The organism is Limnobacter sp. MED105, assembly GCF_000170915.1.
GTDB lineage: Bacteria > Pseudomonadota > Gammaproteobacteria > Burkholderiales > Burkholderiaceae_B > Limnobacter.
This window is the reverse complement of the sequence record NZ_ABCT01000003.1, coordinates 1-230686: the sequence shown is the minus strand read 5'-3', so window position 1 is coordinate 230686 and position 230686 is coordinate 1. Positions and strand designations below refer to the sequence as shown.

Genomic DNA, 230686 nt, shown 5'->3' with positions numbered 1-230686 from the left:
CCCACGAAAGCAAGGCTTCGCGCAATCGGGCAGGGGTTTTCTGAAATATTTTTACTGTCCATACTATTTTGATAGTGACTTTATTTAAAATTGCGGGTAAAGTTAGTTTCGTTTTGATAGTAACAACTTGCGGACCAGAAATCCACCAACATTTCGCCCACTTGGGAGATTTAAACCATGAACAAAAACAAAGGGCCTGTTGCCTTGGTAACAGGTGCATCGTCCGGCATCGGATTAATCACTGCGCAAAAACTGGCGGCAAGCGGTTATCGAGTGTTTGGTACCAGCCGTCGCCCCAACCCTACCGGGTCGCAAGCATTTGAAATGTTGGCGATGGATGTGGACAAAGACGAATCCGTGGTGAACCTCATCAATCAGATCATTGGTTCAACTGGCCGAATCGATCTGCTGGTCAACAACGCAGGGCGCGGTTTGGCACCAGCTGGCGCCGAAGAGTTTTCTCTTGAACAGGCGCAGGCAATTTTCAATACCAATTTCTTCGGTGTGGTGCGCACTACCAATGCTGTGTTGCCGCACATGCGCAGTCAGGGCAGCGGGCGCATCGTCAACATTGGTTCTGTGTTGGGCTTCATGCCCATGCCTTACATGGCGTTTTATTCAGCCACCAAGTATGCGCTTCGCGGCTATTCCGAATCGCTTGATCACGAGCTTCGAAACATGGGCATCCGGGTGTCGGTGATTGAACCGGCTTTCATGAAAACTTCCATTGAAGCGAATTCCGCCCAGGCCGAGTTTCAGATGGATGAGTATCAGGAGGTTCGGTCAGCCGTTGAAGTACGCCTTACAGAAATGCTGAGTTCCGCTGAAGACCCAAGCCTGGTGGCTGACGCGATTTTGAAGGCTGCGCAAGAACCCAACCCTCGTTTGGCCTACACGGCCGGCACAGCAGCTGCACGATTGAAACTCATGGCCACGGTGTTGCCAGCTCGTTTTCTTGACACCGGAATTCGCAAACATTTAAGACTGAGAACACAATGAATCCAACCACAAACCCCAACTTGTTGAATCGCCCGTTCGTTTTGCCCAATGGCGTTGAGTTACCCAACCGTTTGGCCAAAGCGTCCATGAGCGAAGCACTCGGAACCTACGATAACCACGCCACACCGAAAATTGTGGAGTTGTATCGCCGCTGGGCCAAATCCGGTATCGGCCTGATGTTCACAGGCAATGTCATGATTGATCGCAAAGCCCTGGGTGAACCAGGAAACATTGTGATTGAAGATGAGTCTGACCTGGCAATATTGAAACAGTGGGCCGATGCAGCCAGACAAGAGGGTGCGGCGTTGTGGGTGCAGTTGAACCACCCCGGCAAGCAGTCGCCCAAGGGATTGAACAAATTCAATCTGGCACCTTCTGCCATTCCTTTCCGGCAAGACATGGCCGCATTTTTTCTAACGCCGCGAGAAGCCACCGAGGCTGAAATTCAGGACATCATTCAACGCTTCGGCCGCAGTGCAGCCATTTGCAAAAAAGCCGGGTTTGGCGGCGTACAAATTCACGGCGCACATGGTTACTTGATCAGTCAGTTTCTATCACCTCATCACAATCAACGAACCGATCAATGGGGTGGAAATGCCGAGAATCGCAGGCGCTTTGTGATGGCTGTGTATGCGGAAATTCGCCGCCAGGTTGGCCCTGATTTTCCGATAGGTATCAAATTGAATTCAGCCGACTTTCAGAAGGGTGGGTTTACTGAAGAAGAATCAATGGCAACCATTGAAGCACTTTCGGCGGCTGGAATCGATCTGATCGAAATTTCTGGTGGCACCTATGAAGCGCCCGCCATGAGCGGTGTGGTTGAGCAAACCAAAAAAGCATCCACTTCGAATCGGGAAGCGTACTTTTTAAGTTTTGCCGAAAAAGTGCGAAGTCATATCAAGACACCCTTGATGGTCACAGGCGGATTTCGCAGTTATGCGGGCATGAATTCAGCGCTGGAATCAGGCGCGCTCGACATCGTGGGTTTGGCCCGCTTGCTGGCCATTGATCCGGATGCCCCCAAAGCACTCCTGAATGGTCGCGACTGTAACTATCAGGTAAGGCCTATTTCAACGGGAATCAAGGCAATCGACAAAATGGGCATCATGGAAATACTGTGGTACTCACGCCAACTGAAACGAATTTCCGAAGGGAGTGATCCGAAGCCCAATGAAAGCGGAATTTGGGCTTTCCTTGCTTCGGTGGTTAAAAGTATTTGGGGAACCAACAGAACGCAAAGATTAAGGGCTTAGGGTGAGCAAATACTCGCAACCCTCGAGCTGAAAGCCCGATAGGCGTTTCGGGCAACCGTATTGCCTCTCAGAACTTCCGGTGTTAAATGGCTGCATTTGCGTTTCTTTCGCTTTTTCTATTATTATCATTGTTGATAATGAATTCACGTAAAAAGTAAATCAATGGCTAATTTGGAAGTTGCCCTGCATCCCGTGAGGATGAAAATCCTCTCCTATCTTTTTCTGGAGCCAGCGACCCCGCAGCAACTGCACAAAGACCTGCATGGAATTCCGCCAGCGACTCTTTATCGGCATATCAAAGCGCTGTTCGATGCCGGCTTGATTGAGGTGGAGCAGGAAACTCAGAAGCGAGGTGCCACCGAGGTGACATACCGTTTATCTCGTACAACAGCCCGAGTAAACCCATCTTCGGACGAACTCAAAAAGCTTTTCAATAGTTACCTTGCAGGGATTCTAAACAGCTTTGACAGGTTTCTGGATTCGGAACAGGAAAAGGAGAGTCGCCAACATGGGTTTAGCAAAGCGATTTTTTATGCCACCCCAGATCAACTGGATGAATTTCAGAAAAAGCTACTAGCCGCAATTACGCCACTGCTGAAGCCTTCAGGACAGCCACAACAAATGGCTTATGAGCTATCCACAATTTTGCTGCCAGTGGTTGAAGAATAATGGTGATTGTTCCGAATGCTTTGGCCATGTTGGCGCTGTGCGTTGTGGGTGTTTATCTGCTTGTTCAGCTCAATCGTCGATTGCCTTCGGGACCTACGCCTTATTGGGTTGGTGCCATGGCATTCATCCTTTTTGCCATAGTCTTGGAGCCCATTTTTCTTGGGGGTGCAGGGTTTGCTTTGCCCGGGCAGCATGCAAGCACCGCGCAGGCTGTAATAGGGCTGACAATGGCTTGTCTCACGGCTGGTCTTTTTGAAGAGACGGGAAAATTTATTTGCTTGAAAGTCAAAAGTGCCAGGGGCGGTTTTGATCTCGCATGGCTGGCCAGGTTCGCCCTGGGCTATGCCTTGTGCGAGGCAATGCTTCTCGGTTTGATTGGCCATGCGCAGTTGCTTTATTTTTACGCCAATCCGGAAGTGCTTTCGACGTTGAAACTTGACTCAACAGCGCTTGGCATTATGCAGAATCGACTGACAAGTGTGACCGAGTGGACAGCCTTGTTCTTGTTGGTAGAACGTCTTTTTGCCATCGCAGTGCAAGTTGGTTTAACTTGTCTTGGTGCTTTGGCTGTGGCTAGAAGTCGGCTTGCGTGGCTAGTGGCCGCCATATTGATTCACGCATTGATCAACATTCCAGCGGCAAGCTATCAGTATGGATTCCTTGCGCTACATTATGGCGCGATGATTTATTCGTTACTGCTTGTGGTTGTAATCTATTTCATTCGAGTAAAAGGAGCCTCTCTGCTTAAACGCGTCAAGACTTAGTGGCGCTTACGGTGCACTGGTTGCGTGTTGTGCTATCAACTGTGTAATCCATTCGATAAAAACCCGAAGCTGTTTGCTGGCATATCGGTTGGGCGCATAAGCCACATAAAGGGGCATTGAATCTAACTGCCAGTCCAAGAAAAGCTGCACCAGTGCGCCACTTTCGATATGTGATTTCGCCATGTATTCCGGTAGCCATAGCACTCCCAAACCAACCAGGCCCGCTGTCAAATAGGCATTCCCATCATCTATTTCGAGCATGGAACGCCCTTGTAACCTGACGCGCTCTCCATCCTTGTACATCGCATAGGGTATTTCATTGGCCCAGCGATAGCGGACAATTCTATGTTCAGATTCACGTAGTTCATGTGGATGTAAAGGGGTTCCTGATCGCTTCAAATAGGATGGTGCAGCGTATACCCCCAACTGCAAATCACCCACGTGACGTGCTATCAAAGCCCCCTCTGTAATTTCACCACCTCTAACTACGCAATCGACGTTGTCGCTAATCAAATCTACCTTTCTATCGCTGGCTCCCAACTCAAGTTGAATGCCGGGAAACTGGGCAAAAAAATCGGGTAACGCGGGTACTAAAACAATATTTGCGAAAGGGCTTGGGACATCAACACGCAATAGGCCGCGCGGTGCGCTTGATGCGCTCGGAAGACTGTTCTCAATCTCACTCAATTCCGTCAGCAACCGAACGACGCGTTCATAGTATGCGGCACCGTCGTTGGTAACGTTCACTTTACGGGTAGTGCGGTTAAGTAGCTTGATGCGCAAATGCGCTTCCAACTGCTGAATCAGTTGGGTCACTGTGGTTCTGCTGAGACCCAAAGTATCCGCAGCTTTGGTAAAGCTGCCTGTTTCAACCACCCGCACGAAGGCTTTCATACAATCAAGCCGATCCATCACGTTCTCCGAACAATTGTTTGAAATGGCCAAACAGTGTTGTTGTGATTTGGCGATTTATCCAAACAAAAATATCACTTAAATTTCTGGTGTCAATCAACTTTCCAGGGGGCACCGATGACAACACGTGAGGCAATTTTTCCAGCTGATCGCCATGAACTTTACAAGCTACATCGCTATTCAGCTGCGATTAAATCGGGAGACCTGCTTTTCGTATCGGGGCAAGTGGGGAGCCTTGGCGATGGCTCCCCCGAACCGGATTTCGAAGCTCAAGTTCGCTTGGCATTCGCCAATCTTGAGGCAACTTTGAAAGCTGGCGGATGTTCGCTGAACGACATCGTAGACGTAACCACCTTTCACACCGATCCAGAGAATCAATTTCCCACAATCCTGAAGGTCAAGGATGAAGTATTTCCCAAGTCTCCTTATCCCAACTGGACAGCGTTGGGGGTCAATTGGCTTGCTGGTTTCGATTTCGAAATAAAGGTGATTGCTCGAATTAGTAAAGAAACCATGTGATCCACCGTAACCCTCAACTCAATTCGTTCCCACCTTCTTTCTGAACTGGGCCGCTTTGTATCGATTGCCGCAAGATGCCATGCTGCACCAACGGCGCTTGTGCGATTTCGTTCGGTCGTAGAACCAAAGAATGCATTCAGGGTGAGCGCATGTTTTGACAAGGTCGAGTTCGCCCTCCGTCAACAACTGCGCAATCGCTTCAGCCACTGGTCCAAGTGCGGACACGACCGTATCGGCCTTGGCAACCCGGGTCAGCACAAGTTTTCCGGTGTCGTCTGCTGTCACCTGTGGGGCGCTGGTGTAGCCATCAAGAAACTTGTTCAAAGGCCGCACATCACCCATCTGTCCGTTCTTCCATTGTTCAATCAGCTGCCGGGCGAGTGTGCGAAGTTCTCTCGCCTGCACCAGCAATGTCTGTTTCTCCGCTGCCGCGATCGATACGCTTGCCACCAAACCACATCGCTCAAGCCATGCGTGAACATCCTCACCACTTCGCCACAAATCCACCGCCTCATTGCCGACTCGCATTTCTGTGTTCAGTAAGTCGAGCGCCAGGTGATCACCCACCATTGGGATCTCTCCGGGATGGTTGGTAATCGACGTTTCAGCCTTTTCCATAAGTAACCTTTAAAAAATAGTTTGACAGGTTACTTTTTTTGGAAGAAACTTCCGCTCAAGTAACCGTATAAATTAAATTATACAGGTTATTTGCAGCAATCAAATGCTCATTCAATTTTTACGACAAGGAATAGCCATGACTAGCATTCACGCACTATTGGCCGCAACTACGCTGGCCACTGCAACTTTCGCCGCCAGTGCGGCACCTTCCACAGAACAGGTTCATCACCGGTCTGTGAATATTCAGGATGTCAATGTGTTTTATCGAGAAGCCGGGCCTGAAACTGCACCCAAAGTATTGTTGTTGCACGGATTCGGGGCATCTTCGTACATGTTCCGCGAGCTCATCCCGCAACTGGCAGAGAAATATCATGTCATTGCCCCCGACCTGCCTGGTTTTGGTCAAACCAATGTTCAGCCGGGCAAGCCATTTGCCTATAACTTCGACAACCTGGCTTCGGTAATTGACGCATTCACAGTCGCCAAGGGGATGGATCAATACGCAATGTATGTGTTCGACTACGGTGCCCCGGTTGGCTGGCGTCTTGCTGTAAAAAATCCGCAGAAAATCACTGCGATCGTAAGCCAGAACGGCAATGCCTATGAGGAAGGTTTGAGTGAGGGTTGGGCCGATATGCGCAAAGCTTGGGCCAATCCAACCCCGGCCAATCGGGAGGCCCTGCGTCGCTTCAACACCTACGAGATGATCAAGTGGCAGTACACCGAGGGTGTGAAAGATACCTCGCTAATTGCTCCTGAGGCTTACCAGCTGGCACATGCCGCAGTCGAACGTATTGGCGTTGAGCCACAAATGGATCTGTTGCTTGACTACGGCCAGAACATCAAACAGTACAGTGCTCTGCACGACTTTTTCCGCCGCTATCAGCCACCCACATTGGCGATTTGGGGCTCCAATGATCCATTTTTTATCCCCGCAGGTGCAAACGCATACAAGCGCGACAATCCGAATGCAGAAGTTCAGTTTCTAGAGACCGGTCACTTCGCAATCGAAACGCATGGCAAGGAAATCGCTGATGCGATGGTGGAGTTTCTTGATCGAAGCGTACCGCGGCCCATGACCGCATTAGACGGGAAGAATTTCGCTCAATGCACCGCCGGAGATAAATAATGAACACACTCAAAACCCTTTCAGCAATGTTTGCTGTCGCTTTAGCCACTGCAACTGTTAATGCCGCTCAACCTGCCACTGTTGCAAACAACACCCAAGGTAAGAGCAGCTTTGTCCAATCCGCCAGCACGATCGTCACCAAAGACAATGTGCACCTTTATTACAAAGACTGGGGCCCCCGCGATGGCAAGGTCGTGATGTTCAGTCACGGCTGGCCGTTGAACTCGGATAGCTGGGAGTCACAAATGATGTTTCTGGCCAGCAACGGGTACCGAGTGATTGCGCATGACCGTCGCGGTCACGGTCGTTCAAGCCAGCCTTGGCATGGGAACGACATGGATCATTACGCAGATGATCTTTCGGCAGTGATCGAAGCGCTGAAATTAAAGCGCGTTACGCTGGTGGGGTTCTCCACAGGCGGTGGTGAAGTGGCCCGCTACATCGGACGGCACGGCACCAAACGCGTTGAAAAGGCCGTGTTGGTGGCAGCGGTTCCACCGCTGATGTTGCAAACTGAAAGCAATCCTGGTGGGCTTCCGATCAGTGTGTTCGATGGGTTACGACAAGCATCGCTGGAGAACCGTTCGCAGTTGTATTTGGATATCGCGTCGGGGCCATTCTTTGGCTTCAATCGCGAAGGCGCAAAACGCTCACAAGGACTGATTCAGTCATTCTGGGTTCAGGGCATGCAAGCAGGCCACAAGAACACCTATGACTCAATCGCTGCATTCTCTGCGACAGACTTCCGCGAAGACCTGAAGAAATTCAATGTTCCTACATTGATCATTCATGGCGATGACGACCAGATCGTTCCTTTGGACGCATCGGCCAAGGCCTCTGCAGCACAAATCAAAGGATCTACCTTGATTGTGTATCCAGGCGCTCCCCACGGGTTGGCTGACACTCACAAAGATCGATTGAACCAGGATCTACTTAATTTTTTGAAGCGTTGAAGGTACATCAACTATGATTTAAATCCATCAATCAATTAATTGGATTCGACGAAATTGATGTGACATAGACCTTGGCATTCGCTTTGAATTGATAAAGTCTGATACCGGAAAAATAAAAAGGCCAATCACCGAGATTATTGGCCTTTTTTCTATGTTTGGTTACGGGGGCAGGATGGTTATGAGTATTTTCTCTTTTAGCGATCAGACGCGGTGAAACTCGATAAGTGGCGGGCTAAATTGGGCTGTTTATTACGCCAGCTGTGGCTTTCCAGTCATCTTTAGGGGTGTCACTTTAGATCACTTTATCCCTATCCACTTGGACTGCACCCTCGGGCACACGCACTCAATTACTTTCGCTTAGTAATTCCCATGAGCTCGAACTGACCTTCAGGCTCTGAAAATCGAGAGCAACTTCACAGTCGAATGTCTGCGATTCTGGGCTGCTCGTCTACCTATATTGGATCAGTGTGTTCAGGCCGCGTTCTCACCACCGGGGGCGAGCCTGCTGTACACCGGCATCAAGAGTTATGTGCTGGGCATGTCGCAATCGATGGACATGGAACTCAAGCCGCGGGGCATTCACGTCACTGCGCTGTGCCCGAGATTCACGCGCAGCGAATTCCACGACACCATGGGCACGCGTGATGCGCTGGGAGATGGCATCTGGGCGGGCGATGGCATCGCTCACAAAGTCCAGGCTCCAAGTTTGGTTCACTGCTAGAGCGGCCACCAGTGGCACGCGTACACCGATGCGTTTGGTCTTCTTGCGCTTCCTGATGGATAGTCCCTCAGCGCTGTAGATGCGGTACACCCGCTTGTGGTTGATGCCCGGGTATCAGGCCTTGTACCTGTTGGCGCCGATCGAATCTTGACAGTGCTTGCCCGTCTTCAATATCCTAGGAAAAGGCAAATTGTCCGAGATCGGAAAGAAGCGACGGACGTGAGGGGTTCCAACCTAGTTCCGCGCGAGTCAACGCACTTGAAGCTGGTATGTCCATCGCAACGAATGGAGCTAGCCATCCGAAATGCTCAGCAGCCTTTTCTGGGGTGACTGAGACGACAGGAAGTTTTAGACCTTGCCCTATGCAAGCTGCGATGTCGCGCAACGCTACGCCCTGATCATGAACGGCGTGGTACCTATGACCTGCCACGCCCTTTTCAAGCGCTAGTCGATAGAGCACCGCTGCATCCGATACATGTACAGCCGGCCAGCGTTGTAGACCATCACCAACGTAGGCTGCGATGCCTTTCTCGCGGGCCAGTGCAATCAGGAAAGAGATGAAACCTTGCTTGAGTGGGTCATGCACTTGAGGAAGCCGAACCACCATTGCGCGAATCTGTTGTGAAACAAGCGCGGTGGTCGCCTCTTCCGTCGCACTTCGGGGTGGCCCCAAGACACTTGGAGGTGGGGCATCATGTTCAGTACCCAGCCGACCTTCAGCCAGAAATGTCATGCCTGTGGTGACGACCAAGGGCCTATGAGTTCCGATCAACACGGATCCCAACGCTGCAATGACATGTCGATCAGCTTCGCAGTTTTCCACGTATTTCGAAAAATCATGGTTAAAAGCCGTGTGGATCACTCCGTCGACATCGGAAGCTCCGTCACGCAAGCTTTGCAGATCTTCGATGGACCCAAGGTGCACCTGTGCACCGGCTGCTTTCAGCGCAGCTGCGGCTGCATCTGAGCGCGCCAGCCCGAGCACTTGATGACCAGCAGCCCTCAATTCCTTTACCACCGCTGAGCCCACAAACCCTGTCGCACCTGTTACGAAAACCCGCATATTGAATTCCTTAAAAAGTGACAAAGAAGCGAGTGTGGATGTAGGATTTATAGGTGTAAATAAGTGACTTTATACGGGTATAAAAACTAACTGGATATTCAATGAGAGAGACCAAAGAGAACCTGTTGGGAAGCTACTTGATGGACCGGCGTTCCAAGCTAGATCCCGCAGCTTTGGGTTTTTCGCTTGGACGCCGTAGGACGCCAGGGTTGCGTCGCGAAGAGGTAGCGCAGCGGGCTAATGTCAGTGCCACTTGGTACACATGGTTGGAACAGGGGCGAGGCGGGGCGCCTTCGTCTAACTTACTGTTGCGTATCGCACGCGCACTTATGTTGACGGATGCAGAGCGTGAATACTTGTTCCTTTTGGCTTTCGGTCGGCCCCCCGAAGTGACCCATAACACCGTCGAAAGCGTAACCCCCCGCCTGCAGCGTGTCCTCGATTCCCTTGACTCGAGCCCTGCGTATTTGAAGACGCCGACTTGGGACGTTGTCGCGTGGAACCGGGCAGCAGCGTTGGTGTTGACAGATTACGGTGAAGTGGAACCCGATCAGCGCAATATTTTGCGCCTGATTTTTGACAACCCGTACATGCCAAACAAGATGCCCAACTGGGAGAGCGATGCTCGCTTTGTAGTAGCAGCATTCAGAGCTGATGTCGCTCGCGCAGGTGCTTCTACTGCAAGCAAAGCGCTGGTGGAAGAGCTATGCGCAAAGAGCCAAGAGTTCCGTGTCATGTGGGCCGAGAACACTGTGAGCGGTACCTATGGCGAGTATCCAAAAATTGTTGCGCACCCAATTGCAGGTCCTATTGCACTGGAATATTCTGCTTTCGCTGTAGACGGTCGACCTGATCTGGGTATGGTTATCTATTGCCCCGCAACGCCAGCGGATCGAGAGCGAGTTCTGTCCCTACTTGAGGGCGAGTACTTCGAAAAGGGCACCGGGGCTTTAAGAATAACACCGAGCAGCTCATGAGGCTGTTTGCTCTGTCCAATCTGTGGATAGTGCGGGGCAAGTTGGTATGGAGTTGGAGTTTTCCAGCGACCGCTTTGCGCGTATGGATTGGATGACCGCAAAGGGTCGAGAAGAGCCGGTCGCCTTGGCAGCACAAAGTCGACTATCAAATTACTTTACTTAACCCGCCGTTTCCACACGTTTCAATTTTGAGATTTATCTCTCTGGAAAACCTCCGCGTCATGCCTCAACAAGCGATGATTACATCATCAAATTTAGAAGACATCGAGGGTTATATTAAGAGTATCGAAGAGAAGACCGAGACTATCTTCCTAAAAGCCTTCGATATTCCTTTTACAGAGGCCCCCGAGGCGATGAAAGACCTCGCTTTTATGGGAATTACTGCGGTGTCTATTTTTCCCGGAATTGATGGTGTCTGTGAAGAATTCAAAGAGAGAAATTTTGACGTCTAGTGAAATCTCCCGGTAAATCAGCTTAAACTTAACATTCGTTTTGATTGCCCGAAAATTTTTTGGCACTTCTTTGCGCAGACATTTCACATTTGGTGACAGGTCACCAACCCAAAACTGGCATTCAATGTCACAAAACAAAAAGGTCAACCACCGCTAAGTAGTTGACCTTTTTGAGTATTTGGTTGCGGGGGCAGGATTTGAACCTACGACCTTGGTTATGAGTATTTTCTCTTTTAGCGATCACCAGCGATGAAATTTGATAAGTAGCGGGATTAATTGGGGCGTTCGCCACGCCAGTTGTGGCTTTCCAGTCATCCGTGGGGGTGCCACTTTAGATCGCTTTATCTCTATCGTCTTGAACTGCACCCTAAGGCACATGCACTCAGTTTCTCTGCTTTGGTAATTTCTGCGAGCCTGAATTGACCTTCGGGCTTCGAAAATCGCCAGCACCATCACAAATGCATTTCTGTGGTTCTTTGCTGGCCATCTTCCTAAATTTGCTTGGTCTTTTTAGGCCACGTTTTGGGGGTGGAGTAACATGCCTGTAACTTGATTTTGAGATAATCAAAGGCTGAAATTGAGCTCTCCTCCCCAATTCAGACACGCCGTTGATCTATCACTCTCAACGGCTTCGACCCCTGGGCACTTCGACTGCCTTGGGGTTAATTTTTGACCAAACTGTACCAAGAATAAGTGGTTTGGGTTCTGCTGTGCACCCGGCACTCACATACTGGCCTAGCTTGGTTTTTGGTGACGGCAGGGTATTTTTCAGCTTTAAGCTTCTTTCGTATCAAATTTTATGATTCACACACACAATTGTTCATCCTGTATTCATTTTTTCTTCCGAGCTTTTTCATTTTTAACCATGTTCATTCTTCACTTTGAAATGAGAAACTAACAAAGCTTCGTGGTCAGGGATGTTAGGTGCTTTGCCTGCTCCACAATATTTGAGTTGACACTTCGCAGTCTGGAGTCGTTTTCTGAGTGATAGATATATGTGTGACCACACTTCCTAGTTGTGTGAAAAAAATACTCTCAAGTGTTTGACGAAAATATCTTTCGTTGGGCAATAAATAATCAATCGATCAAATTTGGAAGGCTTTCCGATGTACGAAATTCTGCTCACCCCTTTCATGGGAACTCCAACCTGGATATGGTTGGTTTTTGTCTCAATAGTGATTGCTTTGTTGGCCTTTGATCTTGGCGTTTTGCACAAAGATAGTCGTGAAATCGAAGTTAAAGAAAGTCTGTTTTTATCTGCTGGCTACATTGGCATGGCTTGTCTTTTCGGGGCCTGGGTTTGGTGGTATCTGGGCAGTGAAAGTGGGATGGCTTACTTTACCGGTTTCGCCATTGAGAAGTCGTTGTCTATGGACAATGTTTTCGTAATTGCGATGATCTTCACCTATTTCAGTATACCGAGGGTCTATCAGCATCGAGTCCTTTTTTGGGGAATTTTAGGTGTGATTGTTTTGAGAGCAATTATGATCGCTTTGGGGGCGGCCTTAGTTACTGAGTTTAGTTGGGTGCTGTATTTGTTTGGTGTATTCTTGGTGCTCACGGGTATCAAAATGCTGTTTGTAGGGGAGTCCACGCCAGATCTAGAAAACAATCCCCTGCTGAAGTTTTTACGTAAACGTCTTCCTTTGACCAAAGAACTTAAAGGCAACGCATTTTGGGTGCATGAAAGAAGCGAGAGTACCGGAAAGTTGCAGCGCGTCTACACCCCTTTATTCCTGGCTTTACTGTTAATTGAATTCGTTGATCTGATTTTTGCAGTAGATTCAGTGCCTGCGATCTTTGCTATCACCACAGACCCCTTTATTGTCTACACAAGTAATATCTTTGCCATTCTTGGGTTACGTGCACTCTATTTTGCACTGGCTGCTCTGATTCATCGATTTAGGTATCTGAAGTACGCCTTGGCGCTAGTGTTGGTCTTTATTGGCGGAAAGATATTTTTGGTAAATATCGTTGGTAAAGTCCCACCTGAGTTTTCCTTGAGTGTCACTCTTGGACTAATCGCTGGGGGGGTCTTGTTCTCCCTGTGGAAGACTCGAGGAAGTTCCACCGCTGCCGATTAATAGAACTTCTTGCGGGCCCCTTCGAAAAGTTGATTTAGGTGTTGAAGGGGCAATCTGTCTGTTATTGGTTAAGACAGATTGCCGCCATAACCTACGGCGTGCCCACAAACTTCAGATGTAGCAAATTGAGCTGTTCATCCTTTGTTCATAAAAACGCTCCTGGTTATTCATGAAACAACACAGTTTAGGTTAAGGCGTGGCGGTCAAACTGATTTCCATGCAGACACGTTGCTGCACTTGACCGAGAAACCCCACAGGAGAAATACCATGAAAAAGATTGTTGCACTTTCACTTGCCCTTGGCTTCAGCAGCGCCGCAATGGCCAGCGATTTGTTTTATGGCGACGGCACTTATCACGTTGTGAAGGAATCCAAGCAGTCCAGCCTGACCCGCGCTGAAGTGGTTTCCAAAACTGACAGTGCCAATGTGGCCAACGCGCTTGATGCATCTGTTTCGCCCAACTTCGCCCCCAACCCGATGTTGAGCCGCTCGGATGTAATTCGCAAGATGGAAGGTTTTGAGTACGCAGATTTTGGTGACGCGACCAATCCGACTCCTTGGGTGAAGACGCGAGACGACAACAGCAACCTGGCGCAGGATGACAGCAATATGCCAACATCCAAAACCAACTGATCTGTCGGTTTTCGCTTTCTTCATCTCACCCCCTGGGCTGTAAAAAGTCCGATTTCAGGCCCGAGCAATCGGGCCTTTTTTTATTCATCAAATGTTCATAATTCGGCATTGATTTGTTCATAAAACTTCTGACTCTAGGTTAAGGCATGAACTGCAAACTACATGTATTGCAAAGAGATGCAGTATTTCTTAAAAATCTTGTAGGAGAAAACCATGAAAAAGATTATCGCCCTTTCACTTGTACTTGGATTTAGCGGCAATGCCCTGGCCGCCAGCGACCTGTTTATGGGAGACGGTACCAACCATGTTCGTATGGACTCTTCGCCATCGACCTTGACTCGCGCTGAAGTGCTTTCCAAAACCGACAGCAGCAATATTGCGAACTCCTTGGATGGCACAGTGGCACCCAGCTACAAGCCAAGTTCCACGCTAACCCGTGCTGCTGTAATACGTAAAATGGAGGGTTACAGGTATGTGGAGTTCGGTGATGGAACCAGCCTGAATCCCTGGGAAAAGATCAAGTAATCACAAACTGATTTGTTCAAAGTGGGTTGTCGATAGCCCAGAACAAAGGCCTGAAAATCAGGCCTTTTTTTTCGTAAAAATGATTTATATTACACACACATTTCTCGTCAAAATTCGTTCATTTTGTGTTCATTTCTGTTGATGAAGGACTTCATTCAACGTTCAGTGACTGTTCATCTTGACCGACAACAATGGGGCTCCACATAAAATCCAAGGAGTACCCCATGAAAACCAGTTCTTGTTCCGTATTGGCTTTGTTAATGCTTGGCGCAATTTCGACGAACGCACAAGCTGGCCAGGTGCGCACAGATGGCCAGGACATTATTCTTTCCACCAAAGGTGGATTGAAACTTGAGACTGAAGACAAAAGCGCAGGTTTCCAGATTGGTGGGCGACTGCACTACGATTACACGCAAGATGAGACCGACACGGCCGCCAATGGCAACGAAACACTGGAAGATTTTGATGCCCGCCGTGCGCGAATCGCACTGCGCGCTCATGTGAATGATTTTGAAATGAAAGCGGAATTCAATATCGCCGAATCTGGAACAAGTGGCGGTAGTGTTGAGGATTTGTACCTTAGGTACAAAGGATTTGGCGACATGGCCAATTTGACCATTGGCAAGCAGCGTGTGCCTTTTGGTATGGATGTTTTGACCAGTTCAAATGACATTTCTTTGCTTGAGCGCTCTGCCATGATCGAACGCTATGCGCTTGAGCGATCCTCCGGTGTGAAGCTCAGCGGACGTGGCATGGACAAGCGATTCACTTATGGTGTGGGTTTGTTCGAGGCGGATGGTAACGGCACCAATGATTTTCAGGAACAGGCCCTGGCAGGGCGTGTTACGTTCGCACCGATCATGACCAAAAGCAGCGTGCTGCACTTTGGCGCTGGCTATCAAACTGTGGGTGCCACCGACCCAGTGGATGAAACCGACACGATGAACGTGGAAATGGCTGGAGCCTTTGGTCCATTCCATGCACAGGCCGAGTATTTCGATTCCGATGTAGGCCCACAGAACTTCAACGGTTATTACGCGCAGCTTGGGTACATCCTGAACGGCGGTGGAACTCGCCCCTACAGCGATGGCGTTTTCAAGCGGGTCAAAGCCGTACCGGGCGGCACTTGGGAAGTGACTGCCCGCTTTGAAGAGGGCGATGGTCGTTTCAATGACGTTGGCTTGGGCTTTATTGATGCGCAGCAAACCTCTCTGGGCTTGAACTACTACATGAATGACTCGGTCAAGGTCGGCGTAAGCTATATGGATGCTGAAAGCAACACTAATAGCGACAGCGGCAATGAGCTGCGCATGCGCCTTCAGTTCACTTACTAAGTGATTTCGAAAAGATGAACGCCAGATTAACAATCCAAAAAATCTGGTGTTTATCACCGATAATCCCTAGCATCTGGATGTTGATTTGATGCCCAAGGGAATGGTGATGTTCAAAACCCGTATTCTGCTGGCCTTTGTGGCTTTGGCACTGGTGGCGGTTGCCCAAGGGGTAATCGGCTACTTTGTCATGGTTACAGCCAGCCAGAATGTTCAAAAAGGCCGAGTCGCCAACGAATTGTTGGTGGGCTATATGGACCTGCTTTCAAACAAGCAGTTGCTACGAACCCAGCTGACCAGTGAAATGACGGGGCTGGAGTCTGACCCCCAGCAAAGCCAAGTGTATTACTACAACATGATCCGTGCGCTCGATACCCTGGATCGACTTGCAGAAACCTCGAAGGGTTTGACTCGGGGCGATCAGGAGTTAATGCCCGAGCACGAGGAGCGCCGGCAAAGTCTGGTGATATTACGAAAAGGTGTGGACCAATTGGGATCGGTGATGACCGCTTCTGAATGGAAATTCGAGGCGGTAACTCCACAACAGAAACGCCAGAAACTCGACCAGATTTTTGATGTGTCGGATGGTCAGGATTTGCGGGTTGCCTTAACCCAAAGCATTGCCCGTGAACGCCTGATCACCGCACGAGACAGGGCGGCGGCGGATGTATCGCTGAACTTCATGACCAATGTGGTTGTGATTGCCACCATCGGGCTTGCCTTGTTCATGGTGTTACTTGCTTTTTATTTCGTGAGGTCTTTGAGCAAACCTGTGGAGCGCTTGATCAAGGGCGCGGAAACCTTGCAAGCAGGCAATTTGAGTTATCGCATCCCAGCATTTGGGCGCGACGAGTTCTCGCAGGTAGGGCGCAGCATGAATGACATGGCCCGTGAAATTGCGCGCCTGCGCGCCAACGACCAACAGGCGCGCGAGCAGCTTGAGGTGCAGGTGAGCGAGCGAACCAACGAATTACAGGAGGCCTTGCACCGACTGGAAAAAATTGAGCTTCGCCGTCGGCAGATGTTTGCGGACATTAGCCACGAATTAAAAACACCCACCACTGCAATTCGCGGTGAGGCCGAAATCAGTTTGCGCCATGGCGGAAATAGCAATGCCGAGTGTAAGGAAACTCTCGAGCGGATTGTTCAATACACGCAACAACTCAACTACATTGTGGACGACATGCTGACCTTGGCGCGAAGCGATATAGATGCGCTTGTATTGGACCGACGGGCAGTGGATATTTCAACTTTATGCCACGAATCAATTGCCTATTTCCGGCCACAAATCAGCCAAAAGGGCTGTGCTGTGGAAGCGCAAATTCAGAGTGATAGCTTGGTTCTGGGTGATGCGCAGCGTTTGAAGCAGGTGTTAAATATTGTTTTGGACAATGCGATTCAATACAGCGGCGCCAAGGCGGTAATCCGCATCAGTACTGCTTCGGTAGAAGATGCGGAGAACATGCGCCGATGTGAGGTAACGATTGAAGACAATGGCCCAGGTATTCCTGAGAATGAGTTGAGTCGAGTATTTGAGCGCCACTACCGTGGCACCATGGCGAAGCTGATCAGGCCCGACGGCAGCGGCTTGGGTTTGCCACTGGCAGCGGCGATTGTACGGGCCCACCACGGCATCATTGAAATAAGCAGCGAAGAAAACAGAGGATGCAGGGTAACGATTAATTTGCCAGCATTTGATTCAATCATTGAGGACGCAGTATGAAAGTGTTGATTGTTGAAGACGATGCACGTGTGTCTAGTTTTTTGGAGCGTGGACTGAAAGCGGAGGGTTATCGACCCCAGGTGGCTCACAATGCCAACACGGGTCTGTCAATGGCCAAGGCCTTGCAAAAGGAAGTGCGTGAAAATTTTGAAAGTGCAGTGGTAATTCTGGATGTGATGCTGCCTGATGGTTCAGGGCTTGATGTCTGCCAAACCCTGCGGGCAGAGGGTTTCGCTTTGCCTGTGTTGATGTTGACTGCATTGAATTCAGTCGAAGACAGGGTGGCGGGCCTGCGCATGGGTGCCGACGATTACCTGGGTAAGCCATTTGCATTCGATGAAATTCTTGCACGCCTGGAGGCGCTGGGTCGTCGGGTGGGCAACGCAGCACCGAAGCAGGCCAGAAAAAATCTGGAGGTCGCTGACCTGAATCTTGATCTTGAAAAAATGCGTTTGTCGCGTGCGGGTCGTGAAATTCAGTTGACTGCGAAAGAGCTTGCTTTGGTCGAGTTGCTGATGAGTGCGCCAGGCCGGCTGTTCAGCCGTGAGCGAATTCTTTCAAACGTGTGGGGGGTGAACGAGGACCCGCTGACCAATGTGGTGGATGTTTATATTCGCCGCCTGCGCACCAAGATTGATCTGGAGGGATTGCAACCCTTGATTCATACCCAGCGTGGGCTCGGTTACCGGCTGGAGGCACTGCAGACCAACGATTCGCAGTAGTGTTCATCTGGCGTTCATCTTGGATGCCAGTTTGATTCATCGGGCAAGGAAGTTCTGGTTCATTTTGATCTTTCAGAATGGTGTTCATGAAAAGCAATGTTTGTTTTTCGAACCTCAAATTCAAGGAGATCGTGATGAAAAAATCCAGTTTTGTTTCTGCAGCTTTGGTGTCCGCCGGTTTGGCTTTCGGTGGTGCGGCCTTCGCCAACACTGCGGTGGTTAGCAGCAATATCACCGAAGCTGAAGTGCTGAAAGCCCAGAAAATATGGGGCGATGCGGTTGTTCAAATTTCTAAAGACTTTGAAGCGGGTGGTTTGGAAAAAGCCAAGAAAACCACAAAAGCAGCATTGGACAAAACATATGCTTACGACATGGGACCTGTGCTGTTCAAGCCCACATTGGCCGCTATCCCCCAAAACATCCGCAGCACTGAAGAAGGCGCTTTGTCTTATTACGTGGGCGGCAACAAAAAATTCCCCAATGATTCCGGTTTTGCATTGAAGGGCTGGAGAAGTGTTGAATCCAAAAATTCTGTCATTCACTTGAATGGCAACACGGCCTTGACCATGGGCAATGTCAGCTTCACTGACAAGAATGGCAAGGTGACCACAGTCGACAAAACCTGGGGCTATGTGAAAGACAGCGCCGGTAACGTGAAGATTGTGCTGCATCACTCTTCCCTGCCATACACCAACTAACTATCCAGGTGGCCGACTCCAACGTCGGCCATTTATCTTGTTCTCATGGAAGCATTTGTGATGAACCAACAACAATCAAAATGGATTAAGGCAGCGGTGCTGAGCACTGCAGTTTTTTGCGCCCCAGTTTGGGCAAGTACGGGAAAGCTGGTTTTGACCGGCGGAGTGAGTACCGTAGAGGGTGCTGGCGGTGGTGGTATCACGCCGTGGGCATTTATTGGTACTCAGGCCACAGAAAATGAATTGGGCTTCGCAACGAACCTGACCCAGGTTGAAACACAGGATTATTCGCTCACCACTTACGGCGCCACAGTGGGCTGGAACGAGCGGGTGGAGTTTTCTCTGGGTGAGCAGGTGCTTGACACGGGTATCACGGGAACAGCCCTTACCGGCGCTGGTCTGGATTTGAAACAGCAGATCGTTGGCGTGAAGGTACGCGTATTTGGTGATGGTGTATTAGACGCCGATACATGGTACCCACAAGTGGCAGTGGGCCTGCAGCATAAAATGCTGGACGCAGCAGCCTTGGAGCCAACCTTGACTTCATTGGGTGCCGACGACAGCGGTACCGATTTTTATGTGACCGCGACCAAGTTGTTTTTGAAACAAGGCGTATTGGTCAACGGCACTTTGCGTGCTACGAAGGCCAATCAAAACGGCTTATTGGGTTTTGGATCGACCACGGATGACAGCTATGAATTGATGCCTGAAATCTCTGTGGCCAAGCTATTGAGTCACAACTTGGCCATTGGTGCGGAATATCGAATGATGCCCAACAACCTTGAAGCGGCTGGCCGCAATGCAGGCCTGAACAGTGGTCTTCGCGCAGACGATTGGATGGACCTGTTTGTGGCATGGGCCCCAACCAAGAACCTTTCCTTGACCGCGGCGTATGTGGACCTGGGTCGAATTGTGCCCGCGACCACTGGAGGCCGTAGTCAAACCGGCTTTTATTTGTCAGCTCAACTGGCATTCTGAAGGAGACCATGATGATGAAATCAATTCGATCTTTTGCCGCAGCGCTTGCCTTAGCAATGTGTTTGCCCATGGCTGCCCAAGCCAGTTCCGAGAAATCACTTTACGAACAACTGGGCGGCAAGGAAAGCATCCGCATGGTGATGGACGACTTTGTGGTTCGCCTGAAAGCAGACCCGCGCATTGGCGATCAATTCGCGGCCACCAATGCTGATCGACTTGCCTCGCAGCTGACCGACCAGGTGTGTGAAGCCACGGGTGGCCCATGTAAGTATGTGGGTGCCGACATGAAAACCGCACATGAAGGCATGGTGATTACCAAAGCACATTTCAATGCGCTGGTGGAGGTGCTACAAACCAGCATGAACGCGTACAGCGTGCCATTTGACGTGCAGCTTGAGGTGTTGAGTATGCTGGCGCCAATGCACAGGGATGTGATTACCGTCAGGTAAACTTCGCCAGCAGACCGTGGTGGACAGAAACTTTGCGTACGCCGTATCGGCTCGATTGCTCAAGGAAGTTGATACATCTAAGTCGAGTAACGAAAACAAATCTTGTGGAAGTTCATAGCGGTGATTCGAGGGTGGTTGCTGGGTGAGTAAACACGAAGTCGACAACGGCACTCGCGATGGCGTGACCACGGCAGAGAAGGAGCGTGTCAAGGCGCTGGAGCGTGAAGTCAAAGAGCTGCGGCAGGCCAACGAAATACTTCGATTGGCAAGCGCTTTTTTCGCCCAGGCGGAACTCGACCGCCTCAAAAAGAAATGAGGCGCTTCATCGATGAACACCGCCAAACCTTTGGGGTCGAGTCAATCTGTAAGTCCTTTCAGATTGCCCCTTCAGGATACTGGAAGCACGCCGCCTGCCAACGCAATCCAGCATTGCGAAGTGCCCGCGCCGTTGCCGATGAACAGCGCATTGAGCAAATACAGATTGTTTGGGACAAGAACCAACGTGTCTACGGTGCTGACAAGGTTTGGAAAGCCATGAAACGAGAGCGGATTACAATAGCCCGCTGCACTGTTGAACGGTTGATGCGCCAGATGGGTTTGCGTGGCGTCATTCGAGGCAAAGCACAGCGCACCACCTTTGCAGACCCCAAGGCAGCTTGTCCATTGGACCTTGTTAAACGCCAGTTCAAAGCCGACCGCCCCAACCAGTTGTGGGTTTCTGATTTCACCTATGTCTCAACCTGGCAGGGGTTTGTCTATGTGGCTTTCATCATCGACGTCTTCTCACGGCGAATTGTAGGCTGGCGTGCCAGCCGTTCCATGCGCACAGACTTTGTGTTGGACGCGCTGGAACAAGCGCTTTGGGACCGTCAACCTGACAGAAGCCAGTCACTGATTCACCACAGCGACAGGGGCTCGCAATACGTGTCCATCCGGTTCAGCGAACGCCTTGCTGAAGCGGGCATTGAACCATCGGTGGGCAGCAAAGGCGACAGCTACGACAACGCGTTGGCAGAGACCATTAACGGTTTGTACAAGGCCGAAGTGATTCACCGCAGAGGCGCCTGGAAAACGATTGAATCAGTGGAGTTGGCCACGCTGGAATGGGTGGCTTGGTTCAATCATTACAGACTAATGGAGCCACTGGGCTACATTCCACCCGCCGAAGCTGAGATGATTTACTATCAACAAATCGGTCAGCAGGCCGAACAAACCTGCACTTAAACCAATTGGCCTCTACGAAAACCGGGGCGGTTCAGTTCCTTGAGGCGAATAAGCCGCATGTATTGGGAAAATAAGCGCTGATCAGAGAGTTTAAATGTGTCTCGTGTTAAACGTAGAAATTTTTATATTTAACAAAATAGGGTATTTTTGTCACCGTGACTTGTTGGTAAGTTCAATTTATAATCGGTACTAATGATTAGTGTGTGAGCAAACGCTTGAATCGCGACTAGAGTGATTTGGAATAGATGCACTAAACCGATCTAACAATTGAATCTATTGAATGTTGTTTTGGGTTATGGCTAATTGGTTTGATGTGTTTAGGTGCTTTACAAATGAATTCAGGATTTAATACTCTGATTGCTCAGCTACATCCCAAGGGTTGGACTTCTTTATTTGATTGCTTGCTGGATGTCTCATCGGATCTTCTCGACGAAAATACAGTGCAAACCCTTCTGTTTGGAACTGGAGTAGGGCTTGCAAAACGCAATCCTCTTTCTGACGACTTGTCGCTGGAAGAACTACAGATCGAAATTAATTCTGTATTCGATCGCCTTGGTTGGGGACAGGCAGAGATCATCCAAAAAGGAAATGAGATCTATGTAAGGCACTTGGGGTGCCCATTTTTGGTTTGCCTTGGGCCCGAAAAGATCGAACTTGCAGGTGTGCTGTTGGGTGGTGTGTATTACGAGTGGTTTACAAATTTGGGTATGGACCCGGGCACTGAGGTGCGGGTGGTCAGTGAAGATGATTCAGGTTTGTTGGCAGAAGTGACCTTTGTATAAGTGCAAAAAGATGTTTGGGGATTGAAATGAAAGATGTTGAAAATCTGTTCAAGCGGCTGGGAACCAACTCTGACTACAAAGATTTCGGCACCAAGGTGATCGATGACGTGCGGCAAAAATGGCCTTTGTTGGACAACGTCAGCGAGTCCGAGAAAACAAGATTGGGTCCTCCGCTGAAAGCCACTGCTGAAGATGCACTTTCGGCGGTTCAGCCTGAGAAGTTGGTAAGTCCTCCAAACCCGACCAAGCCCACGCTACCCGAACCAGAAAGTAAATTGCCCGTTCGATCCTTTCTTTCAAAGAAACGGCCCGCTCAGGAATCGGCACGAGAAATATTCAAATCAATTGGAAAGTCTCCAAGGCTTACTCCTTCTGTCACCGACGGGCAGGCACCAAAAGCGAAGGCCTTGTTTGGAGGCGGCAAACTCAAGGGTGGCAACAAAGTTTGAGAACGTTTGTTGTTGCCTCTATCAAAGGCGGTGTCGGTAAAACAACTGTAACCGCCAACATGGCTGTTGCCCTCGCATCGGTGGGCAAGAACGTGCTCGTCCTCGATCTTGATCCCCAAAATGCAGTGCGATTCCACTTGGGTCTTTCAGCTTCAGATGGTGGCGGGCTTGCTGCATACTTGACCCAAAAGAACAGAGCTGTGCCCAGATACGAGTCGGCGTGTGGTGCTTACGTAGTACCTTATGGTGATGTGAACGAAGACACGCGACTTGAGTTCGAGTTTTTGCTTTCTCAGCATGACAACCTTCTTGAAGAATTCATTAATCGCCTCGGGATGCCACCCGACACAATCGTCTTAATCGACACGCCTCCAGGACCTTCGCTTTACTTTCGCCAAGCCACTCATTTTGCTGATCGTGTCTTGGCTGTTGTGTTGGCCGATGCCGCGTCGTTTGCAACCTTTCCTCGAATGATTGGTTTGTTTGGTCGCTATTCACAAGGTGCGCGGTTTTCTCCAGATTTGCGCCTGGTGGTGAATCAAATCAACCCTTTGAAAGAGCTCTCCGAAGATGTACTACTGCTTTTGCGGTCTGACTATCCTCGAGAGTTCATGACTGTGATTCACCAAGACCTTGCAGTCAGTGAAGCGTTGGCATTTCGTAAGACAGTGTTTGAATATGATCCCAAATCGCAAGCGTCGCAGGATTTGCGCGCACTTGCAGACAAGCTTCTCGAAAAATAGGGGCTGCCATGTTCAATACTCTGTTCGCCGCGCTGCGAACTCGAACAGCAGATGTGTTTGAATCGCTCACTTCTTTGAGTGATCAGTCTGAGCTGATTGATGACAAAAAATTCCTGATTCCTGCTTTTGTGGTGTTGGCGAGCGCTTTCTTTTTCTTCGCCAGCCTGAGCATGGATTTGAACAGCCAAATCATTCTCTCGGTGGTGGTGGTGCTGTTCGCCTTGATGATTCGGCGAATAGCATCGCCTATCACTCGCATGGTGCTGATTTTTTTATCAATTGTTTTGTCCTCGCGCTACCTGTATTGGCGAATTACCGAAACCTTCAACGAAGGAATGGCAATTGACTACGCATTCGGTTTCGGTTTGCTGGTGGCCGAGTTGTATGCCTTCATCGTTCTCATCTTCGGCTATATTCAAACCATTTGGCCGTTGAAACGCTTGCCAACGCCTTTGCCAATTGATTCGTCAAGTTGGCCAACAGTGGATATTTTCATACCCTCCTACAACGAACCTCTTGAGGTGGTGAAGCCCACCATTTTGGCCGCGATGGCGATTGACTGGCCCGCGGACAAAATCAAGGTTTATGTTCTGGATGATGGCAGGCGAGCCGATTTTCGAGAGTACTGCGAGACTGTGGGTGTGGTTCATGTGACACGCCCAAATAATTTCCATGCCAAAGCGGGGAATATCAATGCTGCACTTGAGAACACCAGTGGTGAATATGTGGCTATTTTCGATTGTGACCACATACCCACGCGCAGTTTTCTACAGGTAGTCATGGGTTGGTTTTCGGGGTATCCAAAACTGGCGATGATTCAAACACCTCACCATTTTTTTTCACCTGATCCTTTTGAGAAGAATCTTAAAACTTTCAAAAAGGTGCCCAATGAGGGCGAGTTGTTTTATGGGTTGATTCAAGACGGCAACGACTTCTGGAATGCCTCTTTCTTTTGTGGGTCTTGCGCTGTCATTCGCCGAACCCATTTGCTCGAGGTAGGTGGCATTGCGGTTGAAACTGTGACCGAGGATGCACACACCGCCTTGAAGTTGCACCGCAAGGGTTATGACACGGCTTACTTGGCGGTACCGCAGGCCGCTGGCTTGGCCACTGAAAGTTTGTCTGGCCACGTGGGGCAACGTATTCGTTGGGCCCGTGGCATGGCCCAGATTTTTAGAACTGACAACCCACTGTTGGGCAAGGGTTTGAGTTTTGGGCAACGCATTTGTTATGTGAATGCGATGATGCATTTTTTCTACGGACTGCCCCGCATCATTTTTTTGACGGCACCGATTGCCTACCTGGTTTTTGGGGCACATGTGATTTATGCTTCAGCCATAGAAATTGCCACTTATGCAATTCCTTTTTTGATTTTGGCCAATACCGCCAACTCGCATATTCAGGGCAATTATCGCCATTCATTCTGGAACGAGGTTTATGAAACGGTGCTGGCTTGGTACATTTTGCGGCCTACGTTGTACGCCTTGGTCAATCCGAAAGCAGGTGGATTCAATGTAACCGCCAAAGGTGGTTTGATTGAAAAAACATACTTTGACCTAAAAATTTCAGGTCCTTACATTTTTATTCTTTTAATGAATTTAGCGGGTCTTACATTTGGTATTTGGCGCTTATTTACTGAGTCAGGCGATGAGTTTTTAACCACCGTTATCAACATGTTCTGGACAGGCTATAACGTGTTGTTGTTGGGCGCTAGCGTGCTTGTGGCGCGCGAATCCATTCAACGCCGAGAACACCCGCGTGGTCAGCTTGATATTGATGTCAGTATTCAAACGCCGGATGAACGTGCCTACAAAGCCAAGGTGCTTGATTTTTCAATGGGTGGTTTGGGCTTGGAGGTTGAACATCAGGGGCGTTTACAGAAGGACCAGTCCTTGTTCATTGTCATGCCTTTGAACGAGCGTAAATTCGTGCTGCCCGTGCGTGTAGCGAGTGCCAATGGCAATCGTTTGGGATTGCAATTCGATAATTTATCTATTGAACAAGAAAAGAACCTCGTGAACGCCACCTTCGCTAGGGCGGATGTGTGGGTTGATTCTTGGGCTGTGGCCAGTCGAAAGCTTTCCCTTTCATCGCTTTGGAGCATTGTCCAAATTGGTGCGTTTGGAAATATTTATCTGTTAAGAAAGTTGCCTCGTTGGATTTGGATTGGTCTTAAACAACGTGTTTTCTCAATTCTAAGAATTAGAGTCAAAGATGCTTAATCAATTTAGTGCCTTCTTCGGTGCTTGTTTTATCCGAGGCATATTGAGTTTGCCGGTGATATTGCTTTTATCCGTTTTACCAGTCAAGCCTGCGTTGGCGTTGGAGCACGAAGCCACATTTCGTCAGTTGGGTTTTCAGCAGGCCTTGAATATTCGGGGTGTGAATGGACAAATTTCGGTGCCTTTCAGCGTGCGTGCTGATGAGGTGGTCACCGATGCCAGCGTCGATTTGATTTATAACTTTTCACCTGCTCTATTGGAAGACTTGTCGCATTTCAACGTGATTGTGAATGGTGAAGTGGTTCAATCGATACCCTTGGTCAAAGACAACGCGGGGAAAACAAACCAAAGACGAATTGATATACCGATTCGACTAATTGCCCAGTTCAACCGCTTGAATCTGGAATTGATTGGGCACTACACCTTAGGTTGTGAAGATCCTGCGCACAGTTCTTTGTGGCTGAATGTCAGCAACAGCAGCAAGCTTCGTTTGGTGACTTCATCACTGCCATTGAACGATGATCTCAGTTTGTTGCCAGCCCCGTTTTTCGATCCCCGTGATCGTTTGCCTACCGTCGTTCCGCTGGTGTTTGGTGGTGCTCCCAACAATGCGACCATTGAAGCAGCAGGCACTGTGGCTTCCTGGTTGGGTGGCTTGGCCAGCTACCGTGGTTACTCTTTCCCCGTGTCTGTTGGTAGTTTGCCGGTTGAGAACAACGCGATCGTATTTTTGTTGCCCGGGCAAAGTTTGCCTGGAGTAAATCTGCCAGTGGCCAATGCACCCCGACTCACCATGATGGTTCACCCCGGGGATGCAAGTAAAAAGTTGCTGGTGGTGTCTGGTCGTGACGAACGCGATTTGAAAGCTGCGGTACAGGCTTTGGTGTTGGGCACCCAATCCCTGAACGGAACCACTGTAACAATCGATGCCAATGTGGGTTTAAGTCCGAGGACGCCTTACGATGCGCCACGTTGGGTCAGTAGCACTCGCCCCACAAAATTTGGTGATTTGGTCGATCCAGGCGCGCTCCAGGTGTCTGGACAGTATCCCGATTTGATCCGTGTACCAATGACCATGCCACCCGATCTCTTCTTTTGGCAAGCGGAAGGTATTCCTGTGAATTTAAAGCACAGATACACCCTGAGAGCGGCCAATGACAAATCAACATTGAATGTCAGTTTCAGCGAAAAGTTTATTCGTGCAATTCCGCTGCGGTCCGAACAAGAGGTAAGCAGGGTAGAACACTGGGTTCGTAATTTGGTAGGCAAACCAATTTCTTCGGACTACGCCAAGGTGAAAGTGCCCAGAGAAGCATTCTCTTCGAATGGTCAATTGGAGTTGTATTTCCATTTCGATGTTCCCAAGGCAGGGGAATGTGCAGATGCCCCAATTCCGAATATCCAGGCGGCAATCGACAAAGAGTCCTACATAGATATTTCAGATTTTCCGAAGTTCATGCACATGCCTGAACTGGCCTCATTTGCTAACGCTGGGTATCCATTCACGCGGCTTGCCGATTTGTCTGAAACAGCGATTGTGATTCCTGCGCAATCAGATACAGCCACTCTGAGCAATTTGTTCAGACTGTTGGGCCGTATTGGTGATTTAACAGGTTTGCCTGCATACGGGTTCTCCTTGATTCGCCCCAATGATCTTCAAACAGTTCAAGACAAGGATTTGCTGCTGCTTGGCAACCTTGAGGCGGATGCTGCCTTCAAGGCATGGAGCGAGTTTATGCCCATTACCCTGAGTGATCAGGTTTGGCAGGTGAAAACAGGTGGTGGTTTTAAATCAATCATTGATCAGTGGATTCCTGCCTTGAAAGATGAGCGGGTGGCCCCAGTTGCTTCTTTCTCCCTACGGGGCAGTGAACCCGCAGGTTTGATGATGGGGTTCGAGTCCCCGATTGAAAGCCAACGCTCAGTGGTTGCGATTGTTGGTTCGGATCAAGGTGTAAAACAAATTCTTGACGCCATGCTTTCACCGGAAGATGTTCAGGCAATTCGGGGCAGTGTGGTTTATTCAAAACCAGGCACTGTTACCTCGCTGCTGGACGAAAAAACATACTCGGTCGGTTCTTTGCCCATCTTGACCTGGATTCGTTATTACCTGTCTGGAACTGTTTGGTTAAACCTTGTGTTGTTGTTGGGTGCAGCTCTGATGTTTGCGGTGGTGTTTAACCGGGTGTTGAAACAGAAAGCGCAGAGAAGACTGGAAAAGCGTTCATGATTCTTGGTTTTTTGAACGTGCTTTTTGTGGCAGGGTTTGTGCTGATCGCCAACCCCCAGCAAGCACTCGCGTCTAGCCAGTGCACCAAGCCTTGGCCCGAATTAAAGCTATTTGAGTCCAAGCATGTGCAGGCAGATGGGCGTGTGGTGGACTTCAGCACGCCCGAGCAAATTACAACATCGGAAGGACAGTCGTATGCCATGTTTTTCGCGCTTGTGGACAATGACCAAGTGCGATTCAAGCAATTGTTGGACTGGACCGAGCGTAACCTGGCTCCCGGCGGCGTTGCTCAAAGCCTGCCTGCGTGGAAATGGGGCAGGGTACGCGCTAACCAGTTTGGCATGCTGGATGCAAATTCTGCTTCCGATTCAGATTTGTGGATCGCCTACAATTTGCTCGAGGCAGCCCGGCTTTGGAATATGCCGGAGTACAAAGAAAAAGGGCTTGCCTTGATGCAACTGATTCGAGACAACGAGGCTGGTGATGTACCCGGCTATGGCCGAATGGTGTTACCCGGTGCTGTTGGCTTTAATCCGGCGCCCGGCGTGTATCGAATGAACCCAAGTTATTTGCCCTTGTTCTTGATGCGCAAACTTTCAGAGGCTCATTCTGATTCATTCTGGAAATCCCAGCCGGAACTATCGGCTCAATTGATTGTGAATTCAGCCCCCAAGGGCTACGTGCCGGACTGGGTAACCGTGAAAGCAGACGGAATTTCAGCAGATATCGAGAAAGGAAATGTGGGCAGCTACGATGCCATTCGAACCTACTTGTGGGCGGGCTTGACTGCGCGCGATGAGCCAGAAAGAAAAGCACTGATGCAAGCGGTATACGCCTACATGCAGTTGTCCAATCGCTTGGGTGAACCGCTTGAACGCGTGGATACCAGCAGTGGAATATGGTACGGAACAGCTGCGCCAGGCTTTTATTACGCCCTTGAACCCTTGGCGCAAGAGCTTCGACTTTCGCGTTTGTTGTTGGCAATCAAGGCAAAGCATCAGGAGGTCAAAAATCAGAATTATGCTCAACTGAGTTATTACGATTGGGTTTTGTTTCTTTACGCGAAAGGCTGGGTCGAGGGCCGATACCGATTCGATAAGCGTGGTGCGCTGCAAGTCTCCTGGAATAAAAAATGTTGAAAGCAAAAAGAACAGTGTTGTCCGTATTGACAATTGCAGCGTTGCTGCCCAGCCCTGCATTGTCTCAAGATGCGGTGACCAATGCATTGACAGAGCAGGGTAAGTTTTGGCAATCACGCGGCGATTACGACAAGTCGGCAGATGCATGGACCAAGTTGCTAAGGCTTGAGCCCAAAAATCCTGAGGCCCTGTTAGGCATGGGCCTGGCTGAGGTCAACAAAGGGCGAGTGGATTCGGCGCGTAACTACCTTGCACAACTGAAGGCGAGTTCGGCTTCACGCAATCAAATTGCGCAACTTGAACGTGCCTTGGATTCCGGGCGAGCTGACACAGGTTCTACGCTAGAATCAGCCCGGGCGCTTGCACGGAGCAAACAGTACGATGAAGCCGTGAAGTCCTATAAAGAGTATTTTGCGGGGCAGCGCCCCACTGGTTTGTTGGCGTTGGAGTATTACCAAACCTTGGGCGCAACGCGCACTGGTTGGGATGAGGCTCGCAGGGAGTTGGAAGGGCTGAGCAAGTCGGCCCCGAACGATGATCGATATGCTTTGGCTTATGCTCAGCACTTGTCGTATCGGGAAAGCAGTCGCCGCCAGTCTATTCAAATTCTCTCGTCTCTAACCGCTTCTCAATCGGTTGGGCAGCAAGCGCAACAAGCCTGGCGTCAGGCCCTGATTTGGTTGGAGGCACGCCCCTCCGATGCATCGCTTTATCGCACATTTTTGAATCGGAATCCAAACGATTCGGTCATTGCGAAGCGGCTTGACGACATTCAAACGTTCGCTGCACCACCCACTGTGCGGGATGCTGGTGCTGAGCGTGAAGCGCTCAGTGGTCGCTTAATCACCTCTGGGTTTCAGGCGCTTGAAAACAATAACCTGCCTGTCGCCGAGCGAGACTTTCAGCAACTGCTGTCGCTTGAGCCTGGCAATCGAGATGGTCTGGGTGGCTTGGGTATTGTGCGTTTGAGGCAAGAACGATTTAAAGATGCTGAAGGTTTACTGGGGCGGGCAGCGCGTGGTGACAAAAGCGGGCGTTGGAATGAGGCATTGAACGCCTCAAGAATCGGGTCGTTGAGCATTCAAGCCACAACGCAGCTAAATCAGGGGCGGCTTGCGCAGGCCAAGCAAACCTACACAGAAATTCGCAAAGTACCTGGCGGTGCCGAGATGGCTGATGCGGGTTTGGCCAAGCTTGCTTATGAGGAAAAAGACTTTCAAACTGCCGAAAAATTGTATCGTGCTTTGTTGCAGAAAAATCCGAATAACGCCGATGCCCGTGTGGGACTTGTTCTGACTTTGTCCGCCTCAGGGCGCGCAGATGAGGCACAGCGCCTGATCGACTCTATGCCAGAGTCGATGGTGACCGGTGTGGGCGGGTTGGACAAATTACGTTCAGCGATTGCATATGAAAACGGTAAGCGAGAATTGCGCCTCGGAAATGAAGCTGCGGCCAGACAGTATTTTGAAGACACAGTGGCATTCAACCCAGCCTACCCTTGGGCCCGCGTAGAGCTTGCGAGGCTTTATCACGCGCAGGGTAGAAAAGACGAGGCCCGTGCGCTGATCGATCCACTGACCAGTATTGACAACGTACCTGAAGAGTCCCTCTATGCCGCGGCTGTTTTTTATTCTGAAATAGGCGACAACGCTGGTGCCGCAGCTGTTTTGGCTCGAATTCCCAAAGATGAACTGACCACCGATCAACTTGCATTGACCCAGCGCACCGAGTTTCGCGCCGTGCTGGATCAAGCAGCTACGCTCAATAAGTTGGGGCGCAAAAGTGACGCTCAGCGTTTGTTGTCTTCATTGGAACGTGATGCAGCGGACAAACCCGATTTGATGCTTCAACTGGCTTCAGAGTATGCCGAAGGTGGTGACATCGACAACGCCACGCGATTGATGCAACAGTATCGCAGCCAAAAAAGCTTGAGTGAATTGAATGCGGCTGAGAGCATTCAATATGGCTATGTTCTGTTGAAAACGAATCAAACCGCTGAGCTTCAATCGTTGATTCGACGTTTGCAGAACAGTGCGTTGAGCGCGGATCAAAACCGCTCGTTGGCTGAATTGAACCGAGCCATTGCACTGAAACAATCGGATTCACTGAGAAACGCAGGTGACCTGGCAGGGGCTTATGATGCAATAGCACCCGCGCTGGCGCAAACTCCCAATGATCCTGATTTGTTGGCCGCATTGGCCAGGCTTTATTCATCAGACAACAAACATGCTGAAGCCTTGCGTTTGTATCAGTCTGCTTTAAGCAGCAAACCTTCTGATGCCAATTTGTTGGGCAGTGCTTTGGGTGCTGCGGCCGCCGCTCAGGAGTTCCGCAGCGGACGAGAGCTGGCCGTATCACTCGAACGCTTGCGTCCGAATGATCCGATTGCTTTGGCTGATATTGGCCGATATTACCGGGCTGCGGGTGACACTGGCCGTGCGCAAAGTTACTTTGAGGCAGCCTTGGCTGCCGAGGTCAAATTGACCGGTACCAGCAATTCCTTGTACCCGGATCAAAGCCAAATTCGCCCCGCCTTCACGGGTTCCGGGTTTGCATCCGAGCAGCTTCAGCAAGGGCGAATTCCGAGCAATCCATTTCGTCAAGGTGGGCCACAAGCACCCGCACCAGTAAATGCGCAGCCGGTGTTTAATCTCCCGCCCACATTGACTTCGCCCGCGGTGCGCCCATCTCAAGCACCATCCAGCGGATATGTGCCGCCGCCGCCTTTAAATGCGCCAGGTGATCGAATTTCGGTGTTGCAAAATGAACTGCGCTCACTGGTCAAGCCGCAAACATCTTTGGGTACTGGCGGTATTTTTGTGCGTTCCAAGCAGGGCGAATCGGGCTTGAGTGAGCTGACTGAGGTGGCCATTCCAGTGCAATACAAGCGCAGCATTCTGGGTGGAACCGGTACTGTGTCGGTGACTCCAATCGTCTTGAATTCTGGAGATGTACCCAATGACTTTTCGACCACAAGTCGATTTGGTGCAGGTCCCGCAGCCAGTCTTAATAACCTAGGGCAGGGAAATTCAGGTATTGGTCCTCAAGATTATTCGGGTGCCCAAGTGGGTGTGGCTTACGCTTCAGATGTGTTCCGATTTGATGCAGCAACACGCCCCACCAATATTGACAAAGCCGATGCATCGCTTGGTTTGAGCTTTTCAGTACCGATAGGTCCTGACTACACCGTGACATTTCAAGCTGCAAGGCGACCTGTCACAGACAGCCTGGTTTCGTATGTGGGTGCTCGAGATGAGCGAGCTGGCTTGGCATGGGGTGCTGTAAGTTCTACTGGTGGGCGCGTTGGTTTAACCCGTGAGGTGGACGGATTTGGCCTATACAGTTACATAGGCCTGTATCAATACGATGGCGAGAATGTAGCTGACAACGAGAAAAACGAACTGGGTTTTGGTGCTTACTACAAAGCGATCAACGAAGAAGATGAACGTTTCACGATTGGCCTGGGTTTAAATACGTTTGGTTTTTCCGAGAACCTGAGTTACTTCACTTTTGGTCATGGTGGCTACTTCAGTCCACAGCGCTACGTCAGCATTACAGTGCCCATGGAATACTGGGTCAAAAAATCGAAGCTGAGTTACGGGGTTAGCGGCTCATTTGGATTCCAATCCTTTAAAGAAGACGCCAACGTGTACTTTCCAACCAGCGCTTTGTTGCAATCACAGGCCCAAGCCGCGTTTGACCAAATTGGATTGTTGGGTCTGTCTGCCGGTGTGCTTGGGCCCAACTATGCAAGTCGATCAGAAAATGGTTTTGCTTACAACCTGGCTGGTACCGTCGAATATGCTTTGTCGCCCAAAGTTATTCTTGGTGGCTTGATTGGTTTGGACAATGCTTCCGATTTTCAGCAGTTCAAGGTTGGCATGTATCTTCGCGTTTATCTTGATCAGGAAGAAGAAGGTGTTGCGGCCCCGCCCCTGGTACCCAATCCTTTCTTGTACTAAGCAAGCTTGACGATGTTATTTGTTCTCCTATTCAGTCTGTTGATACTTGCTTATTCTGTGTGGCGAATCAGAGTATTGAAACATGAACTTCAAAGGCTGGAGCTTCTCTTGGGTCAGGATGAATTGACTGGAGTTCGCTCGCGGCGCAGCTTGTTGCTGCAATCACGCAGGGCTGTTAAAGCCGCCAAAGTGGCAGATCCAGCGCAGCTTGTATTTGTGGATATGAATGATCTGAAGGCATTGAATACCCTCGGAGGGCATGCGGCTGGTGACATCGCGTTGCGAGAACTGGGCCAGCAGCTTAACCGGTTTTGTGAAAAACAGGAGTGGGTGGCCAGGTACGGTGGTGATGAGTTTGTGTTGTTGCTGAGGTCTACCCCCGAAGAGGTTGAGCAGCGCATGGTGCAATTGTTGAGCAGGCTTGAACTGCGACATCGCTTCACTTGGGCCCAATGCAAGTTGGCACCACATACAGATTGGTTTGAACAAATCAATGATTTGTCCAGGCAGGTTCTTTTGAAGAAGTCAAAGCCGCATGAACACACCCAACATTAAATGGATATTAATCAAATGAAACGAATGGCAGCAAGTTTGTGGATAGCTTCCTTTTGCGCGCTAAGTGTGGTGTCGTGTGGTGGCGGTGGCGGCGGTGATTCGGGTGTGGGTGGTTCTGTCGCCGTGAACAATTTAACCGGCTTTGTGGCCACCGGTGCGCCAGTGCGAGATGCAGTTGTCACTGCGGGCAATGGCATGGTCATGGTCACTGCTCGTACCGATTCAGCCGGTAGGTATACCTTGAATGGAATTTCGCAGTTCACTTTTCCACTGGAAGTAACCGCGACCAACCCAGCCAACCCTGACCAGGAATTAAGTACAGTTGTATTGCAAGGGCAACGCATTGCCAACATTACGCCTGCAACCACTGCGCTTTCACAGGTACTTGCCACCGGGCAAATTACTGCCAGTGAAATTGTGCGCTTGTCGCGGGTGTTGCAAAATGCGTTGGCCAATTACCTACCTTCCCCGGCGGCGGTCAACTTTTTCTCGGATGCGGCATTTCGCCCAGATTCTACCGGTATTGATGCTGTGTTTGATCTGGTTCAAATTACATATGATGGCGCTTCGCTGGTACTTAGCAGCAAGCCGAACCCGGCCTTACAGGTTTCAGTAGACCCGGCGCAACTCAACGGGGCAGTGCTGCCACGCCCTTTGGATTCTGAAACGGTGTCCCCATCGGCAGTATCTGTATTGGTGCAACGTTTTGAGAATGCGTTCCGTTCAGGCAACTTGTCGGTGAGTAATCTGGGCAACGTGATGCATGAGGACTTTCAGGACGATCAGGGTTTTCGCATCGACAGTTTTGCCCAGGTGTACAACAACCCAGGTTTGGTCTCGGTGTCTGATTTTGAAATTCTTCGCTGCTTTCCAGACAGTGCCACATTGTTTGATCGTTGTCAGATTCGCTTAAGTTTCTCAAGACCACTGACACGGTTTGCTGAAGATTTTGGCAATTCGAACTTTACGCAGGTGGTTCGGAGAGAATTTTATGATCTTGAAGTGGAGCGTCGAAGTGCACAAACCAACCCACTTAAATTTTCAGGTGGTTATTTCAAGCCGTTTGCAGCCAAAGTGAAGCGAATTGACAGAATCACTCAAACGGTTGGGGCCAATGGTTTTCCTTCACCAGCCTCTGCTGTTGAATCAGGAGCATTTATCGCCGCACCCGTTAGCCCACCTGGCCTACAGCCTGCGTCGTTTGGCGAGTTGGTCAATTCGAACTTGACCAAAGCCGAGTTGGTACAAAGCCCGCAAGGTTCAGGTACAACAAGTTTGTTTGCAGTTTCGCGTGCAGGGCAAGGTCAGTGTTCTGCCACCACCAATATCTTGGTGATTCAACCCGATCCCATGGCCACCGGCGGAGCCAACTGCCAAAATGTGGGGTTTGGTAATTTTGTGAACGGCCTACCTGCGAACTCAAAGGCTGGTGAGGTGTTCATGGACTTGACCCAGCGAATTGGGCAAGTCAATTTTGTGAATCGTTCCAAACCAGTTCGAATTGATGCACCCGCAGTGGTCAGCGGTGCAGGCTACCCGCAGTTGAACAACGAGTCACTGGCCAACCTTTTCGAGTACGCCTCTACACCGAATTTAAGAAATGTGGTGATTACCTTGGTAACGCCCGAGGGCAGGCAATCAGTGTGTATTTCAACTGGCTTGGAGCCAGAGCCCATTTGCGTGTACGGACAGCGTAGGCTGTCGCTCACGCCGGATCAAATTGGTAAAGCAAGTTCTTATTTGGTGAGTGCGGAAGATGGATTTGGGAATGTGATTCAGCGCAATTATGAGTTGAATTTGCCCTGAAAGGGCGACTTGAACAGCGCAAGGCCCAGCGATTGTACTGGGCCATGCTTGGGCTGTTATCGACTGTAAAGCATCAAATTCAAAGTGTTTCTTGAGTCACTCACTACGCCTGAAGTGGCTTGTTGAGTTGCATCCAAAATTGACCCACTGGGGATGCGGACAAAATCTTGGACTACTTTAGGAGGTAGTCCATGTATTCATACGAAGAACGTCTTAGTGGACTACCCGCCTTCAGCCCGGAAGTCTTTGAAGCCGATTCAAAATGAGGCTCTAGTTTGTAAATTAAAGACAGACTAATCCAATGCAAGCCGAAGTATTAGACTAGGTATTAGTCAAGGTATCAGGTAAGGTATCAGGCGAGGTGTCAGGCAAGGTATCAGGCAAGGTATCGGGCAAGGTATCAGGCAAGGTATCGGGCAAGGTATCAGGCAAGGTATCAGGCAAGGTATCAGGCAAGGTATCAGGCAAGGTATCAGGCAAGGTATCAGGCAAGGTATCAGGCAAGGTATCAGGCAAGGTATCAGGCAAGGTATCAGGCAAGGTATCAGGCAGGGTATCAACCGATGTATCTGGCGAGGTATCCGCCAAGGTAATAGCTAAGGCAACAGGCAAGGTCACAGCTAAAGTAGCAGCCGAAATAACAGTCGGGATAACTGCAAAGTTACTAGCTCAGCTAACAGATGATGTAGCAGTTATTTGTTGAATCGACTTGCTGATCTCGGATATCTTCCATGTTAGAAATTTCCATGTGACGCATCACCAAAACTAATTGATCGCTGAAAGTGCCAAAAAAAGGCACTTTCAACCAAAACACGATTTTCAAATCTGTGAAAACATTCCCTATAACGACCTTCGGGCGGTGGGGAATGCAAATGGAAAATTCAAAAGTTTTTACAGACGAATCGATCGAACAAATCATCGCTGATCATGACCTCTCGAGGTTCATCAAAGTGTTTGGTTTGGCACATTGCGCGGCAGATCTTGACCGTGCAGTCAACAACCTGATTGATGCTTTCGAGCTAGTGGCGAGCAAACGCTTGGATTTTCCAAAGCTGGTTGAGGCAAGCTTTGTTCTCACTAAGATCAAGCAACGTCTGGAATGCCTTCCGTCGAAGGACTTGGATGTCAAACTTGTTCCAGGGCAAGGGCCGTTGTCATGCTTAATGGCGTATGGCCGGGTAAATGATTCTCAGAAGTTAGATCTCGCGCTGGTGTTAACAGCGATGTACCTTGGGGACTATCACCCTAAAACGCTGATTCAAATTCTAAGCAAATATATAAAACGAGACCCCCTCGAAGATCTTTCGTTTAGTGGTGATTTCCAGGTTGAAAATGCCTTAAAAAGAGCCACGTCCCAATCTGCAAAGGTATTGGAACTTTTGGTTGAAGGCTCGGTGCGATCACCGCTTGATCGCTTGCAGGCTTATCAAATGCGTATGCATGACGAGCACGACTTGCAAAGAAGACGAGTCTTACTGAACCACGCTCGTTTCTCGCAAGAGACATTAATTGAAGTCAGCGCGCAAGTTCAGGAACGTGCCAGGCAGGGCGATGGTCCATCCATTTGTGAGCTCGTGTCGCTACATATTAATTGCCCACCCAGTCTCACGGTGGCTTTACCGTGTTGGCCCGAGCCCGGTGCTTTTCACTGGCTATCGGTTCGAGAGTCACTCATCTACACGAATCGATCACTGTTCATGCCTAATGCGCGCGTGGATGCTGACTCAAACCAGAAAGCTGACGAATGGTACTTGGCAAAGCCGATTGCTCAAGTACTGAAAAATCCACTTGAGCTTGCGTTGGCACGAAATCCTGGTGCAAAGAATCTTGGCGAACTGATTGGGGTTTTGGAAAGTGACATTAATCGCGAACACCCAGAAATTACTGATCTGCGCAATCGATTGTCCATTGAGGCTGCACATAGGTGTGGTGATGATGTACTGGCTGCTTTTGCATTTAGCGATCCACGCTTGTTGTCGCGTGGACCTGTTTATTACAGAAAAGTAAAACAGAGGGATGCGGCAACATTGTTCTCTTCGGTATTTGCGTTGTTTGGGATACCAACGGTATCCATTGATGTCGGCTCCACCCGAGGATTTGGTTCGCTTGCCCAAGTTAAGAAAGAGAACGTAGCCGACGCCTGGGGCGCCTTAACAACACAAGTCGAAGCGCTAAGACCCACCATGAATGCGAAGTGGCCTGAGCTTGCGACGTTTCACAACGCATTCGCGATTGCGACTGCATTCATGTGTTCAATCGCATTGGCGCTGCGTCCCGCGCAAAGTTATCCGCTCAAGCGTTGCGCAATCGCAGCCGATTTCGTGGTGTTTAACGACAAAGATAGTCATCAGGTGACCGAATTCGTCGAGGTCCCGTTTGGTCAGATCATAAAAGCCCAGCTGGATTTTTATGTCGAACATCTTGTGCAACTTCGCAGTAGCGCTCGAGCCTTGGAATGCTCTGAGAAAATCCCTAACAACATTACGAAAGTTCTAGATGTGGCTTCTGGTGAGCCTCTGTTGTTTCGTGTCACCCGAAATGGTCTCAGCCCGTTGGGATCAATACATCTTTCGGATGCGCTTAAGCAATGTGGCTTTGATTTGCCACCGAATTTCGGTCGCCACTTGGTTCAGTCTCATCTTTGCAACCTAAAAAGGGTGGAGATCAATCGACTTTCGCGACACGGATCGATCTTTCAATCCAGCAATAACATGGGAGTTGACCTTTCCCCCGAACAATCCGCAGCAGGTGTAGTTCGTGGCACCGAGGACTTATTAAGGCAGCTAAACATACTCCCATTGTCGGGTCTTCGAGGTTGAGGCTTGCGATGAGTCGATTGATTAAATTCAGTAAGGGGGATCGTAGGACGACCTTAGTTGATGACTATTTCTACGCATCTACAAATGTCCTACGCGACCTGATTGTTAGCATCAGACCCCATAAGGCATTCGTTGGGAAAATGTTTATTGATAGATGGAAACGCCTTCAGACAAAGGAACTTCAGGTCCGAAATGTTCCTGAGCGATTACTGGTAAGCCTAGTCGTCAATGACCTGGTTCTGCGGCTTGATCTACTCGAAGCAGTGGTCCGTACGATCGCGGCAAATTCCGTGGATAAATTCGCTGTTGAAGGCCGCGTGTCTGTGGTGCTCGAAGACGGATCAGTGATGAACGTTTTAATAAGTGCTGCCACAAGTCGTCTGATCACCAAGTACTACGATGATCTTGGCGTTAATGAACTAGATGTCGAGAAAACACTGGCCCAGATAGATAAATGGTTCTGGGGTGAGAAAAGCACTGAAAGTTTTGTAGGTGGATTTGCGCTTGTAACAAAGCAGTATTTACCCCCCATGATTTTTACATCCGTAGCTGGGTTTCTGGAATACACATCTTTAGAAGAGCGAGTGTTTAATAGGGCCAATGGTCTTAAAGATAGATCTAAAGCTTATTTCGATGAAGTCAATGAATCCCTGGTTTCAGGAGTTCAAAACCGTCAGATGGAGGATTCTGATTGGTGGTTTGCCAAGCAGATTCAAGATCGGCTTAAGGACATTAAGGAGGGGGCCGCGTCCAAGAACTCAATTCTGATTCAAATCGATACCGATGTTATACGACTTGTGGATCCGGATACCGTTGGTTATATGTACCTCGACTGGGTTCGTTATTTGGTCGTCTATGGTTCAAGGCACAAGTCAGTACTCAAACCGAGCACTATCGAACAGTATGCACGGCTTGTTTTTCGCCATTTGTTCGAAAGCATAAGTCCCCATTTATCTGTCTTCGACTTTATCACCCAACACTTGAAGGCGCCCGAGCTCCAAGTCTCTTCGAGTGTTGCTGGTTCATCAGCTCCACAGCTTAATGCAGGATTAGATGTCCTCAAAGCGTATTTGGCGGATGTTTATTCTATTGAAACAGACATAGCCAAGATGCGAGGCTACAAGGGGATTATTGAGGCGGAACTCATTTGGCCAAGTGAAATTCTGGATGCGATTCGACAGGCCCGAGCGATCCCTGATCGAACGCTTTCCGTGAATTGCTCAGTAGCCTTCATTTTAGCGACATTGGTGAGATTGCGTATCGGTGAATTGTTACGACTGGCGATCGGAGATTTTCAGATATCCGGGCTTGAGCAATCATTGTTGGTGAATATCCGACACAGTAAATCCGAAGCTGGCGAGCGCACCGTACGTATTCCCTTAGATCAAGCACGGGTACTTGAGCAATTCTTGACGTATCGGATCAACATTGATCGAGCAGACTCCAAAGCATCTTTATGGGGAAATTATGAAACTGAAGATGTGTATCGCAGATCAACGTTCCTCTCAACTCTAAACGGAATTCTCAAGCAAGTAACTCATGAACCAGCGGCGCGTTTTCATTGGCTCTCGCACGCAAAAGCGACCTCCGAGTTTTGGCAACTTTTTAGCGGCCGTTCACAATATCTACAACATCCAAATCCAGTTTTTGCGATTGCTGCAAATCTTGGTCATTTGAGTTACTGCACATCCTGGTCAACGTACACACATTGCGTGGATCATTTAATCGCCCTTGCTGCGAGAAATCTATGGGGGTCTATCCCGCGTGAATACCTGCCATCGTGGGACTTCCGGGTGTGGTTGAGTACCGCAGGTATTAACACCTACAAATCGGCAGTTCGGCGCGGGAATTCCCGAGGCCTATCCACTGGTCAATCTCATGCGAGGTTGATTTACGGGAACAACGCGAAAGAGACTTCACCGCCTTTTGATCATTCCTTGATTCAATTTCCCAGTTTTGACGAAATCTGGCCAGTGAGCAAAACGGCAGCGGATTTGAAAGCTGTGGATATTTTTAAGATTGCGTGCGCCCTTACACACGTCGATGGGATTGATCCGGCACGACTCATGCAGCAGTTCGGGATTGATAACAAAACTTGGAATCAGATTTATTGGGTGCTTGGGCAGTACGGTCGAGTGCAATCGGTGTCTGCACTGTACCCGGATGAGCTGCGCTACCTCACGCACCTGGTAAAAGCATTCAGTCATGGTTTTCGTAGAGAGACTGGAGTCATGTTGCTTGCGCTGACTGCTGCTGCTTTCAACCAGCAAGAAGACTATTTTTATTTGCGTGAAATTTCTGCTTCAAGAAGCCTTGTTATTCCGCTCAATGATCCACGTTTCAAAAAGCTCATCACTTTTCTGAAAACTTCGGGGGTAGAACCCGAGCAATGCAGTTTTGAGGTCGGAGTACTTGTGAATCAAAGTGACAGTGACCAGCTAATCAATCTATTCAAATATACCTATCTCCGAGCACCACGAGTGAGTTATTGCAAAGGCAATGGACGAAAGTTGGTGCGGCTGCACGTTTTCAAACCAGATTGGCGATCAACTTCAAAAGCGTTCAACGGCAAAAGCAATGCGCTGGTTAGCGGTGTACCCGCAAGAGAATCAAGGCCCGGCAACAGGGCGGCGATTGGAATTTGCGTGCAGGCGGCTCTTTTTTGTCAGGTAGTTGTTTGGGATATTCACCAGAGGGGGAAGTTATGAAGCGCTCGATTGAAAAAATTGCGATTCCGCTGGATTGGCTTTGGCCATTGAAGGCAAGCAAGTTTATTCAGGAATTACATGGTCGTGATTTTGAGGAAATTGATCGAAAAGTCCGCGCTGTGCTGTCACCCGTTTTTGCGCTGATACCTGAGCTTACAATTTCTGGTGCCTTGGAATATCGATTAAATCCTAGTACGCATCGGGAGGAGGTTTTTTACCAACCTGTCCTCATTTCCTCGCGGCAACTTCAGTTGCCATTCGACGCCGATCGAGCCTCAAAATTCGAGGCAATTTTAAAAAGCTGTCTTGAGGAGTTCGCGAGGCTTCCGATGATGCTTGAAACGCTGCTACAGGCCCAGCAACTCAAGCCGCTTAAATCCTTATCGCCGCAAGAGTATCAAGCGCTTTCCATCCTACGCGCCTTGCTTGATTCACGCTATACGAAGAATTCCTTGGCAAACAACCACGGCGTGAATCTTAATGGGCAAAAAGGTCCTGATACAGAACATCTGCTTAGTTTTCGGGCGACAGTAAGATTCAAAGGTCGTCAATGTGTTGTCCTTGAGTCGGTGCGCTGGAACAAAACGAATCCAGTAAGAGTGAATCAACGTGGATTTAAGTTGACGTTTCGGCCAACATATCTCTTCGACGATGATAATAATTACCTCGATCGATTCGAAAAGCTGCTGCGCAGTGGGCAGCCTGCTCAATTTGTTTGTAGGGTTACCCTCAAAGAACGAAATGGAAAGCTAAAGGTGGACAGTGCAGCCCTTGAGCAGTTAATTGATGAATAAGACAGCTACGGTTGTTTCAAAATAATGCAGTTATGAACTGACGTTTTTTCGAAATAGAGGTCAATGTCCTGGTGTGATTTAACCAAGAAAATCAAATGGCACAAACTTATTGCTTTGTATTGTTCTTCTGGTCAACTTGGGTATATTGCTCAAAGGGGGAGATAAATGGCAAAGAAAAAAGGTTCAGATTCAGCGATTGTCTGGTTAGCGGTGGGTGTCATCGCGATATTAGCGGCCATACCGAAGGAGTTATGGATCGGTTTCGGTGTACTGGGAGTTATTGGTGCGGTTGTGTACTTTTGGTCAAAGAAGTCGCCCTCTTCAAGGGATGCAACAATCACGCGAAAGGTGCAATCGCAACCGCAGCGCAAACGTCCCGGCGCTAACAAGTTTGCCGAGGAGGATCGGCTTGTCTCCATCCGGGTCAGGGATAATGCTTATGAGGAAAATGATTACAAAATACCTAGCAAGCCTAGGGACCTCGGTTCCTCGCGGTGGTTGCGGCTAGGTGAGTCGGTTGTTGTAGCCGGTGTGAACTTAACCGGTGGACTAATCTACGTGGGAACCTCCTTGCCAACACCCCATGGTGAAAACGACCCCTGTTTGATTGACCCAAACAAATCAGTCGCCTTAAGGGGTGATTTTACCCAGCCCGCAGGCGGGTATTGGCCAAGCTATTCTTCTATATCTAAAGAAGCCCGAAAGGCTTATCTCAACTGGCTATCCGAAGGAAGAAACAATCCCAGCGCTGATATTGGATATGTATTTCTGTATTTCTATGGCCTGGAGCGTCGGGTTGTTCTTGATGCTGCCAAAGATTCGTCCCTGGAGAAAGAATTACCTGATATCGCCAACGAAATTAGACGGCTCTTGCGAATTTACGGGGATAAATCCGGCTCTTTCAAACGTTACGCCACAGAGCTTTTAAACTGGATTGAGGTTTCAAGCTTCAATCCAAAGTTGTATCTTGAGCCGGTCCCAATATTTACAAAAACTTGGGAACTTCCGTTGTATTTGCGCTTGGCCCTTGGTCGCGCTGCTATGGACGGGGTGCCTATCCCTCCAGCTCTAGCATTAGCTTGGGTAAAACTTGATCCCGCCATATCACTTCGCACGCCCGCTACTCGCTGCGTAGAAGAGTTTGACAAGTTATTCCTACTTCGATATCAGCGAGAATTTGGTGGCGGGATAAGCCTTCCTCGCAATAAGACTAAATTGAAGTTTGTGTACAGACCGGCTTCTTCAGGATTTCATGGTTACAACGAAATCAAGCTAGGTTTCGGAGATACTCCCGACGTGACCGTGCTGACCGCACCACTTGGAAAACTTCGAAAAATAGTCGATGAGGTTACCAATGAGCTTGACTCCTACAGCCGGTTTTTAGCCCGTGGTTCCAATCAAGCAAATAGCCTTGATGCCATGCTTTTGCTGCCTGCGGAAGCTTGGCCTGATAAATTGAAACAAGCACTAGACAGCCTCAAAAAACGCATGGGGGGTGGTCTACTTGCTATGTCTTTCTCTGAGTTGCTCAATTCTTTCGAGAAGCAGGCGCAACCCACCAAGGACAAAGTACTGGGCCTCGCCAAGGCTTTGGAAGCCCTCGATATTGGGATGGAACCCAATGTATTGCACGGTGCAACTCCACCCAGTCTTAGTGAAACAGTGGTGCTTTTTCCAGAGCCTCGTATTGAGCCTCATCTCAAGTATTCACCGGCATATCAGGCTGCTTTGTTGACGCTACAACTCTCGGCGGTTGTAGCCAACGCTGATGGCGACTTCTCTGCCCAAGAACTCACCCGTTTAACAAATCAAATTCAAACAGCGCGAGATTTAACTTCCACGCACAAACAACGTCTCAAAGCACATCTCAGACTTCTACACACAACGCCTGTTTCCTTACCGGCATTGAAGAAAAGACTGGATTTGCTTGAGCAACCTGCTAAGGACACTCTGGCTTCGTTCATGGCGGCGGTTGCCCAGGCAGATGGGGATGTTTCCCCAGACGAAATAAAAATGCTGGAGAAAATTTATAAGGCCCTCGGGGTAGAACCCAAAAAGGTATTTGGCGACATCCACACAGCAGCGACGTCTGAGTCCAAGACGGAAATTATTGAGCACTCAGCCCCTAAAGTTGAAAATGCTGGATTCAAATTGGATACTGCACGAATTGCCGAGCTTCAAAAAGACACTGAAAAGGTGTCTGCTTTGCTATCCAGTATCTTTAGAGAGGAGGAAGTATTGGCGCCTGTTCTGATTGAGGAAAAAATAATCACAGAAAATGAGGAGTCTTCCTCCGTGCCGAGCTTACTTGGTCTGGATGAATCCCACAGCTCGTTGGCTAGACTGCTTCTCTCGCGTCCCGAATGGACACGCGAAGAGCTTCTTGATGTTGCCGCAGACCTTGACTTGATGTTAGACGGTGCTCTTGAACATATCAACGAGGCTGCGTTTGACGCGTACGATTCGCCACTTACTGAGGGCGAGGACCCAATTACCGTAAATATTGAAGTACTTGAAAAGTTAGAGACATGACAACACCAATACGCCCAAAAGACCGAGACGCAGTTACACAATCATTACGTGCAGGCGTAGTGCCTCGAACAGGCCAACACCTTATCCAAGTCGGACGAACTCGCGAAATCGAAACGCTGGTAACAGACATCGAACGTATCGCGGATGGCGGTTCAGGGTTTCGGGTCGTTATTGGTGAATATGGCGCCGGTAAGACCTTCTTTCTGAACTTGGTTCGTGCAGTAGCGCTCGAGAAGAAACTCGTGGTGGCCAATGCCGACCTTAATCCGGACCGCAGACTCCATGCCAGTGGCGGTCAAGCCCGTTCCCTTTACGCCGAATTGATGCGTAATCTCTCCACTCGTACCAAACCCGAAGGTGGAGCGCTTGCCGGTATTGTTGAGAAATTCATTGCCACCAGTAAGACAGAAGCAAAAGCATCAAACACTTCGACTGAAGCAGTGCTTCGCCAAAAGCTGGAGCAGCTAACCGAATTAGTCAATGGATATGATTTTGCGGACGTGATTGCTGCTTACTGCAGAGGATTTGAGGACGGCAATGAACAGCTTAAGTCAGATGCAATACGTTGGTTGCGCGGAGAATTCACAACCAAGACCGAGGCGCGTCAGGCACTGGGAGTTCGGACAATCGTAGATGACGCGGCCATGTACGACCAGCTCAAATTGATGGCCCGATTCATTCGCTTGTCTGGATTCGCAGGGCTGTTGGTCAGCCTCGATGAACTGGTCAATCTGTATAAACTCGCGAACACCCAAGCGCGCAATGCCAACTACGAGCAGATTCTCAGAATTCTGAACGATTCATTGCAGGGGACCGCCGTTGGACTCGGTTTTGTTTTGGGTGGTACACCGGAATTTTTGTTGGATACGCGTCGAGGTTTGTACAGCTATCCTGCGCTACAAAGCCGCCTGGCCCAGAACACATTTGCCTCGGGCGGACTAGTAGATTTCAGCGGCCCGGTGGTTCGGCTATCTAGCCTCACACCTGAAGACTTTTATGTTTTGCTCCAAAAGGTGAGACACGTGTATGCATTTGGCGATGAGGCCAAATACCTTTTGCCAGACCAGGGCATTTTTAGCTTCATGGAGCACTGCTCCAACCGGATTGGGGATGCTTACTTCCGAACTCCGCGCACTACCATTACTCATTTCGTAAACCTACTAGCCGTTTTGGAGCAAAACCCCGGTACTGATTGGACCGCTTTGCTCGGTGGATTAGAAATATCAGCCGACACTGCGGGTGCAGCTGACCTGGCAATCGATGAGGATGAAGATTTGGCCTCATTTAAGCTTTAATCGTTGGCCAAATAATGAGCGGTAACAGTACCTCTTTCTATTTGCTGGATGAGCGAATTCAGCGTTTCATCTGGGCCGATGGTTGGGAGGAACTTCGAGATGCCCAAGAGGCTGCGATTCCTCTCATTTTGAATGCTGACAAAGACGTCATTATTGCTGCCGCGACTGCGGCCGGTAAAACCGAGGCTGCTTTTTTTCCGGCATTGACACATCTTCTCCAGGACTCCCCGGGCGAAGGACTAATTGTTTACATCAGCCCGCTCAAAGCGCTCATCAACGACCAGTTTGGCCGTTTAGACCGGCTTTGCGAAAACCTGGAAATACCTGTCTGGCCGTGGCATGGGGATATTTCCTCAACAAGCAAAACAAAGTTCGTGGCCAAGCGTCACGGTGTTTTGCTAATTACGCCCGAGTCCCTGGAGGCATTACTTTGCAACCGAGGCTCTTCGATAGCTTCGATTTTTAAAAATATTCGATATTTCATCGTTGATGAATTGCATGCTTTTATCGGCTCCGAACGAGGCAAGCAGCTTCAATCTTTGATGCATCGCATTGAGCACGCCCTAGGTCGCACTGTATCCCGAGTGGGCTTGTCTGCAACCTTGGGGGACATGCGCCTTGCAGCTGATTTCCTTCGCCCGGGCAAAGGGCAAGGGGTGGCGATGGTAGAGTCCAAATCTTCAGGCAACGAGCTCAAATTGCTCATCAAGGGCTACGAAGAGCCCTTGGTTATCAGAGTACCTGGCCAAGAGGATGAAGAACCTGAACCAATTACACCTGTACAGATTGGAAATCACTTATTCAAGGTACTGCGGGGCTCCAACAATTTAGTATTCCCCAATTCTCGCCGGGAGGTAGAACGGTACACGCACCTGCTAAACAAGCTCTGCGAACACAACCAGGTTCCCAATGAGTTTTGGCCGCATCACGGTAGCTTGTCCAAAGAAATCAGAGCAGAGACCGAAGCCGCCTTGAAGCAAAAAGAGATGCCTGCTTCGGCGATTTGCACCAATACACTAGAACTTGGAATCGACATTGGCTCCGTTAAAAGTGTTGTCCAGATTGGACCACCACCTGCGGTCGCCTGTTTGCGGCAACGACTGGGCCGCTCCGGCCGTAGAAAAGGAGAGCCCGCGATTCTTCGGGGCTACTGTGTAGAAGAGGAGATTGGCCAAAACTCCTCGCTTAGCGACTTACTGAGACTGGGCACTGTTCAAACAACCGCCATGGTTCAACTGCTGCTGGAAAACTGGTTTGAACCACCTCGAACAGGCGGACTGCACCTGTCCACGCTGGTGCAGCAAATTTTGTCGAGTATTGCGCAAACTGGAGGTGCTACAGCTGGGGAACTCTATGGGCTACTATGTTCTTCAAATACGCCTTTTTTAGGGATAACCAAGGCAGAATTCGTCGACTTGCTTCGAGGCCTGGGAACCAAAGACCTTGTTGTCCAGGATTCTTCCGGTTCGCTCCTACATGGTCAACTAGGGGAAAAGTTCGTTAATCATTACTCGTTTTATGCAGCCTTCGCTGCGGACGAGGAATTCAGGATTGTTGCCGGAGGAAGACAGTTAGGGACCATCCCGGTGGCTGTGATGCTCACGCCTGGACAGCGAATCCTGTTTGCCGGGAAAACTTGGCGAGTGGACCAAATAGACGAAGAGCTAAAGACAATCTATGTAACTCGAACGTCTGGCGGGGCACCTCCCTTATTCTCAGGGGGGGCGGGGCGCACGCACACCCGAGTTCGGCAGAAGATGCGTGATCTGCTGGAGTCTAGCGACATGCCTGTTTTTCTCGATGAAACTGCGAAACGATTCCTAAAACAAGCCAGAGATGCATACTCACGTATAGGCCTTGATAGCAAGCTGTTGATAGATCAAGGACAGGAAACGCAGCTCATGACCTGGTTGGGAGATGGAGCAAATGAGGCAATCGCTTGTCTTCTAACTCATCGAGGATTCATAGCCACCGCAGCTGGGCCAGGCGTCGAGGTTCATAAGGGGAGCAGGTCTGCACAGGAAATATTGAAAGTTTTGGCGGAGCTTGGGATTAATCAGCTACCTCCACTGGAAATCCTCTTAACGAATGCAAAAAATCTTCAACGTGAAAAATGGGACTGGGCTCTACCAGATAATTTGATCCGAAAAGCATACGCCAGTCTTTACCTAGAGCTCGACGAGGCGCTCCGCTGGGTTAGAGCCCTTTCTGTCGGTTAGATCTAAGGAGTTCTTATACATCCATGAGGCGGGGTATGTGATTCATCTCCGCCCCCTCACTTTTAACCACGTGCCACGTCGAGGACACGTGCGAAGGTGTTAATCGCCATTCCTGCACATAAGCTCGGCCCTCGACCGTTTCGAAACCTAGGAATACGATTTCATCGGCATTGAATTTCATCAATTTTGCTTCATAAAGGCCTGGTGCTCGACTCACCCCGCCATAGTAGGAATTCACGCTCAAAGACATGAATTTGCCGTCGTGGTTGCTTTTGATCACCCCATCATCATGAATTACCGGGGGTGATTCCAAGCGTTTGCCGCGTTCGCGAAGCAGAGTGAGGTTAAAGAGCATAATTAAGTGCTGTATATAAAAACAGTATTTATATTATGCGATCTCTTTCACAGCGTCCATCAGAAAATTACCGAGTCTGCCAAACAGAGCTTTGTAACCTATCCCCGATTCCGTTTTTGCAAAGGAAAAATCCACACAGAAGTGTGTCTCCTGTGTGGAGCCTCTAGCACTGCTGGCGCCTTTGTGATCAGTATTCACTGCGTCGGTCAAGGGCGGCCATGAGAAAGTACTTTTCATTGGTCCGAATGAAGTCTGGAACCTTTTGGAAACCATGCACCTCGAGGATCTGTCCAACCAACAACATCAGCTCCCGCGCGTCCTCTAATAATCTCTCATCATCAGGCCGCAGTTTGCTGAACTCCCAATACCCGGAAAAAGAGGCCCGAACACCTTCAGGCCAGCCAGTACAAAAGTTTCGGTTGGCTTTGCAAAACGTCTGTAAAAAAGCGGCGATATGGGAATTGACCAACCAACGTGCTTGTACAGCCAACGCCTTGTCTTTTATCGAAAATCGAGAGGAGGTCGGAATTAGGGGTGTCTGAAAGGTTTCAGAAATCAGCCTCATCAACCCGGGACTCTCAAGAATGGACACAAAAATATCTGGTCTTAAATGAACCAGTCCGCAAACGGCTTCCTTGAACTCCATTTGGACAACATCAAAAGACACCACCAAAGCAGTCTTTGCCTTTTGTTGCTCCTCAGTGCTGGCTGATAGGAACTCAAATGGGTTTTGATGCGGATTCAGCTTGGTTTCACTGATCATGGCTTCGGTGAGCGGTCTGCTTGCTTTCGTGCCTCGGGTCAGGTGGGGGTTGATCTGAACAAATTGCCCAATCCCAATTCCTTTTACAGGTACCAAGGTGTACACATGGAAGTAGTGAATATTCAACGAGTCATACACTTGGGTTTGCAAGCAATAGCTCACTTGACCCTCATGCTCAAATTCACTGGTCCATGACCCAGTGACGATGCCAAGCACTGGGGCGGTGGTTCTACCAAAAAAGCTGGACTTACCCATTTTTCACCTCCAGTTGCAAAGCGTTGCCCAGTTCACCAATGTTGGTGTTAGTGGCCAGCAGTCGATCAAAAGCCGAGCCATCAAGGCGTGTCAGGTTGGGAACGAACCGACCGTAGACCTTGTAGAGCATTTCAGTTGAGCTGTGCCCCAGCTGTCTGGCAATCCAAAGGGGGTTTTCTCCTGCAGCCAGCCACAGGGTGGCCGCAGTGTGGCGGGTCACGTACGGGCGTCTGCGTGCAAGCCCAAGGTGGCGAAGTAGGGGATACCAAACCCGCTTGGTCACGTTGTTGTGGTCCAAAGGTTGACCCACGCTGTTGCAAAAGACGTACTCACTCTTACGAAACGTCACAAGCCTCTGTCGTTTCAAGGCTTGGCACACGACTTCCGAGATCTCAATGTCCCGGATGGAGTCGTAGGTCTTGCCGTCTTCTTCCTCAATGCCCGCCACAATGGTGGAACGGATCAGAATTTGGCGACGTTCCAAATCAACATACTTCCATTTCAGCCCATCGATTTCGCCCGTCCTCATGCCTGTGAAAAACCGCACAATGTAGTAATTGCGCATGTCTTCACGAACCGTGTTCAGAATCAGGTTCACCTCTTGCAAGGTAAATGGCTCCACATCGGGTTTGCGCAAGCGAAGTGACTTGATATTTTGGTACGGATTGCTAAAGTGATACCGGTCGGAGGCTTCACTCATGATCTGACTCATCAGAGCCATGATCGCGTTCACGCGCTTGGGAGACATCGTTAAACCTTTACGCCCCGGTGCTTTGGCGAGGACTGAGCGAAAGGTTAAAAGGTCTTCCCGTCGAATGTCTCCGACCCTCGTATTCCCAAACTTGGGTACCAAGTGGGCCTTGAAGATGTCATCCACGGTTCTTTGGTAGCTCTTTCGAAACTGCACGAAGTTTTCATTTCGCCAAATTTCCAAGAACTCCGCGAAAGTGGGCGTCTGCGCCGCAGCCGCGTTTGCCTGAAGCGTTGTTTGTACGCCAGAACCAGGTTGATTACTACCAGCTCGCGGATACGCATTAGAGGCCTTTACACGGGGTTCCTTGGCGGGTTTGCCGAAGAACTCGGCGTAGTTAAATTTGCCTCTGGCAATTTCCCGCTCAAGTTTGTCTGCAAGCTTACTGAGCTTGGTGCGGTTCTCCGGTGTGTCGGGCAGGGCAGTTTGCTCCCTGTAACGCGCACCATCAAAGTAAAAGTCCAGGTACAGTTTTCCGGTCTGCTTCCGGGTGCGAATACTAGCCATGGAGAACACCTCCGTTGGCCATGGGCACGGAGAATTTTGTGCCCTTGCTCAAATCCTCTTCAATGGCTTGCCAGATAAAAAGAATCTTGCGACGCCCAAATGGACGCAGGTAATGCACGCCCTCAAGCAACACAGAATCCATGAGTTTTTCACGGATGGTTCGCTCATCGTATTTGAGCCGCCCGGCGAGTTCGGCGGTGGTTAGATACTCTGTACTCATACTTTTCCTCTCTTGAAAAATCCCGCAAAAGATCAGCGGGGTAAATTCAAGTTAGCAAAAGTCTTCATTTGCGCAAGTGCCAAAATCGAAGAAATTTTTGACTTTTTGAAGGTTTCTAACTTGTTGATAGAAAAAGAAACTCCTGAGTTCTAAACGGACACACAACTTTTGACAAAGGGGGGTAGGGGGCTTAATTGAGGGGTTGATGTGATTGTTAAATACCCGTTACATTCGGGTAATTACTCCTTATTGGGAATACCAATGCCCCACATCACTCGTTGTATAACCGAGCCAATTCGAGACAGTCGCAATTTATCGTTCGATCAAAGATTGAAAGCGGAAGACTCCGGATTGATTCTGGCTTGGGAGAACGGTAGGCGTGATCAATCAATAGAATTGGATTTAAAGCAGTCATTTGAAAAAGGTGCATTGCCGCTAGCCGTATGGAAGGGTGGTGTTGATCCTGAAGTGAAATCCAAACTCAAGAAAGTAGGCTCTTTTCTTTATCTTGCTTACATGCAAGGTCTATTGGGCAAAGATTTGGACGTCAACACAGACCGGGATCTAGAGTTGATCTGTGCGCTTACAGGCGTCAAGGTCACCTTCACAAGCGATGTGTCAAAGCTCTCCAAGGCAGCTTGATATGAGCGTGAACGGCATGATGCTTACCTGTCAGCGGGCTCAGAGTATTCGATCAGCACGTGCAAGGCTAAGAGGATTTTTGCTTGGTGTGGCTGCCGATCAAAAGCTCAATGACATGGAGATGAATGCATTGAAGACCATGCGTCTTGATGCAGAGGGTTTGTTTGGTTCTGATGAGTTTTCTACCATTGGATTCTTGCTTGATCGCGCTTTGGTTGTCGGCGTACTCCATCAGGATGAACGACTCGACTTATTGGAAAGCCTGTTCAGCTTGGAGGCGGAGGTTTGTGAAAGCACTCTGCTCGGTCTGTTAAGTGGAATGGCTTCTGATGATCATATCAACAGCTCGGAATTAAAGGTGCTATTTGAATTTGTGAGACAGAACGAAGATCTGTTTTCACGATTTCCCTTCGACAAAATCACGCTAGCACTTTCAGATTTCCTCGGAAGGCGCATTACCAAGGAACAACTACTCGCTACGATCAAGTCAGTCGCCCAGGTTGACTACTCCTCAACTGGTTCAATCAGCGAAGATCAAGTTCCGCTGTGTGATTTTGATGAAGTCGACGATGTGGTGATTGAGGGATCAGTACTTGTATTCACCGGCAAGTTCGGTGGCAAAACAGGATTTCGAAAAGTGATTGAGGAACGTGTTGTCGGACTGGGCGGCGTGCTTCGCGCTAGCGTCACCACTAAGACCAATTACCTCGTCGTAGGGGACGAAACCGCAGTGGGTTGGATCACTTCAACATACGGACGAAAAATTCAGGCTGCCATGGATTTAAGGAAAGCGGATGCACCGAATTTGCGAGTATTGACTGAGCAGAATTTGAGGCTAGTTAGACCACATTTGTTTGCATGATCCGACCGAGTCCTAATTGATATTAGGGCTCGGTTTTCAATTTTAAGTATGTGGCCCACGTTGCTGCTCGGATTAATGAGTGGTGGGTTGATAGTTGTTATTCGGTTAAGGTTAACTTTGATCTTGTTGTTGGTATTATTTCGATTTTCTTTATTTATGAATTGAGATGCTTATATTAATCTTGCCGAATTTTCATTTAATAATTACCAAAATTTCGATTTTGATTAAAGAGATTTATAAATAATATTACTTATCTTAGGCTATAAGAGTCTTAAGTTTTTGGTGTTTTTTTATGACTTTCCTATAAACGGGTACCTACTTTATTTCACGATGGACCAAATTATGTCTTATGGAGAAATTGATGGCAACTTGCTTTGTGATTCAACCGTTCGACTCAGGCAAGTTCGACAAACGGTTTAATGATATATACCGACCTGCAATAGAAGCTGCTGGACTTGAAGCTTACAGGGTTGATCAGGACCCAGGCGTTCAAGTTCCAATCGACTCAATTGAAAAGGGTATACGACAAGCCGTTGTGTGTCTTGCTGATATCACAGCAGATAACCCCAATGTGTGGTATGAACTCGGCTTCGCTTTTGCGGCAGGAAAGCCGGTGGTTATGGTTTGCTCAGAGGAAAGAACCGGTAAGAAGTACCCGTTCGATATTCAGCACAGGAGCATAATTCCTTATTTGGCCGACGCTCCGAGCGACTTCGACAAGCTCCGCGCAAGTCTCACAGCTAAAATTGCGGCAATAGTTAATCAGGATGCTGTACTTGAGAAGATAGCGGAAGAGAGTCCAGTCATGCCAGTTCATGGTCTCTCACCTCCAGAAGTTCTAGTGCTCGCTGTAGTGGCCGGCGACGCATACTTGCCAGATCAAGCAACAACGGTAAATAGCGCCAAACGGGCAGCAGAAAGGGCGGGAGTAACGAATATGGGTTTTAACTTAGCCGTTCGGAGGTTATTGCAGAAAAAGTTTGTTCGAGAGCAAGATATTCATGATGAACAGACTGGCGAGGCTTACGCTGGGCTGGCGGTTGTAGATCTTGGGTGGGAGTGGATTGATGCTAACGAGGCTCAATTTGTGCTGACCCGTCCGGATAAGAAAGACGATGAGATTTTGTTTTAGGATTCGCAAATGATTGTGAGGAGCTGAGATGCCAATAACGGATGATGAAGTTCGACAGGTATTGGATACGACTCTTTCTCGGTTCTTGACGAATGAAGTTCAGGAGATTTTGGAAGGGGTTAACGAACGCTCTAATTGCGGACGCTTGGCCATTTACATGCACGAGACAGCCCAGCAATACGGGATACATGAGATTTATTTGGTGGATGTTGAATATAATCGAAAGCAGCAGGGGCAGATTAAGACCATCATGAACGGCAAAGGAAGAGTGGTTCGTGTTAACTGCGATGTCATTCTTCACAGTCGCGGCGTAATTCTTAATCAAGATAATCTGATTGCAGTTGAAGTAAAGAAGGTGGATAGACCCTACGATGAAAAGCAAAAAGACCGTGAGCGACTTAGGGCCCTGACGAAAACTCATTTAGATGATTTTTGCAGCGGTGATGGCAGAACTCCGCCAGAGCATGTTTGTGGATATATGCTTGGTGTCTTTATTGAACTTGACCGGTTCAACTTTCAGTGCAAGGTCGAGTATTACCGGAAAGGAAGGAAATTTGAGGAAGCCTCAATCCCGTTTGGTCGCGACATTATTGCTCAACAAGTAGCTTTACGCTGAAGGATCGTGTGGAGGCGTTGTACGTTACGCTTTCATATTCTAGTTATATCTATGTTGATCAGAAGGTATGACAAAATCGAGTTCTGATTAACAATTTAGCTGAAGGCTGCCGATAGGGTCTTCGTAAAGCTGAAACCCTTACGGCGACTCTTCGCGATACCCAGTAATACTTGGATTTAGATACTGTCAGTCAATAGGAATTTGAATTAAAAGTATTTCATTCGGCGTTGCCCGGTTCTTTATACGTGCTTACCGGGTTGGATTTGAACCACACGAAATAACTGACTGCTTCGTTGCTCTTGGGCGCCCTGTTGAGCAATTAACTACTCACCTTTCTTAACTCTTTCCCATTCCCGTTTTAAGATGATTTGCGCTTGCGTCACAATTCGCTCCGCTACTTGCTCCAGCTGTAAAGCGTTCGCTTGGCGAGCATTTATTGACTCCTTAACTAGAGTGCTGGCCGAGCTAATCAGCCTGACCAGCTCTAGGTGGTCGGCTTCCTTTGGGTTGAGCAGAAGCTTCACAAGCTCAATCTTTTCGGTGAGTTCACCATGCTTTGCGATTGCATCTTGATTCGTTATCGAATTCGCATGAAAGGCGGGGGACACATGTCGAACAATAGTGATTAGCTCCGCCAAGACGCCTCTGAGATTATTAATCCATTCTTGCCGATTTGTGGATAGTGCGGCAGCATTAATCTGTTTCCTAGCAACGTAAATCGATAGAAGGGGGCCAACGATTACTGCCACTAATGCTGTAATTGCGGTAACCATTTCAGGAGTCATCCTTATACCTCAGTTTGCTTAACTTGACTTGTTGAACATTAACAGAGATATCCAGTTATCCGAGCATCCCAGATTAGTTCTTTAACTTAACCATTTCAGATGCTCCTTAGCATGGCATGAAAGGAATGAAAAATTGCCCCTTGTTATTCACCATCAAATGGTGAGCCTGAAACTAGATTCCGAAGATCAGCATCTTTTTCGACTACCCCTAAGGGTTGAAGTCTGCTTTCATCAAAAACTTAGACGTTTAATCCGTCAGTCCTAATCGCTGTTCTGACCGATTTTCGGCTGAAGCGGATATTGATTATTCACACGAAACAGGTCTGTAATCTGAAAATTTGCAGTCATTTTAATTTTTTATCCTGAAAACTGGAGCAAAGAACGTCTTATAAATTCATTTAACTTAAGCTATTGGAAGATGGGACCCCGATCTGATTGTTAGCATTGGTTTGTCGACTGTAAACCTTGTTTTGCGAATGTCTAGCGACATAGATGTTGGAAACTTAGTAGAAGATGATGCCATCGCCAAATTCGATCGGAAAACAATATGAGTGGGAAAATGACACTAGCGGCCGATAGTAATACAGGGACGAGTACGTTAGGTACCGGGCCAGCGGGCACCCATTTCGAGGCCCAGGTTGCTGCGTCATACTTGTTAGCCATGCTCGCAGGGGCTCCCGCCCGGGGCCTTCCCGGTGTCACGATAGAGCGAGTCGCGCTACAGCAGGCCAATGCGGGGCGTCCGCTCGACGACGTGATAATCCACGCCAATGAAAACGTGACCGGGAAGTCAGCGGTGCTGGAGGTTCAGGTCAAACGATCCATTACCTTCGCCCCCACGGATCCTGTTTTTCGTAAAGTCGTAGGCCAAATCGTCGAAGCGTCGAAACGGAATGACTTCTCGACGCAACGGTATGAGTTGGCAATTGCGACAACAAAGGGATCGCGCAAGATTGATGGGGCATATCAGGATGTGCTCACACTAGCGCGGCAGATTGGCGACGCGGCTACGTTTGCTGCCCAAATTGAACTAACAGGTGTGGCAAACGACGACATGCGCGCCTTCATGAAGACTTTCAAAAGCCACCTGCGAGACGAAGGCTCGCCAGACGACAACGAAACCGTCTGGCTCTTATTGCGCCGGCTGCAGATTCTGACTTTCGACTTTACGGCCCCCGGCTCTGCATCGCACGACCTTGCGCTAGAACGCGCAGTGCGTGTGCTGCACAACGACGATACATCGCGGGCTGGGGTCTTCTGGATCAGCCTCATTGAATTAGCAATCGATGTGGCGAAAAGCGGCGGCGACAGAACCCGCGAGACAGCACTGCAAGCTCTCGCGCAGCTGGGATATCGGTTCTTGGGCGAACGTCGGCACGCTACGGCCCGAGCCGCGCTAGCCGAGTCGTCCCGCTTGGCACTTGCTGACATTCGTAACCGCGTCGGCAATGTTGTACTTGCACGACAGGAGCGTGTTGCCGCAACGCGCGAAGCACTGGACCGCGGACGCTATGTTGAGATCCGAGGTGATGCGGGCGTCGGCAAATCGGGTGTTTTGCGGCAGATGGCCGAGGCCATGCAAGCCGAAAGTCAGATCATCGTTCTCAGCCCTGGACGATGTGTTCCCCGCGGGTGGACCGCGTTGCGCGCACAGCTCGGCTTCGACGGAACGCTTCGCGAATTGCTTGTTGAATTGGCCAATGATGGCGGCGCCACTATCTTTGTGGACAATCTCGACTCTTTCAGCACAGAGGAGAGGCTCACGGTCGTCGATGTTGTAGGGGAAGCTTCTGTCGTTCCGGGAGTGGCGGTGATCGCGACGGCTCGGCGCGAATTTGGGATTGATGAGCCCAGCTGGCTGCCGAGCGATGCGCTGGCACGCCTGGTTCAAACCGACCCGATCACGATTGGTGAACTGAGCACGTTGGAGATTGAGCAGTTGAAGGTGACTGATCCTTCGCTTGTGCCCCTTCTAACGGACAGCCATCCCGCACGCCAGATCGCCAGAAACCTGTTTCGCCTCGCACGGCTGGCGAATCAGCCAGCATCTGATCCCATACCGCGCACTGAAGTCGACATGGCCGAGCAGTGGTGGTCCACAGCGGACGGCACACGTGACGCCGGGTGGCGTGATCGGACTCGACTACTGCAAAGCGCAGCAACGCAGACCTTGTCTGGCGCTGACTTCCTCGACGTTACAGGCCAATCCGCGGCGCCGATTGACGCGCTGGTGTCCAGCGGCACTCTGCGGGATTTGGGTATTGACCGGGTCGCGTTTCGTCATGACGTACTGAGCGAGTGGGCGATTGCGAGCGCCGTGCACGCCGATCCCGAACTCGTCGACAGGCTGCAACTAGATCGGCCAGCAACGGCTATGTTTGCACGTGGCGTCGAACTGGCAGCGCGCATGGCAATCGAGCGTGCGACTGATGGCGTGAGGTGGCACGCGCTAGTTGATCGGCTAAGCCGAGCGGGTATTCATCGTTCTTGGCGTCGCGCCGCATTGCTCGCCCTCGCTCGATCTGAGGCTGCCAAAATACTTTTCCAACGCGCATCGCCAGAGCTTCTCGCAAATGGCGCCGAAGTGCTGCGAGAACTGATCCGAACGGTCATGGCTGTCGACGTGCTTCCGGCCTCAAAGGTCTTTGCGGCAGCGGGAGTCGCCCCCGCGCTCATACCCGCATCGATCAACGTCCCGCGCGGCCCTACATGGACGAGATTGATTATCTGGCTCTTGGGTACCGGAGATAGAGTTCCTGATGAAGCCATTCCAGAGGTCGTTCAATTATTCGCGGAATTCTCGCTCGGAACATTCTGCGCCACCGATATAACGCCGTTTACTACACGACAGATCTATCGTTGGCTGAGGTTGATGGAGCCAAGAGATGCAATTTCGACGCCGAGAGAGGGCCGTGTGTTCTGTGCGCACCTTGATCGCGACGGGGTCCAGTCCCTGAAATCGCACCTTCGCGATGCGTTCGTCATGTTCGCACGGACAACACCGGAGTTGGCCGCCGAATACCTGACGGCAGTGCGAAACAGCGAGCGCAACGAAGATATCGTGCGCAGCATACTGAAGAGGCACGGCACGATGGCGCAAGCAGCCCCTGCAGAGCTGGCCGACCTAACCGCACAGGCGTTGATCGCAAAGCCCCAGCGACAAGACCGCCACTTCGGAGTGGAGCGCGAGGAGGCGTTTACCTATGTCGATCATGAGTTCCTTCCGTCATCGCCGGCACAAGGTCCATTCCTCGATTTGTTGACCAACTCGCCCAAGGACGGGTTGGCCTTGGTTCATCGCTTGGTCGCACACGCAGTCGAACACGGAAGCCAAGGTGCTGACCCAGGGACGAATGAGTTTGACTTGGCTTTGCCGGGGGGTGTGCGCACGTTCCCGTGGATGCAAACCTACTTCTGGTCACGCAACAGCAGTTTCTACGCTGTCACGTCCGCGCTGATGGCACTCGAAGCCTGGGCGCACCGCCGCATCGAGGCGGGCGAAGCACTCGAAGTTGTGCTGACAGACGTACTCGGGCCGCAGGGCTCATGCGCTGCGTACTTGCTGGTGGCGGTTGATCTAATGATCTCACATTGGCCCAAATCGCTTGAGGTAGCGGCGGCCTTTCTCAGCTGCCCCGAACTGCTGTGCATCGATCACACGCGTCAGGTGAATGATTGCGTCGAAATGCCTGACTTCTTCGAGCTTGGCGCTTTGCGTAGCGAACCGCGCGTCAGCTTGGCCGCCGCTGACCTGAAGCGCCGTCCATCCAGACGGACAACGCTCGACGAACTGATTGGCAAGTTCACGTTCCTGGCATCCCCGGAGCAACTCGCAAAACTACGGACGTTGTTGGCGACCGGGGCAGCACGCCTGGGCGAACCTACTGCGAGCGCGCATCTGGGCAACCCAGAATTCATGGTTCAGCACGCGCTGAATCTCTCTGATGCCGCAAATTGGCCAGAAGTCGAAGTGATGCTCAAGGACGGGTCATCCGCGACTGTACGCAAGTATGAATCACCAGCGGCAGAGAAGACTCATCTACAAGCTTTGCGAGACACCTCGACTGAGCTAGAGTCCGACTTAGCAACGCTGTCTACGTTGACACTTGCGGTCGACGATCCGGCTCGGTTGCCCCCTGAGGGTCGGTCGGCAGCGATTGCTTGGGCGCGGCGTTCTGCGACGGTTACTACGCAAGTCGAATCCGACGATGACGGCGGAGAGCGGCGCATGCAAGAAGAAGCGGTTGTGACGGCTGCAATGATCGTCATGCGGGACGGCGATGATGCGTTGCGTGCCGAGCACGGAGAATGGGCGCGATCTCAACTGGGCAAGACGCTTGCAACTCTCGACGATGATTCTACACGTCAGATTCGAGGAGGTTTGCGTTTCAATCCTGCAGCAATCGCCTATGCCGGGTTGATCCACTCCTTGCGACATCGGTCAACGCCAGAAGACGTGCGATCGGTTCTTGAGGTAGCGGCGACAGGAAACCACGCTGCAGCGCATGGCTTCGGGACGTCAGCCGCAGTCTTAGCGGACGTCGATAGTCGCCTACCGAGAGCTGTACTCCGATGTGCATTTAGCGCGAGTGTCGTGGAGAACCGAGCTTGGGATGCGTCGCAAGAAGAGGTCGACGCTCGCAAAATGCGCAGTCATGAACGGGCGCGGGCTACCGTTGCTGCTGAGATGGCATGGCTTGACGGCGGAGGCCCGGAGCCAACGTGGCCGACATTTCCGGTAGAGCAAATTCGGTCGAGAAGGCGACTACGCCTACCTGGATCCCGGATTGCTACACCAGAACCACCAGAAGCGCCGGCGCCTTCGCCAACAGAGCGTGTAAATCATCAGGCTGCGGCTCTCTGGTCGGGCCAAGTGCGCGCTCTTTCCCACGATGACACGCGCCCTTGGCTCAGCGAGATCGTGAAAGCCTACATGCCTTGGACGGCCCTCGCAAATGGAGCGAACCTAGACGACGGAGACGAAACAGATCGTCCGCCATCTGAGTGGAACGAAACGTTCTTTGCGGCGGCTGCACGCTGCGTTGTCGGTCTGTCAACGCCTGAGGCCACTGAACTGGCCGTGCGGCATATTGTTGCGCTTCCAGACCGGAATTTCTACGACGTGGTTGTCGATTTCTTGCGCAGCATCGACGCGGTGTACTTTGAGGGCGACAACATTCCGACGAAGGTGGCCGTAGACATTCGGAGCGCACTCGCCGACCACATGCTGACCACGCGTGGATGGGAACGTCTCAGCCGAAGCAGGGATTTGTCCATCGAAATGCACATTGGCCCGGCAATCGCCGTCTTGTTCTTTAACGACTACATGTATGGCCAGGGATCGAAGTGCTACCTGTTTGAGAAGGGCGTAGAGCGAGTCGGTCCGTTTCTCCCTGTTCTGGGCAAACTGCTCAGCAAAGGACCGTCACCCTTCGTCGCCCTGGTACTGCTCAACCTGCTTGAGGTTGCGCCACGAGCTGAGCAACTGGATGTAATCGTCGGGGCCGGACGTGCATGGATCGAGGCCTATCCTGATTTCCGCCAGCTATGGATCGACCACGGCGTGGGCCGCCGCTGGTGCTTATTGATGGAGGCCATCCGGGCACTCAGTCCGACCAGCTTCAGCAACAGAGCGTCGTTGCGGCCTGCCATTGACACTCTTGTCGCATCGCTCATTGCGCTTGGCATACCTGAAGCCACTCGGTTGGAGGAGGAGCTTAGTAAGCTATGAAAGGTATGTGGTGAATCAACGTACTTGTAACTACTATTTAACCCACGACGGCGCCTGCCTCAAGCTACCCGGTGACCGGACACAGTACACAACGATGCAAACTTTACGCTGCATTTTTACTGACTGCTCTTCACCAATAGCGGATACATAAAAACGTGGTCTTGTAGTACAGCTTTTGCCGATAAATTACCATCGTATTCGCATCAATATCTTAAATGTTCAACCCCATCACCCGAAGGTCAAACCTGTATTTTTAGGCAAAGTTCTACCCGATTGTTAAGATTCATATCTTTGTGCCCAATCCATATGTGATTTCTACTTAACCAAAGAGAATCAACAACAACTAATTTGTCGCAATATCAATCTGGTCAAGGATCTCAGCCAACCCATGGGCACAAACCGGGCACAACTTAGGCACATCCTAGTAGTAGTCAAATTCCATCCTGAAGGTCACGAATTCCCGAAAATTTCGCACAAAATTTCACTTCACAAACTCGAAAATCCACGACCTTCAGGTTGATTTCCCAAACGGTCATTGGGCACAAAAATGTGAACCGGAAAATTCAGGAAATTTTTACAGATGTGCCCTGTTGACCGTTATTGGGTTTGACTGAAGGTCACGAAAGGGAAGGCGGGCTAAATCGGGGTTGGGCACCAGTTGGGCACATTTTGGGCACACGCTGTTGGTGGCCCAGAAAACAAAAAAACCAACCACCGCTAAGTGATTGGTTTTAATGATATAAATTTGGTTGCGGGGGCAGGATTTGAACCTACGACCTTCGGGTTATGAGCCCGACGAGCTGCCAGACTGCTCCACCCCGCGTCTGGTAAGAACGAAACTATAGCGGGTTTTGCCCCTGTGTGCAAGTGCACAAACGCATTCAAGCGAGTAAACCTCACCTCAAAAACCTTTATCCTACTGAAACCACAAGAAAAAATCGCAGTAAAAAATGTTTAAAAAATTTCTGAAAAACCTCTCTGACAAGCCCGAATTCATGCGCAGAGCCATGAATTTTTACGCACCTTTGCGCGGCGCGGGCATTCATGTGCATCACATCAGTGCCAATTTCGAAGAAGTCGAAGTGCACATGCCACTCACGCGTCGCAATAAAAACATCATGGGTACGCAGTTTGGCGGTTCGCTGTATGCCATGGCCGATCCCTTCTACATGCTCATTCTCATGAAGCGCTTGGGCAGTCGCTATCATGTGTGGGATCAAGAGGCCAATATACGTTTTATTGCACCTGGTAACGCACTGGTCAAAGGTGTGTATCAAGTGAATGATCAAACACTTGAAGAAATCAAAGCCAAAGCGGCCACCGGTGAAAAAGTTTTGCACACCTTCGAGACCGACATTACCCATGTCGATGGCTCGGTTGTCGCACACGTCACCAAAGTGCTCTATATTCGCCTGAAGAAGCAGTACCGTCCCAACCCCAACTAAAGCAGCATCATGTCAAAACCTGAATACGCCAACCTGCCTGTGTGGCCAGAAGCCGATACCCCTTGCGTGGGTTTTTGTTCAACCAACCTCGGAGACGATATTTGCATGGGTTGCGGTCGTACTCTCGATGAGGTCGATGGTTGGCTTTTCAAAAGCGACGAAGAAAAAGAAGCCGTTTGGAACCGCATCCGCCAAGCGGGTGTTGGCTATCGCTGGGAAAGCTGAAATAGCAAGCGTTGATAGACTCTAGAGCCCATGCTCAGTTTTTAATCAACCAACCAAAAACTGCACAAAATCAACAGGCTGAAAATTTTATCCACAGAGAATAGGGAAGGTTTTCCCCGTCCACTGTGGATAAGTTCCAAAAGCCTCGGGGTAAGCCACAGTGGGGATGTTCAGCGCACTTTAATCGGGCACTCTGTGAATGTCTCCGACCCTCCATGGGTTACTTTCAGATACGGCTCGCCTCGGTGGGCCGTTTTTTTGAAATCAATTGTGTGATCAAGTGGTTGCTGAGCGGTGGATAACGTGGTTACAATGCGCCATCGGTTTATAAAATGCCTGTCGCGCAACTCGTTTCACGCTGCGCCCCTGCACCCCGCTGGCAACAGCCACATCGGCCTGCAGGACCAATCGGCACTATTTCCCTATCAACACCTGAATTTCTTTAAGTGAGTCCGCCTGGATGGATCCCCAGCGCGCTAAAAACATATTAGAAGCAGCTTTGCTGTGTTCGGTCGAACCGATTGCCGTCAAGGAATTGATGCGCCTGTTCGATGATGCCTTTGATGCATCCGTGGTCACCACCTTGCTGGAAGACCTGCGTCGTGACTGGACCCACAAAGGTCTGGAACTTGTGCAAGTTAAAACGGGTTGGCGTTTTCAAACCCGCGAGGACGTCAAACGGTACCTCGAACAAATGAATCCCGAGAAGCCCCCGAAGTACTCGAGGGCAACCATGGAAACCCTGGCAATTATTGCCTACAAGCAGCCGGTCACCCGGGGCGACATCGAATCCATTCGTGGGGTCACCGTGTCTACCCAGGTCATCAAGGCGTTGGAAGATCGCGGCTGGATCGAGTCGATCGGCCACCGAGATGCACCGGGGCGCCCAGCACTGTGGGCAACAACGCCTCAGTTTTTGGCTGACCTGAATTTGGCCAGCCTTAGCGAATTGCCAGCACTGGACGATGAAAAAGACCAACAGCTGGCGGATGAATTACAGAAAGTCATTCCATTTGATCTGGATGACAGCGAAACAGCGGAAAACGATGAGAACCAACAAGCGCAAAGCAACTGAAACACCCGATACCAACCCGATTCCTGAGCAGGTGTCTGTCAGCGTAGACAGCGAGAGTCATGACCTGGAGTGGGGTGAGGTGCTGGATCAGGTCGAAGGCCTGAAGTCGGAAGAGGGTGGCGGCGCAAGCAAAAATCGCAGCAAGCTGAATGTACGGCTCGATCCCGAACTGGCACCTAAGTTACACAAGGTGCTGGCCGATTCTGGCATGGGGTCTCGCCGTGAGATGGAAGAACTGATTGTCGCAGGCCGTGTCTCGGTCAATGCTGAACCTGCCCACTTGGGCCAGCGTGTGTTGCCCACCGATCAGGTGCGTGTCAATGGCAAGCTAATTCAGCGCAAAAACAAGTCCAAGCCACCACGGGTGCTGATCTATCACAAGCCCGCCGGTGAAATTGTGTCCATGGACGACCCTCAAGGCCGCACCACTGTATTTCAAAAGCTTCCCAAAATTTCCAACGGCAAGTGGATCGCTGTGGGTCGCCTCGACTTCAATACCGAAGGGTTGTTGTTGTTCACTTCCTCTGGCGAACTGGCCAACCGCTTGATGCACCCGCGTTATGAAGTGCAACGCGAATACGCCGTGCGTATTCTGGGTGAGCTTTCCGAGGAACAGCGCCAGCAGTTGCTGACCGGTATTCAGCTTGAAGACGGTCCGGCCAAGTTTCTCTACGTGGATGCTGCGGGCGGAGAAGGTGCCAACCGCTGGTACAAAGTGGGTCTGAAAGAAGGGCGCAACCGTGAGGTTCGGCGCATGTTCGAGGCCTGTAACCTGACCGTTAGCCGCCTGATTCGTACACGTTTTGGTGACATCATGATGCCGTCCACCTTAAAACGCGGACGCCACATGGAAATGGAAGCATTGGAGGCCATGTCCTACATGCAGTCTTTGGGCTTGAAAGTTGATGAGTCTGCTCAAGAGGGCGCCATTCGCCGTGACAAAAAGAACATTGGTTCGAAAAACAACAAACGTCGCAATGGTCAACCCCTGATCGATCCGGGCTTGGCCTTTACCACGCCAACCCAAACCTACCTCACCGTGTCTGGTGCCACCGCGGCTGCCGCATTGAGCAACCAGAACAATTTGTCCTCTGCAGGCGGCTCAGCCCGGCGCAATGGTGGCGGCGGTGACCGAAACGGCAACAGGGCCGGCGCGAATGGCAACGGTGCTGCTGCCCCGGCTGGAAAGTTTGCAGGTGCCGGCAAGCGCCCCTCGGGGCCACGGAATGCGGGTCCGCGGTCTGGCGGTCCTTCTGCCGGTCGAGGCCCGGGTCGTGGCAATGAAGGTGGAAATGGTGCAGCCCAGAAACCCCAGCAACGCAGACGTCGAAAGGCGCCAGCCGTGTAGTTCCCCGCACCGGAAATTACTTGAAAATAAAGGCAGTTTCGGTTATTCTCTGAGGCTGCCTGAGCGCCCACTCCAAAAAGGGTGTCTCAAATGAAGTGGGCTTACAGGCCCATTTTTTTTTGGCAAGGCGGTTTTGGTGTGCCAATAAGCAGGCAAATGAAGTGAACAAGCGAAGCGAATAGGCAAGCAAAGGCTATAGAAGGTTAAAAGGCGAAGTGAAAGGCGAAGTGATTAATCCTGAAGAATTTGTTGGTAATTCATGGTCTGGCGTGTGGTCAGAATCCTGGGTTACGGAAGCCGACGCCGTGATCTCCTCTCTTGGCCTTGAAGTGGCCGACATTGAGCGCGAAGGCAATGGCCTGTTGCGCATTATGATCGACTCGCCCACCGGCGTCACAGTCGAAGATTGCGAAAAAGTAAGCCACCAGCTTACCCACCTGTTCACCGTTGAAAACGTCAACTACGAGCGGCTCGAGATCTCCTCGCCGGGCGTAGATCGCGTTTTACGTCGCAAAAAAGATTTCGAACGGTTTTTGGATCAAGAAGTGTCCCTGAAATTCAAGCGGGCCATCAACAATCAAAAACAGTTCAAAGGCGTATTGCAAAAAGGCAAAGAGCAAGCCTGGGGCGTCCTCGTGACTCCCGATGGTAAAAATGCCGAACCCTATTTGCTTGATTTTGAAATAACTGATTTGGCGGGTGCCCGTCTGGTCCCCCATTTAAAGTTTTAGGAGCCCTGGAATGAGCCGTGAGTTGCTTTTATTAGTTGATGCGTTGGCGCGCGAAAAGAATGTGGACAAAGACATTGTCTTTGGTGCGCTCGAATTGGCATTGGCTTCCGCAACCAAGAAGCGCTTCGATGAAGAAGTGGATGTCCGCGTGTCCATCGACCGCGACACGGGCGACTACGACACTTTCCGCCGCTGGGAAGTGGTCACAGAGGAAGACTTCTACGATCCCGCCTATCAAATGGTTCTCGACCAGGCGTTGAAACACGACGAAGAAGCCGAAATGGGTGACTTCATCGAAGAAGAACTTGAGCCTGTTGAATTTGGCCGAATTGGTGCACAAGCCGCCAAGCAGGTTATTTTGCAGCGCGTTCGCGACGCAGAGCGCGAGCAAATTTTGCAAGACTTCCTGGACCGTGGCGATAAAATCGTGATTGGTCAGGTCAAGCGCATGGAACGTGGCGACGCGATTGTGGAAAGCGGCCGAATTGAAGCCCGTTTGCCCCGCGATCAAATGATCCCTCGCGAAAGCCTGCGCCCCGGCGACCGTGTACGTGCCTACCTGTGGAAGGTTGATCGCATGGCCCGTGGTCAGCAAGTCATTTTGTCGCGTACCTCGCCCGAGTTCATCAAAGCCTTGTTCGCCATGGAAGTACCTGAAATTGAACAGGGTCACCTGGAAATCAAGGGTGCGGCCCGCGATCCCGGCATGCGTGCCAAAATCGCTGTGTTGGCTCATGACCGCCGTATTGATCCAATCGGCACCTGTGTGGGTGTTCGCGGTTCCCGCGTTCAAGCTGTTACCCAGGAATTGGGTGGCGAGCGCGTGGACATCGTTTTGTGGTCTGAAGACCCGGCCCAATTTGTAATCGGCGCCCTGTCGCCAGCCACGGTTCAATCCATCGTTGTTGATGAAGACCAGCACGTGATGGAAGTGGTGGTGGACGAAGCCGAACTGGCTCAAGCCATTGGCCGCAGTGGTCAAAACGTACGTTTGGCCTCCGACCTCACTGGTTGGCAAATCAATATCATGACACCCGAAGAATCGGCCAAGCGTTCCGAGGAAGAAATAGGCAAGCTGCGCGAATTGTTCACCAGCAAGCTGGATGTGGACGAAAAAGTGGCCAACATTCTGATCGAAGAAGGCTTTTCCGGACTCCAAAAAGTCGCCTATGTGCCAATTGCTGAAATGCAGGAAATTGAAGCTTTTGATGCCGACACGGTTGAAGAACTCAGAACCCGTGCCCGCAATGCATTGCTGACCGAGGCAATTGCCCGTGAAGAAATGGTTGAAGGTGCAGGCGACCTGATGTCCATCGAAGGTGTAGATGCCGACCTGGTTGGCAAATTGGCAGCCGCTGAAATTTCTGACCGTGAAGGCCTCGCTGAATTGGCAGTTGATGAATTGGTTGAGATTGCAGGAATTGAAGAAGACCGTGCCCGCGACATCATTATGAAAGCGCGAGCACACTGGTTTGAATAATACAAACCGCATTGAGTAGAGTCGAATCGGGCCACTCGGCCCGGTCAGTAAGGGAATTTGAAGGAATAGTAGATGACCAGTACCACAGTCGCACAGTTTGCAGCAGAGTTGAAAATGCCCGCCGATGTTCTTTTGGAGCAGTTGAAGTCTGCTGGCGTGAGCAAAACTTCTGAGGCAGATGCAGTTACTGAAGCGGACAAGGGAAAGCTTTTGGAAAGCCTGAGAAAGGCGCACGGATCTGAAAGCGGTCAGAAGAAAATTACCCTTACCCGCAAGCAGACCAGTGAAATCAAGCAGGCAGGCCCAGGCGGCCGTGCACGCACAGTGCAGGTTGAAGTGCGTAAAAAGCGCGTGTTTGTTCAGCGTGCCGAAAAGGCCGGTGAAAGTGAGCCAGTGATGGAAGCTCAGCTTGACCCCGCAGAACAAGCCCGTCGCGACGCTGAAGCGCAGCGCCAGGCCGAGTTGAAGGCTCGCCAGGAAGCGGAACTGAAAGAAAAACAAGCCAAGCTCGAGCAAGAACGTGAGCGTGAACTGAAGCTTCAGGAAGAAGCCCGTCAGCGCGCCGAAGAAGAGCGTCTTGCTCACGAAGCCGTGGAACAAGCCAAGGCCGAGAGTGCCAAACCCGCCAAGGCAGACGAAGAAACCGATGCCAAGGATGAAGCAGCGCAAGCAGCGCGTGCCGAAGAAGCCAAGGCCCGCGAACAGCGCGCAGCCGATGCCCTGAAAGCCGAGCAAAAGGCTAAAAAAGCGGCTGAAGATGCTGCAAAAGCCAGCGCCAATCAGGAGCGCGCGCGCAAGGCAGCAGAAGCTGAAGTTGCGGCCATCAACCGCATGATGTCCCAGCCAGCCAAGGTCATGAAGGCTGAGGAGCCAGTTGAGCCGCCCAAGCCTGCGGCAACCATCAAAAAGCCCGAGAAAGCTTTGATCGTTGCGAGCGATGACGATGCCGCAGCAGAACGTGGCCGCAAAGGCGTTCGTGCACCCGGTGCGAAAGAAGAACCCGGCCGTCGCCGTGGTGGTTTGAAAACACGCGGTGAAACCGGTGTTGGCCGTACAGGCGCGGGTGGATGGAAAGGCCCCAAAGGCAAGAACAACCGCCACAGCCAGGAACAAAGTAACTTCAACCAGCCCACTGAGCCGGTGGTTCGTGACGTTCACGTTCCAGAAACCATTACAGTGGCCGACCTGGCGCACAAAATGTCCGTGAAGGCTGCTGAAGTAATCAAGTGTTTGATGAAGATGGGCCAAATGGTCACCATCAACCAGGTGCTTGATCAAGACACCGCCATGATCGTAACCGAGGAATTGGGTCACAGAGCGATTGCGGCCAAGCTTGATGATCCCGAAGCGATGATCGAAGAAGCCGGCGTGGCGCACTCTGAGGCACCTTCCGTGCCCCGTGCACCGGTCGTTACCGTCATGGGTCACGTTGACCACGGTAAAACATCGCTGCTTGATTACATTCGCAGTGCAAAAGTGGCCTCTGGTGAAGCAGGCGGTATTACCCAACACATTGGTGCTTACCACGTGGAAACAGAGCGCGGCATGATCACCTTCCTGGACACTCCCGGCCACGAGGCGTTTACCGCCATGCGTGCCCGTGGTGCCAAGGCAACCGACATCGTGATTCTGGTTGTTTCTGCCGATGACGGCGTGATGCCCCAAACCATTGAAGCGATTCACCATGCCAAAGCGGCAGGTGTGCCATTGGTGGTGGCGATCAACAAAATCGACAAGCCAGACTCTAATCCTGAGCGCGTGAAGCAAGAGCTTATCTCTCACTCGGTTGTTCCTGAAGAATACGGCGGCGATTCGCCCATGGTTCCCGTTTCTGCGAAAACCGGTAAGGGCATCGACGACTTGCTCGAGCAAGTGTTGTTGCAAGCTGAAGTGATGGAATTGAAAGCGCAGGTTGAAGCACCCGCCAAAGGTCTCGTGGTTGAATCCCGCCTCGACAAAGGCCGTGGCCCAGTGGCCACCGTGCTGGTTCAAAGCGGCACCTTGAAAAAAGGAGACGTGGTTTTGGCTGGTTCAGCGTTTGGTCGCGTTCGCGCCATGGTTGATGAAAACGGTCGTTCAATCGACTCAGCCGGCCCTTCAATCCCTGTGGAAATTCAGGGTTTGAGCGATGTACCTGCTGCTGGTGAGGAAGTGATCGTATTGCCAGACGAACGCAAAGCCCGCGAAATCGCCTTGTTCCGTCAAGGCAAGTTCCGTGATGTGAAGTTGGCCAAGCAACAAGCGGCCAAGCTGGAAAACATGTTTGAGCAAATGGCCGAGGGCGAAGTCAAGAGCCTGGCCGTAATTTTGAAGGCCGACGTACAGGGTTCACAAGAAGCCTTGTCGCATGCCTTGCAAAAACTGTCGACCGACGAAGTCAAGGTGCAGGTGGTACACGCCGCTGTGGGTGGCATCAGCGAATCTGATGTGAACCTGGCAGTGGCCTCCAAGGCGGTAATCATCGGCTTTAACGTGCGTGCCGACCAGGGCGCCCGTAAAACCGCCGAGAACAACGGCGTGGATATTCGCTACTACAACATCATTTATGACGCTGTAGACGAAATCAAGGCCGCGATGACCGGCATGCTGACGCCAGACAAGAAAGAGGAAATCATCGGTAACGTGGAAATCCGCGAAGTGTACAAGATCTCCAAGGTGGGTTCTGTCGCGGGTTGTATGGTAACCGACGGTGTAATTCGTCGTGGTGCGGGCGTTCGCTTGCTGCGCGACAACGTAGTGGTGTGGACGGGCCAGCTGGCTTCGCTGAAACGATTCAAGGACGACGCCAAAGAAGTGCGCCAGAACTTTGAGTGCGGTTTGCAGCTGCACAACTACGACGACATCCAGGTTGGCGACATTCTGGAAGCATTTGAAGTGAAGGAAGTGGCCCGTACGCAGCTGTAATGGCCGCATGGGTTTGAAAAGGAAAGTATGCGTCACAAGAAAAAAGCACCAGCCAGAGGCATTCGGGTTGCCGAGCAAATCCAGAAAGACCTGGCTGAGCTGATTCCCCGTGAGTTGAGAGACCCACGGCTTGGTTTTGTCACGATCACAGATGTGGAACTGACTCCCGATTACGCCTATGCAACTGTGTATTTCTCGGTGTTGACTGGTTCAGCGGAAACCACTGAAGAGGCATTGAATGATTCTTCGGGTTACTTGCGCAATTTGATTTTCAAGAAGCTGCACATTCACACCGTGCCTACCTTGCGCTTCAAACACGACCAATCGGTAGAACGTGGGGCTGAAATGGCCCAAATAATCGACCGGGCGCTGAAAGGCGAGGGTGGTGGTGCCACGGATTCGGATGGTGGTGGCGACGGTGGCGGAGACTAAGAAACAGAAGCGTGCCTTGTCGGGTGTGCTGTTGTTCGATAAATCGACTGGTTTTTCGTCCAATCAAGCCTTGCAAATCGTAAAGCGTTTGTACAGGGCAGAAAAAACAGGCCACACCGGCACGCTCGACCCGCTCGCAAGTGGTTTGCTGCCTTTGATGTTCGGCGAGGCCACCAAGTTTGCTGCTGATTTAATCGATGCCAGCAAAACCTATCGCACCAAAGTGCGGCTTGGGTTTTCAAGCAACACTGGCGATGCCGAGGGCGAATTGACGAAAGTCGGCAACCGCGCCCTTGAAAGCATCACCGAGGATGAAGTAAAACAGGTATGCGAGCAATTTGTTGGAGAAATTCAACAAGTACCGCCGATGTTTTCTGCATTAAAGAAAGACGGCAAGCCTTTGTACGAGTATGCTCGCGAAGGCATTGAATTGGACAGACCCGCTCGAACCCTTTTGATCCATCAATTGGATGTCATCAAAGTCGAGCACAATACAAACCATGGTGAAAGCAGTTGCACCATTGAACTGGAAGTAAATTGCAGCAAAGGCACCTACGTGCGCACCTTGGGCGAAGACATCGCCAAGGCCTTAGGCACAGCGGGCTATCTCACGGAATTGCGCAGAACCGCAATCGGTGACTTGAAAGTGGAACGCGCGTACACCCTTGAAGCACTTAAAGTGCTCGGTGAATCGGAAACCCCCTTTGACGCTTTGGATGCGGTGCTTTTCCCGGTTGATGCCCTGTTGGGCAGCCTGGGAAAAGTCGAATTGAACAATGAGTTTGCGCGGCGGTTTTCGCACGGGCAACGATTGCCGCTGGAATTGGCCGATGCCAAACCAGGGCGGGTGCGGGTGTACGGAGAAGCCCCTGCACAGGATGTGAACACCGAAGTTAGCAATACAGCCTTCAAAGGCAATTCCCGATTCATGGGAACAGGCATTTTAGAAACGGATGGGAAGGGCGCCTTGCTTCGACCCGACAGATTGATTCAGGTAAATCTATGACACGCGCATTACGTAACGTTGCAATTATCGCCCACGTGGACCACGGCAAAACCACGCTGGTAGACCAACTCCTTCGCCAGTCCGGCACCTTCCGCGAGAATGAAAAGCTCGAGGAACGCGTGATGGACAGCAACGACATTGAAAAAGAACGTGGCATCACGATTCTGTCAAAAAACTGCGCGGTTGAATATGAAGGCACCCACATCAACATCGTTGACACCCCAGGACACGCCGACTTCGGTGGTGAAGTGGAGCGCGTGTTGTCGATGGTTGACTCTGTATTGTTGTTGGTTGATGCCGTTGAAGGCCCCATGCCCCAAACACGCTTTGTAACCCGCAAGGCCTTGGCCTTGGGTTTGAAGCCAATCGTGGTAGTGAACAAAGTAGACCGCCCAGGTGCGCGCGTTGAGTGGGTAATTGATCAGACTTTCGACTTGTTCGACAAGTTGGGTGCGACCGACGAGCAGTTGGACTTCCCGATTGTGTATGCATCTGGCTTGAATGGCTATGCAGGCGATACACCGGATGTACGTGAAGGCACCATGCGCCCATTGTTCGAAGCGATTTTGAAGTACGTTCCTGTACGTGATGATGACCCCAATGGTCCACTGCAGTTCCAGATTACCTCTCTGGATTACAACAGCTATGTTGGCAAGATCGGTATTGGCCGCATCAAGCGCGGTACGGTGCGCGTGGGTCAGCAGGTCACCTGCATCAATGGCCCAGACGGCACCCCATTCAACGGTCGTATCAACCAGGTTCTAAAGTTCCGCGGCCTGGAGCGTATTCAGGAAGAGGAAGCACAGGCCGGTGATATTTGCCTGATCAATGGTATTGAAGAAATCGGTATCGGTACCACAATTTGCGCACCCGATTGCGTGGAAGGTCTGGAAATTCCGGCAATTGACGAGCCAACCTTGACCATGAACTTCATGGTGAACACCTCCCCATTGGCAGGCCGTGAAGGCAAGTTTGTAACCAGCCGCCAGTTGCGTGACCGTTTGCAGCGTGAATTGAAGGCCAACGTGGCTTTGCGCGTGAAAGACACCGATGACGATACAGTGTTTGAAGTCTCTGGTCGTGGTGAATTGCACCTGACCATTTTGCTGGAAAACATGCGCCGTGAAGGCTACGAGTTGGCTGTTTCCCGCCCACGCGTGGTGTTCAAGGAAATCGACGGCGTGAAGTGCGAGCCCTATGAAATGTTGACCGTGGATGTGGAAGATTCACACCAGGGCGGCGTGATGGAAGAACTGGGTCGACGGAAAGGTGATTTGCTCGACATGTCTCCCGATGGCAAAGGCCGTGTTCGTCTGGAATACAAAATTCCAGCGCGTGGCTTGATTGGTTTCCAGGGCGACTTCATGACATTGACACGCGGCACTGGCTTGATCAGCCACGTGTTTGATCAATATGCACCTGTGCGCGAAGGCGGCTCGGCCGAGCGTCACAACGGCGTGCTGATTTCTCAAGACGATGGTGATGCAGTCGCCTACGCCTTGTGGAAATTGCAAGACCGTGGCCGCATGTTTGTGTCCCCAGGCGAAGCCCTGTACGAAGGCATGGTGATCGGTATTCACAGCCGTGACAACGACCTGGTTGTGAACCCGATCAAGGGCAAGCAGCTGACCAACGTTCGTTCATCAGGTACCGATGAAGCCGTTCGCCTGGTTCCACCGATCCAGATGAATCTGGAATACGCGGTTGAATTTATTGCGGAAGACGAATTGGTGGAAATTACACCGAAGAACATTCGTATTCGCAAGCGCTTCCTGAAGGAACACGAGCGCAAGCGCGCAAGCCGCGACGCAGCGTAAGTTTTGTTTGGCTGAAAGGCCAGATTTCAAGAGGGGCGTGGCTTTGGCCTCGCCCTTTTTGTTTGTAAAATCCGAAGCATGACATTCAAACCAAGAACTTTATCTGTTGCTCCAATGATCGACTGGACCGATCGGCATTGCCGCCGGTTTCACCGTGCGATCAGTCAGCACACCTGGCTTTACACCGAAATGATCACTACAGGTGCGCTGGTGTACGGCGATCGCAATCGTTTTTTGGCATTCAATGACGAAGAACACCCAGTTGCTTTTCAGCTCGGTGGCAGCGACCCCGAGCACATGGCACGTTGCGCCAAGTGGATTGAGCAGGCGGGTTACGATGAATTGAACATGAATGTGGGTTGCCCTTCCGAGCGGGTTCAGAAAGGTGCGTTTGGTGCCTGCCTGATGGCTGAGCCCGGTTTGGTGGCCGATTGCGTGAAGGCCATGCGGGACGCCTGCTCGATTGATGTGACTGTGAAGCATCGGATCGGGCTTGATTACGATGAAAGCGAAACCATGCTTTTTGACTTTGTAGGCAAGGTCAGTGAGGCGGGTTGTAACACCTTCATTGTGCATGCGCGCAACGCAGTGCTGAAAGGTCTGTCACCCAAGGAAAATCGTGATATTCCTCCTTTGCGTTACGAGGTGGTCAAACGTCTGAAGCAACATTTTCCGCACCTTCAAATCATTTTGAATGGGGGGATTACCACCCTGGAAGCAATTGAAAGTCACCTTCAGTGGGCAGATGGCTGCATGATTGGTCGAGAGGCCTATTCCAATCCGTGGCTATTGGCCGGCTTTGATGAAGTGATTGGTAAGCCAACTACGCAGAAAACCCGTTTGGACGTAATCGATGAATTGCGGGCCTATGCTGAACAGGAGTTGAGCCGGGGAGAGAGTATTCGAAGCATCACAAAATCGTGGTTGGGTCTGTTTCACGGACAGCCCGGTGGAAGGCTTTACCGCCAAGTGTTGTCGGATTCAACCCGGCTGAAGGCCAACAACTGGCAGGTGGTTGAAGATGCGCTGGCGATGATGGTTAAGTCAACTCGGCAGTGAGAAATCAGGTAACCCTGACGAGATGGCTGCAATCTCTTAATAGGTCGTCAATAAACCGCAACCGCTGCCGGGCTCATATCAACACCAGCTTGCCAGGGTTCAGGAGGTTTTTAGGATCCATGGCCTGTTTGATGGCCTTGAATGCAGCATAGTTGCTGGCACTCGTAATATCTCGCAGTAGTTCGGCTTTCAACTGTCCAATGCCATGTTCAGCCGATACGGTACCGCCGCAGCGAAGAATTGCATCGTGTACCAAATTGTTCAGCAAAGTTTGGTGTTGCTTCAGAAATTCAGCGGCATCGCTGCCTTTGGGCGCCGACAAATTGAAGTGCAGGTTGCCATCGCCCAAATGACCAAACAACACCGGCCGAACATCCACGCCGTGCTCAGCAATGTCATTCAGGGCCATGTCGTGAAATGTGGGTAGCTGCGAGACAGCGCAGGCTACATCGTGTTTCACGTTCAAACCCTCTTTGGCCTGCGCTTCGGAAATGTTTTCTCGCAATGCCCAAAACGCTTCAATTTCCCGTCCATTTTGAGCCATGGCGATGTTGCGTACCCCGGGAAGCTCTTCCAACAGCGCCTCGAGTGTTTTGGTGACTTGTTCGCGCAAGGTGGTTTCGGAACCCAATGAGGTGAATTCAGCGAGCACATGGTCAACAGCACCAGGGCAGGTAGGCGCGCGGGCAGGAAAATGGGTTTGAACCACATCAATAGCATTGGCGTTCATCCATTCGTAGCTGCTGAGTTCACCGAACAAGTGGCCTTGTACAAAGCCCAAGGCATCCACCGCGGTTTGAATGTTGTCAACATTCAGCCAGGCCACGCAGCGGCTTTTCGGGGCAGGGTACACCTTCATGCAGGCGGTGGTTACAATACCCAGTGTGCCTTCTGAGCCGATCAGTAAATGGCGCAAGTCATATCCAGTGTTATTTTTGCGAAGTCCACGCAAGTCACCACACAACTCGCCTTGCGCGTTCACATACTCAAGTCCAAGGCACAATTCACGGGTGTTGCCATAGCGCAGTACGGCCACGCCGCCTGCGTTGCTCGCCAGGTTGCCGCCCAAAGTGCAGGTGCCTTCCGAAGCCAGGCTGAGGGGAAACAAAAAGCCGTGTGCCTGTGCGTACTCCTGAATCTCGTACAGCGTATAACCAGCACTGGCAGTCAGGGTCAGGTTGCTTTCGTCAAGTTTCAATACTTCACGAATGCGCCCGGTTTTAAGAACCACGTGGGCTAGTTTTACCGGATCACTGTCGGCCGCTGGCACTGCCCCGCCCACCAATCCGGTGTTACCACCTTGAGTTGAAATCGCCACATTGAACGCATCGCATATTTTTACAATCGCCTGCACCTGCCGGGTACTCATGGGTTCCAGAACAGCGAGCGCAGTGGTGCAGTAGCGTTTACGCCAGTCGGTGCACGCTCGGGCAATGTAGGCTGCATCGGTGTTAATCAGCAGCCCAGGTGCCTGTTTGCGCAATTGTTTAAGAAATTCATTCATGCGTTCAAGCAACCTTGGTTTTGGGTACTTTGTAGGTGCGGGCAAATACGCTGACACTGGCAAACAGCGCAATGGTCAAAAGCACCTCCAGCCCGGCCATCAACTGCGAGGCCAGTGCCGGATCGGAACTGGCGCGTGTGGCACCTTCCGCAAAGTATAGCCACACCAACAGTGATGTGGCCTGGTAGGTTCGTACGCGTTGTTTGAAAATACCCGGTACCACCAGCAGCAAGGGCAACACCTTCAGCACCAGCCAGCTGCCACCGGGGCGAATCGGCGCAATAAAAAGCTCCCAGGCTACACACAGGGCGATTAATGCCAACAGGCTGATTACCGTTGCCCAGTATGCTTTTTTGCGGGTCGAATCAATTTCAGGGGTGCTGCTCATCAAGATTTGTCCATGTGTTGTAGGGCCAATGCGGCTTTCGCAAGGCGAGCACCTTGTGCTCTGGCCAACGTTTTTTCATGTTCGGAGACAGGGTGCTGGCCCTGTCCACCTGCCCAATGGGTTACACCATAGGGCGTGCCACCCGTGTGTGTGTCATTCAGTGCCTGCTCGGAATAGGGAATACCCAGCCAAAGCATGCCATGGTGAATCAATGGCAATGCCATGCTGGTCAGTGTGGTTTCCTGGCCACCATGCAGGCTACCCGTGCTGGTAAAAACGCAAAAGGGTTTGTTGATCAAATCGCCAGCCAACCAAGTGCCAACGGTGCCGTCCAGAAAATACTTCATGGGCGCAGCCATGTTGCCAAACCGTGTGGGCGAGCCCATGGCAAGGCCGGCACATTCTTTCAAGTCAGCTGGCTCGGCGTAAGGCGGGCCCTGTTCGGGGATATCAGGTTCGGTTGCTTCCGTGTTTGCAGACACTGCGGGTACAGTTCGAATTCTGGCCGAAACTCCCTTTACCGAGTCAATGCCCTGCGCAATTTCACGGGCCAACTGCGCGGTTGCGCCATGGCGGCTGTAATACAAGACCAATACTTCAATCATGCTTAGGGGTTATCATGGGGGCTGTTGGAACCCCTATTGTATCGAAGCGCATGAGTTCAGCCGCACCCTCCGAAACAACTGAGACCAAGAGTTTCAAAGCCATCGGCAAATCTGTCGAAGAAAACCAGACACGACGTGCACGTTTCATGCGTGGTGCCCGCCGTGCGTTCAGTGTGGCCGATGTTGAGCTGTCTCCGTTGAATTTGCGATGGTGGATCGCATTTACACGCTTGGTCAGTCAGCGCATCAGCGAGCAGCGTTTGCCGCAGGTGGCAGCCAGCCTTACTTTCACCACCGTGCTTTCCTTGGTGCCTTTGGCCACTGTCGTGTTGGCCATATTCACGGCATTCCCGATGTTCGATCGTTTGCAGTCTTCTTTGCAGGGCTATTTGATCGACAGTTTTTTTCCGGAAACCTTGTCTGAAACCATTTTGACCTATGTCACACAGTTTTCTGACAAAGCGAAGGGGCTGACTGCGATTGGCATTGTGTTCTTGGTGATCACTGCTTTAACCACCATGTTCACTGTTGATCGGGTGTTTAATCAGATCTGGAACGTCAAGCGTCAACGCTCGACCATGAACAAGGTTGTGTTGTACTGGGCTGTCCTGTCATTGGCTCCTGTGTTGATCGGGCTGAGCATCAGCGTGTCCACTGCACTGATCGGTGAAACCATGGCGGGTGTGAACCCTGTGCTGGGGGGCATGTTTCCTGCCCTCAACCTTATACCTCTGACTTTGACAGTACTTGCCTTTGCTTTCATCTATCGGATTGTGCCCAACAGGGCAGTGCATTGGAAAGATGCGCTGGTGGGTGGCGTGCTGGCCGCAGTTTTGTTCGAAATTTCAAAGCGGGCATTTGCCGCTTACATCACGCATTTTCCGAGTTACACGGCTTTGTATGGTGCTTTGGCGGCGTTTCCAATCTTTTTGCTCTGGATTTACGTCAGCTGGATCATTGTACTCTTGGGGGCCAGCACCGTTGCTGCTTTGCCGGTGGCCCGCACTGGTTACTGGAACCCCAGCAACCGTCCTGGTGAACGCTGGCTGCAAGGTTTGAGCGTATTGGTTGAACTGGAAAAATCGCGGCAACAGGAAAAGCCTGGCATGACCATGGAAGAGTTGCGGGTGTTTGCCAAGGTGCCGCCCGACCAACTGGACGAGATCTTGAGTTTGTTGATTGACCATGGCGTGATAGGTCTTTTGGCAATTGTGCGGGGCGATGATCGCTTTGCCCTGATCTGCGACCCCGCCAATATCAGCGCTGAAGTGGTTGCAAAAGCGCTTTGGTACGACCCCTCACTAACCTCAGAATGGGCTGCCAGATTGCCCCAGTCCACAGCGAAACTAACTGAGTTTCAGGAGGAGTTTATCCGGCGCCCACGCTTGTCTCAATGGCTTGAGTTAGCCCCCTGCTAGGTGGGTGATGTCAACGGGAATCACTCTTTGGCGTTTGATTTGAACTTTTTGTGAAAAAAGAGTGTCCATATCAACAAAAGAAGGGCTTACGTTTGGCACCCATAGGCGCTTTCTGTAAACTAAGCGTGACGAGCCAAAAGCTCTGACATTTAATAATATCAACACAGTCTGGAGCTGTTATGAGTAACAAAGGGCAACTACTACAAGACCCCTTCCTCAATTTGCTGCGCAAAGAGCATGTACCCGTGTCCATTTACCTGGTCAACGGCATCAAGCTTCAGGGCCAAATCGAGTCTTTTGATCAATACGTGGTTCTGCTGCGTAATACCGTAACCCAAATGGTTTACAAGCACGCAATTTCGACTGTTGTGCCTGGCCGTTCAGTTACATTCACCCCCGAGGTGAAGGAGTAACCTTATCTTCACTTTCAAATTTTTCCGCGGTTTGAAATGACGCGTAGTTCCCTGGTTGCACTTGACCTAGGTCAACACGAGTTCCGCGAAAGTGTCGATGAGCTGGCTCTTCTGGCCACCTCTGCTGGTGCAGAGGTGATTGGCGTTTTCGTGTCCAAACGGCGTTCTCCCGACTCAGCCACTTTCATTGGCTCTGGCAAGGTGCAGGAAATACTCGCACATTGCGAAGCCGAAGAAGTCGAGCTTGTCATCTTTAACCACAGCCTGAGCCCCGCTCAACAGCGAAATCTTGAACATGCGCTCGGGCGTCGTGTAATCGATCGCACGGGTCTGATTCTAGACATTTTTGCCATTCGCGCGCGCAGTTTTGAGGGCAAGTTGCAAGTTGAACTCGCCCAGCTTCAGTACATGGCCTCCCGGTTGGTGCGCGGAAACGCGAATTTGTATGGACAGCAGGGCGGTATTGGCATGCGTGGTCCTGGTGAAACCCAGCTGGAAACAGATCGCCGCTTGATTGGTGTGAAGGTCAAGCAGCTGAAAACCAGGCTCGAGAAGCTCCAGAAACAGCGTCAAACCCAGCGCAGGCAACGTGAACGGCGAGGGCAGTTTACGGTCGCTATTGTGGGGTACACCAACGCGGGTAAAAGCACTTTGTTCAATGCCATAGCAAGCGACAAGGCGTACGCCGCAGACCAGCTTTTTGCCACTCTGGACACGACCACGCGCCGCGTTTGGCTTGCACCCAAGGTAGATATGGCCTTGTCGGACACCGTTGGGTTTATTCGCGATTTGTCTCATTCCCTGGTAGATGCTTTCAAAGCAACCCTGGAAAGTGCCGTACACGCAGATGTCTTGTTGCATGTCGTTGATGTGAGTTCGCCTGTTCGGCATAGTCAAATCGACGAGGTCAACAAAGTGTTGCTTGAGATTGAAGCGGGAGATGTTCCACAAGTGATCATCTGGAACAAAATAGACGCCTGCGAGCGTTCCGTGGAAGTCGAGCGCAACGGCGATGGTAAGATTTTGTCCGTGGCGGTGAGTGCGCGCTATGGGCTTGGCATTCCTGAATTGCGTGAATGTCTGACTGAACTTGCTGGCAACTTTTATGCTCAAAGTCGGGGTGCAGACACGCAGTCAGATGAATTGCAGTGGGCCTGAACGTCAACAATTAATTTTTCAGCAGTAGGAACAAGCATGTCAATGAATGATCCGGATTGGGGCAGAAATTCATCGGGTAATCAAAACAACGATGAACCCGCAAAGCCTCAAGATCAAGACAATCGCCGTCCCGGTGGCCGTCAGGATGGCCCCCCAGACCTTGATGAACTGTGGCGCGACTTCAACAGCAGGCTGAACCGGCTGTTCGGAAAGAAGGGCGGCAATGGTGGCGGTCCGCGTGGCCCCTTGGGAGGCGGCAGTGGTGGCCCCAGCATGGAAAATGCAGGCAAAGGGTTTACTGCGGTGATTGTAGTTGCGGTACTTGTCTGGTTGGCCAGTGGTTTTTACATTGTTCAGGAAGGTCGCGAAGGCGTGGTTTTGCAGTTTGGTAAGTACCACCACACTTCGATGCCCGGTTTCCAATGGCGTTTGCCTTACCCAATCCAGTCGCATGAAGTGGTGAACTCCTCTCAGGTGCGCATTGTTGAGGTGGGTTATCGCAATGACGTGAAAAGCAAGGTGCTGCGCGAAGCGCTGATGCTGACCGAAGACGAAAACATCATCGACATTCAATTCGCGGTTCAATACCGTTTGAAAGACGCGGGTGATTACCTGTTCAACACCATTGATCCCGACGAAACCGTAAAAATGGCGGCTGAAACGGCCATTCGTGAGGTGGTGGGTCGCAGCAAGATGGATTTCGTGCTCTACGAAGGCCGAGAGCAAATCGCTTTGAATACTGCAGAAGTGATGCAGGAAATTCTGGACAAATACGGTACGGGTATTTTGGTATCCAGCGTCACGGTCCAAGGTGTTCAACCTCCCGAACAGGTTCAAGCCGCGTTTGACGACGCAGTGAAAGCAGGCCAGGATCGCGAGCGTTTGAAAAACGACGGTGAGGCGTATGCAAACGATGTGATTCCGCGTGCCCGAGGCAATGCAGCCCGCTTGCTGGAAGAAGCGAATGGTTATCGCGAACGCGTGGTTGCCCAGTCCGAGGGTGATTCAGCTCGCTTCAAGGCAATTTTGACCGAATATGAGAAAGCGCCAAAAGTTACGCGTGATCGCCTGTACATCGATGCGATGCAGGAAATTTATACCAACGTGACCAAAGTTATTGTTGATTCCAAAGGAAACAGCCAGCTTCTGTATTTGCCATTGGACAAGTTGATTGAAAAAACTGGTTCATCAAACGCTGAAAGCAATGCGACATCTGCTGCCGCTGCCGCCAAGGCCGCTGAAACCAGCCCATCTGCACCACGTAATGCCAATGATGGATTTGACACTAGCATTCGCGATGCCATGCGCAATCGTGACCGGGGAGCTCGTTAATCATGCCTAAGATTTTTGTAGTAGTAGCGGCTGCGTTGATTGGCTTTTTTGTGGCCAATACCTGTCTTTATGTGGTGGATCAGCGCCAATACGCCATTGTGTTCGCGTTGGGTCAGGTTGAGGAAGTACGCCAGGAGCCTGGCTTGTATTTCAAGCTGCCAGCGCCTTTCCAGAATGTTATTTTTCTGGACAAGCGCATTCAAACCATCGACACACCTGAACCTGAGCGTTTTATTACCTCCGAGAAGAAGAACCTCTTGATCGATTCTTACATCAAGTGGCGTATTGTCGATCCTCGCTTGTACTTTGTTCGCTTGAGTGGTGATTCCCGCTTGGCTCAAAGTCGCATGTCTCAGGTGGTCAAGTCTGCCTTGAACGAAGAAATTACCAAGCGTACCGTGCCTCAAATGGTCTCTGGCGAACGCACCACAGTGATGAACACCGTGGTTGAAAAGGTGAAGGATGAGGCTGCGGAAATTGGTGTGGAAATTCTGGACGTTCGCTTGAAACGCGTAGATTTGCTACCTGAAGTCAGTGAATCTGTGTTTCGTCGCATGGAAGCCGAGCGAAAGCGTGTAGCCAACGATTTGCGAGCCACAGGTGCAGCGGAAGCCGAGCAAATTCGTGCGGATGCAGACCGCCAAGTGGTTGTAATTTTGGCTGAAGCCTACAGAGAAGCACAAACTATCAAGGGGGAGGGTGATGCAAAGGCCGGTTCGATTTATAATGCCGCTTTTGGTCGCAATCCCGAGTTCTATTCCTTTTACCGCAGTCTGGATGCTTACAAGAAGTCTTTGACATCCAAGTCTGATGTGATGGTGGTTGATCCGCAGTCTGATTTCTTCAAGTTTTTGCAGAAAACGCAATAACTTGGGCTTTCGTGCGCTTGCGTTGGTTAATCACCTTCGCTTGAAAGGTCTGGCTCAGGGAAAATTGATATGAGCGAGACCTTTTGGCTGGCTTTGGCCCTCGTGTTCATTCTCGAGGGCTTTATGCCTTTTCTTTTTCCAAAACAATGGAAAGAGACCTTTCTCAAGATTGCCTCGCTCACAGAAGGTCAAATACGATTTGTGGGGCTGGTGGCGATTCTCATCGGTATCACGCTTTTTTTGTTTTAGAACACTCGTTTAAGAGTTGGAATAGTCATGTCTGCTTGGCTTTTGCCAGAGTCTGTCGCCGATGTATTGCCCTCCGAGGCCCGGCGAATCGAAGAATTGCGACGGTCCCTGTTGGACCGCTTTCGCGTATACGGCTATGAATTGGTGATGCCACCCATGCTGGAGTACACCGAGTCGCTGCTCGGCAATGCCGATGCTTCCCTGAATTTGCAAACTTTCAAGTTGCTGGACCAGGCGAGTGGGCGTATGTTGGGTTTGCGTGCAGACACAACACCCCAAGTGGCTCGAATTGATGCTCACATCTTGAACCGAAAAGGTGTAACCCGCCTTTGTTATTGCGGACCGGTGCTTCACACGCAGGCTTTGGGTTTGCACAATACCCGCGAGCCATTGCAATGTGGTGCTGAACTTTACGGTTGTGGTGGCATTGAGGCCGATCTTGAAATATTGAATTTGGCTGTTGACACCTTGAACTTGTCGGGGCTGAAGGGCTATCGCCTTGCCCTGTCGCATGCGGGTTTGTTAGCCGCAGTGGTGGATGGTGAAGGCCTTACCGATAGTCTCATTCGTCGTCTGCACGATAGCTTGGCCCAAAAAGACCGGCCTGCCCTTGAGACGCTGCTGGCCGGTGTTTCTGGTGCCTGCAAGGCAAATGTACTGGCTTTGCTGAGTTTGTATGGTTCGGTCGGTGGCGGCAATTGCGTGCTGAACCGGGCGGCCGAGACCTTGCCCCGCAACCCGAAGGTGGGTGCGGTACTCAATGAGTTGCGCACTTTGATTGCGCGCTTGCAGGAAACGGTGTCGGCCATACCTGCACTCATTCTCGATTTGGCGGACCTGGCCAGTTTTGATTATCACAGCGGTCTGATTTTTTCAGCTTACGTAGAAGGTTGTCCCAATGCAGTGCTGCGTGGTGGTCGCTATGACGATGTGGGTGCCGTGTATGGCCGAGCCCGTCCTGCCACCGGCTTCTCTGTGGATTTGCGCGAACTGGTGTCTTTGCAGGCTGTGCATTCCAAGCCCAAAACAGCCATTCGCGCTCCCTGGGTTTATGACACTGAATTAATGGCTGTGATTCGCGAATTGCGCAGTCAGGGCGAGGTGGTGCTTCAGTCGCTGCCCAATACCGCCCAAGAGGAAGAAGAGTTTGTATGTGATCGGCAGCTTGTACAGGCCAACGCCGTGTGGAAAGTGGTGCCGATTGGCATGAATCAGGAGAAATTGAAATGAGTTTTCGAAATGTGGTTGTGATTGGTACCCAGTGGGGTGACGAAGGCAAGGGCAAGGTGGTGGACTGGTTGACTGACCATGCCCAAGGCGTTGTTCGTTTCCAGGGCGGTCACAATGCGGGCCACACACTGGTAATTGGTGGCAAGAAAACGATTTTGCGTTTGATTCCCTCTGGTATTTTGCGCCCTGATGTGCAGGTGTACATTGGCAATGGCGTGGTTTTGTCACCAGAGGCCTTGCTCAGTGAAATTGACGAACTGCAAGCCGGTGGCATTTCAGTGGAAAGTCGCCTGAAAATCAGCGAAACCTGCCCATTGATTCTGGACCACCACATTGCGTTGGACAAAGCCCGCGAAGCCAAGCGTGGCGATGCAAAAATAGGTACTACTGGCCGTGGCATTGGCCCTGCCTATGAAGACAAGGCCGCCCGCCGTGCCCTTCGTGTTCAGGATCTGTTTCATCCCGAGAAATTCCGCGCCAAACTGGATGAAGTGCTGGATTACCACAACTTTGTCTTGACCCAATACCTGGGTGCTGAGCCTGTCGACGCGCAGGTGGTATTTGACAAAGCCATGGCGCTTGCTCCTCGAATCAAGAATATGGTGGCCGATGTGCCTACCTTGCTGCAGCAAGCCAATGACGAAGGCAAAAACCTGCTATTTGAAGGTGCTCAAGGGGCCTTGCTTGACATCGACCACGGTACTTTCCCTTTCGTGACCAGTTCCAACTGTATCGCCGGTGCGGCCTCGCCTGGCGCAGGTGTTGGTCCACAGCGTTTGCAGTATGTATTGGGAATTACCAAGGCCTACGCAACGCGCGTCGGGTCTGGTCCTTTCCCGACTGAATTGTTTTGCGAGAAGGGCATGTACCTGGCCAAGAAGGGCAATGAGTTTGGTTCGGTAACCGGTCGTCCGCGTCGCTGTGGCTGGTTTGACGCTGCTGCCTTGCGCCGTACCATTCAGTTGAACGGTGTATCAGGCCTGTGCATCACCAAGCTAGACGTGCTGGATGGCATGGAAACCATTCAAATGTGTGTGGGCTATGAATTGGCCGATGGCACCAAGACCAACATTCTTCCTTTTGGTAGCGACAAAGTCGAAGGGTGCAAGCCGATTTTTGAAATTTTCCCTGGCTGGAAGGGCACAACTTTCGGCGTGAAACAGTTTGACGATTTGCCGGAAGAGGCCAAAACATACCTGAAGCGCATGGAGGCAGTGTGCGGTGTGCCTGTTGACATGATTTCGACCGGCCCTGACCGTGATGAAACCATTGTGCTGCGTCACCCCTACAAAGCCTGAGCCAAGAACTCTCGCGCATGAGCGACAAGCTGCATATTGATTATGCGCAGTACCACCACCTGATTGATCAGGTGGTACGGGCCGTTCAAAGTTCTGGTTTTCAGCCTGATTGTGTCCTTGGGGTTTCTCGAGGCGGTCTTTTCCTGGCGGATGGTTTGTCTCGTTCCTTGCGCAAACCAATGGCTGTAATCGCTGCGTCGTCCTATCGTGATGGCGAGGGTACCAGCCAAGGCGAATTGCAGCTTTCCGCCAGCATAGCTGCGGTTGCGCCAGTGGGTGGTAACGTGCTTTTGGTGGACGACCTGGCCGACACCGGGCACACCTTGCAGGCCTTGTGCGAACATCTACGCACGATCTGTCCCGACATTGTTGACCTGAAAACGGCGGTGGTTTGGGTAAAGCCCGGGTCTGTTTTCAAACCCGATTTTGCTGCCGAATATCTCGAATCAGATGTCTGGATTGTGCAGCCATTTGAAACCCGCGATTTTCTCTGAAATCCCCCTGAATATCTTGTACTAACTTCTCTCAAAAATACCTTATTTGCGGTCTAAAAAGACCTAAAAATCGATGTGTTATCCTATGGGTCCATTTACCTGCCAAGGAGACCTCGGGACAATGCCTGTCTTAAAAGAAGTAAACGTGAAAAAACTCCCCCCTTTATTGAAATTTGCACCCGCTTGTGCGGTTGCACTGTCCTTGTTCAGTGGCCCGGTTTTCGCAGCCAACGTGGTGTTGAAAAACGGTGATCGCTTGACTGGCGAAATTGTCAAACTAAGCGACAACATCCTTACCTTAAAATCTCCCTTGTTCGGCGAAGTCGAGTTGCCCTGGAAGCAGGTTCTTGAATTGCAGTCTGATGATGGCGTCACAGTGAAGCTTAAAGATGGCAGCACTGCAAAGGGCAGGGTCACGTTGAGCCAACAGGGCGAGCTGGTTATCGATCAAGGTGATTTGGGGCGCACCAAGCCCCTGCCAAGGGCCGATATAGCGATGTTTAATCCGCCTGTGGTGGATCACTCGGTGAAATACAGTGGAAGAGCCAACTTGGGTGGCGTATTCAATAGGGGTAACTCGGAAGACGATGCCCTGAATTTTGATGCGGAGTTGATTGCCCGAACCCCAGAGAACAGATACACGCTGGCAGCTGAGGTGAACGAGGCAGAGTCTGCAGGGGTGACCACCACTTCGAACCGATACTTGCTAACCCAGTACGATGCATTTCTCAGCGAAAAAGATTACCTGTTTGTGAACGCCAAAGGCGAGCAGGACAAATTGGCTGACTTGAATTTGAGAACCTCGCTGGGTGCTGGTTATGGTTATCAGTTTTTTGAAACCGAGCGTGCCAAGTTATCAACAGAATATGGTTTGGCTTACATCAACGAAGATTATATTGTTGCCCCAGACGAGTCGTTTCCGTCATTAAGCCTGGGATTGGACTATGAGCGAAAATTCTGGAACAAACGCCTGGTGTTTTTCAACAACAATGATTTGTCGGTAAGCCTTGAGGACACTGCTGACGCTTTGTTCAAAACCAAAGTAGGTTTGCGTGTTCCGATTGTTGAAAATGTGAATGTGGCCACGCAAGTGAATGTGGATTATGACAACATGCCGCCACCCGGCGTGAAGAAAACCGATACCAGCCTGATTTTCAGCGTGGGTTATGGTTTTTAGGTGAAATTTTTTGGCGAATTTGTATTGCAGACACCAGCGGCAATGCAAATTCGCAAAGCGCTTTGGAAATTCAGAATTAAAGCCGGGAAAGTGCTGTACACTGCGTTGGAACGCACATGTTACAGAGAAAACTGCTGGTGCCCAGGAGAGGACTCGAACCTCCACAGTGTTACCACCACTAGGACCTGAACCTAGCGCGTCTACCAATTCCGCCACCTGGGCACAGGTGCGAGCCGTGAATTCTAATGAAATAAATAAATTTGTCAATGCATAAAACAGAAATAAAAATTCCAAGTCGTGAAGACATCCTGGCTGTACTGCGCCAAGCGCAAGCCCCCTTAACCCGCGAACAGGTTTTTGAGCACCTTAAACTCACTGAAGATCAAATCCCCATTATTGAAAAACGACTGAACGCCATGGAGCGTGATGGTCAATTAATGCCCAACCGAAAGGGCATGTTGTTGCTTTCTACCAAACTTGATTTTGTGGCAGGCCGTGTTGCGGGTCACCGTGACGGTTTCGGTTTTCTGGTTCGCGACGATCGCGGGCCCGATGCCTTCCTTTCCCCGCGCGAAATGCAAAAAGTATTGCATGGTGACCGAGTGCTGGTGCGAATTACCGGCACGGACCACCGTGGCAAACCTGAAGGCACGATTGTTGAGGTGACCGAGCGCAAAACCAACCGTTTGGTAGGGCGACTGGTTTCTGAACGTGGCATTTTGCTGGTCATTCCCGAAGACCAGCGCATTAAACACGATATTCTCGTGTCGCCGAAAGACGTGGGCAATGCCACGCCGGGCAAAGTGGTGACGGTCGAAATCATCGAGCAGCCCACGCGTCATTCTCAGCCAATCGGCAAAGTGGCCGAGGTTTTAGGCGAGCTGGATGACCCAGGCATGGAAATCGAAATTGCAGTGCGTAAATTCGATGTGCCACATGAATTCAATTTACTCACGATGAATCAGGCCGAAAGTATTCCCAACGAAGTGGAGTACAAAGACCTGAAAGGCCGCGTAGACTTGCGCGATGTGCCCTTTGTAACCATCGATGGTGAAGATGCCCGTGACTTTGATGATGCGGTGTACTGTACGCCATCAAACGACACCAAAGGTGGCTGGCGTTTGCTGGTGGCGATTGCCGATGTAAGCCACTATGTGTTGCCCGGTACACCCATCGACCAAGAGGCCACCAAGCGTGGCACGTCGGTGTATTTTCCGCGTCGGGTTATTCCGATGTTGCCCGAGAAATTGTCCAACGGCTTGTGTTCACTAAACCCAGGCGTCGACCGCTTGGTTTTAGTTTGTGACATGATCATTGGGCCCAAGGGTGCGATCAAGGCCTACCAGTTTTACAACGCAGTGATCCATTCTGCAGCCCGCCTGACATACAACCAGGTTTGGGACGCATTGACCGATTCACAAAGCCTGACCGCCAAAGCGATGGGGCATGTGTATGGCGACGTCGAAAATCTGTACACACTGTTCAAGGTCTTGTTTGAGTCGCGCCAGCGCCGCGGTGCCATGGAAATTGACACCGTTGAAACCCAGGTAATGCTGGACCCCGATGGCAAAATCGACAAAATTGTGCCCAAACGCCGCAACGACGCACACCGTTTGATTGAAGAATGCATGTTGGCCGCCAACGTGTGCGCTGCCGATTTTCTGGAGCGTAGCAAACACCCCAGTTTGTACCGTGTGCACGAGGGACCAACAGTTGAGAAGCTGCAAAACTTGCGCGCATTTTTGCGCTCAGTTGGCTTGACACTGGATGGTGGGGACGACCCCACCAGCATGGATTACGCAAACCTGATGAAAAAAATTCAGGGGCGTCCTGATCAGGCCTTGCTTCAAACGATGATGCTGCGCTCGATGCAGCAGGCGATTTACACGCCGCACAACAGCGGTCACTTTGGCTTGGCGTATCCAGCCTACGCGCACTTTACTTCGCCGATTCGTCGTTATCCAGACTTGATGGTTCATCGAAGCATCAAGGCCCTGTTGGCTGGCAAGCGCTACGTGCCATTGCCACTCGATGAGCGTGAATTCGAAGATTTCGACCCGAGGCGTCGTGTCGACAAGGTTGAGGAAATTGCGCGTTGGGATCAATCCGGTAACTGGTTTTCGTCCACCGAGCGTCGTGCCGATGAGGCTTCTCGTGATGTGATGTCCTGGCTGAAGTGCTTCTTCATGAAAGAGCGCGTGGGCGACACCTTCCAGGGCCATGTCTCGGGCGTAACCAGCTTTGGTTTGTTCATTACCCTTGATGCCTTGTATGTGGAAGGCTTGGTGCATGTGTCAGAACTGGGAACGGAATACTTTCAGTACAGCGACAGCCTGCATGAATTGCGGGGTGAGCGCAGTGGAATCCGCTACCGCCTGACCGACCCGATCAATGTGCAAGTGTCCAGGGTTGACCTGGATGCCCGCCGAATAGAATTCCGCCTGGTGCAAGGCGTGAAGTTTGAAAGTTTGATGCGTGACCCTGGTTTGGCCAAACCCAATGGCAAGCAAGGCAATCGACCCCAGCGCCAGCAAGGCCGCCGCACCAACACAACCCAGTTGCAACAGGCAGTGCAAGACGCGGGTAAAGCGGCGCCGACACTGCCGCCGGAAGAAAACACAGCGACACGCGGTGTGAACAAGAAGCGGGCTGCGGATGAATCACGCAGCAAGGCGGCCGCCGAGAAGAAACGCAAGGAAGAAATTCAGAAAGCCAAGCGTGTCAGCCGTACCAAACCCGCCACAGGGTCTAAAATGCGCACTGCAGCGAAAAAACCTAGATAAGCGGAGCGACTCAATTGGCCATTTTGTATGGTTTTCATGCCGTGTCGGCCCGGGTTAAAACAGCCCCGGCCAGCGTGGAAGAGGTGTTGGTAGACCAACACCGCAAAGACAAACGCATGCAGCAGTTCATCGACAAGGTGAAAGCGGCTGGCGTGAAAGTAAGTGCAGCCGATTCTGATCGTTTGGAAAAGGCAGCAGGGCACAAACAACATCAAGGCGTGGTGGCCTTTGCCAAGGAATTGGTGAAAAGCAACGATCTGTTTGAAATCATAGATACCCACGGCAAGAACACCTTGCTGTTGGTACTGGATGGTGTGACCGATCCCCACAACTTGGGCGCATGCCTGCGGAGTGCCGATGCAGCCGGTGTGCACGCCGTGGTGCTGCCAAAAGACAAATCGGTGGGCATTACCCCAGTGGTGTCCAAGGTGGCCTGTGGCGCCGCTGAAACAATCCCTGTGATCACTGTAACCAACCTCGCCCGTACGCTGGAAGAAATTCAAGATGCCGGTGTGTGGTGCATTGGCACGGCAGGCGAAGCCACAGATACCCTGTATGACGCTGATTTGAATGGCCCTATCGCTTGGGTGCTGGGCGCCGAAGGCGACGGCATGCGCCGCCTGACCCGCGAAAAATGCGATCAACTGGTACAAATCCCGATGATCGGCAGTGTTGAAAGCCTGAACGTGTCCGTGGCCAGTTCAGTGTGCCTGTTTGAAACCCTTCGTCAACGTCAATTCTCAAAATAAGAAACCTCGAAGCACCGCATGGAACAACTCACCCTCGATGCAACGCCACCTTCTGGCGACGATTCTGAAACGATTACCCTTGGCTTGTATGCTGAGCGCGCTTACCTGGATTACGCCATTTCTGTGGTGAAGGGCAGGGCCCTGCCCGAGTGCGCCGATGGCCAAAAACCAGTACAGCGGCGAATTTTGTACGCCATGAATGAAATGGGCCTGGGCAACAATGCCAAGCCCGTGAAATCTGCCCGTGTAGTGGGTGATGTGTTGGGTAAATATCACCCACATGGCGACCAAGCTGCTTACGATGCACTGGTGCGCATGGCGCAGAACTTCACCCTGCGTTATCCGCTGATCGATGGCCAAGGCAACTTTGGTAGCCGCGACGGCGACGGTGCTGCCGCCATGCGATACACCGAAGCCCGCTTAACCCCGATTGCCAAGCTGCTGCTGGATGAAGTGGACATGGGTACCGTCGACTTCATTCCGAACTACGATGGCAGCTTTCAGGAACCCAAACTGCTGCCGGCGCGCCTGCCTTTTGTATTGCTGAATGGTGCCTCCGGTATTGCAGTGGGCATGGCCACCGACATTCCTCCCCACAATATTCGGGAGGTGGCCGCGGCCACGATTCATTTGATCAAGCACCCGAATGCTGACTTGGACACCATCATGGGTCATTTGCCGGCGCCCGATTTCCCGGGTGGCGCGCAAATTATTTCGCCAGCGAGTGCAATGAAAGAAATTTATGCCGGTGGGCGGGGCTCCATCAAGGTGCGCGCTCGTTGGGACATTGAAGAAATGGCCCGTGGCCAGTGGCAACTGGTGGTGAAGGAATTGCCACCCAATACCAGTACTGCCAAGGTGCTTGAAGAGATTGAAGAGCTGACCAACCCCAAGGTAAAGACTGGCAAAAAGGGTTTGAGCACCGAGCAGCAAAACCTGAAGGCGCAAGTGTTGGCCATGCTGGATGCTGTGCGCGATGAATCGGGCAAGGAAAATGCGGTGCGATTGGTGTTCGAGCCCAAAAGCCGCAATGTGTCGGTGGAAGAGTTCTCAAATCTGCTGCTTAGCCACACCAGCCTTGAAACAAACACATCAATTAACCTTGTGAGTATCGACAATGCAGGCCGCCCCGGCCAGCGTGGTTTGATTGCCATGCTGCTGGACTGGATCGAGTTTCGCAAAGTGTGCGTAACCCGCCGCAGCCAGCACCGTCTGGCGCAGGTGAACGACCGTATTCACGTGCTGGAAGGACGCCTGATTGCCTGGCTGAACATTGATGAAGTGATCAAGGTAATTCGCGAAAGCGATGAACCCAAGCCTGCGCTGATCGAGGCCTTCAAGCTGAGCGACCGGCAAGCCGAAGACATTCTTGAAATTCGACTGCGCCAGTTGGCACGTCTTGAAAAAATCAAGATTGAACAAGAACTGGCCAAGCTGGCCGAGGAAAAGGCAGACCTGGAAGCCTTGCTGGCCGATGAAGGCAAACTGAAAACCCGGATTATTGGCGAAATTCGCAAAGACACCGACACCTACGGCGATGATCGCCGCACGCTGATTGAGGAAGCCGAGAAGGCCAGTGTGGAAGTGAAAGTGGTTGAAGAGCCTACCACCGTGATTGTCTCGCAGAAGTTCTGGATTCGAAACCGGCAGGGCCACGGTCATGATGCCGCACAATTCGGCTTCAAAGTTGGGGATGCTTTGTATGCGGCTTTTGAATGCAAAACCACCGACAATACCTACTTGTTTGGCGCTGGCAATGCGCTGGGCAAAGTGTTCAGTGTGCCGGTTGCGGCATGGCCTGGTGGCAGGGGCGATGGCATTCCTGCCCAAAGCCTGGTCGAGTTGAATGGGGGCTCGCTGAGTCACGCCTTGGCCGCACCGGCCACACAACCTGTGTTTCTGGCATGCAGCGCCGCCTACGGCTTTTTGGCCACTGCTGGCAACATGGAAAGCCGCATGAAGGCGGGCAAGCAGTTCATCAGTCTTAATCCTGGTGAAAAGTTGTTGTCACCAGCGCTGTTGCAGCCCACAGACGACCGTGTCGCAGTGCTTTCTGAGTCTGGGCGTTTTCATGTGTTCATGCTGGACGAGCTAAAACAGCTTTCTGGCGGCGGGCGCGGCGTGCAGTTGTTGCCGCTTGATGACAAAGACACGCTGGTGGCTGCCGTTGCCTTCGGGCCCGCAGACAGCCTGGTGGTAGCTGGTACAGGCCGGGGAGGTAAAGATCGCGAGGAAGTTCTGAAACCCGCCTTATTGGCTGAGCGCCTTGGCAAACGTGGTCGAAAAGGCAAGGAACTGGATATCAAGTTCAAGGCAGATAGCTTGCGCAAGTTCAGTTAAAAAAAGGTCCTTTGGGGCCTTTTTTCTCGTCTTGAAATCCTGAACTTTGTCCCCACATCTCCGACATCCAAACCAAGAAGATGAAGGGAGCAATAACATGGGTGCAATGAAGGAAACAATGGGTTTTCAAACGGAAGTGAAGCAACTTCTGCATTTGATGATTCATTCCCTGTATTCCAACAAGGAAATTTTTCTTCGCGAGTTGGTGTCCAATGCCTCGGATGCTTGCGACAAACTGCGCTTTGAAGCCATCAACAATGCCGGTCTTTTCGAGAACGACAGTGAATTGAAAATTCGTGTGAGCTTTGACAAAGACGCACGCACCATCACGATTGAAGACAATGGCATCGGTCTTAGCCGCGATGACGCGATTGAACATCTTGGCACTATTGCAAAAAGTGGTACCAAAGAATTTTTCGGTAAATTAAGCGGTGACCAGCAAAAGGACGCTGCTTTGATTGGTCAGTTTGGCGTTGGGTTCTATTCGGCCTTCATTGTGGCCGACAAGGTGACAGTGCGCTCGCGCAAAGCGGGTTTGCCCGCTGGCGAAGGTGTGGAATGGGAATCCAAAGGCGATGGCGAATTCAGCGTGGAAGCCATAGAGAAAGCAGACCGCGGCACGCAAATTATTCTTCACTTGAAGGCCGATGAAGACGAGCTGCTTTCCGGCTGGAAGTTGAAGAGCATTTTGACCAAGTATTCCGACCATATTTCGCTGCCCATTCAAATGTTGAAAGAAGAATGGGACGAGGAAGCGGGTGGCATGAAAGCCACTGGCGAGTGGGAAAATGTGAACAAGGCCAATGCCTTGTGGGCACGTTCAAAAAGCGACATTACCGCTGAACAGTACAACGAGTTTTACAAAACCATCAGTTTTGACTTTGCCGACCCCCTTGCTTACACCCACAACCGTGTGGAAGGTGGCCGTTCTGAATACACTTCTTTGTTGTATATCCCCGCCAAAGCCCCTTATGACTTGTGGGACCGGAACCAGCAGAAGGGTATCAAGCTGTATGTAAAGCGTGTATTCATCATGGACGACGCGGAACAGTTGATGCCCCCCTACATGCGCTTTGTGAAAGGCGTGATCGATTCCTCAGATTTGCCTTTGAACGTATCGCGCGAAATTCTGCAGGAAAGCCGTGATGTGAAAGCCATTCGTGAAGGCTCTGTGAAGAAGGTGTTGGGCTTGCTGGAAGACATGGCAGCTAATGAAACCGAGAAATACGCCAGTTTCTGGAAAGAGTTTGGCCAGGTGCTGAAAGAGGGCATGGGCGACGACCCGGCGAACAAAGAGCGCATTGCCAAATTACTGCGCTTTGCGACTACCCAAAGCGAGGGTGAGGCGCAAACCGTTTCACTGGCTGACTACGTAGGCCGCATGAAAGAGGGTCAGGAAAAGATTTACTACGTGACCGCTGATACCTACGCCGCAGCCAAGTACAGCCCACACCTCGAAGTATTCAAGAAGAAGGGTGTGGAGGTGTTGCTACTGAGTGACCGCGTGGACGAGTGGATGCTTTCCTACCTGCAGGATTTTGACGGCAAGGAATTGCAGAGCTGTGCCAAGGGTGGTTTGGACCTGGGTGCCCTTGAGGATGAAAAAGACAAGGAAACCAAGAAGAAGGTTGAAGACGAGTTCAAGGATGTACTGAAGAAGGTCGAAGACTTGTTGAAGGATCGCATTAAAGAAGCCCGTGTCACTTTGCGATTGACCGACAGCCCTGCGTGTATCGTGGCTGATGAGGCGGGCATGAGCGAGCATTTGAAGCGCATGCTGAAGCAGGCAGGCCAGAATGCACCCGACACCAAGCCGATTCTGGAGCTAAACCCCGAGCATCCGTTCATTCAGCGTTTGAAGATCGAGAAAGATCACTTTGACGAGTGGGTGAATGTGTTGTTTGATCAAGCGGTGTTGGCCGAGGGTGGTCAGCTTGAAGACCCTGCCGGGTTTGTTCGCCGCTTGAACATGTTGTTGTTGACGGTTAAGGCCTGATTGGCGTGTTCAGTGACTAAGTGGCTGGGGCTGACTGTTCAGTGCCCAGCCCAGCCTGCTTTGCAAGGCGTTGGCCAGGTAAAGTGATTGTTCAAAAAATCGTTGCACATACTTTAGGTCGGCTTGGGTTACCAATGTTTCTTGCCACCGTAGCTGAAATTCGGCCTTGTGGCTGTCCTCCCACATATAAGCGGGAAGCCGAACGCGCTCCATCAAGGCATTGAATTGACTACATTCTTTGCGTATGCCTTCCAGGTCACTGTGCTCGTCTTGCTCCATTACCCTGTGAATACAGGTTATTTCCATCATGCCTTGGTCAATTTGCTTGATTTCAAGCCAAGCGTTTGGAGAGCTTGACATCAGCTTCACGGGATATTTGTTCACTTGTTTGTCCTCATGATAGGGGCTTTTCAGTTGTCCCACCCAGGCGGCCAGTGCCTTGATCAAGTCGGGGTCATTCAATGCTGTCATGTGGAGGTTCCGTTCAAGGGGAAATTTGAATTGAGTGCCTCACAATTTCAACTGGTTCCACAACCGGCCATTCAAACGAAAAAGGCCACCCATTGCTGGGTGACCAAACAAATCCTGTAAACAGATGAGCGGGTTTACAGGCTAGAGGTGATCTGACCGTTCACAACTTTTACGCGGTCGCCAGATTGCCAGCTGGGTGGGCTGCTGAAACTGAATACATCTGAACTGCCTGCGTCGTATTGAACCACTACATCATATTGGGTGGTCGAGTTGCGGTCTTTTTCAATCTTGTTGCCAAGTACGGCACCGCCCACCACGCCAGCTGCGGTGGCTACCTTCTTGCCGCTACCGCCGCCGATTTGGTTGCCCAGCAGGCCACCCACAACACCGCCAGCTACAGCACCGATACCAGAGCCTTCACCTTGAATGGTACGTTGGCGAATTTCAACAACCCGACCGCAGGTGCTGCACGTTGCGGCTGTTTGCACAGGCGCTGGCTTGGAAGCGGCAGGCTTCGAAGCAGCTTTCTTGGCGGCGGCCTCCTCTTTGGCTTTTGCTTCTTCTTCCAGACGTGCTTCTTCTTCCATCTGGGCGATTTCTTGGTCGCTCATATTTGCGTTGCTGTTTGGCAGCAGACCAGTCATGGATGCAATTGCTATGCCGCTGGCCAAAATAATGGCAACAGCTGCAGCAATAATCAGGGGATGGGTACGTTTGGTTTCCATTTTCTTTCTCCACACGAAATGTGTTTGTGTTGCTAATAACGGGGAGGGTCAGAAAAAGGAATACAAGGATTACTTACTAAGGTATCGCATTGCAGTTTCAAGCCCACCGACCGTGAGGGGGTGCATGCGGTGTTCCATGATATTTTGAATGATTTCAACGCTTTGACGATATTGCCAAAGCCCTTCGGGTTCCGGGTTAAGCCAGACGGCTTTTGGAAAGCGATCAAGAAAACGACGCAACCACACTGCGCCAGCTTCCTTGTTATTGTACTCGACTGAGCCTCCTGGCTGGAGTATTTCGTAGGGGCTCATCGTGGCGTCGCCCACAAAAATGAGGCGGTAATCGCTGTTGTAGGTGCGCAGTATGTCTGTGGTCTGAAAACGCTCGCTGTGACGACGGTGGTTTTTTTTCCACAAAAAGTCGTACACACAGTTGTGGAAATAATAAAACTCCAAATGCTTGAATTCACTTTTCGCGGCGCTGAACAATTCTTCAGTACGGCGAATGTGATCATCCATAGATCCGCCCACGTCCAGCAGCATCAATACCTTCACTGAATTGTGGCGTTCCGGACGCATTTTCAAATCCAGCCAGCCGGCATTGCGCGCTGTCGATTCAATGGTGTTGTCCAGGTCTAGTTCTTCTTGCGCGCCCTCACGCGCAAACCGGCGCAGGCGGCGCAGGGCAATCTTGATATTGCGTGTGCCAATTTCCAGCTCGTCGTCGTAATCCTGGTAAAGGCGTTGATCCCAAACCTTCACCGCGCGGCGGTTTCGGCTTTCATCTTGCCCTATACGCACGCCTTCCGGGTTGAAGCCATTGTTACCAAAAGGCGAGGTGCCGCCCGAGCCAATCCATTTGCTTCCGCCTTCGTGCCGCTCTTTTTGCTCTTTCAACAGTTCCTTCAAGCGTTCCATCAACTTGTCCAGTCCGCCCATGGCTTCAATGGCTGCCATTTCCTCAGGCGTGAACTCCCGATTGAATCGCTTTTCCAACCAGTCCTTCGGCAACTGAGCGAACAAATCCATGTTCTTTTCCAGCCCTTTGAAGTAGCTGCCGAACACCTGGTCGAACCGATCAAAAAATCGTTCGTCTTTGACCAGGGTCAGGCGGGACAAATGGTAAAAATTGTCCAGGCTCGGTGTCATGAACTGAGCCTTCATTCCCTCAAGCAGGGTGAGGTATTCCCGCACGGTCACGGGAATTTTGGCATCGCGAAGTTGAAAGAAAAAATCCAGTAACACAGCAAAAGCCTTTATTAACGACCCTGGCGGGCCATGAACACCAAACGGTTGAACAATTCAATATCTTGCTCGTTTTTCAGCAATGCGCCGTGCATGGGTGGAATGGCGTCTTTGCCGTCTTTGGCTTGTAATGCACTGGCAGGAATATCTTCGGCCAGCAGCAGGCGCAGCCAATCGATCAACTCCGATGTGGTCGGTTTTTTCTTTAAACCGGGCAGGGCTCGAATACCAAAAAAGCTGGCCATTGCAGCATCCAGCAATTCTTTTTTCAGATTCTTGAAGTGCACGGCCACAATGCTTTCCATGGTGGCTTTGTCAGGAAATTGAATGTAGTGAAAAAAGCAGCGACGCAGGAAAGCATCTGGAAGTTCTTTCTCGTTGTTGGAGGTGATGATCACGATCGGGCGGTGTTTGGCCTTGATTAGCTGCTTGGTTTCATAGCAGTAAAACTCCATGCGATCAATTTCACGCAGCAAGTCGTTCGGGAACTCAATATCGGCCTTGTCGATTTCATCGATCAGCAGCACAACGGGCTTGTCGCTCTCAAACGCCTGCCACAGCACACCTTTTACAATGTAGTTCGCAATGTCTTTTACTCGCTCTTCACCCAATTGAGAGTCGCGCAATCGGCTGACAGCGTCGTACTCGTAAAGACCCTGTTGGGCTTTTGTGGTGGATTTGATGTGCCACTGCATCAGTTCCAGGCCAAGCGATGCGGCCACTTCTTCAGCCAGCAGTGTCTTGCCGGTGCCCGGTTCACCCTTGATCAGCAAGGGGCGTTGCAGCGTAATCGCTGCGTTGACAGCGAGTTTTAGATCGTCTGTTGCGACGTAGGTTTTGCTACCTTCAAAACGCATTTTTGTAATTCCTTGTAATTCAATATCGCCAGTGTAAGTGCTTTTCGGGGCTTATTTGCTGAATTTTTCATCCAATTTGGCGCTTTCGGCCAGCAGTTCATAGACTAAGCCGCGGTTCAACCGTAAAATAGCAAGGTTTTTGCCCAGCGCCACCCTCTACACAAAACGGCGCGGCTGACCACCAATTACATTTGTTGACGAGAGAGCGAGATGAAACGTATCGGTTTGACTGTTCGCGCAATGCGCGCAATGAGCGCAATCAGCGCAACCGGCCTGTTGGCTGCGGTGGCTTTTTCTAACCCCGCAATGGCTGTTGAAGGCAACGCCGAGGCAGCGGCATCGAAGAAGTCCATGTGCATTGGCTGCCATGGTATTCCCGGTTACAAGGCCAGCTTCCCCGAGGTGTACAACGTGCCTTATATCGCGGGCCAGAACGCCAAGTACATTGAGGCAGCGCTAAATGCCTACAAGAAAGGCGATCGCAAGCACCCCACCATGCGCGGTATCGCTGAAACGCTGACCGAACAGGACATCGCTGACCTGGCCGCGTACTACGCACAAGCCAAGTGATTTGCAACAAGGACAACTCAATATGAAAACTAAATTCGCTATCGCCGCAGCCTTGTTTGCCGCGTCATTCTCTGTTCAGGCTGCTGATATTGCAGCAGGTAAGGCCAAGGCTGAAGCTCAGTGTGCTGCCTGCCATGCTGTAGAAGGCAACTGGAACAAAACCATGGATCCTTCTTACCCCAAGCTGGCAGGTCAACATGCTGACTACATCGCCAATACTTTGAAGCAGTATCAGAAAGGTGGCCGCAACAATGCCATTATGGCTGGCATGGCTGCAGGCTTGAGCCAGCAAGACATCAAGGATTTGTCAGCATTCTTTGCCTCGCTTGAAGGCGATTTGTACCTGAAGAAGTAAATTGCTTGCCAGTCTGAATGGACTGGGCTTAATGAAAAAACCCGCTTGAAGCCATGTTGCTGAAGCGGGTTTTTTTATGACGAACAGGCGCGGATTAAACCCCGCTGTGTTCCAAAATGCATTGAATGTAATTTTCGCTGCTGAATGCAACCCCGTTTTTCTGTTGCTGGTAAATTTGCTCAGCCAAACATTCAAAAACTTGGTGAGCGGCTTTGTGGTCATCGCCCATTTTTTCACACAGTTTGGAGAAAGCTGCCCGAATGCCGGGTGGCTGGTCGATGCTCACCTGTTCAGCCACGGCCAAGTGCATGGACAGGTGCAGAAACGGATTGCTTTGGCCCGCTTCTACTGAGAAATCGGCTGCAAGAATCGATTCTGGTTCAGCATCAAAAACTTCAAAATACTCCGGGTGCTTGGTCATCCATTGCAGTGCAAGGCTTTCCGCTTCACTGAGTGGTTCTTCCTTGTGGTATTTTTTCCAGCTGTTCAAAAAGAACAGCCTTGCCTGGTCGCGTGTTGGGTTGAACATGAAAAAGTTACCTCGTGTATTCCATCTGTGGGCTGTTGAACAGGCACAGACTCAGTCTGTTATTTCTGGGTGGCGTTACCACGGTGTCGCCTTGGTTTAACCAAGCTGCTTGACCAAATACGCCAATCCATTCAGTGTCGGGAAAACTGGACAACACAGTGGCGATGTCATTGTCATCGGCATGGCACATTTGGCTGCGTTCGAAACCCGCGAAAAGGATTCCTACGTTAGGCGCCTTGGCACTGAAATGAGCAGTCACCGCGGGCATCCAATCGTGAATTTCCCTGTCGATGGCCTTGGGGGTACGGTGGGCCAGTCGAACCTTTTGCCCTTTGAGGACCGGCGCAGCCAGCCCTAGGGTACCGTCGGCATGAATTTCCATCACGGGTATCCAGCTTTCGCCTTTGTCGTGCACCACCTGCAAACGCATGCCCACCGGGCGCGGTTGCTCGCCCGGGCATTGAAGTGCTGTGGCCGCTTTTTCATGGCCTACGCGAATCAGAAACAGGCCGTTGCTTTCGGTCACTGTTTGATAGGGTCCTAGAAATGTGAGTCCCTCAGAGTTGAGAATCAAGGGAGTTTGCACCAGCAGCTGGGTTGCACAAATAGCTTCACCGCAAATGCGACCGTGCTCAACGCGTGGCATTTTTGCGTAATTGGCACCGTACGACAACAAGCCCAAGGTGTCTGCCTGCACGACGCTAGAATCAGGCTCGCAGTCGGCCAATGTCCAGTGGTCGGTCAGTACCTGCTCGTGCTCAACCATGCACAGGTTCAAGGCAGTGTGCCGTGCAGGAATATTGCCTTGTGGGGTTTCAAATTCTTTGCCAAACACAGCGACCAATATTGTGGGCTCGTTGCTGTACACCTGGCCCTGGCCCAACAGGCCAGAGGCACAACCTCCCCACACATTCATACAGTTGGTTTTGCTGACACACATCTGTGCCAGGTCCTGCAAAAGCGGCGCGAAATGGGGAGTGCACAACAAAATGACCCGGCTGATGTAGTCGGAGTGGCGGCGAAGTCCAGCTTTTTCGACAGCACTTTCAATCAGCGTACTCGCGTCTTCAAGACTGGCATCACTGAACACCTGAACGCAAATAGCGTGGGTCATGTTGTTTTCTTTTTGAATTCGCACAAGTCCACGATACTACAACGAGTGCATTCGGGTTTGCGTGCTTTGCACACATAGCGACCATGCAAAATCAGCCAATGGTGGGCGTTTAACATAAACTCTTGGGGCACCAGCTTCAACAATCGTTTTTCAACTTCCAGTACGTCTTTTCCAGGGGCTATACCTGTGCGGTTACTAATCCGGAAAATATGCGTATCGACAGCCATGGTGGGCTGTCCAAATGCGGTGTTCAATACCACGTTTGCTGTTTTGCGACCAACGCCCGGAAGGCTTTCAAGTGCTTCCCGGTCAGCCGGAACCTCGCCATTGTGCTGGTCCCGCAAAATTTCGGCAGTTTGCACAAGGTGCTTGGCTTTGGATCGGAAAAGACCAATGGTTTTGATGTAACCCTCTACCCCGGCTACACCAAGCGCCGCGATGGATGCTGGTGTATTTGCGACAGCGAACAGTTTCCGCGTGGCGATATTCACGCCTTTGTCGGTGGCCTGTGCGCTCAGCAACACTGCAGCCAGCAGTTCAAACGGCGTTGAATACTCCAGCTCGGTTTTTGGTTCGGGATTGGCCTGCTGAAACCGTTTGAAAATCTCGGTACGCTTTTCTTTGTTCATGGTGTTTGTGCCTGCCGCCGTGCCCGCGCCCTGGCCAGTGCGGCTTGTACCACCGCTTTTTTGGCTGCTGCATCGGGGCTGGGAGTGTCGTCTAGCTCGTCGAGTTTGTGAATTGCTTTGGCTTCGAGTCTTTCTGCCTGTTCTTCTTTTTGCCGTTCTAAGCGTATTTCGCGAGTTTGCATGCGAGTACGGGCAGCATGCGCCTGGGTTTGATCCCAAGCGCTGAATTCAGGCATGAACACCATATCGATGCAGTCGACGGGACAAGGCGGAATGCACAGCTCGCAGCCCGTGCAAAGCTCGGCCAGCACGGCATGCCTGCGTTTGCTACTTCCCACGATTGCGTCAACAGGGCACGCCTTGATGCACAAAGTGCAGCCGATGCAATGTTGAGGGTGAATGCTGGCGATGTGACGCTCAATGGTAGTGCCGCAGCTGGGGTCAACTGGTTTTTCTGGAAGATTCAACAGGGCAGCCAACGCGACGATTGTACTCTCGCCGCCGGGGGGGCACCGGTTTAAATCGGCCTCACCGCTCGCCAAGGCCTTGGCGTAGGGTAAGCAGCCCTCAAACCCACATTGAGTGCATTGGGTTTGAGGAAGTAGATCGTCTATTTGATGTACAAGTTGCTCATGCATTCTTGGCTATGAATTCGCGGATTTTCGGATAAACCTTCTCGCGCCAACGGCGACCGCTGAAGATACCATAGTGTCCGCATTCCATGGCTTCGTAATGTTCTTTCTTGTCCACAGGCAGGTTTTTGCACAGCTTGAGCGCAGCCTTGGTTTGACCTGGACCAGAAATATCGTCCAACTCGCCTTCAATGGTTAATAGCGCCACTGTTTTTACGTCTTCGGGTTTGACCTGCTGGCCTCGAACTTCCCAAGTGCCAAGTGGCAAGGCGTGATCTTGAAACACGGTTTTGATCGTGTCCAAATAATATTCAGCCGGCATATCAAGCACGGCATTGTATTCGTCGTAAAACTGGCGGTGGCTTTCAGCGCTTTCCCCATCACCTTCAACCAGGTGCATGTAAAAGTCGTAATGGCTTTGGGCATGTTTGTCCGGGTTCATGCTGACAAAACCCAAATGCTGCAAAAAGCCTGGATACACGCGGCGCAGGTAGCCTGGGTAGGTGTGGGGTACGCTGTAAATTACATTGTTTTCAAACCAGGAGTAGGGCTTTTTGGTGGCCAGATTGTTCACCTCGGTGGGGCTTTCACGGGTGTCAATCGGGCCGCCCATCATGGTCATGCTTTTGGCCTGTTTGGGGTCTTTGTTGGATGCCATCAGCGACACGGCAGCCATCACCGGTACAGTGGGTTGGCACACTGAGATCAGGTGAACATCGGGACCCAGAAGTTGAATGAATTCGATGCAGTAATGCACATAATCGTCCAGGCGGAATTCGCCTTCAGACAGGGGAACCATGCGCGCATCAACCCAATCGGTGATGTACACATCGTGGTCTTGAAGCAGCGTTTTGACTGTGTCTCGCAGCAGGGTGGAGTGATGACCAGACAAGGGCGCAAATACCAATACCTTGGGTTGTGGCTTCAAGGGTTTGGATTCGGCGGGAATCATTTTGCGGAAATGAATCAGTTTGCAAAATGGCTTGGTTTCAACAATTTCCTGAGCAATAGATACTTCGCGATCGCCGCACTTGACTGTGGTAATTCCGAATTCAGGTTTCTCATATTCCTTGCCCAAGCGGTACATCAATTCGAAACCCGCTGAAATACGACGTGCCATGGGCAAATGCGCCAAAGGGCTGAATGGATTGCTGTATAGCTTAGAACCTGCTTCTGCCCAGATGGTCATGGGGTTTAACAGCGCTCGCTGAAATTCGTGCATTTGATACAGCATTGAAAGTGCCTCCGGCTTTATTAGGCGATTGTCTTGATTTGACAATTATGTGTCAGGTTCCTGACGATTATCTTGCAAACATTGCTGCAACGCAACATGTTTGAATGATTCTTCGATCACCAATAGTTTTCAACCGCGATTTCACCTGGGGTGTTTCGTCTTGCTGGTGAATAGCCTTTTGATTTCAGTACCTTGCGTATGTCAGTAACCATCTCGGGGTTGCCGCAAATCATGAATCGACTGCGTTCAACATTCATGGGTAAGCCTGTGTGTTTGGTCAGGATGCCTTGTTCCAGCAGTGCGGTAATCCGTTCATCCAGGCAATTCGGTATCTTCTCGCGGGTGACCACAGGTACGTAAACAAATCGTTTTTTGACGTTCTCGATTAATTCGCTAAACACGGGATGTTCAACAAACCCGTTGATCATGTCTTGGTAAACCAGTTCCTCAGCCGTGCGGGCACTGTGCACCAGCACGATGTTTTCAAACTGTTCCCAAGTGTGAGGGTCATGAAGGATCGAGAGAAACGGTGCCAGACCTGTGCCCGAGCCCAACAACCAGAGATCTTTGCCGGTTTCAAAGCGGGCGGTGGTGAGAAAGCCGAAGTTGGTTTTGTCGATGTAGATGGGAGACCCCACCTTCAGCTGGCTTAGGTGACTGGTGAAAGCCCCGTTGGGTACGACAATCGAGAAAAACTCGAGATGTTCGTCAAACGGACCGGAAACCATGGAATAGGCACGCCAGATAATTTCTGGCTCAGCGGGCAGTTGCAGGGTGTTGTCAACACCCAGCCTTGCAAATTGGCCCGCGGTGAAGCGAAAGCCAGTTGGGCGGGTACAAGTGAAGGAAAACAATTTGCCCGGTACCCAGACTCGTAAGCTGGTAATTGTTTCCCGGGTGTATTTGTCTTCAACTTCACTCATGGTGCTACTCGATGGGTACTACCTTGGAGCCGATTACTTCTCAAGGTATTGCAGCTTGTCTTTCACATCTTTCCAGTCATCGGCATCGGGCAGATGCGCCTTCATGCGAGTAATGCTTGGCCAATCTTTGGCCAGTTCTACGTTCATGTCGATGAATTTCACCTGGTCGGCAGGCACATCTTCCTCGGCATAAATCGCGTTGACGGGGCATTCAGGAATGCAAACGGCGCAGTCGATACACTCGTCTGGATCGATTACCAAAAAATTGGGGCCTTCGCGAAAACAGTCGACTGGGCATACGTCCACACAATCGGTGTATTTGCACTTGATGCAAGACTCGGTAACTACGTGTGTCATGGTGAAAATGATTGGTTAGACAAGATAACGAGACATTGTAATCGATTGGACCGCATTGCACCTGAATCTCCGCTCGAATTCACCAACTGGCATGGGGCATACCCTAGGGGCGACAGTGGCGTGGTTTTTCTATAATGATTACTACGAATATCTGCCTAGGGTGCACTTTGAGCCAATCTTTCAACGACGACGACCTGGATACCACCGCGGCTCGTTCAGAAATTCTGAGCCGGATTCGCAGCCTCCAGTCCCGGCCTGTCACCATGCACGAGAACGAGATGACCCTGGCCAAGGGGTATCTGGCCAGGAAAACCCGAGGACCTGCACCAAGCCCGGTTGAGAACGTGGTGGCTTTGTTTGAGGAGAAATCCCGGGCGATGCTTTGCACTGTTCAACGGGTGAAGTCGACTGCGGAGGTGGCCCAAGCCTGTGCGGCCTTTCTTGCCGAGAATGAATTGAACGGCACTGTGGCTATTTGGCCGTCGTTGAATCAGTTGGACTGGTCCGTGTTGCCGCATGAGGCGCGTTTGGGTGCCCCGACAGGCGATGATCTGATCGGTATCAGCGCTGTGGCGTGCGCGGTGGCGGAAACCGGAACCCTAGTTTTTGCCAGCAAAACCGACGAACCTGCCAGCACGCACTTGCTGCCTGAAACTCACATTGCGATTGTTCGGGAAGAGCAAGTGGTACACACCATGGAAGACGCATTTGAGCTTTTGAGAAAAGAAAGTCGGATAATGCCGCGTGCCTTGAACTTTGTGTCTGGCCCTTCACGTACAGCCGACATTGAACAAACCATTGTGCTGGGCGCGCATGGTCCCTACAGGGTGCATTTAATTTTGGTCGGCAAATAAGCATGCGAGACGACTCCCGGCGACGCTTTGTAAAAAAGGCCTTGGTGGCGGGTGCTGCAGGAGCCATGGTCACTCCAGTGGCTTCCCAGTCTGCTGCCTTGGTCAAAACCGCAAAACCTGTCGTATTCAAGTTCCAAAGCACTTGGCCCACCAAAGACATTTTCAATGAGTTTGCCCAGGATTTCGCAAAGAAGGTGAACGACATGTCGGGCGGCGAGTTGCGCATTGATGTGTACCCCACCAACAGCATTGTGAAAGCTTTCGGTATTCAGAATGCTGTGCACAAAGGGCAGCTTGACGGTGGTCATGGAGTTCCAACTTATTGGCATGATCGCCACGCTGCCTTTTCCCTGTTCGGCAGCGGCCCCAGTTTTGGCATGAGCTCGAACCAGATTCTGGCGTGGTTTCAGTACGGCGGTGGTCAACAGCTCTATGACGAACTGGTTCAAAAAGAAATGAACTTGAATATTCAAGGCTTCATGTACGGGCCATTGACACCCCAGCCTTTGGGCTGGTTCAAGAATCGGATCGAGAGCATCAAAGACCTCGACAAAATGCGTTTTCGCGCTGTAGGTTTGGCCGCAGAAGTGTTCAAGGAACTTGGCCTGACCACCACCGCCTTGCAGCCCGCCGATATTGTGCCCTGGCTGGACAAAGGCCTGATTGATGCGGCGGAGTTCAACAACCCCAGTTCCGATCGTGCTTTGGGCTTTCCAAGTGTCTCGTCGGTGTGCATGATTCGCAGCTTTCACCAAAGCAGTGAGGTATTTGAAGTTATTTTCAACAAGCAGCGTTTTGACAGTTTGCCATTTGCGTTGCGCTCGATTATTCGATACGCCTTGCAGGCTTCCTCTGCTGATTTAAGCTGGAAGGCCTCTGACCGGTTTTCAACTGATTACGAGGAAATGCGCCGCAAACAAGGCGTTCGCTATTACGTAACTCCTGATGATATTTTGAAGGCACAGCTGACTGCGTGGCGCAAAATCATTGCGCGCGAATCAGCCAACAGTCGGATTTTCAAGCGCATCATTGATTCCCAAATGCGTTTTGCCAAACGTGTGGTTGGTTTTGAGAATGACCTGACACCTTCTTCTAAAATGGCCTTCGATTTTTGGTTCTCTACCGTGTAAACCCAGGCTGGGTTAATATGCAGCCATAACACCTTCAAGAGTGAGCCAACATGTCTGATATTCACGCCCGCAAAACACACAATTTGACCCTAGAAGAAGCCAAGCAAACTGCGCAGAAACTGGCAGATCAACTTCAAAAAGAATTCCAGCTGGATAGCCAGTGGCAAGGCAACACCTTGAACTTCACGCGTTCGGGTGTGAAGGGCAAACTGGACGTAACCGACAAAGATGTCACTGTCGATATTTCCTTGGGTTTTATGCTGAAGGCGTTCAAAGGAAAAATTCAGGCCGAAATCGACAAAAATATCGACAAGATGTTTGCCTGAAAAGGTGGATTGGATTGAATCAGAACTTCACACTTAAAAAGTCAGCAACGCTGGGATAGCGAAGACGGAATCCCAGCTTTTTCTGATTCAACGATTCGATTCGCCGCGATTCCGACATGAAGCTCCACATCATGGGGCTGACCATTCGTTTCACCTCTTCCCGTGAAAAGCGGGGTGGGCGTGGAAGCTGATAAGCATCGGCCACCATATCAAAGTAGTCTCCCATTTTGCTGGGTTTCGCATCGCAGGCGTTCAGCACCTCAAAGGTACCGCCTTTGTAATTGACCCATCGGCTTAAACGGCCCAAATCGAGTTCGTGAATATGGTTTGACCACGCATCTTCATCAGGCAGCAAGGCAGGTGTGCGGTTTTTGATGCGGTCAATTGGCAATCGGTCATCGCCATAAATGCCCGGTGCACGCAGCAGGTGTACGTGCACACCATGTTTTAAACCCAAACGCAGTTGGGTTTCTGCATGAACACGCCGTTTGGCCCTTTCTGATTGGGCATTCAGTGGAGTGTATTCATTGATCCATTGCCCTTGCGCATTGCCATAAACACCAGTGGTAGATACGTAGCTGATGCGTGGAGCGGGTTTGCCGTGGGCTTTGGCACGCGTGGCGGCCCACAACACCAGTTTCTTCAGTGTGTTGTCGGTGTTTAGTGATGCGTTGGGTGGGGCCATCCAGACAATTCGGTGACCCAGCGAAATAAGACGCAACAAGTCAGGTTTTGAATTCAGGTCGATCGCAAGTGGTCGTGTGTTGTGGGCCAAGATGGCAGCGCGCTTTGCTGCCGTGTCTGCCCCAGGGCGGTAAGTCGCTGTAAAATGTTGATCTGGAAAGGTTTGCAACAAGACCAAGCCCACTTGCCCGCAGCCCGCAACGCTAATTTTGCTTTGCCGAAAGCGACGGGGCAAACTGCGTTTGAAAAATAACCCGTCGGGTTTGTCGATGTCACGGAAAGTAGTTTGATGATTCACAACGTAGAAATTCTTCCCAGTCAAAAACAGTTTGAATGCGAGTCTGACGATACTCTGTTGTCGGCAGCACTGCGCGCAAACGTCATTTTGCCATATGGCTGCAAAGACGGTGCATGTGGATCTTGCAAGGCCGATTTGCTTGAAGGCCAGGTGGATTATGGCACCTACCAGTCACGCGCCCTGAGCGAAGAAGAGCGTGTACGCGGGAAGGTGCTCACCTGTTGTGCAAAACCATTGGGCCCTGTGAAATTGAAAGTTCGAGAGCTTTCCGGTTTGGGTGATATTCCCATCAAGAAGATGCCGTGTCGTTTGCAGAGCCTCGAAAAGCCAGCGAGCGACGTGGCAATTCTCAAGTTGCAGTTACCCGCCAATGAGGTGTTGCAATTCAATGCCGGGCAGTACATTGAATTCATGTTGCGCGATGGATCTCGACGCAGTTACTCGCTGGCCAACGCACCCTATCAAGAAGGTGGAATCGAGCTTCATATTCGTCACATGCCGGGTGGCTTGTTCACTGACCATGTATTCAACACCATGAAAGAAAGAGAAATTCTGCGTTTTGAAGGACCGTTCGGTACATTTTTCTTGCGCGACGACTCTACAAAGCCTGTGGTGTTGTTGGCCAGTGGCACTGGTTTTGCCCCAATTAAATCTTTATTGGAACAGGCCTTTTTCAAGAACAGCAGCCGTGATTTTGTGTTGTATTGGGGTGCTCGAACCAAGGCTGACTTGTACCTGTTTGATTTACCCATTCAGTGGATGGCCGATCATTCAAACTTCAAATTTGTGCCGGTGCTTTCCGATGCAAGCCCGGCCTGCAACTGGACAGGGCGAACAGGTTTTGTGCATCACGCGGTGATGCAGGATTTCCCGGATTTGAGCGCGCACCAGGTGTATGCCTGTGGTGCACCTATTGTGATTGAGTCAGCGCAGCGTGATTTCACTGCCCAGTGTGGCTTGCCCGAGGATGAGTTTTTTGCAGACTCTTTCACATCAATGGCAGATGCCTGATCGACAAAGCAGCTTTTATTGCGGCACTTGCCCCAGATAGGTCTCACGGATTCTGGGGTCACTAATCAGTTCACTGGCCAGGCCTTCGTAATCTATCAAACCGGAGTCCATTACATAGGCGCGATTCGCCAGTTGCAGGGCAATGTGTGCATTTTGCTCCACCAGCAATATGGTCATGCCTTGCTGGTGTACCTGTTGAATGACTTCAAAAATTTTCTCAATCATCAATGGGGCCAAGCCCATGCTGGGTTCGTCCAGCAGCAGCAAATCAGGTTTGCCCATTAGGGCCCGTGCCATTGCCAACATCTGCTGTTCTCCACCACTCAAGGTTCCAGCAGATTGCTTTAGTCGTTCTTTGATGCGTGGAAACAATGTCAGCAGATGGTCGAGATCAGCATTGAGCTCTGCTTGTGGGCACCCAGTTTGCAAGCGCGCGTTTGCGCCCAACTCAAGATTTTCCAACACGGTCATGCGTGCAAAAATTCCGCGTCCTTCTGGTACCAAGGCCAAACCGTTTTTTAGTCTTTCATGTGCAGGCAGCGTAATCAGGTCAATTGAACTTTTGAGGGTTGCTGCATGGGCCTGGAAGGGCAATAAGCCCGCAATGGCTTTCATGGTCGATGTCTTGCCCGCGCCGTTGCAGCCAATCAGGCAGACCAGTTCACCCTGTTGCACCTGAAAATTTAAGCCCTTGACCGCTTGAATGCCACCGTAGGCCACGGTGAGACCCTGAATATCCAATATGGTGTTCGGCAGAGTGTTTCGGACAGCATTACGCATGGTGAAGCCCCCCAAGATAAGCTTCAATCACGGCAGGGGACTGCTGTACCTGTGCAGGGGTGCCTTGTGCAATTATTTTGCCGTAGTCCAACACAGTAACCTCGTCACAAATACCCATGACCAGTTTGACATCGTGTTCAATCAGCAGTATTGATTTTCCATCTTGTCGAATTTGAAGCAGCAACTCGCGCAGCTTTAATTTCTCTGTTGCGTTCATGCCGGCAGCCGGTTCGTCCAGCGCCAGTAATGCAGGCTCACTGGCCAAGGCGCGTGCAATTTCAAGTCGACGTTGATCGCCGTATGAAAGCTGCCCGGCCAGGTGATTGCTGTAGGCGCCAATGCCCACGTAATGCAACCAATGCAGGGCACGCTGCCGAACCTGTTCTTCCTCCCTGCGTTGTGCAGGGGTACGAAGTACCGCACCGAACACACCCTGACTGGTTTTGCTGTGCATACCCACAGCCACATTTTCAAGCGCTGTCATGCTTTTGAACAAACGAATATTTTGGAAGGTGCGGGCCAAACCCATTTGGGCAACATGGTGGGGCGAAGCAGGGTTGTAGGTTTTGCCCTTGAATGCAAAGAGCCCAACATCGGGTGTGTACAAACCCGTAATCAGGTTAAAGCAGGTGGTTTTACCCGCGCCATTCGGACCAATTAGCCCAATGACTTGCCCGGCTTGAATGCTCAGGCTGACATCATCCACGGCAGCAATACCGCCGAAGTTTTTTTTCAGGTTAGTGGCGCTAAACAATGGCGTGTTCATTTGCGATGTGGCCAAAGCCCATTTGGGCGATACAGCATCACCAACACCATGGTGAGCCCATAGATCAAGGAGCGAAGTATTTCGGCATCCACCAGCACAGTACCAAACAAAAACTCTTGAACGGGTGTAACCACTTGCCGCAGCATTTCCGGAAAACCTGCCAGCAAAAGTGCGCCCAATATAACGCCAGGAATGTGACCCATCCCGCCCAACACCACCATGCAAAGCACAATGATTGATTCCATTAGACCAAAGGATTCCGGGCTGATAAAGCCCTGAAACGCAGAAAACATGGCCCCAGCAACGCCACCGAAAGAGGCTCCCAGTGCGAAGGCCAGCAATTTCATGTTGCGGGTGTTAATTCCCATCGATTTTGCCGCAATTTCGTCGTCGCGGATCGCTGTCCACGCTCGTCCAATTCGGCTGTTTTGTAGTCGCATGCAAATAACAATAATGATGAGAGTGAGGGCGAGAAACAGGTAGTAGTAAAGGTGAAGCGCAGGAACCTCGATGCCGAATAAATCAACTGTGCGTGAAAAACGAACCCCCGCAATTTCCACGGGCTCAATCATGTTGATGCCTTGAGGGCCGTTGGTGATGTTGACTGGGGCATTCAGATTGTTCAAAAACAGTCGAATGATTTCACCGAAACCCAGGGTAACAATAGCCAGGTAGTCGCCTCGCAGCCGAAGGGTGGGCGCACCCAGAAGTACGCCAAACAGCGCAGCAATCAGTGCACCCAGTGGAATCATTAACCAAATGGAAAGATGAAGACCATCGGGAAAGAGGGCGGCAATGGTTTCGAAGTTGTCGGTTAAATGGGGTGAGGCGAGTAAACCGTAAACATAGGCCCCCACGGCATAAAATGCGATATACCCCAGATCGAGCAAGCCTGCGAAGCCCACCACAATGTTGAGCCCCAACGCCAACATCACATACAGCAATGCGATGTTCAAAATTCGAACCCAGCTGTTACCGATCAAGCCCGCGACCCAGGGCAGTGCAGCCAGTGCGACTGCGACCAGCAGGAATCCGATGATCTGTTGATGGCGATTGGCAAGTTTATTCATGCGCGATCCGACACCCTTTCACCCAGCAGGCCTGATGGTCGAAGGGTTAGCACCAAAATCAACACCGCGAACGCGAAGATATCTTGGTAGTGCGAGCCCAAAAAACCACCCGTCAACTGCCCCAGGTAACCGGCCCCGAGGCTCTCGACAATACCCAAAAGCAGGCCACCCAACATGGCACCGTAAATATTGCCGATACCGCCGAGTACCGCAGCAGTAAATGCTTTTAATCCCGGCAAAAACCCCATGTAGAAATGAGCCACTGAATAATTGGCAGCCACCATGACACCGGCCACTCCAGCCAAAGCCGCACCAATTACAAACGTGGCGGCAATCACTGAATTTGCATTGATTCCCATGAGGCCAGCCAGTTGAGGGTTTTCGGATGTAGCGCGCATCGCTTTGCCCAAGCGGGTTTTATTCACTGTGTAAGTGAGCCCAAACATAAGTGCTGCGGACACCACAACGATCAGAAGTTGAACCGGGGTGATGGAGACGATTCTTTCGTAATCGCTTTCAAGACTGGGAGCAAAGGTGTGCAAAACAATGGGGTCTGTGGGCAGAGTGGCTGGAAAAATAAGGTAATTCCGCCCCCAAATAATCATGGCGAGGGTTTGCAAAATAATTGAAACGCCAATGGCGGAGATCAAAGGTGCCAGGCGGGGGGCATTGCGCAAGGGGCGATAGGCAAAGCGTTCAATGGAGAAGCTAACCAACATGCACACAGGCACAGCGCACAGCACACCCACCAGAAAAAGCATCCAGCCAGGTGTTTCCGGAAACAGTCCCAGAAACAAGGTGATTGCGCTGAAAGCCACCATGGCTCCAATCATGACAACCTCGCCGTGCGCGAAATTGATCAACCCCAAAACGCCGTACACCATGGTGTATCCAAGTGCCACCAAAGCATAAATGCTGCCAAGCACCAGGCCGTTGATCAGTTGTTGCGCAAATATATCCATATACGCCAAAGCAATTGAGAGAAGGGTGACCAGAAAAAGAATAGAGCAATTTGTGTTTGGCTTCGGTGCCATTCTTCAGAAAGAAGTCAGTTAATTGACAGGTCAACCCATTACCGGTTTAGATGCTACATTGGCGGAATCAATCCTAAAAACAAGTTGGAGGTGGTCATGAACCTTTCTCGTTCCTGGCATTTAAAACATTCATTGTTGTGTACATCTGTGTTGATGGCTTTGGTAAGCGGTGCAGTTCAAGCCAAAGAGGTGTTGGTCAAGATAGGGCACATTGCCCCGCTCTCTGGGCCGCAGGCGCATTACGGCAAAGACAATGAATCGGGTGCCAGGCTGGCGATTGAGGATTTGAACAAAATGAAAATTCAGCTGGATGGGGGCACTGCCAAGTTTCAGTTGATTGCAGAAGACGATGCTGCCGATCCAAAAACTGGTGCAATCGTTGCCCAAAAATTGTGTGACTTGAAGGTCAATGGCATTGTGGGGCATCTGAATAGTGGCACCACAATTCCCGCATCGCGCATTTATTACGATTGCGGCATTCCTCAAATCACACCGTCCGCTACTACACCCAAAGTGACCAAGCAGGGATTTGAGTCCGTCTTCAGGGTGATTGCGCATGATGGCGTGCTAGGTGTTGCCTTGGCCAAATATGCTGTCGATGAAATGAAGGCGAAAAGGGTTGTGGTCATTGATGACCGCACGGGTTATGGACAACCGTTGGCGGATATTTTTACCAAGCAGTTGGAGGCCAAGGGTGTCAAGGTGCTGGAGCGCCACTACACCAACGACAAAGCGACCGACTTCGCAGCAATTTTGACCTCTGTAAAGCGCGTGAACCCTGACCTGGTTTTTTACGGCGGCATGGATGCACAAGCTGGCCCTATGTTGCGTCAAATGAAGCAGTTGGGCATCAAGGCAAAGTTAATTGGCGGTGATGGCATTTGCACCGCTGAGTTGATGCGTTTGGGTGGTGACAATGTGGGTTCGAATGTACTTTGTGCTGAGGGCGGTATGGCTTTGAGCAAAATGCCAGGTGGACCAGCATTCGAAAAGCGATACAAAGCCCAGTTCAAGACTGACATTCAGGTTTATGCCCCTTTCGTTTACGACGCTGTCATGACCATGGGCATGGCCATGAAAAATGCAAAGTCAGCCGATCCCAAGAAGTATCTTCCGAAGTTGAAAGACATACGATATGACGGTGTGATCGGAACTATCGCATTTGACGAAGTGGGCGATGTGCTGAATGCAGCAGTGACCTTGAACTCTTACGGCCCTCAAGGAAAATTTCCAGTGAAGGTTGTGAATTAAGCGACTTCAAATAAAAAAAGCCAAGGCGCAACACCTTGGCTTTTTTAAGTTGCTTGCCCACTGATTACAGAGCAAGAACCCAAGCTGCCAATTTCTTGGCTTCTTCTTCGGTCACGTTTTGAGCAGGCATGGGAACTGGACCCCAAACGCCCTTGGTGCCGTTCTTGATTTTGCCGGCCAGCATTGCTTCTGCACCTGCTTGGCCTTTGTACTTGGCTGCCACGTCTTTAAAGGCTGGGCCAACTACTTTTTTCTGAACCTGGTGGCAGGCCAAGCAGGCTTTGCTCTTGGCCAATGCTTCGTCGGCGCTGGCTGACAACGGTAGAGCAACCATGGTGGCTGCAATCGCCAAGACACCCATTTGCTTGATCATACTGAACTCCTCACTTTGTTACAGTTAGCACATTAATAACGTCTCGGGCGTCATTTTGGCAGACAACACAGTTGTTTGTCATGTGAAACAGCATGATTTTTATCCTTCTGGGCATCCTTTTGCTCACAATGAAACTTGGCGGTGTGCATCCTGTGATCAATTGGGAGTGGTTTTCCATCGCTTTGCCGTTTCTCATGGCCATTTGCTGGTTTGAACTTTTCGAGCCTTGGCTTGGCCTGGATGTTCGCCGACAGCAGTTTAGAAGGCGCCAGCTAGAGGCGAGGATTCGACATCTTCAAAATAAAAAACCCCGACGACAACGCCGGGGTTTTCCGTTTAAATAAATCGCTGGGTGGTTTAGAGGTCGAGATCGCCATCGGTGACTGCACCCTTGCTGGCGCTACTGGCCAAGGCTGCGAATTTGGCCAGCACACCAGTGGTGTAGCGTGGCTTGGGTTTTACCCAACTTTCACGACGCTTCGCCAGTTCTTCCTCGCTCACGTTGATCTGTAACAATTTCTGATGTGCGTCCATCGTGATGGAGTCACCTTCCTTGATCAGCGCGATCGGGCCGCCAACGTAGGCCTCTGGCGCAACGTGGCCGACCACCATACCCCAGGTGCCACCGGAAAAGCGGCCGTCGGTGATCAGGCCGACTGTTTCTCCCAAGCCCTTGCCAATAATTGCCGAGGTTGGGGCCAACATTTCCGGCATGCCTGGACCGCCTTTGGGGCCCAAGTAGCGAAGAATAATCACGTCGCCGTCTTTGATCTTGTCGCCCAAAATTGCGTCCATCGCGCTTTGCTCGTCGTCAAAAACCTTGGCTGGTCCGGTAATTACAGGGTTTTTGAGGCCTGTGATCTTGGCCACAGCACCTTCGGGTGCCAGGTTGCCTTTCAGAATCGCCAAGTGGCCTTGCTTGTACAGGGCTTTTTCGATCGGCATGATCACGTTTTGATCCGCGCGGGGCACTGAAGGAATATCGGCCAGGGTTTCTGCAATGGTTTTGCCAGTGATGGTGATGCAATCGCCATGCAACAGGCCCGCATCCAACAAAATTTTCATGACTTGTGGAATACCACCGGCATCGTGCAGGTCAGTGGCAACGTATTGGCCAGAAGGCTTCAGGTTGCAAATGACTGGTGTGCGCAAGCGCACGCGTTCAAAGTCTTCGTAGCTCCAGGCCACATCTGCTGCTTTTGCAATGGCCAGGAAGTGCAGTACCGCGTTGGTGGAACCACCGGTGGCCATCAGCACGGCCACAGCATTTTCAATCGACTTCTTGGTGATGATGTCGCGGGGCTTCAAGTCGTTGCGAACCGCTTCGATCAAGACGCGAGCGGACTCTTCAGTTGAAGTGACTTTCTCTGCGTCAATGTTCGACATGGTGCTGGAGTAGGGCAGGCTCATGCCCAAAGCTTCGAATGCCGAGCTCATGGTGTTGGCGGTGTACATGCCACCACAGGAACCGGAACTCGGGCAGGCGTTCTTCTCTATACCCTTGAAGTCTTCCTCGCTCATGCGGCCAGCCGTGAATTCGCCCACGGCTTCGAAGGCAGACACAATGGTCAGGTCTTTGCCTTTGTAACGCCCCGGCTTGATAGTGCCGCCATAAACGTAAATGCCTGGCACGTTCATGCGGGCCATGCCGATCATGCCGCCGGGCATGTTCTTGTCGCAGCCGCCGATCACCAACACGCCGTCCATCCACTGGCCCTGTACCGCAGTTTCGATGCAGTCCGCGATGACCTCGCGGCTGACCAGTGAATACTTCATGCCTTCGGTGCCCATGCTCATGCCATCGGAGATGGTGGGGGTGCCGAAAATTTGTGGATTGCCACCAGCCTCTTTCACTGCTTTCACAGCCGCATCTGCCAAAGGCTGCAAGCCGCTGTTGCAAGGCGTGATCGTGGAATGGCCATTGGCAATGCCAATCATGGGGTTATTGAAGTCTTCGTCTTTGTAACCCATGGCGAAATACATCGCGCGGTTGGGCGAACGGGCCACGCCCTGGGTAATGTTCTTGGAACGTCGATTGATGCTCATTGCAAAAGCTCGCTGGTGGATTTTGATTCAAAACGAGAATTTACCATTTTATGGTGCACCGCTGGGCGCTTGAAGGCACTCATTCATCAAAGGGTAGTCCCTAGGGCAGTACAATTGAGCAGTTTTAATTACCCGGGCGCTCCATGTTTGTTCATCCTGAATTTGATCCGATTGCCATCTCGATCGGTCCTGTGGCCATTCGCTGGTATGGCTTGATGTATTTGCTCGCCTTTGTGGCTTTCATCATGCTGGCCAAACGTCGTTTGCATTTGTTCCCGGCCATCAAAATGTCTGATGTGGACAATATGCTGACCTGGGCCGTCTTGGGGGTCATTCTGGGGGGGCGCTTGGGCTATGTGTTTTTCTACAAACCCGACTATTACATGGCCAACCCGGGCGAGATTCTCGCAATTTGGGAAGGCGGTATGTCTTTTCATGGCGGCTTTTTGGGCGTGTTGCTGGTGTGTTTTGTGTACGGCAGCTACAAAGGCTGGAAGTTTTTTGATGTGATGGATTTTGTCGCGCCAGCAGTGCCCATTGGTTTGGCCTTGGGGCGCTTGGGCAACTTTATCAACGGCGAGTTGTGGGGGCGCCCAACCGATGGTTGGTGGGGTGTTGTGTTTCCACAGGCCGGTGACGCCATTGCGCGCCACCCATCGCAGTTGTATCAAATGAGCCTGGAAGGCATCGCCTTGTTCATCGGTCTTTGGTGGTTTGCAAGCAAACCCCGTCCGCGTGCAGCAGTGTCTGCCTGGTTTTTGATTGGCTACGGCGCAGCTCGTTTTGTAGTGGAGTATGCGCGGGAACCGGACCGGTTTTTGGGCACGCTTTCTCTGGGATTGTCGATGGGGCAATGGTTGTGCGTGCCCATGATTCTGGGTGGATTTGCCTTGTTGGCTTGGTCAAAAAACAAGCCTACTGGACTTGAAACCATGACAGCGCTGGAAGCCGCCCAAGCCAAAGCTGGCAAGGGCAGCAAGCGTAGCAAGTAACGCGAACTCAGAAACCCGTAACCGCCTTGTAAATCATCGACAGTGCAATAAAAGAAAGTAAAAGAGCGAAAATGCGTTTGATCTTTTTGACGGGCAGGGTGTGCGCCAGCCTTGCTCCGTATGGGGCAAACAGCACACTCATCGCCGCGACGCACCCCACGGCGGGTAAATACACATAGCCCAATGATCCGGTTGGCATGCCTTGCAAATGTTGGCCGTTGATCACATAAGCGACACTTGAAAACACTGCAATCGGAAAGCCCAGTGCCGCTGAGGTGGCGACCGCATTGCGCAGATTGATATTGCTCCACACCATAAAGGGCACCGACAAGAATCCGCCACCGGCGCCTACAATTGCAGAGGCCGCACCAATCAAGCTGCCCACGGCTGCCAGCCCTGTTTTTCCGGGCAAAGTGCGGGTGGGTTTGGGTTTTTTGTCGGCATACATTTGGTAGGCGGAAAAAATGACGAACGCACCAAATACCAGAGCCAGTTCTTTGGTCGGTAAATACGAGACCACTTTTGACCCGGCAAACCCGCCGATGAGAATACCGGGGGTCAGGAATTTCACGATGTCCCACCGCACTGCGCCTGCCTTGTGGTGTGCACGCATGCTCGAAATGCTGGTGAACATGATAATGGCCAGGGAGGTTGCAATCGAGGAGTGAACCACATGCTCTACCGGCACGCCTTGGCTTACCATCAGGAAGGTGAGAAAGGGCACCAGCAGCATGCCACCACCAATACCCAACAAGCCAGCCAATACGCCGCTGACTACGCCCAAAACAAGCAGAGAAACAATGAAAACCGGATCGAACATGGTGATTGAATTATTGGGTTTAAGTTGATTTGAATAAAAAAAGAGGCGATTGAACATGGGTTCAATCGCCCCGGTATGGGGTCTCTGCCGATGCCATACTGGCCCGATCCCTGAACCTAAGGTTCAAGTGGGTCGCAGTGTTAGGGTCTTTAGGTTTCCCTGACTAAGAGGGAATCACACCGACCCTGAAAAATCCGCAACCGGGATCACAGATATTGGTTCACGGAATACTGACCAATACAGACACGGCAGAGATAAAACAAAATTCTTTACTCGAACAAGTCGGCGTTTTTGGGTTTACTTGCGCCCGGGTTATTTAGGCTGCCATCTACCATTTGCTCGATAGCCTCGATTTTACGCTCAATCGTCTCAATGTCCAGTCCTAAAACAGGGTTGGAAGGGTTACTACCAACGAGCGATTCATGGGCAATCTGCAAGGCTGCCATGACAGCAATTTTATCGAGTCCAACAACCTTGCCCGTGTTGCGAATGCTGGACATTTTTGTTTCTACTATGTTTACGGCCTGCTGCAAGGCGGCACGTTCCTCGGGCTTGCAGGCGATACGGAACTCCCGCCCCATAATTTTCACGTCAAGTGCTTCCAATTATTCCTCCGAGTTCAATTCAAGTTCTGGGAACCATTGATTCAGCATTTGGTTGATTTGACCTTGTGCATGATTCACTTTCTTGTGAAGTAATTCATTCTCCCGGCGCAGGGCTTCAACTTGTTCCTTGGCCGACTTGGCGTCAAACCGGCTTTGCTCAAGGGCCTTGGCCAGGCTGGACACTTTGACTTGAAGTTCGTCGAGTTTCGCAAGCAGTGATTGCGTCATTGGCTGGCTCCATCTTCGGGTAATAATTCCCGAGGGTTGCTGTTGTTGGTATTTTAACTAGACTATACAGTTGCTTACGGCAATCTACTACAGTTTCGCTTTAGGTTAAAACAAAGTTTTCAAGCCCAACACGTCTTGCATGTCAAACAAACCTTTTTCATGACCAATCAAAAACTGGGCTGCGCGAATTGAGCCTTGTGCATAAGTCATACGGCTTGATGACTTGTGTGTAATTTCAATTCGTTCACCAATACCGGCAAAAAGTACGGTGTGGTCGCCGACAATGTCGCCTCCGCGGATGGTCGAAAAACCAATGGTGCCAGCCTTGCGCTCGCCGGTAATTCCTTCTCGGGCAAACACGCCTACCTCTTGAAGATCAACCCCCAAGCCTTTGGCAATCACCTCACCCATGCGCAGCGCAGTGCCGGATGGTGCATCCACTTTCTTGCTGTGGTGGGCTTCGATGACTTCAATGTCATAACCTTGGGACAAAATTTTTGCGGCCACTTCCAGCAACTTGAACGTGGCATTCACGCCGACCGCCATATTGGGAGACCACACCATGGCTACTTTCTCGGCTGCTTTTTTCAGTGCTTCCAGTTGCTTGGGTTCAAACCCGGTGGTGCCGATCACAGCCTTTACGCCGTGCTTCTCGCACAGGGCCAAGTGATGCAAAGTACCTTCCGGACGGGTGAAGTCGATTAATACATCGGCATTGCTCAATGCAGCGTCTGTGTTGTCAGTCACCAGCACACCCGATGAGATACCCATGAAGTCGCCGGCATCACGACCAATGCTGGGTGAGTCAGCCTGATCAAAAGCGCCAGCAAGTTCGCAGTCGGGGTGGTTCAAAATGGCTTCGATCAATGTTTTTCCCATGCGCCCACTGGCGCCGGCTATTGCAATTTGAAGTGGCTTGGTCATGGCTTTTTATTTAAGTACGGGTGCGCGTTCTGTGCCGCCTACGGCAGATTCGGCGTCCTTGATGTCTTCGGCTGGTTTTTCCGAGGGCAATGGCTCAGTCGGCACTTTGGTTGTGCTGTCCGGGCCCAACAAATCGGTAGGACTTGCCGGAAGGTTTTCACCGCCATGGCGGGCCACGCGTTCGTTCTCAAAAATCACGGTGTAGCGCGATTGTGTAGTTTGACCGTCGGCTCGTAATAAGCGGTAAACGTAATCCCAGCGGTTGGCGTGAAAGGCGTCGTTCAGCAAGGGAGTGCCCAGGATAAAGCGCACCTGTTCTTTGGACATGCCCACCTGCAGCCTGGCAACATCTTGCTGGGTGATGAAGTTACCCTGTTGAATATCAAACTTGTAGGGTTTGACGAAAGAAGGTACGTAGTTGTCCGGGATAATGGAACACGCGGACAGCCCTAGAGCCAAGGCCGAGCAAAGAATCAAATTCAGTCGTAAAATACGCATTGTTTTGTGAATTCGCATGTGAAGTGGGAACAGAGTACCTTATTCGGTGCGCTAACATGTCCTGCAAAGGCGTTATCATAAGCTACTTGAACTCGATTAAGCCTCAGAATGGTACCAAACTCATGACTACAGCAACGGATCTCAAAAGCATTGGTTTAAAGGCAACGCTGCCACGAATGAAAATTCTGGAGTTGTTCCAGAGCGGGCAACACCGTCACCTCAGTGCTGAAGACGTTTACAAACTGTTGCTTCAAGAAGACCTAGACATTGGCTTGGCCACTGTTTACCGGGTTTTAACGCAGTTTGAACAAGCTGGTTTACTGGCACGCCAACACTTTGAGACCGGAAAGTCTGTGTTTGAGCTGAATGAAGGGGCTCACCATGACCATTTGGTGTGCGTGCAGTGCGGCAAAGTAGTGGAGTTTTTTGACGAAGAAATTGAGCGTCGCCAAAAAATGATTGCCAAAGACCGAGGGTTTGAACTCCACGATCATGCACTTTCTCTTTATGGCTCCTGCACCAAAAAAGACTGCGAAAACAAACGAAAATAAATTTAACTGTTTGCCGAGGCAATCATTTCATGCGCCGCAGTGCGTGTGGCCTCGGTGATCACCTGCCCGCCCAGCATTCTTGCAATTTCTTCTACTCGCGCCTTTGACTCCAATTGCACAATTTTTGAGCGTGTTGTTTGCGCTGAAATGTCTTTGCTGACCTGAAAATGGTTGTGGCCTTGGGCCGCTACTTGAGGCAGGTGGGTTACGCACAGCACCTGTTTATTCGCGGCCAACAGGCGAAGGTAACGCCCCACGGTTTCAGCAACTGCGCCGCCAATGCCGCTATCAACCTCGTCGAAAATCAGGGTAGGTACCGGTGTGCTTTCAACGGTATTAACTGTAATCGCCAGGCTGATGCGTGCAAGTTCGCCACCCGAGGCCACTTTTTGAATGGCTTGAGGTGTAACCCCAGGGTGCCCTGCCACGCGGAATTCAATGGTGTCGCTGCCCTTGGCTGATGGTTCGCTCCCAGACACATCCACGACAAACACACCACCCTGCATGCTGAGTGTTTGCATAGATTCTGTGACTCGTTTTGACAAGGCCTGGGCAGCTTTCTTGCGAGCCGTTGTGAGCAGTTCGGCTTGTGTTTCATAGGCTTGCCGCGCGCTGGTCAGTTCTTTCTGAAGCTTTTCAACATCAAAACCTTCCTCAAGCCCTTTGATTTCGGCTTGTACACTCTCCATTTCTGTGTGCAGTGTTTCGGGCTGAATGCGCAGTTTGCGAGCAGTTTCATGCCAAAGCGACATGCGCGCTTCCACTTCAGCCAGTGTGTCGGGGTCAAGGTCGTTGTGTTTCAGGTAGTTGCCCAGATCGTAGCTGGCCTCCCGAATTAATATTTCGCCCTCAGACAATGTTTTCACAACACCTTCGAGTGCAGGGTCGCGGGTACTGAGGTGACTGAGCTTCTCGATCACTTGGGTCAATTGATCAAGCAGGGCGTTTTCATTTTGCGACAACACATCACTTGCATGCTGTGTGCCTTCGATCAATTCAGCGCCATGGCTTAAACGGTCGAAGTCATTGCTCAAAGTTTCCCATTCGCCCGCTTTGGGGGCTACTTTGCTCAGCGAGTCCAGTTTCCACTGCAAGTTTTCAAGCCGCGCGGCCCGGTCCTCTTGGCTGCTTTGGGCCTGTTTCAGGGCTTTTTCAGAATTCCTCAATCGGGAATAAGTTTGGGTTGTGGCCTGAATCAGGGCGTTGTGTTGACCGAAGTCGTCCAATAAGCGCAGTTGTTCCCCGGGCTTTGCCAGCGTTTGAAAAGCATGTTGCCCATGAATGTCGATCAGGGTTTCAGACAATTCTTTCAGGGTGCTGGCAGGTACAGGTGTGCCGTTGATGTAGGCTTTTGACCGGCCATTCGATTCGATGGCGCGTCGCAAGTGCATCTCGCCCTCGCTGCAATCAATCGATTGCTCATCGAGTATGGCTTTGGCAGCTGGGTTCAGTTCGAACACTGCAGTAATGTTGGCGCGTTCGCAACCTTCCCGAACTTGCGAGGCGTCGGCACGCGCACCCAGGCACAGCGACAGCGCGTCAATCAAAATGGATTTGCCAGCGCCGGTTTCGCCGGACAGCACTGACATACCGGGTGCGAAATGCAAGTCGAGCTTGTCGACAATAACAAAATCTTGAATGGTCAAACTACTTAGCATGGCCGCTGTCTCTGAGTCCTCGAGTTTTATGGGGAGCTTCTGTGGGGCTTGCACTCCAGTGCAGTTTTTGCCTCAGCATGGCGAAGTAATCATAGCGTTCCGGATGCAAAAGCTGGATTGGGTGTGGTGACACCCTGATCCGTATTTGGTCACCCACTTTGGCGCGGCCATTGAACTGCATGTCAAAGTGCACGCCGGTTTGCTTGCCGCCGGTGACATGAATATCGATGGTGCTGTGTTGGGGCAACGCAATTGGCCGGTTTGTAAGCGCATGCGGGGCCACTGGCACAATCAGCAAGCCAGCCAGACTGGGGTGCAAAATTGGGCCATCGGCCGACAAGGCGTAGGCCGTTGAACCAGTGGGCGTGGAAATAATCAGACCGTCTGCGCGCAGGTCATACATGAATGTGCCGTCTACCTCCACGCGCAGTTCAACCATACCGCCCACAATGCCACGGCTGATCACGATGTCGTTCAGGGCAATGTGATTTTCTACCACTTTGCCCTGTCGCAAAATTTGACCTTCAAGGTAAGCCCGGTTTTCCGAGACCGATTGACCGTTGATGGTGTCTATCAGGGTGGGGTTGATGTCGTCCAGGCGAATGTCGGTGAGAAAACCCAAGCGGCCTTGGTTAATGCCAATCAAGGGAATGTTGGAATCTGCCAATTCACGGGCTGTACCCAAAAAAGTACCATCACCGCCGATGATCACTGCGATTTTTGCTTTTTTCTTGATCAGGGCCAAATTCGCAAACTCAAAGTTGCTGTGGTCACATTCTGGTTTTGATTGTTTGGAAGAACCGCTGCTCAACATGGAATCGCACACCAGTACATGAAAGGCGTTGGCGGCCAGCAGGTCAACCACACTTCGCCAAATGGCCTGTTTTGGGGAGGCGCCATGTTTGGCAAACACAGCAATGCACATCCCTTTCTGTTTCGGCATTCTTGATTCCCTGTTTTTGTCGTAAAGTGAAGCCTTGGTTTCAATCCTAAGCCCAATCGTATCGCAACACGCATTTGAAGTGACATTGATGATAGACGAACGCGCCCGTTCCATATTGAAAACATTGGTTGAAAGGTACATCACAGAGGGCAACCCGGTGGGTTCCAGGGCTTTGTCCAGGTATTCGACTCTGGATTTGAGTCCGGCCACTATTCGAAACGTGATGGCCGATCTCGAAGAGTTGCGGCTGGTGGTTTCCCCACACACCTCGGCAGGCCGTGTGCCCACTCCGCAGGGATACCGTATGTTTGTGGACTCGCTGCTCACTGTGAAGCCTTTGGCAATCGATGTTCAAACGGCATTGAGTGGTGGTATTCAACGTGAGGACCCTAATCGTGTGTTGAACAAGGCGGTGAACCTGCTTTCGAGTTTGTCGTCGTTCGCAGGGGTGATCACTGCGCCGAAAAAGGCGGCTCTGTTTCGACATGTGGAGTTTTTGAGCCTCTCAGACCGAAAAGTATTGTTGATTATTGTGACGCCCGATGGTGATGTGCAAAACCGGATCCTGATTGTCGAGAAGCCTTACACGCAAAGTGAATTGACCATGGCTGCAAATTTTTTCAACCAGCATTTTGCGGGTTTGAGTTTTCAGCAGGCCAAGCAAAGGTTGTCGGAGGAGTTGCACCAAATCAGTCAGGATATTAGTAAGTTGATGCAGGCTGCGGTCAATGCGGGCACAGAGGCCGAGGAAAGTCAGGCCGATGGGGTACTGTTGTCGGGCGAGCGAAAACTGCTGGATGTGTCAGATTTATCGACTGACATGGAGCGACTGAAAAAAATGTTCGGTGTGTTTGAGCAACGCACCGCGTTGCTGCGCCTGCTTGAAAGCTCCAACAGGGCCGAAGGTGTGCAAATTTTTATTGGTGGTGACTCCAGCCTGGTGCCCATGGAAGAGATGAGCGTGATTTCGGCGCCCTACCATGTGAACGGCGAGGTGGTGGGTACTTTGGGTGTGATTGGTCCCACACGCATGGCTTACGAGCGACTGATTCCTATTGTTGACATTACATCGAAGCTGGTTTCTTCGGCTTTGTCGGATCCGGAGTAGGGTAAGCCTCCCCGGCGGCCAGCTTTGGGTATACTTTCAGGCTTGATGTTCACTAGGTAGTATCCATGCGCACGGAAGCCCCATTTCGTCACGGCACGCCGCAGAAAACGGCGGTCTTACTTGTTAACCTTGGCACACCTGACAATGCAGATACTCCGTCATTGAGACGTTATCTGAAGGAGTTTTTGTCAGACCCACGTGTAGTTGAAATTCCCAAGCTGGTTTGGTGGATTATTTTGAACTGCATTATTTTGCAGATTCGCCCCAAGAAGTCAGCGGCCAAATACGCCACGGTATGGACCGATGAAGGTTCACCCTTGATGGCAATCGGCAAGCGGCAGGTTCGGGTTTTGTCGGAAGCATTCAAGGTCCGTCGCTGGGATGTTCGTGTCGAGTTGGCCATGCGTTACGGCAACCCCTCGGTGGCCAGCCGAATGGATCAGCTTCGCAAAGACGGATACGACCGGGTCTTGGTATTTCCGCTTTACCCGCAATACGCTGCCGCGACGACTGCCTCAGTGTTTGATGCTGTTTTTGACTGGGCCAAGCCCGTACGAAACATTCCTGAACTTCGTTTGGTGAAGCATTACCATGATCACCCGGCCTATATTCACGCCTTGGCTGAAAGTGTGCGCAAGCACTGGCAAGCCCATGGCAAGCCCAATTTTGATCAGGGCGATGTGTTGTTGTTCAGTTTTCATGGTGTGCCTGAAATGACATTGCTCAAAGGCGACCCCTACCATTGCGAGTGTCACAAGACTGCGCGCCTGTTGGGCGAGGAATTGGGGCTGCAAAAAGGCAATTACCGGGTTACGTTCCAAAGTCGGTTCGGCAAGGCCAAATGGCTGGAGCCTTACACGGATAAAACCCTGGAAGCCTTGGGGCAGGCCGGCACCAAGCGCATTGATGTGATGTGCCCGGGTTTTATGGCCGACTGCCTTGAAACCCTTGAGGAAATTAATCAGGAAGGCCGCGAAGACTTTCAGCATGCGGGTGGCGGCGAGTTTCATTACATTGCTTGCCTGAATGACAGTGAACTGGCGGCAGCCATGCTGTCTGAAATTACTGCGCAGCACATGCAGGGCTGGCCAGTCGACATGGGTTACGAAGAGTCCATGGCACAGGAACTGGCCGAGAGTCGAAAATTGGCGCTTGAAATGGGCGCGCAATAAGTTTCTGCCAACAATTCTGCGTAATTCTATTTTTGGGGCTTGAATTTTCCGTTCATGCCCCAATTTACCGCCAAGAGTAGGGGCGACGGGTAAAGGCCTGTCGCCTCTTTTGAATTTTAATGGAGGAAAAGACATGTCAGAACCCACTGGAAAGCCGGCTACAGACGAACAAACGTCTGCCCAGGCACCAGAAGGTCAGCAGCAAGGCGCGCAGACCCAAAACGAAACCGAGCAGGCTGTTCAGCAAGAAGCGCCCCAAGATGAAATTTCCGTACTGAAGGCGGCATTGGAAAATGCACACCATGAAGTTGAGAAATCCAAGGAGGTGTACTTGCGCCTGGCCGCTGACATGGAAAACCTTCGCCGCCGAACGCAAGAAGATGTTGCCAAGGCGCACAAGTACGCAATTGAATCCTTTGCTGAATCCTTGGTGCCTGTTCGGGACAGTCTTGAAATGGCACTGGCCGTAGAAAACCAGACTCCGGAAGCATTGAAAGATGGCGTTGCTGCAACCCTGCGTCAGCTGGAAGCCGCATTTGAGCGTGGCAAGGTCGTAGTGCTGAACCCTGTGGGCGAAAAGTTTAATCCCAACCAGCACCAGGCGGTGGCCATGGTGCCAGGCGATTCAGTTGATCCTGCTGTGGCATCCAACCATGTAGTGGCAGTGCTGCAAAAAGGTTATTTGATCAATGACCGCGTGCTTCGACCTGCTTTGGTGTCGGTTGCGCAGTAATTGGTGCAATAAATTTTGGCAAATGGGTTGAAAGACCCCTTGAACTGAAGGGCTTTAGCCCCATATCAGACCTAACCGAATATTACTGAATTTAGAAATCACGGAGAAATTCATGGGAAAGATTATTGGCATTGACTTGGGTACCACCAATTCTTGCGTTGCTGTGTTTGAAGGCGGTGGCTACAAAGTGATCGAGAACTCGGAAGGTGCGCGTACTACCCCTTCGATTATCGCTTACATGGAAGATGGCGAAATTCTGGTGGGTGCGCCTGCCAAGCGCCAGGCTGTGACCAACCCCAAGAACACCTTGTATGCAGTGAAGCGTTTGATCGGCCGCAAGTTTGAAGACGCTGAAGTGCAGAAAGACATCGACATGATGCCCTTCACCATCATGAAGGCTGACAATGGCGATGCATGGGTTGGCGTGCGCGACCAGAAATTGGCACCACCACAAGTGTCAGCCGAAGTGCTGCGCAAGATGAAGAAAACCGCAGAGGACTACCTGGGTGAAGAAGTAACCGAGGCCGTGATTACCGTGCCTGCTTACTTCAACGACAGCCAGCGTCAGGCCACGAAAGATGCAGGCCGCATTGCCGGTCTGGATGTAAAGCGCATTATCAACGAGCCTACTGCTGCCGCATTGGCGTTTGGTATGGACAAGGCCGAAAAGGGCGACCGCAAAATTGCCGTATACGACTTGGGCGGCGGCACCTTCGACGTGTCGATTATCGAAATCGCTGACATTGACGGCGAGAAGCAGTTTGAAGTGCTGTCCACCAACGGCGACACTTTCCTGGGTGGTGAAGACTTTGACCAGCGCATCATCGACCATATCATCGACGAGTTCAAAAAGAACAATGGCGTTGATTTGTCAAAAGACCCAATCGCTTTGCAGCGTATCAAGGCTGCTGCCGAGCGCGCGAAAATTGAATTGTCTTCTTCACAGCAAACCGAAATCAACGAGCCCTACATTGCGATGGCCAACGGCGCACCTGTGCACTTGACCACCAAGCTGAGCCGTTCCAAGTTGGAAGCGTTGGTTGAAGACTTGATCAGCCGCACTGTAGAGCCCATGAAAATGGCCTTGAAAGACGCAGGTGTATCTACGTCACAAATTGACGACATTATTTTGGTGGGCGGTATGACCCGCATGCCCAAAGTACAGGAAGCCGTCAAGAACTTCTTTGGCAAAGAGCCGCGTAAAGACGTGAACCCCGACGAAGCAGTGGCCGCTGGCGCAGCAATTCAGGGTTCCGTATTGAGTGGCGACCGCAAAGACGTGTTGCTGCTGGACGTGTCACCGTTGTCCTTGGGTATTGAAACCATGGGTGGCGTGATGACCAAGATGATCGAAAAGAACACGACCATCCCGACCAAGTTCAGCCAGGTGTTTTCAACTGCCGATGACAATCAACCTGCTGTGACCATCAAGGTGTATCAGGGCGAGCGTCAAATGGCCAACGACAACAAGAGCCTGGGTGAATTCAACCTGGAAGGTATTCCACCCGCGCCACGTGGCGTACCGCAGATTGAAGTGACCTTTGACATTGACGCGAACGGCATTTTGCATGTGTCAGCAAAAGACAAAGGCACAGGCAAAGAGAACAAGATTGTGATCAAGGCCAACTCTGGTTTGAGTGAAGACGAGATCCAGAAAATGGTGAAAGACGCTGAAGCCAATGCGGCAGATGACGCCAAGCGCCGTGAACTGGCTGAAGCCAAGAACCAGGCTGATGCATTGGTGCACAGCACCCGCAAATCGCTGGGTGAGTATGGCGACAAGCTGGAAGCTGGTGAGAAGGAAAAAATTGAAGCGGCTTGCAAGGCTTTGGAAGAGGCAGCCAAGGGCGAAGACAAAGACGCCATTGATGCCCGCACCAAGGAGTTGGCCGAGTCAGCCCAGAAGTTGGGTGAGAAGATGTACGCCGACATGCAGGCACAACAAGCTGCAGAAGGTGCTGCAGCAGGTGCAAACCCGGGCGGCGCCGAGCAGCAGTCTTCTTCCAAGAAAGACGATGCAGACGACGTAGTGGATGCAGACTTCAAGGAAGTGAAAGACAAGTAATGTTGGCAGCGAGGCGCCCCTGCGGGCGTTTCGCCAAAAACCAAGGGCACACTGGTTGGCTGCATATTTTGCAGTTTTTCAGTGAAGCCCTTTTTGTACGAATAAAAGCAGTGTTTCGCGAACAGCTGCATGAATTGAGACTGACATGGCAAAACGGGACTTCTACGAGATTTTGGGTGTACAAAAAAACGCCACAGACGATGAGCTGAAAAAAGCCTATCGAAAAATGGCTATGAAGTATCACCCCGATCGCAACCCAGACAGCAAGGATGCGGAGGCCAAATTCAAAGAGGCCAAAGAAGCCTACGAGATGCTGACCGACCCCAAGAAGCGTGCGGCCTACGACAGGCACGGCCATGCGGGTGTGGATCCGAATATGGGTGGTGGCGGTGCCGGTGGTTTCTCCGATTTCTCGGACGCTTTTGGCGATATTTTCGGGGACATTTTTGGTGGACGTGCCGGCGGCGGTGGTTCTCGCCAGTCGCAGATGTACCGTGGTTCCGACCTGAAGTACAACATGGAAATTACGCTGGAACAGGCGGCCAAGGGCTTTGATACCCAAATCCGTGTACCGGTGTGGGACAACTGCGGTACATGCTCCGGCAGTGGTGCCAAGCCAGGTACCAAGCCTGAAACCTGTTCAACCTGTGGTGGATCGGGTGCGGTGCGCATGACCCAGGGGTTTTTCAGCGTGCAGCAAACCTGTCCGAAGTGCCATGGCACCGGCAAGATGATTCCGCACCCGTGCCACGACTGTGAAGGTTTGGGTCGCAAGAAAACCAACAAAACACTTGAAGTGAAGGTGCCTGCCGGGATTGACGACGGCATGCGTATCCGCTTGAGCGGCAAGGGCGAGCCGGGTGTCAATGGTGGCCCTGCTGGCGATTTGTATGTCGAAGTGCACTTGAAAGAACACGCGGTTTTCCAGCGTGACGGTGATGACCTGCATTGCGAAATGCCGGTTTCATTTGCGGCCGCTGCACTGGGTGGAACAATCGAGGTGCCCACCTTGGGTGGCAAAGCATCGTTTGATATTCCCGAAGGCACACAAACCGGTAAAACATTCCGCTTGCGTGGCAAGGGTATCAAGGGAGTGCGTTCATCCTACCCAGGTGATTTGTTCTGCCACATTGTGGTGGAAACACCGGTACGTTTGTCTGAGCGTCAAAAAGAACTGCTGAAAGAGTTTGAGCAGTCTTGTACGGCCGATGGCGACAAGCATTCGCCACGGGCGAAGGGCTGGATGGACAAAGTGAAGGACTTCTTCGGCTGAATGCGATTTAGTGATTGGTGACTCGCAGCGCGTCACTCATTCTGCCTTGATCAAGTCGAATTCCCCGGTGTTGAATCTTGCTCGGGGCATGCGAAACACCAAAGGTGTGTTCGCATCGACCTTGCAGGTCGCCCCTCGCTGCGAATCAAACCGGGCGACTTGATCTGAATCGGCAGAATGATGTAACGCTGCTCCAAAGCTTCACCGCATCTCAACTCCGTCCGTGGCATTCGCGAAGTTCGCTTTGCCGTCTCTCCGCCTTCAAGAAAGCCTGCCCGTTTGAATTCACACGCCATGTTCGGCTGCAAGCCGACACCAAGTCTTGGCCAGCTTTTTTGCCAAGCTTGGTGAGTCAGTGTGAATTTCAAAAAGGGGGTATTCAGGCTTTCTGGCGGAGGAGGGCATGCGACTTTGCGAATGCCATCAAGCCAAGTTTATTCCTGCCAATTGGCACTTGCGTGCCTTAAACCGGAACGATGCTATCTGCCCCAGTACCGCCCGTGGCTTCATACCCCAATCGCACATAGATGGGCGCAAACGGCTCGGCCTGGGTTACTTTCACCAAGCCCTCGCGGGTCAGTTCCAGCATGGCGATAAAGTTGACAACGACTACCGGCACACCACGTTCAATGTCGAACATGTCAAAAAACTCAACAAACTTTTGGGTTTGAAGGCGGCGTAAAATCATGGTCATGTGTTCACGCACCGACAATTCTTCTCGAGAAATGGTGTGCGCCTTGACCAGTGACGCGCGGCGCAAAATGGCCTGCCAGGCGTCGCGCAGTTCTTCCGGATTCACATCAGGGAAGCGTTCAACGGTGTTCGGGTCGTGAAAGGCGTGAGCAATCCAGAAGTCCCGACCCACCAGTGGCACCTTGTCGAGCTCTTGGGCCGCCAGCTTCATTTGTTCGTATTCAATCAATCGGCGGGCGAGTTCGGCTCGCGGGTCTTCCGCTTCTTCCTCGCCATCCTTGGGTATCACCGGCAACAGCATGCGTGATTTGATCTCGATCAGCATGGCGGCCATGAGCAGGTATTCAGCGGCCAGCTCAAGGTTGCGGGTGCGAATTTCTTCAATGTAGGTGAGGTACTGGCGGGTCAGTTCCGCCATGGGAATATCGAGAATATTGAAGTTTTGTTTGCGAATGAGATAGAGCAGCAGGTCCAGTGGGCCTTCAAAAGCCTCTAAAAATACCTCCAATGCATCGGGTGGTATGTAAAGGTCTTTGGGCATGTTGAACAACGGGGCGCCGTACAGCCGTGCCAAACCAACACCATCCACCGTGTCGGGGGTGCTGTCGTTTGGGTTCAGTACGCTGATGTCGTCGAGTTCGCTGCTCAAAGTGGCTGCACTTTATTTGCTTTGATACACATAAGGCTTTTGTGCAACTTTGGCTTCTTTGAAGCCCTCTTGAAGTTTCTTGTCCAGTTGCTTGTCCCACAGCAGGGCCCGGCCTTTTTGCTGCTCATTTTCAAGGTGGGGGCGTTCATTCTTGAGTTGGACCAGAAACTGGGTTGCTTCAGATTCGTATTGCATGGTGTCGTGCCAAATAAATGGTTTAAAAGGATATTTTCTATTTTATCAGGCGCCAGCCTGATCCTCGACGGAAATTGCTTGGGCGTGTGCCATTGCCGCGGAAAAGTCATCCTGTATTTGCCAAGCTTGGAGCTGGGCCGCAAAACCACTGCGTTTGAACAGGGACAGGGCTTGACTGTTCAGGCCGCAAAATATCAGTGTATGGCCCGCACGCTGCAGTTCCGAATTCAATTCCTCCAGGCATTCCAGCGCGGTGGTGTCAATTGAAATGGTTTGGTGAAGGTCGAGAATCAATATTTTGGTCGATTTTCCGGTGTTCAGAATCAGGTTTTCAATTTTCCCCACCACTGCAAAAAACAGGGAGCCATAAATTTTATAGGCCGCAATTCCTCGTGCCCTGTCTTCGTCTTTCAGGTAAACCGGAATGAATTCTGTGAGGGTTGAAACCCGGTAGATAAAAAATACGCCTGCCAATACCAAGCCCACCTGAACTGCAACCGTAAGGTCGACAATCACTGTGAGAAGGAAAGTGGCCAACATGATGACCCTGTACACGGTGGTGTACTGCTTTAATTTTGGGAATTCACGCCATTCACCCATGTTGTAGGCCACGAACATCAAAACGGCCGAGAGCACTGCCAATGGAATGTGAAACGCCAGTGGTGCGGCGACCAGCATGATGATCAACAGCACCAATGCGTGAATGATTCCGGCCACAGGGGAGTTTCCACCTGAACGGATATTGGTGACTGTGCGGGCGATGGTGCCCGTGGCCGGCATGCCGCCGAACAGGGGAGAGGCGATATTGGCCAAACCTTGGGCCATCAATTCCTGGTTGGGGTCGTGTTTCTCATGGGTAATGCCGTCGGCCACACGCGCGCACAACAGCGATTCGATGGCGCACAGAAATGCAATGGTCAAGGTGGGGCCAATTAGCGTTTGAACGCTGGCCAACTCGATGGACGGCAGGGTCAACGTTGGAAGGCTGCGTGGAATTTCGCCAAATTTGCTGCCGATGGTTTCAATGTCAAGCCCAAGAATGTAGGCAGCCAGGGTGCCAGCAACCAGCAATATCACAGAGCCGGGAACACTTTGAAGAATTTTCGGAAACGTGCCTTCAGAGTGTTCTTTGCTGAGCACAGCAAACAATTTGGGCCATAGAAAAAGGAACGCGAGGCTTATGCTGGCAAGCGCGAATGCAGACCAATTGAGGCCAGGAATAGCCTGCAGCAAGGCCCAGTTCTTTTCAAAAAAATTGCCTTGGGTCACATCAATGTTCAAACCAAAGAAATCTTTGATTTGAGACAGTGCAATTAATACCGCGATGCCGTTGGTAAAGCCGATCACAATGCTGACCGGTATGAGTCGCACCAGGCTTCCTAGGCCAGTCAAGCCCATGAGGAACAGTAGCCCCCCAGCCATCAGTGTGCAAACGATCAGGTTGGCTACGCCATATTGGTTGACGATGCCGAGCACCACCACGATAAATGCACCGGCAGGGCCGCCAATTTGAACGCTGGATCCGCCAAAGGCGGAGATGATGAAGCCCGCCACAATGGCGGTGAAAAGGCCGGTTTGTGGCTCAAGCCCGCTGGCAATTGCGAAGGCCATGGCCAACGGCAGCGCAACTACCCCTACGGTAATGCCTGCCCCCAGGTCTTTCAAAAAACGCTGGGAGTTGTATCCCTGCAAGCTGTCCACAATACGTGGTTTGAATGGCTTGAGCGTTTTCAGAAACTGGGGGGTGGCCATGTTTTCCTTTTAGCTGATTTTCATTCCTGGCGTAAGTTTGCCCAACGCTGTCAGGGTGCTTAATGCGGTGTCGTCATCCGATGCCGCACACAACACCATGCCTTCAGAAAGTCCAAATTTCATTTTGCGTGGTGCCAGGTTGGCCACCACCACAACGTACTGCCCTGTCAGTTGCTCTGCCTGATAGTGCGCAGCGATACCCGAAAAAATATTGCGTGGTTTTTCTTCGCCCAGATCGACCGTGAGTTGAAGTAATTTCGTGGAGCCTTCCACTGCCTTGCACTCTTTCACCAAACCAATTCGTAGGTCAATCTTGGTGAAGTCATCAATACTGATGTATTCGCCTGACGCGGTGCTTGCAACTGACGTGGCAGATTTTTTGGCGGCGGTTTTCACAGGGGATGCTGAAGTAGGCGCCAAAGATTGTTTGTTGGCGTCTATCAAAGCGTCGATTTGCTTTTGATCCACGCGCTGCATCAGGTGTTTGAATGCCTGCACAGGTGTCGCGCTGCTCAACGGAGTATTCACATCGGCCCAGGTCATTGGCGCGACACCCAAAATATTCTCGGCGTTGCCGGCCAGTACTGGCAGCACAGGTTTCAAATACAGGGTGAGCAAGCGGAACGCTTCAAGACAAATGGAACAAGCGGTTTGCAATTCAGCTTGCTTGTCCGGGTTCTTGGCCAATTCCCATGGCTTTTCCTGATCCACGTAGGCATTCACTTTGTCGGCGCAGGCCATGACTTCGCGAATGGCTTTGCCATATTCACGTTCGTCGTAATGTGCAGCAATTGCGGCAGCCTGTGCGCGAATGTCTGCGAGCAGCGGGTGTTGCATGGCGGAATCAAGTACGCGGCCTTCGAAGTTTTTCACCAGAAAACCCGCGCTTCGGCTTGCGATATTGATGTATTTGCCGACCAGGTCACTGTTCACGCGGGCGGTGAAATCTGAAAAACTCAGGTCCAGGTCTTCCATGGTGGAATTGAGTTTGGCCGCAAAGTAGTAGCGCAGCCATTCCGGGTTCAAGCCCTGTTGAATGAAGCTTTCGGCGGTAATAAACGTGCCGCGGCTTTTGCTCATTTTTGCGCCATCGACTGTCAAAAAGCCGTGTGCATTCACCTTGGTGGGCGTGCGCAAACCGGCAAACTGAAGCATCGCTGGCCAAAACAGGGCGTGGAAATACAGAATGTCTTTGCCGATGAAGTGAATCATCTCGGTGTTGGTGTCTGCTTTCAGAAATTCCTGATAGTCCACGCCGATTCGTTCACACAGATTCTGGAAGCTGGCGAAATAGCCTACAGGTGCATCCAGCCACACGTAGAAATATTTGCCGGGCGCATCTGGAATTTCGAAACCGAAGTAGGGTGCGTCGCGGGAAATGTCCCAGTCGGCCAGTTTGCCGCTGCCTTCTTCACCCAACCATTCCTGCATTTTGCGGCTGGCTTCCACCTGCAGGCGGCCTTCGCTTTGAGTCCATTGGCGAAGGAAATTTTCACAGCGCGGGTCTGAAAGCTTGAAGAAGTAATGGTCGGAGCTTTTGCGCACAGGGGCAGCACCAGACACTGTGGAGTAGGCGTTTTTCAGCTCAGTGGGCTGATAGGTGGCACCGCACACCTCGCATGAATCACCGTATTGGTCTTTCGCACCGCACTTTGGACACTCGCCCTTGATAAAGCGATCGGGCAAAAACATTTCCTTGACCGGATCATAGAACTGTTCAACCGAACGGGTTTGGATTAAACCCGCATCACGCAAGCGCGTGTAAATGGTCTCGCAATGGGCTTTGTTCTCGGGTGCGTTGGTGGAATAGTAGTTGTCAAAGCCCACATGGAAGCTGGCAAAGTCGCGTTGGTGTTCTGTGCTGACTCGAGCAATCAATTCTTCGGGGCTGATGCCCTCGGCTTGCGCACGCAACATGACTGGAGTGCCGTGGGTGTCATCGGCACACACGTAGTACACCTCGTTGCTTTGCATTTTCTGGAACCGAACCCAGATATCGGTCTGAATGTATTCGACCAAGTGGCCCAAGTGAATGGCACCGTTGGCATACGGCAAGGCAGAGGTAACAAGAATTCGGCGAGTCACGATGTTGTTCTTTGAGGTAGTTCTAGACGCAATGCGCTATTGTACGCGCGATTGTTTGTGTGAAGAGTGTTGCCTGTGGTGCCCGGGACCGGAATCGAACCGGTACGCCCCTTTTACGGTAAGCGACGGATTTTAAGTCCGTTGTGTCTACCAATTTCACCACCCGGGCTGATGGCTTGAAAACTTGGAGGCGGGGGTCGGAATCGAACCGGCGTACACGGAGTTGCAGTCCGCTGCATGACCACTCTGCCACCCCGCCAAGGGTGTTCCACCAAAATATGGCGGGCAAAGAAAAGGGGAAGTGTATCACTTCCCCTTAGGAATTTGGAGCGGGAAACGAGACTCGAACTCGCGACCTATACCTTGGCAAGGTATCGCTCTACCAACTGAGCTATTCCCGCATTTCAACAACTTGACGTCGTTGAGAGAACGAAATTATAGCAAGAAAAATTTTTGTGTCAAACGTTTTTGCAAAATAATTTCATTTATTTTCAGCTTGCTTAAAAGTTGTGCAAACCCAAGCCTGTTGCGGCTTTCGGCGGTGTTGCCCTTTTCTGTTTCAAGCTATTGATTCTGTTGCGAAATGTAGTTTTTCCAGCCACGTTTGCGCAAATCGCAGGCTGGGCATTCACCACATCCAAAACCCCAGTCGTGTTCGTGGCTGCGGTCGCCGGTGTAGCAGGTGTGAGTGTCGCGAACAATAATTTCGAGTAATTTTTTGCCGCCCAGTTGCTCGCCCAGCTGAAACGTTTCCATTTTGTCGATCCACATGAGTGGGGTTTCAAAACGAAAGGTGCTGGCCATACCCAGGTTGGTGGCCACTTGCAGTGCTTTCAGCGTGTCTTCCCGACAATCGGGGTAACCTGAAAAATCGGTTTGGCACATGCCACCCACTAGCGTCGATAGACCCCTGCGGTAAGCCACCGCCGATGAAATCAAAAAGAAAACCAGATTGCGGCCCGGCACAAATGTGTTCGGCAAGCCGTTTTCATTCAACTCGATTTCGCGCTCTTCGGTCAGCGCACAATCAGATATTTGCCCCAGCCAGCTGAGGTCAATCACTCGGTCTTCGCCAAGCTTGTATGCCCATTCTGGAAATTGTTCGCGCACCCGGTCCAGTACGGTCAGTCTGCATTCGAGTTCGATGCGATGACGTTGCCCGTAGTCAAAACCAATTGTTTCGACGTGCTCGAATTTGGAAAGTGCCCAAGCCAGACAAACTGTGCTGTCTTGCCCGCCGGAAAACAGCACTAGAGCTTTTTTATTCATGTTTGATGGAGGGTGAGTTGCACTAAACCGCTATTTTAGCCGCACAAACAAAAAACCCCGCAATGCTGCGGGGTTTTAATCGGCCGTTGTTTCGGTTTGCTGCACTAACTTTTAGCTGGCCATGCCTGCAGAAATTGCATACTTCACCAGTTGAACACTTGAGTCCAGGTTAAGCTTTTGCAGCAACCTTGCGCGATAGGCGTCGATGGTGCGTGGTGAAACCTTCAACAATTCAGCGATTTCGCGGCGGGGGCGGCCTTGAGCGATCAAGGTGAGCACCTGACGTTCGCGACGTGTCAATTGCGCACCTTCGTCTTGGTCGGCGAGCGGATTAATCTGATTGCCCAGGTTTTGCTGCTCAGGAGAACCGTAGGAAGAGGTTGATTTGTTATTCACCAGTTCAGGGGCCACATATCGCGCGCCCGCAGCAACCGTATCGATAGCCTCGCGAAGCGTTTCCACCGACGACTGACGACCCACGCAGGCCCATACGCCCGGTTTGAACGCCATAGCCAGAATGTCTTGGGCGCTACCTTCGCACACCAGCACTACTCGAACATCGGAATAACTAGCGCCTATGTGTTGAACCACCACTTCTCCGTGCCTGTTGCCCTTTTCAATGGTGATCACCACGATTCGGGTCTCTGCGCTGGCCAGGTGATTGTCTATTTCCTCAAGGGTTGTCCGGTTGGTGACGAACATGGGCTGAAGGCTGATTGTTCTGCCCGGGGGCGTGCTTTGAATGCCCGTTTCGCGGGGCGTTAATGGTCGACCTGCCAAGCCCTTTTCATTCTTCATAGTCCCACCCATGTGTGGCTGGCTTGGCCAGCTCGGTATTAAGGTCATTGTTTGCCCCGCGATTAAGTAGTTCGGTGTAATCCTTATTCGATTTGTACTTCAGGCGATAAATTTTGGATTCAATGGTTGTGTAGGTAATTTCAAGCGGGTTAATTACTTTTGGGGGGATTGCATTTCGACTGACTATGTAAGCAAATAGACAGTACAAGTACTGTTCTGGAATCGGAACTTTTGCTAGTATCCCTTAGCTAGGGGATACTTAAGAGTTACATCCCCCTTGGTTGGGTGGCCCTATTCAGTGGTTTGAGCAGTAAAACTTGGCCTTTTTGACGAAACCAAAGTCCAGCTCGACTGTAAATTGACAGTATCAGGACGTATCAAACACACACAGATGACTTCATCTCGGGGACAGCCAGGTTGAGAGAAGAGCTTGCTTCTTTAATTGAACGAATTGCAAATCGCGATCGAAAGGCGTTTGAGGAGTTATATCAGCTCACGTCTCGAAAGATGTTTGCGGTCGCGTTGCGCATAGTTCGGGAACCCGGTCTGGCCCAAGACGTGCTTCAGGACGCCTACATACGCCTTTGGCGATACGCCCATACCTTCAACAACAAGCTTTCCGCGCCTGAAACCTGGTTGCACCAAGTGGTGAGAAACAGGGCGCTTGATTTGATCGCCCAGCAAAGCCATACCGTGAATTCGATTTCCCTGGATCAGTTTTCTGACCAGGACGATGAACCCAATGAATTGGTGTTCGAGGCCCACTCAACCAGCAGTGATGACAAGGAAACCAGTCGGGTGATGCAAGCCTGCGTGCAGCGCCTTGATGGAAAATACCGTCAGGTTCTCACATTGGCTTACACCCATGGCATGAGCCATGCAGAAATATCTGAGCATCTGGATGTGCCATTGGGAACTGTTAAAACTTGGGTTCGCAGGGGTTTGATTGAATTGAAAACCGTATACGACGAATTTCAATCCGAAGGTTTGGCCTCTATGGCCGCGAGCAATTCGCGACGCCAGGATGCCGAGCAATCCGGATACATGGCATAAGGGGGCCGCATGACTGATGACGACAAAAACTGGTTGGCTGCCGACTACGTACTGGGTGTGATGCGTGGAGCAGAGCGCGTCGCATTTGAAGGCCAGTTGAGACTGGACCCGGTGTTGGCCAGGTCGGTGCTGAGCTGGCAAGAGCGACTTAGTTTGATTGATGCCAAGCCGCAAGTATTGTATAGCGCCATGAGTGAAGCGGAGGTGGATGCAGCCTTGAGCAATGTATTTGAGCGAGTGTGTCGAGCGATTGACGCGCAGCCCGACGCCAAACCCCGATTGGAAAACCCGCTGGCCAAATTGACTCGTGAACAGTTGGCAGGCATGCGCCCTGCTGTGGTTCGTTTGATCGCTTCGTACCTTGTATTGCTTGAACGACTCAAGGCGCAACAGCTGCGCATGGCTGGTTCGGCAGGCGCTGTGTAACCAAGGGACTCGCAATGTCGGTTAAATATTTGTTCAAAGAAAGACTCGAAGCACTCTGGAACTTCGGTTTAAAACCAGAAAAGTCTGGGGAAACCGCTGCCGATAGTGGCGGTGCAGCAGATGCATCCAGTTCTAAAACAGTTGAGGGTGTCATTCGCAGCGCCTTACCCCTGTTAAAGCGCGCAGCTTTGCTGTCTATTTTTGTGAACTTGGTGGCTTTGTTTCCTGCCGTGTTTTCGTTGCAGGTGTATGACCGCGTCATTTATCGTTCAGGCTTGAACACGCTGACTGCTTTGTTGATCGGCATGGGTATTTTGCTTGCAGCCGATTTGATTTTGCGATCTTTCCGGGCTCGCGTTCTGCGCGTAGCCGCTGTGAAAATTGACGGACAAATCGCCAGTAAGTTGATGAATAAAATTCTGTCGATTCCGTTGCGACAGCTCGAAGCGCGTTCAACTGCCGCTTGGTATTCCCTGTTTAAAGACGTAGACACCGTGCGCGTGGTTTGGAGTGGCGCTGTTGCCATGACCATTCTTGACTTGCCGTTTGCCATTCTGGCCATCGGATTGATCGCCACGATTGCTTTGCCTGTATTGCCGGTGGTGTTGATTGGTTTGGTGTGTTTGGCGGCTTTGTCATGGTATAGCTCGGGAGAGTTCCGAAAGCGCCGTGTAGAAGAATTTTCTCGTGCCCGCCGCCGGGACGAAGTACTGGCCGAGGTTTGTCGGGGCCGCGAAGCGATCAAAAGCTTGGTTCAAGACGATTCCGCCAAGCGGGCCTGGGTGTCAAGCTACAACTCTTGGGTTCAGGAATCGTTCCAGAAGAACGGCGAAATGGAAGATCAGCGCGAGTTGTCGGTCTCTATCATGTTGTGTGTGAACGTGGCAATCACAGCCGTTGGCGCCTATGCGGTGATCAACCAATGGATGACCGTGGGCGGTTTGATTGCTTCGAACATGCTGGCTGCCAAGGCAATTGGCCCATTGGCTGCGTTGACCGGTCACTGGCGGTCAATTGCCCATTCCCGTGAGGCCACCGATCGATTGAACAAGGTGTTTGCTGCCGATGAAGAGAAGCAACACACCGGTTTAAGTCTGCCCATGCCTTCGGGCGCCTTGCGACTTGAAAACGTAAGTTATCAGCACGTGGGTGCCCAAAAAGAAGTCGTGAAGTCGGTTTCGGCGCAAATTGGCCCGCGCGGTATCTACGGTTTGGCAGGTGACAACGGTGCGGGCAAGTCAACTTTGCTGAAACTGTTGCGTGGTCTTTATGAGCCACAAAGCGGCCGTGTGTTGCTTGATGAGTATGATCTGTCACAGTTTTCTCGCCAAGAACTTGCCAAGTGGATCGGCTTTTTGCCCCAGACCTCACAATTGTTTGAAGGCACGATTGTCGAGAATTTGCGCCGGTCTAATCCGGATGCCAGCGATGAGCAAATTCTGTTGGCTGCCAAGCGCTCGGGCGCGCATGAATTCATTGCGAAAATGCCCGACGGTTACATGACTCAAGTGGGCGAGGGCGGTAACCGCTTGTCGGGAGGCCAGCGTCGCAGGGTTGCGATTACTCAGGCGTTTTTGTCGGACGCACCCGTGTTGTTGCTGGATGAACCAACAAACGATCTGGATTTTGCGGCAGAGACCCATTTGATGGCTGTATTCAAGAGCCTTGCCACTGTAAAAACCATCATCATGGTGACGCATTCTGTGCGTTTAATGTCGATTTGCGACAAGATTATTTATCTGGACAAGGCCTCAAAGTTGCATGTGGGTGCCACACCGGAGATGCTGAAACTGTTGTACGGTATCTCGGTGCCGAAGCCTGTGCCAGCCGCGCCCAAAGCAGCGTCGCAAGTGACCTCCGAGGCTGCGAAGCAGGCGCTGGGAGCCAACGGTACTGAGGGGCAAGCAAATACGGATGCGGGCGGTAAGGCCGCTCAAGCCTGATGAGCGAAGGTCGAGAAATCATGAAGTCTAATAATGCATTGGCCGAAGTCGGCAAGAATGATTTGAAGCCCTATGAAGTCCCCGCCCTTTACAAACCGAACGGTGGCGGATTCGATACCAAAAGCAGGTTCGCTCTTGGCTTGATCGCGCTGTCTCTGTTCGCCTCCTTGTTTATCCGCGTTGACCAGGTGGTAACTGCACCCGGTAAGGTAATCCCTTCGACGCGAGTTAAAAGTATTCAGCACCTGGAAGGCGGTATTGTTCAAGAGTTGGCAGTGAAAGAGGGTGATGTCGTGAAGGAAGGGGCCATGCTCGTTCAATTGAACCTGGCCACCTCGGGTATCAACATTGAAGAATTGAAAAGCCGGCGTGCCGCACTGGAGATGAGCCGTGCGCGTTTGCTGGGTGAAGCTTCGGGCAAGGCACCCGATTATCCTGCTGAAATTATTGCGAATTACCCTGATTTGTACCGTACCGAGCAGGCCACTTACATTGCGCGTGTGACTGAACTGGACGGTATTTTGGGTGTAAACGACAGCCAAATGCTGGGCAACCAAGGCAAGGTGGGTGAGTTACAGGCCAAGCTTGAAGGCTTGGAGAATCGCGCTGTAACAACCTTGCGTGAACTGGAAATTACGCGAGAGTTGGTGCGGGAAAGGCTCGTGTCGCAGTTGGAATACCTGACCAAGAAGCGTGATTACGATAGCTTGACTGCTGAAATTGCCTCGATGCGTCAAACCATAGCATCAGCCCAAGCCTCGGTTGGGCAAAGCCGTGCGCGCCGCATTGAAGAAGAAGGAAAGTTTCGCCGCCGGGCTGCTGATGAATTAACGACACTTGAACGGCAGCTGGCCAGTTTAAAGGACGAAATTGATCGAGCCAGTGATCAGCGAGATCGTGCAGTGATTCGGTCACCCATTGATGGGGTTGTGAAGAACCTGAAGTTGCAGGCTGTTGGTAACGTGGTTCGCCAGGGCGAACCGATCATGGAAGTGGTACCTGTTGATGAGGTGTTGGTTGTTGAAACCCGGCTTTCACCCGCAGATCGCGGTTATGTGAGCATGGACCAGCCTTCCGAAGTGAAAGTGTCAGCCTACGACTTTTTGCGTTATGGCACTTTGCCCGGAAAAGTGACTCAAATTGCAGCCGACACCGACCCAGGCACAGAAGAAACCGGGCCTTATTACCGGTTGATTGTGAGTACCGACAAGGCGTTTTTTGGTACGCCTGACGCGCCGTTGCGCATTTCGCCGGGTATGACTGCTGAAGTGGATATTAATGTGGGTTCGCAGCCCTTTATTTATTATTTGTTAAAACCTGTATTGAAGCTGAAGCAAGAAGCCTTCAGAGAACCATAAAGCAACACATGACAAAACAATTGGACATGACCCAGGGGGGCGTATGGGCTCGCAAAGCACTGTGTGTGCTGATTGCGGGCCTTCTTGCATTTCCAGTAGGTGCGCAAGACTTGCCCGAGAACGTTGAACCATCTGCGAATGTGGGTAATGACAATAACGAGTTTCGTGCCAGGCGCATCGCTCCGGCTGAAGCTGCAAAAATGAGCAAGGAAGAGCTCACCAAGATTCGCTTTTTGAATATGTTGCGAACCAATCCTGAAATTGTGACCTCACGTATCAATGTGAATGCGTCGCAATTTATTGAAGATGGTGCCCGTGCTGCGTATTACCCACGAATTACTGTGGGTGCAAATGCCAGTTCAAGTTCTACGGTAACCAACCGGCAATCAACCGACATTACCGTGACCCAACCGTTGTACACAGCCGGCCGAATTACCGCGCGCGTGAAGGCTGCTGAAACCGATGGCACCATTGCCGACGGGCAATTCGTAAAAACAATTCAAGACGTGGTGCTCGAAGGCTTTTTGGCCAGTAGTACTTTGTCGCGCAATGCGCTGTTGGTAGAAGCCTCGCGCGCGGCCGAGGCCGCGGTGGCTCAGTTACTGGCTCTGGAAGAGCGCCGGGTTGAGCTGGGCGGAAGTGGCGTGACAGACGCGCAGTTTGCCAAAGCCCGGTTGGCGGTCACCCGCGACCGCTTGGTGAATTTTGAGGGGCAATTTGAGGAGGCGAGGGCCACTTATTTCCGTTACTTTGGCGTTTATCCAGAGGGATACAACGTTCCTGAGCTGGAGATTCAGCGCAATATGCTGCCCCAGCTGGTGGATGAGGCGGTCACAAAAGCACTGTTTTCCAATCCTGAAATTCGAGTGGCTGAAAGCCAGATTGTGAAAGCGCGGCACAACTACACGGCTGAGGATGCAAGCCTATACCCATCTTTAAACCTGGTGGGTATTCAGCAATTTTTTGGTGAACCCGACCCGTTTACGGGTGACAGAACCGACAGCTCGGTGAACCTGCGTTTGCAGTACAGCGCTTTTTCGGGCGGCGAGCAGGTGGCACGCGTGAATCAGGCGGCTGCCACCATTGATACCCGTCGTGCTCAGTTGGCTGCGGCCAGGTTGCGCGTTGAGGAGAGTGTTCGTTTTCAATGGGGTAAATGGTCGGCAGGACAGTCTCGGGCAGTGACTTTACGTGGCGCGTACGCTGACTCGTTGCAGGTGTTTAAAAACCGCAAAAGGCTTCGTGATTTTGGCCGTGAAACGGTGATCGTGATGTTGGATGCCCAAGTTGAGTACTTCAACGTATTAATCGCCTATATCAACGCAGTCTTCGATGCTCGCGACGCAAGTTTCCGCCTGATGCATGCCATGGGCTTGATGATGCCTACTCCCGGTGCTGAGGGCGATTGGTTTGAACTGTTTTTCTCGAAAACTCCTGAACGCGAGCGCCTGGAGAGTAGTCTGAAGGACACAGCCGACATTGCCAGCAGCCCGGCAGATCAGAAAATTGCCGAAAAGCTTGGTTTGGATGTGAGCCAGACTGAAGTTGAAAAAGCAGCTGGGTTTGTGCTGACCCCGGCGCAGCGTCTTGAGGTTGAAAAAAGCTCCGAACGCAGCCGCGTACAGGGCAGTGCAACTGAAAAAGAGCTGCGCCCCACCCTGAAACCGGCACCGGTTCTGGATCCTCGGTTTTATCGGTAAAGTCTTGATTTTTGTCAGTAAAGTGCTCACACTGTTCAAACAGGGGTACTTTACTGCCTTATTTCATCCATTCGCTGGGCAGGAACCCTGAGAAACTGGCATGAACGGGGCGATTCCCAGAGGAATGACAAAAATGGGTGACGATATTCAAAACATCAAGAGCACGGCTGAAGATTTGGCTGTGGAGCGTGCGGAGCAGCAACTCGCCGATCCTTCAGCCTTGAATATGCAGTTTCTGCAATCAACCCTGAATACATCCGAATTTGAAGGTTTGAGCGCTAACTCCGGTTTCCCAGGCAGCGCGGTAAAAAGCCAGTTGCATCCATCCAACCAGTCAGGTGGCGGTTTCTCAGGATTGTCTCCAGCGTATTCAGGCGCAGGCCTTTTGGGTGCGGTGGCGGCAGCCGATTTAAGTGGTGCATCCAGTGCCATGGGCATGGCAGCCCAGGTGGCCAGCGCAGCGCCCGTCACTTTTGGTAAAACAGCAGTGGGCGAGTCTGCAACTTTGGCGGGTTTGGGCAACAAGGCTTTGGTACAGCCTGCCGATCTATCTAAAATTTCGGATTTACCCTTGTTAAAGCCCGTGGCAAATCCCGATGGTTCCATGGTGCCAGTGTCTGCTGAATTCGCACAGTTGATGGCAATGCTGGAAGGCGGTGGAGGAATTAACCCGGATGATGCGTTGAGCAACTTGATCGGCGGTTTGGGCCAGAACCCAAGCCCCGAGAGTCTGCAAACTGCCATTGATGCAGTGCTGGGTCAGATCAATTTGTTGAACACTACTTTTGAACCTGTGTTTGACAATTTGAGTGGCGATGTCCAGAACCAGTTTGCAGCGCAAACCGGCTTGCCCTCAGGCGATTTGGGTTTGAGTATTTTTGAAGATGCTGGCGAGGTGTCTTCGGTATTGACTGACCTTTTGGGCACCATTGATGTGGGTGCCAATCCACAATTGGACAGCTTGCTGAATCTGGATTCAACATTTGATGACATCGCGTCTTTGGTGGGCTCCTTGCCCGATCTGGATTTGACTCCTGTAACCGACCCGGTAAGTGGGGTGATCGACACGATTACCGATATCACCGCACCAGTGGTGGATCCGATTATCGACACGATCACCGACATCACTGACCCGATAGTGGATCCGATCGTAGATCCAATCGTGGATGTGATCACCGACATCACCGATCCGGTGGTGGATCCAATAGTAGATGTGATTACAGACATCACCGATCCGATTGTAGATCCAATAGTAGATGTGATTACCGACATCACCGACCCGGTAGTGGATCCGATTGTGGATCCGATTCTTGATCCTGTGACGGACATCACCGATCCGCTGCTGGACCCAATTCTTGATCCCATTACTGGAGGTGGAGGTTTGTTGTCGGGTTTGAGTACCTCCTCAAGCGACTCCGATTCTGGTTTGCTGGATTCACTTAGCAGCGGGATTTCTTCCACTGCTGGCTCTGAGGGTGGCGCGTTGGATGGCTTGTTGGGTTCTTTGGACCAAAATAAATAAAACTCACCCCCTTTTTTGATAGGGGGGTGTTTTGAATCCAATTTGAGTGGCCTATCGTATAAAATGGTAGTACGTCACGAAAAAAATTGGGTTTATGTCAAATTCCGTCATTCAGTTGTCAGTGCAGACCGATCACAGCTACTCCGCTGGAGAGTTGCGCGATCCTGTTAGCAAGGCAACGATTGAGTTTTTTGACAGTTTTGAGCCATCGCCCGGTTCAACAAAAATTGCTTTTTCGTCATCCGACGGTCTTGATCCCAAAGAATTTTCGAGTGCACCGTCCCTTGGGTTTGGTGAATTGCGATGCATTTCTCAGGCCTGCGTCAGTGACGTCAGCGTTTTCGAGAGTTCTTCAAGCCTTGCCAGCATTGATCCGGCATTGCTTGCCAATGCAGACACTGCAGGAATGCTGAACATCATGAACGAACAAGCCTCGTTTGAAGCGTTGAACTCAGAGCTTTTGAGTGCCATGCCCCGCGTGAAGCATGCTTTGGGTGGTGAGCTCAGCTACTCTGAGTTGACCCAACTGATTGCAGACATCCAGGCCCAAGTGCTCGACTTGAACGCATTAAGCCAAGATATGTTTGGCGAACTTTCCGGTGAAGTCAACAACGCTGTTCATGAGGTGGCTGAGTTTGACACCGATTCATTGTTGGCTTCGATGCAAATTGATTCAGGTTTGTTCGCACAACCAGAATTGGCTGGCAACCTTCACTCTTTGGCATACGAGGCAACACTGGATGGTTTGTTTACCTCTCCTGAGGCCTTCCCGCTAACGCTGGATTTCTCCAACCCTAACAGTATTCAGGAAGCTTCCGAGCTTTTTGCCTCTGCTGGCGGTACTTCATCCATCAGTTCTACAGCTTCCAACCCTGATTCAGACAGCGGCTTGCCTTCTGGTGCAACTGGTTCAAACGAACTGGGCTGATTTTCGCTGAAGAGTGGGGCTCTAATTAAACCCGATCGAATGTGATGACGTGGTCAAGTTCCAGTTTGATCCCGATTGGTTCACCTATCGCGTGATTGTGGTGGCTTGGCACCAATGCCAGCACATGAACGCCGCTTTCAAGTTCAAGTGTGTACAAGAAATCAGCACCACGAAAAGACTTTCGCACCACCTTGGCCTGCATGGGGCTGGCGTCGTCGTGAATAATGTCGTCAGGGCGAATCAGAACATCAAATTCATTGCTTTTAGGCAATTGGTCTTCAGTTAGCCGCAGGTGAGCCAACTCAATTTGCAAGCCTTGCTCGGTTTTTTTACCCGGGAGGAACACACCTTGCCCTATGAAGTCGGCCACCATGCGTGAATTTGGTTGGTGGTAAAGGCTGTAGGAGGATCCCCATTGTTGCAGCTCCCCAGCGTGCATTACCCCGATTCGGTCGGCCATACTGAATGCCTCATGCTGATCATGGGTGACCAAAATGGCACTCATGTTCTCTGCCTTTAAAATTTCCCGAACTTCAAAAGTAAGTCTCTCTTTGAGTTCAACATCCAGATTTGAAAACGGCTCGTCGAGCAAAATCAGCGTGGGTTTGGGAGCCAGTGCGCGCGCAAGCGCGACGCGTTGCTGCTGGCCACCCGACAATTCATGGGGATAACGGTCCGCCAGCGCTTCAAGCCCAATCAAGGCCAGCAATTCACCACTGCGGTTGCGCTTTTCATGTTCACTGCGTTTGTGTAAACCAAACTCAATGTTTTTGCGAACAGTGAGGTGGGGGAACAGGGCATAGTCTTGAAAAACGACGCCCACATTCCGCTTCTCCGGACTGCGTACCTTGCCAGGTTCACTTGCTTTTTCACCCTTCAGCATAATATTGCCCTGTGTAGGCATGAGAAAGCCGGCAATTGCGCGCAACAAGGTTGTTTTGCCGCAGCCAGATGGACCTAGCAAACAGGCAATTTCACCCTGCGCAAGTTCAAAACTGACATTGCGAACAGCAGGTGTGCTGCTACCTGGGTACAGAATGCTCAGTTCATTGATGCTCAGGGCAGGGGCTTGTTTCATTTTTTCGGTGGTACCGTGGTCTGTTTGCTACTCAGTTCACCTTTGGGTCAGGTGAGTCTCATGAACTTAAAGTAAAATCGTTCTCACTTCTATTTTGCCATGTCTGGGCGGTTTGTTTGTTTACTTTGGGGTTAAGAAGTCGCATTTCTGTTGCACTGCTGGCGTTGCTGCTGTTGCTGCCGTTCGTCTATTTGTTCGGCCTTGCTGGCTTTAGCTTGGTACAGGCTCCCCAGGTTCTAATCCATTTGGCTAGCACCATTCTTCCCGATCTGGTTTGGCAAACGGTTTATCTGTGTATTGGTGTGGTGGTGCTGACCAGTACCATGGGTGTGTTGCCTGCCTGGTGGGTTTCAGCACACGAATTTCCCGGGCGGAAATGGCTTGAATGGCTGTTGTTGCTGCCCATGGCCATGCCGTCGTATGTCATTGCCTACGCTTACACCGATGCACTTCAGTATTCTGGTTGGTTGGCCAGCAGCTTGCGGGAAATTCTGGGCAATGATTTCCGCATTCCAGAAATTCGTTCTACCTCGGGCGCCATTCTTGTACTCAGCTTTGTGTTGTATCCCTATGTTTACATTATGGCGAGAACCGCATTTTTAGGGCGTAGCCCTTCCATGCTGGATGCCGCACGTTCTTTGGGGCACAGCGCGACCAGTGCTTTCCTCAAGGTGGGTTTGCCCGTGGCTCGCCCTGCATGGGTTGTGGGGCTTACGTTGGTGCTCATGGAGACCCTGGCGGAGTACGGTGCTTTGTCTTATTTTGGGGTGCGCACCTTCACCACCGCAATATTCAACACCTGGCTGAATTTGGGTGACAGGGAAAGTGCAGCCTTGCTCGCAGTGATGTTGCTGGTTGTCATGCTGGCCTTGATTGTTTTTGAATCCAAGGCGCGAGGGCGTGCCCAGTTTTACACGCAATCGGGTAAAGGCAGCACCATTGAAAGAAAACGCTTGAAAGGTTTTCAGGCCGCATGGGTGGTGTTTTTGTCGGCCATGCCTTTTGTATTGGGATTCGTGCTGCCGGTGTTTATTTTGTTGGCTTTGGTGGTAGACGTAGACACCTCGATCAATTGGGCGCGCAGTTTTCAGTGGGCTTACCACTCGGCCCTGCTGGGTGGCATGGCGGCTCTTGTTGCGGTTGTTCTGGCAGTGTTCCTGGCGTACGTAAAACGACAGACGCATGTGTGGTGGGTTACCGCAATTTATCGTTTGATTTCGCTGGGCTACGGTGTGCCTGGCGCAATTTTGGCAATTGCCATTTTGTTGCCACTGGCTACAGTTGATCGCTTCACTTATGACATGGGCTGGCAAGTGCCCGCCCTGACAGGCAGTGTGTTGGCCCTGGTGTATGCCTACAACGTTCGCTTTACATCGGCGGCCTTGCAATCCGTGGACTCGGGTCTGCAGCAAATTACACGGCATATTGACGAGTCGGCCAGAATTCTAGGCCGTACACCACGACAAGTGTTGTGGCATGTGCATTTGCCGGTGTTAAGAGGATCTGTGGCCACCGGCATGTTGTTGGTGATCGTGGATGTGATCAAGGAGTTACCCGCCACCTTGGTGTTGCGGCCTTTTGATTTCGATACCTTGGCTGTTGTTTCTTATCAGTTTGCCTCGGATGAGCGATTGACCGAAGCAGCAGTGCCTGCGCTCATGATCGTGATGATTGCTCTGGTGCCGATTTTGTTGTTGATCAGGCAAGGGGCGAAGCAGGCGAGAAGCAGCAAGGGGTAAGGCCAACTGCTTCGGGCCGTGCCAGTTCGAGAGACCCGCTCAACTTCACTGACTTGCCCCCAGCAACTCCCGCAGCACAAACGGCAGAATTCCCTGGTGCTTGTAATACTCCACCTCAATCGGTGTATCGATGCGGCTGAGCACTTTCACATCCTGAACTTCGCTGTTGGCGCGTGTAATTCTCAACACCAGTTCGGCTTGCGGAGCAGTGTCCTCCGTCAAACCAATGACGTCGAAGGTTTCACTGCCGTCCAGCTTCAGGCTTTGTATGGAATCACCGCCCAAAAACTGAAGCGGCAGCACACCCATGCCCACCAGGTTACTGCGGTGAATTCGCTCGTAGCTACGGGCCACAACCACTTTTACACCCAGTAGCTGCGTGCCCTTGGCTGCCCAGTCACGGGATGATCCTGTGCCGTATTCTTCACCCGCCAGCACAATGGTGGGTGTGCCTTGTGCCATGTATTCCATGGCCGCGTCGTACACAGTGGTCTGTTTTCCGTCTTTGATGGTGAAGCCGCCTTCAATGCGATTGCCATTTGCATCGGGAGGAATCATCAGGTTTTTCACGCGAACATTCGCAAAGGTGCCGCGAATCATCACATCGTGATTGCCACGCCGTGAGCCGTAGCTGTTGAAATCTGCTTGTTCTACACCATGCTGCTGTAGATATTTTCCAGCGGGTGTTGTGGGTTTGAATGAGCCTGCCGGTGAAATGTGGTCTGTGGTGACCGAATCGCCAAGAATCAGCAAGGGTTTTGCACCGCAAATGATTTCCACCTTGGAAGGCTGCATTGAAAAGTCATCAAAGAAGGGTGGCTTGGCAATGTAGGTGGACTGTGGCCATGGGTAAACCTGGCCTTCTGGAGCGGGTACGTTGTTCCAAAGGTCGTGGCCCTCGGTGAAGTTGCTGTACAGGCGTACAAATGTGGGTGCGTCCAGCGCAGTGGGCAGCAATTCATCCACTTCGGCATTGCTGGGCCAAATGTCGCGCAGGTAAACCGGTTGGCCATCGCTACCTGTACCCAGGGGTTCAGTTGTCATGTCCATATTGGCTTTACCACTCAATGCGTAAGCGACGACCAGCGGTGGTGAAGCCAAAAAGTTGGCTTTTAAATTGGGGTGAATGCGTGCTTCAAAGTTGCGGTTGCCCGACAACACTGCACATCCGATGACATCATTTTTCAAAATGGTGTCATTGATTTCAGGCAACAAGTCGCCTGCATTGCCAATACAGGTTGTGCAGCCATAAGCGGCCACGTTAAATCCAAGTTGGTCGAGGTAAGGTTGCAGGCCTGTTTTTTCCAGGTAATCGCTCACCACGCGAGAACCCGGGCCCAGCGAGGTTTTAATGTGCGGCTGTACTTTCAACCCTTTTTCAACTGCCTTCTTGGCCAACAAGCCTGCGGCTAGCATTACGCCGGGGTTGGATGTATTGGTGCAGCTTGTGATGGCTGCCAGCAACACATCGCCATGCCCAATGCTGAGTTTGTCCAGCCCGGTGGGGTAACGTGTGTTCAATGTGGCGGCGTCTTTTCCGAAACCGTTCGCAGCCATGGGTTCAGAAAAAAGTGCGTTGAATTGCTGCTTCATGTTTTTCAGCAACACGCGGTCTTGTGGACGTTTTGGCCCAGCCAATGATGGTTCAACCGTGTCGAGGTCGAGGGTGACCACTTCCGAATAATCGATTGCGCCGGGTGCAGGCATTCCAAGCAAGCCTTGGGCTTCAAAGTACGCCTCGAACCGATCTGCTTCAGCTGTTGTTCGGCCGGTCTTTCGCATGAATTCAACTGTTTTTGAATCCGGCGGAAAGAAGCCCATGGTGGCGCCGTACTCTGGTGCCATATTGGCCAGTGTCGCGCGGTCGGTTACTGACAAACTGGCGGCACCCGGGCCATAAAATTCAACAAATTTGCCCACCACTTTTTTCTTGCGCAGCAGCTCTGTAATGGCCAATACCAGGTCTGTGGCGGTAATGCCTTCCCGCAGCGCGTTGGTCAGTTCCACGCCCACCACGTCGGGTGTTAAAAAGTAAACGGGTTGGCCCAGCATGCCAGCTTCAGCTTCAATGCCGCCCACGCCCCAACCTACAACGCCCACACCGTTGATCATGGTAGTGTGGCTGTCGGTACCTACCAGGGTGTCAGGGTAGTACACCGTGTTGTCGTTTTCTTCACCTGCTTTTGTTGCACTGCGAATGCCACGGAACAGGTATTCCAGGTTCACCTGGTGAACAATGCCAATGCCCGGTGGCACCACCTTGAAAGTGTCAAAAGCCTGCATGCCCCATTTCATGAACTGGTAGCGTTCGCCATTGCGTTCAAACTCAATTTCCATGTTTTTACGCAGCGAGTCAGCAGTGCCAAAATGGTCAATCATCACAGAATGGTCAACGACCAAATCCACCGGGACAAGCGGTTCGATCTTCTTTGGGTTCTGGCCCATGGCTTGTGCCACATTGCGCATGGCTGCGAGGTCGGCCAACAACGGAACGCCGGTGAAGTCTTGAAGTACTACGCGCGCCACGATGAAGGGAATTTCATCGGTGCGCTTGGCTTGTGGTTGCCAGTTGGCGAGTTGCTGAATATGTTCTTCAGCCACCTTTTTGCCATCGCAATTTCGCAGCACCGATTCAAGCACAATGCGAATCGATACCGGTAAGCGGTGCAGGTTGGGATAACCCGATTCAGCCAGTTTGGGAAGGCTATAAAACTGGCCTTTCTGGCCTGTTTTGGAGGTGAAGGTGCTGAGTGTTGAATGCTTCAGGGTTGACATACCTGTTTCTCCCTTACGTTTGGGGTGCCGAAGAATTTCGGCACCGTATTACAAAATCGAGCGGTTTTTGCCTTACTCAGTGCAAATGCATGCTGTTGGGTAATTCTGAATCTTCCGGAAGTTCGGCATGCAACAGCTCACCCTCCGGGTTGGGGTACAAAGGCGATCCGCAATCTTCACAGTATTCAAGCGGGAAGCGCTCTTCCAGCACCTTGATTTGCCGAATACCCACTTCTTTCAGAAGGGCTTCAATTTTTGAGCGAATCACGGGATTGTCGGGTTCGCTCTCAATGTCTTTTTCGTACACCGGGTCGGGTTCATTGCCATATTCTTCGCCAATTAGTGGCCACACCACGCCATGCACAATGTCGCTGTTGCCTTCCACTGAAAAACCGATTCGGTATTCTTCAATTTCTCCGCGATCTACAAATGCGCCAACGCTGGCGTGAATTTTCTGGGTGGGAACATCCAGGGCGCTTTCAAGAAAGGCAGCAGATGCGCGCACGGAATAGGCACGGGCTTCTTTTTCCGCTTCGCGGCATGCGTTGTACAAACCATTTGGCAGCATCAGTTCAAGCAAACACCCCGGCATTATTTTTTGCAAGGCCTGGCCGCCCGTTAGCCGCCAGTTGGCAAGTACCTCTTCTTTGCTCAGAAGGGTGCCGTTGCTGTGCGCCTCTACTTGCCACTTGAATGCGGGTTGGCCTGCGGGCACGGAAATCGCGCCAATCAAATAACGAACATCGCTCAAAAAACTTTGGGTGGCAGGCAGGTTTTCTGTGTCGATTCGTACCTTCACGCGGTCAATGGCCGCTTGCCCCAGCTGCCGAGCCAGTTCAGCGGCCGCAGTGTAACTTTCAGGCAACTGGTCAGGGCTGAACAACATGTTGGTGAGCACCAAGTGAGCGTGATCTGACAACACGTTTTTTTGGAGCAAGTTGGTGAATTCAGCCACTGTGGCTTCTTCAATTTTGCCTGAGGGAATGTTGTAGGTTGACCAAGCCAGCACCGGTGCAGCCAACAACAAAATGTCTTCTTCCTGGCCTAGTTCAGGGCTTTCTACGGTGTTTTCAATCGCGAATGCCAACTCGTCGTAAGCGCGGTAATTGGTGCTGTAAAGGTGGTCAAGGGTTTGCATCAGCGTGGTGTCGCTGCGGCCTTCCAGCATTGGGGCAAGCGCTGCAAACAGCTTCTTTTTCCAGAAACGGCGCTCAAGCCGACTGCCAGCGTCCGCGAGCAGAATAGCCAGGTTGGCCAAGGGTTTGGCGTACTTGGACAATTTGGATCGGGAGGCTGTATTAAGTGGTTTTCTGCGCATGGGTGGTCCTTCTAAGGTTCCACCCATTGTAGTACGAGAAGATTGCTTAAATTGATTTGTCGCGCAGGTTGGATTGATCGCTCAAGCCCGGGCGCACCCACTCGGGCGGTGCCCAAATGTGCTTGATACGCTGCCACGAGGGGCCTGGCTTGAGTGCATCTGAAAACATGTCGCGCCATTCATGGGTATTGAGTGTCCAGATATTGTTGGTTTGGGGTTGACGGACAATGCCGTAGTCCACTGGTGCAACCTCGGGCTCGAAGGTACCGAAAATTCGATCCCAGACAATCAATACTCCGCCATAGTTTTTGTCGATGTATTCATCGTTTCGCCCATGGTGTACGCGGTGCTGGCTTGGCGTATTGAAAATATACTCAAACCATTTTGGAAGCTTGTTCACAGCCTGGGTGTGGACAAAGTATTGGTAGCCAAGGTTCACACCATAAGCCAGCAGCACGGCCCAAACAGGGAAGCCAATAATCAACATGGGTGCCCAGAAAATTTGATGCAGATTCACCGCATAAAACAGGCTTTGCCGCATGGCTGTGGTGGTAGTCATGTTCTCGCCGCTGTGGTGGACCACGTGCGCACACCAGAACCAACGCACACGGTGGCTGCCACGGTGAAACCAGTAATAACAAAACTCGATGCCGAACAGCAAGGCAACAAAACTCAGCGGGGTCACTTCAATGGTTGCGATCCTGAAGGTGTAAATCCACTCCATGAAAGCGGACACAAAAAGCGCAAACCACACCAGCTCCATGGCCTGGTAGCTTCCGCCCAGCAGCATGTTGGTGACTACTTCCTTTTTCTTGAAGAAAAACGACTTGCCCACTTTTTTCAAGTACAGATATTCCACCAACGTTGCACCCAGAAACAGCGGGGTGAGCAGGGTAAGAAATACCTGCTTCCAATCCGGGTTGGGCCCAAACAGCAAGTTGAAAGTGGGCATTGCCATTGCCTGGTTGATCAACTGTTCCATGCGTGTGTCTCCGCGTTTTGGTTTTTTGATGCTTTGAATTTTGCGCGGGTTTTGGCAAGAAATATTGTGGGATCAAGCCTTATTTTTGTGAAAATGCGCCAAGCTATCTAGTTAGCTTGCCCGTCTCAAACATCGCTGCGACTCAAGCGGGAAGCCCGCCTGAATCGGCTGGGTAATCGCAACAAAGCGCAGTAAGCCCTCAGCGTGCATTACCGCGCAATCGATTCGCGCCACTTCACATAATCTGCCGCCACTTGCTCAGGCTGCTCCATCATCGGAACATGCCCAACCTTGTCCATCAAAATCACATCAAAGCCGGGCATTGCAGTTTTCAATTCTGCGGCGCCGTCCACATGCAAAACACGATCTTCCTTGCCCCACACGATCAGGCCTGGACCTTTGTAAGTCGATGCATTTAACGCAGTGGCCAGGTCAGAGGGAACGGTTTTGAAGTCTTTGTAAATGCGTTTGTGCAAAGGTTGGTCGGCAGCAGCGCGTGCTGCCATGGCGTCGACTACAAATCCTGGTGCAAAGGCAGGGCGCTCGTACATGACTACATCCACAATTTTTTCAAATTCTTCCCGGTTGCTCGCCGTCAAAACAATTTCACCAGTTTGCTCAAATTTCTGGATGACTTCCGATTTTCTGGACTCTACCAAACCAGCGGGGGCCAAGAACCAGACAGAGGCCACATTGTCTGGGTACTTGGCCGCATAAGCACCGCTGATCCAGCCACCCATGGAATTGCCGCCAATGTGGGGTTTTTGGAGACCAAGTTTCTCAATAATTTCATGGACCCGGTCGATTTGGGTGTTGATCACATAGTCGGCGTTCATGTCGCGTGTGGAGGCGCCAAAGCCCGGTACATCGATGGAGTAAACGGTGTATTGATTGGTCAGGTAATAGGCCACTCGATTGAAGTTGTCTTTCGAGCCACCAAAGCCGTGAATCAGCACCAAGGGTTCGCCTTGACCGCCCTGCAAATAGGGCACCACAAAGCCATCGATTTGAAGCACTTTGCGCTCAAGTCCCGAAATGGCACGCTCGGCGGCAATCGCCATGCCGGCAGCGCCCTGAATTTCACCTTCGGGTTGCTCGAAACTGCAAGCAGTCAGGCTGACCGTGGCAGTGATTGCAAAAAGGGCTGTTAAGCGTTTGATCGCGGAAGCGTGTTTTTTCATGGCGGGTGTCTTTTTCGGGAAGTCGATATGATGAATACGCGCTAGCATAGAACAGGTAAAACTCTTCTGACAATACTTGTTGTCAAATAATGACTCTTCATTCTAATCTTGGTCACGTTTCTGCCAGTTATGTGAACCTGCTTTTTGACTGGTTGGCCCATACTCACCCCGAGGTGGCTGCGCGCATGCCTTTTACACGGCCAGTGGCCGGTGAGTTGAACCGAATCGAAGTGCCGCAATGGAAGTCCATGCTGGACTGGACCTACCAAGTCCTTCAAGACCCCGCCATGCCTTTAAAAATTGCAGCCCACGTGCGGCCGGCCAATATGGGGCTGTTGGGTTATGTCGCCAGTTGTTGTTCCAACTTGGGCGAAGCGTTTGCCCGGTTGCAACAATTCGAGAATTTGGTGTACAGCGTGAACGCGCTTGAAGTGGCGCTGCAAAGTGATCAAATTATTTTACGTTGGGGGGCCGAGCGTGGGCGCCCCGGGCATTGGGTTGATTCAGTGGCCATTGGGGTGTTGGTTGCCTTCACCCAGCATTTAATTGCCACACCCGTGTACCCACACCGCGTTCAGTTTATTAATGCCAAGCCTGTGAATCCAGCTGATTTCGACGCCTTTTTTCAATGCCAGGTTGGATTTGACGGCGATTACACCGAAGTGGTGTGGCCTGCCAGTTTGCTTGAAATGCCGTTGAAATCGCCAGACCAGGTCATGCGCAGCATGTTGGATCAACAAGCCAGGTTGTTGTTAAAGCAAGTGAAGGCAGGTGAGGAGTCGATTGCTGGTTTGCAAAAAGCCTTGCAGGAGTCGGTAACCGCGGGCGTGCCCACCTTGAATGAAGTGGCACGCCGTTTGTGTGTCAGCACGCGCACCCTGCAACGACGCTTGCAAGAGCAAAACAGCAGTTTTCGCGAGGAACTGGAGAAAGTGCGGGTTGAAATGGCAAAGAATTGCCTTCAGGCGGGTGAGCTAAGCCTGGCTGACATTGCCAATTTTCTCGCTTACAACGACCAAAGTGCTTTTACCCATGCCTTTAAATGGGTCACTGGCTTAAGTCCTGCGAAATATCAGCGTGCAAAGCGACAATAGGCTCTAAAAGCAGGGGGAATCAGCCAGACCCCCTTCAAATACAAGGGAAAGTCCTATATCATATATAAGACTTGAGAGGCATCGAAACCCCGCCACTTTTGCATCGCAACACTTGTGTGCGCGTGCGAACTGCCTCAAAATTACACAGTTTCTATTGACCCCACCCAATCTAGGGAGATCTCATGCTTGAGTCCTATCGCCAACACGTTGCCGAGCGCGCAGCGTTGGGCATTCCTCCACTGCCTTTGTCTGCCCAGCAAACCGCTGATCTGGTTCAGCTGCTGAAGAACCCACCCGCTGGCGAAGAAGAATTTTTGCTGGACCTGATCACCAACCGTGTACCTGCCGGTGTAGATGATGCAGCCAAAGTAAAATCTGCCTTCCTGGCCGCAATCGTAAACGGCTCAGACACCTGCAAGCTGATTGACCGCAAGAAAGCGACTTTCCTGCTTGGCACCATGCTGGGTGGTTTCAACATCAAGCCACTGATTGATGCCTTGAACGACGCAGAAGTGGGCGATATTGCTGCTGACGCCTTGTCTAAAACCCTGTTGATGTTCGATTACTTCCACGACGTGAAAGACCTGGCCGACAAGGGCAGTGCAACCGCCAAGAAAGTGATGCAAAGCTGGGCCGACGCAGAATGGTTCACAAGCCGCCCCGAAGTACCACAAAGCATCAAGCTGACCGTGTTCAAGGTAACCGGTGAAACCAACACCGACGATTTGTCGCCCGCGCCCGACGCCTGGAGCCGCCCTGACATTCCTTTGCATGCCTTGGCCATGTTGAAAAACCCACGCCCCGGCATTGAAGCAGACGAGCCCGGCAAGGTTGGCCCCATCAAGCAATTGCAAGCCTTGATCGCCAAAGGCAACCCGATCGCCTACGTGGGCGACGTGGTGGGTACCGGTTCCTCACGCAAGTCAGCCACCAACAGCGTGTTGTGGTTCACTGGTGAGGACATTCCTTTCATCCCCAACAAGCGTTTTGGCGGATATTGCCTGGGTAACAAAATTGCCCCGATCTTCTTCAATACGATGGAAGATGCAGGCGCATTGCCTATCGAACTTGATGTAAGCCAAATGGACATGGGCGATGAAATCGAATTGCGCCCATTCGAAGGCAAAGCCCTGAAAAACGGTGCAGTGGTTGCTGAGTTCAGCCTGAAAACCGATGTGTTGTTCGACGAAGTACGTGCTGGTGGCCGTATTCCCTTGATCATCGGCCGTGGCTTAACAGACCGCGCACGTGCTGCTTTGGGCCAAGGTCCAAGCCCTGTGTTCCGTCGTCCATCCGCTCAGGTTGATTCCACCAAAGGCTTCACTTTGGCGCAAAAAATGGTGGGTAAGGCCTGTGGCTTGCCCGCAGGTCAGGGTGTTCGCCCCGGCATTTACTGTGAGCCTCACATGACCACGGTCGGTTCGCAAGACACCACTGGCCCCATGACCCGTGATGAATTGAAAGACCTGGCCTGTTTGGGCTTCTCTGCTGATTTGGTGATGCAGTCCTTCTGCCACACAGCGGCATACCCCAAGCCCGTGGATGTAAAAATGCACCACGAGCTGCCCGACTTCATCGAAAACCGCGGTGGCGTGGCCTTGCGTCCTGGCGACGGCATTATTCACAGCTGGTTGAACCGTTTGTTGATGCCTGACACTGTGGGTACTGGCGGCGATTCACACACTCGTTTCCCAATCGGTATTTCATTCCCCGCAGGTTCAGGTTTGGTTGCGTTTGCCGCGGCCACGGGCGTGATGCCTTTGGACATGCCTGAATCCGTGTTGGTGCGCTTCAAAGGCGAAATGCAACCGGGTGTAACGCTGCGCGACCTGGTGCATGCCATTCCGTTGTACGCCATCAAGGCAGGTTTGCTGACCGTTGAAAAGAAAGGCAAGAAGAATATTTTCTCCGGCCGCATTCTGGAAATTGAAGGCTTGCCCAAACTGAAAGTGGAGCAGGCCTTTGAATTGTCTGACGCCTCGGCTGAGCGTTCAGCCGCAGGTTGCACAATTCATCTGGACAAAGAACCCATCATTGAATACATGACTTCCAACATCACTTTGATGAAGTGGATGATTGCGCAGGGTTACCAAGACGTGCGCACGCTGACCCGCCGAATCAAAGCCATGGAAGAATGGATTGCCAAGCCTGAACTGCTGAAGGCCGACGCCGATGCAGAATACGCAGCCGTGATTGAAATCGACCTGGCTGACATCAAAGAGCCGATTCTTTGCTGCCCGAACGATCCCGATGATGCCAAATTCCTGAGCGAAGTAGCTGGCGACAAGATCGACGAAGTGTTCATCGGTTCTTGCATGACCAACATCGGCCATTTCCGTGCAGCTGGCAAAGTGCTGGAAGGTAAAAGCGATATTCCAACCCGCTTGTGGATTGCACCACCCACCAAAATGGATCAGCACATTTTGACCGAGGAAGGTTACTACGGTATTTTGGGCCGCACTGGCGCACGCATGGAATTGCCAGGCTGTTCCTTGTGCATGGGTAACCAGGCACAAATCCGTAAGGGTTCCACGGGTGTGTCCACATCAACGCGTAACTTCCCGAACCGCTTGGGCATAGACACCCGTGTCTATTTGGCCTCAGCGGAATTGTCTGCAGTGTGCGCGCTGATGGGCAAGATCCCGACAGTGGAAGAGTACATGGAGCAGGTAAAAATGCTGGGCAATGTGTCCGCGGAAGTTTACCGCTACATGAACTTCGACCAAATTCAGGAGTTTGTGGACATTGCAAACAAGGCTGAATTGACAGTCTAAGTTGTCAGGCTGTCACAACAGTGTCATAAAAAAAGCCACCTTCGGGTGGCTTTTTTATGGTTGCTCGATCCGTTCTTTTCGAGGACGCTGGTTTTTCTTCGGTTTTCGGCTGACTTGCAAAAGCAGTTCTTTCAAGGTTGAGTGGATCACGTTGATTTCAGCCAGTTTGCCCAAGCGGCAAATGTCCCTGTGATTTGAAAATTTCACACGCATGTCGCTGTGGTCTTCTTCAAGAAACAGAATATTGGCAGCGGGAAAGTTTTTCTCCAGCTTGCTCAATGCGCCTTCTTCAAAGTCTTCCATGATGTTCATGTCACAAATCACGAGCTTGGCGCGTGAAAGTTCTGTGAAATCCAGATCGATGCTGCGAAATGAATGAACAAATTTCTCACCCAAGCCACTGAGAAAACGTTGGTAAGCCATTGTTTTTATAGGGTAGTCGCTAAATACTACACAAGCGATAAGCGGAGGTTTCATGTCGTGCAGCCAAAGCAATTAAAGTTTCGGATGCCTTATTCTTCCTGTTTCTAATCAGGGTGGGTATTACCTGAGTGGGGTAAGATATTCACTTACATTCATGACCCCCCAGTTTTTCGGAGACACAATAAAAATGGCAGGTTTCAAAGAATATGACCAGTTCGACGCCCTTGGTCTTGCCGAGTTGATCAACAAAGGCGAGGTGAGTGCAGCCGAATTGCTTGAGGAGAGCATCTCACGCACGGAAAAGGTCAACCCGCGAATTAATGCGGTGATTCGTCCCATGTACGACATTGCCCGTGCTCGCGCCAAAGAGTCAGTAGAGGGACCCTTTGCAGGTGTGCCATTCTTGTTGAAAGACTTGATTGCCAGTTATGCCGGAGTTGAGATGAGTTGCGGGAGTCGTTTTTACAAAGGCTTTGTGCCCTCCGAAGACTCTGAATATGTAAAGCGTTTCAAGCGGGCGGGGCTGAACATTTTTGGCAAAACCGCCACACCAGAGTTTGGCATTACGCCATCCACCGAACCGGAATTGACCGGACCATGCCGCAACCCGTGGGATCCTCTGCGCAGCCCTGGCGGTTCCAGTGGCGGTGCCTCATCAGCCGTGGCTGCGGGTATTGTGCCCATGGCGAGTGCAAGCGATGGTGGTGGTTCAATTCGGGTGCCTGCGTCGTGTACAGGTTTGTTTGGCTTGAAGCCCACTCGTGGGCGCGTACCATCGGGTCCGGATCAGGCTGACGGCTGGTTCGGATTCATTGCTGAGCATGTGGTGTCTCGCACTGTGCGGGATTCCGCACACATGCTGGATTGTTTGCATGGCAATTACCCAGGTCAGTTACTGCGCATTGCGCCGCCTGCAAAAACTTACGCGGCGGCTGTTGAGGCAAAACCAAAAAAGCTGAAAATTGCATATTCACTCGACCCCGCTTTGGGCGATTCCCTGCATGCGGATTGTCAGGAAGGCGTGCTTGAAACAGTGAAGTTGCTTGAAAGTTTGGGCCACACCTGTGAGGAAGTACGTTTGCCCATCAACAAGGAAGAATTTATATACGCTTACACCGTGTTGGTGTGTTCAGAAATGGCCGCAACGCTGAAAGAAGGGGAGCGCATATTGGGAAGAAAAGGCAAGGCGTCGGATTTTGAAGCGCGCACTTGGGCCTTGATGAAATTGGGCCGTAGTTTTAACGGAGGCGATGTAGCCAATGCAGTATGGACCATGGCCCAGTTCTCTCGCCAGTGGATGACATTTTTTGAGCCCTACGACGCACTATTGACCAGTACGTTGGGTGAGTTACCGATCGCAGTGGGCGGACTTCGCCCGACTTCGCAAGAAATGATTGAATTGAAGGCACTTAGCTACTTGCCCATTGGTTTCATCGCCAAGCAGAAGGATTTCGTACTGAAGGCAGGGCGGCGCGTGTATCAATATTGTTCTCAAACCATGCCTGCAAACGTCACGGGACAACCGTCCATGAGTGTGCCTTTGCACTGGAATGCGCAAGGCCTTCCAGTGGGTATGATGTTCACTGGGCGTTTTGGTGAAGAGCATGTTTTATTCAACCTGGCAGCTCAGTTAGAACAAGCCAAGCCTTGGGCAGGCAAACGCCCACCCATTCATGCCGGTAATGCCAGTTAACCAAATCGGTTGGAACTGGAGATTGCCTGCATGGACATGACAATGGGTTCAACCAGCTTGTTTTGAATCTCGGGGCCCGCCTGCTGGTGGGCCTTGAGTAATCCAATTTGCATGGCATGTGCAGCTTGGGTCAATGGTTTCTTTACAGTCAGTATTTCCGCATCGACGGGATTGTGATCCATCAAATCGTTGGTTTGTTTGATGTTCAAGATCATTTCTTTGGTCAGTTCGTACTCATTCTTGATTTTCTCAAATACGCCTTGCGATTTAGCAGGTGCCAATTTGGCATATTGTTGCGCAATTTGCATGTCAGCTTTTTGCAGGGCCGTGGCGGTTCTGTCGACAAAGCTTTTGAAGAAAGGCCATTCCCTGTACATGGTTTGAAGTTGCTCGGTTCGTTGTGCGGGTGTGGTGTTTGTATCAGTTGATTGATCGACAAAGTTTTTTAGTGCACTGCCAGTACCAAAGAATGCAGGCATAGCGCTTCCAGATTGATACCAGGCGCCCACCCACGGAATGGCTCGAAGCTTGTCAAGAACAAGGCTGCCTTCTGCTGAATTTGCACGTGAGGCCGGGCGGCTGCCTGCATTGGATTTGCCCACAAATTCAATGGGTGTGCTGCGTTGAAAAAATTGAGGAAGCTCGGGATTGGTGTAAAGGCTTTGATAGCTGTCGCGAGCGTGTTGGGCTAGTAATTCCATGGTGTTGGCATATTTTGCAAGCTGTTGGTCTGGGCCTGTTGCCATGGTTTCAAGCGTGGATCCCACCATGTCTGCAAGGTTGGATTGTGAGATTATTTTGGTGCCGAATTTGGCAGGTACTTCTTCACCTTGCTCGGTTTGCCGCATGCCAGTCAGCAAGCTGGCGCCGTTGCCTGATTTAATTTCCTGTGCATATGAATCGCCCGATCCCCTGGCCTCAGTGCCGCCTCGACCATGAAATACATGCAATTTCACACCATTCTGTTTTGCTACTTCAAGCATTTTGGCTGTACCTTCATACACCGCCCAACTGGAGGCGAGCGGTCCGTCCAAGCGGTTGCTGTCGGAATAGCCCACCATGATTTGTTGTTGATTCCCGCTGGCTTGAAGTGCTTGTCGGTACCAAGGGTGATTCAGCATGCTGTTCAGAATGGTTGGGCCATTGTGTAAATCATCCACTGTTTCTATCAGGGGAACTACATTCATCTTGACCCCATCACCATCGGCCAGGCCCGCATGCTTGAGTAGTAACATCACCTCAAGCATGTCACTCAAGGTTTCAGTGTTGGCTGTGATGCAGTTTTTCAGTGCCTGTGGCCCGTAGCTGTCATGAATGGTTTTGTAACTTTTGATCAATGCGATTTCTCGATCAAATTCAGGATTGTCGATTTGACCATCGATTGGCGCATCGTTCAGCACAGTTTTGCTGGTATCAAGCAGCAGGTGGGTTAGCAGTGTTTGTTTTTCAAGTTCTCCCAGGCTTTCATAATTGCGGGGGCCACCCGATCTTCTCAACAACTCACCGACGGTTTTCTCATTCATGGCGCTGTTTTGGCGTATGTCGGTGCTGGCGCCGTGAAAGCCAATGCTGTCTGCGTCCAGTTTCAGCAAATCCAGTTTCTCTTGAACAATTCTTTTGTCGTCAGTATCCAAATTGCCAATATTCAATGATTCCAGATCGTGCAGCAATTCGTTCGCATTCAGGTATAGATCGCCTTGAATAGGTAGAGGGCCTTCGCCCACCAAATGCGCTCGGGTTCGTGCAAGTTTCTCCCGAATTAAACCAAGAGATTCCGAATGCCCAGCCTTACTAAGCAGGTTACCTAGGCTGCCTGGTTGAGTTGTTTTCTCTTTGCCTATTTTTTGTTCGAAGTAATCAAATGCAGCTGTGCTCAGGGTTTTGACCACGTCCTTCAATACGGCGGCATCAATATTTGGATTACCGTCCCGATCACCGCCCACCCAGTTGCCCGCTTCAACCAAAGGTTTCGACAATTTCAAATTGTTGGGTAAACCAGAAAGTTGTTGGTTGATCTGTTTGTGAATGTTGCGACCCGAGCTGTGCAGATGTCTGATATTGGACGAGAACTGATTCGCCTCGTCTTGCACACTGGGTTTTAGTTCTCGTACACCTTGAGTTTGCCAAAGTTCCTGACACACTTTCGCATTGCCATGGGGAGTTGCAATGTCGTCAAGTTGAGATAGCACCACCGCACTGGCCTGAGGTTTGTTGAAGTTTGTAGGGTGAGCAGTAAACACCGGGGAAATTGTGGTGTTCGACAGTTTTTGAATGATGGATTCTCCACGGCTAGTCGCGTGATCGATCAATGTTTTTAGCCCGTGCATCAACGATTGGTTGGCAGGTGAATCGTTGGCTTTTAAATGCCTCTCTGCTGCACTCAATATCATCAATTGGCTGTTCAAATATTTCAGAGCACTGACAATTATTTCCGGATCATTCTTATTGCTCTGAACAAATTCCTCTACACGTGCGTGAAGGTGCTCGAAATCTGGTTCATCCGCTTCAATCTGCTCAGCCAATTCACCAGCCTGCTCAAACTTCATCGGGGACAAGCTTTTCTGTAACTGTAGTTTTAAGTTCGTATGTGTATTTTGTCGAATGTCTTTGAGCTTACTGGCCAATGGACCAACAATCTTGGGCGATGCGGAGCCTGAGCCGCTTCTTCGCAAGGCATTGTTGGCTGCAGACATGGCGACTTGGGCGCTACTGTGGCTTGTAATTGCGCGAAACATGGTGAGGACTCCCATTTTAATTTTTGGAGCCATGAGGATAATTAGGGAGGAGTGACGTAATCAGAAAGAGGGGTAGGGGGGTGTGAGTATTTGCTCACTCTGTTGCTAGTCGATATTGTTTTTGAAATTCTGGAGCTGCACTTCAGTTCTCGGCATTGCACCGAAAAAAACTGAAGTGCATGTAGTGGCAAGCTTGATCAGCTTGGTTCCATTATTTAAAAAGTATCGCTGGGTACGCGAACCCAGCCTTCCATCAATACGCGCGCACTGCGGCTCATGATGGCTTTTTTCACGGCCCACTGACCGTTTTCAAGTACAGCCTGCGCACCCACACGCAGTGTGCCGCTGGGGTGACCAAAACGAACGGCTTCACGTTCAGTTCCTCCTGCTGCAAGATTCACCAAAGTGCCTGGTACAGCAGCAGCGGTACCAATTGCCACCGCTGCAGTACCCATCATGGCATGGTGCAATTTGCCCATGCTCATTGCCCGCACCAGCAAGTCGACGCCTGCAGCTTCAACTACTTTGCCGCTAGAGCTGCTGTAGGTTTTTGGCGGGGCCACAAAGGCAACTTTGGGTGTGTGTTGGCGTTTGGCTGCTTCGTCCACGTGTTTGATCAAGCCCATCTTGACCGCACCGTGAGCGCGGATGGTTTCAAACATCGCAAGTACCTTGGGGTCGCTGTTGATGTCGTCTTGCAACTCGCAGCCCGTGTAGCCAATGCTGTCGGCATTCACAAAAATTGTGGGAATGCCCGCATTGATCAAGGTGGCTTTCAGTGTGCCCACACCGGGTACTTCCAGGTCGTCGATCAAATTGCCGGTGGGGAACATGCTTCCACCACCATCGCCTTCGCCTTCATCTGCGGGGTCCAGAAACTCCAGCTGAACTTCCGCGGCAGGGAAGGTAACACCGTCGAGTTCGAAGTCGCCGGTTTCCTGCACAAGTCCGTCGGTAATAGGAACATGAGCGATGATGGTTTTGCCAATATTGGCTTGCCAAATACGCACCACACAAGTGCCGTTCTGCGGCACGCGGGTTGGGTCGACCAAACCACTGGCCACTGCGAATGAACCCACAGCGGAGGACAAATTGCCGCAGTTGCCGCTCCAGTCCACAAAAGCCTTGTCGATGGAAACCTGCCCAAACAGGTAGTCCACATCGTGATCGGCTTTGCTGCTTTTGCTCAAAATCACGGTTTTGCTGGTGCTGGAAGTTGCACCACCCATGCCGTCAATTTGCTTGCCATAGGGGTCGGGGCTGCCGATTACACGCAACAACAACTTGTCGCGTGCCTCGCCAGGCTTTTGGCATGCCTCTGGCAGGTCTTGCAGCCTAAAAAAAACACCCTTGCTGGTGCCGCCACGCATGTAGGTGGCGGGTACTTTTATTTGCTGGCTGGGTTTAACGCTCATGCTGCCTTTCCTTCCAGAAAGTCTTGTGCAAAACGCTGCAACACGCCGCCAGCTTCGTAAATTGACACTTCCTCAGCCGTGTCCAAACGGCAGGTCACTGGAAACTCGACACGCTCGCCATTCTTGCGGGTCATGACCACAGTCAGGGTTGCGCGCGGGCTGCGTTCACCCAACACTTCGAACACCTCTGTGCCGTCAATGTTGTAGGTGTGGCGTGTGTCGCCAGCCTTGAATTCCAGGGGCAGGGTGCCCATGCCAATCAGGTTGGTGCGGTGAATGCGCTCAAAGCCTTCGGCGATAATCGCTTCCACACCAGCCAGGCGAACGCCTTTGGCGGCCCAGTCGCGTGAAGAGCCCTGCCCGTAGTCCGCGCCTGCAATAATAATCAGCGGCTGGCCACGGTCCATGTAGGTTTCAATGGCTTCCCACATGCGTGTTACCTGGCCCTCTGGTTCAATGCGAGCCAGCGAACCTTTTTTCACCTTGCCATCTGCATCGCGAACCATTTCATTCAGCAAAGTGGGGTTGGCAAAGGTGGCGCGTTGCGCAGTCAAATGATCACCGCGGTGCGTGGCGTAGCTGTTGAAGTCTTCTTCCGGCAGGCCCATTTTGTGCAGGTATTCACCAGCTGCGCTGTTCATCATGATTGCGTTGGACGGGCTCAGGTGATCAGTCGTGATGTTGTCACCGAGCACTGCCAGCGGGCGCATATTTTTCAGCGTGCGTGGTCGTGCGGCCAAAGCACCTTGACCTTCGGTGTCCCAATAGGGTGGGCGACGAATGTAGGTGCTCTGAGGGCGCCAGTCGTACAGCGGGCTTTTGGCTTCTTCAATTGCACCAAGGTCGAACATGGGAATGTAAATTTCGCGGAACTGCGAAGGCTTCACGAATTCATTCACGATGGCATCAATTTCTTCATCGCTTGGCCACAGGTCTTTCAGGCGAATTTCCTTGCCATCGACTATGCCCAGCACATCGCGTTCGATGTCAAAGCGAATGGTGCCAGCAATGGCGTAAGCCACCACCAGCGGTGGGCTGGCAAGAAACGCCTGCTTGGCGTAAGGGTGGATGCGGCCGTCGAAGTTGCGGTTGCCGGAAAGCACAGCGGTGGCGTACAAATCGCGATCAATGATCTCTTGCTGAATCGCGGGGTCCAGCGCACCGCTCATGCCGTTGCACGTGGTGCAGGCAAAAGCCACAATGCCAAAGCCCAGCTTTTCCAGTTCAGGCAACAGGCCTGAGTCTTTCAAATACAGCTCGGCCACTTTCGAGCCTGGTGCAAACGATGACTTTACCCAGGGCTTTCGCACCAGGCCCAGTTCATTGGCTTTGCGGGCCAACAGCGCCGCAGCCACTACGTTGCGTGGGTTGCTGGTGTTGGTGCAACTGGTAATGGCAGCAATAATCACGGCGCCGTCGGGCATCAAACCTTCAGCTTCTTGAGCGCGCGCGGCGTCCAGGTTGCCTGCAATGCCTTTGGCTGCCAAATCGCTTGTGGCCACTCGGGCATGCGGGTTTGACGGGCCAGCCATGCTGCGTACCACTTTGCTTAAATCAAATGTCAACACACGCTCGTATTCAGCACCTGTCATTTTGCCGGCCCACAAGCCAGTGTGTTTGGCGTAGTGTTCCACCAGCTTCACTTGCTCGTCTTCACGGCCAGTTAACTTCAGGTAGTCGATGGTTTGCTCGTCGATGTAGAACATCGCGGCGGTGGCACCGTATTCCGGGGTCATGTTCGAGATGGTCGCCCGATCACCAATCGTCAGGCTGTTGGCACCTTCACCGAAAAATTCAATGTAGGCACCCACCACGCGTTCCTTGCGCAAAAACGCAGTCAATTCCAGCACGATGTCCGTTGCAGTAATGCCAGGCTGACGCTTGCCAGTCAGCTCCACGCCCACAATATCGGGCAGGCGCATCATGGATGCACGGCCCAGCATCACGGTTTCAGCTTCCAGACCGCCCACGCCAATTGAAATCACGCCCAGCGCATCCACATGAGGTGTGTGGCTGTCTGTGCCCACGCAAGTGTCGGGAAAAGCTACACCATCGCGCACCTGCACCACTGGAGACATTTTCTCCAAATTGATTTGGTGCATGATGCCGTTGCCTGCTGGAATTACATCCACATTCTTGAACGCGGTTTTGGTCCAGTTGATGAAGTGAAAACGGTCTTCGTTGCGGCGTTCTTCAATGTCACGGTTTTTCTGGAAAGCGTCGGGATCAAAGCCGCCACATTCCACCGCCAGTGAATGGTCTACGATCAATTGCGTTGGTACCACCGGGTTCACCAGCGATGGGTCTCCGCCTTCGTCTGCAATTGCATTGCGCAGGCCAGCCAAATCCACCAAAGCGGTTTGGCCCAGAATGTCGTGGCACACCACGCGCGCCGGGTACCAGGGAAAGTCCAGGTCGCGCTTGCGGTACACCAATTGCTTCAGGCTGTCAGTCAGCGCAGCAGGTTCGCAGCGGCGTACCAATTGCTCGGCCAACACCTTGCTGGTGTAGGGCAGCTTGTCCCAGGCGCCAGGCTCGATTGCATCTACAGCCGATTGGGCGTCGAAGAAATCAAGCTGGGTACCGGGCAGATTTTTACGAAATTGAGTGTTCATAGATTATTTGCGATCCTTGATGGGGACAAATTTCTGATCTTCCGGGCCTGTGTAGTTGGCGCTTGGGCGAATAATCTTGCCGTCGATGCGCTGCTCGATCACGTGGGCGCTCCAGCCGGAAGTACGGGCAATCACGAACAGGGGGGTGAACATGGCGGTGGGTACACCCATCATGTGGTAGCTCACTGCGCTGAACCAGTCCAGGTTCGGGAACATTTTCTTGATTTCCCACATGGTGCTCTCAAGACGTTCAGCAATGTTGTACATCTTCATGTTGTTCTGTTCTTTGGACAAGTCTTCTGCCACTTTCTTGATCACCACGTTACGGGGGTCGCTCACGGTGTACACGGGGTGGCCAAAGCCAATCACCACTTCCTTGCGTTCCACACGGGCGCGAATGTCGGCCTCGGCTTCATCGGGGTTGTCGTAACGCTTTTGAATTTCGAAGGCCACTTCATTGGCGCCGCCATGCTTGGGGCCACGCAGGGCACCAATACCGCCACAAATGGCGGAATACATGTCAGAACCCGTGCCAGCCACCACGCGGCTGGTGAATGTTGATGCATTGAATTCGTGTTCTGCGTACAGAATCAGCGAGGTGTGCATGGCGCTAACCCAGCTGTCACGAGGCTTTTCACCATGCAGCAAGTGCAGGAAGTGGCCGCCAATTGAATCATCGTCGGTTTCCACTTCAATGCGCTTGCCGTTGTGGCTGTAGTGGTACCAGTACAGCAGCATGCTGCCCAGGCTGGCCATCAGCTTGTCGGCAATGTCGCGTGCGCCGGGGTGATTGTGGTCGTCTTTTTCAGGTTGCAGGCAACCCAGTACCGAAACACCGGTGCGCATCACATCCATGGGGTGGGCTGAAGGGGGCAGTGCTTCCAGCGCCTGCTTCACGCCTGCGGGAATACCGCGCAATGCCTTCAGTTTTAGTTTGTAGCCAGCCAGTTCAGCCACTGTGGGCAGCTTGCCGTGCACCAGCAGGTAAGCAATTTCTTCAAACTCGGTGGTGGTTGCCAAGTCCAGAATGTCGTAACCACGGTAAGCCAAGTCGTTGCCTGTGCGGCCTACGGTACACAGGGCAGTGTTGCCAGCGGCTGTACCTGAAAGTGCGACTGATTTTTTGGGTTTGAAGCCAGGGGTTGTTGTTTGTTGTTCAGACATTTCTGTCTCCTGTCAAAATAATGTTTTATAACAATTGTTTATGTTGTTTTATTGAAGTCATTTCTGCTGAAACAAGGCATCCAGCTTCTGCTCAAAATCGTGGTAGCCAATGCTGTCATACAGCTCCATGCGGGTTTGCATGGTGTCCAGTACATTTTTCTGGGTGCCATCACGGCGAACTGCTTCATACACATTCTGTGCTGCCTTGTTCATGGCGCGGAATGCGCTTAGTGGGTACAACACCAGACCCACGCCTGCGCCTTTCAATTCTTCGGTGGTGAACAGGGGCGTTGAGCCGAACTCGGTGATGTTGGCCAACACAGGCACCTTCACCGCATCTACAAACTGCTGATACATGCTCAGTTCGGTCATGGCTTCCGGGAAAATCATGTCAGCACCAGCTTCCACGCAGGCGCAAGCCCGGTCAATGGCCGATTGCAAACCTTCCACGGCCAGCGCGTCGGTACGGGCCATGATTACGAAATCGTCTGAACCGCGTGCGTCGACTGCTGCCTTGATGCGGTCGACCATTTCTGCTTGGGTCACAATCGCCTTGCCGGGGCGGTGGCCGCAGCGCTTGGCACCCACTTGATCTTCAATGTGCATGGCAGCAGCACCGGCTTTCATCATGGCTTTGGTGGTGCGGGCAATGTTGAACGCTGATGAACCGAAGCCTGTGTCAACGTCGACCAGCAAGGGGGTGTCGCACACATCGGTAATGCGACGCACATCGGTCAACACGTCGTCCAGGCCAGAAATACCCAAGTCGGGCAAGCCCAGTGAACCAGCCGCTACACCGCCGCCGCTCAGGTAAATGGCTTTAAATCCAGCGCGCTTGGCCAGCAATGCGTGGTTGGCGTTGATTGCGCCGATTACTTGCAAAGGTTGTTCGTCTTTCACTGCCTGGCGGAAACGGGCGCCTGCGGAATTTTGGGTCATGGTGTTCTCCTTGTTGTATGTTTTTGGTGGTGCAGGGTTCATGCCAGTTACTGATAAAAATTAAATAAACGTTATTATTCAATACTATGAGAAAAATTATTAAAGTTATATATTGAATATTGTTCTGTTCAATTGAAACATCGTTGTTTAAAATAAAACCTATCGATGTTTTAAAAGAACCATTTCTGTTTTAAATGAAACCTAGAATCGTAGTGTTCAGCATCAGTGCACTGGCGGGTACCCTAAGGGAAATTGCCCGTGACTATGCCGGTTCAGCCAATATTGAGCTGGTTCCCAAGGCCTATGAAGATGCCTTGGCTTACGCACGCAACCGCTATTACACCGACACGGCCGATGTATTCATCGCCGCAGGTTCCAATGGCGCATTCTTGCAAAACCAGCTTGAGGCCCCCTTGGTGATCATCCGCACCGATGGTTTTGATGTGATGCAAGCATTGGCTTCCGCCAGAAAAGCGTCTGCGGCGGTGGGATTGGTCAGTTACGAGCATTCCTTCGAGGAGCTTGAACAATTTGCACGGGCGTTCGATGTGCCTTTGAACACCCGAACTTATCGCACACCTGAAGACGCGCGCCGCGCGGTACGGGAATTAGCCCAGTTGGGTGTCAAGGTGGTGGTTGGTTCAGGTTTGGTCACTGAAATTGCACAGGAAATGGGGCTGGAAGCCATTTTGATTTACTCCCGCCAAGGCGTTGTCAAGGCCTTTGAGGAAGCCATACGTCTGGCCAGTGCCAAGGCCTCGGGCGGAGTGCGTCGAAACAGCCAGGCCTACACGTATCACAACGAGCAAGATTTGATCGGCAACAGCAAGGCCGTAGAAAAGCTGCGCAACACGATTCGCCTGTGTGGCAGCATCGATTTTTCAGTGCTTATTCAAGGTGAAACTGGCGTGGGCAAAGAACTGGTGGCCCAATCCATTCACACGTCCAGTCCACGTGCAGGTAAACCGTTTGTGGCCATTAATTGCGCATCTTTGACTGAAAGCCTTTTGGAAAGCGAGTTGTTTGGCTATGAAGAGGGTGCGTTTTCAGGGGCCGTAAAAGGAGGGCGAGCCGGCATGTTTGAGAGCGCGCAAGGCGGCACCGTTTTTCTCGACGAAATTGGCGACATGCCTTTGGCTTTTCAAACGCGTTTATTGCGTATTCTCGAGGACAGCACCGTGCGCCGCATTGGGTCTGCTTCACCACGCAAAGTTGATTTTCGACTGCTTGCAGCCAGCAATGTGAACTTGCAGCAAGCGGTAGAAGAAGGGCGTTTTCGCGAAGACCTGTATTTCCGCCTGAATGAAATGTTGATCCATATACCGCCCTTGCGAGAACGCACCGAAGACATTGCCGAATTGGCGGGATACTTTTTGAGAACCACGCCAGTGCGAGTCAGCAAATCCAGATTCGACGAGTTTCTTCATCTGGCCCTGCCTATTCTTCAGTCATTGCCTTGGCCGGGCAATATTCGTCAATTAAAAAATGTGTGCCGCAGGGCGGCAGTCATGATGTTGCAAGAAAGTGATCTGTCGAGCTGGCCTACCTGGTTTCCAGATTTAATGGTTGACTCACAAAATTCAGCCCTGTCACCCGGGCAGTTGAAAGATTTGCCTGGCCCAATAGACTCGATGAATGCATTGGCCTTGGCATACAGCAGGGCGCCCAAGCATGGGCGGGCTGAGATTGTCCGTGAGGCACTCAAGGTGGTTGGTGGCGAAGTCAATAAAGTGGCTGAAGGTTTGGGAATTAGCAGATCAACTGTTTGGCGCTTGGGTAAAAGCGTTTAGTACCATGTCATATTCACCACCCATCCTGACCGAATCCGATGTTGAATTCACAGCCATTCGTGCCCAAGGTGCGGGTGGCCAAAACGTCAACAAAGTGTCCAGTGCCATTCATTTGCGTTTTGACATTCGTTCATCGTCTTTGCCTGAATTCATCAAAGAAAAATTGCTTGCTCTGCAAGACCAGCGCTTGACCAAAGAAGGCGTTATTGTCATCAAAGCGCAAACCACGCGTAGCCAGGAGCAAAACCGTGTTGACGCCCTTGCGCGCTTGAACGAGTTGATTGCCGAGGTGGCCAAGCCCGTCAAGGTCCGCCGTGAGACTCGCCCAACTTTGGGCTCAAAACGTCGCAGGCTGGAGGGTAAAAGTATTCGAGGGCAGGTGAAAGCGCTGCGTGGGAAAGTTCAGGATTGATTTTTAGTTGCAACAGAACGCAACCCTTGGTGCACGACACAAGGTCATAAACGTTTATGCTTTTCAGGTATCGGAAGCACGGGTTTTTTTACTTTAGTTACAACTACTTTTCAGGAGAACCAATGGATCTTGTTCGAATACTGATCGCCATCTTGTTGCCTCCACTGGGCGTGTTTCTTCAAGAAGGTTTTGGCAAACATTTCTGGATCAACATTATTCTGACCTTGCTCGGCTACATTCCGGGTATTGTTCACGCCGTGTACATCATTGCTAAAAAGTAGCGCGATCAGGATCACTCCGCCACGGGGTGATCCGTTATACAAATTATTTTGTATGCCTTTCTTGTTTGCAGTCCGTTAATACTCACACACCAATAACTACCCAGGAAAACAAGATGCAAGCCACGAAATTGATCGGAATTCTGTTGATTGTTGCCGGCACTTTAGGATTGGTCTACGGCGGCTTTAGTTACACCGAAGAATCAACCGCCGCAAAAATTGGTTCGCTCGAAATTACAGTGGACCAGGAAAAAGAAGTGAATGTCCCCATGTGGGCTGGCGTGGGTGCAATTGTCGCAGGCGCCTTCTTGCTGTTGGTAGGCGGTCGCCGGCGATAAATCAATAAAACCGCATCAAGCGAAAGACCACGCCACAATGCGCGTGGTCTTGTTGCCTTGTTCCATTTCAACCTCAAGAATGTCTCGTGCGCCAGCATTGCGCATGTGCCACTTTGCCTGTCCCACATTTTCAGCTTTCGACACCAGCGTGGTGAACCACCGGCATTGTTTGCCGAACTGCGCACTTTCATTGATCATGGTTTGCAGAAAACCAATTTCCCCGCCTTCGCACCACAACTCATTTTTCTGCCCACCAAAATTCAAGCCTACGGGTGCCTTTGAACCCGGTTTTTCTCCACGACTAAAAGCCAGGCTGTTGACCTTGCGCTGATTGCTTTTCACGGCCTCTTTTTGTGAAGCATGAAACGGCGGATTGCACACGCTGAGGTCAAATTTCTCTCCCGGTTTGATCACACCTTCAAATATTTTTCGCTTGTCGCGCTGCAATCGCAAGTCGATCAAATGCTTCAAATCGCTGTTGTTGTCCAATATTGAAGAAAGGTTCTTCAACCCAACGGGGTCAATTTCACTGCCACTGCAGTGCCAGCCATACACCTTTGCCGCCAGCAGGGAATAAATTCCATTCGCGCCTGTGCCAATGTCCAGCATCTTCACTTGCCTGGCATCGCTGGCCTTGATCCCGCTGCTTGCGAGTAAATCCGCTGCGTAATGAATGTAATCCACACGGCCAGGAATGGGTGGGCAAAGGTAGCCCTCAGGCACGGTCCATCCTGCAATACCGTAGTGGTGTTTCAACAGTGCACAATTGAGCGCCTTCACCGCAGCGGGCGAGGCAAAATCGATGGAGTCCCGACCATGGTTGTTGGGTTTTACATATTTTTTCAGGGCAGGGTAAGTCAGCACCAAAGCGTCGAAATCGTACCCGTTTTTGTGGGCATTGTTGGGGTGAAGTGTTTTGGTCAATTTTTTTCTCGCTGGGCCTTGCTGCGCGCTGCCAAATCGTAGCAACCGGTTTTATTGGTATTCTCGGCAGAGTCCGGGGTTCCGGTATCCAAAAAAGGAATCAACGCCGCAAACGGATTCAGTAACGATAGCAGCACTGCACCTGCTACCTTACCCGCCAGCGGGCCTTTTTCAAGAGACACATCGGGCGAGCCCATGGTGCCAGTAATCAGCAAAGGCGTGCGCAAGCTGACAGGGCTGAAATCCTTCGGTGTCACAACAACCCTCAAATTCAGGGCTTCTGTCTTCATTGAAATGCTGCCATTCACCCACATTGCAGAGTCTTGTGTATCAATCACAAACACCTTGGGTTGCAGTACACCATTGTTTGCATCCAGGTCGGCAAACGCACAGGTCATTTGCAGCACGTTGTCCCCCCGAAACCACACCCCGAGTGCCTCGGCTGCATCCAGGCCAGCGGCTTCAACGATCAGGTGCGACATGGTGCCATCGCGCACCTGTGTTCTCACATTGCCAGCCAAGCTTCCCAGTATTTCTGCAGTCGAGCGGCCTTGCCCCTTCAGTTTGGCGGCACCGTTCATGGTGCCAGTGACATAAGGCGGCTCATTTCCAGCCCTTGGCATATTCAGCCATTGCTCTAGTTGCACATTGGCCCAGTTCAAGTCTGCCTCCCAGATAGCAACATCTTCGCGGCCATCCAGTTGCACCGAACCTGCAAGTTCGCCTTGTGCTGTTTTTGCCTGAATGTCTGAAATTCTCAGAACACCCTGCGTCACGGCCAAGTGTGCTTGCAAGGGCCGAAGTGGTTTCAGTATCTCGCTGCCCAAATCCAGATTATCAATATCAATTTTCACATCGGCATCCATTGCTCTCAGGGAAGGAAGATCAAAGGGTTTGTCCGGCAACACCCTGCCTTTGCTCGTGGCTGCCAAATCCTGTTTTTCAGCGGGTGCCCCAACAGTGGGCCCCAAGTCAGCCAACACCAGTGACGGCCCTTTGAGTTCGCCAGTTAGCAGGGGCTGCTTTTTGCCGCCGTCATACACAAAACTCCCGTTCAAACGACTGTTGCCGATGGTTGCGCTGTCAATCTTGACTTGCCAGTTGTTTGCATCTCGTACCAAGTTGCCTTCTGTGCGAAAGGCTGGCGTGTTTGGCAAAGTGACTCCGAGTGCCTCGCCTGCGGCCGCCAGTGATGAACCACTCACCGCAAACTGCCCGGAAAGTTGTTGCATGCCAAACGCATCGGCCGCCTTACCCTTAAAGTCCAATCGGGCTTTGCCCAAAGACACGTTCAACTCCACCGGGATTGGGTCACCTTGCTTGGCCACCCAAGGCAACACGCCGATTGATTTCAACTGGACATCCAGCTTTTTACCTTGGTACACGCCAAGCGCAGCGACCTTGAGCGCATCGGCGCCGACGTCTCCTTCTTGCAAACTGACAGAGGCATCCAGATCAAGATCGAGCGGTTCATCGCGGTATACCAACCGGCCTCTTTGAATGGCCAGCAAACCAAACTCTGGGGCAGGTGCAGAGGCTTTGTCAGACTCGATTTTGGTAACTTGCCAGGAAGTTCGCCCGTCTTTAAGTCGCTCAAAATTGCCGTCCAGCAAGCCGGCGGTTAGCGATTTGATGCGTAGAGCAGATTCTGGCGCGTTGGCCCACTTGATCAGGTCGCTGTAGCGCAGTGCGAGAGACACATTTTCTGCTCGAACCATGAAAGGTGACTGGCTCCACGCGGGTGAGGCCACTTCAAAATGATTCAAGTTCAATCGAATGCCGCCAATCAACCGGAGTTTAAACTGTGTTGTAGCCTCGTCTTGTTTTGTCAATTGAATGTTTCGTTCCAGTGCCTTGCTCAGCCATTGTTCGGCTGGTTTGGCCAAAAATGGCCATCCCATTAATTCAAGTATGCCCACGGCCAACACAATCAAGGCCAGTAGTGTCGAAGCCAGCAACCGAAAAGGCTTTTGTTGATAGAGCATTTGGGTAATCGGCGTTCTTTTCAAGTGTTGTCCTGATTCTGTGGTGCAAGAATTGAGTGCTTGTTTTCGCACTTCTTGCTGTGGTTAACGCATACTAGCGAGAAGCAGTCAACTTAAGTGGGTTGTACTCGTTATACGGAATATCAAGATTCGATCAATTTCTTTTATTCAGGAAGTATGAAACATGAAAACATTGTTTTCCATGATGGCATTGATGCTCGCTTTGAGCAGTTGTGCAGTGTACACCCCAGCAGGTTCCGTGGTGGTTGATCCAGGTGGCCATGGTGGCGGCGGTCATTGCCCTCCTGGCCAAGCCAAAAAAGGCAACTGCTAAGCAGGCTGGCTCAAATGAGTGCGTATGTAGTTGGCCAAATCAATATCATCGATTCACTCAAGTGGCAGCAGTACCGGGACGAGGTGCCCGGTACTCTTGTTGCCTGGAATGCTGAACTGGTTTTTCGTGGAGTGAAAGCATCTAACTTGGCGCTTCAAAATCCCTACACCGATATTGTCGTGATACGTTTCCCAACGCTTGGTGCGGCCCATGGCTGGTTTCAGTCAGAAGCCTATCAGGCGCTCATCCCGCTGCGCGAGGCAGCCGCACAGGTGCTACTGACTTCTTACGAGGCTTGAATCATTTGCTGGATCCGCTTGCTCGAGAAATTCTGAAGTTCTGGTTCGAAGACATCGAACCGAAGTCATGGTGGGCCGCCGACCCGATATTCGACGAACGAATTCGCCGAAGTTATGGCGAACAACTGTTGAGGGCAGCACAGGGCGAGTGTTATTCCTGGCGTACTTCAGCCAAAGGCCGTCTTGCCGAAATCATTGTTCTGGATCAGTTTTCTCGCAATGTTTACCGCAACACTCCATTGGCTTTTGCACAAGACGCAATGGCTTTGGTTTTGGCACAAGAGGCAGTGGCCAAGGGCGTGTTAAATGATTTAACTCCCGATGAAAGGGCATTCTTGCTTTTGCCTTACATGCACAGCGAGTCTAGAGTCATTCACGTTCAAGCCGAGCATTTGTATCGGGAATGGGCCCCCGAGAACAACTACAACTTCGAGCTTCGACACAAGGAAATTATCGACAGGTTTGGGCGTTACCCGCACCGAAACAAAATTCTGAATCGTGACTCTACCCGCGAAGAACTGGAATTTCTGAAGCAGCCTGGGTCGAGTTTCTAGCCGCCGCGGTTCGATCTCGCATTCAGCACTTCAAAAAAGTACCTGTAGCTCGCCCGGTCGTGCAGCTCTCCCTTGATTTGGATAGGTCCCCAGTCTGCCTTTTGCGCTTCAGTCAAAACCTGAACAGCTTCATCGACTTCAGAATCGGTGGGCAACATCGCCGATACGATGTGCACAATTTGATCCGGGTGAATGCTCCACATCCGTGTAAAGCCAAAGTCTCTTTTCGCGCGTGTTGCATCTTCAGCCGCCATCTCTGGTTGGCGGATGTTGCGGGTGACATTGTGAGAGGGTACTTTGCCAAAACGGTGGCACGCCGCAGAAATTTCAAGTTTTGCCCGGCGGACCAACGGGTTTTCAAACTGCCCCGGCGAGTTGAGTGCCGTTTTTGGAATGGCACTTCGATGGCTTGAAATAAAATCCATGATGCCAAACGAGAGTGACTCTACTTCCTCAAGTCCCGCAATACTGTGTACGGCGGCCAAAGCGCCATGGGTTTCAATTAGTACGTGCAAGGGTGGAGGCTCAACACCTGCCTTGGCACATTGTTCACGGATACGGCCAATTGCCTGTTTTACATCATCGAAATTTTCAGGCTTGGGTAACATCAAATAGGCTGGTGTGGGTATACCTTTCTTCAGCACAATTGGCAGTTCCTGTTCGAACGCAGGGTCTTGCACAGGGTGAAGCCGAACACCGGGTCTTCGGGTTTCGCTGCCGTATCGAGCAGAAAAATCAACAAGGCTATGGGCGGCCCAAGTCGCAATTTCAGTCACCTGGCCCACCACGGCACCGTCTTCCAAATCCAGCGTAATGTCGAAACAGGCGCCAATCTCCGCACGAATCTGCAAAGCTTTCTCAAAGTATTTCGGGCGACCTGTGTAGTGGTCACACACCGGCAGGTTCACCTGTGCATGGTCTTCGCTGTACAAAATAGTCGAAATCGTCGCCAAATCCAGATTGTGCTTCTTCACGCGGTATTCCTTCGCAGTGTTATTTCAAATGCAAATAAAAAAAGCCAGCATCTCTGCTGGCCCTTTTTATCACGAAATGCTCGTAAATTACTTGCCCAGCAAGTGCTTCACGCCTTCGCGCTCTTCCATCAGTTCGTTCAGGGTAATGTTGATGCGCTCTTGGCTGAATGCATCAATTTCCAGGCCCTTCACGATTTCAAACTTGCCATTGGCACAGGTTACCGGGAAGCCAAACTGCGTGCCCTCGGGAATGCCATAAGAGCCATCAGAAGGAATACCCATGGTTACCCACTTGCCGTTGGTGCCCAGTACCCAGTCGCGTACGTGGTCGATGGCAGCATTGGCAGCCGAAGCGGCAGAGGACAAGCCACGCGCTTCAATAATGGCTGCACCACGCTTGCCCACGGTTGGCAAGAAGGTATTGGCGTTCCATTCCTGATCGTTGATCATGTCTTTGACTGAAGCGCCGTCGATAGTGGCGAAACGGTAGTCAGCGTACATGGTGGGTGAGTGATTGCCCCACACGGCCAGCTTTTCGATAGACGCAACCGGCTTGCCAGTTTTTGCAGCAACCTGGCTCAGGGCACGGTTGTGGTCCAAACGCAGCATAGAGGTGAAGCAGTTCGGGTCCAGATCTGGAGCTGACTGCTGTGCAATGTAAGCATTGGTGTTGGCGGGGTTGCCCACAACCAGTACCTTTACAGTTGGCTTGGCGTTGTCGTTCAGTGCTTTGCCCTGAACGGTGAAAATTGCGCCGTTGGCTTCCAGCAGGTCTTTGCGTTCCATGCCTTTGCTGCGGGGGCGTGCGCCGACCAGCAGTGCTACGTCTACGTCTTTGAAAGCGGTTGCGGGGTCATCGGTAATCACCACGCCTTGCAGCAACGGGAATGCACAGTCTTCCAGTTCCATGACCACACCCTTCACTGCGGGCAGGGCGGGGGTAATGTCCAGCAACTGCAGAATCACGGGCTGGTCTTTGCCCAGCATGTCGCCATTGGCGATACGGAACAACAAGCTGTAGCCGATTTGGCCGGCAGCGCCTGTAACGGCAACTCGCATTGCGGGTTTGGTCATGTCAAACACTCCAAAGGATTAAAAATCGAAGGCCATAGTTTAGCGCCAAACGCTGACACCTTGTTGACTAACTTGGTGGTTTAGAGGGGATTAACTTCTAAAAGTCCTCTATAAGATATAAGATACACAATAATCCGAAAAATCAGCACCGAGACACAATTTGCAACCCGTTAACCCAACGTTCAGTCCGCTTTATCAGCAAATTAAAGGTTTGCTGCTCAAAAGCCTTCAAGACGGCGAATGGAAGCCGGGTGAGCTTATTCCGTCCGAAACCGAGCTGGCCACCCGCTATGGCGTAAGCCAGGGCACCGTGCGCAAGGCCATCGACGAATTGGCCGCAGAAAACCTGGTCGATCGCAAGCAGGGGCGGGGTACTTTTGTTGCCACGCACAACGAGGCCAAGTCAGAATATCGGTTCCTGCGTCTTGCCGCCGACGAAGAGCCTGGCGTAAAGCCCAAATCCACCTATTTGTCGGTTGAGCGGGTTCGCGCCAGTTCCCAGATTGCCAAGTTGCTCGATATTAAACCCAGCGACTCCGTGTTTGTGGTCAAGCGCGTCATGCGCTTTGACGGCGTACCGCGTATTTTTGATGAAATCTGGTTGCCTGCCTCCCAGTACAAGGGGCTCACGCTTGAGCGCCTTCAGCAGTGGAATTCCACACTGTATGGTTTCCTTGAAAGCAGCTTCAATGTGCGCATGTTGCGGGCCAACGAGCACATCAAGGCGGTTAGCGCACAGCAGGAGCATGCAGACATTCTGCAGGTCGGGGTAGGCACCCCCTTGCTGCTGGTCGAGCGGCTTTCAATGACGTATGCTGACAAACCAGTGGAGCTACGTCGTGGTTGGTACTTGACCGACAAATTCTCATACAGGAATGAATTGTATTGAATTGATACAAGTCTTTTGCGGGCAAAAGAATGCATTTGAACCACTTAGCACACAAAATCAAAAATATCTCGCTTTTAGCCCAAGCTGATTTGGTTCAAAATATATCGTTGTCCGATATTGGTTTTTTTTAAAGGATTCAAGCCGAAAGGCTTAGGGTTTTGGCCCGTTTTCCAATCACTTTTATAAGAACACGAGCATGTCAAACACTGTTGCGAAGAAACGTCCGGTTTACCGGAATATTCATGTCACACAAATTCTGAAATACAGGCTCCCCTTGGCCGGCAAGTTGTCCATTTTGCACCGCGTCAGTGGCGCCGTGCTGTTCTTGGCGCTTCCGGTCATTCTCCTGCCGCTTTTCGACAAAAGCATTACTTCCGAACTCACTTTCCTTGAAATGCAATCGCTGGTCAGCAGTCCGCTGGTCAAAATTGTATTGTTGGGTCTGATCTGGTCTTACTTGCATCACTTCGCAGCCGGCATTCGCTACTTGGTGCTCGACATGCACGTGGGTACCGAGAAGTATGCAGCCAGCAAAAGTGCCGGTATCGTGTTTGCTGTCAGTTTGAGCCTGACCGCCTTGTTCGGCCTGAAACTGTTTGGAGTGTTTTAATCATGGGTAACAACATTGGTTCCAAGCGCCTGGTCGTTGGCGCACATTACGGCCTGAAAGAATGGGTGGCGCAACGCATCACCGCTGTCATCATGTCGGTGTACACAATCGGTCTTTTCCTGGCCGTGCTGTTCACCCCAGATCTCGATTATGCAAAATGGGTCGGTTTCTTCAACTTCACCGTGTTGTCTTTCCCATTGGGCAAAATCCTCGCATTGCTGGCTATTTTGTCACTGTGCTATCACGCCTACATTGGTATTCGCGACATCTGGATGGACTACGTTAAGCCCACTGGTATTCGTCTTGGTTTGCAAGTTTTTACAGCGTTGTGGTTGCTTGGTGCGGCCGGCTACGCTGCTGACATTCTCTGGAGGGTCTAAAAGTGACTGCAGTTAAAACTTCCCTTCCTCGTCGCAAATTCGACGCGGTGATCGTAGGTGCGGGTGGCGCAGGTATGCGCTGTTCGCTCCAGTTGGCAGAGGCTGGTCTGAATGTAGCCGTACTGTCCAAAGTGTTTCCAACACGCTCACATACAGTGGCCGCGCAGGGCGGTATTGGCGCATCGCTGGGCAACATGTCCGACGACAGCTGGTACTGGCACATGTTTGACACGGTAAAGGGTTCTGATTACCTGGGCGACCAGGATGCAATCGAATTCATGTGCCGTGAAGCGCCCAAAGTTGTTTACGAACTTGAACACTTCGGCATGCCTTTTGACCGCAACCCCGATGGCACCATTTATCAGCGCCCGTTCGGTGGCCACACAGCCAACTTCGGTGAAAAGCCTGTTCAGCGCGCTTGCGCGGCAGCCGACCGCACAGGTCATGCCCTGTTGCACACCCTGTACCAGCGCAACGTGCGTGCTCGCACGCAGTTCTTCGTGGAATGGATGGCGCTAGACATTATTCGCGATGCCGATGGCGACGTGGTTGGTGTAACTGCCCTGGAAATGGAAACCGGCGAAATGATGGTGCTGGAAGCCAAAACCACGGTGTTCGCCACTGGTGGTGCGGGCCGTATTTGGGACGCCTCCACCAACGCCTTCATTAACACCGGCGATGGCATGGGCATGGCAGCCCGCGCAGGCATTCCGCTTGAAGACATGGAATTCTGGCAGTTCCACCCCACGGGCGTGGCCGGTGCTGGTGTATTGGTCACTGAAGGTGTTCGCGGTGAAGGCGGCATTCTGCTGAACAGCGAAGGTGAGCGTTTCATGGAACGCTATGCACCAACCTTGAAAGACCTGGCTCCACGCGACTTCGTGTCACGTTCCATGGACCAGGAAATCAAGGAAGGTCGCGGTTGCGGCCCCAACAAAGACTACGTATTGTTGAAGCTCGACCACTTGGGCGCTGACACCATCATGAAGCGTTTGCCCTCGATTCGTGAAATCGCGATCAAGTTCGCCAACGTAGATCCGATCAAAGAACCGATTCCTGTGGTTCCAACCATTCACTACCAAATGGGCGGAATTCCGACCAACGTGTATGGCCAGGTTGTGGCGCCCAAAGTACCGGGCGGTGCCAGTGAAATCGTCAATGGCATGTACGCCATTGGTGAATGCGCTTGCGTGTCTGTGCATGGCGCGAACCGCTTGGGCACCAACTCCTTGCTCGACTTGATCGTGTTCGGTCGTGCAGCCGGTAATCACATTGTGAACAGCAATTTGAAGGCCCGTAGCCACAAGGAACTGCCTGCCGATGGCACAGACCTCACTTTGGCTCGTGTTGACAAACTGATGACATCCACCAGCGGCGAAAACACCCGTGTTGTGGCCGATGCAATCCGCAAGGGTATGCAGTACCACTGTGGCGTGTTCCGCACCACGGAATTGATGGAAGCTGGCGTGACCAAGATCAATGATCTGGCCAAGCAAGCCGAGCACATTCACCTGAAAGACAAGTCCAAAGTGTTCAACACCGCTTTGGTAGAAGCCCTGGAGCTGGCCAACCTGCAGGAAACTGCAAAGGCCACCATGGTGTCTGCGGCAGCGCGTGAAGAAAGCCGTGGCGCGCACGCGCACCGCGACTTCCCTGAGCGTGATGATGACAAGTGGATGCGTCACAGTCTGTGGTATTCCGAGGGCAACCGCCTCGACTACAAGCCAGTGAACCTGAAGCCACTGACAGTTGAAACCTTCCAGCCTAAAAAGCGGACGTTCTAATCAAGGTTAAGAGGTACAGAAAATGAGCGAAAAGAGAATCGTACGTTTTGAAATTTATCGCTACGACCCGGACACCGGCGAAGCGCCAAAAATGCAAAAGCTGGAAGTTGAGCTGGAGCCAACCGACAAAATGTTGCTTGACGCGCTGATGCGCATCAAGAGCGACGTGGACGAGTCAATCGCCTACCGTCGTTCATGTCGTGAAGGCGTGTGTGGTTCTGACGCCATGAACATCAACGGCAAGAACGGTTTGGCTTGTATTACCAACCTGCGCGACCTGAAGCAGCCTATCGTATTGAAGCCCTTGCCCGGTCTGCCAGTGGTACGCGACTTGATCGTGGATATGACTCAGTTTTTCAAGCAGTACCACTCTATCAAGCCTTACTTGGTGAATGAAACGCCTCCCCCAGAAAAGGAGCGTTTACAGTCACCCGAAGAGCGTGAAGAGCTGGATGGTCTGTATGAGTGCATTTTGTGCGCCTGCTGTTCAACCAGCTGTCCATCATTCTGGTGGAACCCCGACAAGTTCGTGGGCCCGGCAGGTTTGTTGCAAGCCTATCGTTTCATTGCTGACAGCCGCGATCAAAGCACGGGCGAGCGTTTGGATAACCTGGAAGATCCTTACCGTTTGTTCCGCTGCCACACCATCATGAATTGTGTGGACGTGTGTCCGAAAGGCTTGAATCCTACCAAGGCCATTGGCAAGATCAAGGAATTGATGGTGCGTCGCGCCGTCTAGAACCCTTGTTCGGATTTTTTTATTCAAATCGGGGTTGTGCACTGCAAAACCCCGTTTTTTTTGTTGTAGTTTATGTCTAATCAGAGTCATCAGGCGGATCCAACTCAACGTGCCCGTTTACGCTGGCGCGCCAGGCGAGGCCTATTGGAAAACGACCTGATTATCGAACGATTTTTCGACAAGCATGAAATGGAATTGACCAACGATGACGTGCAGGCATTGACTGTGCTGTTTGAAGAGGTTGACAACGTCCTGCTTGACCTATTCCTTGGCCGAAAAGAGCCGGAAGGGGATCTGGATACACCTGATGTGCGCAAGGTAATCCAGATGATGCGAGAACTTTAATTTCAATCCCATTAGAAGGAAATCCGATGAGCACAGAACACAAGGCCACGCTGTCGTTTACTGACGGCACCCCTTCGGTAGAATTTCCCATTCACAAAGGTACCATTGGTCCCGATGTGATCGACATCCGAAAGCTGTACGGATCCACCGGTAAATTCACCTACGATCCAGGCTTTTTGTCCACAGCCTCTTGCAATTCATCCATTACTTACATCGACGGCGACAAGGGCGAGCTGCTGTACCGCGGCTACCCCATTGAGCAATTGGCTCAAAATTGCGACTTCATGGACGTGTGCTACCTGCTGCTTAACGGCGAACTGCCCAATGTGTCTGAAAAGCAGACTTTTGACGACCTGGTGACCAAACACACCATGGTGAACGAGCAGATGAATTTCTTTCTGCGTGGTTTCCGTCGTGACGCACACCCTATGGCTGTGATGACCGGTTTGGTGGGCGGCATGTCTGCTTTCTACCCAGATTCCATGAATTTGCTGGACAAAAACCAGCGCGATATTTCTGCGATCCGCTTGATTGCCAAAATGCCAACCCTGGTGGCCATGGCCTACAAATATGGCATTGGCGCACCAAACATTTACCCAAAGAATGAACTGAGCTACACGGCCAACTTCATGCGCATGATGTTCGGCAATCCTTGCGAAGAGTACCAAGTCAACGATGTGCTGGTACGCGCCATGGACCGTATCTTTATTTTGCATGCCGATCATGAGCAGAATGCATCTACCTCTACCGTACGCTTGTGCGCCTCTTCAGGCACCAATCCGTTTGCGGCAATTGCGGCAGGTGTGGCCTGTCTATGGGGCCCGTCGCATGGTGGAGCGAACGAAGCCTGCTTGAACATGTTGACTGAAATTCAGGCCAACGGCGGCGTCGAGAAAATTGGCGATTTCATTGCCAAGGTAAAAGACAAGGATTCAGGCGTTCGCTTGATGGGCTTTGGTCACCGCGTTTATAAAAACTACGATCCACGCGCCAAGCTGATGCGTGAAACTTGCCACGAAGTATTGAATGAGCTGGGCTTGCATGATGACCCATTGTTCAAGATCGCCATGGCTCTGGAAAAAATCGCTCTGGAAGACGAGTACTTTGTAAAGCGCAAGCTTTACCCGAACGTGGACTTCTATTCCGGCATCGTTCAAAAGGCGATCGGTATCCCTGTGCCTTTGTTTACAGCCATCTTCGCGCTGGCCCGTACCGTGGGATGGATCGCCCAGTTGAACGAAATGATCGCCGACCCCGAGTACAAGATCGGTCGTCCTCGTCAGTTGTTCAATGGTGCAGCGCACCGCAACGTGAAGCCAATCGACCAGCGTTGATTGGTCGCTCAGTTGAAATGAAAAAAGCCACCTGCGGGTGGCTTTTTTCATTTTCACCACATTTTTCACATTCATCCTCGTTAGGGCTTTAGTGCCCTTTCTCTAATCTGCTATCCTTTGGGCTTAACTCTTAAAGCAGTCCTTTTTGGCTGCTTTTTGCTATCTGGTTAGGGGCAGGGGCTCCACAAACCAGACGGGGAGTGCGGTTTAACCCACGTGTGTAGGGATTCGGTCCGATGGCAATAGCCAAGGTCGAGTCCGAACCCCACATCTTTGAAACGAGAAACTCGGAAAAAGGTGAAGCGCAAATGATGCGATCATTTCAACAAAACTCGTATTTGTTCGGGGGCAATGCGCCCTATGTCGAAGAAATGTACGAGGCCTACCTGGACAACCCAGGATCCGTGCCAGACAAATGGCGCGCCTACTTTGACCAAATGCAAATGGTGCCTTCCGCTCACGGCGACGTGAACGAGAAAGACGTGGCCCATGCGCCTGTGGTTCAATCTTTTGCCCAACGTGCCAAAAAAGGCTTCTTGCAGCCGCAGATCCAGTCTGCCGACCTGGAAGTCGCCAAAAAACAGGTGCATGTGCAGTCCATTGTGGCAGCGTACCGCTTCCTGGGTTCACGTTTTGCAGATCTTGATCCGCTCAAACGTCAGGAGCGCCCGAACATTCCAGAGCTGGATCCTGCCTTCTACGGTCTGACCGAGGCGGACATGGACATCATGTTCTCGGCAACCAATACTTATTTTGGTCAAGATCAAATGACCCTTCGCGACATCGTGAAGGCTTTGCGCGACACCTATTGCCGTTCGATCGGTATTGAATACATGCACATCAGCGACCCCGCTCAAAAGCGCTGGTTGCAAGAACGTATGGAAACCAGCCTGGGTACTGCCCAACTGTCGGCTGAAGAAAAATTACACATTCTTGAGCGCCTTACCGCAGCTGAAGGTCTTGAGCGCTATTTGCACACCCGCTATGTGGGTCAAAAGCGTTTCTCGCTGGAGGGTGGTGAGTCCTTTATCGCCTCGCTTGATCACGTGATTCAGCGTGGTGGCGCGAATGGTGTGCAAGAAACCATCATCGGTATGGCCCACCGCGGTCGCCTGAATGTGCTGGTGAATATTTTAGGCAAAAGCCCAAGCCAGTTGTTCGAAGAATTTGAGGGTAAACACGCCGATGACCTGCCAGCGGGTGACGTGAAGTATCACCAAGGCTTTTCATCTGATGTCACCACCCCCGGTGGCCCCATGCACTTGTCCTTGGCCTTCAACCCCTCGCACCTTGAGATCGTTAACCCGGTGGTAGAAGGGTCTGTCAAGGCGCGCCAGGAACGCCGTGGCGACAAGGAAGGTAAGCAGGTATTGCCAGTGTTGGTACACGGAGATGCGGCGTTTGCGGGTCAAGGTGTGGTTATGGAAACGTTGAACCTGGTTCACACTCGCGGCTATGGCACGGGTGGCACGGTTCACATTGTGATCAATAACCAGATTGGTTTCACAACATCAGACCCACGCGACAGTCGCTCCACGTTGTACTGTTCAGATGTGGTCAAAATGATTGAGGCGCCGGTGTTCCACGTGAATGGTGACGATCCTGAAGCAGTCATTTTTGTGACCCAGTTGGCGCTTGATTTCCGCATGGAATTCCAGCAAGACGTGGTCATCGACATTGTCTGTTTCCGTAAACTGGGCCACAACGAGCAAGACACTCCCGCCGTTACTCAGCCATTGATGTACAAGAAAATTGGTCAGCATCCTGGTACACGTGCCCTGTATGCTGAACGTCTGGTCATGCAAGGTTTGTTGAAAGAAGACGGTCCTGAAAAACTGGTGGCTGATTTCCGGGCAGCGATGGACGAGGGCAAGCACAATCGCGCAGACCCAGTACTGACCAACTACAAGAGCAAGTTTGCAGTAGATTGGTCTCCTTACTTGAATAAAAAGTGGACCGACGCAGCGGATACTTCCGTGCCTATCTCCGAGATCAAGCGTTTGTCAGAGCGCATCACCACCGTGCCCGAAAACTTCAAGGTTCACCCCTTGGTACAAAAGGTAATTGCTGATCGTGCTGCCATGGGTCAGGGTGAAACCCTGCTCGACTGGGGCATGGGTGAACACCTGGCGTATGCCTCGCTTGTATCTTCAGGCTATGCTGTTCGCATGACCGGTCAGGATTGCGGACGAGGTACCTTTACTCACCGCCACGCTGTTTTGCATCATCAGGGCCGTGAAAAATGGAACGAGGGCACTTATGTTCCCCTGGAGAATATCTCTGAGGGACAGGCACCATTTACTGTGATCGATTCGGTTTTGTCGGAAGAGGCTGTTCTGGGTTTTGAATATGGTTATTCCACTGCGGAACCAAATACATTGGTCATCTGGGAAGCCCAGTTTGGCGATTTTGCCAACGGTGCCCAAGTGGTGATCGACCAGTTCATTTCTTCCGGTGAAGTGAAGTGGGGGCGGGCTTCTGGCCTGGTCATGATGCTGCCTCACGGCTACGAAGGTCAGGGTCCAGAGCATTCCTCCGCGCGCATTGAGCGTTATTTGCAACTTTGCGCTGAAAACAACATGCAGGTATGCCAGCCCACCACGCCGGCTCAAATTTTCCACCTGTTACGTCGTCAAATGATCCGCTTGTTCCGCAAGCCTTTGATCATCATGACGCCGAAGTCTTTGTTGCGTCACAAGGAAGCCACGTCTTCTTTGCAAGACTTGTCCAAAGGCCACTTCCAGACCGTGATTGGTGATCAGGGTGACCTGGATGCCAGCAAGGTCAAACGCGTGGTTCTCTGTTCTGGTCGCGTCTATTACGACCTGATCGCGGCTCGTCGCGAACGCAACATCAAAGACGTTGCGATTGCACGAATCGAGCAGCTTTATCCATTCCCGCACAAGTCGCTCAGCGCTGAATTGCGCAAGTACCCGAATGTGACTGATGTGGTTTGGTGTCAGGATGAACCGCAAAACCAGGGCCCCTGGTTCCAGATCCAGCACAACGTGCTGGAAAATCTGTCCGAGGGTCAGCGTCTGGGTTATGCGGGGCGTCCGGCTTCAGCTTCTCCGGCCGTGGGCTATTACGCCAAGCACAACGAACAGCAAAAATCGCTGATCGATGCGGCATTTGGCAAGCTCAAGGGTTTCGTGGTTACGAAATAAATACAGGACGCGGGCTGGCCATGCTGGTCGTCCGCACTTGAACAAAGAATTCAAAAGGAAAATATTCCATGGCAATCGTAGAAGTGGTCGTACCACAACTGTCCGAATCTGTCGCCGAAGCAACGCTGTTGAATTGGTACAAAAAACCCGGTGACGCTGTAAAGCGTGATGAAAACCTGATCGATGTAGAGACTGACAAAGTGGTGCTTGAAGTGCCCGCACCGTCGGCTGGCGTGATCGTAGAAATTTTGTGTGAAGACGGGGCAACCGTTGTCGCTGGTCAGGTTTTAGCAAAAATTGACACCGAAGCAAGTGCTTCCGCTAGTGCACCTGCCGCGCCATCTGCTCCAGCTGCATCTGCGCCAACCCCGGCCCCTGCAGCATCAGCTTCAACCCCTTCAGCCAGTGTAGATGGCTCAGTCGCTATGCCGGCAGCAGCCAAGATGATGGCTGAAAACAACCTAAGCCCTGCTCAGGTCGCAGGCTCTGGAAAAGATGGCCGCATCACCAAAGGTGATGTAATTGGTACCTTGAGTGCACCGGCTGCAGCGCCTGCTCCCGCAGCAAAGCCAGCAGCAGCCCCCGCTGCCGCCAAGCCGGTCAGCTTGTTGCCTGAGGTGAAGGCTCCTCTGGATCCTTCCACGCTGATTGAAGGTCGCCCAGAGCAGCGCGTTCCCATGAGCCGTTTGCGCGCTCGCGTTGCGGAACGTCTGGTGCAGTCTCAACAAACCAATGCCATTCTGACCACGTTCAACGAAGTGAACATGAAGCCGGTGATGGACTTGCGTAACAAGTACAAAGACAAGTTCGAAAAGGAACATGGTGCCAAGCTGGGCTTCATGGGATTCTTCGTGAAGGCAGCAGTGGCAGCCTTGAAAAAATACCCCGTGCTGAATGCCTCTGTTGATGGCAATGACATTGTGTACCACGGCTACTTCGACATCGGTATTGCGGTGGGCTCTCCACGTGGTCTGGTTGTGCCCATCATTCGCAACGCGGATCAAATGAGTATTGCCGACATTGAAATGAAGATTGCCGAGTTTGGCCAGAAAGCCAAAGACGGCAAGCTGAGTCTGGACGACCTCACTGGCGGCACATTCTCGATTTCCAACGGTGGTGTGTTTGGTTCCATGCTGTCGACTCCAATCATTAACCCACCTCAGTCTGCAATTTTAGGCATTCACGCCACGAAAGAGCGTGCTGTGGTTGAGAATGGCGAAATTGTGATTCGTCCCATGAACTACCTCGCGATGAGCTACGACCACCGGATTATTGATGGTCGCGAAGCTGTACTTGGCTTGGTTGCAATGAAGGAAGCCCTGGAAGACCCAGCACGCTTGCTGCTGGAACTGTAAAGGGGATATTCATGAGCACACAATACGATGTAGTAGTGATTGGTGCGGGTCCTGGCGGTTACATTGCTGCGATCCGTGCAGGTCAGTTGGGGATGAAAGTAGCCTGTATCGAGGGCAATGCTTACGACGATCCTAAAGGTGAGCCACGCTTGGGCGGTACCTGCCTGAACGTGGGCTGTATTCCGTCCAAGGCCTTGCTGGCCTCTTCGGAAGAGTTCGAGAAGATTGCCCACCATGCGGAAGACCACGGCATCACCGTGACTGGCGCAAAAATGGATGTGGCCAAGATGATCAAGCGCAAAGATGACATCGTTGCCAAAATGACAGGCGGCATCCAATACCTGTTCAAGAAGAACAAGGTCACGCCCATTAAGGGTTGGGCCAGTTTTTCTGGCAAGGTCGATGGTGGTTTCGAGCTGACCGTGAAAAGCGCGGCTGGTGAAGAAAAAGTAACAGCCAAACAGGTTATCGTTGCGACAGGTTCCAAGGCACGCCACTTGCCAGGTATCACTGTTGATAACGAAATGATTTGCGACAACGAAGGTGCCCTGAAATTTGGTGCTGTTCCCAAGAAATTGGGTGTGATTGGCGCGGGTGTTATCGGTCTCGAGTTGGGTTCAGTTTGGCGCCGTTTGGGTGCGGATGTAACCGTGCTTGAAGCAATGCCCAATTTCCTGGCGGCGGCCGATGAAGGCGTGGCCAAGGAAATGCAGAAGATCTTCACCAAGCAAGGTTTGAAGATGAACATGGGCGTGAAAATTGGTGAAGTGAAAGCCAGCAAGAAAGGCGTTACTGTGGCTTACACCGATGCCGATGGCGCAGCCCAGAAGCTGGACTGTGACAAACTGATTGTGTCTGTAGGACGTGTTCCGAACACCGATGGCTTGAATCTGGAAGCGGTTGGCTTGAAAACCAATGAACGCGGCCAAATCGACGTTGATGCCCACTGCCAAACTTTGGTGGCTGGTATTTACGCGGTTGGCGACGTGATTCGCGGTGCCATGCTGGCGCACAAAGCCGAGGAAGAAGGTGTGATGGTTGCTGAAATCATGGCTGGTCAGGCTGGTCATTGCAACTACGACACCATTCCGTGGGTTATTTACACGTCGCCTGAAGTGGCCTGGGTCGGAAAAACTGAGCAGCAGTTAAAGCAGGAAGGTCGCAAATACAAGGCAGGTCAGTTCCCGTTCATGGCCAACGGCCGTGCACTGGGGCAAGGTGATTCCCAAGGTTTTGTGAAAGTGTTGGCCGATTCCACCACCGATGAGGTCCTTGGTGTGCACATCATCAACAGCCATGCGTCTGATTTGATTGCGGAAGCTGTAATGGCCATGGAGTTCAAGGCTTCTTCTGAGGACATTGGTCGCATTTGCCATGCGCACCCCAGTTTGTCTGAAGTGGTTAAAGAAGCCGCGTTGGCTTGCGACAAGCGTCAACTGAACGGTTAACATCCTGTTCATTGTCGATCCGAAACGGCTGGTGAATTGCTTCATCGGCCGTTTTTAATTCTATTGATTCAAATTCATCATCGTGAACGTTCAGGAATACTACAAACAAACGTTGGCCGAACGTGGCTATCAGTCGGATGCTGCACAGCAAAAGGCTGTGGACCGCATGCAGCTTTTTTATGATGAGTTTGTTGAATACAAGAAAGCACGCAGCAGCGTGATTAAAAAATTCCTGAACCGACCAGCTGTGCCCAAGGGCTTGTACCTGTGGGGTGGTGTGGGTCGCGGAAAAAGTTTTTTGATGGATTGCTTTTACAACTCGGTAACAGTACACCGCAAGGTACGTTTGCATTTTCATGAGTTCATGCGGGGTGTGCATGCTGAACTTGATGATCTCAAGGGAGTGCAGGACCCGCTGGACGAGGTGGCAGCGCGAATTGCCAAACGATACCGTTTGATTTGTTTTGATGAGTTTCATGTGTCGGACATTGCCGATGCCATGATTCTGTATCGCCTGCTCGATGGCCTGTTTGCCAACGGCGTTACTTTCCTGATGACCTCGAATTACAAGCCAGATGACTTGTACCCGGATGGTTTGCACCGTGATCGTTTATTGCCAGCCATCGCCTTGCTGAACAAGCAACTAGATGTGATTAATGTGGATGTTGGTGTTGATTACCGCCGCCGTACCCTGGAGCAACTGAACACTTACTTGATGCCGCTGGACGAAAGCGCTGACAAACAGTTAGGCGAAGATTTCAAGCGTTTGGCCGAGGTGGCCGATGAGCCTGCCGAGTTGCAAATTGAGTCTCGCGTGATCAAAGCGGTACGTCGTGCGGGTTCTGTGGTGTGGTTTGATTTCCCCACCTTGTGTGGCGGTCCGCGCTCGCAAAACGATTACCTTGAAATTGCCAGCCAGTTTCAAACAGTGATTCTCAGCGGTGTGCCAAAAATGGGTGCTGGTATGGCCTCAGAGGCACGCAGGTTCACCTGGCTGATTGATGTGCTCTACGATCACAAAGTCAAGCTGATTATGTCGGCTGCTGTGGAACCGGAAGAACTGTACACCGAAGGTGCCATGGCGCACGAGTTCTTCCGCACGGTGAGCCGCATTGTTGAGATGCAGTCCAAAGAATATCTGGATTCGCCCAAGCGAAACGCTGTAAAACTTTAAACAGCGTTCACCCTGCTTTTGAGTTTTACTTGTTACTCTTTGCCTTTGCAAATGCGGCAGCAAATGCATTGTTGGCAAAACCTGCGCCTTGTTGTGAATTTGAACCGGAGTTTCCACCGCGCCTGTCACCACGGGGATCGCCTGCACGGTTGGCTTGAACCTGTCGTCCAGCATTTTGTCCCGGTGCAGCTTTTGGCACATCATCGCCCATTTTCATGGTCAATGAAATCCGTTTGCGCGGAATGTCGACTTCAAGTACTTTCACCTTCACAATTTGACCGGTCTTCACCACAGCATGCGGGTCTTTCACAAACGTGTTGGACAAGGCAGAAACATGTACCAACCCGTCCTGATGCACGCCAATGTCGACAAAGGCACCAAAGTTTGCCACGTTGGTGACCACGCCCTCTAGTGTCATGCCAGGTTTCAAGTCAGCCATGGTGTGGACTTTGTCATCAAACTTTGCGGTCTTGAAGCTAGGGCGTGGGTCACGGCCAGGTTTTTCAAGTTCTACCAAAATATCCTGAACGGTGGGTAGACCAAAACGTTCATCGACAAATTCAGTCGGTTTCAATTCCTTCAGCACGTCCCGATTGCCCACCAAGCTACCCACGGGTTTTTTGACTTTGGCTGCCATTTTTTCGACCACCATGTAGGCCTCGGGATGCACAGAGGAAGCATCGAGGGGATTATCTGCACCATGAATTCGCAGGAAACCTGCGGCTTGCTCAAATGTTTTGTCGCCAAGCCGGGGCACTTTGCGCAAGTCTTCACGGCTTTTGAATTTGCCGTTGCTGTTTCTGAATGAAACCAATGCTTTGGCCACTGAAGCGTTTAGCCCTGATACGCGAGACAGCAGTTGTTCCGATGCAGTATTCACTTCGACACCCACTGCGTTCACGCAATCTTCAACCACCGCATCCAGCCGCCCGCTGAGTTGACGTTGATCCACATCGTGCTGATATTGGCCAACACCGATTGATTTCGGATCGATTTTAACCAGTTCAGCCAAAGGATCTTGAAGGCGGCGTGCAATGGACACTGCACCGCGAATGCTTACATCAAGATCCGGTAGTTCAGCCGATGCCAACGCGCTGGCAGAATACACCGAGGCACCTGCCTCGCTGACCATTACCCGTGTGGCTTTCAGTTCTTTGTGTTGAGCGAGCAGGTCGGCCGCCAATTGATCCGTTTCCCGGCTGGCTGTGCCGTTACCAATCGCGATCAACTCGACATTGTGCTTCATGCAAAGCGCAGCCAGCAGGGCAATGGATTCATTCCACTGTCGGCGAGGCTCATGTGGGTAGATGGTGGCGTGCTCAACCACCTGGCCTGTGCTGTCAATTACGGCCACTTTTACTCCAGTGCGAATACCAGGGTCCAGACCCATGGTGGCTTTTCCCCCTGCGGGGGCTGACAACAACAGGTCTTTCAGGTTTTTACCAAACACGGTTATGGCATCAGCCTGTGCTGCATCGCGCAGCGTACCAATCACCTCACTTTCCAGGGTGCTGGCCAGTTTGATTTTCCATGTCCAGCGGCATGTTTCACTCAGGAATTTACCGCGCGGGCTTTCATCGCGTTCAATGCCATGCAGGCGAGCAATTTCCGATTCAAAAGGATGGGGTGCACGGGGGTTCTCAGCCTCCCAAACTTCGGGCAGGTCTACCTTCAATGTCAGAAACCCTTGTTCGCGGCCACGAAGCATGGCCAACATGCGGTGCGAGGCTGTGCTGCTCAGGGGTTCCTGATGTTCAAAGTAGTCTTGGAACTTGATTGCTTCGCTGGCTTTTTCTGGCACCACCGCAGCTCGAATGGCACCCTCGGCTTTCAAACGATTTCTTAGAAGTGCCAGCAAGGCAGCGTTCTCTGAAAACTGTTCGGCCAAAATGTCGCGGGCACCATCCAGTGCTGCTTTGGTGTCGTTGATTTGATGTTCTGTGTTCAGGTAAGCCGCAGCCAATATTTCAGGCACGGCTTGTTTATTCTGGAAAATTTCATCCGCCAGTGGCTGCAGGCCTGCCTCACGCGCTATTTGTGCCCGTGTGCGGCGTTTGGGTTTGTAGGGCAGGTAGAGGTCTTCCAGCGTTTGTTTGTTCTCCGCCTTTTCAATTGCTGCTTTCAGTTCAGGGGTCAATTTGCCCTGGCTTTCAATCGATTCAAGAATACTGCTACGCCTATCTTCCAGTTCGCGCAAATACACCAGGCGCTCTTGAAGGTCACGAAGCACCGCATCGTCCAACCCACCTGTGGCCTCTTTTCGGTAACGGGCGATGAAGGGCACTGTGGCACCTTCGTCCAACAAATCGACGGCTGCCTTGATTTGTGATTGTGCGGCACCCAATTCTTGAGCCAACTGGGCGATAATTCGATTTTGAACAAGCGACATGGATTCTGATCTATGAGTTTTCAAAGTAAGCAGGGCATTGTGCCACAGCTTCGGAAGTCGATCGGGGTAAGGGTGCAAGGCCTGTTCACCCTCGTTTTGCCAGCTTTTGCCTTGGTGCTGACTGCCTGTAGCACGGTTCAGCTTCAGGCCAGCAAGCCGCAGGCGCCCAATACGCTTGAACAGGCGCGTGCCTATGTTGCTGAGCGCGAAAGGCAGCTTGAGTTTTTGGAGTACGAGTTGAACGAGCAGTCACGGGCTTGTTACAACAAGTTTTTTGTATCCAGTTGCCTGGATGATGTGCGTTTGCAAGGCGCACAAATTCGCCGCGCACATCTGGAAGTTCAAGGCAAGGCGGAAGATATGATTCGCTTGGACGAGTATGCGAATCGGCGAGCCAGAACACCAAACTAAAACGGATCGCAGAACGGGTGATCCACTTCGGGTAGATTGTTTCCAGCCATTGCTCACTTGGGGCTACAATGTTAACAATACCGAGCTGGTTCAACCTGAATGCCCATGGTCCACACAGAAGACATCGAATCGATCAAGCGACGAATCGTAGAATTGCAGGTCGAACACCGCGACCTCGATCAAATCATTGCAATGTTGACTGCACAGGCTGGTTTTGATCAGTTGCAGGTTCGAAGGCTGAAAAAGCGCAAGCTTCAAATTAAAGACTCCATTACGCTGTTGCAAATTCAGCTTGAACCCGACATTCCCGCTTAACATTCACGCCCAAATTTACCTGTACCCTGCATGTTTGATTTCTCTGAACCCTTGAATGAGGCTTTTGCCCCTGGTGGTGCTTTGGCTCGCCGACTGCCGGGGTTCAGCGCACGCGAATCGCAAATTGAAATGGCACAGGCGGTTGGCAACGCGATTGAAACTCAAAGTGCTTTGGTGGTCGAAGCGGGTACCGGTACGGGGAAAACCTTTGCCTACGTGGTGCCCGCCTTGCTCTCAGGGCGAAGGGTGTTGTTGTCCACAGCCACCAAAACTTTGCAGGATCAGCTTTTCAACAAAGACCTGCCGCTTGTTCGCGAGGCCTTGGGTGTGCCTGTCAACGTGGCTTTGCTGAAAGGTCGCCAAAACTACGTGTGCCATTTCCATCTCGAGCGCGCACTCAAAGAGGCGCGCTTGCCGTCGCCTCGTGAGGTGGATCATCTTCAAAAGGTAAAAATATTTGCGGGACGCACCCAGTCCGGCGATCGGGCCGATTGTGCAGGAGTACCTGAAGATTCAGCCGTCTGGAGTTGGGTAACCTCCAACAAAGACAATTGCCTGGGTGGCGAATGCCCCAACGCCTCAGAATGCTTTGTCAACAAAGCCCGTCGCGATGCGCTCGATGCTGAAGTGGTGGTTGTGAATCACCATTTGTTTTTGGCCGATCTTGCATTGAAAGAAGAGGGGATCGCAGAGCTGCTTCCTGCATGCGACGTGATTGTATTTGACGAAGCACACCAGTTGCCAGACATTGCAACAAGCCTGCTTGGACAAGCGATATCGACTGCCCAGTGTCAGGAATTTTTGCGCGACGTACTGATCGAGGGGCGAACTTCCAGCGCAGACGCCGGCGATTGGGATTCCGTGCTTCGCCCCATGGAGCTGGCCCTGAAGGAAATTCGTCGAATAGTGGGCACTGAGATTGATTCTGCGCGTTTTACGCATGCCCAGTTTTTGGCGTTGAATGGTGTCGCAGCGGTCTGTGCCGACTTTGAAAATCGCCTGGAAGGCTTGATTGAAATGATCAGTCCCTTGTCAGTGAGGAATGAATCCTGGGTGAAGCTAATGGGGCGCGCCAGTGAGTTGTGCCTGCGTTGGCAAGACTGGTTTTCGCCTGCAACAGCGCAGGCTGATGAGCAGTCGGTGCGCTGGGTGAGTGTTTCAACCCATGTGGTGCAGTTCTGTGATTCGCCTTTGGACGTATCAAATGCGTTTGCCAAGTTGTACGCAGAACAGCCCAAGGCATGGGTGTTCACCAGCGCTACTTTGAGCATCAAGGAAAGTTTGCAGCATTTCACCTTGCAAGTGGGGCTGGATGAATGTCAACAGTTGTTGTTGCCAAGCCCGTTCGATTATGAATCGCAAGCGCTGCTGTGTGTGCCCGACAATTTGCCTTTCCCGAACGAGCCGCAATTCAGTAAAAAATTGTGTGATGCGGTGTGGCCCTTGCTACACGCCAGTGAAGGTGGTGTTTTTTTCTTGTGTACCAGTCATCGTGCCGTGAAGCAGGTGGGTGAGTACTTGCGTGAGCGCATCGAAAAAGACGAACTGGATTGGAGTCTTTTGGTGCAGGGGGAGGCTTCCAGGGCGGAGTTGCTGGATCAGTTCAGAGTGCTGAACAATCCGGTTTTGGTGGGTGCAGCCAGTTTTTGGGAAGGCGTGGATATTCGTGGTGATGGGTTGCGTTTGGTGATAATTGACAAACTGCCGTTTGCGCCACCGGATGATCCTGTTTTTCAAGCCAAAAGCGAATTGATTAAAAACCGCGGTGGCAATGCATTTCAGGATTTGTCGCTGCCCGATGCGGCAATTGCCTTGAAGCAGGGAGCAGGCCGTCTCATACGCGATGAAACCGATTGGGGTGTGTTGCTGATCGGCGACCGCCGCTTGGTTGAAAAGGGTTACGGCAAGCTTCTGTGGCGAAGCTTGCCACCATTCAAGCGCACGCGAGAATTGAAAGTGGCAATCGAATTCATGCGCGATAAACGCCAAAAATAACTGCTAAAAACAAAAAAGGATCCATTAAGGATCCTTTTTTGTTGCCCTACTGGTGTTTTACTCTTTCCAGACCTGCCACCATTTGGCTTCTGCTTTTTCCTTTTCCGGAAGGTCCATATTCCAATAGGGGCTGTCTTTAAAGTTCAGGTTAATCACACGTTTGGTGTCAGCTGCGAGGGCAGTCATATTCAGTTTTTCGTAGCTGCGCAGGCTGATAAAGAGCGCTTCTTCAATCGACGGAGTTTGTTCAAATCGACGAACCACCTCTTGTGCCCGGTTGACTGCAGCCAGGTAAGCGCCACGCTTGTAATAGTAACGGGCTACATGCAATTCATTTTGCGCAAGCGCATTCACCAGGTATTGCAAGCGAGACTTGCTGTCTTCATAGTACTTGCTGTCAGGAAAACGGCTTACCACTTCTTTGAAGGCATCAAATGCGGCGCGGGTACCTTTAGGGTCTCGCGCACTTTGATCTTCGCCAGACAACAATGAAAAAATGCCCTTGTCTTCGTTAAAGCTGATCAAACCGCGCAAGTAATACACGTAGTCGAGATTTTGGTGGTTCGGGTACAGCTTGATGAAGCGATCGGTTGCGGCCAAAGCCTGCGCATTGTCACCAGCCTTGTAGTACGCAAAGGCCGTGTCAATTTGAGCCTGTTGCGCAAACCGCCCGTAAGGGTAGCGTGCTTCCAGCTTTTCAAGTAATTCGATACCGCGTTCGTAATTGCCAACGTCGATTTCAGCCTTGGCTTCTTCGTAAAGGCGGGCAGGGCTCCAGCCCTCGGTTTCATCAAATTGTTTTGCGGAGCCGCATGCGGCCAGCGCGAAAATCAACGCGGGGATCAGGAATAACTGCGATAATGAGCGCAGCCAAGTGGTACGCGGGGCCAGTGTGGTTTTGTTCATATGATTTCGAAACCCGAAGTGTCCCTGTTTGATCATCAATGGTTTTCCATTATATCGGGCAAAGCCCGTGCCGCCTACAGGCGGCATACTCAATTGAAAGATTCGATTCTAATTTATGACGTCCCAAATTCAAGCCGATGCGGAAAACGCACTACCCGATCAACCTTTGCAAGCCAGTGTGCCCATGGAACTGGGAGGCTCCCGCTTGGACAAAGTGATCGCCGAGTTGTTCCCGCAGTACTCGCGTTCCCGACTGCAGGGCTGGTTGAAAGAGGAAAGAGTGCTGGTCAATGGCGTGGCCGCTGCCAAAGGCAACCAAAAAGTGCAGGGTATGGACCGTATTGAGTTAAGTCCTGGGGTATTGGCCCACATGCAGGCTTTGATTCCCGAAGACATGAACCTGGACATTGTGGCCCGTACCAACGAATATACGGTGGTCAATAAGCAGGCCGGTTTGGTGGTTCATCCCGCACCGGGGCACTGGACAGGTACTTTGATGAATGGTCTCTATCACCTTGACCCGGAATTGATTCATGTGCCGCGTGCCGGCATCGTTCATCGCCTGGATGCAGATACCACCGGTTTGATGGTCGTGGCGCGCACCCAGGAAACCCAGGTCAAACTGGTCCAAATGTTGCAAGCTCGCATTGTGAAGCGGGTGTATTTGGCCATGGTGTGGGGACGAATTTCCAGCCCCTTGACAGTCAATAACCCTTTGGGTCGCGATCCGCGCAACCGTTTGCGTATGGCTGTAGTGGATCATGGCAAGCCTGCTGTAACCCACTTCACGCCCGTGGCTTTTGGTGAACTGCTTGAAGTGCCGGTGACACTAATGGTATGCCGTCTGGAAACCGGGCGTACCCATCAAATTCGTGTACACGCCCAGCATGCTGGTTTTGCTTTGGTGGCCGATCCGGTCTACAAAATAAAGGGCGCGGGCAGCCACTCCGCCTTGCGGCTTTCTTCGATTGAACTACCCAATGGGGAAAAGTTCGAGCGTCAAGCCTTGCATGCCACCCACCTAAGTTTCCCTGATCCAGCTCATTTCCACGTGCAGGGCTCCGATGAGGCCGCTGAAGATTGGGACGAAAGCCTTGGTAATCACGAATGGCCAGAGTATGTGGCCAAAGCACCAGAGGACTTGCGTTTACTGGGGGAAATGGCTGGAATTGATTTCCACAGCGATGATGTAGAAGACGCTGTGTTGGAGGAGGCCCATCAACACAAGGCTTCGGTACTGGTGCGTTTTGATGACGACGATGACCTTGAAGAAATTGAATAAGCGAATTCCTGTCTCCGGGCTCGGTCCGGATTGGTTGGGCGTCAAGGTGTTGGTCACGGAGTCAGGGTTTGATCATCCACAGTTTCACGTCGATTCCTATGGATTCAATTTGGGTGCCCACGTTGGGGACTGTTTGGCTGATGTGCGAGACCGTCGGAGTTCAACCGAGCAGGAAATGGGGGCCCCGGTTGTGTGGTTGAATCAGGTGCATGGTTGCCAGGTATTCAATGCGAATCTAGCCAGCGATGCCCATTCGTCCCGCACAGCACCGCCGGGGGCTGATGCCTCCGTAAGTGTCAGCAGCGATGTTACCTTGGCCATTATGACTGCAGACTGCTTGCCCGTTGTTTTTGTGGCATTGAGCAAATCTGGCAAGGCCTTGGGAGTTGCTGCAGCCCATGCAGGCTGGCGTGGCCTTCACGCGGGTGTTTTACAAGCCAGTGCAAGTGCATTGAGCCAGGCCTGCAAGGTTCCCCTCACTCAAATCAAGGCCTGGATGGGCCCAGCAATTGGCCCAGACTCGTTTGAAGTCGGGGCTGAGGTATTTCAGGCCTTTGCCGAGCAGAATGCGAGTTCAGTTGATTGCTTCAAGCCTTGCGCTGCCTTGACTGACAAGCCTGAAAAATACATGGCCGATCTGTATGCACTGGCGCGACTCGCACTGCGCGAATTGGGTGACGCCAATATTGAAGGCGGTGGCTACGACACCTTTACTGATCCGCGTTGGTTTTCTCATCGACGGGGGCAACAGCAGGGTGTTCAGTCCGGGCGTTTTGCAACGCTAATTCGGCTTCTTCCTGAGCACGGCGTTTAAGTCGTCTCGACTTTGTCCCCATCAAATATGCCAGCACGGCACAGGGTAGAGCCCCGTAAAAAAGGAATGTGACAATTCCAGCCACGAAGTTTGTTTCAGTGGCCGCCATCAGGGTGACCACATACATCCAGCCAATAATAACGATGTACATCTTTGTGAACTCAAGGGTGAAGCGAATACACTGGAGATGGTGCATGAAATCAGCCTCATCAGCAAACAGTAAGGGTCAGAGGCATACAATTATTTGACAAGTCAAAATGTTGCGGTGCACAATATCGCAAAGGCCGACGAGCCAAGGGAGCATACTGCCCCCACAAAGGAGAGGAAGGTGAACAAAAAAATACCAGACTTCAACGAAGTCTTTGGTCAGCTATTGCCTGTTGCAGAACAAATGCAGCAGCAAATGCAGGCGCAGTTTCAACAAGCCATGGGTGCTTTTGGTCAATTGGGTCCGTTGCCTGGTTTGCAGGCTGCTGTACCTTTGCAGAATGCAGCCATGGGCGCTATTCAGCCTTTCATGAATTCCATCATGGGAGCTTGTCAAGCGGCGCTTAGTCAAATTCCAGTTCATTCTCTTGGGCAAATTCAAACTGAATACGCTGCCGAGTTGTCGGCGTTGATGGCTTCAGCTTTTTCCAATCTACCCAATACCGATTCCAAGGCAACTCAGCCCGTTCCATTGGACAGCTGGATTCAAGGCGATAAGCGTTTTGCCGCAGCCGATTGGCATGACCACGGTGTGTACGAGTTCACTGCGGCCATGTACTCATTGAATGCGCGGTTCACCAAACGAATTGTTGAGTTGGTGCCCGACAGCAGCCCGGAGAAAAGAAAGGTGGAGTACGCAGTTGAGCAATTTGTCGACGCGCTCAGCCCATCCAATTTTTTCGTGACCAATCCCGAAGCGCAAAAAAAGCTGCTGGAAACCAAAGGTGAAAGCCTGACGCAGGCCATTCAAAACCTGATGGCAGACATGCAGAAGGGCCGCATTTCCCAAACCGACGAAAGTGCGTTTGAAGTGGGCGTGAATGTGGCCACCACCCCGGGTGATGTGGTGTTTGAATGCGAATACTTTCAGCTTTTGCAATACAAGCCCACCACCGAAAAAGTAGGCAAACAGCCCATGCTGTTTGTGCCTCCGTGTATCAACAAGTATTACATCCTCGATCTTCAGCCAAGCAACTCACTGGTGAATTTTGTGGTTGGGCAAGGCCATACCTTGTTTTTGGTATCCTGGAAAAACCCGACCGAAGCCGATGGTCATTTTACTTGGGACGGCTACGTTGAGGATGGCGTGATCAAAGCAATTGATGTGGTCAAGGCCATTTCAAAGCAGCCCAAGCTGAATGTGCTGGGGTTTTGTGTGGGTGGCACGCTTCTGGCAACAGCACTGTCAACCTTGGCCAATCGTGGTGATGACAGTGTGAACAGTGTCACTTTTTTGACCACATTGCTCGATTTCACTGACACAGGTGCACTTGGCGTGTTTGTCGATGAAGAACAGGTCAAAGCGCGCGAGGAAAGTATTGGCAAGGGTGGCGTGATGCCCGGTAAAGATTTGTCGAGCGCATTTTCCTCCCTGCGTCCGAATGATTTGATCTGGAACTATGTGGTGAACAATTACCTGAAAGGTGAAAAACCACCCGTGTTCGATTTGTTGTACTGGAACAGTGACAGCACCAATTTGCCCGGTCCCATGTTTGCCTGGTACCTGCGCAACACCTACCTTGAAAACAAGGTGTGCCAACCCGGGAAGGCCCAGGTGTGTGGCATGCCGGTTGATTTGGGTTTGATCGATGTGCCTGTTTACATTTTGGCAACTCGGGAAGACCACATTGTGCCGTGGACCAGCGCATTTCAAACTAGTCATTTGGTCAGTGGCGAATCTCGTTTCGTGTTGGGTGCCAGCGGGCACATCGCGGGTGTGATCAACCCCGCAAACAAGAACAAGCGCAATTACTGGGTGTGTGAGGGCGAAATTCCAGAAACACCTGAGCAGTGGTTCAAGAAAGCGAAAGAAGTACCAGGCAGCTGGTGGAATGATTGGGCGCAGTGGCTTGAGCCCATGAAAGGCGGCGAAGTAAAAGCGCCTGCCAAGCCCGGTAATGCGAAATACAAACCGATTGAGCCTGCACCTGGACGATACGTGAAACAGCGGGCCGTATAAAAACCTGTAAGGAGAGTTGACATGACTGAAGTGGTAATTGTTGCCGCGGGCCGAACCGCACTGGGCAAGTTTGGTGGATCACTTGCCAAAATTTCTGCGCCTGAATTGGGTGCGCACGTCATCAAGGGTTTGCTTGAAAAAACCGGCGTTAAGGGCGAGCAAATTTCCGAAGTGATTTTGGGTCAGGTACTCACAGCGGGTTCGGGGCAAAACCCCGCGCGCCAAGCGGTGATCAAGGCTGGTTTGCCAGTGGGTGTGCCTGCGCTCACGATTAATAAGGTGTGTGGTTCTGGCTTGAAGGCTGTGATGTTGGGTGCACAGGCGATTGCCTGTGGTGATGCTGAAATTGTAATTGCTGGCGGACAGGAAAACATGAGCGCTGCGCCCCATGTGATGATGGGCAGCCGCGATGGCTTCCGAATGGGTGACGCCAAGCTGGTCGACAGCATGATTGTGGATGGCCTGTGGGACGTGTACAACCAGTACCACATGGGTATTACGGCCGAGAACGTGGCTGAAAAGTACAGTATTAACCGTGCCGAGCAAGATGAGTTCGCTGTGAAAAGCCAGAACAAGGCCGAAGCTGCCATTAAAGCGGGACGTTTTAAGGATGAAATTTTTCCGCTAAGCATTCCACAGCGCAAAGGTGACCCTTTGGTGTTTGACACCGACGAGTTTCCGCGTTTAGGCGCCACCTTGGACAATATGACTGCCTTGAAACCGGCATTCAAGAAAGACGGCAGTGTGACTGCAGCCAATGCCTCTGGTTTGAACGACGGTGCGGCTGCTGTGATGTTGATGAGTGCTGCGAAAGCCAAAGAACTGGGTTTGCCCGTGTTGGCCAAAATACAGGCCTATGCCAGTGCTGGCCTTGACCCCACAATCATGGGAATGGGTCCTGTTCCTGCCTCAAAGAAGTGTCTGGAAAAAGCAGGCTGGACAGCAGCTGACCTGGACCTGATGGAGATCAACGAGGCATTTGCAGCACAAGCCTGTGCGGTGAACAAGGAAATGGGCTGGGACACCTCGAAAATCAACGTAAACGGTGGCGCGATTGCCTTGGGCCACCCGATTGGTGCCTCGGGTTGCCGTGTGCTGGTTAGCTTGATCCATGAAATGAACAAGCGTGATGCCAAGAAAGGCCTGGCCTCTTTGTGTATCGGTGGTGGCATGGGTGTGGCATTGGCCGTATCACGATAAAGCGCAAAATTTAAATTAATACAAATAAAGAAGGGATGTGAATCATGAGTGAACCAAAAGTAGCGTACGTAACAGGTGGTATGGGTGGCATTGGAACGGCCATTTGCAAGAAACTGTGTGAGCAGGGTTACCGCGTGATTGCCGGTTGTGGCCCCAATTCACCGCGAAAGGAAAAATGGTTGGGCGAAATGCGCAGCGCGGGATATGAGGTGTATGCCAGTGAAGGCAATGTGGCCGATTGGGACAGCACTGTCACAGCGTTTGAAAAGGTTCGCGCCGAACACGGTACTGTGTCAATTTTGGTGAACAACGCCGGCATTACACGCGATGGCACCTTTGTGAAAATGAGCCGCGACGATTGGTCTGCTGTGATCGACACCAACTTGAATTCGCTGTTCAACGTGACCAAGCAGGTAATTGGTGGCATGGTTGAGCAGGGCTTTGGCCGCATCATCAATATTTCTTCGGTGAACGGGCAGAAGGGGCAGTTTGGTCAAACCAACTATTCCACAGCCAAGGCCGGCTTGCGTGGTTTTACCATGGCGCTGGCTCAGGAAGTTGCCTCCAAAGGGGTTACCGTGAATACAGTGTCGCCAGGTTATATTGGCACCGACATGGTTCGCGCTATTCGTCCCGACGTGCTTGAAAAAATCGTGAACACCATTCCAGTCAAGCGTTTGGGCACGCCTGAAGAAATCGCGTCCATTTGTGCGTGGCTGGCCTCTGAGGACTCCGGTTTCTCGACAGGTGCTGACTTCTCGCTGAACGGCGGCCTGCACATGGGTTAATGCTTGGTGCATTTTCGGCAACCAAGTGCCAAAAAGGCGGTATGATGTTGCACTGCACGTTGAAAAAGCGTGCAGTGCTTTGTTTTTTGTAAGTGCTTGTTTGTGTTGGGTTGTTTGGCAACCAGCAACACCAGGGCACTGGCATCCAGACCGCCCACCCACGCAGGTGCGGCGGCGTATAACACCACAAGAAAGAGATGAGAGGCATGGCTGAAGCAACACGACTGATCAAGAAATATCCGAACCGACGCTTGTACGACACTCAAACCAGCAGTTACATCACCTTGGGCGATGTGAAGCTATTGGTGCTGGAAAACGAAGGCTTTCAAGTCGTGGATGCGAAAAGTGGCGAAGATTTAACCCGAAGTATTCTGCTCCAGATCATTCTGGAAGAAGAAACCGCGGGCGTGCCTATTTTCACTTCACCCATGCTTTCGCAGATCATTCGGTTCTATGGCAATGCGATGCAGGGCATCATGGGCACATTCCTTGAGAAGAACCTGCAGGCGTTCATGGACATTCAGAACAGTTTTCAGGATCAAGGCAAGAACGTTGCAGATGGCAGCCAGTTTGCCAATCCGGAGTTGTGGTCGCAGTTCATGAGCGTTCAAACGCCCGTCATTCAAAGCATGATGAGCAATTACATTGAACAAAGCAAAAACATGTTTGTGCAAATGCAGGATCAGTTTCAAAACCAAACCCGCAGCATGTTCACAAACTTTGGATTTCCCAACCCGGGCGAGTTTCCTGGCATGAGCGGAATGCCAGGTATGCCTGGTGCCACCAAAGCCAAGCCGGACCCTACGAAAAAATAAACGAAAAAATGCAAGACGACACCTTCTCTGCCAAGCGCCCACCGAGTGTGGGCTTTGTTTCTTTGGGTTGCCCAAAGGCCCTTGTGGATTCCGAGCGAATTCTGACCCAGCTTAAAGTAGAGGGGTACAACGTGTCCGCCTCCTATGAAGGAGCGGACCTGATTGTTGTCAACACCTGCGGGTTTATTGACAGCGCCGTACAAGAAAGCCTGGATGCAATTGGTGAAGCCATGCATGCCAATGGCAAGGTGATTGTGACTGGTTGCCTGGGCGCCAAAAACGGCAACGAAGGCAAGGACATGATTACCAAACTGCACCCCAAGGTATTGGCGGTGACTGGCCCACATGCCACAGAGGAAGTGATGCAGGCAGTGCACATTCACCTGCCCAAACCACACGACCCCTTCATTGATTTAGTACCCGACCATGGCGTGAAGTTAACCCCAAAGCACTACGCCTACCTGAAAATTTCAGAGGGCTGTAATCACCGTTGTACCTTCTGCATCATCCCAAGCATGCGAGGCGATTTGGTGTCACGCCCAATCGGTGAAGTAATTCGTGAAGCGGAAAGCCTGAAAAAAGCGGGTGTGAAGGAATTGCTGGTGGTGAGCCAAGACACATCGGCCTACGGTGTTGATTTGAAATATCGCACCGACTTTGTGAATGGTCGCCCCGTAAAAACACAGTTTCAGCAACTGGCCGAAGAGTTGGGCGAGTTGGGCATTTGGGTGCGCATGCACTACGTGTACCCATACCCCCACGTGGACCGCGTGGTGCCATTGATGGCAGAAGGCAAAATTTTGCCTTACCTGGACATTCCATTCCAGCATTCACATCCTGATGTATTGAAGCGCATGAAGCGCCCAGCCAGCGGGGAGCGCAACATCGAGCGCATTCGTGCATGGCGTGAAACTTGCCCTGACATCACCTTGCGCAGCACCTTCATTACAGGTTTCCCTGGTGAAACCGAGGATGAGTTCAAGCACTTGCTTGATTTCATCGAAGAGGCACAACTGGACCGTGTGGGCGTGTTTGCTTACTCGCCTGTCGATGGCGCGGTGGCAAACGCTTTGGACAACCCCGTGCCTGAAGAAGTGAAAGAAGAGCGCCGTGCGCGTTTGATGGAATTGCAGGAGAAGATTTCGCTGAGCCGCAACGAGGCCAAGTTGGGCAAGGTGATGCAAGTGTTGGTCGATGAAACCGACGAAGAGGGCATTGTGGCGCGCAGCAAAGCCGATGCCCCTGAAATTGATGGCAATGTGTTTATACCCATGCCAGAAGACAAGGCGCGGCAACCCAAGCCGGGCGACTTTATTAATGTGCTGATCGATGACTGTGATGAACACGACCTTTGGGGCCGGATTGTTTAAATGAGTCGTTTAATAACAAGGAGATAGAACAATGACACGTGAAGTGGTTGTAGTGGCCGGTGTACGCACCGCAGTGGGTGACTTTGGTGGAAGTTTGAAAGACTTTTCCCCGACGCAGTTGGGCGCCATGGTGGTGAAGGAAGTGGTTGCGCGCGCCGGTGTAAGCGCTGACCAGGTGGGCCATGTGGTGTTTGGGCATGTGGTGAATTCCGAGCCGCGCGACATGTACCTGTCGCGCGTGGCCGCCATCGAGGGTGGTCTGGACAAATCCACGCCAGCCCTTACCCTGAACCGCTTGTGTGGCTCTGGCCTGCAAGCGATTGTGACTGCAGCGCAAAGCATTATGCTGGGCGACGCGGATGTGGCCATTGGTGGTGGTGCTGAAAGCATGAGCAAAGCCCCCTATATTTTGCCCGCCGCCCGTTGGGGTGCACGCATGGGCGACATGAAAGGCATCGACATGATGGTGGGCGCTTTGCACGACCCATTTCATGTGATTCACATGGGCGTGACTGCGGAAAACGTGGCCAAGGAATTCAATGTAAGCCGTGAAGACCAAGATGCTTTGGCAGTTGAAAGCCACAAGCGTGCAGCCAATGCGATTGCCAATGGTTATTTCAAAGAGCAGATTTTGCCGATTGAAATCAAGAGCAAGAAAGGCCCGGTGATGTTTGACACCGATGAGCATGTTCGTGGTGACGCCACGGTAGAAGGCATGGCCAAACTAAAAACTGTGTTCCAGAAAGACGGTACTGTAACTGCTGGCAATGCTTCTGGTTTGAACGACGGTGCAGGCGCAGTGCTGTTGATGGAACGCAGCGCGGCTGAAAAAGCGGGCAAGAAGCCCATGGCCCGTTTGGTGGCGTATGCCAACACCGGCGTAGAGCCAACCATCATGGGTATTGGCCCAGTGTCAGCAACCAAAAAAGCCTTGGCCAAAGCGGGCTTGAAAATTGAAGACATGGACGTGATCGAAGCCAACGAGGCCTTTGCTGCGCAAGCTTGTGCCGTGACCAAAGAATTGGGTATGGACCCAGCCAAGGTCAACCCAAATGGTTCAGGTATTTCAATTGGTCACCCCATTGGCGCAACCGGCGCAATCATTACCGTGAAAGCCCTGTATGAATTGCAGCGTATTCAAGGTCGTTATGCACTGGTGACCATGTGTATTGGTGGTGGTCAGGGTATTGCTGCGATTTTTGAGCGGATGTAATTACCTGTTGGTGGCGCGCCTGCTTTTGTTGGCAAGCGCGCCACTCGGTGTGTGGGTTTAAATATTCGATTCAAACCACTTGCATATTGTGTCCAACCCGCCGTGGTTGATGCAAAAGTCTGTTTTTTCCTGCACCACTGGCTTGGCGTGAAAGGCCACGCTGGCGCCTGAAATTTCCATCATCTTCAAATCATTCGATCCATCGCCCACCACAATGGCGCGTGAAGGCTCGCAGCCCAGCAGTGTGCAGGTTTCCAACACTGTTTCGCGTTTTACTTCTGCATCCACAATGGTGCCCAGCACACGGCCTGTCAAATGCCCATCTACAATTTCAAGTGTGTTGGAGCGGGTGTAATCCAGCCCCAACACTTCTTTCATTTTGTCTGTGAAAAATGTGAAGCCACCACTAACCAACAATGTTTTCCACTTGTGGGCTTTGGCGTAGGCGATCAATTCTTCTGCGCCTGGAGACAAGCGCAGGCGTTCTTCAAACACGGATTGCAGGCAGCTTTCCGGTACCCCTTTGAGCAAGGCCACGCGGCGGTTCAGGCTTTCAGAAAAATCTTTGATTTCACCGCGCATGGCGGCCTCGGTAATTTCTGACACTTCTTTTTTCTTGCCCGCAAAGTCGGCAATTTCATCAATGCATTCAATGGTGATCAGGGTGCTGTCCATGTCCATGGCCAACAGCTTGAACTCATTGGCTTGAAATTCGGCTTCCAGAATTGCGAAATCAAATTGATGTACGCGGCCCAATGGTCGCAGCGTATCTGTAATTGCGGTCTTTGGCAGTGTGTAGGCTTCTGGAATTTCGATGCAGGCTTGTTGATTCAGCGCTTCTACGCCAAGTGTGGGCAAGTTCAGTGCGTCCAGCGCTGTGTGTACTTGTGTGGTGTTTAATGTTTGCGAGGAAAAGAAAAGTCGGCTCATGGTGTGCTCTCCGTGGGTTGCGCGGATTCTACCTTGTCGATAGCAGGAATGTTGTCGGCGGGCTCTTGAAGTTGTGCCAAGAGTTCAATCGAGGGTTCGTGGCCCCGTTGCGCCGCAAGGTTTAACCATTGTAACCCCAGGGGCTTGTTGACAGGAAATCGGGTCCCTTCGTACAGCAGACTGCCCAGCAAATGCATGGATTCCTGCAAGCCCTGTTGTGCAGCTGTGTTGAGTAAGGCCAGCACGGCAGGGTCTTCCGGTTGCAAGGGAACTTCATTTTTCAACACCAACTCGGCCAATTCATGGCTGGCTTGTGGGTGATTCAAGCGCGCAGCACGCCGTACCCAGAACATGCGGTCTTCACCCTCAAATTTGCTCAACCGGTAGCGCGCGTTGGCGTCGCCCGCATTGGCCAATGTGTAAAGCAGGCGTTTTTTCTGTTCGCAGAATTCATTATTGGGACAGTAAACCTCTTCTTTGCCTTGATCGAGTCGCTTTAATGCGTACTGAGTACAAGGTAGATAAACTTCCGCACAGGAATCAAGATGTTGCTGGGCTTCAATTTTGCTGTGTCCGAACGGGCTTTCCAGTTGGCTTTCCAGAACGGTTTGCGAATACAGCAACTGAGAGGGGTTGTGTTGGTCTCGTGAGGCACGGCGCAACCAACCCATGCCCTCGGTCAGTTGTTTGTTCAGATCACTTTGGCTGGCGTTGAACACATCAAGCAGCAGCAACTGGCCCAAATAATATTGAGCGGGTGTGTGGTTTTGCAGGGCAGCTTTACCCAGCCACACGCGTGCAACTTTGAGGTCGCGCTCTACTACATCACCACGCAATCGCATTAAGCCCAGCGTGGTTTGTACCTCTGCGTCCCCGGCTTCGGCCTTTGGCAGCAGTGCTTTGTACACGGCCATGCCAGCATCGTCGCTATTTGTGCTTTCTGCCGCTTTGGCGGTTGTTGTGTTGAGCACTGCGCACCCTATCAGTGCCGCGCTCAACAAGAGCAACCAAATGTTGTGTTTGCCAGCGTTGTTGGTCATGAATTCAAGCCAGTTGTTTGATCAAACCTTTGAGAAACTGTACACGGTCGCCGACTTTCGGGAAACTCCGCGTGATTCTCAAGCGTTCTGCGCCGGCCAGTTTCATGTCTTTCTCTTTCTGGATCATCAAAATGATTTTGCCAGCATCCACATTCGGTTGGGCATCAAACTGAACCACGGTTGCGTCGGTCGAACTGTCAATTTTTGCAATGCCCAGGGGCTTGGCCAGAATGCGAAGCCGGTGCGTTTCCAACAGCGCCGTTGCGGCTTCAGGTAATTTGCCGAAGCGGTCAATCAATTCCTCTTGCACCTCTGAAACAAAGTCCATTTCTTCGGTGCTGGCGAGGCGCTTGTAGAGCGTAAGACGCTCATGTACATCAGGGCAGTAATCCTCCGGTAGCAGGGCAGGGGTGTGCAGGTTAATTTCTACCGTGGCGTTCAGTGGTGCGGTCAAATCGGGTTCTTTGCCTGCGCGCAAACTGCGCACGGCGTGGTTCAGCATGTCGGTGTACATTTGAAAGCCCACTTCGTGCACATTGCCGCTCTGGTTGGCACCCAGCACTTCACCGGCACCGCGAATTTCAAGGTCGTGCATGGCCAGGTAAAAACCGCTGCCCAGGTCTTCCATCATGGTGATGGCTTCAAGGCGGCGCTCTGCGTTCTTGCTCAAGCCTTCTTCGTTGTTCACCATCATGTAGGCGTAGGCCTGGTGGTGGCTTCGCCCAACCCGGCCGCGCAACTGGTGCAATTGGGCCAAGCCGAATTTGTCGGCTCGGTGAATCACAATGGTATTGGCGGTGGGTACATCAATACCGGTTTCGATAATGGTGGTGCACAACAACACATTAAAGCGTTGTTGATAAAAATCGCGCATGACGCGCTCAAGGTCGCGTTCATTCATTTGCCCGTGCGCAATACCAATGCGTGCCTCAGGCAGTATTTTCTCAAGCGCTTCGCGACGATTCTCAATGGTGTCCACTTCGTTGTGCAGGTAGTACACCTGCCCGCCACGTTTTAATTCACGCAGCACGGCTTCACGAATAACGCTGTCGGTTTCACGACGCACGAATGTTTTAATCGACAGGCGACGTTGTGGCGCAGTGGCAATGACCGAGAAATCGCGGATGCCTTCCATGCTCATGGCCAGGGTGCGTGGAATGGGGGTAGCGGTCAAAGTAAGCACATCGACTTCAGCACGCAGGTTTTTCAGCGCTTCTTTTTGGCGCACACCGAAGCGGTGTTCTTCATCAATAATTACCAAGCCAAGGCGTGAAAACTCCACCTCGGAACTCAGCACCTTGTGGGTACCAATAATGATGTCGGCACGCCCACTGTTGATCAATTCAACTGCATCGCGAATTTCTTTGGGCGATTTGAAACGCGACAGTTCAACCACTTTCACAGGCCAGTCTGAGAATCGATCTGAGAAGGTTTGAAAGTGTTGCTCGGCCAGCAAGGTAGTGGGGGCCAACAGCACCACCTGTTTGCCATCCATCACGCTGACAAACGCGGCCCGCAATGCCACTTCGGTTTTGCCGAAGCCCACATCGCCACACACCAGGCGGTCCATGGGGCGGGGCGAAGTCATGTCTGCAATCACAGCGCGAATGGCAGCGGCCTGGTCTGCGGTTTCTTCGAATCCGAATTTTTCAACAAAGGCTTCATAGTCGCCAATGCTCAGTTTGAATTCATGGCCTTTTCGCAAGGCCCGGCGGGCGTACAGGTTCAGCAATTCGGCTGCGGTGTCGCGCACCATTTTTGCAGCCTTCTTTTTGGCCTTTTCCCATTGGCCTGAACCCAGTGCATGCACAGGTGCGTTTTCCGGGTCAGCGCCGCTATAGCGGGCAATCACATGCAGTTGGGCAACCGGCACAAACAGGTTTGAACCGTTGGCATATTCAAGGTGCAGAAATTCAGATGCGCCTTCACCAAGGTCCATGCTGATCAGGCCTTTGTAGCGGCCTATGCCATGCTGCTGGTGCACCACCGGGTCGCCAATTTTCAGTTCCGACAAATCGCGAATCATGGATTCAACGTTGCTTTGCCTTTCCTGTTGCCTGCGTGCGCCGCGACGGCGTGGTGACAGCGAAAACAACTCGGCTTCCGTGACAAACGCGACTTGTGCATCCAGCCCACGGTAAACACCAAAACCCTGGTCGAGCACTGCGGTGCACAGCACAAAACGTTCGCCACTTTCCAGCGCACCTTGCAGCGTTTCTGTTTGGTAGGGCTTTAGTTTGTGTTCCAGAAAATACTGGTTCAGGGTCTCGCGACGGCCGTCACTTGGGGCCACCATGATCACTTGTTGGTAGCTTCCTGCACCAGTGCGTTCGACCAGGTTACGGAACTTGAAAATGGGGTCATCTGCTTTGCGATCTGCGGCCAGGTCTGGCAGCAGCGCGCCGCTGTATTCCGGCACCAAGGCATTCTTGGATGCCGACAAATTCACGCGTGCCGCATTGTCGAAACTGCTGAAGAATTCAGTGGCATTCAGGTAAATTTCAGAAGGCCGAAGAATGGGGCGTTGAATGTCTTTCGACAGAAAATCGAAACGGCTTTGCGTGTCTGCCCAAAATGTTTGCAAGGCTTGATCGACGTCGCCATGCTGAATGAAGACCAGCTCTTTCTTGGGCAGATAGTCAATGAGGCTGGCTGTAGTTTCAAAAAACAGGGGCAGGTAATACTCAATGCCCGCGCTGGCCACACCGGTTCCCATGTCACGGTAAATGGAAACTTTGGAAGGGTCACCCTCAAAGCGCTCACGCCATTTGCTGCGAAACTGCGCACGGCTTTGTTCATCCATGGGGTATTCGCGACCGGGCAGCAGGCGCATTTCGCGTACGGGGTACAGGCTGCGCTGGGTATCGACATCAAATGTCTTGATGGATTCAATTTCGTCATCGAACAAATCGATTCGAAATGGCAGGGCAGTGCCAGTGGCGAACAAGTCGATAATGCCGCCGCGAATGCAGTATTCACCTGGTGTCATCACCTGTGATACATGGTTATAGCCCGCAATCGTCAGTTGTTCACGCAGCTTCTTTTCGTTCAGTTTGTCGCCGGTTTTGAAGTAGAAGGTGCTGCCTGCCAAAAACGAGGGGGGCGCCAGCTTTTGGATGGCTGTGCTGGCCGCTGTAATCAACACATCTAGATCGCCCTGTTGGGTTTGGTACAACGTCGCCAGGCGCTCCGACACCAGGTCTTGGTGCGCCGACAAACTGTCGTAGGGCAGGGTTTCCCAGTCGGGCAGGTAATGTGCCTTCAGGGTGGGGGCAAACAAGGTAATTTCTTCCTGCAGGCGGGTGGCGTCATGCGGGTTGGCACAGGTGATCAGGCAAAGTTTGTTTTGCCCTTGGGCCTGCGTGCACAATTGCGCCAGCAAAAAAGCGTCGGCACTGCCCGGCGGGTGCGCCAAGCTGAGCCTGTGGCCACCGGTTAGCTGAAAAGAAGAAGTAAAATGTGAAAGCATAAAGTTTGCCCGCTTGGATACTGCAACCATGCTGGTTTTCCAGTGGGCTTCAAGTTCGGGTTTTTGGGTCGGTGAATCAAGGCCCGTATTATACGGCGGCAAGTGCCCGCATAGGAACAGGCTTTCATGGCAAGAACTGCCAAGTACTTTGGATTAGTCCCCGCCGGTGGTGCCGGGCGGCGCTTTGGCGGGAGCATTCCCAAGCAGTACGCCATGCTGGGTGCAAAAACCGTGCTGGAACGCAGTGTTGAGGCCTTGTTGGTCGACCCCCGTGTGGAAGGGGTATTTGTGGTGGTGGCCAACGACGACTCGATTGCCACTGCGCTGTTTCAAGGCAACCCACAGGTCAAATGTTTGCCTGTGGGTGGACAGGAGCGTGTGAACAGCGTACTGAATGGATTGAATCATTTGCTTGAGAACTTCCTGGTGAATGAGACCGATTGGGTGTTGGTGCACGATGCCGCTCGCCCGGGCTTGAGTGCCGCTGCATTAAAAAGCCTGATTGACCAGGGCAGTGAGCATGTTGCCGGGGCCTTGCTGGCCGTGCCAGTGGCGGATACCTTGAAGAAAATCAGCGTGGCAGAGGAGGGTGAAGTGATTGCCCAGCACACCATACCCAGAGACCACTTGTGGGCGGCACAAACACCCCAAATGTTTCGGGCGCAGGCGCTGAGTATGGCCATTTCCGAGTGCTTGTACAAAGGTGCCCAATTGACCGACGATGCCAGTGCGATTGAAACGATGGGTGTGGGTCCCCTGATTGTCCCCGGGCATGTGGAAAACATGAAAATTACCCGCGCTGAAGATTTGGGCACAGTAGCCAGGTTGCTTGGTTTGCAACAGGAGAATTTGGAATGAGTGAAATTGGCCGTCTGCGAGTGGGGCAGGGTTATGATGTGCACCGATTGGTCGAAGGACGTCGGCTGATTCTGGGCGGAGTACACATTCCTTCGGAGCTCGGTTTGCTGGGCCATTCCGACGCAGATGCCTTGTTGCACGCCATCACCGATGCAATTTTGGGTGCATGCGCCCTGGGCGACATTGGTACCCACTTCTCTGACACAGACCCTCAGTTCGAGGGCGCTGACAGTGGAGTTCTGTTAAAAAGCGTGATCGAGAAAGCCAGGCAGAAGGGATTCACCTTGATCAATATCGATTCCACTTTGATTTGCCAAAGTCCAAAACTTGCGCCTCACATGGCTGCCATGCATTCCAGTGTGAGCGGTCTTTGCGACTTGCCCTTGCATGCGGTCAACATCAAGGCCAAAACCAATGAAAAGTTGGGTTACCTTGGGCGCAAGGAAGCCATTGAGGCGCAGGCCGTTGTGTTGATGATGAAGGGCGATTGATGGTTTCCCGTTTTATTTTGGCAATTAGCACCAGTTCAGGCGTAGCCAAGGTGGCTGCAGCCACTGAGCCTCTTGAATTAAATGCGCATGCGGCGGACTTGTTCAACTTTGAAATTACGGATTACAAAAGCCAGTCTGCCCAACTGTTGCCCATGATTCAGCAACATCTGGAACAGGCCAATTTAAAGCCTGCCCAGTGTGCAGCCATTGCTGTTGATATTGGTCCTGGTGGTTTTACCAGTCTTCGAACAGCCTGTGGTGTTGCTCAGGGCCTTGCTGTGGCCTGGCAGGTGCCCACTGTGCCACTGACCAGTTTTGAATGCATGTTGACCGCACAGTTGCCGGATAAGCCAGTCACGGTTTTAATGGATGCGCGTTTGAATGAAATTTATGCTGCCTGCATTCAGCGAACCGCGCAGGGCACCCAATGGGTGAAGCCACCACATTTGCTGGCCCTGGATGAGCTGCAGAATATTCACGGGTCTGCAGTGTGTGATGCGCATGTGTATGCACAGCTTCATGAGCCGGGCTCCGTCGCGGTTCAGGGGGCGGTGTGTGCAGTTCGCCTGGCGCAATTGGCATGGCAGGAATTTGAGGCTGGGCGAGTTGCTACACCGTTTGATTGTCAGCCCTTGTATGTGCGTGACAAAGTTGCGCAAACCACCACTGAACGATTGGCGTTGAAGCATGGCGCTGTTTAGTATTCGACCCATGACCGAGGCCGATGTGCCCGCTGTAATTCTGGTTGAGAATCAGATTTACGAGTTCCCCTGGACAGACCGGAATTTTCTGGACTCCCTGCGCGCGGGTTATCACATGCATTGCATGTGGTTGGATGAACAACTTGCAGGCTACATTGTGATGATGCAGGTTGTTGATGAATACCACCTGCTGAACATTTCCATTCGTGCCGACTTGCAAGGTTTGGGTCACGGCAAGCACTTGTTGCAGTGGGGCATTGGCCAGGCGAAACTTGCCCATGCAACGGGCATGTTGCTGGAGGTTCGTCCCAGCAATTTGACTGCCAAGAATATGTACGAGAAAGAGGGGTTCAAGCTGATCGGTGCGCGCAAGAATTATTACCCGTCTCAACTGGGCCGCGAAGACGCCTTGGTGATGTTCAAACGATTTACAGGCTCTCTGCAATGACAAGTACTCGAAACAAAGCCGATTTGTTCAATGCCATGGGTATTGGCCCTGTTTGGGAATTACGGAGCCAAGACGAGCCCTCAAAGCCCGACGCCATGGCAAGCGGCGTGGGGCTCGATGAAATGTTGCCCGCTTCACTTTCGCTTGAGTCATTACAAGAGATGGTTGCTGTTTGCAAAAAATGCGGTCTGTGCGAAACCCGTAAGCAAACCGTGTTTGCAGATGGCATACCCCATGCACCCCTAATGGTGGTGGGAGAAGGACCTGGCGTGGACGAGGACGCGACAGGCCGGCCATTTGTGGGTAAGTCAGGGCAACTGTTGGATCGAATGCTCAAAGCCGTTGGCGCGAGCCGTACAAACAACACCTATATCGCCAATGTGGTGAAGTGTCACCCCCCCGGCAACCGCAATCCTGAACAAGCCGAAATCGATCAATGTTCGCCATACCTTGTTCAGCAAATCAAGGCCAGTAGGCCCCAAGTTTTGCTACTGGTGGGGCGCTTTGCAATTCAAACTCTTTTGAACACTAAAAAGCCAGTGGGGGAATTGCGGGGCACGGTTCACAGAGTGATTGTGGATGGGCTCGACATCCCCGCTGTGGTCACATATCACCCAGCCTATCTGTTGCGCAGATCTGAGGAAAAACAGAAAGCGTGGGACGATTTGTTACTGCTGAAACAGCAAGGCGTAATTTAAACAGCCTGTTACAACGGAACGCCGACCGGGCGATCCTCGCCAATTCGCGCTTCCACGTTGTATAAGCGCTGGTTGCGGCGGTGCCAAATAATCACCATCAGCATGGTGGCCATGACAAAGCCGCCGAACATCAAAATCACATTATTCACATGCACATCGAAGCTGATCAAAATGGCGTAAATGCCAAGCATGGTCAGCACTGAAATATTTTCGTTGAAATTCTGAATGGCAATCGATCGGCCGGCGCTCATCAGCACATGGCCACGGTGTTGTAGCAAGGCGTTCATGGGCACTACAAAAAATCCACTCAATGCGCCGATCACGGTAATCAGCAGGTAAGCCATACCCTGGTTGTTGACCAACACCATGGTCATGCACACAATGCCCATCAGAATGCCCATGGGTAGCACCAACATCGATTTTTTCAGGGGAATCAGTTTCGCAGCAGCCACAGCGCCAGCAGCCACGCCGAATGCGCAAACACCTTGAAGAATGGCGCCTTTGTCCAGTGGCAGGCCCAAGGCACTTTCAGCCCATTTCAGCACGATAAATTGAAGCGTGGCCCCGGCACCCCAGAAAAGAGTGGTAACAGCCAATGAGATTTGACCCAACTTGTCGTTCCACAATTGTTTGACGCAGCCATAAAACTTGCGGGTCATGATGATTGGGTGATTCAGCTGGGGTTCATAGCGTGCCCCCGTGTCTGGAATCTTGAAGTTAAAAATCGCTGCGATCAAATACCCTGAGGTGATCACAAAAATTGCAGCTTCAGCAGGCGTATCCATATTGTCAGTCACACCTGGAATATGCAGTTGCATCAGGTATTGGCTAGTGCCCGGCGCAATCAATATGCCGCCAAGCACGGTGCCAAGAATGATCGACAGCACTGTGAGCCCTTCAATCCAGCCGTTGGCCTCTACAAGCCGGTCGTGCGGCAAAAGCTCGGTCAGAATGCCATATTTTGCAGGCGAGTAGGCTGCAGCGCCCAGGCCCACCACCGCATAAGAAAGTAGAGGGTGCACACCGAAGAACATCATCAGGCAACCCACAATCTTGATCGAGTTGGTGATCAACATGACCCGCCCTTTGGGCAAAGTATCTGCGAACCCGCCAACGAAGGGGGCCAGCACCACGTACGACACTACGAAGAACAGCTTCAGCAATGGGGTCATCCAGTCAGGAGACTGGATCTGAAACAGCAATGCGATTGCTGCAATCAAAAGTGCGTTGTCTGCAAGCGACGAGAAAAACTGCGCCGCCATGATGGTGTAAAAGCCGGGTTTCATTCAACTGTGAATTGAGCGAAATCCAATTAGTGCGATTTCGCCGTTTCGCTGCTCGTTCAACGGTGTTGAGGCGTTATATCATATCCAAGCGCTTCGCGTATTAAGCAATGCCTTTTTTACGAAGTTCGAGCCAACCCCTAAATCACCAATTGCCAGCCCATGCCGCGACCCATACGTGCAGTGGTCAAACCCGCCGCCATCTCTGCCAATATCAATAGAATCAAAGAATTGCTGGGCAATGTTGTGATGATGCCTGTGGTGAAAGCCAATGGTTATGGGCATGGTTTGGAACGAATCATCGACGGCTTGTGGCAAGCAGACGCCTTGGCCATCTTAGAAATAGAGGGTGCGGCTCGCTTGCGTTGCATGGGCTGGAACAAGCCAATTGTGTTACTCGAGGGCTGTTTTGATCAGACCGATTTGCTGAAGGCCATGGAGTTGCGTTGCGATTGGGTGGTTCACAATCAGAATCAGTTGAATGACCTCGCGGCTATTGCGCAGTGGCAGCCTGCACACAAACCCCAAATTTTCCTGAAATTGAACACAGGCATGAATCGCTTGGGGTTTCAACCTGCTCAAGCGCAAGCCGCCATTCAGTGGCTCGATGAGTTCACCCTGAAACATCAATGGCCTACGCCTGTGTTGATGACGCACTTTGCCAATGCGGATGAAGCGGAGCCCAGGGCTCGTTTGCCTTTTGCGCAGCGTCAGCATCAAATCTTGATGGATCTCAAACCCGACCATTGGCGAAGTAGTCTGGCCAACTCAGCTGGCAGCCTTAATTTTCCGATGCTCGCTGGTGATATTGCGCGCCCGGGCATTGCCATATACGGGGCCACCCCAGGCCCAAATGCGGCAGCCAATTATGGCCTCAAGGCAGCAATGATCTTCAGCAGCGAAATCATTGCAATTCAAGAGGTAAAGCAAGGTGACAGGGTGGGTTATGGTTCGCGGTGGGAAGCCAGCGACAGTGGTCGGATTGCTGTGGTGGCCTGCGGTTATGCCGATGGCTACCCACGGCATGCGCCCGATGGAACGCCCACGTATGTTGAAGGGCATGTTGCGCCGGTCGCCGGCCGAGTGTCGATGGACATGATGACCATCGACGTCAGCCACATCCCGAATGCCAAGGTTGGCAGCACAGTTGAATTGTGGGGTGAGCACATTCCAGTTGATGTGGTGGCCGACCGTTGTGGCACCATTGGTTATGAATTGTTGTGTGCAATTGCGCCGCGAGTACCATTTTTAGAAGCCTAGTCGTTACAGGGACATGCAGTTTTGGCCAAAAGTAAAAGTCAGTATCAATGTACGGAATGCGGCTCTGTTTTTGCCAAATGGCAAGGGCAGTGCAGCGATTGCAACAGTTGGAACACGCTGGTTGAATCGGCCGTAAGCACGGCAACAGCGCCCAAGCACAGTCGTTTTGCAGCCCTTGCTGCACAAAGTAGCAGCGTCATCAAGCTTTCCGAAATTCAGGCGCAAGACCACCCACGTTTCAGCAGCGGTGTCCCCGAATTTGACCGTGTGTTGGGTGGGGGAATGGTGCCGGGCATGGTGGTGTTGCTTGGCGGTGACCCTGGAATCGGTAAATCCACCTTGCTATTGCAATCCATGGTCACCTTGGCCAAAACAACTTCAGCCTTGTATGTCAGTGGTGAGGAATCTGCCGGGCAAATCGCCTTGCGTGCTCAACGCCTTGGGCTCGAACACACTAACCTGAATGTGTTAACCGAAATTCAGCTTGAGCAAATTGTTGCGCAACTTGAAGCACACAAACCCCAAGTGTTGGTGATCGATTCCATTCAAACCCTGTACACCAGCGAGTTGAGTGCAGCGCCAGGGTCTGTAAGCCAGGTACGCGAATGTGCAAGTCAGCTTACACGGCTTGCCAAAGCCCTGGGGATTACTACCATTTTGGTCGGCCATGTTACCAAGGAAGGTACTCTGGCCGGCCCCCGCGTGCTCGAGCATATCGTAGACACGGTGCTGTATTTCGAAGGCGATTCACAGTCCTCATTTCGCCTTGTGCGAGCGTTCAAAAACCGGTTTGGTGCGGTGAACGAGTTAGGTGTATTTGCCATGACTGACCGAGGCTTGAAAGGGGTCAACAATCCCTCAGCCTTGTTTTTGTCGCAAACTGCCGAATGGGTGGCCGGATCCTGCGTGATGTGCACGCAAGAGGGCGCACGCCCATTGCTTGTTGAAATTCAGGCTTTGGTCGATTCCTCGCATTCGCCTTCACCGCGCAGGTTGTCGGTGGGGCTTGAACAAAACCGCCTCGCCATGCTGCTGGCGGTAATGCATCGCCATGCGGGTCTGCAGTTTTTTGATCAAGACATTTTTATCAACGCCGTGGGTGGTGTAAGAATTTCAGAACCTGCAGCCGACCTGGCGATTGTTTTGGCCATGGTGTCCTCCTTGCGCAACAAACGCCTGCCCAAAGAACTGGTGGTGTTTGGTGAAATCGGCCTGTCTGGTGAGCTACGCCCGGCACCGCGCGGGCAAGAAAGGCTGCGTGAGGCTGCCAAACTTGGATTTACCCACGCCATTGTGCCTGCCAGCAATGCACCGAAGCAGCCAATTGATGGTATCGAAGTGATCGGCGTTGATCGTGTTGAAAAGGCGCTCGCCGCGCTGAGAGACAAGCTGGATTGTTTTTGAGTCCGCTTTGACTTGACTTGTGATTGATACGACAATTGCGCAGATAACAATAAATTCACTCTATTGAGCGATCCATGTCCAAAAGCCGTTTGTTCTTGCCTGTTGTATGGGCCACCGCAGGCTCGCTCGTGCTTGCCGCTTGTTCCCGTTCCGAAATTGACACCACTGAAGTGATTCGACCTGTGCGAGTCATGGAGCTTCAAGCGGGTGACAGTACTTTTGAAGAAAGTTTTCCAGGTCAGATTGAACCCCGTTTTCAGGCAAAACTCAGCTTCCAGGTGGGTGGTAAGTTGACCGCACGCCTTGTGGACGTTGGGGACAAGGTTACCAAAGGCCAAATACTTGCAAAAATTGATCCTCAGGACTTGAGCCTGGCCTTACAGGCAGCCCAGGCACAGTTTGATGCAGCAGCCACCGAGCATACCCAGCTGAAAACAGACCTGGAACGTGCCAAAACCCTGAAACAACAAAACTTCATCAGCCAGGCTGAACTGGATCGACGACAGTTGGCATTCGATGCCGCCGGCAGCCGTTTGAGCCAAGCTCGCGCGCAATTGAACACGCAGGCCAATCAGCGGCAATACGGTGACTTGCGTGCTCCGGGCATCGGTGTAATTTCCGGTGTGTATGCTGAAGCAGGCCAGGTATTGGCCCCAGGCCAGGCCGTGGTGCAATGGGCCGATGAGAATGATGTACAGGTCAGTATGGCTGTGCCCGAGAATAGGGTCAGCGAGATCAAGCCGGGTCAGGAGGCAAGTGTGTTGCTGTGGTCTGGCAAACAGGCTCTGGCAGCAAAAGTGAGAGAGGTGTCACCCGTGGCTGACCCGGTAACACGCACATATGCTGTGTTGCTGGATGTGAACGACCCGGCCAGAGTTTCCCGTTTCGGAATGAGCGCTACGGTGAAGTTCACCACAGGCGCCAAGTCGACCGCGTTCAAGTTGCCCATTTCGGCCCTGGTTGCGGAGCATACCGGTGCTTTTGTGTGGGTGTTCGATGAGAAGCAGGGTGTGGTCAACAAACGTGTTGTTGAGCCCTATGACGTGTCTGAAAGCGACTTTCTGGTTAAGGATGGCTTAAGCAATGGGGAGTTGATTGTCACTGCGGGCACCCATGTTTTGAACGAAGGCCAAAAGGTTCGTCGTTTCATTGAAACGAGCGATCTTTCCAAATGAGAAAAATCAACCTGTCGCGCTGGGCGCTCGAAAACCAGCCATTGGTTCGCTACCTCCTTGCAGTTTTCATCTTCGCGGGAGTGGCCGCATTTTTCTCCTTGGGTCAAGAAGAAGATCCTCCGTTTGTGTTTCGCGGCATGGTGGTGCGAGCCTACTGGCCGGGTGCAACGGCCATGCAAATGGGTCAGCAAGTGGCCGATCCTATTGAGAAGGTGATTCAGGAAATACCCTTCGCTTACAAAATCCGTTCGTATTCCAAGCCGGGTGAAACCGTTATTTTTCTCCAGTTGGATGACAGCGCACCGCCCAAGCAAGTGGCCGATATTTGGTACACCACACGTAAACGGGTCAGCGACATGGCTGGAACATTGCCGCGTGGTGTAGTTGGCCCATTTTTCAATGACGAGTTTGGCGACACTTTTGGCGTGTTGCTGGCATTCTCCGCCGATGGATTCAAGTACGCGGAATTAAAAGACTTCGTGACGCAGGTACGTCAGGAAATGCTCAAAGTGCCCGATGTGGCCAAGGTGCAGCTGTTTGGCGTTCAACCTGAGAAAGTGTTCATTGATGTCTCGCATTACAAAATTGCGCAACTGGGAATTTCAGCGCAAGACATCTTCAATCAAATCAACAGTCAGAACGCGGTCACCTCTCAGGGGGTTTTAAGCCTCGAAGACCAAAAGGTGTGGTCAAGAGTACAGGGGCAGTTTGAGTCGGTTGAAGACCTTGCCAACCTGCCGATTCGGGCGGGAAAAAACACACTCCTGCTCAAAGACATCGCCCACGTGCATCGCGGCTATCAAGACCCACCTGTGTCCAAAATGCGCTTCAATGGCAAAGAGGTGATTGGCTTGGGGATTTCCATGGTCAATGGTGGCGATATTATCCGCCTTGGCCAGGAGTTGGAAAAGGTAGAGCGCCGCATATTGGCCGAACTCCCGGTGGGTATTGAGCTTCAGCGCGTGGCAGATCAACCCAAGTCAGTCAGCACCTCTGTCAATGAGTTCGTGAAAGTGTTGATCGAAGCGATTGTGATCGTGTTGGCAGTCAGCTTTTTGAGTTTGGGGCTACACAGCAAACCCTTTCGCATCGACACACGGCCAGGTCTGGTGGTGGCGTTGACCATTCCCCTGGTATTGGCGCTTACTTTTCTGGCCATGTCGTTCTTCAATATCAACCTGCACAAAATTTCGCTGGGTGCACTGATTATCGCGCTAGGCTTGTTGGTCGATGATGCGATCATTGCGGTAGAAATGATGGTTCGCAAGCTGGAAGAGGGTTATTCGCGCTTTGATGCGGCCATTTTTGCCTACGACTCCACTGCCATTCCAATGCTCACGGGCACGCTGATTACAGCTGCGGGGTTTTTGCCCATTGCTTTGGCTCAGTCAGCGGCAGGCGAGTACACCTATTCAATTTTTGCGGTTACTGCCATTGCGCTGGTGTTGTCGTGGTTTGTCGCGGTTATTTTTGTGCCTTATATTGGCTATTGGTTGCTTAAAAAGCCCAAAGACGGACAAGGCCACACGGAGGTGTTCGATACGCCGTTCTACCAGCGCTTTCGCCGCTGGATTGAGGTGTGCGTTAACCACCGCTGGATCACAATAACGGTCACAGTTCTTGCCTTCATTGGTGGCGGCTATTCCTTCAAATTCATTGAGCAGCAGTTTTTCCCAGACTCCAACCGATTGGAAATCATGGTGAATTTGTGGTTACCCGAGGGTACCGCATTTGAGGAAACGGAAAAGCAGGCGATCAAACTGGAGCAATGGCTGGCCAATCAACCCGAAGTGCAGGGCTATGCCAGTTTTGTAGGCGATGGGGCGCCCCGTTTTTATTTGTCGCTTGATCAAAAGTTTGTACAAAGCAATTTGGCCGAACTTATAGTGATTCCCAAAACATTCGAAGACCGGGAAATACTGCGCGGCAAACTGAAGGAACACCTCGAAAACAACTTCCCTGACATACGTCCGCGAATTACCTTGTTGCCCAATGGGCCGCCCGTGACTTATCCCGTGCAGTTCGTGGTGCAGGGCCCAGACCCTCGCGTTGTGCGTGTAGTTGCCGACCAGGTCAAAGAGGCCGTGGCCTCTAGCGAATACACCCGTGGCACGCATGACAACTGGAATGAAAACATCAAGGTGATGAAAGTCGAGGTAGACCAGGCTCGCGCCCGTGCCTTGGGTGTCAGCAGTCAAAGCATTGCAGAGTCCTCGCATGTCATTTTGTCGGGCGCAACCATTGGGCAGTATCGCGAAAATAACCGCCTCATCGACATTGTGTTTCGAAACCCCGAAAGCGAGCGCGACACTCTGGCTGAACTCATGAACGCCAATGTACCCACGGCAAGCGGAGCCTATGTGCCGTTGTCCCAAGTGGGCAAGGTCACCATGAGTTTTGAGCCCGGCGTGATTTGGCGAGAGGGTGGTGAGTTTGGCATTACAGTGAAAGCGGATGTGGTTTCCGGTATTCAGGGCACCACCGTTGCCTTGGCGATGAACAAGGCACTAGACCCCTTGCGGTCTGAGTTACCACTGGGCGTATCGGTGAACCTGGATGGTCTAGCCGCCGATTCTGGCAAGGCCCAGCAGTCGATCATGGCCAATGTGCCTTTGATGTTGTTTATCGTGCTTACTTTGCTGATGTTGCAACTGAAAAGCTTTGGTCGAACCTTGCTGGTTTACTTCACCGGCCCTTTGGGAATTATTGGTGCTGCGTTGGCCTTGATCATCACTGCGCGTCCGTTCGGTTTTGTAGCACAACTGGGCGTGATCGCCCTGTTCGGCATGATTATTCGAAACTCGGTAATTTTGGTGGACCAAATCGAGCAAGACCGAGCTGCGGGGGTAGATCCCTATGAGGCTATCATTGGCTCAACCATTCGACGCTCACGGCCTATATTGTTGACCGCGGCGGCAGCCGTGCTGGCCATGATCCCGTTGATGCGTTCGCAATTCTGGGGCCCCATGGCCGTAGCGATCATGGGTGGCTTGATTGTGGCCACCTTGCTCACCCTGTTTTTCCTGCCCGCCTTGTACGCCGCAGCTTACCGAATTCGTAAACCACGGCTTTGAATTGAGACGACCCTTCAAAATCTCAGTACTTGCGTCGTCCAAGCGGTACTGAATTTTTTGAAAGGGGTGATTATTTTCTGCTCGGTCAGCAAGTGGTAGCCGGCCGCCTCGTGTACTTTCAGTTCCGAAACGCGCATCCGGAACAGCGCTCGCAAAGGCCTCGCAAAAAGGCGTTGGTCCTCTGGCGTATTTTTCCAGGCTATGTTGGCTTTCTCAAGCAAATGTGCGCCTACTTCACTGAACATCCGCGCGCTGGCACCGTTGTGTTCCCTGCGTTTGATTTGTTCTGCAGTCACCCCATGTTTGGCCAGTAATTCGACGGGCAAGGGCTGAAACCCCTGGTCCAGGTATTTCGCAAGTCGAAGTAACTGGCAAAGGCGCGTGGCTGTGGCCCAGAATTCCAGTAGCTGCGTGTAATCCGCAGTTGAGCTGATAAACCTGGCCTGTACCAAACCAATCCAGGGCTTGGTTTCAAGCAGCACATCGTTATGCCAGTCGGCCATGCTGTTGTAACGCTTGGGTTCGCATCCGCTGGCCACCCGGTTGATTAGTTCTCCCCAGTGTTCAGGGGGGATTTTCGCAATCACGGGTTTTGATATTGCTGTTACGACAGGGTGAGGGTTGCTGTTGCTTGCTGCCCCAGCCAGGGCATTTTGCCACCAGCCCAGTTTGACCTGTGTCAAGCCTGCCTCCAGCTGCTTCAGGCAAGCCTGCCTCAACTCGTGGTTCAAGGTAAAGCAGCCAAGCCAAAATGCTTTCAGTTCTTCAGTTTGGAACAGGGTTGCGTAGTGCAGAGAGGCGGTTTCCCCGCTTACTTTCTCGCGGCAGTAGGCAAGCGGGTTTTCTAGAGATACAGCCATGTCACCTTCTAATTGGGGGTAATGCAGTCAATAAATGACATTGTAAGGGCTTCAAAGTTAAAATCGGGCTATAATGCGCGCCTACATGCGGATGTGGCGAAATTGGTAGACGCACCAGATTTAGGTTCTGGCGTAGCAATACGTGAAGGTTCGAGTCCTTTCATCCGCACCACCCCTCTTGTGCCCCGGGTATATCGCTTCTGGGGCGGTCCAGTTTTACCAAGCCCCCGCCAAAGCTGCTTCATACTTGTGTAAGATATCGGCAATTGTAGAGCCTTTACGCCCATTAACCATCCCCTTGGTCAACCTTGCCAAGGCAACTAGTTCAAGAGTTCCAAATGACTGAAACAACCACCACTGCCAGCTCACTCGAGAAAACCATTTCCTTGAAGCTGTCGGTTGAAAAAATCAATGCTGAAGTTGAGAAGCGCCTGAAAAAGGTAGCTCGGACAGCTCGCATGCCCGGTTTTCGCCCAGGTAAAGTACCCATGAAAATGGTGGTACAGAACTACGGCCCCCAAGTACATTCCGAAGTATTGAACGATGAAATCGGTCGTACCTTCAGCGAAGAAGTTCAAAAGCAGGATCTGCGAGTGGCTGGCCAGCCCCGCATCGAAGCCGCCAAGGACGCAGCTGATGACTCATTTGAGTTCAATGCCATTTTTGAAGTGTTCCCCGAAGTGAAGTTTGGCGACTTCGCCACGCTTGAAATTGAGAAAACAGTGGTTGAAGTCTCCGACTCTGAAGTGGATAAAACCATTGAAATTCTGCGCAAGCAGCGCGCCAGCTTCGCCGAAGTAGATCGTGGCTCTGCTGATGAGGACAAAGTAACCCTGGATTTCGTGGGCAAAATTGACGATGTACCCTTTGACGGCGGCACCGCTGAAGATTTCTCTTTTGTAATCGGCAAGGGCCAAATGCTGCCCGAATTCGAAGCTGCCGCAAAAGGCTTGAAAAAAGGCGAAGAGAAAACCTTTGATCTCGCTTTCCCCGCTGATTACCACGGCAAGGATGTCGCAGGTAAAACTGCCCAGTTCACAATCACGATCAAGAAAGTAGAAGGCCCCCAGTTGCCTGAACTGAACGAAGAGTTTGCCAAGGCCATGGGTATTGCCGACGGTTCACTGGACAAGCTGCGCGACGATGTGCGCGTGAATTTGAGCCGTGAAGTCAGCAACCGTACCAAGGCGCAAACCAAAGAGGCGGTGATGAATGCTTTGTTGAAAGTGACAGAGTTTGATGTACCCAAAGCCTTGATTCAATCCGAAACTACTGAATTGGCCTCTCGCGCACGTCAGGACCTGAAGGCCCGTGGCATGCAAAACGTAGAAGAAATTCAGTTGCCTGAAGACATTTTTGCAGCACAGGCAGAGCGTCGCGTTCGCTTGGGCTTGATCGTGTCAGACTTGGTGAAAGAAAACAGCTTGCAAGCCAAACCTGAGCAGGTTCGTGCCTTTATTGAAGAACAGGCTCAAAGCTATGAGAACCCTGCAGAAGTCATGCAGTGGTATTTTCAGGATCGCGCCCGTTTGGCGGATGTAGAAGCGGTTATTCTGGAAGACAATGTGGTTGAATTCGCTTTGAGCAAATCCAAAGTGGTTGAAAAGAAATTGTCCTTTGACGAACTGATGGGAAATAAATAAATGATGTGGAACCCTCGCTCTATGACGAACAACATGAACAATTCTGGTGCGCTTGAAACCCAGGGCAATATGTACGTGCCCATGGTGATTGAGCAAAGTGGTCGGGGCGAGCGGGCCTATGACATTTATTCGCGCTTGCTTAAAGAGCGCGTCATTTTCCTGGTGGGTCCTATCAACGACCAAATGGCCAACGTCATCGTGGCGCAAATGTTGTTCCTCGAAAGCGAAAACCCTGACAAAGACATCGCGCTGTATATCAACAGCCCAGGTGGCTCAGTGTCTGCAGGCATGGCTATTTACGACACCATGCAGTTCATCAAGCCCGATGTGTCAACCCTGTGTACCGGATTGGCAGCCAGTATGGGCGCGTTCTTGCTGTCTTCTGGCACCAAGGGCAAGCGTTTTTCCCTGCCCAATAGCCGAATCATGATTCACCAGCCTCTGGGTGGCGTGCAGGGTCAGGCGTCCGACATTGAAATTCACGCCAAGGAAATTTTGTATTTGCGTGAGAAATTGAACGGAATACTGGCTGATAACACAGGTAAGACGATCGAAGAGATTGCACGTGACACAGATCGTGATAACTTTATGGGTGCAGACTCTGCCAAAGAGTACGGCTTGATTGACGACGTGTTGAAGCACCGTGTGCCACCGGCCGACAAGAAGTAACTGCAGTAACACTAAAACCTGGATTTCTTGATTGCCCTTAAGGGGGCTTTCCAGAGGATAAAAGATGTCAGAAAAGAAAGGCTCAAGCGAAAAGCTGCTGTATTGCTCCTTCTGTGGCAAAAGTCAGCATGAAGTAAAAAAATTGATCGCAGGGCCCTCTGTGTTCATCTGCGATGAATGCATTGAGTTGTGCAATGACATCATTCGTGATGAAGCAGCGGAGGCCACGGCCACAGGTGGAGGCGACAAGCTACCCACCCCCCAGGAAATTCGTTCTATTCTTGACCAGTATGTCATTGGTCAGGACAAAGCCAAGCGTGTGCTTGCTGTAGCGGTATACAACCACTACAAACGCCTGCGCCACATGAGCAAAAAAGACGACATCGAGCTGACGAAAAGCAATATTTTGCTGGTTGGCCCAACGGGTTCCGGCAAAACATTGTTGGCCCAAACCCTGGCCCGTTTGTTGAATGTACCTTTTGTGATCGCCGACGCCACCACGCTGACCGAAGCGGGTTACGTGGGTGAAGACGTCGAGAACATCATTCAAAAGCTGCTGCAAAGCTGCAATTACGAAGTAGAAAAAGCTCAGCGTGGCATTGTGTACATTGACGAAATCGACAAGATTTCCCGCAAGTCTGACAATCCGTCCATTACCCGTGACGTGTCTGGCGAGGGCGTACAGCAAGCCTTGCTGAAATTGATCGAGGGCACTGTTGCATCCGTACCCCCACAAGGCGGCCGCAAGCATCCCAATCAGGATTTCGTTCAAATTGATACCACCAACGTACTATTTATCGTGGGTGGTGCATTTGAAGGTTTGGACAAGGTTATCCGTAACCGGTCCGAGCGTTCAGGTATTGGTTTTGGCGCGACTGTGAAAAGCAAGGAAGAGGGCAATGTGGGAACCTTGCTGGCTGAAGTTGAGCCAGAAGACCTGATCAAGTTCGGTATCATCCCTGAATTGGTGGGTCGCCTGCCTGTCATCGCGACCCTCGAAGAACTGGATGAACCTGCGTTGATCGAGATTTTGACCAAACCTAAAAATGCCATGGTTAAGCAGTTTGAAAAGTTGCTCGAAATGGATGGCGCAGAACTTGAAGTTCGTCCATCTGCGTTGAGCGCAATTGCCAAGAAAGCGATTCAACGCAAAACAGGTGCACGTGGTTTGAGAACCATTCTTGAACAGGCTTTGCTGGGTATCATGTACGACCTGCCTGGCGACACCAACGTCAAGAAAGTGGTGATTGATGAAAATACAATCAATGGCACAGGGCAACCTTTGTTGATTTACGAGGATCAGCCCAAAGTGGCCAGCAGCAAAGACAAATCCTGATGCTGAAAACCACCTCAAAACAGATTGCAAAATGATTAAAAAAGCCCAACTCCACGGTTGGGCTTTTTCTTTTCAGTGGTATTGTTTATTTGTCGTGAAATAAAGCTTGAATAAGCGCGTTTTAACCCCACTGTAGGGTTATGCATTTAATAGGTGATTCATATGTCAGCAACTAACGTGCTTCCGGAACAACCCATCGAATTGTCATTGCTTCCATTGCGAGATGTAGTCGTGTTCCCGCACATGGTGATTCCGCTTTTCGTGGGTCGTCCAAAATCCATCAAAGCGCTGGAAATCGCGATGGAAACAGGCAAAAGTATTCTTCTGGTAGCGCAAAAATCGGCCACCAAAGATGAGCCCAGCGACAAAGATATTTACAACATTGGTTGCGTAGCCAATGTGCTCCAAATGCTGAAGTTACCCGATGGCACTGTGAAGGTGTTGGTAGAAGGTGTGCAGCGTGCGCGCCTGACCAAGGTTACAGACGAAGGCACACACTTTGCTGCTACAGCATTGCCCTTGTTGCCCGATCCTTCACAAAGCCCGGAAACCGAGGCCATGAAGCGTGCCGTAATGGCGCAGTTCGATTCCTACGTGAAATTGAACAAAAAAATTCCACCCGAAATTTTGACATCGCTGGCCAGTATTGAAGATATTGGTCGGCTAGCGGACACAATCGTCAGTCACTTGCCACTGAAGCTGGAGCAAAAGCAGTCCATTCTGGAAACTTTTAGCATTGCGCAGCGCCTGGAGGCATTGTTGTCTCAACTGGAAACCGAGATCGATATTCTTCAGGTTGAGAAGCGCATTCGTGGTCGCGTAAAGCGCCAGATGGAAAAAAGCCAGCGCGAGTACTACTTGAACGAGCAGGTCAAAGCCATTCAGAAAGAATTGGGTGAGGGCGAAGACGGCGCGGACATGGAAGAGCTTGAAAAGCGAATCAAGGCTGCGCGCATGCCCAAAGAAGCCTTGAAAAAAGCTGAAGCTGAATTGAAGAAGCTGAAGCTGATGTCGCCCATGTCAGCAGAAGCCACTGTGATTCGCAACTACATCGACGTGTTGGTAGGGCTGCCCTGGAAGAAGAAAACAAAGATCAACAATGATTTGGCCAATGCCGAGAAGGTACTTGACGAAGATCATTATGGTTTGGAAAAAGTGAAAGAGCGCATTGTGGAGTACCTCGCAGTGCAGCAGCGTGTTGACAAACTCAAGGCGCCAATTCTTTGTTTGGTGGGCCCTCCCGGAGTTGGTAAAACCTCGCTGGGACAATCTGTAGCCAAGGCAACAAACCGCAAGTTTGTTCGCATGGCCCTGGGCGGTGTGCGTGATGAAGCTGAAATTCGTGGTCACCGCAAAACGTATATTGGATCCATGCCTGGCAAGGTATTGAACAGCATCACGAAAGTAGGTGTTCGCAATCCACTGTTCTTGCTCGACGAAATCGACAAAATGGGGCAAGACTTCCGTGGCGACCCTGCATCGGCTTTACTTGAAGTACTTGATCCTGAGCAAAACAGCACTTTTGTAGATCACTACGTGGAAGTGGAATACGATTTGAGCGATGTGATGTTCGTGGCCACTGCAAACTCACTGAACATCCCACATGCTTTGTTGGACCGCATGGAGGTGATTCGCCTGAGCGGCTACACCGAAGACGAGAAAGTGAACATTACGCAGAAGTATTTGCTGCCCAAACAGTTGAAAAACAATGGTGTGAAAGACGAAGAGCTGAGCGTTTCTGAAGCAGCCATTCGCGACGTGATTCGCTACTACACCCGCGAGGCGGGTGTGCGTGGACTTGAGCGTGAAATGTCCAAGATTTGCCGCAAGGTAGTGCGTCAAATGGTGTTGGGCAAAAACGAAAAGAAAGTGCAGGTGACTCCGAAAAACCTCGACAAGTTTCTGGGCGTTCGTCGCTTTAACTTCGGCATGGCTGAAAAAGAAAACCAGGTGGGTCAGGTCACTGGTTTGGCCTGGACAGAAGTGGGCGGTGAATTACTCACCATTGAAACGGTCTCCATGCCCGGCAAAGGTAACGTGATTCGCACAGGTTCATTGGGCGACGTCATGAAAGAATCGGTGGAGGCTGCGCGTTCGGTAGTGCGCGCGCGCGCAAATCGATTGGGTATTCGTAACGATGCTTTCGAGAAGCGCGACATTCACGTTCACGTACCTGAAGGCGCCACACCGAAAGATGGTCCTTCAGCAGGTATCGCGATGACGACTGCTTTGGTGTCGACTTTGACGAACATGCCAGTGCGTTCTGACGTTGCAATGACAGGTGAAATTACGCTGCGTGGCGAAGTTTTGGGTATCGGTGGCTTGAAAGAAAAGCTGTTGGCTGCTCACCGCGGTGGTATTAAAACTGTGCTTATTCCTGAAGAAAACGTGAAGGATTTGGCGGAAATTCCAGCCAATGTGAAGAACAGCTTGGAGATCATTCCAGTGAAATGGATCGATCAAGTGCTGCAACATGCCCTGGAATCGCTTCCAGAGCCAGTCTCCGAGCCAGCCGAGGTGATTGCAGGCAAAGCTGATGAGGCTGCTGCAAACCCAAGTGTAAAGCATTG

At 51.5% G+C, this 230686-nt stretch carries 198 protein-coding genes, 6 tRNA genes, 1 other RNA gene, 1 pseudogene and 1 other annotated feature (1 of these 207 cut by a window edge); of the genes and pseudogenes, 133 read left to right on the top strand and 73 right to left on the bottom strand.

Annotated features, from left to right (window positions below):
• Positions 1 to 62, bottom strand: partial view of a helix-turn-helix domain-containing protein gene (locus tag LMED105_RS05085; RefSeq protein WP_008248888.1) — the 5' portion only. 382 nt of this gene lie to the left of the window's left edge; the window shows 62 of its 444 coding nt (coding positions 1–62); it begins with the start codon at positions 60 to 62; its stop codon lies beyond the left edge, outside the window.
• Positions 63 to 177: 115 nt separating this feature from the next.
• On the opposite strand from LMED105_RS05085, the gene LMED105_RS05080 reads away from it, so the two are divergent.
• The 4 genes from LMED105_RS05080 (at position 178) to LMED105_RS05065 (ending at position 3685) form a co-directional block, all read left to right on the top strand.
• A complete protein-coding gene (locus LMED105_RS05080) occupies positions 178 to 999 on the top strand; it encodes an oxidoreductase (protein WP_008248886.1) in 822 nt (273 codons plus the stop codon).
• Positions 996 to 2252, top strand: coding sequence for an NADH:flavin oxidoreductase/NADH oxidase family protein (locus LMED105_RS05075; RefSeq protein ID WP_008248884.1), 1257 nt, complete (start codon positions 996 to 998; stop codon positions 2250 to 2252). Before LMED105_RS05080 ends, LMED105_RS05075 begins: the two co-directional genes overlap by 4 nt.
• A gap of 162 nt (positions 2253 to 2414) precedes the next feature.
• The gene (locus LMED105_RS05070) at positions 2415 to 2921 is read left to right on the top strand and encodes a helix-turn-helix domain-containing protein (protein WP_008248883.1); all 507 of its coding nucleotides are present in this window, start codon (positions 2415 to 2417) and stop codon (positions 2919 to 2921) included.
• Positions 2921 to 3685: a YhfC family glutamic-type intramembrane protease gene (locus tag LMED105_RS05065; protein ID WP_008248881.1), complete on the top strand. Its 765-nt coding sequence runs from the start codon at positions 2921 to 2923 to the stop codon at positions 3683 to 3685. The genes LMED105_RS05070 and LMED105_RS05065 overlap by 1 nt, the downstream gene beginning before the upstream one ends.
• Positions 3686 to 3691: 6 nt before the next feature.
• On the opposite strand, the gene LMED105_RS05060 is transcribed toward LMED105_RS05065, so the two are convergent.
• Positions 3692 to 4597, bottom strand: a complete 906-nt coding sequence (locus LMED105_RS05060) for a LysR family transcriptional regulator (protein ID WP_040512356.1) — start codon at positions 4595 to 4597, stop codon at positions 3692 to 3694.
• Positions 4598 to 4714: 117 nt separating this feature from the next.
• Between LMED105_RS05060 and LMED105_RS05055 the strand changes: the two genes are divergently transcribed.
• A complete protein-coding gene (locus LMED105_RS05055; RefSeq protein ID WP_008248872.1) occupies positions 4715 to 5116 on the top strand; it encodes a RidA family protein in 402 nt (133 codons plus the stop codon).
• 18 nt (positions 5117 to 5134) lie between these two features.
• Here the strand turns inward: LMED105_RS05055 and LMED105_RS05050 are convergent, their stop codons facing one another.
• A complete protein-coding gene (locus tag LMED105_RS05050) occupies positions 5135 to 5734 on the bottom strand; it encodes an ABATE domain-containing protein (protein WP_008248871.1) in 600 nt (199 codons plus the stop codon).
• A gap of 136 nt (positions 5735 to 5870) precedes the next feature.
• Between LMED105_RS05050 and LMED105_RS05045 the strand changes: the two genes are divergently transcribed.
• On the top strand, positions 5871 to 6863 hold the full coding sequence (locus LMED105_RS05045) for an alpha/beta fold hydrolase (RefSeq protein WP_008248869.1): 993 nt from the start codon (positions 5871 to 5873) through the stop codon (positions 6861 to 6863).
• On the top strand, positions 6863 to 7816 hold the full coding sequence (locus LMED105_RS05040) for an alpha/beta fold hydrolase (protein ID WP_008248867.1): 954 nt from the start codon (positions 6863 to 6865) through the stop codon (positions 7814 to 7816). The genes LMED105_RS05045 and LMED105_RS05040 overlap by 1 nt, the downstream gene beginning before the upstream one ends.
• Positions 7817 to 8300: 484 nt before the next feature.
• Here LMED105_RS05040 and LMED105_RS16895 read toward each other — a convergent pair whose 3' ends face one another.
• Together LMED105_RS16895 and LMED105_RS05030 are read right to left on the bottom strand one after the other, a co-directional pair.
• A complete protein-coding gene (locus LMED105_RS16895; RefSeq protein WP_198006795.1) occupies positions 8301 to 8531 on the bottom strand; it encodes a hypothetical protein in 231 nt (76 codons plus the stop codon).
• A gap of 181 nt (positions 8532 to 8712) precedes the next feature.
• Positions 8713 to 9600: an SDR family oxidoreductase gene (locus LMED105_RS05030; protein WP_008248862.1), complete on the bottom strand. Its 888-nt coding sequence runs from the start codon at positions 9598 to 9600 to the stop codon at positions 8713 to 8715.
• Between the two features lie 101 nt (positions 9601 to 9701).
• Here LMED105_RS05030 and LMED105_RS05025 point away from each other — a divergent pair, with 101 nt between their 5' ends.
• The 21 genes and pseudogenes from LMED105_RS05025 (at position 9702) to LMED105_RS04920 (ending at position 35284) form a co-directional block, all read left to right on the top strand.
• A complete protein-coding gene (locus tag LMED105_RS05025) occupies positions 9702 to 10577 on the top strand; it encodes a helix-turn-helix transcriptional regulator (protein WP_008248861.1) in 876 nt (291 codons plus the stop codon).
• Between the two features lie 221 nt (positions 10578 to 10798).
• Positions 10799 to 11029 carry a hypothetical protein gene (locus LMED105_RS05020; protein ID WP_008248860.1) on the top strand — a complete coding sequence of 77 codons (231 nt, stop codon included), beginning with the start codon at positions 10799 to 10801 and terminating at the stop codon, positions 11027 to 11029.
• A gap of 1106 nt (positions 11030 to 12135) precedes the next feature.
• Positions 12136 to 13113 carry a TerC family protein gene (locus LMED105_RS05015; RefSeq protein WP_008248858.1) on the top strand — a complete coding sequence of 326 codons (978 nt, stop codon included), beginning with the start codon at positions 12136 to 12138 and terminating at the stop codon, positions 13111 to 13113.
• Between the two features lie 267 nt (positions 13114 to 13380).
• On the top strand, positions 13381 to 13746 hold the full coding sequence (locus LMED105_RS05010) for a hypothetical protein (protein ID WP_008248855.1): 366 nt from the start codon (positions 13381 to 13383) through the stop codon (positions 13744 to 13746).
• 213 nt (positions 13747 to 13959) lie between these two features.
• Positions 13960 to 14271 carry a hypothetical protein gene (locus LMED105_RS05005; RefSeq protein WP_008248853.1) on the top strand — a complete coding sequence of 104 codons (312 nt, stop codon included), beginning with the start codon at positions 13960 to 13962 and terminating at the stop codon, positions 14269 to 14271.
• Positions 14272 to 14495: 224 nt separating this feature from the next.
• On the top strand, positions 14496 to 15605 hold the full coding sequence (locus LMED105_RS05000) for an OprO/OprP family phosphate-selective porin (RefSeq protein ID WP_040512409.1): 1110 nt from the start codon (positions 14496 to 14498) through the stop codon (positions 15603 to 15605).
• 88 nt (positions 15606 to 15693) lie between these two features.
• Entirely contained in the window at positions 15694 to 17325 is a 1632-nt protein-coding gene (locus tag LMED105_RS04995; RefSeq protein WP_040512355.1) for a HAMP domain-containing sensor histidine kinase, read from the top strand.
• Positions 17322 to 18047, top strand: a complete 726-nt coding sequence (locus LMED105_RS04990; protein WP_008248845.1) for a response regulator transcription factor — start codon at positions 17322 to 17324, stop codon at positions 18045 to 18047. Before LMED105_RS04995 ends, LMED105_RS04990 begins: the two co-directional genes overlap by 4 nt.
• A 134-nt stretch (positions 18048 to 18181) precedes the next feature.
• Positions 18182 to 18745 carry a phosphoribosyl-AMP cyclohydrolase gene (locus tag LMED105_RS04985; RefSeq protein WP_040512408.1) on the top strand — a complete coding sequence of 188 codons (564 nt, stop codon included), beginning with the start codon at positions 18182 to 18184 and terminating at the stop codon, positions 18743 to 18745.
• A gap of 60 nt (positions 18746 to 18805) precedes the next feature.
• Positions 18806 to 19723 carry a DUF3034 family protein gene (locus tag LMED105_RS04980; RefSeq protein ID WP_156799548.1) on the top strand — a complete coding sequence of 306 codons (918 nt, stop codon included), beginning with the start codon at positions 18806 to 18808 and terminating at the stop codon, positions 19721 to 19723.
• Positions 19724 to 19737: 14 nt separating this feature from the next.
• Positions 19738 to 20172 carry a group 1 truncated hemoglobin gene (locus LMED105_RS04975; RefSeq protein ID WP_369745837.1) on the top strand — a complete coding sequence of 145 codons (435 nt, stop codon included), beginning with the start codon at positions 19738 to 19740 and terminating at the stop codon, positions 20170 to 20172.
• A gap of 139 nt (positions 20173 to 20311) precedes the next feature.
• A pseudogene (locus LMED105_RS04965) lies at positions 20312 to 21396 on the top strand (IS3 family transposase); the annotation flags it as partial.
• Positions 20443 to 20559 (top strand) — a sequence feature (AL1L pseudoknot). (Overlaps the previous pseudogene by 117 nt.)
• Before the next feature lie 332 nt (positions 21397 to 21728).
• Positions 21729 to 22178: a hypothetical protein gene (locus tag LMED105_RS04960; RefSeq protein ID WP_008248816.1), complete on the top strand. Its 450-nt coding sequence runs from the start codon at positions 21729 to 21731 to the stop codon at positions 22176 to 22178.
• Positions 22179 to 22204: 26 nt separating this feature from the next.
• Positions 22205 to 22627 (top strand): hypothetical protein, encoded by a 423-nt coding sequence (locus tag LMED105_RS16890; protein WP_008248814.1) that lies wholly within the window; start codon positions 22205 to 22207, stop codon positions 22625 to 22627.
• A complete protein-coding gene (gene bcsQ / locus LMED105_RS04950) occupies positions 22624 to 23370 on the top strand; it encodes a cellulose biosynthesis protein BcsQ (protein WP_008248812.1) in 747 nt (248 codons plus the stop codon). The genes LMED105_RS16890 and bcsQ overlap by 4 nt, the downstream gene beginning before the upstream one ends.
• Before the next feature lie 8 nt (positions 23371 to 23378).
• Complete coding sequence (bcsA, locus tag LMED105_RS04945; RefSeq protein ID WP_008248809.1) at positions 23379 to 25592, top strand: UDP-forming cellulose synthase catalytic subunit; 2214 nt, start codon at positions 23379 to 23381, stop codon at positions 25590 to 25592.
• Positions 25585 to 27822 (top strand): cellulose biosynthesis cyclic di-GMP-binding regulatory protein BcsB, encoded by a 2238-nt coding sequence (gene bcsB, locus LMED105_RS04940; protein WP_050771150.1) that lies wholly within the window; start codon positions 25585 to 25587, stop codon positions 27820 to 27822. The genes bcsA and bcsB overlap by 8 nt, the downstream gene beginning before the upstream one ends.
• On the top strand, positions 27819 to 28961 hold the full coding sequence (gene bcsZ / locus LMED105_RS04935) for a cellulose synthase complex periplasmic endoglucanase BcsZ (protein ID WP_008248806.1): 1143 nt from the start codon (positions 27819 to 27821) through the stop codon (positions 28959 to 28961). Before bcsB ends, bcsZ begins: the two co-directional genes overlap by 4 nt.
• Positions 28955 to 32923, top strand: coding sequence for a cellulose biosynthesis protein BcsC (locus LMED105_RS04930; protein WP_008248796.1), 3969 nt, complete (start codon positions 28955 to 28957; stop codon positions 32921 to 32923). The genes bcsZ and LMED105_RS04930 overlap by 7 nt, the downstream gene beginning before the upstream one ends.
• Before the next feature lie 75 nt (positions 32924 to 32998).
• Positions 32999 to 33478, top strand: a complete 480-nt coding sequence (locus LMED105_RS04925; RefSeq protein ID WP_198006794.1) for a GGDEF domain-containing protein — start codon at positions 32999 to 33001, stop codon at positions 33476 to 33478.
• A 15-nt stretch (positions 33479 to 33493) separates the two neighbouring features.
• Positions 33494 to 35284 carry a carboxypeptidase-like regulatory domain-containing protein gene (locus tag LMED105_RS04920; RefSeq protein WP_156799546.1) on the top strand — a complete coding sequence of 597 codons (1791 nt, stop codon included), beginning with the start codon at positions 33494 to 33496 and terminating at the stop codon, positions 35282 to 35284.
• Between the two features lie 321 nt (positions 35285 to 35605).
• Here the strand turns inward: LMED105_RS04920 and LMED105_RS04915 are convergent, their stop codons facing one another.
• Positions 35606 to 35896: a hypothetical protein gene (locus LMED105_RS04915; RefSeq protein ID WP_156799545.1), complete on the bottom strand. Its 291-nt coding sequence runs from the start codon at positions 35894 to 35896 to the stop codon at positions 35606 to 35608.
• Between the two features lie 260 nt (positions 35897 to 36156).
• Here LMED105_RS04915 and LMED105_RS04910 point away from each other — a divergent pair, with 260 nt between their 5' ends.
• The 6 genes from LMED105_RS04910 to LMED105_RS04885 all read left to right on the top strand — a co-directional run bounded on the left by LMED105_RS04910 (position 36157) and on the right by LMED105_RS04885 (position 47651).
• Positions 36157 to 38103 (top strand): hypothetical protein, encoded by a 1947-nt coding sequence (locus LMED105_RS04910; RefSeq protein ID WP_156799544.1) that lies wholly within the window; start codon positions 36157 to 36159, stop codon positions 38101 to 38103.
• Between the two features lie 8 nt (positions 38104 to 38111).
• Positions 38112 to 40811, top strand: a complete 2700-nt coding sequence (locus LMED105_RS04905) for a site-specific integrase (RefSeq protein WP_008248784.1) — start codon at positions 38112 to 38114, stop codon at positions 40809 to 40811.
• On the top strand, positions 40808 to 41605 hold the full coding sequence (locus tag LMED105_RS04900; RefSeq protein ID WP_008248782.1) for a hypothetical protein: 798 nt from the start codon (positions 40808 to 40810) through the stop codon (positions 41603 to 41605). Before LMED105_RS04905 ends, LMED105_RS04900 begins: the two co-directional genes overlap by 4 nt.
• Positions 41606 to 41770: 165 nt before the next feature.
• Positions 41771 to 44137 carry a TerB N-terminal domain-containing protein gene (locus LMED105_RS04895; protein WP_008248780.1) on the top strand — a complete coding sequence of 789 codons (2367 nt, stop codon included), beginning with the start codon at positions 41771 to 41773 and terminating at the stop codon, positions 44135 to 44137.
• A complete protein-coding gene (locus LMED105_RS04890; protein WP_008248778.1) occupies positions 44134 to 45432 on the top strand; it encodes an ATP-binding protein in 1299 nt (432 codons plus the stop codon). The genes LMED105_RS04895 and LMED105_RS04890 overlap by 4 nt, the downstream gene beginning before the upstream one ends.
• Positions 45433 to 45446: 14 nt before the next feature.
• A complete protein-coding gene (locus tag LMED105_RS04885) occupies positions 45447 to 47651 on the top strand; it encodes a DEAD/DEAH box helicase (protein WP_008248777.1) in 2205 nt (734 codons plus the stop codon).
• A 13-nt stretch (positions 47652 to 47664) separates the two neighbouring features.
• Here the strand turns inward: LMED105_RS04885 and LMED105_RS04880 are convergent, their stop codons facing one another.
• The 4 genes from LMED105_RS04880 to LMED105_RS04865 form a co-directional block, all read right to left on the bottom strand.
• Entirely contained in the window at positions 47665 to 48006 is a 342-nt protein-coding gene (locus LMED105_RS04880; RefSeq protein WP_008248775.1) for a hypothetical protein, read from the bottom strand.
• A gap of 187 nt (positions 48007 to 48193) precedes the next feature.
• Positions 48194 to 49024, bottom strand: a complete 831-nt coding sequence (locus tag LMED105_RS04875; protein ID WP_008248773.1) for a hypothetical protein — start codon at positions 49022 to 49024, stop codon at positions 48194 to 48196.
• Positions 49017 to 50282: a tyrosine-type recombinase/integrase gene (locus LMED105_RS04870; RefSeq protein ID WP_008248772.1), complete on the bottom strand. Its 1266-nt coding sequence runs from the start codon at positions 50280 to 50282 to the stop codon at positions 49017 to 49019. The genes LMED105_RS04875 and LMED105_RS04870 overlap by 8 nt, the downstream gene beginning before the upstream one ends.
• Positions 50275 to 50502 (bottom strand): hypothetical protein, encoded by a 228-nt coding sequence (locus LMED105_RS04865; RefSeq protein ID WP_008248771.1) that lies wholly within the window; start codon positions 50500 to 50502, stop codon positions 50275 to 50277. The genes LMED105_RS04870 and LMED105_RS04865 overlap by 8 nt, the downstream gene beginning before the upstream one ends.
• Positions 50503 to 50763: 261 nt before the next feature.
• On the opposite strand from LMED105_RS04865, the gene LMED105_RS04860 reads away from it, so the two are divergent.
• The 4 genes from LMED105_RS04860 to LMED105_RS04845 all read left to right on the top strand — a co-directional run bounded on the left by LMED105_RS04860 (position 50764) and on the right by LMED105_RS04845 (position 53754).
• The gene (locus LMED105_RS04860; RefSeq protein WP_040512351.1) at positions 50764 to 51144 is read left to right on the top strand and encodes a hypothetical protein; all 381 of its coding nucleotides are present in this window, start codon (positions 50764 to 50766) and stop codon (positions 51142 to 51144) included.
• Between the two features lies 1 nt (position 51145).
• Positions 51146 to 52006, top strand: a complete 861-nt coding sequence (locus tag LMED105_RS04855; RefSeq protein WP_008248768.1) for a BRCT domain-containing protein — start codon at positions 51146 to 51148, stop codon at positions 52004 to 52006.
• A gap of 361 nt (positions 52007 to 52367) precedes the next feature.
• Positions 52368 to 53138, top strand: coding sequence for a hypothetical protein (locus LMED105_RS04850; protein ID WP_040512402.1), 771 nt, complete (start codon positions 52368 to 52370; stop codon positions 53136 to 53138).
• Positions 53139 to 53166: 28 nt separating this feature from the next.
• On the top strand, positions 53167 to 53754 hold the full coding sequence (locus tag LMED105_RS04845; protein ID WP_008248760.1) for a hypothetical protein: 588 nt from the start codon (positions 53167 to 53169) through the stop codon (positions 53752 to 53754).
• Positions 53755 to 54077: 323 nt separating this feature from the next.
• On the opposite strand, the gene LMED105_RS04840 is transcribed toward LMED105_RS04845, so the two are convergent.
• On the bottom strand, positions 54078 to 54539 hold the full coding sequence (locus LMED105_RS04840) for a hypothetical protein (protein WP_008248759.1): 462 nt from the start codon (positions 54537 to 54539) through the stop codon (positions 54078 to 54080).
• Between the two features lie 661 nt (positions 54540 to 55200).
• Between LMED105_RS04840 and LMED105_RS04835 the strand changes: the two genes are divergently transcribed.
• Entirely contained in the window at positions 55201 to 60270 is a 5070-nt protein-coding gene (locus tag LMED105_RS04835) for an ATP-binding protein (protein ID WP_232222714.1), read from the top strand.
• Positions 60271 to 61016: 746 nt separating this feature from the next.
• Here LMED105_RS04835 and LMED105_RS04830 read toward each other — a convergent pair.
• Positions 61017 to 61093, bottom strand: a tRNA-Met gene (locus tag LMED105_RS04830).
• 127 nt (positions 61094 to 61220) lie between these two features.
• On the opposite strand from LMED105_RS04830, the gene LMED105_RS04825 reads away from it, so the two are divergent.
• From LMED105_RS04825 to dusA, 11 genes are all read left to right on the top strand, one after another.
• Complete coding sequence (locus LMED105_RS04825; protein WP_008248752.1) at positions 61221 to 61715, top strand: DUF4442 domain-containing protein; 495 nt, start codon at positions 61221 to 61223, stop codon at positions 61713 to 61715.
• Positions 61716 to 61724: 9 nt separating this feature from the next.
• Positions 61725 to 61940 (top strand): DUF1289 domain-containing protein, encoded by a 216-nt coding sequence (locus LMED105_RS04820; protein ID WP_008248751.1) that lies wholly within the window; start codon positions 61725 to 61727, stop codon positions 61938 to 61940.
• A gap of 460 nt (positions 61941 to 62400) precedes the next feature.
• Entirely contained in the window at positions 62401 to 63015 is a 615-nt protein-coding gene (gene scpB, locus LMED105_RS04815) for an SMC-Scp complex subunit ScpB (RefSeq protein ID WP_008248749.1), read from the top strand.
• Complete coding sequence (rluB, locus tag LMED105_RS04810) at positions 62987 to 64363, top strand: 23S rRNA pseudouridine(2605) synthase RluB (protein WP_008248747.1); 1377 nt, start codon at positions 62987 to 62989, stop codon at positions 64361 to 64363. The genes scpB and rluB overlap by 29 nt, the downstream gene beginning before the upstream one ends.
• A gap of 227 nt (positions 64364 to 64590) precedes the next feature.
• Entirely contained in the window at positions 64591 to 65094 is a 504-nt protein-coding gene (gene rimP, locus LMED105_RS04805) for a ribosome maturation factor RimP (RefSeq protein ID WP_232222710.1), read from the top strand.
• Between the two features lie 10 nt (positions 65095 to 65104).
• Complete coding sequence (gene nusA / locus LMED105_RS04800) at positions 65105 to 66574, top strand: transcription termination factor NusA (protein WP_008248729.1); 1470 nt, start codon at positions 65105 to 65107, stop codon at positions 66572 to 66574.
• A 72-nt stretch (positions 66575 to 66646) separates the two neighbouring features.
• Positions 66647 to 69478 (top strand): translation initiation factor IF-2, encoded by a 2832-nt coding sequence (gene infB, locus LMED105_RS04795; protein WP_008248728.1) that lies wholly within the window; start codon positions 66647 to 66649, stop codon positions 69476 to 69478.
• 27 nt (positions 69479 to 69505) lie between these two features.
• Positions 69506 to 69910 carry a 30S ribosome-binding factor RbfA gene (rbfA, locus tag LMED105_RS04790; RefSeq protein ID WP_008248727.1) on the top strand — a complete coding sequence of 135 codons (405 nt, stop codon included), beginning with the start codon at positions 69506 to 69508 and terminating at the stop codon, positions 69908 to 69910.
• Positions 69882 to 70916 (top strand): tRNA pseudouridine(55) synthase TruB, encoded by a 1035-nt coding sequence (gene truB / locus LMED105_RS04785; RefSeq protein ID WP_008248726.1) that lies wholly within the window; start codon positions 69882 to 69884, stop codon positions 70914 to 70916. The genes rbfA and truB overlap by 29 nt, the downstream gene beginning before the upstream one ends.
• Positions 70913 to 72733, top strand: a complete 1821-nt coding sequence (gene typA, locus LMED105_RS04780) for a translational GTPase TypA (RefSeq protein ID WP_008248725.1) — start codon at positions 70913 to 70915, stop codon at positions 72731 to 72733. The genes truB and typA overlap by 4 nt, the downstream gene beginning before the upstream one ends.
• 78 nt (positions 72734 to 72811) lie before the next feature.
• Positions 72812 to 73792 (top strand): tRNA dihydrouridine(20/20a) synthase DusA, encoded by a 981-nt coding sequence (gene dusA / locus LMED105_RS04775; protein ID WP_050771149.1) that lies wholly within the window; start codon positions 72812 to 72814, stop codon positions 73790 to 73792.
• 73 nt (positions 73793 to 73865) lie between these two features.
• On the opposite strand, the gene LMED105_RS04770 is transcribed toward dusA, so the two are convergent.
• From LMED105_RS04770 to wrbA, 3 genes are read right to left on the bottom strand one after another with little or no spacing between them, the layout of a single operon-like run.
• Positions 73866 to 75296 (bottom strand): FAD-binding oxidoreductase, encoded by a 1431-nt coding sequence (locus LMED105_RS04770; protein ID WP_050771148.1) that lies wholly within the window; start codon positions 75294 to 75296, stop codon positions 73866 to 73868.
• Positions 75297 to 75300: 4 nt separating this feature from the next.
• The gene (locus LMED105_RS04765; RefSeq protein WP_008248722.1) at positions 75301 to 75684 is read right to left on the bottom strand and encodes a DUF2069 domain-containing protein; all 384 of its coding nucleotides are present in this window, start codon (positions 75682 to 75684) and stop codon (positions 75301 to 75303) included.
• Complete coding sequence (wrbA, locus tag LMED105_RS04760) at positions 75684 to 76289, bottom strand: NAD(P)H:quinone oxidoreductase (RefSeq protein WP_008248721.1); 606 nt, start codon at positions 76287 to 76289, stop codon at positions 75684 to 75686. The genes LMED105_RS04765 and wrbA overlap by 1 nt, the downstream gene beginning before the upstream one ends.
• 50 nt (positions 76290 to 76339) lie before the next feature.
• Between wrbA and LMED105_RS04755 the strand changes: the two genes are divergently transcribed.
• The 10 genes from LMED105_RS04755 (at position 76340) to LMED105_RS04710 (ending at position 85927) form a co-directional block, all read left to right on the top strand.
• On the top strand, positions 76340 to 77707 hold the full coding sequence (locus tag LMED105_RS04755; RefSeq protein WP_008248720.1) for a YihY family inner membrane protein: 1368 nt from the start codon (positions 76340 to 76342) through the stop codon (positions 77705 to 77707).
• A 179-nt stretch (positions 77708 to 77886) separates the two neighbouring features.
• Entirely contained in the window at positions 77887 to 78120 is a 234-nt protein-coding gene (gene hfq / locus LMED105_RS04750) for an RNA chaperone Hfq (protein WP_008248719.1), read from the top strand.
• A 36-nt stretch (positions 78121 to 78156) separates the two neighbouring features.
• A complete protein-coding gene (gene hflX / locus LMED105_RS04745) occupies positions 78157 to 79278 on the top strand; it encodes a GTPase HflX (protein ID WP_008248718.1) in 1122 nt (373 codons plus the stop codon).
• Between the two features lie 36 nt (positions 79279 to 79314).
• Positions 79315 to 80610, top strand: coding sequence for an FtsH protease activity modulator HflK (gene hflK / locus LMED105_RS04740; protein WP_008248717.1), 1296 nt, complete (start codon positions 79315 to 79317; stop codon positions 80608 to 80610).
• 2 nt (positions 80611 to 80612) lie between these two features.
• The gene (hflC, locus tag LMED105_RS04735; RefSeq protein ID WP_040512348.1) at positions 80613 to 81479 is read left to right on the top strand and encodes a protease modulator HflC; all 867 of its coding nucleotides are present in this window, start codon (positions 80613 to 80615) and stop codon (positions 81477 to 81479) included.
• A 69-nt stretch (positions 81480 to 81548) separates the two neighbouring features.
• On the top strand, positions 81549 to 81728 hold the full coding sequence (locus LMED105_RS04730) for a DUF2065 family protein (RefSeq protein ID WP_008248713.1): 180 nt from the start codon (positions 81549 to 81551) through the stop codon (positions 81726 to 81728).
• 27 nt (positions 81729 to 81755) lie between these two features.
• Positions 81756 to 82958: an ATP phosphoribosyltransferase regulatory subunit gene (locus tag LMED105_RS04725; protein ID WP_008248711.1), complete on the top strand. Its 1203-nt coding sequence runs from the start codon at positions 81756 to 81758 to the stop codon at positions 82956 to 82958.
• A complete protein-coding gene (locus LMED105_RS04720; protein WP_040512347.1) occupies positions 82955 to 84256 on the top strand; it encodes an adenylosuccinate synthase in 1302 nt (433 codons plus the stop codon). Before LMED105_RS04725 ends, LMED105_RS04720 begins: the two co-directional genes overlap by 4 nt.
• Before the next feature lie 17 nt (positions 84257 to 84273).
• A complete protein-coding gene (locus LMED105_RS04715; RefSeq protein ID WP_008248707.1) occupies positions 84274 to 84750 on the top strand; it encodes a phosphoribosyltransferase in 477 nt (158 codons plus the stop codon).
• A 145-nt stretch (positions 84751 to 84895) separates the two neighbouring features.
• Positions 84896 to 85927: a YdiY family protein gene (locus LMED105_RS04710; protein ID WP_198006793.1), complete on the top strand. Its 1032-nt coding sequence runs from the start codon at positions 84896 to 84898 to the stop codon at positions 85925 to 85927.
• Positions 85928 to 86062: 135 nt separating this feature from the next.
• Here the strand turns inward: LMED105_RS04710 and LMED105_RS04705 are convergent.
• Positions 86063 to 86149, bottom strand: a tRNA-Leu gene (locus tag LMED105_RS04705).
• A 44-nt stretch (positions 86150 to 86193) separates the two neighbouring features.
• On the opposite strand from LMED105_RS04705, the gene rnr reads away from it, so the two are divergent.
• The 4 genes from rnr to htpG all read left to right on the top strand — a co-directional run bounded on the left by rnr (position 86194) and on the right by htpG (position 93795).
• Positions 86194 to 88710 carry a ribonuclease R gene (gene rnr / locus LMED105_RS04700; RefSeq protein WP_008248703.1) on the top strand — a complete coding sequence of 839 codons (2517 nt, stop codon included), beginning with the start codon at positions 86194 to 86196 and terminating at the stop codon, positions 88708 to 88710.
• A gap of 14 nt (positions 88711 to 88724) precedes the next feature.
• Entirely contained in the window at positions 88725 to 89459 is a 735-nt protein-coding gene (rlmB, locus tag LMED105_RS04695; protein WP_008248701.1) for a 23S rRNA (guanosine(2251)-2'-O)-methyltransferase RlmB, read from the top strand.
• Positions 89460 to 89477: 18 nt separating this feature from the next.
• Positions 89478 to 91799 carry a DNA topoisomerase IV subunit A gene (gene parC / locus LMED105_RS04690; RefSeq protein ID WP_008248692.1) on the top strand — a complete coding sequence of 774 codons (2322 nt, stop codon included), beginning with the start codon at positions 89478 to 89480 and terminating at the stop codon, positions 91797 to 91799.
• Positions 91800 to 91896: 97 nt separating this feature from the next.
• The gene (gene htpG, locus LMED105_RS04685) at positions 91897 to 93795 is read left to right on the top strand and encodes a molecular chaperone HtpG (protein WP_008248684.1); all 1899 of its coding nucleotides are present in this window, start codon (positions 91897 to 91899) and stop codon (positions 93793 to 93795) included.
• A gap of 9 nt (positions 93796 to 93804) precedes the next feature.
• Here htpG and LMED105_RS04680 read toward each other — a convergent pair whose 3' ends face one another.
• The 4 genes from LMED105_RS04680 to LMED105_RS04665 form a co-directional block, all read right to left on the bottom strand.
• Positions 93805 to 94266, bottom strand: a complete 462-nt coding sequence (locus tag LMED105_RS04680) for a hypothetical protein (protein WP_008248681.1) — start codon at positions 94264 to 94266, stop codon at positions 93805 to 93807.
• 134 nt (positions 94267 to 94400) lie between these two features.
• Positions 94401 to 94991, bottom strand: coding sequence for a glycine zipper 2TM domain-containing protein (locus LMED105_RS04675; protein WP_008248679.1), 591 nt, complete (start codon positions 94989 to 94991; stop codon positions 94401 to 94403).
• A 69-nt stretch (positions 94992 to 95060) separates the two neighbouring features.
• Positions 95061 to 96236 (bottom strand): VWA domain-containing protein, encoded by a 1176-nt coding sequence (locus LMED105_RS04670; protein WP_008248678.1) that lies wholly within the window; start codon positions 96234 to 96236, stop codon positions 95061 to 95063.
• Between the two features lie 14 nt (positions 96237 to 96250).
• On the bottom strand, positions 96251 to 97093 hold the full coding sequence (locus LMED105_RS04665) for a MoxR family ATPase (RefSeq protein WP_008248677.1): 843 nt from the start codon (positions 97091 to 97093) through the stop codon (positions 96251 to 96253).
• A 249-nt stretch (positions 97094 to 97342) separates the two neighbouring features.
• On the opposite strand from LMED105_RS04665, the gene LMED105_RS04660 reads away from it, so the two are divergent.
• The gene (locus tag LMED105_RS04660; protein ID WP_040512392.1) at positions 97343 to 97663 is read left to right on the top strand and encodes a cytochrome c; all 321 of its coding nucleotides are present in this window, start codon (positions 97343 to 97345) and stop codon (positions 97661 to 97663) included.
• A gap of 22 nt (positions 97664 to 97685) precedes the next feature.
• Positions 97686 to 98018: a cytochrome c gene (locus LMED105_RS04655; RefSeq protein ID WP_008248674.1), complete on the top strand. Its 333-nt coding sequence runs from the start codon at positions 97686 to 97688 to the stop codon at positions 98016 to 98018.
• Between the two features lie 94 nt (positions 98019 to 98112).
• Here the strand turns inward: LMED105_RS04655 and LMED105_RS04650 are convergent, their stop codons facing one another.
• The 7 genes from LMED105_RS04650 to fdxA form a co-directional block, all read right to left on the bottom strand.
• Entirely contained in the window at positions 98113 to 98547 is a 435-nt protein-coding gene (locus tag LMED105_RS04650; protein ID WP_008248671.1) for a DUF1841 family protein, read from the bottom strand.
• Between the two features lie 7 nt (positions 98548 to 98554).
• On the bottom strand, positions 98555 to 99661 hold the full coding sequence (locus LMED105_RS04645) for a hypothetical protein (RefSeq protein WP_008248669.1): 1107 nt from the start codon (positions 99659 to 99661) through the stop codon (positions 98555 to 98557).
• On the bottom strand, positions 99658 to 100290 hold the full coding sequence (gene nth, locus LMED105_RS04640; protein WP_008248668.1) for an endonuclease III: 633 nt from the start codon (positions 100288 to 100290) through the stop codon (positions 99658 to 99660). The genes LMED105_RS04645 and nth overlap by 4 nt, the downstream gene beginning before the upstream one ends.
• Positions 100287 to 100928, bottom strand: a complete 642-nt coding sequence (locus LMED105_RS04635; RefSeq protein WP_040512345.1) for an RnfABCDGE type electron transport complex subunit B — start codon at positions 100926 to 100928, stop codon at positions 100287 to 100289. Before LMED105_RS04635 ends, nth begins: the two co-directional genes overlap by 4 nt.
• Positions 100921 to 102156 carry a polyhydroxyalkanoate depolymerase gene (locus tag LMED105_RS04630; RefSeq protein ID WP_008248663.1) on the bottom strand — a complete coding sequence of 412 codons (1236 nt, stop codon included), beginning with the start codon at positions 102154 to 102156 and terminating at the stop codon, positions 100921 to 100923. Before LMED105_RS04630 ends, LMED105_RS04635 begins: the two co-directional genes overlap by 8 nt.
• A 116-nt stretch (positions 102157 to 102272) precedes the next feature.
• On the bottom strand, positions 102273 to 103079 hold the full coding sequence (locus tag LMED105_RS04625) for a ferredoxin--NADP reductase (RefSeq protein ID WP_008248662.1): 807 nt from the start codon (positions 103077 to 103079) through the stop codon (positions 102273 to 102275).
• Positions 103080 to 103112: 33 nt separating this feature from the next.
• Complete coding sequence (gene fdxA, locus LMED105_RS04620; protein ID WP_008248660.1) at positions 103113 to 103436, bottom strand: ferredoxin FdxA; 324 nt, start codon at positions 103434 to 103436, stop codon at positions 103113 to 103115.
• 167 nt (positions 103437 to 103603) lie between these two features.
• On the opposite strand from fdxA, the gene LMED105_RS04615 reads away from it, so the two are divergent.
• The 3 genes from LMED105_RS04615 to LMED105_RS04605 are packed head-to-tail and all read left to right on the top strand — an operon-like array spanning position 103604 to position 105746.
• On the top strand, positions 103604 to 104290 hold the full coding sequence (locus LMED105_RS04615; protein WP_008248658.1) for a lactate utilization protein C: 687 nt from the start codon (positions 103604 to 103606) through the stop codon (positions 104288 to 104290).
• Positions 104291 to 104292: 2 nt separating this feature from the next.
• Positions 104293 to 105420: a TRAP transporter substrate-binding protein gene (locus tag LMED105_RS04610; RefSeq protein WP_008248654.1), complete on the top strand. Its 1128-nt coding sequence runs from the start codon at positions 104293 to 104295 to the stop codon at positions 105418 to 105420.
• 50 nt (positions 105421 to 105470) lie between these two features.
• Entirely contained in the window at positions 105471 to 105746 is a 276-nt protein-coding gene (locus LMED105_RS04605) for a polyhydroxyalkanoic acid system family protein (RefSeq protein WP_008248652.1), read from the top strand.
• Positions 105747 to 105765: 19 nt separating this feature from the next.
• On the opposite strand, the gene LMED105_RS04600 is transcribed toward LMED105_RS04605, so the two are convergent.
• Complete coding sequence (locus LMED105_RS04600) at positions 105766 to 106728, bottom strand: SDR family NAD(P)-dependent oxidoreductase (RefSeq protein ID WP_156799542.1); 963 nt, start codon at positions 106726 to 106728, stop codon at positions 105766 to 105768.
• Here LMED105_RS04600 and LMED105_RS04595 point away from each other — a divergent pair.
• Complete coding sequence (locus LMED105_RS04595) at positions 106720 to 107739, top strand: CDP-6-deoxy-delta-3,4-glucoseen reductase (RefSeq protein WP_008248648.1); 1020 nt, start codon at positions 106720 to 106722, stop codon at positions 107737 to 107739. The genes LMED105_RS04600 and LMED105_RS04595 overlap by 9 nt on opposite strands.
• Before the next feature lie 15 nt (positions 107740 to 107754).
• Here the strand turns inward: LMED105_RS04595 and LMED105_RS04590 are convergent, their stop codons facing one another.
• From LMED105_RS04590 to LMED105_RS04575, 4 genes are read right to left on the bottom strand one after another with little or no spacing between them, the layout of a single operon-like run.
• Positions 107755 to 108519, bottom strand: coding sequence for an ABC transporter ATP-binding protein (locus tag LMED105_RS04590; RefSeq protein WP_008248646.1), 765 nt, complete (start codon positions 108517 to 108519; stop codon positions 107755 to 107757).
• Positions 108512 to 109285: an ABC transporter ATP-binding protein gene (locus LMED105_RS04585; RefSeq protein ID WP_008248645.1), complete on the bottom strand. Its 774-nt coding sequence runs from the start codon at positions 109283 to 109285 to the stop codon at positions 108512 to 108514. Before LMED105_RS04585 ends, LMED105_RS04590 begins: the two co-directional genes overlap by 8 nt.
• Complete coding sequence (locus tag LMED105_RS04580; protein WP_008248644.1) at positions 109282 to 110355, bottom strand: ABC transporter ATP-binding protein; 1074 nt, start codon at positions 110353 to 110355, stop codon at positions 109282 to 109284. The genes LMED105_RS04585 and LMED105_RS04580 overlap by 4 nt, the downstream gene beginning before the upstream one ends.
• Positions 110352 to 111239, bottom strand: a complete 888-nt coding sequence (locus LMED105_RS04575; RefSeq protein WP_369745844.1) for a branched-chain amino acid ABC transporter permease — start codon at positions 111237 to 111239, stop codon at positions 110352 to 110354. Before LMED105_RS04575 ends, LMED105_RS04580 begins: the two co-directional genes overlap by 4 nt.
• Before the next feature lie 246 nt (positions 111240 to 111485).
• Between LMED105_RS04575 and LMED105_RS04570 the strand changes: the two genes are divergently transcribed.
• Entirely contained in the window at positions 111486 to 112640 is a 1155-nt protein-coding gene (locus LMED105_RS04570) for a branched-chain amino acid ABC transporter substrate-binding protein (protein WP_050771156.1), read from the top strand.
• A gap of 64 nt (positions 112641 to 112704) precedes the next feature.
• Here LMED105_RS04570 and LMED105_RS04565 read toward each other — a convergent pair whose 3' ends face one another.
• Positions 112705 to 113013, bottom strand: coding sequence for a c-type cytochrome (locus LMED105_RS04565; protein WP_008248641.1), 309 nt, complete (start codon positions 113011 to 113013; stop codon positions 112705 to 112707).
• A 92-nt stretch (positions 113014 to 113105) separates the two neighbouring features.
• Between LMED105_RS04565 and LMED105_RS17135 the strand changes: the two genes are divergently transcribed.
• Positions 113106 to 113357: a TIGR04438 family Trp-rich protein gene (locus LMED105_RS17135; RefSeq protein ID WP_008248639.1), complete on the top strand. Its 252-nt coding sequence runs from the start codon at positions 113106 to 113108 to the stop codon at positions 113355 to 113357.
• A 13-nt stretch (positions 113358 to 113370) separates the two neighbouring features.
• Here LMED105_RS17135 and ilvD read toward each other — a convergent pair whose 3' ends face one another.
• A complete protein-coding gene (gene ilvD / locus LMED105_RS04555; protein ID WP_008248630.1) occupies positions 113371 to 115059 on the bottom strand; it encodes a dihydroxy-acid dehydratase in 1689 nt (562 codons plus the stop codon).
• A gap of 143 nt (positions 115060 to 115202) precedes the next feature.
• On the opposite strand from ilvD, the gene lgt reads away from it, so the two are divergent.
• Positions 115203 to 116051 (top strand): prolipoprotein diacylglyceryl transferase, encoded by an 849-nt coding sequence (gene lgt, locus LMED105_RS04550; RefSeq protein WP_008248626.1) that lies wholly within the window; start codon positions 115203 to 115205, stop codon positions 116049 to 116051.
• A 7-nt stretch (positions 116052 to 116058) separates the two neighbouring features.
• Here lgt and LMED105_RS04545 read toward each other — a convergent pair whose 3' ends face one another.
• The 6 genes from LMED105_RS04545 to LMED105_RS04525 all read right to left on the bottom strand — a co-directional run bounded on the left by LMED105_RS04545 (position 116059) and on the right by LMED105_RS04525 (position 119126).
• A complete protein-coding gene (locus tag LMED105_RS04545; RefSeq protein WP_008248624.1) occupies positions 116059 to 116928 on the bottom strand; it encodes a sulfite exporter TauE/SafE family protein in 870 nt (289 codons plus the stop codon).
• Between the two features lie 20 nt (positions 116929 to 116948).
• Positions 116949 to 117129, bottom strand: a non-coding RNA gene (gene ssrS / locus LMED105_RS16620) — 6S RNA.
• Positions 117130 to 117140: 11 nt separating this feature from the next.
• Positions 117141 to 117476 carry a cell division protein ZapA gene (locus LMED105_RS04540; RefSeq protein ID WP_008248622.1) on the bottom strand — a complete coding sequence of 112 codons (336 nt, stop codon included), beginning with the start codon at positions 117474 to 117476 and terminating at the stop codon, positions 117141 to 117143.
• Positions 117477 to 117704, bottom strand: a complete 228-nt coding sequence (locus LMED105_RS04535) for a hypothetical protein (protein ID WP_008248620.1) — start codon at positions 117702 to 117704, stop codon at positions 117477 to 117479. It lies immediately after the preceding gene.
• A gap of 105 nt (positions 117705 to 117809) precedes the next feature.
• Positions 117810 to 118628, bottom strand: coding sequence for a 4-hydroxy-tetrahydrodipicolinate reductase (gene dapB, locus LMED105_RS04530; protein ID WP_008248619.1), 819 nt, complete (start codon positions 118626 to 118628; stop codon positions 117810 to 117812).
• 6 nt (positions 118629 to 118634) lie between these two features.
• Positions 118635 to 119126 (bottom strand): outer membrane protein assembly factor BamE, encoded by a 492-nt coding sequence (locus tag LMED105_RS04525; protein ID WP_050771155.1) that lies wholly within the window; start codon positions 119124 to 119126, stop codon positions 118635 to 118637.
• Between the two features lie 122 nt (positions 119127 to 119248).
• On the opposite strand from LMED105_RS04525, the gene fur reads away from it, so the two are divergent.
• The gene (fur, locus tag LMED105_RS04520) at positions 119249 to 119677 is read left to right on the top strand and encodes a ferric iron uptake transcriptional regulator (RefSeq protein ID WP_008248616.1); all 429 of its coding nucleotides are present in this window, start codon (positions 119249 to 119251) and stop codon (positions 119675 to 119677) included.
• Positions 119678 to 119679: 2 nt separating this feature from the next.
• On the opposite strand, the gene recN is transcribed toward fur, so the two are convergent.
• Both recN and LMED105_RS04510 read right to left on the bottom strand, forming a co-directional pair.
• Positions 119680 to 121335: a DNA repair protein RecN gene (gene recN / locus LMED105_RS04515; RefSeq protein WP_008248614.1), complete on the bottom strand. Its 1656-nt coding sequence runs from the start codon at positions 121333 to 121335 to the stop codon at positions 119680 to 119682.
• Positions 121325 to 122278 (bottom strand): NAD(+)/NADH kinase, encoded by a 954-nt coding sequence (locus tag LMED105_RS04510; RefSeq protein ID WP_008248612.1) that lies wholly within the window; start codon positions 122276 to 122278, stop codon positions 121325 to 121327. The genes recN and LMED105_RS04510 overlap by 11 nt, the downstream gene beginning before the upstream one ends.
• A gap of 91 nt (positions 122279 to 122369) precedes the next feature.
• On the opposite strand from LMED105_RS04510, the gene hrcA reads away from it, so the two are divergent.
• The 5 genes from hrcA to dnaJ all read left to right on the top strand — a co-directional run bounded on the left by hrcA (position 122370) and on the right by dnaJ (position 128629).
• Positions 122370 to 123386 carry a heat-inducible transcriptional repressor HrcA gene (hrcA, locus tag LMED105_RS04505; RefSeq protein ID WP_040512382.1) on the top strand — a complete coding sequence of 339 codons (1017 nt, stop codon included), beginning with the start codon at positions 122370 to 122372 and terminating at the stop codon, positions 123384 to 123386.
• A gap of 65 nt (positions 123387 to 123451) precedes the next feature.
• Positions 123452 to 124558, top strand: coding sequence for a ferrochelatase (gene hemH, locus LMED105_RS04500; RefSeq protein WP_008248608.1), 1107 nt, complete (start codon positions 123452 to 123454; stop codon positions 124556 to 124558).
• Between the two features lie 133 nt (positions 124559 to 124691).
• Entirely contained in the window at positions 124692 to 125291 is a 600-nt protein-coding gene (gene grpE / locus LMED105_RS04495) for a nucleotide exchange factor GrpE (protein ID WP_008248599.1), read from the top strand.
• A 112-nt stretch (positions 125292 to 125403) separates the two neighbouring features.
• Positions 125404 to 127356 carry a molecular chaperone DnaK gene (gene dnaK / locus LMED105_RS04490; RefSeq protein ID WP_008248598.1) on the top strand — a complete coding sequence of 651 codons (1953 nt, stop codon included), beginning with the start codon at positions 125404 to 125406 and terminating at the stop codon, positions 127354 to 127356.
• A gap of 145 nt (positions 127357 to 127501) precedes the next feature.
• The gene (dnaJ, locus tag LMED105_RS04485) at positions 127502 to 128629 is read left to right on the top strand and encodes a molecular chaperone DnaJ (RefSeq protein ID WP_008248596.1); all 1128 of its coding nucleotides are present in this window, start codon (positions 127502 to 127504) and stop codon (positions 128627 to 128629) included.
• A 463-nt stretch (positions 128630 to 129092) separates the two neighbouring features.
• On the opposite strand, the gene LMED105_RS04480 is transcribed toward dnaJ, so the two are convergent.
• From LMED105_RS04480 to LMED105_RS16135, 9 genes are all read right to left on the bottom strand, one after another.
• Positions 129093 to 129971, bottom strand: coding sequence for a ScpA family protein (locus LMED105_RS04480; protein ID WP_008248594.1), 879 nt, complete (start codon positions 129969 to 129971; stop codon positions 129093 to 129095).
• Between the two features lie 12 nt (positions 129972 to 129983).
• On the bottom strand, positions 129984 to 130166 hold the full coding sequence (locus LMED105_RS04475; protein WP_008248586.1) for a DUF3460 family protein: 183 nt from the start codon (positions 130164 to 130166) through the stop codon (positions 129984 to 129986).
• Between the two features lie 45 nt (positions 130167 to 130211).
• On the bottom strand, positions 130212 to 131918 hold the full coding sequence (locus tag LMED105_RS04470) for a SulP family inorganic anion transporter (RefSeq protein ID WP_008248581.1): 1707 nt from the start codon (positions 131916 to 131918) through the stop codon (positions 130212 to 130214).
• A gap of 9 nt (positions 131919 to 131927) precedes the next feature.
• The gene (gene metG / locus LMED105_RS04465) at positions 131928 to 134003 is read right to left on the bottom strand and encodes a methionine--tRNA ligase (protein WP_008248580.1); all 2076 of its coding nucleotides are present in this window, start codon (positions 134001 to 134003) and stop codon (positions 131928 to 131930) included.
• Between the two features lie 76 nt (positions 134004 to 134079).
• A tRNA-Leu gene (locus tag LMED105_RS04460) sits at positions 134080 to 134172 on the bottom strand.
• Between the two features lie 16 nt (positions 134173 to 134188).
• Positions 134189 to 134262, bottom strand: a tRNA-Cys gene (locus LMED105_RS04455).
• Between the two features lie 66 nt (positions 134263 to 134328).
• A tRNA-Gly gene (locus LMED105_RS04450) sits at positions 134329 to 134404 on the bottom strand.
• A 163-nt stretch (positions 134405 to 134567) separates the two neighbouring features.
• Positions 134568 to 135272 (bottom strand): 7-cyano-7-deazaguanine synthase QueC, encoded by a 705-nt coding sequence (gene queC, locus LMED105_RS04445; RefSeq protein WP_008248579.1) that lies wholly within the window; start codon positions 135270 to 135272, stop codon positions 134568 to 134570.
• A gap of 111 nt (positions 135273 to 135383) precedes the next feature.
• Positions 135384 to 136070 (bottom strand): response regulator transcription factor, encoded by a 687-nt coding sequence (locus tag LMED105_RS16135; protein ID WP_008248578.1) that lies wholly within the window; start codon positions 136068 to 136070, stop codon positions 135384 to 135386.
• Positions 136071 to 136487: 417 nt separating this feature from the next.
• On the opposite strand from LMED105_RS16135, the gene LMED105_RS04435 reads away from it, so the two are divergent.
• From LMED105_RS04435 to LMED105_RS04405, 7 genes are all read left to right on the top strand, one after another.
• A complete protein-coding gene (locus LMED105_RS04435) occupies positions 136488 to 137123 on the top strand; it encodes an RNA polymerase sigma factor (protein ID WP_255348726.1) in 636 nt (211 codons plus the stop codon).
• Positions 137124 to 137132: 9 nt separating this feature from the next.
• Entirely contained in the window at positions 137133 to 137549 is a 417-nt protein-coding gene (locus LMED105_RS04430; protein WP_008248574.1) for a hypothetical protein, read from the top strand.
• A gap of 14 nt (positions 137550 to 137563) precedes the next feature.
• Positions 137564 to 139492: a peptidase domain-containing ABC transporter gene (locus LMED105_RS04425; RefSeq protein WP_008248572.1), complete on the top strand. Its 1929-nt coding sequence runs from the start codon at positions 137564 to 137566 to the stop codon at positions 139490 to 139492.
• Between the two features lie 20 nt (positions 139493 to 139512).
• Positions 139513 to 140850, top strand: coding sequence for an HlyD family type I secretion periplasmic adaptor subunit (locus LMED105_RS04420; RefSeq protein WP_198006791.1), 1338 nt, complete (start codon positions 139513 to 139515; stop codon positions 140848 to 140850).
• A gap of 8 nt (positions 140851 to 140858) precedes the next feature.
• Positions 140859 to 142550, top strand: a complete 1692-nt coding sequence (locus LMED105_RS04415; protein ID WP_008248568.1) for a TolC family protein — start codon at positions 140859 to 140861, stop codon at positions 142548 to 142550.
• Between the two features lie 133 nt (positions 142551 to 142683).
• Entirely contained in the window at positions 142684 to 144072 is a 1389-nt protein-coding gene (locus LMED105_RS16130) for a hypothetical protein (RefSeq protein ID WP_156799539.1), read from the top strand.
• A 94-nt stretch (positions 144073 to 144166) separates the two neighbouring features.
• Complete coding sequence (locus LMED105_RS04405; RefSeq protein ID WP_008248556.1) at positions 144167 to 145000, top strand: hypothetical protein; 834 nt, start codon at positions 144167 to 144169, stop codon at positions 144998 to 145000.
• 25 nt (positions 145001 to 145025) lie between these two features.
• Here the strand turns inward: LMED105_RS04405 and LMED105_RS04400 are convergent, their stop codons facing one another.
• The gene (locus tag LMED105_RS04400; RefSeq protein WP_008248553.1) at positions 145026 to 146078 is read right to left on the bottom strand and encodes an ABC transporter ATP-binding protein; all 1053 of its coding nucleotides are present in this window, start codon (positions 146076 to 146078) and stop codon (positions 145026 to 145028) included.
• A gap of 116 nt (positions 146079 to 146194) precedes the next feature.
• Here LMED105_RS04400 and LMED105_RS04395 point away from each other — a divergent pair, with 116 nt between their 5' ends.
• Positions 146195 to 147817, top strand: a complete 1623-nt coding sequence (locus LMED105_RS04395) for an iron ABC transporter permease (protein WP_008248551.1) — start codon at positions 146195 to 146197, stop codon at positions 147815 to 147817.
• A 45-nt stretch (positions 147818 to 147862) separates the two neighbouring features.
• Here the strand turns inward: LMED105_RS04395 and acnA are convergent, their stop codons facing one another.
• The 4 genes from acnA to LMED105_RS04375 form a co-directional block, all read right to left on the bottom strand.
• Positions 147863 to 150592, bottom strand: coding sequence for an aconitate hydratase AcnA (acnA, locus tag LMED105_RS04390; RefSeq protein WP_008248549.1), 2730 nt, complete (start codon positions 150590 to 150592; stop codon positions 147863 to 147865).
• 76 nt (positions 150593 to 150668) lie between these two features.
• A complete protein-coding gene (locus LMED105_RS04385; RefSeq protein ID WP_040512374.1) occupies positions 150669 to 151910 on the bottom strand; it encodes a DUF2863 family protein in 1242 nt (413 codons plus the stop codon).
• A 46-nt stretch (positions 151911 to 151956) separates the two neighbouring features.
• Positions 151957 to 152892, bottom strand: coding sequence for a sterol desaturase family protein (locus LMED105_RS04380; RefSeq protein WP_008248545.1), 936 nt, complete (start codon positions 152890 to 152892; stop codon positions 151957 to 151959).
• A 209-nt stretch (positions 152893 to 153101) separates the two neighbouring features.
• Complete coding sequence (locus LMED105_RS04375) at positions 153102 to 154073, bottom strand: alpha/beta fold hydrolase (protein ID WP_008248543.1); 972 nt, start codon at positions 154071 to 154073, stop codon at positions 153102 to 153104.
• An 89-nt stretch (positions 154074 to 154162) separates the two neighbouring features.
• Between LMED105_RS04375 and LMED105_RS04370 the strand changes: the two genes are divergently transcribed.
• Positions 154163 to 155167 carry an AraC family transcriptional regulator gene (locus tag LMED105_RS04370; RefSeq protein ID WP_083797091.1) on the top strand — a complete coding sequence of 335 codons (1005 nt, stop codon included), beginning with the start codon at positions 154163 to 154165 and terminating at the stop codon, positions 155165 to 155167.
• A gap of 182 nt (positions 155168 to 155349) precedes the next feature.
• On the top strand, positions 155350 to 157941 hold the full coding sequence (gene acnB / locus LMED105_RS04365; protein WP_008248539.1) for a bifunctional aconitate hydratase 2/2-methylisocitrate dehydratase: 2592 nt from the start codon (positions 155350 to 155352) through the stop codon (positions 157939 to 157941).
• Between the two features lie 54 nt (positions 157942 to 157995).
• On the opposite strand, the gene LMED105_RS04360 is transcribed toward acnB, so the two are convergent.
• Positions 157996 to 158418 carry a hypothetical protein gene (locus LMED105_RS04360; protein ID WP_156799538.1) on the bottom strand — a complete coding sequence of 141 codons (423 nt, stop codon included), beginning with the start codon at positions 158416 to 158418 and terminating at the stop codon, positions 157996 to 157998.
• Positions 158419 to 158551: 133 nt separating this feature from the next.
• Between LMED105_RS04360 and LMED105_RS04355 the strand changes: the two genes are divergently transcribed.
• Positions 158552 to 160057 (top strand): amidase, encoded by a 1506-nt coding sequence (locus LMED105_RS04355; RefSeq protein WP_008248537.1) that lies wholly within the window; start codon positions 158552 to 158554, stop codon positions 160055 to 160057.
• On the opposite strand, the gene LMED105_RS04350 is transcribed toward LMED105_RS04355, so the two are convergent.
• The 5 genes from LMED105_RS04350 to prpB all read right to left on the bottom strand — a co-directional run bounded on the left by LMED105_RS04350 (position 160054) and on the right by prpB (position 168925).
• Entirely contained in the window at positions 160054 to 162792 is a 2739-nt protein-coding gene (locus LMED105_RS04350; RefSeq protein ID WP_040512344.1) for a phosphoenolpyruvate carboxylase, read from the bottom strand. The two genes, LMED105_RS04355 and LMED105_RS04350, sit on opposite strands and share 4 nt — an antisense overlap.
• Positions 162793 to 163007: 215 nt before the next feature.
• A complete protein-coding gene (gene prpF / locus LMED105_RS04345) occupies positions 163008 to 164207 on the bottom strand; it encodes a 2-methylaconitate cis-trans isomerase PrpF (RefSeq protein ID WP_008248531.1) in 1200 nt (399 codons plus the stop codon).
• Positions 164204 to 166822, bottom strand: a complete 2619-nt coding sequence (acnD, locus tag LMED105_RS04340) for a Fe/S-dependent 2-methylisocitrate dehydratase AcnD (protein ID WP_008248529.1) — start codon at positions 166820 to 166822, stop codon at positions 164204 to 164206. Before acnD ends, prpF begins: the two co-directional genes overlap by 4 nt.
• A gap of 3 nt (positions 166823 to 166825) precedes the next feature.
• Positions 166826 to 167986 carry a 2-methylcitrate synthase gene (gene prpC / locus LMED105_RS04335; protein ID WP_008248527.1) on the bottom strand — a complete coding sequence of 387 codons (1161 nt, stop codon included), beginning with the start codon at positions 167984 to 167986 and terminating at the stop codon, positions 166826 to 166828.
• Between the two features lie 57 nt (positions 167987 to 168043).
• A complete protein-coding gene (gene prpB / locus LMED105_RS04330; protein ID WP_008248526.1) occupies positions 168044 to 168925 on the bottom strand; it encodes a methylisocitrate lyase in 882 nt (293 codons plus the stop codon).
• 194 nt (positions 168926 to 169119) lie between these two features.
• On the opposite strand from prpB, the gene prpR reads away from it, so the two are divergent.
• The 4 genes from prpR (at position 169120) to LMED105_RS04310 (ending at position 171743) form a co-directional block, all read left to right on the top strand.
• A complete protein-coding gene (gene prpR, locus LMED105_RS04325) occupies positions 169120 to 170715 on the top strand; it encodes a propionate catabolism operon regulatory protein PrpR (protein ID WP_040512343.1) in 1596 nt (531 codons plus the stop codon).
• Between the two features lie 4 nt (positions 170716 to 170719).
• Positions 170720 to 171127 (top strand): alternative ribosome rescue aminoacyl-tRNA hydrolase ArfB, encoded by a 408-nt coding sequence (gene arfB, locus LMED105_RS04320; protein WP_008248522.1) that lies wholly within the window; start codon positions 170720 to 170722, stop codon positions 171125 to 171127.
• 122 nt (positions 171128 to 171249) lie between these two features.
• The gene (locus LMED105_RS16615) at positions 171250 to 171408 is read left to right on the top strand and encodes a YqaE/Pmp3 family membrane protein (protein ID WP_008248520.1); all 159 of its coding nucleotides are present in this window, start codon (positions 171250 to 171252) and stop codon (positions 171406 to 171408) included.
• 113 nt (positions 171409 to 171521) lie between these two features.
• Complete coding sequence (locus LMED105_RS04310) at positions 171522 to 171743, top strand: hypothetical protein (RefSeq protein ID WP_008248518.1); 222 nt, start codon at positions 171522 to 171524, stop codon at positions 171741 to 171743.
• Between the two features lie 15 nt (positions 171744 to 171758).
• Here the strand turns inward: LMED105_RS04310 and rlmF are convergent, their stop codons facing one another.
• On the bottom strand, positions 171759 to 172667 hold the full coding sequence (gene rlmF, locus LMED105_RS04305; protein WP_008248516.1) for a 23S rRNA (adenine(1618)-N(6))-methyltransferase RlmF: 909 nt from the start codon (positions 172665 to 172667) through the stop codon (positions 171759 to 171761).
• Positions 172664 to 174676: an AsmA family protein gene (locus LMED105_RS04300; RefSeq protein WP_156799536.1), complete on the bottom strand. Its 2013-nt coding sequence runs from the start codon at positions 174674 to 174676 to the stop codon at positions 172664 to 172666. The genes rlmF and LMED105_RS04300 overlap by 4 nt, the downstream gene beginning before the upstream one ends.
• A 160-nt stretch (positions 174677 to 174836) precedes the next feature.
• Here LMED105_RS04300 and LMED105_RS16885 point away from each other — a divergent pair, with 160 nt between their 5' ends.
• The 3 genes from LMED105_RS16885 to LMED105_RS04290 are packed head-to-tail and all read left to right on the top strand — an operon-like array spanning position 174837 to position 175839.
• Entirely contained in the window at positions 174837 to 174986 is a 150-nt protein-coding gene (locus tag LMED105_RS16885; RefSeq protein WP_008248511.1) for a hypothetical protein, read from the top strand.
• A gap of 14 nt (positions 174987 to 175000) precedes the next feature.
• Positions 175001 to 175285, top strand: coding sequence for a DUF1330 domain-containing protein (locus tag LMED105_RS04295; RefSeq protein WP_008248509.1), 285 nt, complete (start codon positions 175001 to 175003; stop codon positions 175283 to 175285).
• Positions 175282 to 175839, top strand: coding sequence for a DUF924 family protein (locus tag LMED105_RS04290; protein ID WP_008248508.1), 558 nt, complete (start codon positions 175282 to 175284; stop codon positions 175837 to 175839). Before LMED105_RS04295 ends, LMED105_RS04290 begins: the two co-directional genes overlap by 4 nt.
• Here the strand turns inward: LMED105_RS04290 and LMED105_RS04285 are convergent.
• Positions 175836 to 176813, bottom strand: coding sequence for a CoA ester lyase (locus LMED105_RS04285; RefSeq protein ID WP_008248506.1), 978 nt, complete (start codon positions 176811 to 176813; stop codon positions 175836 to 175838). The two genes, LMED105_RS04290 and LMED105_RS04285, sit on opposite strands and share 4 nt — an antisense overlap.
• A gap of 87 nt (positions 176814 to 176900) precedes the next feature.
• The gene (locus LMED105_RS04280) at positions 176901 to 177887 is read right to left on the bottom strand and encodes a malate dehydrogenase (protein ID WP_008248504.1); all 987 of its coding nucleotides are present in this window, start codon (positions 177885 to 177887) and stop codon (positions 176901 to 176903) included.
• A 160-nt stretch (positions 177888 to 178047) separates the two neighbouring features.
• Here LMED105_RS04280 and LMED105_RS04275 point away from each other — a divergent pair, with 160 nt between their 5' ends.
• The 11 genes from LMED105_RS04275 (at position 178048) to zapE (ending at position 191112) form a co-directional block, all read left to right on the top strand.
• Positions 178048 to 178776 (top strand): GntR family transcriptional regulator, encoded by a 729-nt coding sequence (locus LMED105_RS04275; protein WP_050771143.1) that lies wholly within the window; start codon positions 178048 to 178050, stop codon positions 178774 to 178776.
• A gap of 196 nt (positions 178777 to 178972) precedes the next feature.
• Entirely contained in the window at positions 178973 to 179386 is a 414-nt protein-coding gene (gene sdhC / locus LMED105_RS04270; protein ID WP_008248499.1) for a succinate dehydrogenase, cytochrome b556 subunit, read from the top strand.
• Positions 179386 to 179766, top strand: coding sequence for a succinate dehydrogenase, hydrophobic membrane anchor protein (gene sdhD / locus LMED105_RS04265; RefSeq protein ID WP_156799535.1), 381 nt, complete (start codon positions 179386 to 179388; stop codon positions 179764 to 179766). The genes sdhC and sdhD overlap by 1 nt, the downstream gene beginning before the upstream one ends.
• Before the next feature lie 2 nt (positions 179767 to 179768).
• On the top strand, positions 179769 to 181550 hold the full coding sequence (gene sdhA, locus LMED105_RS04260) for a succinate dehydrogenase flavoprotein subunit (RefSeq protein WP_008248495.1): 1782 nt from the start codon (positions 179769 to 179771) through the stop codon (positions 181548 to 181550).
• A gap of 22 nt (positions 181551 to 181572) precedes the next feature.
• The gene (locus LMED105_RS04255; protein WP_008248492.1) at positions 181573 to 182289 is read left to right on the top strand and encodes a succinate dehydrogenase iron-sulfur subunit; all 717 of its coding nucleotides are present in this window, start codon (positions 181573 to 181575) and stop codon (positions 182287 to 182289) included.
• A gap of 72 nt (positions 182290 to 182361) precedes the next feature.
• Entirely contained in the window at positions 182362 to 182634 is a 273-nt protein-coding gene (locus tag LMED105_RS04250; protein WP_008248490.1) for a succinate dehydrogenase assembly factor 2, read from the top strand.
• 26 nt (positions 182635 to 182660) lie between these two features.
• A complete protein-coding gene (locus tag LMED105_RS04245; RefSeq protein ID WP_008248489.1) occupies positions 182661 to 183968 on the top strand; it encodes a citrate synthase in 1308 nt (435 codons plus the stop codon).
• Positions 183969 to 184276: 308 nt separating this feature from the next.
• Positions 184277 to 187135, top strand: coding sequence for a 2-oxoglutarate dehydrogenase E1 component (locus LMED105_RS04240; protein ID WP_040512368.1), 2859 nt, complete (start codon positions 184277 to 184279; stop codon positions 187133 to 187135).
• 68 nt (positions 187136 to 187203) lie between these two features.
• The gene (gene odhB, locus LMED105_RS04235; RefSeq protein ID WP_008248485.1) at positions 187204 to 188490 is read left to right on the top strand and encodes a 2-oxoglutarate dehydrogenase complex dihydrolipoyllysine-residue succinyltransferase; all 1287 of its coding nucleotides are present in this window, start codon (positions 187204 to 187206) and stop codon (positions 188488 to 188490) included.
• Between the two features lie 11 nt (positions 188491 to 188501).
• Positions 188502 to 189938, top strand: a complete 1437-nt coding sequence (lpdA, locus tag LMED105_RS04230; RefSeq protein ID WP_008248483.1) for a dihydrolipoyl dehydrogenase — start codon at positions 188502 to 188504, stop codon at positions 189936 to 189938.
• Positions 189939 to 190020: 82 nt separating this feature from the next.
• The gene (zapE, locus tag LMED105_RS04225; RefSeq protein ID WP_008248481.1) at positions 190021 to 191112 is read left to right on the top strand and encodes a cell division protein ZapE; all 1092 of its coding nucleotides are present in this window, start codon (positions 190021 to 190023) and stop codon (positions 191110 to 191112) included.
• Positions 191113 to 191137: 25 nt separating this feature from the next.
• Here the strand turns inward: zapE and LMED105_RS04220 are convergent, their stop codons facing one another.
• Positions 191138 to 193501 carry a Tex family protein gene (locus LMED105_RS04220; RefSeq protein ID WP_008248479.1) on the bottom strand — a complete coding sequence of 788 codons (2364 nt, stop codon included), beginning with the start codon at positions 193499 to 193501 and terminating at the stop codon, positions 191138 to 191140.
• Positions 193502 to 193513: 12 nt separating this feature from the next.
• Here LMED105_RS04220 and LMED105_RS04215 point away from each other — a divergent pair, with 12 nt between their 5' ends.
• The 3 genes from LMED105_RS04215 (at position 193514) to LMED105_RS04205 (ending at position 196222) form a co-directional block, all read left to right on the top strand.
• A complete protein-coding gene (locus LMED105_RS04215) occupies positions 193514 to 193912 on the top strand; it encodes a hypothetical protein (RefSeq protein WP_008248477.1) in 399 nt (132 codons plus the stop codon).
• Between the two features lie 99 nt (positions 193913 to 194011).
• On the top strand, positions 194012 to 194227 hold the full coding sequence (locus LMED105_RS04210; RefSeq protein ID WP_008248474.1) for a YdcH family protein: 216 nt from the start codon (positions 194012 to 194014) through the stop codon (positions 194225 to 194227).
• Positions 194228 to 194257: 30 nt separating this feature from the next.
• On the top strand, positions 194258 to 196222 hold the full coding sequence (locus tag LMED105_RS04205) for an ATP-dependent DNA helicase (RefSeq protein WP_008248473.1): 1965 nt from the start codon (positions 194258 to 194260) through the stop codon (positions 196220 to 196222).
• Positions 196223 to 196279: 57 nt separating this feature from the next.
• On the opposite strand, the gene LMED105_RS04200 is transcribed toward LMED105_RS04205, so the two are convergent.
• Positions 196280 to 197128 (bottom strand): outer membrane protein assembly factor BamD, encoded by an 849-nt coding sequence (locus LMED105_RS04200; protein ID WP_008248472.1) that lies wholly within the window; start codon positions 197126 to 197128, stop codon positions 196280 to 196282.
• 115 nt (positions 197129 to 197243) lie between these two features.
• On the opposite strand from LMED105_RS04200, the gene LMED105_RS04195 reads away from it, so the two are divergent.
• The 8 genes from LMED105_RS04195 (at position 197244) to bktB (ending at position 206777) form a co-directional block, all read left to right on the top strand.
• Positions 197244 to 198410, top strand: coding sequence for an RluA family pseudouridine synthase (locus LMED105_RS04195; RefSeq protein WP_008248469.1), 1167 nt, complete (start codon positions 197244 to 197246; stop codon positions 198408 to 198410).
• Positions 198379 to 199224, top strand: coding sequence for a peptidoglycan editing factor PgeF (pgeF, locus tag LMED105_RS04190; protein ID WP_083797088.1), 846 nt, complete (start codon positions 198379 to 198381; stop codon positions 199222 to 199224). Before LMED105_RS04195 ends, pgeF begins: the two co-directional genes overlap by 32 nt.
• Before the next feature lie 427 nt (positions 199225 to 199651).
• Positions 199652 to 201391: a class I poly(R)-hydroxyalkanoic acid synthase gene (locus LMED105_RS04185; RefSeq protein WP_156799549.1), complete on the top strand. Its 1740-nt coding sequence runs from the start codon at positions 199652 to 199654 to the stop codon at positions 201389 to 201391.
• A 21-nt stretch (positions 201392 to 201412) separates the two neighbouring features.
• A complete protein-coding gene (locus LMED105_RS04180; RefSeq protein WP_008248463.1) occupies positions 201413 to 202591 on the top strand; it encodes an acetyl-CoA C-acetyltransferase in 1179 nt (392 codons plus the stop codon).
• 44 nt (positions 202592 to 202635) lie between these two features.
• Entirely contained in the window at positions 202636 to 203379 is a 744-nt protein-coding gene (phbB, locus tag LMED105_RS04175; RefSeq protein ID WP_008248461.1) for an acetoacetyl-CoA reductase, read from the top strand.
• Positions 203380 to 203585: 206 nt separating this feature from the next.
• Positions 203586 to 204194, top strand: coding sequence for a polyhydroxyalkanoate synthesis repressor PhaR (gene phaR, locus LMED105_RS04165; RefSeq protein WP_008248456.1), 609 nt, complete (start codon positions 203586 to 203588; stop codon positions 204192 to 204194).
• Positions 204195 to 204202: 8 nt separating this feature from the next.
• A complete protein-coding gene (gene rimO, locus LMED105_RS04160) occupies positions 204203 to 205564 on the top strand; it encodes a 30S ribosomal protein S12 methylthiotransferase RimO (RefSeq protein WP_008248454.1) in 1362 nt (453 codons plus the stop codon).
• 31 nt (positions 205565 to 205595) lie between these two features.
• Entirely contained in the window at positions 205596 to 206777 is a 1182-nt protein-coding gene (gene bktB, locus LMED105_RS04155; protein WP_008248452.1) for a beta-ketothiolase BktB, read from the top strand.
• 57 nt (positions 206778 to 206834) lie between these two features.
• On the opposite strand, the gene serB is transcribed toward bktB, so the two are convergent.
• Genes serB through mfd form a run of 3 tightly spaced genes read right to left on the bottom strand, consistent with a single transcriptional unit; the run spans position 206835 to position 212216 of the window.
• Positions 206835 to 207707 carry a phosphoserine phosphatase SerB gene (gene serB, locus LMED105_RS04150; RefSeq protein ID WP_008248450.1) on the bottom strand — a complete coding sequence of 291 codons (873 nt, stop codon included), beginning with the start codon at positions 207705 to 207707 and terminating at the stop codon, positions 206835 to 206837.
• On the bottom strand, positions 207704 to 208747 hold the full coding sequence (locus LMED105_RS04145; RefSeq protein ID WP_008248449.1) for a tetratricopeptide repeat protein: 1044 nt from the start codon (positions 208745 to 208747) through the stop codon (positions 207704 to 207706). Before LMED105_RS04145 ends, serB begins: the two co-directional genes overlap by 4 nt.
• A 4-nt stretch (positions 208748 to 208751) precedes the next feature.
• The gene (gene mfd, locus LMED105_RS04140; protein ID WP_050771153.1) at positions 208752 to 212216 is read right to left on the bottom strand and encodes a transcription-repair coupling factor; all 3465 of its coding nucleotides are present in this window, start codon (positions 212214 to 212216) and stop codon (positions 208752 to 208754) included.
• 126 nt (positions 212217 to 212342) lie between these two features.
• Between mfd and ispD the strand changes: the two genes are divergently transcribed.
• Genes ispD through LMED105_RS04115 form a run of 5 tightly spaced genes read left to right on the top strand, consistent with a single transcriptional unit; the run spans position 212343 to position 215412 of the window.
• Positions 212343 to 213074 (top strand): 2-C-methyl-D-erythritol 4-phosphate cytidylyltransferase, encoded by a 732-nt coding sequence (ispD, locus tag LMED105_RS04135; RefSeq protein WP_008248447.1) that lies wholly within the window; start codon positions 212343 to 212345, stop codon positions 213072 to 213074.
• Complete coding sequence (gene ispF / locus LMED105_RS04130) at positions 213071 to 213565, top strand: 2-C-methyl-D-erythritol 2,4-cyclodiphosphate synthase (protein WP_008248446.1); 495 nt, start codon at positions 213071 to 213073, stop codon at positions 213563 to 213565. The genes ispD and ispF overlap by 4 nt, the downstream gene beginning before the upstream one ends.
• Entirely contained in the window at positions 213565 to 214266 is a 702-nt protein-coding gene (gene tsaB / locus LMED105_RS16125) for a tRNA (adenosine(37)-N6)-threonylcarbamoyltransferase complex dimerization subunit type 1 TsaB (RefSeq protein ID WP_008248445.1), read from the top strand. The genes ispF and tsaB overlap by 1 nt, the downstream gene beginning before the upstream one ends.
• A complete protein-coding gene (gene rimI, locus LMED105_RS04120; RefSeq protein ID WP_008248444.1) occupies positions 214253 to 214714 on the top strand; it encodes a ribosomal protein S18-alanine N-acetyltransferase in 462 nt (153 codons plus the stop codon). The genes tsaB and rimI overlap by 14 nt, the downstream gene beginning before the upstream one ends.
• The gene (locus LMED105_RS04115; protein WP_008248441.1) at positions 214711 to 215412 is read left to right on the top strand and encodes a uracil-DNA glycosylase family protein; all 702 of its coding nucleotides are present in this window, start codon (positions 214711 to 214713) and stop codon (positions 215410 to 215412) included. The genes rimI and LMED105_RS04115 overlap by 4 nt, the downstream gene beginning before the upstream one ends.
• A gap of 8 nt (positions 215413 to 215420) precedes the next feature.
• On the opposite strand, the gene lplT is transcribed toward LMED105_RS04115, so the two are convergent.
• Positions 215421 to 216698: a lysophospholipid transporter LplT gene (lplT, locus tag LMED105_RS04110; protein WP_008248439.1), complete on the bottom strand. Its 1278-nt coding sequence runs from the start codon at positions 216696 to 216698 to the stop codon at positions 215421 to 215423.
• Between the two features lie 159 nt (positions 216699 to 216857).
• Here lplT and alr point away from each other — a divergent pair, with 159 nt between their 5' ends.
• The 4 genes from alr (at position 216858) to LMED105_RS04090 (ending at position 223608) form a co-directional block, all read left to right on the top strand.
• Positions 216858 to 217955, top strand: coding sequence for an alanine racemase (gene alr / locus LMED105_RS04105; protein ID WP_008248438.1), 1098 nt, complete (start codon positions 216858 to 216860; stop codon positions 217953 to 217955).
• A gap of 21 nt (positions 217956 to 217976) precedes the next feature.
• Positions 217977 to 219359, top strand: a complete 1383-nt coding sequence (radA, locus tag LMED105_RS04100) for a DNA repair protein RadA (protein ID WP_008248437.1) — start codon at positions 217977 to 217979, stop codon at positions 219357 to 219359.
• Between the two features lie 74 nt (positions 219360 to 219433).
• Positions 219434 to 220534: an efflux RND transporter periplasmic adaptor subunit gene (locus LMED105_RS04095; RefSeq protein ID WP_008248436.1), complete on the top strand. Its 1101-nt coding sequence runs from the start codon at positions 219434 to 219436 to the stop codon at positions 220532 to 220534.
• Positions 220531 to 223608 carry an efflux RND transporter permease subunit gene (locus tag LMED105_RS04090; RefSeq protein WP_008248435.1) on the top strand — a complete coding sequence of 1026 codons (3078 nt, stop codon included), beginning with the start codon at positions 220531 to 220533 and terminating at the stop codon, positions 223606 to 223608. Before LMED105_RS04095 ends, LMED105_RS04090 begins: the two co-directional genes overlap by 4 nt.
• Positions 223609 to 223622: 14 nt before the next feature.
• On the opposite strand, the gene LMED105_RS04085 is transcribed toward LMED105_RS04090, so the two are convergent.
• Complete coding sequence (locus LMED105_RS04085; RefSeq protein ID WP_008248431.1) at positions 223623 to 224468, bottom strand: squalene/phytoene synthase family protein; 846 nt, start codon at positions 224466 to 224468, stop codon at positions 223623 to 223625.
• A gap of 87 nt (positions 224469 to 224555) precedes the next feature.
• Between LMED105_RS04085 and LMED105_RS04080 the strand changes: the two genes are divergently transcribed.
• The 5 genes from LMED105_RS04080 to lon form a co-directional block, all read left to right on the top strand.
• A tRNA-Leu gene (locus LMED105_RS04080) sits at positions 224556 to 224640 on the top strand.
• A 166-nt stretch (positions 224641 to 224806) separates the two neighbouring features.
• Positions 224807 to 226111 (top strand): trigger factor, encoded by a 1305-nt coding sequence (tig, locus tag LMED105_RS04075; protein WP_008248428.1) that lies wholly within the window; start codon positions 224807 to 224809, stop codon positions 226109 to 226111.
• A 21-nt stretch (positions 226112 to 226132) separates the two neighbouring features.
• A complete protein-coding gene (gene clpP / locus LMED105_RS04070; RefSeq protein WP_008248425.1) occupies positions 226133 to 226780 on the top strand; it encodes an ATP-dependent Clp endopeptidase proteolytic subunit ClpP in 648 nt (215 codons plus the stop codon).
• Positions 226781 to 226844: 64 nt separating this feature from the next.
• A complete protein-coding gene (gene clpX / locus LMED105_RS04065) occupies positions 226845 to 228116 on the top strand; it encodes an ATP-dependent Clp protease ATP-binding subunit ClpX (RefSeq protein ID WP_008248422.1) in 1272 nt (423 codons plus the stop codon).
• A gap of 162 nt (positions 228117 to 228278) precedes the next feature.
• A partial coding sequence (gene lon, locus LMED105_RS04060; RefSeq protein ID WP_040512342.1) for an endopeptidase La occupies positions 228279 to 230686 on the top strand: 2408 nt, incomplete at its 3' end.

Excerpts from the sequence above, each read along its gene's own strand:
- LMED105_RS04215 (WP_008248477.1), top strand. The coding sequence starts at position 193,514 with ATGAGTTTTCAAAGTAAGCAGGGCATTGTGCCACAGCTTCGGAAGTCG.
- LMED105_RS05050 (WP_008248871.1), bottom strand. The coding sequence starts at position 5,734 with ATGGAAAAGGCTGAAACGTCGATTACCAACCATCCCGGAGAGATCCCA.
- LMED105_RS05015 (WP_008248858.1), top strand. The coding sequence starts at position 12,136 with ATGTACGAAATTCTGCTCACCCCTTTCATGGGAACTCCAACCTGGATA.
- LMED105_RS04875 (WP_008248773.1), bottom strand. The coding sequence starts at position 49,024 with ATGGGTAAGTCCAGCTTTTTTGGTAGAACCACCGCCCCAGTGCTTGGC.
- LMED105_RS04385 (WP_040512374.1), bottom strand. The coding sequence starts at position 151,910 with ATGCGCAGAAAACCACTTAATACAGCCTCCCGATCCAAATTGTCCAAG.
- hfq (WP_008248719.1), top strand. The coding sequence starts at position 77,887 with ATGAGTAACAAAGGGCAACTACTACAAGACCCCTTCCTCAATTTGCTG.
- bktB (WP_008248452.1), top strand. The coding sequence starts at position 205,596 with ATGACACGTGAAGTGGTTGTAGTGGCCGGTGTACGCACCGCAGTGGGT.
- LMED105_RS04635 (WP_040512345.1), bottom strand. The coding sequence starts at position 100,928 with ATGCATGAGCAACTTGTACATCAAATAGACGATCTACTTCCTCAAACC.
- dnaJ (WP_008248596.1), top strand. The coding sequence starts at position 127,502 with ATGGCAAAACGGGACTTCTACGAGATTTTGGGTGTACAAAAAAACGCC.
- LMED105_RS05045 (WP_008248869.1), top strand. The coding sequence starts at position 5,871 with ATGACTAGCATTCACGCACTATTGGCCGCAACTACGCTGGCCACTGCA.
- LMED105_RS04630 (WP_008248663.1), bottom strand. The coding sequence starts at position 102,156 with ATGCTGTATCAAATGCACGAATTTCAGCGAGCGCTGTTAAACCCCATG.
- LMED105_RS04245 (WP_008248489.1), top strand. The coding sequence starts at position 182,661 with ATGAGCACAGAACACAAGGCCACGCTGTCGTTTACTGACGGCACCCCT.
- LMED105_RS16890 (WP_008248814.1), top strand. The coding sequence starts at position 22,205 with ATGAAAGATGTTGAAAATCTGTTCAAGCGGCTGGGAACCAACTCTGAC.
- LMED105_RS04570 (WP_050771156.1), top strand. The coding sequence starts at position 111,486 with ATGAACCTTTCTCGTTCCTGGCATTTAAAACATTCATTGTTGTGTACA.
- clpP (WP_008248425.1), top strand. The coding sequence starts at position 226,133 with ATGACGAACAACATGAACAATTCTGGTGCGCTTGAAACCCAGGGCAAT.
- acnA (WP_008248549.1), bottom strand. The coding sequence starts at position 150,592 with ATGTCAACCCTGAAGCATTCAACACTCAGCACCTTCACCTCCAAAACA.
- LMED105_RS05065 (WP_008248881.1), top strand. The coding sequence starts at position 2,921 with ATGGTGATTGTTCCGAATGCTTTGGCCATGTTGGCGCTGTGCGTTGTG.
- LMED105_RS05060 (WP_040512356.1), bottom strand. The coding sequence starts at position 4,597 with ATGGATCGGCTTGATTGTATGAAAGCCTTCGTGCGGGTGGTTGAAACA.
- prpC (WP_008248527.1), bottom strand. The coding sequence starts at position 167,986 with ATGTCTGAACAACAAACAACAACCCCTGGCTTCAAACCCAAAAAATCA.
- LMED105_RS04565 (WP_008248641.1), bottom strand. The coding sequence starts at position 113,013 with ATGATCAAGCAAATGGGTGTCTTGGCGATTGCAGCCACCATGGTTGCT.
- LMED105_RS04400 (WP_008248553.1), bottom strand. The coding sequence starts at position 146,078 with ATGAAACAAGCCCCTGCCCTGAGCATCAATGAACTGAGCATTCTGTAC.
- LMED105_RS04850 (WP_040512402.1), top strand. The coding sequence starts at position 52,368 with ATGGCAACTTGCTTTGTGATTCAACCGTTCGACTCAGGCAAGTTCGAC.
- LMED105_RS05025 (WP_008248861.1), top strand. The coding sequence starts at position 9,702 with ATGAGAGAGACCAAAGAGAACCTGTTGGGAAGCTACTTGATGGACCGG.
- LMED105_RS04595 (WP_008248648.1), top strand. The coding sequence starts at position 106,720 with ATGATTCACAACGTAGAAATTCTTCCCAGTCAAAAACAGTTTGAATGC.
- ilvD (WP_008248630.1), bottom strand. The coding sequence starts at position 115,059 with ATGAGCATCAATCGACGTTCCAAGAACATTACCCAGGGCGTGGCCCGT.
- LMED105_RS04355 (WP_008248537.1), top strand. The coding sequence starts at position 158,552 with ATGGCAGGTTTCAAAGAATATGACCAGTTCGACGCCCTTGGTCTTGCC.
- LMED105_RS05070 (WP_008248883.1), top strand. The coding sequence starts at position 2,415 with ATGGCTAATTTGGAAGTTGCCCTGCATCCCGTGAGGATGAAAATCCTC.
- serB (WP_008248450.1), bottom strand. The coding sequence starts at position 207,707 with ATGAGCCGACTTTTCTTTTCCTCGCAAACATTAAACACCACACAAGTA.
- hflC (WP_040512348.1), top strand. The coding sequence starts at position 80,613 with ATGCCTAAGATTTTTGTAGTAGTAGCGGCTGCGTTGATTGGCTTTTTT.
- LMED105_RS05000 (WP_040512409.1), top strand. The coding sequence starts at position 14,496 with ATGAAAACCAGTTCTTGTTCCGTATTGGCTTTGTTAATGCTTGGCGCA.
- LMED105_RS04885 (WP_008248777.1), top strand. The coding sequence starts at position 45,447 with ATGAGCGGTAACAGTACCTCTTTCTATTTGCTGGATGAGCGAATTCAG.
- LMED105_RS04535 (WP_008248620.1), bottom strand. The coding sequence starts at position 117,704 with ATGACGCAATCACTGCTTGCGAAACTCGACGAACTTCAAGTCAAAGTG.
- sdhC (WP_008248499.1), top strand. The coding sequence starts at position 178,973 with ATGTCAAACACTGTTGCGAAGAAACGTCCGGTTTACCGGAATATTCAT.
- LMED105_RS04200 (WP_008248472.1), bottom strand. The coding sequence starts at position 197,128 with ATGAACAAAACCACACTGGCCCCGCGTACCACTTGGCTGCGCTCATTA.
- fur (WP_008248616.1), top strand. The coding sequence starts at position 119,249 with ATGACTACAGCAACGGATCTCAAAAGCATTGGTTTAAAGGCAACGCTG.
- LMED105_RS05055 (WP_008248872.1), top strand. The coding sequence starts at position 4,715 with ATGACAACACGTGAGGCAATTTTTCCAGCTGATCGCCATGAACTTTAC.
- LMED105_RS04905 (WP_008248784.1), top strand. The coding sequence starts at position 38,112 with ATGAGTCGATTGATTAAATTCAGTAAGGGGGATCGTAGGACGACCTTA.
- LMED105_RS04610 (WP_008248654.1), top strand. The coding sequence starts at position 104,293 with ATGCGAGACGACTCCCGGCGACGCTTTGTAAAAAAGGCCTTGGTGGCG.
- LMED105_RS04960 (WP_008248816.1), top strand. The coding sequence starts at position 21,729 with ATGAATTCAGGATTTAATACTCTGATTGCTCAGCTACATCCCAAGGGT.
- LMED105_RS16885 (WP_008248511.1), top strand. The coding sequence starts at position 174,837 with ATGAAAACATTGTTTTCCATGATGGCATTGATGCTCGCTTTGAGCAGT.
- prpB (WP_008248526.1), bottom strand. The coding sequence starts at position 168,925 with ATGACCCAAAATTCCGCAGGCGCCCGTTTCCGCCAGGCAGTGAAAGAC.
- infB (WP_008248728.1), top strand. The coding sequence starts at position 66,647 with ATGACCAGTACCACAGTCGCACAGTTTGCAGCAGAGTTGAAAATGCCC.
- LMED105_RS04895 (WP_008248780.1), top strand. The coding sequence starts at position 41,771 with ATGGCAAAGAAAAAAGGTTCAGATTCAGCGATTGTCTGGTTAGCGGTG.
- LMED105_RS04240 (WP_040512368.1), top strand. The coding sequence starts at position 184,277 with ATGATGCGATCATTTCAACAAAACTCGTATTTGTTCGGGGGCAATGCG.
- LMED105_RS05010 (WP_008248855.1), top strand. The coding sequence starts at position 13,381 with ATGAAAAAGATTGTTGCACTTTCACTTGCCCTTGGCTTCAGCAGCGCC.
- arfB (WP_008248522.1), top strand. The coding sequence starts at position 170,720 with ATGTCATATTCACCACCCATCCTGACCGAATCCGATGTTGAATTCACA.
- rluB (WP_008248747.1), top strand. The coding sequence starts at position 62,987 with ATGAGAACCAACAAGCGCAAAGCAACTGAAACACCCGATACCAACCCG.
- LMED105_RS04990 (WP_008248845.1), top strand. The coding sequence starts at position 17,322 with ATGAAAGTGTTGATTGTTGAAGACGATGCACGTGTGTCTAGTTTTTTG.
- LMED105_RS04975 (WP_369745837.1), top strand. The coding sequence starts at position 19,738 with ATGAAATCAATTCGATCTTTTGCCGCAGCGCTTGCCTTAGCAATGTGT.
- LMED105_RS04545 (WP_008248624.1), bottom strand. The coding sequence starts at position 116,928 with ATGTTCAATCGCCTCTTTTTTTATTCAAATCAACTTAAACCCAATAAT.
- LMED105_RS04430 (WP_008248574.1), top strand. The coding sequence starts at position 137,133 with ATGACTGATGACGACAAAAACTGGTTGGCTGCCGACTACGTACTGGGT.
- LMED105_RS04730 (WP_008248713.1), top strand. The coding sequence starts at position 81,549 with ATGAGCGAGACCTTTTGGCTGGCTTTGGCCCTCGTGTTCATTCTCGAG.
- dapB (WP_008248619.1), bottom strand. The coding sequence starts at position 118,628 with ATGACCAAGCCACTTCAAATTGCAATAGCCGGCGCCAGTGGGCGCATG.
- rnr (WP_008248703.1), top strand. The coding sequence starts at position 86,194 with ATGCATAAAACAGAAATAAAAATTCCAAGTCGTGAAGACATCCTGGCT.
- LMED105_RS04255 (WP_008248492.1), top strand. The coding sequence starts at position 181,573 with ATGAGCGAAAAGAGAATCGTACGTTTTGAAATTTATCGCTACGACCCG.
- LMED105_RS04920 (WP_156799546.1), top strand. The coding sequence starts at position 33,494 with ATGAAACGAATGGCAGCAAGTTTGTGGATAGCTTCCTTTTGCGCGCTA.
- prpF (WP_008248531.1), bottom strand. The coding sequence starts at position 164,207 with ATGAGCGTTAAACCCAGCCAGCAAATAAAAGTACCCGCCACCTACATG.
- bcsA (WP_008248809.1), top strand. The coding sequence starts at position 23,379 with ATGTTCAATACTCTGTTCGCCGCGCTGCGAACTCGAACAGCAGATGTG.
- LMED105_RS04660 (WP_040512392.1), top strand. The coding sequence starts at position 97,343 with ATGAGCGCAATCAGCGCAACCGGCCTGTTGGCTGCGGTGGCTTTTTCT.
- rimI (WP_008248444.1), top strand. The coding sequence starts at position 214,253 with ATGGCGCTGTTTAGTATTCGACCCATGACCGAGGCCGATGTGCCCGCT.
- LMED105_RS16135 (WP_008248578.1), bottom strand. The coding sequence starts at position 136,070 with ATGAAGAATGAAAAGGGCTTGGCAGGTCGACCATTAACGCCCCGCGAA.
- LMED105_RS04650 (WP_008248671.1), bottom strand. The coding sequence starts at position 98,547 with ATGTTCAACCCAACACGCGACCAGGCAAGGCTGTTCTTTTTGAACAGC.
- LMED105_RS04910 (WP_156799544.1), top strand. The coding sequence starts at position 36,157 with ATGGAAAATTCAAAAGTTTTTACAGACGAATCGATCGAACAAATCATC.
- hflK (WP_008248717.1), top strand. The coding sequence starts at position 79,315 with ATGTCAATGAATGATCCGGATTGGGGCAGAAATTCATCGGGTAATCAA.
- LMED105_RS04205 (WP_008248473.1), top strand. The coding sequence starts at position 194,258 with ATGTTTGATTTCTCTGAACCCTTGAATGAGGCTTTTGCCCCTGGTGGT.
- LMED105_RS04375 (WP_008248543.1), bottom strand. The coding sequence starts at position 154,073 with ATGAAAAAACACGCTTCCGCGATCAAACGCTTAACAGCCCTTTTTGCA.
- nth (WP_008248668.1), bottom strand. The coding sequence starts at position 100,290 with ATGAACAAAGAAAAGCGTACCGAGATTTTCAAACGGTTTCAGCAGGCC.
- ispF (WP_008248446.1), top strand. The coding sequence starts at position 213,071 with ATGAGTGAAATTGGCCGTCTGCGAGTGGGGCAGGGTTATGATGTGCAC.
- recN (WP_008248614.1), bottom strand. The coding sequence starts at position 121,335 with ATGCTAAGTAGTTTGACCATTCAAGATTTTGTTATTGTCGACAAGCTC.
- LMED105_RS04360 (WP_156799538.1), bottom strand. The coding sequence starts at position 158,418 with ATGAAACCTCCGCTTATCGCTTGTGTAGTATTTAGCGACTACCCTATA.
- bcsZ (WP_008248806.1), top strand. The coding sequence starts at position 27,819 with ATGATTCTTGGTTTTTTGAACGTGCTTTTTGTGGCAGGGTTTGTGCTG.
- LMED105_RS05075 (WP_008248884.1), top strand. The coding sequence starts at position 996 with ATGAATCCAACCACAAACCCCAACTTGTTGAATCGCCCGTTCGTTTTG.
- LMED105_RS04625 (WP_008248662.1), bottom strand. The coding sequence starts at position 103,079 with ATGAGTGAAGTTGAAGACAAATACACCCGGGAAACAATTACCAGCTTA.
- lpdA (WP_008248483.1), top strand. The coding sequence starts at position 188,502 with ATGAGCACACAATACGATGTAGTAGTGATTGGTGCGGGTCCTGGCGGT.
- mfd (WP_050771153.1), bottom strand. The coding sequence starts at position 212,216 with ATGCTTTCACATTTTACTTCTTCTTTTCAGCTAACCGGTGGCCACAGG.
- LMED105_RS04900 (WP_008248782.1), top strand. The coding sequence starts at position 40,808 with ATGAAGCGCTCGATTGAAAAAATTGCGATTCCGCTGGATTGGCTTTGG.
- LMED105_RS04930 (WP_008248796.1), top strand. The coding sequence starts at position 28,955 with ATGTTGAAAGCAAAAAGAACAGTGTTGTCCGTATTGACAATTGCAGCG.
- wrbA (WP_008248721.1), bottom strand. The coding sequence starts at position 76,289 with ATGATTGAAGTATTGGTCTTGTATTACAGCCGCCATGGCGCAACCGCG.
- LMED105_RS04145 (WP_008248449.1), bottom strand. The coding sequence starts at position 208,747 with ATGACCAACAACGCTGGCAAACACAACATTTGGTTGCTCTTGTTGAGC.
- tsaB (WP_008248445.1), top strand. The coding sequence starts at position 213,565 with ATGGTTTCCCGTTTTATTTTGGCAATTAGCACCAGTTCAGGCGTAGCC.
- LMED105_RS04725 (WP_008248711.1), top strand. The coding sequence starts at position 81,756 with ATGTCTGCTTGGCTTTTGCCAGAGTCTGTCGCCGATGTATTGCCCTCC.
- nusA (WP_008248729.1), top strand. The coding sequence starts at position 65,105 with ATGAGCCGTGAGTTGCTTTTATTAGTTGATGCGTTGGCGCGCGAAAAG.
- LMED105_RS04370 (WP_083797091.1), top strand. The coding sequence starts at position 154,163 with ATGACTCTTCATTCTAATCTTGGTCACGTTTCTGCCAGTTATGTGAAC.
- odhB (WP_008248485.1), top strand. The coding sequence starts at position 187,204 with ATGGCAATCGTAGAAGTGGTCGTACCACAACTGTCCGAATCTGTCGCC.
- queC (WP_008248579.1), bottom strand. The coding sequence starts at position 135,272 with ATGAATAAAAAAGCTCTAGTGCTGTTTTCCGGCGGGCAAGACAGCACA.
- LMED105_RS04820 (WP_008248751.1), top strand. The coding sequence starts at position 61,725 with ATGTCAAAACCTGAATACGCCAACCTGCCTGTGTGGCCAGAAGCCGAT.
- lplT (WP_008248439.1), bottom strand. The coding sequence starts at position 216,698 with ATGAAACCCGGCTTTTACACCATCATGGCGGCGCAGTTTTTCTCGTCG.
- LMED105_RS04425 (WP_008248572.1), top strand. The coding sequence starts at position 137,564 with ATGTCGGTTAAATATTTGTTCAAAGAAAGACTCGAAGCACTCTGGAAC.
- LMED105_RS04185 (WP_156799549.1), top strand. The coding sequence starts at position 199,652 with ATGGGTGCTTTTGGTCAATTGGGTCCGTTGCCTGGTTTGCAGGCTGCT.
- LMED105_RS04715 (WP_008248707.1), top strand. The coding sequence starts at position 84,274 with ATGAGCGACAAGCTGCATATTGATTATGCGCAGTACCACCACCTGATT.
- hflX (WP_008248718.1), top strand. The coding sequence starts at position 78,157 with ATGACGCGTAGTTCCCTGGTTGCACTTGACCTAGGTCAACACGAGTTC.
- LMED105_RS04845 (WP_008248760.1), top strand. The coding sequence starts at position 53,167 with ATGCCAATAACGGATGATGAAGTTCGACAGGTATTGGATACGACTCTT.
- LMED105_RS04510 (WP_008248612.1), bottom strand. The coding sequence starts at position 122,278 with ATGCCGAAACAGAAAGGGATGTGCATTGCTGTGTTTGCCAAACATGGC.
- LMED105_RS04250 (WP_008248490.1), top strand. The coding sequence starts at position 182,362 with ATGTCTAATCAGAGTCATCAGGCGGATCCAACTCAACGTGCCCGTTTA.
- LMED105_RS05040 (WP_008248867.1), top strand. The coding sequence starts at position 6,863 with ATGAACACACTCAAAACCCTTTCAGCAATGTTTGCTGTCGCTTTAGCC.
- LMED105_RS04835 (WP_232222714.1), top strand. The coding sequence starts at position 55,201 with ATGCTCGCAGGGGCTCCCGCCCGGGGCCTTCCCGGTGTCACGATAGAG.
- LMED105_RS04585 (WP_008248645.1), bottom strand. The coding sequence starts at position 109,285 with ATGAACACGCCATTGTTTAGCGCCACTAACCTGAAAAAAAACTTCGGC.
- LMED105_RS04580 (WP_008248644.1), bottom strand. The coding sequence starts at position 110,355 with ATGAATAAACTTGCCAATCGCCATCAACAGATCATCGGATTCCTGCTG.
- LMED105_RS04220 (WP_008248479.1), bottom strand. The coding sequence starts at position 193,501 with ATGTCGCTTGTTCAAAATCGAATTATCGCCCAGTTGGCTCAAGAATTG.
- dusA (WP_050771149.1), top strand. The coding sequence starts at position 72,812 with ATGACATTCAAACCAAGAACTTTATCTGTTGCTCCAATGATCGACTGG.
- LMED105_RS04525 (WP_050771155.1), bottom strand. The coding sequence starts at position 119,126 with ATGCGTATTTTACGACTGAATTTGATTCTTTGCTCGGCCTTGGCTCTA.
- LMED105_RS04180 (WP_008248463.1), top strand. The coding sequence starts at position 201,413 with ATGACTGAAGTGGTAATTGTTGCCGCGGGCCGAACCGCACTGGGCAAG.
- LMED105_RS04860 (WP_040512351.1), top strand. The coding sequence starts at position 50,764 with ATGCCCCACATCACTCGTTGTATAACCGAGCCAATTCGAGACAGTCGC.
- LMED105_RS04825 (WP_008248752.1), top strand. The coding sequence starts at position 61,221 with ATGTTTAAAAAATTTCTGAAAAACCTCTCTGACAAGCCCGAATTCATG.
- LMED105_RS04405 (WP_008248556.1), top strand. The coding sequence starts at position 144,167 with ATGTCAAATTCCGTCATTCAGTTGTCAGTGCAGACCGATCACAGCTAC.
- phbB (WP_008248461.1), top strand. The coding sequence starts at position 202,636 with ATGAGTGAACCAAAAGTAGCGTACGTAACAGGTGGTATGGGTGGCATT.
- LMED105_RS04310 (WP_008248518.1), top strand. The coding sequence starts at position 171,522 with ATGCAAGCCACGAAATTGATCGGAATTCTGTTGATTGTTGCCGGCACT.
- LMED105_RS04350 (WP_040512344.1), bottom strand. The coding sequence starts at position 162,792 with ATGTTTCGCGCAATTACAAGCCACAGTAGCGCCCAAGTCGCCATGTCT.
- alr (WP_008248438.1), top strand. The coding sequence starts at position 216,858 with ATGCCGCGACCCATACGTGCAGTGGTCAAACCCGCCGCCATCTCTGCC.
- typA (WP_008248725.1), top strand. The coding sequence starts at position 70,913 with ATGACACGCGCATTACGTAACGTTGCAATTATCGCCCACGTGGACCAC.
- prpR (WP_040512343.1), top strand. The coding sequence starts at position 169,120 with ATGAAACCTAGAATCGTAGTGTTCAGCATCAGTGCACTGGCGGGTACC.
- LMED105_RS05030 (WP_008248862.1), bottom strand. The coding sequence starts at position 9,600 with ATGCGGGTTTTCGTAACAGGTGCGACAGGGTTTGTGGGCTCAGCGGTG.
- LMED105_RS05005 (WP_008248853.1), top strand. The coding sequence starts at position 13,960 with ATGAAAAAGATTATCGCCCTTTCACTTGTACTTGGATTTAGCGGCAAT.
- LMED105_RS04575 (WP_369745844.1), bottom strand. The coding sequence starts at position 111,239 with ATGGTGTACGGCGTTTTGGGGTTGATCAATTTCGCGCACGGCGAGGTT.
- hemH (WP_008248608.1), top strand. The coding sequence starts at position 123,452 with ATGCGCACGGAAGCCCCATTTCGTCACGGCACGCCGCAGAAAACGGCG.
- LMED105_RS04210 (WP_008248474.1), top strand. The coding sequence starts at position 194,012 with ATGCCCATGGTCCACACAGAAGACATCGAATCGATCAAGCGACGAATC.
- parC (WP_008248692.1), top strand. The coding sequence starts at position 89,478 with ATGGAACAACTCACCCTCGATGCAACGCCACCTTCTGGCGACGATTCT.
- phaR (WP_008248456.1), top strand. The coding sequence starts at position 203,586 with ATGGCTGAAGCAACACGACTGATCAAGAAATATCCGAACCGACGCTTG.
- LMED105_RS04840 (WP_008248759.1), bottom strand. The coding sequence starts at position 54,539 with ATGACTCCTGAAATGGTTACCGCAATTACAGCATTAGTGGCAGTAATC.
- LMED105_RS04605 (WP_008248652.1), top strand. The coding sequence starts at position 105,471 with ATGTCTGATATTCACGCCCGCAAAACACACAATTTGACCCTAGAAGAA.
- LMED105_RS04655 (WP_008248674.1), top strand. The coding sequence starts at position 97,686 with ATGAAAACTAAATTCGCTATCGCCGCAGCCTTGTTTGCCGCGTCATTC.
- LMED105_RS16615 (WP_008248520.1), top strand. The coding sequence starts at position 171,250 with ATGGATCTTGTTCGAATACTGATCGCCATCTTGTTGCCTCCACTGGGC.
- LMED105_RS04765 (WP_008248722.1), bottom strand. The coding sequence starts at position 75,684 with ATGAGCAGCACCCCTGAAATTGATTCGACCCGCAAAAAAGCATACTGG.
- LMED105_RS04280 (WP_008248504.1), bottom strand. The coding sequence starts at position 177,887 with ATGACCAAACCCGCAATGCGAGTTGCCGTTACAGGCGCTGCCGGCCAA.
- LMED105_RS04985 (WP_040512408.1), top strand. The coding sequence starts at position 18,182 with ATGAAAAAATCCAGTTTTGTTTCTGCAGCTTTGGTGTCCGCCGGTTTG.
- LMED105_RS04675 (WP_008248679.1), bottom strand. The coding sequence starts at position 94,991 with ATGGAAACCAAACGTACCCATCCCCTGATTATTGCTGCAGCTGTTGCC.
- rimO (WP_008248454.1), top strand. The coding sequence starts at position 204,203 with ATGCAAGACGACACCTTCTCTGCCAAGCGCCCACCGAGTGTGGGCTTT.
- tig (WP_008248428.1), top strand. The coding sequence starts at position 224,807 with ATGACTGAAACAACCACCACTGCCAGCTCACTCGAGAAAACCATTTCC.
- LMED105_RS04720 (WP_040512347.1), top strand. The coding sequence starts at position 82,955 with ATGAGTTTTCGAAATGTGGTTGTGATTGGTACCCAGTGGGGTGACGAA.
- lgt (WP_008248626.1), top strand. The coding sequence starts at position 115,203 with ATGTTTGTTCATCCTGAATTTGATCCGATTGCCATCTCGATCGGTCCT.
- LMED105_RS04095 (WP_008248436.1), top strand. The coding sequence starts at position 219,434 with ATGTCCAAAAGCCGTTTGTTCTTGCCTGTTGTATGGGCCACCGCAGGC.
- truB (WP_008248726.1), top strand. The coding sequence starts at position 69,882 with ATGGTGGTGGCGACGGTGGCGGAGACTAAGAAACAGAAGCGTGCCTTG.
- LMED105_RS04415 (WP_008248568.1), top strand. The coding sequence starts at position 140,859 with ATGACAAAACAATTGGACATGACCCAGGGGGGCGTATGGGCTCGCAAA.
- pgeF (WP_083797088.1), top strand. The coding sequence starts at position 198,379 with ATGACGACGATGACCTTGAAGAAATTGAATAAGCGAATTCCTGTCTCC.
- LMED105_RS04195 (WP_008248469.1), top strand. The coding sequence starts at position 197,244 with ATGACGTCCCAAATTCAAGCCGATGCGGAAAACGCACTACCCGATCAA.
- clpX (WP_008248422.1), top strand. The coding sequence starts at position 226,845 with ATGTCAGAAAAGAAAGGCTCAAGCGAAAAGCTGCTGTATTGCTCCTTC.
- LMED105_RS05080 (WP_008248886.1), top strand. The coding sequence starts at position 178 with ATGAACAAAAACAAAGGGCCTGTTGCCTTGGTAACAGGTGCATCGTCC.
- LMED105_RS04865 (WP_008248771.1), bottom strand. The coding sequence starts at position 50,502 with ATGAGTACAGAGTATCTAACCACCGCCGAACTCGCCGGGCGGCTCAAA.
- grpE (WP_008248599.1), top strand. The coding sequence starts at position 124,692 with ATGTCAGAACCCACTGGAAAGCCGGCTACAGACGAACAAACGTCTGCC.
- fdxA (WP_008248660.1), bottom strand. The coding sequence starts at position 103,436 with ATGACACACGTAGTTACCGAGTCTTGCATCAAGTGCAAATACACCGAT.
- LMED105_RS04995 (WP_040512355.1), top strand. The coding sequence starts at position 15,694 with ATGCCCAAGGGAATGGTGATGTTCAAAACCCGTATTCTGCTGGCCTTT.
- LMED105_RS04470 (WP_008248581.1), bottom strand. The coding sequence starts at position 131,918 with ATGGCCACCCCCCAGTTTCTGAAAACGCTCAAGCCATTCAAACCACGT.
- LMED105_RS04085 (WP_008248431.1), bottom strand. The coding sequence starts at position 224,468 with ATGGCTGTATCTCTAGAAAACCCGCTTGCCTACTGCCGCGAGAAAGTA.
- LMED105_RS17135 (WP_008248639.1), top strand. The coding sequence starts at position 113,106 with ATGATTTTTATCCTTCTGGGCATCCTTTTGCTCACAATGAAACTTGGC.
- LMED105_RS04680 (WP_008248681.1), bottom strand. The coding sequence starts at position 94,266 with ATGACAGCATTGAATGACCCCGACTTGATCAAGGCACTGGCCGCCTGG.
- LMED105_RS04090 (WP_008248435.1), top strand. The coding sequence starts at position 220,531 with ATGAGAAAAATCAACCTGTCGCGCTGGGCGCTCGAAAACCAGCCATTG.
- LMED105_RS04420 (WP_198006791.1), top strand. The coding sequence starts at position 139,513 with ATGAAGTCTAATAATGCATTGGCCGAAGTCGGCAAGAATGATTTGAAG.
- LMED105_RS04855 (WP_008248768.1), top strand. The coding sequence starts at position 51,146 with ATGAGCGTGAACGGCATGATGCTTACCTGTCAGCGGGCTCAGAGTATT.
- LMED105_RS04380 (WP_008248545.1), bottom strand. The coding sequence starts at position 152,892 with ATGGAACAGTTGATCAACCAGGCAATGGCAATGCCCACTTTCAACTTG.
- LMED105_RS05020 (WP_008248860.1), top strand. The coding sequence starts at position 10,799 with ATGCCTCAACAAGCGATGATTACATCATCAAATTTAGAAGACATCGAG.
- scpB (WP_008248749.1), top strand. The coding sequence starts at position 62,401 with ATGGATCCCCAGCGCGCTAAAAACATATTAGAAGCAGCTTTGCTGTGT.
- htpG (WP_008248684.1), top strand. The coding sequence starts at position 91,897 with ATGGGTGCAATGAAGGAAACAATGGGTTTTCAAACGGAAGTGAAGCAA.
- LMED105_RS04115 (WP_008248441.1), top strand. The coding sequence starts at position 214,711 with ATGACAAGTACTCGAAACAAAGCCGATTTGTTCAATGCCATGGGTATT.
- bcsB (WP_050771150.1), top strand. The coding sequence starts at position 25,585 with ATGCTTAATCAATTTAGTGCCTTCTTCGGTGCTTGTTTTATCCGAGGC.
- dnaK (WP_008248598.1), top strand. The coding sequence starts at position 125,404 with ATGGGAAAGATTATTGGCATTGACTTGGGTACCACCAATTCTTGCGTT.
- rbfA (WP_008248727.1), top strand. The coding sequence starts at position 69,506 with ATGCGTCACAAGAAAAAAGCACCAGCCAGAGGCATTCGGGTTGCCGAG.
- ispD (WP_008248447.1), top strand. The coding sequence starts at position 212,343 with ATGGCAAGAACTGCCAAGTACTTTGGATTAGTCCCCGCCGGTGGTGCC.
- LMED105_RS04475 (WP_008248586.1), bottom strand. The coding sequence starts at position 130,166 with ATGCAATACGAATCTGAAGCAACCCAGTTTCTGGTCCAACTCAAGAAT.
- acnD (WP_008248529.1), bottom strand. The coding sequence starts at position 166,822 with ATGAACACTCAATTTCGTAAAAATCTGCCCGGTACCCAGCTTGATTTC.
- LMED105_RS04590 (WP_008248646.1), bottom strand. The coding sequence starts at position 108,519 with ATGCGTAATGCTGTCCGAAACACTCTGCCGAACACCATATTGGATATT.
- LMED105_RS04880 (WP_008248775.1), bottom strand. The coding sequence starts at position 48,006 with ATGCTCTTTAACCTCACTCTGCTTCGCGAACGCGGCAAACGCTTGGAA.
- LMED105_RS04980 (WP_156799548.1), top strand. The coding sequence starts at position 18,806 with ATGAACCAACAACAATCAAAATGGATTAAGGCAGCGGTGCTGAGCACT.
- LMED105_RS04755 (WP_008248720.1), top strand. The coding sequence starts at position 76,340 with ATGAGTTCAGCCGCACCCTCCGAAACAACTGAGACCAAGAGTTTCAAA.
- acnB (WP_008248539.1), top strand. The coding sequence starts at position 155,350 with ATGCTTGAGTCCTATCGCCAACACGTTGCCGAGCGCGCAGCGTTGGGC.
- LMED105_RS04890 (WP_008248778.1), top strand. The coding sequence starts at position 44,134 with ATGACAACACCAATACGCCCAAAAGACCGAGACGCAGTTACACAATCA.
- LMED105_RS04770 (WP_050771148.1), bottom strand. The coding sequence starts at position 75,296 with ATGAATGAATTTCTTAAACAATTGCGCAAACAGGCACCTGGGCTGCTG.
- LMED105_RS04870 (WP_008248772.1), bottom strand. The coding sequence starts at position 50,282 with ATGGCTAGTATTCGCACCCGGAAGCAGACCGGAAAACTGTACCTGGAC.
- LMED105_RS04295 (WP_008248509.1), top strand. The coding sequence starts at position 175,001 with ATGAGTGCGTATGTAGTTGGCCAAATCAATATCATCGATTCACTCAAG.
- LMED105_RS04645 (WP_008248669.1), bottom strand. The coding sequence starts at position 99,661 with ATGACCCACGCTATTTGCGTTCAGGTGTTCAGTGATGCCAGTCTTGAA.
- LMED105_RS16130 (WP_156799539.1), top strand. The coding sequence starts at position 142,684 with ATGGGTGACGATATTCAAAACATCAAGAGCACGGCTGAAGATTTGGCT.
- LMED105_RS04665 (WP_008248677.1), bottom strand. The coding sequence starts at position 97,093 with ATGCGTTTTGAAGGTAGCAAAACCTACGTCGCAACAGACGATCTAAAA.